This is a genomic window from Algoriphagus antarcticus, assembly GCF_002150685.1.
Classification (GTDB): Bacteria; Bacteroidota; Bacteroidia; order Cytophagales; family Cyclobacteriaceae; genus Algoriphagus; species Algoriphagus antarcticus.
The window spans coordinates 1-168653 of record NZ_MSSW01000010.1; the positions used below are offsets into that span (position 1 = coordinate 1).

A 168653-nucleotide genomic window follows, 5' to 3' on the forward strand; every position below is an offset into this window, starting at 1 on the left:
GCTTACTTGTTTTACCTGATAAGGTTTTGCCTTACCATTTTTTTCCTGAAGATTAAGGATTTCTTCCACACCGTCCTTGCTGAATATGTAATGACTTCCTTTTATTATCTCCAAAAAACCCAAAAATCAAAATCAACTTCCTCAATTCTGGAAAGGTAATGTTAGCGTCTGATCTTCCGGAGAGGATTTTTGCTATAAGTTTTTCACACTTACCCATAGCCTAATTTCATCTATTTTTTGAATTTGCTATTCAATTTTGATGTCGATTTCAGCGGTAAATAAAAGACCTTCGAACTCCGGAATACGCGGGACTCGAAGGTTTTAACTCTTGGTTCTAGACTCTTTATTCTAAAATCAATGCTTGAAGTGTCGCACTCCCGTCATCACCATAGCAATTCCATTTGCATCGCAATAGTCAATGCTATCTTGATCCTTGATCGAACCTCCTGGCTGAACCACTGCTGTGATTCCAGCTTCTTTTGCTATCTCCACACAATCCGGGAAAGGGAAGAAGGCGTCAGAAGCCATCACAGCGCCATTCAAGTCAAAGCCGAAAGCATTTGCTTTATCAATAGCTTGGCGCAAAGCATCAACTCGGGAGGTTTGACCAACTCCGCTGGAGAAAAGTTGCGTGTCGTTAGACAAGATGATCGTATTTGATTTAGTATGCTTACAGATTTTTGCAGCAAATACTAAAGCTTCTTGCTCAGCTTCAGTTGGCGCTTTTTTGGTAGCAACCTTGAAATCAGCTTTCGTTTCTGTAGCCAAATCCTTATCCTGCTCGATTACTCCATTGAGCAAGGTCTTCATCATCTTAGTTCCTGGAAGTTCCATTTTCTGAACCAAAAGGATTCTGTTTTTCTTGCCTTTCAATACTGTCAAAGCATCTTCCGTAAAAGCCGGAGCGATCAACACTTCGAAAAACAACGAATGCATCTCTTCAGCTGCTTCCTTGTCTACGGTTTGGTTGGTGATCAAAACACCACCGAAAGCTGAAGTAGTATCTGCTGCAAAGGCTTTCTGATATGCCTCCTTTACTGTAGGTGCCAAAGCAACACCACAAGCATTGGTATGCTTCAAGATCGCGAAGGCTGTTTCACCTTTAAATTCACCAATCAAATTCACGGCTGCATCCACATCGACCAAGTTGTTGTAGGAAAGTTCTTTGCCGTTCAACTGATCAAAAAGCTCGTCCATATTTCCGTAGAAATGGGCATTTTGATGTGGGTTCTCTCCATAGCGAAGTGCTTTGGATTTGGTTTCAGATACTTTCAGCGCAGGAATATTTTCCTCCCTATTGAAGTATTTGAAGATATGTGTATCGTAATTAGAAGAAACCTGGAATGCCTGAGCCGCAAAATAACGACGGTCAGGAAGACTAGTGGATCCTACTTGAGCAGTCAGTCTTTGCTCCAATTCTGCGTACTGATCTTTGGAAGCAATGATGGTCACGTCCTTGAAGTTTTTCGCAGCAGCACGAATCAAAGAGATTCCTCCGATGTCGATTTTCTCAATGATATCCGCTTCAGATGCTCCAGAAGCTACAGTTTCTTCGAAAGGATATAAATCCACAATTACCAAATCAATCGCCGGAATATCATATTCTCCGGCCTGCGCCACATCATCTTCATTGTCTCTTCTGTAAAGAATTCCACCAAAAATTTTAGGGTGAAGGGTTTTTACTCTTCCACCGAAAATGGAAGGATAGCTAGTCAATTCTTCCACAGGGATCACTTCTGCACCTTGCTCCTCGATAAATTTCTGAGTGCCACCGGTAGAATAGATCTTCACACCGTATTTTTTCAGAAGGGCGATAATAGGTTCGAGATTGTCCTTATAAAAGACAGAGATAAGGGCAGATTGAATTTTTTTTGTAGCCATCTGGGAAATGGGTTGGTTTTTGGTTTTGAGAAAGGTCAAAGGTAGGGAAAAAGGTCGAAATGGGATTGTGTCGCCAGCTTGAGAAATAGAAAGTGAATTTGGTAAATGAATTCTTTATACTCTCTAGAGTTTTGGGAATATGGGTTTTAAAGAAAAATCGTATTAAGAGATTTAACCGTTTTAATCGTTCGCTAGCGAACAAAATAACACCTCCTCGGACAGGCTGATTATGTGAAATACTGTTATTATCACTGTAGAGGTACTTTTTCCCCTTGGCACAATCTCTGAAAAGTAATAGGGAATTAGTACTTACACCAATTCACTATGACCTTTTCTAAAATAACTGCTTTTGTCCTTCTACTTTTTCTGATGGGGACTACTGCTCAAGCACAAACCGAAACTCGTAAACCAGGCCATTTCACTGGCGTGAATTCCTCTGGCTCCTGGGATGTCATAATAAGTATTGGAGATGTAAATCAAGTCAAGCTAGTGTCCAAAGGATTTGATTTGAGCGAGGTGACCACCGAGGTGGAAGACGGTAAACTGGAAATCGAACTTAGAGACGATGATGATGACAACAGGGATTTCACGGTTTATGTCACTATTAAAAAACTTGAAAGCTTAGGTTTGGCTGGATCAGGAAATATGATGGTACGCTCTGATGTGTACACTCATGAGCTCAGTATCGGTCAAGCTGGCTCTGGTAATGTGGAGTTAGAATTACTCAATACCAAAAACCTGAATATTGGAATGAGCGGTACTGGGAATGTGTCCATTACAGAAGGAAATGTAGGGGATGTCAATATTGGTCAGGTGGGATCGGGTAATTTCAAAGGAATTGACCTAGTGTGCGGAGACGTGAAAATCGGGAAAGCTGGCTCTGGGAACATTCATATTGGCGTAGAAGGAGAACTTACCGTCGGGTCAGTTGGCTCTGGGAATGTGTATTACAGTGGAAATCCCACGGATATAAGTAAGGGCAATTTGGGCTCAACCAAGGTGATAAAGAAGTAGCTGGAATAAAGTCGCAAGTATCAAGAGGGGAGATTCAAGAGATTGGATCCAAGAACCAAGATTTTAATATATAGACTTTCCTACTTTATCACCTAACGACAATACCTTGCTAAAATCTTTCGCTTTTGAGTCCACTCCTATAACTAGTTTTTAGTGAAAATATCCGCTCTAAATTCCTTTAAAGGGCCCTTATTTTAGGAAGAATGCCTTTTCGGAGTAGAGTCAATTTTAGAATTTTAAAATCTTTCAACCAGTCACATCATGCTAAAAAACTACTTATCAGAAATACACGTAAAAATCCACTCTACATGTTTATCAATGTGTTTGGATTGGCTGTGGGAATGGCGGTTAGCATTTTAATCTTCCTATTTGTACAGCATGAACTCAGCTACGATACCTTCCATGCAAATTCTGACCGGGTCGTTCGGGTTTCCAGAGCTTGGTTCAATCCAGACGGTGAGATTAGTCTTCACTTGGGACATACTGCGCCACCTTTTGGGCCATTGATCAAAGCCGAATATCCAGACGAGGTGGCTTTTGCTGCCAGAATGTTGGAATCTAATCCATTGGTGACCAGTGGAGATACTAAATTCATTGAAGATCATTTCACCTTTGCAGATCCTGAGGTTTTTGACATATTTTCTATTAAGATTTTGGAAGGGGATTCCAAAAAAGCATTGGAACAAAACGATGGTGTGATGATCTCTCAGTCATCGGCAATTAAGTATTTTGGGGATAGTTCGCCGATGGGGAAAGAGCTTCTGATAAATCTTAGTGGTCAAGAGTTTACATTTCAAGTACGGGGAGTTTTCGAGGATTTTCCAGACAATTCTCATTTTCATCCTACCTTTTTCGCTTCGATGTTGCCAGTAGTGATGTTTTATGGTGGACCTGATGCCTTTATGGGTAATTTCGGAAGCAATAGTTTTTCCACTTATTTGCGATTGAATGAAGGCGTAGATCGATTGGCTTTCGAAGGAAAACTCCCCAATCTGATCGATAAATATATGGGAGAAACTCAAGCTGGAACTCCCATGTCCACAGGGACGAAATTGTACCTATGGCCTTTGGAAGATATTCATCTTTATTCCAATCTGGATACCGAAATCGAGGCAAATGGAGACATCGCCTACGTGTATATTTACTTGGCTGTGGCTCTGTTCATCTTGCTGATTGCCTGTATCAATTTCATGAATCTCTCTACAGCAAGGTCATCTTTGAGGTCTCTGGAAGTAGGCTTGCGCAAGGTGATGGGGGCAGATAAAGGTAATTTGATTAGACAATTTATGGGAGAATCCTTTATGCTGACCACCATTTCGATGGTGATCGCGCTGGTTCTAGTCAATTTCTTTCTTCCAATGTTTTCTGATTTTACAGAAAAGCAGCTTAGTCTTAATTTCATTCAAAATCCAGAGTTTCTAATCGGAATCCTTGGCTTAATCTTAGTGGTAGGCTTGATTTCCGGAAGTTATCCAGCGCTTTTTCTTTCGGGTTTTCAGCCTGGAAAAGTTCTCAAAGGAGTATTTAAAGCAGGTAAAAGCCATGAGCAATTCCGTTCTGTTTTGGTGGTGGGGCAGTTTGCGATATCAGTCGTGCTGATAGTTGCAGTGCTGGTGGTGGTGAATCAGTTGGATTTCATGCAAAGCAAAGATCTTGGCTTTGAAAAAGAAGATATTGTGCTGTTGCCTACCAGTCCTGCCATACAGCATAATTATAACATCATCAAAGACCGGCTGGAAAGTCACACAGGAATACAGGCAGTCACCGTATCAAGTAGAGCTCCTTCAGGCAGATTGCTGGACAATCAGGGAAGTTCAGTGGAAATCGATGGGAAACTTACTCAACTCGAAATTCGGATTGCAGATATTGACGTAAGCCATAATTTCCTCAAAACTTATGGTATTCCTTTGGCAGCAGGCCGTGATTTCGATGTGCTTCGAGCGAGTGATTCCACAGAAGCTTTCATTCTCAACGAAACAGCCATTCGGGAGATTGGATGGGAAAGTCCTGAAGCTGCGATTGGGAAACAGTTTTTGTATGGAAGTAAAAGAGGATTTGTAACTGGAGTGATGAAGGATTTTCACTTTGAAAACCTGCACCAACCCATCGTTCCGCTTCTCTTTGAGATCGGTACCAATGGAAATAATGTGATGAGTATCAAAATTGACGCAGATCAGCGTGAGGAAACATTAGCCTACTTGAAAGAAGAATGGGCAGCTCTCAGACCGGGTTTTCCGTTTGAGCCAAGATTTGTAGATCAAGGATTCAATGAGCAATACGCCGCCGAGCAAAGAGTCAAAACCATTTTCACTTTCTTCTCAGGTTTGGCTGTGATCATCTCTATTCTAGGTTTATTTGGGCTGACTACTTTTGCGACCCAGCAGCGTACACGCGAAATAGGGATACGCAAAGTGATGGGAGCGGAGACAGCAAATATTCTGGTGCTGCTTGGAAAAGACTTTCTGAAGCTCGTGATGATCGGCTTTTTGATCGCTATTCCGATTTCCTGGTTTGGGATGTCCAGCTGGCTGGAAGACTTCGCATATAATGTTGGCATCAGTTGGACTGTGTTCTTATGGGCAGGGCTGATTGCCGGAGCAGTAGCAGCCATCACCGTGATGTCGCAGTCATTGAAAGCAGCTTGGGCAAATCCGGTGAAGAGTATTAAGAGCGAGTGATTTAAAGAGTAGCAGGTAATAAGTAAGAAGTATCAAGAGTCAAGAATTTAGAGACTATAGAAGAGAGAAAGATGCAAGAGAAAAGTGAAGAGAATGAAGATCTGCAAGTGCAACCTTTTTGTTAAATGCTGCATCTGATAAGTGAAGCCTTAATTCTTAACATTCTGCAGCTTCATAATCATTTAGGAACAATTCAGTTTTTATCACTTTAAAAATTTTCCAATATTTTAATAAAAGCATCATGAAAAGCTATTCAAGAATATTAGCATTTGCATTCACCGCAATGGTTATGGTATCATGCGTTCAAGCACAATCCTCGGAAACAAGAACTCCCGGACACTTTACCAAAGTACATTCTGGCGGAAGCTGGGAGGTAATCATGACTGAAGGAGATACTGAAGAAGTAAGAATCGAAGTTAGAGGAGTCGAACTGAATAAAGTCAAAACTGAGATTGACGGAGATGTATTGAGTGTAGGTTTGGTAAAAGGAAACTATAACAATGTCAGATTGAAATTCTACATCACTTACAAGGAACTTGAAGGAGTAAAATGCTCTGGTTCAGGTACGCTGGAAGTGACTTCACCCGTAAGATCTGAGGAGTTTTACGTTGGACTTTCTGGTTCAGGGGATGTTATTATGGATGAGCTTGAATCGGAAGAGTTATCTGTTTCTATTTCGGGTTCGGCCGATCTCAAAATCAAAGGCGGTTCCGTAAAAGACGCTGAAATCAAGCAATCAGGTTCAGGTGATTTCTATGGAGAAAACCTTGCAATTGGTAGGTTGGAAGTAAGCAAGTCAGGCTCGGGAGATACACATGTGGGTGACTTGGGAAAAGTATCCGTGAGTGCTTCAGGCTCTGGAGATGTAACTTATACTGGTTCTCCGCAATTGGGTGATATCAGGACTTCAGGCTCAAGCAGTATCAGAAAAAGATAAGTAGGAGTAAATCCACTCCATCCCTCAAGCAGAAGTTTGAGGGATTTTTTTGTTAGAATTTTTTACCGCAGGGGACTCGGAGGTTTTCGCAGAGGACGCAGTGATTATTATGACCTTTTAGGTTCCTAAAACCTCGAAAGTCTTCCTTTTAATTCAGTCTTTTCAGCGCTCGAAATTTCTCTACATCAAAAAGCCATTTTCAATAGCATATGGTTTAGGAATATTTTCCTCCTCCAGCATTTCCAGTAGGTCTATTTCTATCGCCCGTGCAATGGATGAAATAGGCACGTCATTGTACCCGCCTTCAAATGGGTTTTCCGAATAATCTCCAATCCTATCCACAAGAAAAAATATCCAAATAATGATAGCAGAAAAGGGGATTGTCAACCAGTAATGCAAAACTCTGGATTGCTCAAAAATATCCAAAAGTCCGAATGGAATCAACGCGCAGAATATATAAGTGATCCATAAACCGGTTGAAGCATACTGCCTTGGAAAAGGGAAGTTTTTAATCCGTTCGCTCATTCCTTGATGCGTAAAAAGATGACCAATCAACTCATGAAGCCAAACTTGTTTGTAGTCACTAATTAACCCTTGTTCATTGAGCTTGCCAATTTCATAACTTTGGATTTTAAGTAATTGAGAAGGGATATTAGAAGTATTTTTGATACTGGTCAGCTCTTCTTCTGAGACATATTTTTCAATTTCAACAAACATACCATCGTAGTATTCTTTGATGAACCCAGGGATGAAATTCAGCTTTTTTACCGGCAGATTATGCTCCCATGTCTTTTCCTTTCTCATCACATGTTTTAATGCCAATAGCCATGCGAGATGCCTGTAAATAATTCTCTTTTTTTCTTCTTTTGGCAAGTTTTGACTGGGTAGACTAAGAACAGCTGTTGCGAAAGTTCTGCTTTCATTGACAATGGATCCCCATATTTTCCGGGCTTCCCAGGTTCTGTCATAGGAACTGTTGTTTTTAAAACCAAGAAAGAATGCCACTGCTACACCAATTACAGATATTGGCTGCCAGGGTAAGGAAAATGGGATGGATGTAATCTCATATTATACGATGATAACAAAGGAATACAGAATACCAGAAATCAAAGAGTACCTGGACCAGCGAACGGTCATCCAAAAACTGTAATATCTTTTGACGTACATAAAAACATTATTTAGCATTAAAATATCAAAAAGATATCCTTCTTATCCAATTGGGGACAATAGATTTAATGAGTATTCGCTTTGTTGCATGTTCCGGAAAAAAGCTAAATCTTGATTTTAAATCGGATCAAATTCCCCCTTTCTCAAAGGGGGTAAGGGGGATTTTAGGAAGCATATCAGTAATTAATTTGGCAACATGCAGGATTGCGAACACTCATAATAGATTTTTTGTCAATCACTTAGAAATTAAAGTCTTTCGGTGATAGAAGTTCTGATAGGTAAATCCTATTGAAGCCTATCCGTCAACTGATTTTTAATTAAATTAGTGGTCAACCTGACGAACTAATCTGCTCTTAACTGCGTCAATGACTAAAGAAGTTTGATCGTTTTTCAAGGAGATTTTTTCCTCAAAAACTAACCCTTTGCTATTCAATGGATGATCTTTTTGCTGCCCGGTCTCAGATGGCACTCTCCCTGGGATTCCATATCATTTTCGCCTGTATTGGTATGGTAATGCCATTTTTCATGGCGACTTCCCATTATAAATATCTAAAAACGAATAATCCGCTGTACATGGATTTGACCAAAGCCTGGAGTAAGGGAGTGGCCATTTTCTTTGTCACAGGTGCGGTGTCCGGCACCATGCTTTCCTTCGAGCTAGGCTTGCTTTGGCCGGAATTTATGCTTCATGCAGGGCCTATTTTTGGAATGCCTTTTTCACTGGAGGGGACGGCTTTTTTCATTGAAGCGATTTTCTTAGGCTTCTTTCTTTACGGATGGGGAAAATTCAAACCTTGGTTCCATTGGTTCACCGGAGTAGTGGTGGGAATTAGCGGCTTGGCATCAGGAATATTAGTGGTCGCGGCAAATGGCTGGATGAATAGCCCTAGTGGATTTGATTTCGTGGATGGCAAGTTTCTTAATATTGATCCTGTTGCCGCGCTCTTCAATGATGCTTGGTTTACACAAGCCTTGCACATGAGCTTGGCAGCTTTTACGGCCACGGGTTTTGCAGTGGCGGGTATTCATGCGTATATGATATTGAAGGGAAAAAATAGAGAATTTCATCGAAAAGCTTTTACCATTGCCATTGTTTTTGGAGCGATTGCAGCGCTACTTCAACCTATTTCAGGAGATATTTCTGCCAAAGATATTGCCGTCCGACAGCCAGCGAAACTGGCAGCGATGGAAGCACATTTTGAAACTAGCAAGTCTGCACCTTTGATTATCGGAGGCATTCCCGATGTAGAGGCGAAGGAAGTAAACTATGCGATTAAAATCCCGGGTGCTCTGAGTTTCCTTGCTCATGGAGATTTTGAAGCAGAAGTAATTGGTCTGGATCAGTTTCCTGAAGAATATCATCCACCTGTCGCGGTGGTACATTATGCTTTTCAGATCATGGTAGGGTTGGGGATGGTTCTGGTCGGCTTGAGTTTGTTGTATTTTCTTTCTTTATGGAAAAAGAAAGACTGGCAACTCAAGCCTTGGTTTCTTTGGCTTTTTGCCTTGGCCACTCCCTTGGGATTTATTGCGCTGGAAGCTGGATGGACTGTCACAGAAGTAGGAAGACAGCCGTGGATTATCTATGAAATTATGCTGACCAAAGATGCCGTGACGCCAATTCCTGGGATTAAGTATTCATTTTTCATATTCACTGCGATTTATGTTTCGCTTGCTGGCATAGTTTCATTTTTGCTCTATAGACAGATCAAAGCTGTACCTGATTCATTGAAGAAAAATTCACAGGCATCGTCCAACACATAAGCTAAAAATTATGCTATACGTAGTTATCATTTTTCTTTGCCTGTCACTGTTGATGTATGTTCTCCTTGGTGGAGCTGATTTTGGTGCCGGTATTCTTGAGATCTTCACTCCGGCCTCTATGCGTGAACAGCTTCGTGATACTACCTATAAGACCATTGGGCCAATTTGGGAAGCAAATCACATGTGGCTGATTATTGCCATTGTGATTCTATTTGTGGGTTTTCCCCCGATTTATACCACGCTTTCTGTACATCTGCATATTCCTTTGGCTCTGATGCTTATAGGGATTATTGGAAGGGGAACGGCTTTCGTTTTCCGGCATTACGATGCGTATCAGGATGATATGCAGAAAGTCTATAATTTCATTTTTACTTATTCCAGCTTTATTACGCCATTTTTTCTAGGGCTGATCTTCGGAGCAGCTATTGGCGGTCAGATTGATCCTGAAGCCATGGGGTTTTACGAAGCATATATCCATCCTTGGTTTAATCTTTTTAGTATTTCCGTAGGTGTATTCACAGTAGCTATCTGTGGGTTTTTAGCTTCTGTTTTTTTGGTTGGCGAAGCCAAAAAGCCTAAGGTAAAATCGGTAATCATAGGTAAAGCAAAGCTGTTTATTGTTTTTACAGTGATAGCAGGCGGTTTGGTTTTCGCTGCTTCCATTATAGATGAAGTGCCTTTGGTAGGCTTGCTTTTGAAAGAGTGGATTACTATTGGGACGTTGGTGCTGGCTACTATCGCTGTGGTTGTTTTATGGATGAAATTAAAAGAAGGCAATAAAATGATGGTTCGTTTTCTAAGCGGTTTTGTGGTGACTGCGATTCTTTTGGCCTTCGGATATCATTATTTTCCAGACATCATCATCACCAAATCAGGTGAAAATCTTTCGGTTTTTAATTCCTCAGCAATTGGAAAACCCATAGATACCCTAGCTTGGGCACTGTTGGTGGGAAGCTTGTTTATTCTACCTTCTTTGGGGTATTTGATTTACAGTTTTCAGGGAAGTAAAGAGCCGAATCAAGCGAATGGTTGATGTAGTTTTTTTATTAACCACGAAGGTCGCAGAGATTTTGGCAGAGTACAGCTTGTGAATTAACCTCTTGAAATAGGGGGGAAAGCCCAAAATAATCTAGCCCGGCCTAAAGGGCTGGCATTTTTCGATAAACTAAGCTTCCGAAAATTTCCAAAAGAGCGAAATAGTTTTAATCCTTAGTCCTGATTCCGACATCGGGAGGTGGACAAGAGTAAAAGCAAACAAGAGACTTGGTGATTTAAGGCAGGCAGGAGACTGCATTGGATTAGGTCCAAATCTGGAAACCTGTTTACAGCAAGCAGGCCTGAACTATAGGTCTTATCGTCCAAGTGAGAACAGTTGTAATAATGAATGTACAATGATGAATTTCGAATGTCGAAGTGGCAAACTAGATGATAGAAAATAATAGATAAACATTGCCCGAGAGCGGACAAAACTGTCCGAGAAATATTGCTAATAAATCGCTAATGTCCCTTTCCAGCGAAATTATTGACTTTTTTTAGTGGCATACTAATGGGAATAAATTTGGTAATGACAACTGTCCAGCTTAGCCCAATATTTATGAAACTCTCGAAATTACTTTCAGCCTTCTTAGTTCTTGTCTTACTCTCCATGCAATTTCCTGCTGTTGCATCAGATTTTAAAGCGGATCCATACCTCAGCAAGCAGTTTACGCTCAAAGGTTCCGGCAATCTCAAAGTAGAAACTTCGGGTGCCTCAGTTGCTGTCACAGGTGCAAGTGGAAGACAAGTAATCGTCGATATGTATGTGAAGCTGAATGGACAGGAAATACAATTGGAAAATGCGGAGGTAGAGCGGGAATTGGACAATTACAACTTAGACATCAGTCAAAATGGAAACACCATTTCTGTGATAGCGAAAAAGAAAAACAACAGCGGTCGAAGTAAATTGAATCTTTCATTCAAGGTTCAAGTGCCGACCGAAATGTCTTCAAAATTTCAATCCAGTGGAGGATCGATTTCAGTTGATGGATTAATTGGAGAGCAAGAAATAGTTACAAGCGGAGGAAGTATCCAAGTTATAAACAGCAGTGGATATGTGAATACACACAGTTCTGGAGGGTCGCTACGAGTTGAGAATTTTGAAGGAAACCTCGATGTGCAGAGCAGTGGAGGATCAGTAAAAGTCTACCAACTCACCGGTGATTTGAATGTTAACACTTCTGGAGGCAGTGTGAATTTGGAAGATATCAATGGCAGCATTGCTGCCAGTACAAGCGGAGGATCTATTCGAGCTCAACTTTCCAATGTAGAGCGAGAACTAACCATGAAGAGTAGCGGAGGAAGTATTACAGCAGTAGTTCCGAAAGGTTTGGGTCTTGATCTTGACCTTAGCGGTGGAAGAGTAAATTCTAAACTTTCTAATTTCAGCGGAGAAGTAAAGAAGGATAGGATTCTAGGGAAAATAAATGGTGGTGGTGTTCCGGTCACTATGCAAAGCTCCGGTGGAAGTATCAATCTGGAGTTCAATTGAGTCATAGCAAAAAGTATCTAGTACTAAGTACCAAGATTCGATAAATTAGAATCAAGAGATATAGAGTTTAGATAACTGAGTTAAATCTTTCAATCCGCCACAGACAAGTAATTCCAAACTTCCAATTGCATTCGAAATGCTCAAAAACTACTTCAAAATCGCCTGGAGAAATCTACAGAAAAAGAAGGTTTATTCCGTCATCAACATTCTGGGATTGGGCGTAGGCATGGCTTGCTGCCTTCTCATTTTTATGTTTGTGCAGGATGATCTTTCTTATGACAATTACCATGAAAAAGGCGACAGAATTTACCGTGTCACGCATGGATCGAGTTCTCCGGAAGGAGTGACGGAAGGATCAGAAGCTGAGCCTTTCTGGGTTTGGGGAAATGCTCCGGTAGGTCCGGCTCTGAAGCATGAATTCCCGGAGATTGAGAAAATTGTGCAGTTCTCCGGACGTTCTGATTTATTGCTCAGCTATGGGGAGACGACACAGCAAGAAGATGGTGTGTTTTTTATGGATTCTACGGTGTTTGATGTGTTTTCTTGGGAGCTGATCGAAGGTAATCCCAAAACTGCGCTGGTTGCGCCTTTTAGCATTGTACTGACAGAAAGTACTGCGAAGAAATATTTTGGTGATGAAGATGCTTTAGGCAAAACACTGAAAGGAAGCGAATCTGCGGGTAGAGCAAATGCCGGAGACTATACCGTCACAGGTGTGATGAAAGATGTGCCTGGCAATTCGCATTTTAAGTTCAACGCGCTTTTATCTCTTAGTACTTTTAAGCAGTCTAGACCAGAAATTTTTGATGACTGGGGCTACGTAGATACTTATACCTATTTGTTGGTCAATGAGCAATTTGGACAAGCAGCCTTTCATGCAAAAATTCCAGATTTTATCCAGCGAGGAAATACTGATTCTGAGGAATTCGGATACACCATTAGACTGGAGCCACTCAAAGACGTCTATCTCCGTACTACTGCAGATCGTCAACCTGGAGAAACCGGCTCTCTGTCGAATATCTACGTGTTTTCCATGATCGGACTATTTATCCTGATCATCGCCATGATCAACTTTATGAATTTGTCCACAGCAAGATCTATGGAGCGAGCCAAGGAAGTAGGGATTCGCAAATCTATCGGTGCTGACCGCAAAAGTCTGATTTTTCAGTTTCTCGGAGAATCACTGATTATTGTATTCCTGGCAGCTTTGGTAGCTATACTATTTGTTTCCGTATCGCTTCCGATGATGAATGATCTCACAGGTAAAGTATTCGATTTGGCTCAGGTCGTCAATTGGCAAACGGTTCCGTTTTTCTTGGGAATAATGCTGCTCGTTGGATTGCTCGCAGGCTCTTATCCTGCGTTTGTGCTCTCCAGTTTCCAACCTGTTATGATCCTAAAAGGCATAAATAAGTCCAGTGCCAAAGGAGTTTTCTTGAGAAAAGGGCTGGTGATTTTTCAGTTTAGCCTTTCGATAGCACTGATCGCCGGGACGATGATCGTCTATTCTCAGATGGGCCATTTATTGGATAAGGAAATGGGCTTTGACAAAGAGCAGATGCTGGTGCTGGATTACAACTATGACGAGCAGGTTAACTTTATGTCCTCCGCACTGAAAACAGAAATGGAAAACCTCCCCTCAGTAACTTCTGCTGCTTTTTCACGCAGCGTACCTGGAAGCTATTTCCCAAATGCCTATACGACAATAGAAAGTGCCAATGGGGAATTGGTAGGCGAAGCACAACCAATTTTCCAAGTCGGGATTGATTTTGTCAATCATTACAATCTTGAATTGGTGGCAGGTAGATCTTATTCCAGAGATTATCCATCAGATTCCAGTTCAGCTTTAGTGCTGAATGAGGCAGCTGCCAGACAGTATGGCTATTCAAATCCTGCGGATATCATAGGCAAAAAGTTTGACCAGTGGGGAAGATCTGGAGAGGTAATCGGCGTAGTGAAAGATTTCAATTACATCTCATTGCACCGAACTATCGAGCCATTGACCTTGCCTTTTGAACCGTATGCAAGCCGCTATTTATCATTGAAAATTACCGGAGAGGACCTTCCTGCAACTCTTTCCCAAGTGGAAGAAATTTGGAAGAAACTCGCTCCACAGCGTCCATTCCTGTATAGCTTTCTAGATGAGGATTTTAATACGCAGTATCAGTCAGACTTCAGATTTAGAAAGATCTTTACGACATTTTCAGTGCTTGCTATTTTGATTGCCTGTCTGGGATTGCTGGGATTGGCGACTTACACCGCTGAGCAGCGAACCAAAGAAATCGGCATCCGAAAAGTGCTTGGAGCAGATATAGGAAGCATCGTAGGATTGCTATCCAAAGACTTTATTAAGCTGGTACTGGTAGCGATAGTCGTAGCTACTCCACTTTCCTGGTTTGCGATGAATAAATGGCTGGAAGGCTTTGCTTATCAAGTGCCGATTCACTGGTGGATATTTGGGATTGCAGGATTGCTTTCCATTGTAGTTGCGCTGTTCACGATCAGTTTTCAATCGATCAAAGCCGCATTGATGAATCCGGTGAATAGTTTGAAGAGCGAGTGAGAACCTTCGGTGTTTTGGGTCTCTCGCAACGGCGCGGCGGCGCGGCGAAGGATTTTGATTAACCTTTGAGGTGTCATTCCGACGAAGGAGGAATCTCCTCGAAGGTTTTGAGGAGAAAATTTATGAAATACCACTTAAGTCTGCCGCAATATCTTTTCCATTTTGCGGCCTTTGGCCAATTCATCTACCAGCTTATCCAAATATCTTACCTGCTGTGTGAGTGGATTTTCGATTTCTTCTACGCGATAGCCACAAATGCTACCGGTGATCAGGTGGGTATTGGGATTTAATTTTGCCTCCTGAAAGAATTGTGCAAAGCTCGACTTTTCAGTAATCTGCTCCTCTATCTCTTTTTCAGAGTAGCCAGTAAGCCACTCGATCACCTGATGCAATTCTGCCTTTGTTCTGCCTTTCTTCCCCACCTTTGTGACATAGTGTGGATAAACCGATGCGAAGGTCATTTTTGCTATTTTTTCATCATGATGACTTGTGCTGCTCATAATTTTTTGGTTAACCTATACATTCCAAGTTATTTCAAATGCTTCAATTTACCTTTACTTTTATTTGATTCCAGAGGGCTAGGTTTCAATGTTAGTGGTTTAGTCGAGGCTCGAATTCTTCTTTGAAACGAGGTCTCACAGAGAAATTATTGGAAAATAAAAAAGAGGTAGTTTCATCATCATTTCAAAATGGAGAAGTGGACGATTTGGCATCGTTTAATAATCCATCTTTTCTTACGCTTCCAAATTACCTTTTTGTTAAGATCCACTCAAAAGTTAAATTTTAACATACAAGCTCATTCAGGCACTTTAGATTTGTATCGAACAATCAAAAAACCATGAATCTGTCAAGAATTATTACCACAGTTTTTATATTATCCATCGCTTTCTCCTGCAAACAGCAGGCTGAGACAAGTGTAGAAATCGAGCAGAATGTAGTAGAACCTATAGACGTTATTGCCTTTGGATCGTGTAATCGACAGGATGAGCCACAGCCACTTTGGGAACCAATCATTTCCCATAATTCGGATCTTTTCATCTGGCTTGGGGATAACATCTATGGAGATACTGACTCTATGGCTGTCATGAAGGAAAAGTATGAGCTGCAAAACTCAATTCCTGCTTATCAAAAACTAAAAGCAAAAACACCTATCGTCGGGATTTGGGATGATCATGACTTTGGAAAGAACGACGCTGGAAATGAATATCCATACAAAGATGAAAGTAGAGACCTGATGTATGACTTCCTCGATGTGCCTGCGGAAAGCCCGCTTCGGGACAAAAAAGGAGGATACGGCGCCTATTCCTATGGCCCGGAAGGAAAACGAGTAAAAGTGATTTTACTTGATGCACGATATTTCAGAGATACCATTGGGATGGAAAACAGAACATACATCCCCAATGAAACAGGCACAATTCTAGGCGATACGCAATGGAAATGGCTTGAGGATGAACTGAAAAATAACGATGCTCAGGTTACAATAATCGGATCAGGTATCCAGGTTTTGCCAAAAGATCATCAGTTTGAGAAATGGGCCAATTTCCCTTATGAAAGAGAAAAACTGCTAAACCTGATCGGGACATACCAGACAAACGGTGTGGTCTTATTAAGTGGCGACCGTCATATCGCTGAGATCAGCAAAATGGAAGTGCCGGGAATCGATCACCCGGTTTATGAAGTGACTTCAAGTGGTCTGACTCACACGTGGAGAGAGTATAAAGACGAGCCTAATCAGTATAGGACTGGGGACTTGATCGCCAAGTTGAATTTTGGAATGCTGTATCTGGATTGGCAAGAAGATGGGGTAGAAGTGAAAATGGAAGTTCGTGGAGTTATGGATTCACTTTATCTGGAGGAAACTTTCAAAAGGATGTTTTAATTGATAAACGTAAGCCATCTAGCTTTAAAATTTTCTTGGAGTTAGTTGGCCAATCAGCCTTAACGAAGGGCTACATTCCTATCGAATTTGTTAGAAACATGTGCGATGAAGGAAGTGTAGCCCTTATATTTTTTACTAGAGATCAAAAAGAAAGGAAGTCCACATGGTGTAAGTCTTGAGGCGTGTGCCTTTACTAATGAATCGTGTAGTCAGAATTCAGGAATCTGAAGTAAGTGATATCGTCATTGCGAACGAGGTAGAAGTGCGGCAATCTCTTTCTAGAAACAAGAAAAAAAGATTTAAGAACTGAGACTCGACTGGCGCAGGTCCTCATTCTGCATGGCTCGATTTCAAGAGGATAGATTTGTCATTTGATGCAATTGAGAGAGGAGGATTACACCTAGACAATCTTTTTTTCTACACCCAGAGGAGGATTCCCCATTCAAAATACATAAAGTATTAGCTGGATTTCACTGCATATTGTTAAAGGATTTATTCCGATATATCACTAATGAGGAACTATCTGCTCTAACAGGATTTTTGATTTGGGAGCTATCAAGTCTCAACCAAACTTGCCCATTTACGAACAAAATTGTCCGATGAATTCGCTGAGCTAAGTTACTTTTACATCAAATCAGGCTGATTTGAAGGGTTTAGGATGGCATTGAAATGGTATCAAGAAAGTAGCTAGTATCAAGACAAATCTGATAACAAAGACAAACACACCTGTCTTAAGAAGGATAATACTTAAAATAACGAATGAATAATGATGAATTTTGAATAATGAAGTAACGAAACATTGAAAACCTAGATATCCAAATCCATGAGCCACATCGCTATTCCCATTCCGAATCTTCCTGGAAAACAAAACATAGATATCCAGGTGATCATCAACAATGAGGTGAAGTCTCTTCATTATAAAGTAGAGCTATTCTACTGGGATGATTGCCAAAATCCTTCTGGGCATCGGGCGGATTGTATCTCGGAAATGCTGACCAAGCATGATCCAGCGTGGACAGTTTATTATATCGGAGCACCTACAGATAAGTTTGTACCGATCACTTTCGTGGATAGAGAGAGTAAGAAGTGGATGCAGATACGATAAGGTTGGTGGTAAGAAGTGAATAATTAGTGGTAAGTAGTAAGTTATAAAAGTGGTTTTAGAATGAATGCCTTCGACTTCTTGCCCTCTTGAAGGCGGGCACTTAAGTTATCATATTATCACTATCCTTTCCAACTCGAAATATTTCAATTCACCAAAGCGGACAGGTAGTTAAAATTTTTCAATCCTAAAAATAATGTGGAGAAATAACGTCAAAATATCTCTTAGAAACCTACAAAAGCACAAGTCGCTCACAGTAATAAATGTGCTGGGAATGGCTGTTGGTTTGGCGGCATGTCTGCTGATTGGCTTATTTATTTTTGATGAATTTGCCTATGATCAAAATATCAAAGATGGAGATCGGATCTACCGTGTTGCTTTGGAAACTTCGGAATCTAAATGGGCTGGAAGTCCAGGGCCACTGGCCGAAGGATTGAAGAATGACTTGGCAGAAGTGGAGAGTTCTACCCGGATCATGAAGTTCCCGGAGCTCGATCAAATGCTTTTGAAGAGTGAACGCAATGGGGAGGTTACCCAATTTTATGAGCACAAAGGCTATTATGTAGATTCTACTTTTTTTGAAGTGATAGCCTACGAATTTGTAAGCGGTGTTCAGTCAACTGCTTTGCAAGCTCCAAATTCTGTGATTCTCTCTGCTTCACTGGCGGAAAAGTTTTTTGGCCAAAACGATCCACTAAATCAGCCAATTACGATTGGTTTGCCTTTCGGAGACTTCGATTACACCATTACCGGCGTATTTGAGGATAAGAATAGACAGTCTCATATTGATGCTAATTTTTTCCTGTCTATGGAAAATAACGACATAGGAAATGCCGTGAAGCGCATGACAAGTTGGGCTGCCAACAATATCTTTTACACCTACGTGAAGCTAAAGCCAAATACAGAAGCTAGTGCTTTTGAAGCCAAACTACCTTCGTTTTTTGACAAGCATGGAGGAGCTGATTTGAAGGCGATGGGAGTAGAGAAAAGTCTGTTTTTGCAGCCCATTCAAGACATTTACCTTCGTTCCAATGTAGAATACGAACTGGGCACTACAGGCAATATGACGACGCTTTATGTATTTGGCTCGGTGGCGGGATTTATACTGCTGATAGCATGCATCAATTTTATGAATTTGGCTACTGCACGATCCGAAAAGCGATCCAAGGAAGTGGGGATTCGTAAACTTCTTGGAGCTAACAAAGGCGGTTTGGTTCGTCAGTTTTTGGGAGAATCTATGCTTATTTCTTTACTCGGGCTGATCATGGCTTTTCTTCTCGCCTCGCTTTTGATGCCCTATTTCAATCAGTTGACAGGCAAAGAACTCGATATATATCAAAGAGCTTACCCATTGCTTGCGATCTTTTTGCTGGCAATTTTGGCGGGGTTACTTGCCGGAACTTACCCGGCTTTTTTCCTCTCGGCCTTTACACCAAGTTCTGTCTTGAAAGGAAAGTTCAGAGGAAGATTGTCTGGATTTTCTCTTCGTCAGGTGCTAGTGGTTTTCCAGTTCGCTATTTCAGCATGTTTGATCTTGATGGTCTTTGTGATCAAGAATCAATTGAGTTTTGTCCAAAATCAAGATTTGGGATTTAGTAAGGCTCAGCAATTGATTATTCCACTTCAGAGTGAAGAAGCCTCTGGGAAATATGAAGTTCTAAAGGCAGGGTTGCTTCAAAACACCCATGTGAAATCGGTTACCATCGCCACTACCTATCCAGGTATTGAAAGCATAGAAAGTATGATGTATTATGCCGATGGACAGCCCAAGGATAAGTTGGTGAATATCACCAATGCCTATGTGGGAGATGACTATTTGGAGACGCTAGGATTCACCTTGTTAAAGGGGAGAAGCTTCACAAAAGATTATACTTCTGACTATCCGATGATGATTTTGAATGAATCAGCTGTCAAAGCCTTGGGCTATCAGGTGGAAGATGCGGTTGGTAAGAAAGCTAATTTCGATTGGGGTGGGAAACTGAATAGTTTGGAGATTGTTGGCGTAGTGAAGGATTTCAATTTCCAAAGTCTCCACAAAGAAATCCTGCCTTATGCTTTCATCAAAGGAAATAATGGGGGTTATCTGATCGCTAATTTTTCGGGAAACAATACTAATGAGGTATTGGCCAGTGCGGAGTCGATTTGGCACCGATCAGATCTCTCAGAACCCTTTGTCTATTCGTTTTTGGATCAGGACTTTCAGCGAAATTATGAGAAGGAAGAACGAATTGCGAATATTATCATCGCCTTTGCTATGCTTGCTATTTTTATCGCTTGTCTTGGTTTGTATGGACTGACGGCTTTTATGACAGAGCAGCGAACCAAGGAAATTGGCATCCGCAAGACGATGGGAGCGACAGATTGGAGCATTGTTACGTTGCTTTCCAAGGATTTTGGCAAAACGGTTTTATTGGCAATTCTGCTTTCTGTTCCGGTTAGTTTATACCTCTCAAATGCCTGGCTAGAGAATTTCGCTTTCAAGATCGAGCTGCGATGGTGGTATTTTGCTGTGACTGGACTAGTAGCATTGATGATCGCAATGATCACAGTTAGTTTTCAATCGATCCGAACTGCACTGATGAATCCTGTGGAAAGCTTGAAGAGTGAGTAGGAAGTTTCATTGATCAGCTTTCAGCGGAATCGTCATTGCGAACGACAGGGAGTGTGGAAGTCTCTTTCTAGAAACAAGAACTTAGAGTCAAAAGGGATTTGAATAAAATAAGTAGAGTTATCCATACTCAATTCATAGCAAACTTTCAATCACATCAGGGAAATGCATATGCTCCAATGCATGCACTTTCTCGGCGATGGAATCGGGCGTATCTGATTCAGTAAGTGGGGCAGAAGCCTGGAAAACAATTCTTCCTTCATCATAATTCTCATTGACCAGGTGAATAGTGATACCTGTCTCAGTGTCCCCAGCAGCTTTTACAGCTTCATGCACGAAGCTCCCGTACATGCCTTTTCCTCCATATTTTGGCAAAAGAGCGGGATGGATATTTACCATTCTATCTGGAAAAGCTCTCGTCAACTCAACTGGGATTTTCAATAAAAAACCTGCTAGAATCACCCAATCAATGTTTTCAGATTGTAGTTTCTCAAGCAAAATACCTGCATCCATTTCCTTTCGGGTAAAAGTAAACGTAGGAACGTCGAATTTCTCTGCCCGCTCCAATACAAAAGCATTTGCCTTGTTTGATGCAACTAGCGCAATTTCTGCTTTTTCGGAGTTTTGGAAATGGGCCATTATTTTTTCGGCATTGCTACCACTTCCGGAAGCTAGGATTGCGAGACGTTTCAACGAGTTGATATAGTTTGGTGGATTGCGAAATTAATGGTTATCTCCCGCAATGGTAATTAACGGGTGAGGTTTTTTTGGTAAAGTCTCTTGCGGCGGCGCAACGGTGCGTGGATTGAATTGAGTTTTTTTGGTAAAGTTTCTCGCGGCGGCGCAACGGCGCGGCGAAGGCTTATTAACTGTTGAGGTTTTATTTAACCTCGGAGGTTTTTTTTTGGAAAAGTTTCTTGCGGCGGCGCGAGGAAGGGTTATTAACGGTTGAGGTTTTTTAAATAAGAAGACCTTCGAGGAGATGCTTCGACTTCGCTCAGGATGACGCTTCAAAGGTCTTAGAAAAAATCACCGATCATAGTGATATCTACAGGTGAAAATCACCAAAGTCCCATCCTCTATCTTATAAACAATGCGGTGCTCACGATTTATTCTTCTAGACCAATATCCTGCTAAATCGAATTTCAAAGGCTCGGGTTTGCCAATTCCAGAGAAAGGATCGCGCTTGATGGCTTTGATGAGTTCGTTTATTTTGCGTAGTATTTTCTTATCCTCTTGCTGCCAACTCGTGTAATCCATCCATCCGTTTTCAGTGAAGATCAGATTCATTCTTCAATCAGCGATTTCTCAGAAGATTTCCCTGATTTATGCTGATCAATGGAGTCAAATAGCCAAGTTGCATTGGTTTTTGAACTCAACAAATGCATCGTCTCCATGATGGAATTGTACTCCTCAAGTGAGATAATCACAGTCCCTTTTCCAGTGCCTCTCTTCAATATCAAAGTTTCCCCGTCTTCCTCTACCTTATCGAGGAAGTCTTTCATCTTGGATCTGAATTCAGAATAGTTAGCGGCTATCATAAGAACTTATTTAAGTACATATGAATGTACGTAAAAATCTTTTGATTTCAACTTTTGGAATGAGGTTTAGAGATGAATGTTTCTCACGGCGGCGCAACGAAGGATGGTTGCCTTCTATGAGTTTTTTCGAACCTCGGAGTTTTGATTGACGCTCAAATTATCTCCCGTATAAAGGCTAATAGGATAAGTCGTTAAAAAGCTTTCCTCCATTGCGAATAGATTTATTTCCTTATTTTTTTTGATTTTAGTCTAATGTGCTGTTTGCTTCGTTTCTTACAAAAACATTTTATAAAATGAGCAAAATATTTCTAGTTATCACCCTTTTATTTTTCGCAAGTAGTTGCGCATTTCGCTCGGTTCATCGAAGCAAAGAAATCACTTACACAGACTCGAACGCTGATATACCAACTAAGCAGCTGGATGTCTATGCTCCAAAAAAGGCCGAAAATCTTCCAGTGATGGTGTTTTTCTATGGCGGGAGTTGGGAAAGTGGGAAAAAGCAGATTTATAATTTTCTCGGAAATAGATTGGCTCGAAGGAAAGTTATAGTGGTGATCGCTGATTACCCTTTGGCATCTGAATACAAGCTACCTGCGATGCAAGAATCAGCGTTAGCGGCAGTTAATTGGAGCAAGGATCACATTGCAGAATTTGGTGGTGACCCAGATCGGATTTTTGTGTCTGGGCATTCAGCAGGTGGGCATTTGGCTGCTTTGATTGCAGTGAAGGAAGATGAGTTGGAATCTTCGGGAAATGATAAAAAGTTGGCAGGTTCGATTTTGATTGATGCTGCAGGATTGGATATGTACAGCTATTTGCAAAAAACCAGCGAAGGAGAAGGAAAGAAATATTTGAATGCATTTACTGATGATCCTGCGATTTGGAAGGAATATTCTCCGATGTATTTTTTGACAGATGATTTATCGCCTATGTTGATTTTGGAAGGAGAGCGAACTTACCCAAGTATTCGAGGTAGTCGTGAGCGATTTATGAAGCGAGTTCGAGAAAAAGGGATAGAAGATGTGACGGTAAAAATCTACCCTAAGAAAAGACACATTCCGATGATCACACAATTTTTCTGGACTGGCGGACGTATTTATAAAGACGTACTGGGGTTTATTAAAGAGAATTGATTTTGATGATCAACCACTTGAAATCAGATTTGTTGTAACTCAAAACGAGTATGATAAAATAGATGCAACTTCAATTTAAACACATTAAGACATGAATATCCAAACAACAAAAGTTGGTTTTTGCTAGATACTTCTGCGGATTATGAGCGTGCGGTGCAGCGGTATGAGGAACTCAAATATGCTTATAAAAGCACGAATGAGCATAAAGAAAAAATGCTGTTGGTTCATCTAATTGCTGATTATGAAAGTAAACTCTGGGATTTGCCTGATGTAGATCCTGTTGAAATGATAAAAATCAGAATGCAAGATTTTGGCTTTAATGCGACTACTTTGGCTAAAGAATATGGTGACAAAGGAACAGTCAGCAAAGTGCTAAACTATAAACAATCACTTTCTTTGACTATGATCAGGAAATTCAGCGAATGACTTCATGTATTCGACCAAACTCATTCCATTTTTTAACTTTGGCTTTGTCTGGACTAGCGTTTCAAAATGCTCCTCCACTAGACATGAAATACTAGTATCATGCTGATCTGCGTAGGTTTTGATTTTATCCAGCAGGTTTTCCTCGATGGTTATATTCAAACGCTTTTTCATGGCATACGCATGTTTAGTAATCTATGTGTATGAGTGATGAAATTGATTTTAAATAACCTCAGATTTTTCCATTTAAGTGTATCCGTATAATTCATCAGCGCTACGACTTTCATCTCTTTAAGAGGTAAGTGCATAAAGTGATTCCTTTTAATCCGCAGAGGTGGACAAAAACTTTCAAATATTTAAAAAAAACTATCCGGTTTTCTGCCAGTAAAGTGACAAAAGTATCATAGAATAAGCTCAACTCTAGGTTTAAGGCCGCTTTGGTCACCGGTCTTCGGTTTTCCGTCCTTTAAAAAAACAAAGTACGGCTACTGGCATCATTGCTAATAATCATATCCTCCGATTTTTAATCAACTCGGATCCACATCCACCACAAATCTCACTGATCGAAATTCTGGCCTTGATTTGAGTTCTTCGGTGATTTTCCAAAGATATTCCTTGAAGATGACAGGCGTATTTCCAGATCTGTCCAATTTAATTAAACTCTCAAATTGATACTGGTTCTTGATTCGAGCGATTATCCCTTTTTCTGGGCCGAGCACTATTTTTTTAACAGGAATCTCTGCCATCCCGTGATGGAGATTTAGCGCAGCTTTTTCCGCCACTTTATAATCGGCATGTCGGGTGGTGATCTTCACCAGTTTCACAAAAGGAGGGTAATAGAACTTCTTTCGATCGTGGATCTCTTGGTTGAAAAACTCAAAATAATCACCCTTAATAACCTGTGCATAAATCTGTGTTTCTGGATCTCTGGTTTGTACAATTACCTGGCCTTGGACTTCCCTTCGTCCTGCTCGCCCAGCCACTTGGGTGATTTGCTGATAGGCTCTTTCTCCTGCGCGGAAATCAGGAAAATTCAAAATCCTATCTCCATCCCAAATCCCAACTACGGTCACTCTACCGAAATCCAGCCCTTTGGTAATCATTTGCGTGCCGACAAGTATGTCAAGATTCCCAGAACCAAACTCATCCAACAAGCGCTGATAGCCATGCTTGTTTCTGGTCGTGTCCAGATCCATCCTTCCAATTCTGGCTTCTGGGAAAAGCAAGCTCAGCGATTCCTCTATGCGCTCAGTTCCCATGCCCATCGTGGTCAATTGAGTACTTCCGCAAGCAGGGCAGGAGCTAGGGATTTTTTCCTTGTACCCACAATAATGACAGCGAAGTTCTTCGGAGAATTGATGGTAGGTGAGGCTCACATCGCACTGCACACACTGACCTGTCCAGCCGCAATCTTCGCATTGGATGTAAGGCGAATACCCTCTTCGGTTTTGGAAAATCAAGACTTGCTCTTGCTTTGCCAGTGCATCTTGGATTTTCTCTCTTAGAATCCGGGTTGTGTCTAGTTTGAGTAAGTTCTTGCGCTTATCTGCTGCCAAATCTGCCAAGTAAAAATTGGGCATGGTGGCATCTCCGAAGCGGTGGGTTAATTCTACGTAACCGAATTTGCCTTGACTTGCATTGAAATAGGACTCAAAAGATGGAGTAGCTGAACCTAAAAGTGTTCTTGCCTGATGAAAATAAGCGAGCATAATCGCAGAATCCCTTGCCTGAAATCTCGGTGCAGGATCAAATTGCTTGTAGCTTGACTCATGCTCTTCATCTATGATAATTAATCCTAGACTATCGAAAGGCAAAAAGATGGAGGAGCGAACGCCTACGACAAAGGAAAATCTTCCGCTGAGCACGCCATTCCAAACTTCCACGCGTTCATTGTCGGAATACTTCGAATGGTACACGCCCATCTGGCTGCCGAAGACTTTTTTCAGACGGGTAACAATTTGAGTTGTGAGGGCGATTTCCGGTAGAAGAAGCAAAACCTGCGAACCACTATCGAGCACTTCGCGGATCATCTGAATGTAAATCTCCGTCTTCCCACTGCCAGTGACCCCATGCAGCAAAACAGATTGCTTGCTTTCAAATTGATGTTTTATTTCTTCGAAAGCTGCTTGCTGACTGGTCGAAAGAACGGCTGGTTCTGACTCCGGTTCCTCTTCGGCAAGTCTGTTGACTACGACTTTGAAAGATTCGAATATTCCGTTTTTGATCAGCGTTTTTAGTGAACTTTCAGAATCTCCCTCTTCAAGTAGAATTGCCTTATCTACACCTTTTTCGTTGGACTTTGGTAACTTCATTACGGGCACATCACGAAGGTACTTCAGCAGGATTGATTCCTGCTTGGCTTTTCCCGTCAAACTTTTAAAAACCTCCTGAAGAGCATTTTTACTTCCGGCTATTTCCAGGGTCAGGCGTATTCTGGTCTCTACCTTTGGAGCGTACTTCTCCTGAACTTTCTCAAAAATCAGGATTGCTTCTTTTTTTACCAGGCTTTTGAGAATTGGGTGTATGCTTTTGATGGACAGTACTTTTTCGCACTCATCATAGGATAGCTCGGCTTTATTTTCCAAAGCATCCAAAATCAGGATTTCACGGTTATCCAGCGGATATTTGCTCGTTTCTCTTTCAAAATTTGGATTGACCTGCACTTTGCTTTCGCTACTCAATCTCAGCCCAGAAGGCAAGGCCGCATGCATTACTTCCCCTATGTGGCAGAAGTAATATTCAGCCATCCAGACCCAAAATCGGATTTGGAGTGGATTGACACTGGGTTGATCATCCAGAACTTCCAGGATTGGCTTGGCTTGATAAGCTTGAGGAGGCTTATTGTGCACTTTTCCGATGATTCCTGTGAGGACTTTTTTCTTCCCAAACTGCACTATCACACGGGCGCCAAGATTAATCTCGGACTGCATGGAATGTGGGATGATGTAGGTAAACATCCTTGGTATCGGAACGGGCAGAATGATATCTGCGAAATTATTTCCGCTTTCGGCTGGGTATAAATCTTGATCTCCAAACAGGCTTTCCAAGGATCAGGCTAAATAAGGAAGTTGAGAAATTGCCTCTTCACGGGTACTTACCGGTTTGCGGCAAGTATGATTAAAGCATACATAAATTAATGCATTTCCATCTGGATCGGGCGTCTTGTCGGCAAGAATTGCGGCATTTTCTGTCAAACTTTCTGAGAATGCTATTATGGAATTGGGCGTGTATTTTTGCTGAAATTCAATCGATTTTAGAGATGCACCATTTCCAACTATAGCGATTTCCGCTGTGGGAACGAGTTTTTCCAGAAATAGGCTAGCCCAGTTACATAAGAAGCCTGGCTCTTTTAGGATCAGTTCTTTCATGCCTCCAAGCATTTTGGAAGCGATATCCGAGTACTTCTCCTCATAAGTAAAAAGCGAAAGTCGATGTAGATTTCTTGCCATCAAGGAATTGGAGGCAGGGATTACATTGTCAAAAAGCTCTTTTTTATTTGCTATTAATTTCTCTGCATTTGGATTGTTGAAAAAGAAAAAACCGTCGCTTTCATCATAAAACTGCGCAATGCAGAAATCAGTCATGGAGCGAGCAAAGTCAAGCCATCGTGCATCTCCAGTTGCTTCAAAAGCCATCATGGACGCTCGGATCACGGCAGCATAATCCTCTAAAAATCCGGGCGTATATGCCTTGCCGTTTTTGTAAGCTCGATGCAGCACACCATTTACCAATAATTTTTCCTGTAAAAATTCCAGGTTTTTGATTGCTAGATCCAGCATGCTTTTTTTGCCAGTAGCATAGAAGGACTGAATCAATCCAGCACTCATCAAGCCATTCCACCCACTGAGTACCTTATCGTCTTTACCTGGATAAATGCGTTGATTTCTTACTTCCAAAAGCTGTGCTTTCACATTCTTCAATTTGATCTGCATCTCATCCAAGCTCATCCCATATTCTTCAGCTATTTGGGCATTACTTTCAGTTTGAAAAAGGATATTTACTCCATCTTCCCAGTTTCCAGTTGGCTTTAGATTGTAGAGTTTGCTGAACCATGGCAATTCATCTGCAATCAATTCTTTCAATTCCTCATACTTCCACACGTAGAATTTGCCTTCCACACCTTCCGAATCAGCATCCTGGGCTGCATGAAAACCACCTTCACCATTTAGCATTTCTGCTTCTAGCCAAGCTACTGTTTCAGTTACTTTTTCTTTGAAAAAAGAGTCTCCACTCACTTGAAAAGCTTTTGCATAAAGCTCAAGTAATTGCCCGTTGTCATAAAGCATCTTTTCAAAGTGCGGAGCAAACCATTCTCCATCTACCGAATAGCGAGCAAATCCACCTCTCAACTGATCGTAAATCCCGCCCATTCCTATTTTGCGAAGAGTGAAAAGTACTTGATTGACTAACTTCTCATCTCGACGAAGCAAGGCAAAGTCTAGCAAGAAACTCCAAATCGTAGGCATGGGGAATTTTGGAACCCGGTTCATTCCACCCCATTCAGGATCAAGTTGAGTTGTTATTTTAGTGACTATTTCTGCGAGCTCATCTGGATCGAGTTCTTGGTCGCCTGCCGAAATTCCGTATTTCTCAGTTTCCTTTCTATTGAGACTAGTGCCAAATCCTTCTGCACTTTCAGCCAACTGATCTTCGTGTTTTTCAAAAGCATCAGCGATGTTTGATAAAAGCCCTTTCCATTGCTGATTTGGGAAATAAGTACCGCCGTAGAATGGCTTTTGATTGGGCATCAAGAATACATTCAATGGCCAGCCGCCTTGCAATCCCATCGCCTGTACTGCATCCATGTAGATATTGTCGATGTCTGGACGCTCTTCTCGGTCGATTTTGATGCAGATAAAATGTGCATTCATGAGTTCGGCTGTAGCTTCATCTTCGAAACTTTCCCGCTCCATCACATGACACCAGTGGCAGGCTGAATAGCCTATAGAAACCAGAATCGGCTTGTTTTCGATTTTCGATTTTTCCAATGCTTCAGGACTCCAAGGAAACCAATCCACGGGATTATGGGCGTGTTGAAGTAGGTAAGGGGATTGGGAGTGGACGAGGCGATTGGACATTGATAATTGGGAAATTTAAAATTTAAAATTTTTTGCCTGAACATCTACATAGTAAGAGATGGAATTCGAAGAGTTGGAAGGTGGTAAGGTTCTCAGACGGCATACAGAAAGATTTTTTATTCATGAAAATAGTGCGGGGCATAAGATGAGTTTAGCTCTAAGTTGCAGCTCGTAAATCGTATTTCGTAAATAAATCATATATCGAGTTGTTTTTGAATGGTTGTCATCTCATTTGAAAAATCAAATTCTCCATTCAATCGTTCCAGCTTTTGTGAGAGATTGTTGAGGAATCTGCGATGCGCCTCGCTTTTTGGATTAAGCGGGCGGTGGGCTAGCTCTTGATTGATTTTGTGAATCTGACTCGTTTTTTGCTGGGTTTCCTCTGAGAAATTGGAAGCTTGCCATTTTTCCCAGATGTAATTTTCCGCTTCAGCACTAGGATGAATGAGATCTGGCTTGTAAAAGCGATAGTCCCGCAATTCGTCTATAAGTATTTCGTAAGCGGGAAAGTAAGTAATTCTACTATTCCTTATTTCTAACTCATGACAGAGCACCCGGAGGAGACTTTTGCTAAGTTGGTTTTCTGGAATTCCATCCTTTGTATGCCGAACTGGACTGACCGTCAAGATGATTTTCAAATCAGAATAAACTCTTGAGAAATTGTCAAAAAGCGACCAGAGCTTGGTTTTCATTTCTTCCAAACTCAGTAGTCTCTTGGTGAATTTTGCAGCGGGCTGCTTGTGACAATTGGCTACGGTTTCTCCGCTTTCTACCAACTCATACACCCAAGCTGTGCCAAGTGTAAGGATCAAGTGGGTTCCTTTTTCCAAGTATTCTTTACAAAGATTTCTTTGCGCAAGCAGCTTTTGAATCAGCTTTTCTTTCGAGTCTGCCACCAAATCGGAGTGGCTGGTATAGTGAAAGTATAGGCCATCTCTCTCTAGGATTTCTGCTTCATCAAACTGATCTTGAAAGAGTGCCGCTTCTAATAATTTCACTAAAGACGAGGGATTAAATATTGTCCCAAAAGGATTAACCAAGCAATCGAATTTGTGATCTACCATTTTTTGACCTATCGTCTGCGCAAAACAGGAACCCATGCTTAGAACTTTACTTTGATGGGAAATAGGGTAGGGGGATTCCGAAATCGTAAAAGGAGTGAACCACTGCATAACACGAAAATAAGAAATTGCGATGGATTGTTTTTAACCGCGGAGGGCGCAGAGGTTACCGCAGAGATCGCATTGGTTCGATAAGCTTATCAACCGCTGAGAAGTTCGAGCCATTTCTCAGTTGTCCTGCTTCTCCAGCAGCCGTGCTTGTTAAATCGAAGTACTACTCTTTCTTCGCAGTTCAGTCAACACTCTATTCCAGTTCTAGTCTCAGAGAACAGTTCTTTTACATCACTCTTCGCCCCTATTCGTGTCATCGCGGACAGTTATTAAAGTAGGATTTGATTACTTGCTAAAAGTTTTTCAAAAAATCCTCGCTACTGTTCCTGTCGTCACGATCAGTTCTTAACCTGTGATTTTGTTATTTTCTGAAAGTTTTTCAAAAATTCTGTGATTTTTTCCAAAGAACAGAGACTAATAGAGTAAAAGAAACCAAATGAACAAGGAGGAAGAGTTTGTCAATCTTATCCAGAAGAATCAAGGACTGATCTATAAGATCACTACTATCTATGCAAAGGAGAAAGCTGAGCAAGAGGATTTGTATCAAGAGATCGTATTTCAGACTTGGAAGTCATTTGATCATTTCAAAAAAGCCTCCAAACCGAGCACCTGGCTCTATCGCGTGGGGATGAACACGGCAATCACACATATGAATCGCTCCAAGAAGCAACTGCATGTTGTGCCAATTCAGGATGTGAAGATTCAATTTTCTGAATCTGGAGATTCCGAAAAGGAAGAAAAAATTCAACAGCTCTATGCTCAAATCAGAAAGCTGAATCTGCTTGATCGGGGAATTATCTTTCTCTTTTTGGAAGGAAAAAGCTATGAGGAGATTGCAGAAATATCAGGGATCTCAGTTAGCAACGTGGGTACACGGATGTCTAGGATCAAAGCAAAATTAAAATCAGGAATCACTACTCAAACCAGCTAGAATATGGAACTCGATGAAATGAAATCACTTTGGGCAGACCTCAGTTTGCAAGTGGAAAAACAGGATAAAATTCATAAGGAACTTCTAATGGAGATCACAAAACAAAAATTCAGAAATAAACTAAACAGTATCAGAATCCCCGAAATCCTGGGCTCGATGGTTTGCGTAGGCTATGCAATGTATTTGCTCGCTCGGTTTGCAGATTTTGAACTTTGGTACAATCAGGTTTTTGCATTGGTCACTATTTTTATAATGATTGCATTACCTGTTGCTAGTTTAACAGCAATAAAGGGTATGCGGAACTTGCGGCTGGATAAAGAGTCCCCAGCAACGATTTTAAATAAATTCACTAAGAGCAAAATTCGCTTTTGGAATGTTCAACGTTACGGGATGATATTTGGAGCAATAGTGATGCTCACCCTAATACCACCTTTGGCTGAGTTGAATGGTTCCGGTGAAATGATCTCAAACCCTGTCTTCTGGCTGATTTACATCCCTGCGGGTCTTGTTTTTATGTACTTGTTTAGCAGATGGGCATTGAAAAAGTATAAAGGAGTCATAGATTCCTCCGAAAGAATGCTTCGAGATATCGAGTAGCAGAGTAGAAAAAGGAGCTGTTTTGTGCAGCTCCTTATCTCTTATTTTCTATTCTTCTTTTTTTAACTCCTCCCAAAGTCGCCTGACTTGAGAATCTCCATATCCATAAATGGCATACTTGAAATGAAATGCGCGATAGATTTTTCCGAAATCATCTGTTCCCAATTGTGCAGCGATTTCTTTTAATGCAGCTTTTGGCTTGCCTGGGTAATCCCCATGAGGAATGGACTCCTTCCATGCGAGTACTGCTGGGTATAGGAAAGGAAGCTCTGGATTGGTTTGATGCGAAAGGGTCAAAGCTTCAGAGATATCCGGTGCTTGATACAGCTTCCACATATCTGATAAAATATGTCTTTCGTTTGCAGTCAATAATTTTGCATCCCGATAGGCTTGTTCTATTTGTAACTCCTTCATTCCCCCAAAACCTTCAATCAAATCTGTGGTGGGTGTTACTAAGTAAACGTTGCCTCTGTGTTTTTTGAGCAAATGCATCACAAACCACATATTTACCTGACAAAACAAGTCATGCTCAAACCAGAGATAGACTTTCGTCTCTGAAGAAGCAGTCATTATTTTTTCAAAATCAGGAACCACTTTGGTGAAATAACTTTCTTCAGATGCTTCTGGATAACTATTTGAAAGATACTTATCTCGGATCACCCAGAGCTCCTCTATAGAATGAGCTTCTACTGGACCATCGACTAAGCATTCTCGGATAACTGCGATTTCGCCGGGTATGCTGGCTGGAAACGAAGATGCCAGCGAATCACCATTCAAAACATGTAGCATATTATTGGGTTTTAGTTTGGATTAAATTTATGGAAGTGCGGATCATTTCCCTGAAAATCTCTTCATTAACTTCAGACATTTTGCTGATATAAAGGCAACCTTTTGCTTTTTTATGTTTACCAAGTTTTGCTAGAAAAGGTTCTAATTCTGAGTTTTCAAGCATAATATAGATTGATAGCGCTTGTTTTCTGGGTGAGAAACCAACAGGAAACCATTCCATTTCTTTTCCTGAGGGGTATTTATACTTGTATTTCCCAAAACCCACAATATTGTCCCCCCACATAACTGGACTTTCACCGGTTTCTTCTTTGAATAATTGCAAAAGCTTCAATCCATCTGCTTTTCGTATGGGCTGGTCTATAGAATTAATAAAGTCTTCAACAGAAGTATCGTTTGCTTTGGTTTTGATTTCTGACATGGGTTAAGAGTTTGGAGGGTTTTGGTTTTGGGAGAAAAAATACTTGAATTCAAGATTTTTACGTTCACAGGGTTTTTTTCGGTAGAATTTGAAGTAAGAAATCCAAAATCTACGATTCAAACCGTCATTTTGCCATTTATCGCAATCTAAAGTTAATGGCGGAAGGAATTTGGTAAGTTAGACTAACCAAAATATATCATTATGAAAATAAGTGCTACTAAAATTTTTGCTTTAGTTATGTTCCTCGGGTTTTTCTGGACGGAAGTATCGGCTCAAAGCACTTATCAATCTCCTCCCAAATCAATTGCTGACTTGGTGAATGCTCCGAATACACCTTCAGTGAGATTTAGTAAAAATGGTGATTGGATGCTGATGATGGAGAGGGCAGACAATCCAAGTATTGAGATGCTCTCTCAGCCCGAATTGAAGATTGCAGGGATGAGAATAAATCCTGCCACATCTGGACCAAGCCGTGAGATAGGTATTGAAAATATCAAAATCAAGAAAACCCAATCAGGGGAGGAAATTCAGATTACAGGACTACCATCTCAGCCAAGCATGGGGGGAATGAGTCTTTCGCATGATGAGAAATATATGGCATTCACTCAGACAGAAGCTGATGGAATTAGCCTGTGGCTGGTTGATTTGAATACTTACTCAGCCAAAAAACTGACTGATAAAATTGTAAATGATGTCTATGGCAATTCGATTCTATGGACACCAGACAATAAGCTTCTGGTAAAAGCAGTTAATCCCAATCGTGGTGCTATTCCTATAAAACCTTCAGCTCCATCCGGTCCTATTATTCAAGAAACCACCGGAGACGCAGCGCCTAGCAGGACATATCAAGATTTGCTGGAGAATTCATATGATGAAACGCTTTTTGCCTATTTTATGGATTCTCAGTTGATGGAAATTGATTTGGATGGGAACAAAAAACCAATTGGCCCGACTGGAATGATTAAGTCAATGGATCTTTCTCCTGATGGAAGCTATTTGATTGTTGACTTGATCAAGAAGCCATTTTCTTATTTGGTGCCAGCCAGCAGATTTCCATATGATGTAGAAATCTGGTCAAAAGACGGAAAGAAAATAAAAGAGTTGGCACAAATTCCTTTGGATGAAAATAGACCTACAGGTTTTGATGCTACTGTTACCGGGCCACGATATATCAGCTGGAGAGCGGATAAGCCAGCTGTTCTTTATTGGGTAGAAGCGCAAGACGGGGGAGATGCCCGTGTGGAGATGGAAGAGCGCGAGATAGTGTACACCTTGGCAGCGCCTTTTGCAGGAACAAAGCAAAAATTGGCAACTTCCGCTTACAGATTTGCGGGTATAGATTGGTCAGATGATTCATTTGCTATCATGAGCGAGCGCTGGTCGAGTAGCAGAAAAGATATGAGATCTGTTATCAATCCATCCGATCCTTCACAAGCTAAGCAGGTAATCATAGATCGTTCATCTGACGACCTGTACAATGATCCAGGTGATCCAGTACTGGTGGAAAATGAATTTGGTGAAAATGAATTGCTAAGAAAAGGTGACTTAGTATATATGACAAGTCCGGGTGGTTCACCTGAGGGAAATATGCCTTATTTGTCCACTTTTAATATAAAGAATAAAGAAGAAAATATTCTGTGGAGATCACAGGCACCGTATTATGAGCGGGTAGCCAAAGTCTTAAATGATGATGCTTCAGAGTTTATTACAATCAAAGAAAGTACAGATATTCAGCCAAATTATTGGCTGGTAAACACTAAAAAGAGAATAGCTCCTCAACAAATTACCTATTTTGAAAATCCTTATGAGTCCATTAAAGGCATTCAAAAGCAATTGGTTACTTATGAAAGAAATGACGGATTGAATCTCTCGGCAGTGATTTATACTCCTGAGGGTTTTGAACCCGGAAAAGATGCTCCATTACCGGTATTAATGTGGGCGTACCCTAGAGAATACAAATCAAAAGAGGTGGCTTCTCAAGTTAGGGGTTCACAATATGCCTTTACCCGGGTGAGTTCAGGTTCTCCGCTTTTCTGGGTGACTCGAGGCTATGCCATCATGGATAGAACTGAAATGCCGATAGTAGGAGAAGGGGATAAAGAACCAAATGACTATTTCATCGATCAGCTAGTAGCCAATGCCGAGGCAGCAATTGATGAGATTGTAGAGTTGGGAATTGGAGATCGCAATAGAATCGCTGTGGGTGGCCACTCTTATGGAGCTTTCATGACGGCTAATCTACTTTCCCATACCAATCTATTTGCCGCGGGAATTGCAAGAAGTGGGGCGTACAACAGAACTTTGACTCCTTTCGGGTTTCAGTATGAGCAGAGAACCTATTGGGAAGCACCAGAAGTTTACTTCAATATGTCTCCATTCTCCTTTGCACATAAAGTGGAAACTCCAATCCTGTTACTTCACGGACAGGCAGACAATAACTCGGGCACTTTTCCTATTCAATCTGAGCGATACTATAATGCACTCAAAGGACATGGTGCAACTGCAAGATTAGTGTTTCTGCCAAATGAGAGTCATGGTTATGCAGCGAAAGAGTCTATTAACCATATGTTATGGGAAATGGATAACTGGCTGGAGAAATATGTTAAGAATAAAAATGAGCTAGAAAGGGCTAAATAGACTTATTAACAAATAGAAAATACCCTTCTTGATATATGATTCAGGAAGGGTGTTTTTATTCCACATGCTCAATCTTAAGCTTAGTTTTAGCACTTATTTTTTGAACATAATTCCCGATTTAGGGTTGTATTTTTATTTAAACGGCATATCATTTTTATGATTATTGGATTATTTTTAGGACCTATTTGAAAACAATTCATCAATTCATCTTATTACAGGGGTAAATAAACCTGTAAATTCTGAAAAAAAGTGTGAATTATTTAAAAGTATAAAAAAGTAGTTTTACTAAAAAAGTAAGGTAAAAACTTATATTAAGTGCTCACCGTAATTCATGGTATCCTAATAAAAACCTAGATTCGGTAGTAAATAATTTAAGATTAAGCAGCCTCACATGGGGGTTGTTATTTGTGAATAATCAATTAAAACTTATGAAGAAAACATTACTTAGTTTAATCTTTGGGTTACTGGTAAGTGTCTCAGCTTTTGCTCAAAGCAAAACAGTGACAGGGAAGCTAGTTTCAGCCCAAGATCCAGAAGGACTCATAGGAGTCAGCGTTTTGGTAAAGGGTACTACCATAGGAGTAGTATCTGATCTTGACGGTACCTATTCTGTAGAAGTACCAGAGGGTTCCACCACTTTAGTGTTTAGTTACATTGGCTTTCGTTCCCATGAAGAAGTAATCGGGAATAGGTCTGTAGTGGATGTGACTATGGAGGCAGATTTACAGAACCTAGATGAAGTAATCATTACTGCCTATGGTACAGCCGACAAAGGAAACTTTACCGGTGCAGCAGTGGCTATCAAAGCGGATCAAATCGCAAATCGTCCGATTAACAATGTGGCGAATGCACTAGAAGGTCAAGCTGCGGGTGTGATCACCACCTCAGCAAGTGGACAGCCTGGATCTACTCCAGCCGTCCGAATCCGAGGTATTGGTTCGGTGAACTCTTCCAGCTCGCCGCTTTACGTGGTGGATGGAGTTCCTTATGACGCGGCGATTGGAAACTTGAATCCAGATGATATCGAAGACATCACGATTTTGAAAGATGCCTCTTCTGCGGCACTTTACGGGTCTAGAGCTGCCAACGGTGTGATCATGATCACCACTAAAAAAGGAAGAAAAAGTAAGCCAACTTTCAATTTGAAAGTTCAGCAAGGTGTTGCGAGCAGAGCACTTCCTGAGTATGATCGGGTAAATGCAGAGCAATATTATCCATTGACTTGGGAGTCCCTACGAAATGGTAGATTAACACAAGGTGCTGAGCCAGGTGTTGCGAACCAATTCGCAAGTACAAACCTGATTCCTACGCTTGGATACAATGTCTATAATGTCCCAAATGATCAAATAGTAGGTACTGATGGTCTACTGAATCCAAATGCGGTAAACAATTTCGTAGGAACCGATTGGTTTGACGAATTGCAGCGAACAGGTAATAGATCAGAATACAATCTTAGTTATTCCGGTGCTGATGAGACTACTGATTATTATGCTTCATTTGGCTATTTAGACGAAAAGGGCTTTATCCTTAATTCAGATTTTGAAAGATTCTCCGGTCGATTAAATATGAATACCTCTCCAACTAAATGGTTGAAAACCGGAATCAATCTCTCTGCCACACTATCCGAGGGAAATAATGCTAGAGACGGTGGAAGTAACAGCTTTGTGAACCCATTCTTTACGGCAAGGTCGGTAGGACCGATTTATCCTGTATTTGCACAGAATATGCAGACTGGTGGATTTATTCTTGACGAATTTGGAAATCAAATCTATGATACTGGTGACTTGGTGAACTTAGGACTTCCGTTTAGAGGAGCAGGCTCCTTCCCGGGCCGTCACGTGGTTCAAGAAACGATCCTCAATGTTGATTCTTTTGACCGAGACGTAATCAGTGCTAGAGCTTATGCTGAAGTTTCATTCTTGAAGCATTTCACTGCAAGAACAAACATCGCTCAAGATATGACCTCGCTCTTAAACCTTGGCTATGATAATACTATCGTAGGTGATGGTGCACCAGCTGGCAGAACCAGACGAGAGAATATCCGAATCAACAGTTTGACTTTCAATCAGATCGTCTCTTACACCAACACGATAAGAGAGAAGCATTTTATCGACGCTTTGGTGGGACATGAGAATTATGACTTTACCAGAACCGTACAATTTATCTCCAAGCAAGATCAGATTCTAGCAGGAAATATTGAGCCGGACAACTTTGTGACGATCAACTCGGCATCAGGTAGAACTGACAAGGATAAAATTGAGTCGTATTTCTCGAGATTGAATTATGTATATGATGATAAGTATTCGTTTTCTGCTTCTATCCGAACTGACGGTTCTTCCCGATTCTTTGAAGATGTTCGTTGGGGAACATTCTGGTCAGTAGGTGCTGCATGGAATATTGACAAGGAGAATTTCTTTAACTTTGATTTCATCGATATGCTAAAGCTTAGAGCTTCTTATGGTGAGGTAGGTAACAATGCCATCCAAAATTCTGGTGGAGGACAAAGCTATTATCCGTATCAAGCGCTTTATGATTTAGGTTTCAACAATGCTTCCGAACCTGGAATTCTGCAGGCAAGTTTAGCTGCCAGAGATTTGCTTTGGGAGTCAAATAACACCTATGATTTTGGATTGGATTTTGCCTTTGGTAAGCGATTCTCCGGATCAGTAGAGTATTTCTACAGAGATTCTAAGAACTTACTATTTGATGTTCCGCTTTCGTTGACAACTGGTTTGGAAAGCAGATTTCAGAATATTGGTACCATGTCAAACCAAGGTATTGAATTTAGTATTCAAGGGGAGGTTATCCGTACCAACGATTTCACTTGGACTTCCAGCTTGAACATATCTACCTTCAGCAACGAGTTTAAGAAACTTCCATTTGAAGAGCAGATCAACGGAACCAAGAAATTTGTAGTAGGTAGGTCAATCTATGATTTCTGGTTGAGAGACTGGATAGGTGTAGACCCTGAGACTGGTGAAGGACTTTACAGAGCAGAGGAATATGATGCAGATGATGATGCTACCAAGATTGTAGGATCAGATACTTTGACAACCAACTTCCAAAATGCACGGTTCCACTTTGCAGGCCAGTCAATCCCGGATTTCTTTGGTGGTTGGAATAACAGCTTCAGCTACAAAGGTTTTACTTTAAGTGCGCTAGTTTCCTTCTCAGTAGGTGGTGATTTCTACGATGGCATTTATTCCGGCTTGATGTCTGCTGATCCTGATGGAGGGGCTTTGCATACAGATATCTTGAATAGATGGCAAAAGCCAGGTGATATAACGAGTGTACCTAAAATGGATAATATCGCGTCTAATAACACGAACGTAGGCTCAGATCGTTGGCTTACAGATGGTTCTTGGTTAAACTTTAGATCAATTAATTTGAGCTATAATTTTCCTAGAGAACTGCTTCAGAGAACGAAATTACGTGGAGCTTCTGTTTACTTGGCAGGTGAAAACCTTGGCTGGTTATCTTCCAGAAAGGGAATGTTTGTTTCTGAAAGTTTCCAGGGAACTTCCTCTAACACATTTACGCCGGCGCGTACTTTCACGTTAGGTCTAAATGTCAACTTCTAATCTGAACGACTTATGAAAAAGATATTAAATAAAATAGCAATACTAGCTCTGGTTATGAGCTTTGGTTGCGCAGATGATTACCTAGATACAGCACCAACAGATGCCGTATCAGAATTGGCGGTGTTCTCGACAACACAAAATGCATTTTCTGCATTGAATGGTATACATAGATCACTTTTCATCAGATACGATAGCCAGGGTCAGCCTGGAGAGGGTGGTGTAATGATCATGAGAGAAGTCCTAGCAGAAGATGTGGTTATGACTGGTATTGCCAATAGCTGGTTTGTAGGAACCACAAGATGGTTAACTCACCGAAATGAAAATGCGGGTGATGTTCGTTTTGTTTGGAGATTTTATTACAAGGTTATTGGAAACGCCAATTTGCTGATCGCAAATATTGATAATGCCGTAGGGCCTCAGACTCAAAAGGATGAGATCAAGGGTCAAGCTTTAGCTTATAGAGCTTGGGCTCATTTCAACTTGGTTCAGCTTTTTGGTGAGCGATACAAAATGGGTGGAGGTAACACTCAGTTAGGTGTGCCTATCGTATTGGAACCAATCACTGAAGGTGGAGCTAGAAATACAGTCGAAGAAGTCTACACTCAGGTCAATACAGATATCGATGAAGCTATTGCGCTTCTTGATGACGCCAGAAATGCAAAATCTCACATTAATATCAATGTAGCGAAGGGAATCAAAGCTAGAATTGCACTAACCCAAGGCAACTGGGCTACTGCGGCAACTCTTGCAAAAGAAGCTCGCGCTGGATTTGAATTGATGAGCGCTAGCCAGCTTTATGATGGATTTAATGATGTATCCAATCCAGAGTGGATCTGGGGAAGTCAGCAAATTGATGACCAGGGTACATTCTTCGCTTCCTACTTTGCTTACATGTCAGTGAATTTTAGCTCTACTAATATTCGTGGTAATCCTAAGGCGATCAACAGGCTGCTTTTCGATAAAATCACGGCTACAGATGCTCGAAAGGGACTTTGGGATCCTAATGCTGCGAATGCTACGTTGAGAGATCCTTTCATTGACCAGGTTACTTTGAGCAACTTTGCGAAAAGAAATTTCATGAATCGTAAATTCGTTGCACAAGCAAATGCTTCTTCTGTAGGTGACGTTCCTTACATGAGAACTTCGGAAATGTATGTATTGGAAGCGGAGGCATTGGCCCGTGGCGGAAATGCTTCAGGAGCAGCTGGAGTATTGTTTGAATTTGCTTCACAAAGAGATCCCGAATATGTTTTGTCTACCAATACAGGGGCTGCGTTGATCGAGGAGATCATGACGCAGAGAAGAATCGAGCTTTGGGGTGAAGGATTTAGATTCTATGACTTGAAAAGACTTGATCTTCCTTTGGATAGAACTGGCTCAAACCATGTTGAAGCTGTAATTTCCGGTAAACTCACGGAGCCTGCCGGTACAATCAACTGGCAGTGGCAAATTCCAATTGCTGAGCTAAATGCAAATGATCTAATGGTTCAAAACCCATCTTAATTCATAATCTAAATTTGGTTTGTAATAGAAAGCCCGGGGATATTTCCTCGGGCTTTTTTGTGAAATTCTATTCAACACAGAGTAGTGGTAATGAAAGATTTTTCGTCCTTAAATCCCAATTCTAATGGATTTGAAATAGCACCAGAGGTGCTTTTGGTATGTAGCCCGAATATTCAACACCTTTCTGGGTTTTGGCCGAAAAGACGCAAGTCGGAAAAATGAGAGTTCACTAGAACGTATGGGTAGTTATTTTTTCACTACATAGAAAACATAGTCACATAGGATCAAATAGAAATATCTATTTAAACTATTGATTTCAATTGACATGAAATAGCATCAGAGGTTTCTTTCATTCCATTTTTTATCCCATGATCTCATTCCTCATAAAACTCAATCGGCAAATCATCTGGATCAGCGATAAATGTGAATCGCTTTCCTGTGAATTCATCCACTCGAACTGGTTCAGCAGCTACCTCATGTTCGTTTAAATGATAGATACATTCCTCCAGATTTTTCACTGAAAATGCCAAGTGCCTCAATCCAACTGCTTCTGGCCTGGATACACGATCCGGCGGTGAAGGAAAAGAGAACAGCTCAATAATATAATTCCCATTCAGACTCAAGTCTAACTTGTAAGATTTCCTTTCCTTACGATAAACTTCTCTGATTATCTCAAGTCCCAGAACCTCAGTATAGAATTTTTTGGAACGCCCATAATCCTTGCAGATGATAGCAATATGATGGATGTATTGTAATTGAATCATGCAAATCCCTTTAATCCATCAAATATTTTTTGAGAAAATCAGCAGTAGCCTGATCCACTTTGATCATGTTTGACCACTTCATCCAATGATGTGTATCGCCAGGAATGAGAATGGATTGATAGGGTTTGCCCAATTCCTCAAATCTTCGGATCAAATCAGCAGTTTGACTTACGCTGACATTTCGATCATCGTCCGCATGAATAAAAAGTACTGGAGACGTCCAAGTTTCCAAATCTGCAATTGGCGAAGATTCCCACGCAATCTTTTTGGCTTTGTCTAAATCAGGAGCAACTTCATAAGTTTCTGGCAGATCATATCGACCATCCAGATCATGAACTCCATGTATATCGACGCCAACTTTAAATAAATCTGAATCTCTTGCCAAAGCCAATGCAGTTAAATATCCTCCATATGAGCCCCCGTAAATTCCGATTCGATCTGCATCGACTTGTGGAAGAGCTGCAAGGAATTCACCTCCTGATTTGATGTCTTGGTATTCTACTGCGCCTTGGTAATAGCCATTTGCAGGACGGTGGAATTCATAGCCATAACCAATGCCCAATCTGTAATTCACCGAAAGTACCACGAATCCAAGTTCGGCTAGATATTGATTCAGAGCATAAGTATTGGAGTAATAATCCATATAACTCCAACCCAAAAGCATCTGACGCTGAGGCCCACCATGGGCAAAGATGATTCCTGGCTTTTTATTCGGCCCACCTTCTTTTTCAAATAGCTGTCCATAGACCGTGGTGCCATCTGGAGCAGTGAACTTCACTTGCTTGGGGACTACAAGAGAAGCTTGAGGGAAATCAGCTGGGATAATGGATTCTTGTAAAAGTTTGGTATTTGCTCCGTCATTCACTGCAATCAGGTGTGAGCGCTGTGCCGTAGCACTGAAATAGGCGGTTGCGCCTTCTTTCCCTATCCATACCGGGTATGCTTCGATTCCTTCGCCGCTTGTTTCCCAGGTTAATTGTTTGCTGGAAATGTCTATTGTGCCTATATGCCTACGATCTAAATCCTGAGGTTGTGGGCCAGTATTTCCTGAGAAAATCAGCTTTGATTTATCTGAATTCATTTTAATTTGCTCCACCATATAATCACCAGGCGTGAGTAAAGTAGTTTTCCCTGAAGCTATGTCGAGAGAATACAAATGCTGCCAGCCATCTTCATAAGATTGGAAAACCAAATTACCATCTGCACTGAATGAGAAAAACGGATAAGCGTATGAACCTCTAAGCGTTTCGGGAGCTTTCCAGAGTTTTTTTGCAGTTCCGTCTGTAGCATCTGCAACCCAGATTTCCCACGGAGTATGTGTGGGTGCTAACACTGGGAAGGCTGCGCCTTTTCCACCTTGCAGTCTTATGAAAGCAATTTGATTTCCATCAGGCGACCATTGAGGTAGAGCATCTCTGTGAAAGGAAGGGGCGATCCATTGGATGGAAGTTGAATCATCCCGATAAATCCCTACCAAAGAATGCGATCCACGGTTAGATACAAAAGCCAGTTTAGAACCATCAGGTGAATACTGAGCATAATTTACATTTCCCTTTACTTCAAAAAGCTGAGATGGATTAGAGGAACTTTCCATATCCACTGTCCATACTTGTCCTCCTTTGAGGTAGCCTAATTGATGAGGAGAGCCGACGAAAGGGTCATCTGCTTTGGTGATAGCTTCGGTTTTACCTTCGGCAAGATTGATTTTCCAGATCTCGACTTTTGGGAGTTCAGGTAGGTTTTGCGCATTGACTGTGGAGGAAGAATTGCCGCCTCCATGATCTCCACCTCGCACGAATACCAACCATTTCCCGTCTGGAGTGAATTGCAAACTACTGATTTCCTGTCCGTCGTCTTCGTTGAATTCAGTAAGTTGTTTAGGTTCAAAAGTAGGGCCTTCTGCATAATAGATATTCCGCTTTCCCTGTTCGTTCATCGCCCAGGCTAGTTTCTCGCCAGAGGGAGAGGAGGTGAGCTCCGAAGGAAAGCTAAACTTTCCGACTTGCTCCATGGTGAAGGATTGGGAGTGGAGATTGAAGGGTTGGAAGTAAATGGTGAAAAGAAGGAGGTAAATCGGAAAATGGGAGATCGTGTTTTGTTTGGCTAAAAATCTCATGGTTTTATTATTCATAGTGGGAGGATTAAGTGTTTGATTGTTGGTGCAGAACTTTTTCTAGTTCATTGGCAAGAGATTCTTTATCAGGTAGGAACAGCTGGTATTTGCTGACAAATAATTGATTACTGATATTTTCGGTGGCATATTCTACTAAAATCTGATCCTTGTAAGCGCCAAGTACAATACCGATTGGAGCGTTGTCTCCTTCTGTGTTTTCCTCTTTTCGGAAGTAATTGAGATAGAGGTTCATTTGCCCAATATCTTGATGGTCAATTTCTCCCCGTTTCAAATCAATGAGTACAAAGCATTTTAGAATTCTGTGATAAAATACCAAGTCAACAAAAAAATGTCTGTTGCTAAGCGTGATCCTGTATTGTCGACCTATGAATGCAAAGCCTTTCCCCAGTTCGAGCAGGAAGTTTTGAAGATTGGCTACTAACCTATTTTCCAAATCGCTTTCTGAAAAGGTCATTGGGTCGGGTAGGCCGGGAAATTCAAAAACATATGGATCTCTGAGTAAATCTTTTGGATTCTGGATTTCGCTTCCTTTTTCAGCTAGTTTTAATACGGCATCTTTGTCTTTGGATAGTGCCAATCGGTGAAAAAGCATACTTTTCATTTGCCTTTTTAGTTCGCGGACACTCCATTTTTCCTTTTCACATTCCTTCGTGTAAAAGCTGATTTCAAGGGCATTATCTGCTTTAAGAATTTCACAAAAATGACTCCAACTCAATTGTCCAGACACTGTCTGGATTTTTTGAAATTTCAGGAAAAACTGCCTAATCAGAAATAGATTCGACCTACTAAAACCTTTTCCATACTCTAAAGTCAAATCCTTGGAAAGTCGATCTAAAACAGAACTTCCATATTCGGATTTCTCATTGCCACCTTGCTCAAACTCTACGATATGCTTGCCAATATGCCAGTAGGTTTGGACGAGAATAGTGTTGACAGCTCTGCCAGCATTTTCTCGTCCGAGAATCAATAACTCCCCAATCTGGCTTTTAAGCGTTTCGTAGTTGTTCACGTCTGGATTCCCGCTCATGTTTACGGCCTGTTTAATTTCATCAATGGAATTTAGTACTTATCGTGTATGTAATAAAGTACTTTGGTTAGCTCAGTTTTAAGTTCGGACCCTGAAATGGCATAGTTGTTCATCAAGCAGGAGAAATGCAGGATTTTGCCGCTTTTGGTAACTAAGTAGCCACTGAGTGCATTACTCATTGAGAGTGTCCCCGTTTTGGCGTAGATGTAAGGAGGCTGACCAGGGTCTGAAGGATACCAATTTCGTATCGTCCCTGATTCACCGCCTGCTGGGAAATAAGCTTTGATTTTCTCCAAAGGAACTTCCGCTCTGATCTTCCCAAGTAAAGCGATGATACTCCTAGGTGTGAACATATTCTTGGCAGAAAGGCCCGATCCATCTACCCAAATTGGTTCATCAGGTAAGTCTGCCAAAAGATTTTCCTTTGCATAAGCAATGGCATCAGCAGTGCTTAGTTTGTTTTCTAATTGGTCTGAAACCAGTAGCAAAAGCTGCTCCGCAAGGAAATTGTCAGAGATTTTCATCATCTGAGAATAGATGCTATCAGCTGAGGCAGTAAGTAACTTTTTAGGTTCTTCTGTGAAATACTCTGAGTTATTGATTACGGTTATTTCCCTTCCTATTTCCTCTGAAAGTAGTTGGGCTGCGAAATCTGCTGAGGTAATAAATGGAATATCCGTTTCAAATCTTTTGTCAGAGGCCTCAGTTGTCACAAAGTATTTAAACTTGTTTTCAAGATGATCTCTTCGAAAGCTTGAGCTTGAGTTGCCTCTTGGCTGAGTTTCTACTAAGGAAGAAGAGAATCGGGTAGGGTATATGCTGAAAGTGCTATCGCCTTCTTCTTTTGCGAAGCGCACAATATCGCCATAAAGTGGCAAAGCAGAGCGCTCTGCCGCATAGTAGGAGTTGTACCAATCCCATGACCAGCCTGAGCCGAATGCGTCCACCTGATCAAAATTATCCAGCAGATAGAGCTGCTTTGTTTGACTTTTCAAAAAATCCACGGCTACTTCATTCTTCAAATCTGGATGCAAGAGACTCGGATCACCGGTACCCCAGAAAATAAGTGAATCTCCTTTTTCAAGGTAGTTCAAGCCATTTACCAAACTATCACCTAAGACGGTATAGGATGTGTAAAATGTAAATAGTTTGGTATTGGAAGCTGGAATAAAATACTTGTCTGAATTGATATCCACGAGTACTTTGTCCTTATCTGGGTCAAGGAGCATAAAACCCAAATGACCCTTGTCGAAGACTTCAGAATTGGTGAGGGATTTGTTGATGCGCTGAACAGTGCAGGAACTGAGGACAATTAGACAGGCAAGTAAGAGTTTTTGCATCGTGATTTTTTTACAATTCAATTTAAATAAAAAAGTCTCCCGCTTAGATGCAGGAGACTTTAAAAGAGATTTAAAGGTTATTGATCCCACCAAACTCTGTCAAGCAAGGATACGCTCGGTACGTTTGCACCGTTTCTACTCACTTCGCTATCAGGATAAGCCAATCTTCTGATTAAACTTCCGCCAAGATTTGGATTGAGATTAGCCGGTGGGCTAAAGTCTTTGTAAGCGTAATCAAATCTTCGGGCATCGTTCCAAGTCTCAGGATGCAGGAACAAGGCAACCCACTTTTCTTTGAAAATCAAATCCATAGTCAAGGCTGAAGCTCCTACCGCCACACTTGGTGCTGTCAAGTAGGCTGTTTTAGCAACTGTGGTCACTCCCAACATATCCATGTGGGCTTCGATTCCATTCAAATAAGCCTGATAAGCTCTAGGCTTATCCGTGGCAAAAGCTGCTTCTGCTTCGATAAATTTCAACTCTGAGAAAGTCGATATCAAAAGCGGAGAAACAGTCCTAGTGTAGAATTGATCTTCGATCAGTGTGGATCTGGCTCCTTGCTCTGGTGCATTTCCTCTGCCTGCGCCGTTTTCTGTACCCACAAACTCGCCTGCATCTGTAGTGCCGATCATCAATGGGAGACGTGGGTCAACCACTGGATAAGAAGTGCCATCCAATGCCTCAATAAATTGCTCCGAAATCCATCCACCCAATAGTAAGGCCTCATTATTAATGGCGATCTGAGCCCAAGGATTGAATCGCTGCTCGAAAAAGATCACCTCTGCATTATCAGCATTCGAAGTAAAGCCTGCCGCAGCGGTAGCCAAAACTTCCGCAGCGCTGAAACCTGAGCCGCCATTGGAATGAATCAAATACCTTGCTTTCAATGTGTGTGCAAATTTGATCCAGGTAGGTATGTCGCCTCCGTAAATGAAATCATCAGCACCGATAGAAGTCTGCGAGGTTGCCCGAAGATTCGCTATTCCTTGATCCAGTAGACTGATCACATTGCCATAAAGTACTTGATCATCGTCATACTTTGGTGTAACGGTGGTGAAGTTGAAGCTTTCAGAGAATGGCACATCTCCGAATAAATCCACAGTCATGCCTAAGTTCAGAGCCAACAGTACTTGACCTGCTCCCAGGTAATGAAGCGAACCAGCTTCTTCTGCTTTAATGTTCATCTCATTCAAGTCAGTCATGACATTGTATAAGCTGAACCATGTTCCACTAAAATTTAAAGGTTCCATGGTATCCGAACCACTATCCGGGTTGGGTGACGCTAAGTATTGCACATAGTTGCTTACCGCACTTCCGCTCCTAAACACGTTGAGAGAAGTCTCATAGGTAATATTGGTCATCAATCCTGAGATCGGTGCATCCACTGGACTATTGGGGTTGGTATTTACATCAAGGAAACTCTCACAAGCCGAAGCCGAAAGGACTAAGGATGCGCCCAATATTGATCTTATTTTATTATGTAATTTCATATTTCTGATTTTTTAGAGGTTTATAGTCCCAGATTTAGGGTGACGAAATAACTCTGCACACCCGGAAATCCAAGTCCGGTAAATCCTACGGCATTGCCGCCTGCACCTGCTGAAAACGACTCCGGGTCAAATCCGTCCCAGGGAGTATAAAGCAGAATATTGTTAGCTGCAATTGACAATCGCGCGGTACGGAATGGCGTACGCTCTATAAGTTCCGGACTGAGATTGTAAGCCAGTGTGATGTTTCTCAACTTGATAAAAGTGGCATCATTTACGAAGTTTTCAGAAACACCTCTTACCGAATTTCTCCAATATCCCGCACCGTAGTTTACGCCATCAGGTCCCACGCCTTGGCCCAAAAACACAGGCTTCTCGTTTTGTTCTCCGTTTGCCAATACGCCAGGGAATACTATAGTCTGGTCTCTTCGTTCTGAATCTTCTTGCTTACCGAAAGCAGAAAGGAAGTTGCCAAACTGATTGTATTGCTCTAAACCAGATCTGAAATCGACTAGGAAGGAAAATTCAAAACTTTTATAAGAAAATTGATTGCGAATTCCTCCAAATAGCTTTGGTACTGCATTTCCCAAGATCAATTGATTTCCATTTCTTGCTGGAAAACCATTTGCCCCAATCAACTGTGGAAGATCACGATCTAGTGTTTCGGTGCCTTCCACTGCGCCAGGTCTTGTGTAGGAGCTTCCGTAGATATTTCCATAAGCTTGGCCTTCTTTTAGAATCATAGTCACGGTGGACCCTACATATCCAAACTGGCTACCGATCACTATTTGATCGATTCCCTCACGGATTGCTTTTACCTCATTTCTGTTCGTGGTGAGGTTGGCACTGACATCCCATCTGAAGTCGCCACGCTCAATAGGTGTACCGCCAACTACGATTTCCCAACCCTGATTTTCGATCTCACCTGCATTGGTAATGTACGAAGAGAAGCCAGTAGCATCTGATATCGGTACAGGGATGATTTGATCTCTTGAATTTGACTTGTAGTAGGTGACATCCAAGTTTGCTTTGTTATTGAAAAAAGCAAACTGAGTTCCGAACTCTATAGAAGTAGTCAATTCTGGTCTAAGGTTTGGATCGCCGAATACTGAGTTTTTGGAGAATCCGACTTGCCCATTTAAAGGAAACACAGACGGAGCTACGAAGAATGCGCCCAAGACGTGCGGATTGGTATCCTTACCTACCTGTGCCCAAGAGGCTCTTAACTTTCCAAAGGTAACCCAACTCGGAAGCTCGAAATTTTCACTGAATACATATCCTAAATTCACTGAAGGGTAGAAGAATGAATTATTATCCGTTGGCAGAGTAGAAGAGATGTCGTTTCTGCCGGTCACGTTTAAGAAAATGAAATTCTTATAATCGACCATCAAATCCCCATAGAATCCAACCAATCGTCGATTTGATTTTAATTGACCTGCAAAAATTTGAGTGGTATTGCTCAAGTTGTAAAAACCGGGAATAACGAAGTCCTCTCCGGTGGCAGTCACTCGGTCGAATCGTCGCTCGAAGACGTCATTTCCAACTCTCAGTTGGGTATTCCAGTTTTCATTCCACTGCTTTTTGAGTGTGATGTAGAAGTTTGAAGTCAGGTCACGGCTGTTGATTCGAGTTTCCTCTATTCGACCTAGTGGATCAAGTGCTAGCGAGCCATCTATGCCCATTGGACCTGGTGTGATTTCTTCTCTGCTGTCGCTAGAGAAGTCAGCACCTAATCTGTAAGAAAAAGTAAGCCAATCTGTTGGGCTATAATTGAAGTTGACATTTCCAATGACCCGATTCACATCATCCTCATACGTGGCGAATCTTGCATCATAGATTGGATTCGTATTCCCGTAGGTTTTCATGGTGCCGTCTTCGTTGATGTAGTCGCTTACATCTGTAGTCTCCGACCAGTACATCATTCGCTCCAAGAATCGATCGTGCGGTACCCGGTTACCCCCAGAGTTGGTGAAATTAATTGATCCTGAGAAGTTGAATTTCTCGCTGGCTGTTACCGTACCGGAAAGCTTGGCAGTAGTTCTACTCCAAGTCGAAAAAGGAATAATTCCTTCCTGATCCAATCGTCCAAATGAGCCGTAGAAGGTGGCTTTGTCGCTTCCCCCTGATACGCTAAGGCTATTGTCTATAAGTGTTCCTGTGTTGAACGCTTTATTCCAGTTGTCCTGATAGACGTAGTTTGGGTCATTTTCCTCGGCAATATTTGCTCCCCAAGAAGGCCAGAAACTATTTTCCTGTCTTGCACCACTGAATCCTTGACCATATTCATCTTGAAGTCGAGGTTTTTTGACCAAGTTGTCAAAACCGACGGAGCTATTAAAATTCACTCGTATTTCTCCGGCTTTTCCTTTTTTGGTGGTGATGATTACCGCTCCGTTTGCAGCTCTGACACCATAAAGCGCTGTGGCTGCCGCTCCCTTAAGAACAGACATCGTTTCGATATCGTTAGGATTTATATCTGCAATCCGGTTGGTCATGCCCCTAACAGCTCTATCATCTGCCGCCTCTGTGGTGGAGTTATCCACCGGCACACCATCCACTACGAAGAGTGGCTGATTATCAGCAGAAGGGTCCAGCGAGTTGATTCCTCGGATGATGATTCGGGCAGACTGGCCTGGAGCTCCTCCAGAGCTGGTCACTTGCACTCCTGCCACTTGCCCTTGTAGCGCATTGACCACATTTTGTTGCCGTGTGGAGGTGATTGCCTCAGAGTCTATACTCTGAGCAGCATATCCCAAGGATTTTTTCTCCTGAGATATACCAAATGCCGTTACGATAAATTCATCCAGATCAGATGCGGATGTAGCTAAAACTACATCAAGGGTAGTTGCAGAGCCTACTGGTAGACTTTTTGAATTAAAGCCTATAAAAGAGAAAACCAACACTGCATCTGCATTTGGGACATCGATGCTATAATACCCATCGATGTCAGTGACAGTGCCGGTACTGGTACCTTGGATCAAAATACTTGCCCCGGGAAGTGGTTCCCCATCCTCCTGGGCAATGACTTTTCCTTTTACAGTTTGCTGAGCGTAAAGCGGTACGCTTGCCAGAAACCCCAAAAGAAAAAGCAATGTCATTGCGTAGTTTTTCTTCATGTGTTTAGTTGTTTATAGTTTATCAATTGGTTTTTAAAGATGTGTTGCAATTCCTTGCATGATTTTTAGATAGGTAAACTGCAAGAAATTTGTAGGTCAAATGATTTAATCATTGGTGATTAGTTAAATACTGTGTTGATATGCGCCGTTACTTTTATCCATTTTCAGCCAAATGAATCAAAATCAATCACTTCTTACTGTTTGATAATGCCATCAATTCATAAATTAAGTATAAATGATCATTTATTTAAATTTTTTTAACTTGATTTTTGTCAGATTGATAATAATTTGCACCAACTCAAATAATATTTGTCCTTGCGTTTTTTTGCAGTATTTTATTTTGAATACAAGCAATAGTAAGCTAATCAGCTGTAGCTGAGTTCAAAAAAAAAGACTGCCTTGAGTTAGGCAGTCTTTCCATATGAGGAAAAAGTGTGTGTTGGTTAATTCACTTTTTTTATTTCTGTGATCGTTTCAGTCACTACTTTTTTTCCGTCTTCATACTTAATTTCTTTTTTGATCTCTACTTTCTCAGACATTCCTTCGGCCAGGGGTCTTTGACTGATATGTGGTGCAATAATCAACGCAACGATAGACATCAATTTGATCAGAATGTTCATAGATGGTCCGGAGGTATCTTTGAAAGGATCACCTACCGTGTCACCTGTTACTGAAGCTTTATGTGGTTCAGATTTTTTGTAATACATCTCACCATCAATTTCAACACCTTTTTCAAAAGATTTCTTCGCATTGTCCCATGCGCCACCGGCATTTGATTGGAACATTCCCATCAATACTCCGGAGACTGTCACGCCAGCGAGTAATCCACCAAGCATTTCTGCGGAGGAAACTTGCTCAAATACATCTTGGAAACCAAAACCTATTATTAGAGGAGTGATCAAAGCAATAGCTCCCGGAAGTAGCATTTCACGAAGAGAAGCCTTAGTGGAAATTTCTACGCATTTTTCATATTCAGGCTTGGCTTTGTATTCCATGATCCCTGGGATTTCACGGAATTGGCGTCTTACCTCATTTACCATGTCCATTGCTGCTCGACCTACAGCAGCAATAGCCAAGGAAGAGAAAATGTATGGAATCATACCGCCTACAAATAGAGCTGCCAATACTGGTGCTTTGAAAATATCAATCGCATCAATGCCGGCCACGCCAACGAATGCCGCGAATAATGCTAGGGAAGTCAATGCAGCTGAAGCAATGGCAAACCCTTTTCCTGAGGCCGCGGTAGTATTACCTACAGCATCCAAAATATCCGTACGATCTCTCACTTCCTTTGGAAGCTGGCTCATCTCTGCGATACCACCTGCATTATCCGCGATAGGTCCGAAAGCATCAATGGCAAGTTGCATAGCCGTAGTGGCCATCATACCTGCTGCCGCAATCGCTACTCCATAAAGACCTGCAAAAGCATAAGATCCCATGATACCACCTGCCAAAACTAGAATAGGTAGAACCGTAGATTCCATTCCTACAGCAAGACCTGCGATGATATTAGTCGCGTGACCTGTTGCTGACTGTTGAATAATAGATTTTACTGGACGTTTGCCCATTGCAGTATAATATTCGGTGATAATACTCATCAAAGTTCCCACAACCAAACCAAGGATAATTGCATAGAATACGTCCATCCTGGTGAAGTCATAGCCTCGAATCGACAAGGTCTCTGGAAGCATATATTTCACTACAAAAAATGAGGCAATGCCAGTGAATACAATTGATGACCAGTTACCCATGTTCAAGGCATGCTGAACATCCCCTTTATCATTTTTGATAGTCACAAAGAACATTCCCATGATAGAGAATACGATTCCCAAACCAGCCAACACCATTGGGAGTAGGATAGGGGCAATACCTCCAAAATTATCAATCGAAACAATCTCACGTCCCAACACCATAGTAGCAAGGATCGTAGCAACATAAGAACCAAACAAATCAGCTCCCATTCCAGCAACATCACCCACGTTATCACCCACGTTATCTGCAATTGTTGCAGGATTTCTCACGTCATCTTCAGGAATCCCAGCTTCTACCTTTCCTACCAGGTCAGCTCCCACATCAGCAGCTTTGGTATAAATACCTCCGCCCACACGTGCAAAAAGTGCAATTGACTCAGCACCTAATGAAAAACCTGCAAGTACTTCAAGTGCTTTTTCCATTTCTAAGCCATTCACTCCAGCACCTGGACTGCTGAGTACATACATGTTGTAAAACAGAATAAAAAGTGAGCCAAGACCCAATACTGCTAATCCAGCTACACCAAGTCCCATTACAGAACCTCCAGTGAACGATACTTTAAGGGCGTGTTTCAAGCTAGTTCTGGCTGCTTGAGTGGTTCGCACATTCGCTTTGGTGGCAATATTCATCCCTATATATCCTGCCAAAGCTGAAAGAACAGCTCCTATAAGAAAGGAAACAGCGATAACTGGACTGGATGTCTCCACAGACATTCCTGACCATACCAAAAGAATCACTGCAATGACCGCAAAATAGCTTAGGACTTTCCATTCTGCTTTTAAAAATGCCATGGCTCCGTCCGCTATATAGCCCGCAAGCTCCATCATGTTTTTGTCACCCGTTTCCTGCTTGGTTACCCAGGCGGATTTAATGGCCATCACGATGAGGCCCACCAGTCCCAACGCAGGGACCACATAAATTAAAGCTTGTTCCATAAAGAAAGTATGTCGTACTGTTAATTTTGAAAATGTTAATTGAGCAAATATATAACTTCTCATTTACCGACCTATTGAGCATTATTATTGTTTTAATCGCTGTAATTGCAGAATTTATTAATGATTGTGCAATAAATTCGTCGTTTACTTTCAGCTTCTCCCTACAATACCTTAGATTAATTAAAATTTGGCAATTTTAGAAAATGTGGTGATTGGCCAAATCTTTAAAGTTCTTGGTAATTTATAAGGGCGCTAAAAAGCTGCACTTTGGGATAGAAATGTAGATGGTGATACTCAAGTCTGAGTGATAAATATTTTAAATAACTAAAATTCAATTGTTTAAAGCTTTTGAAGTCAATATAAACAGTAAATTAGTTGCAATAAAATTTTTAAAAATCACCCTGAAGCCTGTGGATATACATCTAGATAATTTTGAAAGCTCTATTAGAAAAATGTTTGTTGAGCGAATAAATCCTGACGTTTGCTATCACAATATTGACCATACTTTATCCATAGTAGATAAGGTGAGGGAGATCGGAGAATACAATCAATTGGATCAGGATCAGCTGGAGAATTTATTTTTTGCTGGCTGGTTACATGACGTTGGCTATTGGGATGGGGTGGCGCTGGATCATGAGGAAAGAGGTGCTGATTTTGCACGAATCTTTTTAAAGAGTTTTGGCATAGCTCAAGAAAGAATAGAAGCTATTTGTGGTGCCATACTTGCTACCAAAGTCCCGCAGCAACCTATGAATCTTATTGAATCAATAATTTGCGATGCTGATCTTTATCATCTGAGTTCAGATCAATGTTATACTCAAACTTTGCTGTTGAAGAAGGAATATGAGCAGCTAAACAACCAGCCTGTGGATCTTTTGGATTGGTTGAGAAACTCTGAGAAATTCATGATAGGTCATCACTATCATACAGATTATGCACTCAGGTTTTGTAAGCCAGGAAAGGATGAGAATCTAAAATTTCTTCAGTCGAAAATAGAAGAGCTGGCTAAAGCTGAGATTTGATTCCCTCAATAGCTTAGCCCTTCCAGATATTTTTCGAATCCTTCAGGTTGCAAATAAGGCTGAGTTGGGTTGAAGTGGTTCCAGATCAGATTGGAGATTTTTCTAGTCAGAACCCATACTTCATTGTCATGATCCCATCTTTGATCCTTATTGTTTTTAGTGAAAATAGCACAGACATAATCTCCCTGTGGCGAATTAACCAAAAACACCTCTGATCGAGACGCATCAACCATTCCTTGTTTGCTTGCCACATTGATCCCTGCCGGAATTCCAGCTAAAGCATAATCGGTGTAAAAAGTGTTGGATAGCAATCGGTACATCTGCTCGGAGGCAGCAGGACTGATTAATTCTTTGTTGTTTAACCTTTCAAGGATATCCGCCATCTCCTTTGGTGTGGTTTGACCCCAGCCGTATTTTTCCCAGATACTTTCTCTCCCAGGAGTGCGACTGTTTACTCTCGTATTATTATAGCCTAATTGCTCCATTACCTCATTTATTTGGGCACCTCCACCAGCAAGTGCCTGGTTCCAAAGTGAAGTGGTATTATCAGAATAACTGAGCATAAGGGCAATTAAAGTACTTAGATCAGTTTGGGTAGAATCCTTAAAAAACTGCATGATGCCCGATCCGCCATATTTGATTGAATCCCGATAAATAAGTGGCTCTCGGTAATGCAGTTCTCCTTTTTCTATCTTGTCAAAGACAGCCAAGAGAATGGGAATCTTCACAATACTGGCAGTAGGAAATATGGAGTCTGAATTGATTTCCACCGAAGCACCAGTTTTCAGATTTTTAATGTATATCCCGATATCTCCTTGAAAAGACATCGCCAACTCCCTTATAGAGGACTCTAATTGCTTATCAGTTGTTGTCTGAGCAGGTAGTCTAATGGAACATGCTAGAATGAAAGTCAATAAAATCAGCGTTCTTTTTATTGTCATAGTTTTTTATAGTTGAAGCCTTAAATATGTGAAATTCTGACGGCAACCAGCAAGTAATAAGTGCGTTGAATTTGATTTCTTCTATTTTTTAGGCTAGAATAACTACTTGAAAGTCTACCGTGATAGTTTCGTGATGATTAGATTATAACTTGATATATCACTTTATTTTTCAGATGAAAAAAGTACTTATAGTAGAAGACGATCCCAACATTAGCCAGTTGATTCACATTCATCTGAAGGATTTGGACTATGAAATAAAAGTAAGGAATAATGGACTGAAAGGGTTTGAAGAAGCTAATTCCCATCCGTATGATCTGATTATTCTGGATATCATGCTTCCGGAAATGGATGGAATTGCTATTTGTCAGCGACTTCGGGCGTTGGATAATTTCACGCCCATTCTCATGATTACTGCCAAGTCAGAGGAAATAGACAAGGTTATTGGACTGGAGTCTGGGGCAGATGATTACATCACCAAGCCTTTTAAGATCCGGGAATTCATCGCTAGAGTCAAAGCAATTATTCGTCGCCAAGATCAATTTGTTATGCTTGCTGCCAAAGACGTCAAGTTGATCAAATTTAAGTTCCTGGAAATTGATGAGAAAAAACGAAAAGTTCTGCTGCTCAATAAAAGAGTTGATTTGACACCGAAGGAGTTTGATTTGCTGGTTTTATTGGCAAAGAATCCTGGGAGAAGTTATTCTCGATCTGAGCTTTTGGAGCTGATTTGGGGCTATGATTTCTCTGGATACGAGCATACGGTCAATGCACATATTAACCGCCTTCGTGCGAAAATAGAAGCGGATCCTAACAACCCGATTTATATCCTCACCACTTGGGGAGTTGGATATAGATTTAATGATGAATTTTAATCAGCAACTATGAAAAGCCTATTCCTGAGAATTTCCTCAATCTTTATCTTGGTCTTATTGATTGTTGGCTGTTCATACGTTTTTATCACGGCAATCACTGCACAGCGATATTTTCAAGAGACTACTCAGCGATTAAATGCCACAGTGGCTGAATACATGATCGAAGAGGTAAACCCATTTGTGAATGGGGAAGTGAATGAGGCCGCGCTCGGAACAATTATGCATTCAATGATGGCTGTGAATCCCGGAATAGAAGTGTATTTGCTGGATCCGGCAGGTGAGATTCTGTCCTACGTGGTCTTGGATCAGCTGGTCAAACTCAAACGAGTGGATCTCGCACCGGTAAAAGACTTTATTGCTTCCAAAGGCGATTATTTTGTGATGGGGGATGATCCTAGGAATCCAGGTGAAAAGTCAGTTTTCTCCGCCACTGCAGTTTATGAGGATGATCAACTACTCGGGTATGTCTATATTATTTTGGCTAGTGAAAAATATGAAACGATCGCTTCTGGGGTTCTGGGTAGCTATTGGATGCAGCTGACTTTCAACTCTATTTTGATCACATTGGTAGTGGCTTTATTGATTGGTTTAGTCTTGATCGCTTGGTTGACGAGGCATCTGCGTGCGATTGTCAAAACTGTGGAGCGATTCAAAGATGGAGATCTGAATGCACGCGTTCCTGATTACAAGACTGACTCTGAGTTTGCTGTATTAGGAGATACATTCAATCACATGGCGGATAGAATTCTTGACAATATCGAGGAGCTCAAAAAAGCAGATAATCTCAGAAGGGAATTGATCGCCAATGTGTCGCATGATCTTCGAAATCCTCTTGCGATTATCAATGGCTACATAGAAACATTGCAGATCAAAGGTGATAGACTGAGTAAACAAGATCAGGATAAATACCTTCGGATCATTTCTGATTCTACAGATAAGCTAACGAAACTGGTTGCAGATCTCTTTGACCTTTCCAAACTCGAATCAGGCCAAATGCATGTGAAGCTGGAGCACCTTAAAGTTCAAGAACTGCTCTTCGATTCCGCTTTGAAGTACGAATTGCTCGCGCAAACAAAAGGTATTCAGATCACATCTCAGATTTGCCAAAATTTGCCAATCGTCAAGGCAGACCTTTCTCTAATCGATCGGGTTATCCAAAATTTGCTGGATAATGCTGTAAAGTATACGCCTCATGAAGGACAAATTCTCATAGATGCCTGTGCAGCTGATCATGGAGGTGTAAATATTAAAATTCGTAATTCGGGTAGTGGAATTCCGCAAGCTGAGTTGAATTCACTTTTCGATCGGTACTATATGGTCGATAAGGACCAACAGGGCGTTCAGGGTTCAGGATTAGGGCTTGCCATTGTGAAGCATATACTTGAAATACATGGCAGCGAAATCAAGATCCATTCGGACTCCGAAAGCTATACCGAATTTGAGTTTGATTTGACGAATTGATTGGCTGTTAAATTTCTAGGTCACTTTTTCAAAAAGGTTTCTCTTTTTTTTCAGAAAGGTTATTAAGCTCAATGTTTGCAAAGGCTTCGTCAAGGAACTCAAAGTAAATGTTAAATAATGCTTATTTACAAGAAAAAAAATGACATTTACTTTCCAGTTAGCAGACAATTTTTAAAGGAATTGAATCTCCGCTTTCTTTAAGATCAGCGAAAATCTACGGGTGATAAAAAAAGAGTTTTAACAAACCTGAAGGCTGCCAAAGGCGGGCAAGACCCGCCACAACGTGGCAGGTCGATACGCCCAAATATTGACCGATGACTACGGGATGACCCCAACTATATTTTAATTTTTTTACGTACTGGCAATGAAGCGAATAATCTTATCTGCTTTTTATCTAAGCTATCAGGAGTATCAATTCAATGGTGCAAAACCAAAAGGAATTGCTGCTGCACCGCACCAGATAATGCCATGTGTGAACTTGGCATCAGGAGCTCCTGAAATCGGGAAAAAATGCTCTCCAGCTTTTCCAACGATAGACACCAATTGGAATGATCCCGAAGTAGCTAACTGAAGTTTATCCGAAGTGGATAAGTAAACGGTAACAGTACCTGTACTAAACTTGGTTGTAAACTCATCTGTCAGACGGACGAAGTATTTACCTTCTGCATTGGTGACCACTTGCACCATTCCTTTGGTATTGGTGCTGCTTTGTGCGGTGAGTGTTCCTGTTTTCAATACAGTAACAGGACCAGTTACCGGGACTTCACTTACTGGTTTCATTTTGTCAGCATCTGCCATCGATCCGCTGTCGCAGCTAGTAAGGATTACTGCTACAATAAGCGATAGGCCTAGGTTAAAGAGATTTTTCATGATTTTATGAATTAAAGTTTGCAAGATTTCTAAATAAGATTCGATTTCTAGAGTAAGTAATTACTCCATTTTTTTTCAACGATGAAAGTGTCTTAGTTACTGTTTGGCGACTGGAATCGGTTAGCATGGCTAGTTCTTCGTGTGTAAGGTTTAGTTTCAATAAGGTCTCATCTCCAAAGCGTTTACCTAATTTTTGCGCCAGCTCCTTCAAAGTGAATTTTATTCTTCCCTCGGCATCCATCCAATTTAATCGCTCTAGTCTTTTTGTGATTTCTAAATTATAATTTAAAAGCTTATGGTGTAATTCAAGACCAATGACTGATTCTTGAAAATTTTGATTTGATATTTTTTGAATCATTGTTTCGTCTTCTATAGCTGTCGCGAAGGAGTTATTTCTTTTGAATTCCGATAAATTCGATTCACCCTCTCCGAATATCTCTCCAGGACTGATTATTTTCAGGATGGATTGAGCACCATTTGGAAGTGTTTTTTGAAGTTTGACACTGCCATTTTTGACCAGATAAAAGCCTTCAGAAACCTCACCTTGGCGATAGATGTTTCCTCGCTTTGGATAGTTTTTGAAACGGGGGAAAGCGATCTGAGTTGCTTCCCAATTTGTAGTTAAAGTAAGCATCGTTTATTTTCTTTCGTAGTACACACCGACACTGACCACCCCTGCCGAATACAGGTTTTTCCGGTCAAAAATCAGGTCATTAAAATTCCGATAGTTTATGCTCAAGTTGATCTTCTTGTAAACCGGCACACTTGCTCCAAAACTGAAGCTGGTATATTCAGTACCATCCCCACGCACAAAGTCAGTAGCAATCAATAAATCTCCGCCTACTGTTGCTAGTGCATTCAGACGGGCATTTACCCATACCTTTTGTGCAATATGGTAGCCGATTTCAGCACCTAAGGCAAATTGATCGCTGAATTGGACACCATCGTACTGTGTTCGCATATTGTATGAGGCGAAGATTGTTCCGTAGAAAGGTGCATTTGGTAAGGCAAAAGAGGAGGCAAGTGTAGACCAAACATTAAACTCTCCGTCACCCGAGGGAAGATTGATCTGCTCAAAGTCATTGATTGTACTTTTCGCAAAGTTGTTAGCTTTCCCAATCGGTAATTCCGGTGCAATTGAAATGCTCAATGGCAAGTATTTTTTCAAAATCGAATGCTTGAATTCTAGTCTCAAATCTCCTAAACCACTCACTCTTTCAGTGGTTTCAAAACCATTCCAGGTTTGAAGCGGAAGATTTGCGATGATTGTAAATCGATCGGTCACGCCGTATTCACCATAAAACACCAAGGATTGCTGCGAAAATTGATTCGTTTCCAACAGCTCACCACCTAAGGTGTAATAATCATTGGAATTCATCGATTGAAAGCTTAGCTGGTAAAAGCCCTCTTTCTTTCCCTTGGTCCAGCCACTTTGCGCAGCCGCCTCTGAAGGAAGTAAAAAACTCAACCCAAGACAAAACGCCAAGGGAAGAGCGGTGAAAAAACAACCAGTTCCAAATTTGTTGAAATGAGGCATGTTATCGGAGTTGCGCATTTCCAAAAGGAATTCCTACAGCTCCACACCATAAAATCACGTGAGTGTATTTAGCGGTGCTTGTTCCTGCTGGAATGGCAAAGAAATTTTCGCCTGCTGCTCTAACTGGCCCAAGAGCAAATAAGTTTGGACTACCTGTAGATGGACTTGCTACAAAAGTGTCTGAGGTTGAGAGGAATACAGTGACAGTTCCGGTCCCCAATTTAGTATTAAATGCTTGATTGAACTGGAGAAATTCCTTCCCTTGAGAGTCTGTACCTATCCCGGCAGTCCCCGTAGATCCAGAATTATTTTGATCCATAAAACTACCCATTCGCAATACATTGAGCGCTCCTGTAGGTCTTGTGGGATCGATTGTCACTGGATCGGTATCATCGGTGCAACTTACTAAGCCTAAAAAGGCTACATAGAATAATAGAATAATTTTTTTCATGATTTTATTGGTTTTTGTTTTAGACAAATTTGGGCTTAGGATATCACGAAAAAGTCACGAAATGTTAAACCTTTATGAGAAGATGAGTTTATTTTAAAAATCTTAAAAGTGAAACCTATGGAAAGCAAAAAGGAACTTATAGAGCGATTTTTGGCAACCGATCCAAAAACTTTTCAAGGGCAAACAGAATTATTGGCACTTTGGTATGACGGGAATGGAGATTGGGAAAAGGCTCATGATCAGGTGGATGGTCTGGATGGTAAAGACGCTGCCAGGATACATGCTTACCTACACAGAAAGGAAGATGATCAGTGGAATGCAGATTATTGGTATAGAAGAGCAGGTGAAGGAAGACCTGATTTTACCCTAGAGGAGGAATGGGTCGATTTGCTTGGTCGGTATTTGAAATAATAGAAGAAAGTCATAACCAAATGGAATAGTGATAGTTATATTCATATGAAGTCATCCATCTTACTTGCATACCTCTTTTTTATGATACCTCAGACAAGTAAAACTCTTGAAGACTTTCGGTGGAAAAACCGTTTGGTAATCATGAATTTTGAAAATCTTACATTAGACTCCCTTTTGGCGGGTTCCGAAAAGAAAATTGCGGAAAGGAAGCTTTTATTCGTGGGGTTTAAGAATGATAAATTTATTAAAACCTCCGGGGAAGATCAGATTGATCCAGCTGGATTTTTGAAAGTCCTTTCTCAAACTCGCCCTAATGCTGAATGGGTGCTTATAGGTCTAGACGGTGGAGTGAAAGCTACCGGAAACTATCAGGATTTTTCATTGCAAAAAATATACACACTGATCGATCAAATGCCTATGCGGCAATCAGAAATTGATCAAGACAACAGAGACTGAAACACGGAATGTCTGCTTTTTGATATGATAAATACCCTGTATAGGGTATGTTTTTCTATAGTATTCGTTGGTATTTTTGAGGTGTTAAAAAAACACAACAATATTCATGAAATTCTTTTACCTCTCTTCCATTCCCAATGACAATGGGCAGCATGAAGTACACGACCGCGAATGTGAGTTTATTCCTGATCCCTATGATCGGGATTACATAGGCCCTTATAACACATGTATAGAAGCGCTCAGAAAAGCCACGACTATGAAAAAGGAAGTTGGCTTGTGTAAGAATTGCTGTAGTTCAACGGCGCATGCAATCATTTCTAATCTAAATGATAGAAAAGGGTGATTTTTCAGATAGTAAGTTTTCTAAAGTTTTTTACCTGATCTTTCAATCAAATCTGTTTGTTGAAGGACATGCACCCCAGAGAGTTTTAAATCGAATGGGGTTTTTGTTTTCATTCGGGAAATGCTGGAATCAATAAGCCTCTAATCCAGCCGCTGCCACCACACCGTCCTGCGCCGAACTTGCACCGGAAATACCAATTGCTCCGACGATTATTCCATCTTTGAAAATAGGAAGACCACCTTCTATTGCCACAGCGTTTGGTAAGGTGGCTATTCTCGCACCACCTTCGCCTTTCATCATATCCTCAAAGACTTTAGTCGGACGTTTGAAGTAAACAGAAGTTTTCGCTTTGCCAAGAGCGACATCAATGCTGCCTATCTGTACGCCGTCCATTTTGCGAAGCGAGATGATATGTCCACCGGCATCAAGCACCACGATTACCATATTCCAACCTTCAGCCTTGGACTTGACTTCTGCAGCATCCGAGATGCGAGTAGCATCCTCTAGACTAAGATAGGGCTGCATATTGTTTTGGGCTTGGATGCAGAATGGCGCAAAGAGAAGAATAAGGAATAGTAGCTTTTTCATTTGGAGGTAATTTTAGGATAGATTTAATACATGACTGAATTTAATAATTTTTTGGAGGTATAGATGAAAGCATTATCTTGATCAGTATATTAATTTCAAATCCTTAACCTACAACCTATGAATTTTATCTCACGAAGAACCACTTTGAAATCTCTTGCACTTGGAGCAGGCGTAGGAATAATCTCACCTTTTAGTGTGTTGTCATCAACTAACCTCCGTAAAGAAAAACTCGGAGTAGCCTTGGTCGGCCTAGGTTATTATAGTACAGACTTATTAGCTCCAGCTCTGGAAAAGACAGAAAATTGCTACCTCGCAGGAATCGTGACTGGGACTCCATCCAAAGCAGCTGTATGGAAGACCAAATATAAGATTCCTGAAAAGAATATTTACAATTACGATACGTTCGATTCCATAGCTGAGAATCCTGATATTGATGTGATTTATATTGTTTTGCCTCCTTCCATGCATAAGGAATATGTGATTAGAGCAGCTCAGGCTGGGAAACATGTCTTTTGCGAGAAACCGATGGCAATGACAGTGGAGGAGTGTCAAGCTATGATTGATGCCTGCAAGCAAGCTGGTGTTTCCCTGTCAATTGGCTATCGCTGCCAGCATGAACCTAATACAAAAGCCTTCCAGAAGATTGTACAAGAGAAGAGTTTAGGGAAAGTGCTGGGCCTGGATTGCGCAGCTGGATATAGAGAAAATCGTACGGATCATTGGAAGCAAAAGCGTGAAATGGGTGGAGGCGTGATCTACGATATGGGAGTTTATTCTATCCAAGGCGCTAGGCTTGGTTCGGGAATGGAGCCAATTGCTGTGAATTCTGCTAAAGTATGGACAGAGCGCCCTGATATATACAAAAATGGATTGGGAGAAATTGTAGAAGCTGAATTGGAATTCCCAAGAGGAGTGATAGGTACAATCAAAACTTCCTTTGGGGATAATATGAATTTCCTCAATATCAAATGCGAAAAGGGAATGATAGAGATGGCGCCATTTTCTGCTTATGCAGGAAACAAAGGGGAAAGCCCACTGGGTGAAATAAATTTCCCTTTTCAGCAACCAATGGAGCAGGTTTGGCAAATGGATAATGATGCACAAACCATAATGGACAAAAAACCACAAGCCGTTCCTGGTGAGGAAGGACTTCGAGACATTCGTATAGTTCAGGCAATCCTAGAATCCGCTGAGAAGGGAAGAAAAGTTATGATATAAGTGCGTAGAAATTCTTTTTGGGCAATCAATAAGCCAATATGGGTAGAGTAGAAGCGTTTTTGGATGAATATTAAACTCAATTTTTGGCATGAAATGTTGCTGATAATTGAATAAACTGATCGTTTTAATGAAAACACCATTTTTTTGCACTAAAAATTAAAAATAAACGCCAAAAGACTTCTAATGGCACTATAAATGATGTTTATTGTACTCAAGTATATTTTATAACCAACCAATAAAACGATTATGAGCAGACACCAAGAAGTAAAAGATCTGGTCGATTCTTTAGAAGCAGACTTTGCAAAGTTCTACGAAAACGGTAACAAAGCAGCTGGTACTAGAGTAAGAACAGGTATGCAAGCCATCAAAAATCTTGCACAAGAAATCAGAGCTGAAGTTACAGCAAAGAAAAACGAGACTAAATAATTCAATTTAGTCTATTACTATAAAAGCCCCAATAGAAGATTCTATCGGGGCTTTTTTCATAACTGTTTTTATAAAATTCGGTGGAGATAATTCCGTCTTTGATCAATCGGTATTCTACTGACTGAGCAAATGCTTTGGAGAAAGATAAGGGCTGTTAGTAAGTTCTTACTCAACTTTCTACTTCATTTTTCAACTTAAAAAGTCTCGTTTATATTTAGGTAAAAGCCTGAATTTCCTTTTTGGCCAAAGCCATAATCAGCAGAAATTGTTGTACGGTTTTCTTTGTTGATCATCACCCGAAACCCTAGACCGTAGCCAGGATTGATTTTTGTAAATAGGTTTTCCTGAGTCAGCTTACTACCAAAACTTGCTGCGTTCACGAATACTGTCCCACCAAAAGTCTCTTTGTTTTTTTGCAGAGGAAATCTATATTCAGCTTCTGAATACACCATGCTTTCCCCTCTGAATCGTCCCTGAGAATATCCTCTACCCGAACGGCCAAACATGTCATAGCCAATTGAAGGTAAAGCCATGTAGGGTAGATCACCTGATACGAGGAAATTAGCATAACTCCATAATGCCAATAAATGGCGTTTTCGTTTTTCACTTAGCGGGAAATAATGTCGGTAGTCGAGTAGGAGAGTGGAAGAAGATAGGTGAGAGCCCAAAAATTCTGGATTGATTTTATATGAGACTAATGCAAAGTTGGTCTCATATGGAGATACTGCCAAGTCACGATTTTCCATCACAGCATTCAGAGTAATCCCTGATAGTGTGTTTTTATCTAAATTAAATCCATTGGTCTGATTGTAGAAATCATTTGAGAAAGTGAGCTCTTGTGTGGCTTCACTATCCATAAAATTGTCAATTTTGGAATAGACATCAAGATGATAGCCTACGCCTAAGTAAAACTTGGAAGTAGAGATTCGCTTGAGCACGGTCTCATAAAATCTTACCCAATTGTAATTCATTTGCTGCTCACCCCACCAAACACCTGGTTGATTTGGATTTTCTTGCGGTAAGTTGGGAGTAGAGCTACCTAATCCGAATGTAGGTTGAGATGTAATGAAAAAACGCCAATCTCCTACCAAAATCCAGCTGTCATCTGCAAGGAAAATATTGCTTCTGGAGCTAATCAGCCACTGTTTTTTAGTTGTGTAAAGTAGGTTGCCTACCAAGTTAGATAGATGGGTGTTTTCTGGATCGCCCATCCTCCATGTTGCTGAGGGAGCAATACCAAATAGCCAGCCATTAGCAGGATTTGAGGCTATTGCCGGCAGGGGCACCAATTTAAAATCCCGAACCTGATTTGGTTTATAAACTACTGAGTCCTGTGCAAGGACAGGTAAATGGATCCAAAAGAGCAGAAGGAAAATCGTGATACGAGTCATTAAAAAGAGATGTCTAGTTGTAAACGTAAACGTAATTCATTGTCTTGGGGCAATTCTTTATCCTCAAATGTAAACCGTGTCAATTCTGTTGTAAGCTTATTTTTATGTTCTGCAAAAAACCAGTTGAAAGCTAATGCTATTTCTCTTTGTTTGTTGCTTTCTATATTCAAATCGGGACTGATGACTGCATATCTGGTGGCTATTTCTAAAGGCTTAGGCCAAAAGCTTATTACCTGTGAGGGGAAGTACCCCGCCATCATATAAAAACCTCCCAAGTCAGTACTGATTTCATCAAAGTTGTCAAAGACATTTTTGCGGTGAAATTCACTAGCCCAAGAAAAGCCTTTGTAGATGAATGCCGTTTCAATCTGATATTGCTTTACTGTATACTGGCCATCATTAGTGCCTTCGTAGCCCGACAGATTTCCTCCTCCTGAAGTTGAAAATCTTGTATAAGGACTCGTATTGGTGACAGCTGCTATCGCAATGATTCCAGCTGGTTTTGGGGACATTTTCAAATCTCCTCCTGAGAAAGGTACTTCTCTTCCTAGGAAATTCCATTGAAGCCTCCCAAAATACATCATCTTAGAGTCATCATTTTGCGTCGCCCCGCGTCCCATTCCTGTAAGGACCGCTGCCCAATAGTTGAAATTCGCAATCCCACCAGCAGCAAGATTACCGTAAACTTCCACACCCTGCTGTCTGTCCACAGTAAATTTTCTATTAAGTAGTGATCTGTCTACCATTTGCTGCTCACCGCTGCTGATGAGTCGCTCTCTTGTAAATTCCACTTTCCATTGACCTGCCTTAAAGTTAAGCCATGGCCATTTTTCTATCATTACCCTGTAGTCAAGTAATAAGCTTCTGGATAGTTCATATTCAAAATAGTATTTTATCCAAGGTTGGTAAGCATGTCCACCTACTTTTAATCTTGCTCTGTTGATCTTAAAAATACGTTGATCTTGATTTTGAAAATCAGCGAAAGTAATTGGGTCTTGATCATCTGGTAATGCAAATCTCAACTGTAATCTTGCGGCAATTTGCATTTCATATTTACCATCCTCAGTCTTTAGGATAAACCCTTTTGAGGTATGGTTGAGGAAGGATTCTTTTTTTTCAGGATCTGTTTGTATGCTTTCTAGTTCTTGAGCAAAAGATGATTTGACACCGATAATAAAGATTAAACACAGTAATATAATTTTTGAGGCAATTTTGTGGAACACCTGAAATAAAGTTTTTGAGCGAAGCATGAAATTTTGAAGCGCAAATAACGCAAAAAGCACCGAGAACCTTTGGAATTTCCCGATGCTTTTCCACTAATCGTACTTTCGCTTTTTATTTGGTATAATGTGAATGTCTTAATTTAAGCCCTTCGATAATTTGGGGTATTTGGTATCATGACTCAAAAAAGAAAGTTGAAATTTACTTTATCAATAGTTTTAGAGAGTAAATTCAGAGTTCTTGTTAATACCTATTTTGTATATATGCTTTTCTGCCAGTGAAGAGACACAGGCATCATAGAATTGGGTGAACTCAAGCAATTACGTTACTTATGTCACTCGTCCTTGACCTGCCTCGCCGTGGCGGGCCTTCCGTCTGCTATATCTATGAAAATAATGCTACTGGCATCACTACGGATAATTGTAATCTCTATTTTTTCAGTACCCGAATTTCTACTTTTCGATCTGTTTCTACAGAGCCTTTTGATCTTCCTCTTACAATTAGCCCACCATTACTTACAGAAATTCTGCCAGGCTCTATTTTATAAAAATCCGTTAGCGCTTTGGTGACGGCTTCCACCCGTTTTGCAGTAAGGGCAAGGTTGTAAGCTACCGAACCTGTATTGTCTGCAAAGCCTACCAGTTCGACAATAACCTCCGGATTGTTCTTCAAAAATTCAGAAACCGGATCTAATTTCTCACGCTCTTGATCAGATAAGGTGGATTCATTGATAGGGAAGTACACTTCCACTTTACTTTGATTGAGCAGTGTCTCAATATTCTTTTCAACTACTTCTGTCACGGTGACTGTATCCACCCTGCGAGGGATATTTGATAAGCTATCTATAATCAAAGAGTCCATTACTATTCTAGCCCTAAGGGTAGAATCTGTTGGCCCCACTACAGTTGTTTTTTTATTATCACCACTGTTTGTAATTGCAGCAGTGGTTGCTGCAGTAGCGCCTACAAGTAAAGCACCTTTCAAAAGCTCGTTGTTTTTCTCTTGTAGTTTTTCCTGCCTCCTACGGTTTCTCTCAAACCTTTTAGAAACTTTCCTGTCCTCTATATCAGAATATTCTATTATCTGTTGAGGATAACTGTACTGTTGCTCTGGATACTCATAGATTGAATTTTTCGTAGCTAATGCCCTCATTATTTCAGAATCTCTGGTTGCCTGAGCAGAAAGCAAATCCTTGCGGAATTTTGCCATTTCGTCATCAAATCTCTCTTTGGTCAAGGTCTCTGGGTTTGCTTCATCCACAGAAGGAGCTGCAGCTGTACGACTAGCTGCATAAGTCTGAATTGATGAATCCAAAGAAAGGATAGCTGGTCCAGTAGAATAGATTATTCTGCTTACCTGACCCGGATAGATGATCAATTCATTCATCATAGACACAGGCTCCACAGCAGATGGGATTGATGCAATGCTGTCAGATTTGACGTAGGTAAGCGAGTCTATCTTAAATTGATTTTCAAAAACCTTCCCGTTCAAGGTTGTAATTTTTCCCTGAGAAATGGACTTTTCCCCCTCCAGATTTTGAATTCGAACCTGCGTGCTATCTGCTGATACGGTAGAATCTTGAAGTGCAAGTGCCATTGTCTTATCAATATCAGCCACTAGCATTTCCGCATTATCAATCTCCTGATTTAGCAGAGATTGGCTAGTCTCAAGTGAGTCCAATTTATAATTTACCTGCCCCATCGCAGCAGAATCAAGGGCAGGATGCTTCTTGCTTTTGACAGAGGGTACCGCATTTGCTGGAAGCTGTATTACTGTGAAGTAATTATTCGTCACAGGTGAATTGCTGGCGGTGTTTTTTTCGAGTGAATCTTTCTTCACCATTTGAGCTTTGGAAAGCTCGGTAGGCACAAAAGTGTATCGCTGTGTAATCACCGGTGGATTAAAGGAAGTTTTATTCGCCCCCAAACTGAATTTTATCCCCATCCCATGATAGATATACCAATCAGGTCGACCATTTTCCATTCCACGATAAGGATTTTCTGCGGTTACTATATTAGTGCCTGGCTTTGCGGCATACCTTTGAAAGTCATTGTTATAAGAAGTTCTATACACTCCTGATACATCATCCAGATAGTCTGTATTTGTGAGTTTGAAATCAGATTGAGCAAATATTTCAATGCTTTTGGTGATTCTAAGGCGAACACCTAAACCCAAGTTTGCATAGAAAGCTGTGGTTTTGTAGTTATCAGATCTTTCAGTGCCTAACGTGGTCAAATTTGTCTCGAAATTCCCGTCGGGAATCAGGTTCATATTGGTGTAGTCATATCTATTTCCATTGGCATCCAAGAGATCTCCATGAACCTTATAGCTCAAAACTCCCGCACCTACCGTGAAGTAGGGCGCAAAAAATGATTTGCCAGATAACAGCCAGTTATTGTCAGGCTTGATCACGAAGGATAATCCAGCGTCATACACATCAGTTTGGAAATTCAACGCTCGATCAAATGTTGGACTGTCTGTAAGTAGCGTTCCATCATTTTTAATAAATCGATCACTGGAACCAAATTGGTAGCTACCGCCTGTCAGCATCAAGCCTACAGAATTTCCCAGCGCATATTCAATAGAAAGTTGATAAGACAACTGATCTGAATAGATTGTGTATCGCTTATAGTACTTGGTGAAATTCTGGAAATTGTTCAATTCCAATGGTCGTATATCGCCAAAATAATTAGTCGTACCTGTACTTGCGCCGAATCTCCATTTGTAGCCGTGAAGCTGAGCCTGAGCAGTAAAAGCAAAGGCAAAAGCGAGAATTAATAAACTTAGCTTTTTCATAACCTTATCTTTTTTTACTTCCAATACCCAACCAAATATTAAACTCTGCACTGACTCCCACAAAAGGTTGGAAGCTATTTACATTTCTTCCACCGAGTTGCTCAGTGGTGATAAATGTGCCACCCGCGTTGAGCCTGATAAATCTAAAGAAGTTGTACCCCAATCCTACATAAATAGGACGGTCTAAAACTGGGCCTGATATTTTCTCCTCCAACTGATTTTTGATGTCTCCAGAGAGGAAGAAACCCGCAGAAATTGACATGTTATTCATGAATCTGGCGAATGTTCTGTTGCCAAGCGGGAATGAAAAACCTGCATAAGGACTCATGACAAACTCTTGGTCTGTCAAGTCTTTGCTGAGAGAGATAGCGCCATATCCTATATTGAGAGGTAAAGAGTTGGCTGTTTTTTCGGTACTATATTTTTCAAAAATAGTTTCATCCATACGCACCAGCATATTTGGACTTAAGTATTGATCCACTTCTGAGAATAGAATGTTTTCCAATTCGGTAATGTAGTCGTTGGCAAATACTGCTCGGGCATTATCAGCCTTAGTAAGCCCGATCACGTTGAACTTGGCTTTACCCATTCTTAGCTTTCCTCTTTGCGCTAGCTTAGCTCGGGTAATGTCACTGAAGCCAGGAAATTTTTCCCCGTTTGGCAGTTCAAAATAGTAGGTTCCTTGATCGACAATCTTAGAAAGGTTGTTGATTAGCACTTCATCAGACTCGGAAAACTTAATACCGCCTCTTTTGATGGTAGTGATAGTACTCAGATAGGTTTTGATATTTTGATGAATGAGATCACTTACTTCATTTATCTGATCTGCGCCAGCTTTCTGATAGTAGCCGAATTCTAAATGGTAATCAGTATTAGAGCGTAACGGATCTCCCATTAATATTTGGTAGGAGAGATCCTTATATCCGAATGGGGATTTCCAGAAATATGTGTAGCCTGACTTTTCTGTTTTGTTTGATGGATAGATTAAGAGTTTCACCATCTCGATTTTTTCAGGAATCGCACCACGGATATAGAATTCTTCTTCAGCTGGAAGCGGCATTCCTCCATTGATTTTGCTGGTGATTAGGTCTAGGTTAACTGTAGTCACTTGAGCCTGTAGTCCAAGCGTCCCTACTGCCAAGACCAATACAAGGAGTATATTTTTTTTCATAGCCTATTAATTGAAGTTTTTAGAATTGAATGTGAAACCTACTAACAGACCAAAATTCGAGTATCCTGCGTTAGTTACGAAGCTTGAACCTTCTAGCATTTGACCTGCTTCCACATTATTAACATTTCCTTTTTGCACATATTTCCTTCCGTATCTAAAACTGTAAATCCAACCTAGTGTTAGACTACGACTTGTTTTCAATACCTGAGTTCCCATAGAGACGTGAAAATATCCCATTGTTTTACCTCTGTTTCAGTTGAATGCTTTCCAAAGATATCTTATTAAAATAAGAAAAATCTGTGCGAAAACTACCCAATAGTTTTAGGCTTTCCTTTAGATGATTTTCATATCCAATAGCTACACTGGCGACAGCCTTCATGGTTTTTCTACTTTCAAGAAGTCTTCATCGTCAGATGAAACGCTGATGCCATCTGGAAGCATAAGGGTAGAAAGCGGCTTTCTTTCCCGCCTATTTGCCCAAATGATATGTTTCTGGGTTTGAATTGATAGACCAATAGTAATGGATGTAAAAATAGGAAGTAAATCTTTGAAAGGCGTAAGTATCCTACTTTTGTTGATGAGTACAGAAAAGAACAGGGTTCTATTCGTTGAAATCCACAAAGGAAAATCTTTCAGTAATAAAATACCTAATCTTGAGTTCTGGATAAAAGAAGGTCAGATCTAAATAAGTCGCGGGACATTTCAGTGATTTAGTCTTTCAGGATTAGTTTTAGGATTTCCCGCTTTGCAAATACAATCAGAAACCAGCTGATTAATGCCGCTGCTGCTCCTACTAAAGCTCCAACCAAAATATCCATTGGATAATGTACACCAAGGTAAATTCTGGTGTAGGAAACCACAGCAGCCCATAGAAAGAGCCAAGGAAGAAAACGTAGTTTACCCTTCATTTTCAGATTTAGAAAAACAGCTAAGCCAAAGGTGTTGGCAGCATGAGAGGAAGCAAATCCATACAAACCACCACATCGACCATAGTTATGTATCACTAAATTCCAGCGTTCATCGTGGCAAGGTCGGAGTCTTTCAAAAAATGGTTTCATCAGGCCTGAAGTCACTTGGTCTGCAATAAGTATGGTCATAGCGACACCGCCTAGCACCCACCAAGTGCGTTTGGAGTCCACCTTATATATGAAATAGAATAATATCAAATAGAAGGGTATCCAGATGAAAGTCTGGGACAACTGAAACATCAAAGCATCCAGCCAATCTGTATGAAAGGAGTTGAGCCAGAGGAATATTTCCTCATCCCAAGTCTTAATTTGTTCTATCATTTGACAAAAGATAACCAGTCTATGCTTTTTTTAAGGTGGTTTTGAGTGAACTCTTCATTCGACCCTATTTCCGGCTCATGCATGTATTCCCACTCTGCCATAGGAGGCATACTCATCAGAATACTCTCCGTACGACCATTTGTATCCAGTCCGAATTTGGTGCCTGCATCCCAAACGAGGTTGAATTCGACATATCTGCCTCTTCGTAAGCTTTGCCAGGATTCTTCATTTTTTTCAAAAGGAATCTGTGAGTTTTTCTTCATGAAGTATCCGTAAACCTCTGGAAATAGACGGCCCAATGACAAGCTGAATTGAAGTATATCTTCAAATTCTTGATCATCTGTTGCTTGCAGTCTATCATAGAAAATTCCTCCAACACCACGGGTTTCATCTCTGTGCTTGAGGTAGAAATAATCATCAGCCCAATTCTTAAATTTTGGATAATAGCTGACATCATATTGATCACAGACATTTTTTACTTCCTGATGAAAGTGTTTTGCATCATTTCCGTCTATATAGTGTGGAGTCAAATCTATCCCTCCGCCAAACCAATGCACTCCATTATCCATCTCAAAGTACCGGATGTTCATGTGAATGATTGGCACCATTGGGCTTTTGGGATGCAAGACGATAGATACTCCCGTTGCAAAAAAATCAGCTTTGTCTAGTTTTAGCTTCTTGAGAATTTTGTCTGGAGTAGGCCCATGTACGGCCGAAAATGCGACTCCACCTTTTTCAATGATGCTACCATTTTTGAAAATTCTGGTTCTTCCACCACCTCCAGCAGCTCTGTCCCATCTGTCTTCTACAAATTGGCCCATGCCATCTGCCAATTCTAGCTCTTTGCAGATATAATCCTGCATCTGACTGTAGATTTCAGCTATTTCTTCTTTACTCTTTCGTGACATACTTAGTGTGGTTTTACTTTAGAATGGATAACCAATTCCAAAATTAAGTACAGTTTGGCCTTTTACACCGAAAAGGCGATTAAATGAGATATTATCGAGCACCCATCTTTCTCCTTCTGGCATGGATGGATCTACAGCTTTGGTGGCCAAATCAAGCCGGACTACCAAGAAGTTGAAATCCATCCGTAACCCTATTCCTGTTCCGATAGCAATTTCTTTATAAAACCGGTCAAATTTGAAATCAGCTCCTGGCCGGGAATTGTCTACTCCTATTACCCAAGCATTTCCAGCATCTACAAAAACAGCCATGTCGAAATAACCAACTAGGTTTCTTCGATATTCAAGCATGGTTTCTAAAATCATTTCTGAGGGTTGCTCAAAGGCATAATCATATCTCCCTCTTTCTCCAATAGGTGGAGTATAGCTACCTGGTCCCAATCGCCTGGCTTGCCAGGCTCTGATACTAGTACCCCCACCGGCGAAGAAATATTTTTCATAAGGAAGAATCCCATTACTTACCCCGTATGGATTGGCTATACCGATGTTAGCTCGATAAGCTACGGTTGATTTTTGGTTGAGAGGAAGATATCTTCTATAATCAGCTTGAAATTTGAGCCATTGAAATCTAGCAAAATCAGTGGCTTCACTGTTGCTTGTTGCATTGACAAAATTTAAAGTAGTGCCACCACTTTCTATAAATAGCTTAAGTAGAGAGGCTTTATTCGAAGAATTGTAGTTGCCATAATCGTTGAAGTTAATAATGGTCTGTCCGGAAATGCTACTAATAAATGACGGTAAAAAGGACCAAATTAAATTATTGCCCTGGTTTTGCAGATCCAATAAAACTTGGGTAAAATCCGGAGATATTTTTGGTGTTCGTATGTAATTAATATCCGCAGCATTTAGTGTGAATTGCTGTCTGTTTCCACGCGTAGCCCAGGTGTAGGAAAGAAGCCCATTTAATCCTGACCGCGTATATTCCGGGCGGTTTGTATAGTTGAAGCCAAGCTGAGTCCTTGTATTTGGATTGTATCGGCCAAATTTCTGTAAACCTTCCCCATAAAAAGGAATGAGGAATCTGGGGAATATTACTGATGCGGATGTGCCAAATTCTCTACTTTGATAGACACCCTGATCTGTGGCAGAGGCTACTCCTTCATATCCAATTCTTGTATTAAACTCCAATATTTCTCCAGCCCGGAAGAAATTCCTGTTTCTCAGCACAATACTAAAGAACGGTCCTGGTAATTGCTCGGTAATACTTAATCCGAGCTGATTAGTAAGTTGATATTTCTGATTGGGTTGAGTTAAGATCTTTGCGGTAAGACTAGTTCCTACTGTATCAAAGGAAATATTGATATACCTAAAAAGGTCAAGGTTGCTCAGTTGTTTTTGAGTCTCTACTATGTCTATTCTTTTGTATTCTTGACCTTCATCAAACAAAATCCTTGAGCTTAGTATTTTCGAGGAAAATCGATCTTTGTAAAATGTAAAATCAATGTTTCGGTAGTTGGTTAGCTGCTTTTCGTCTATAAACGCATCGCTCGGTGGACTGACTTTGAATGTGATAGAATCAATTCTATAGACCGCGTGATTTTCTGCGAAGGAAGGTTTGAGTATTCGTTGTTCTACATTGATTTTTTTAGAAGTGGTGTCGTAGTACAGATTGTAGTCGATAAAGCTCTTTGTAAACATGTAATATCCATTGTTTTTGAAAAGATCTTCCAGGCGTTCTCTTTCCTTGGTGAAATTGCTTTGGTCATAGCTTTCACCTTTAATTATTAAAGATTCATCCTGTGATTTTTTAATCAAATCCAGTATCCCTTCATTATCGGACCGGGTATAAATGGAATCAAGCAGATAGGGCTCTCGCTCTTGGATAGCGTAAATCACCTCGGCTTTTTTCTTCTTAGTTTCTACTTCATAGGTTACTTCTGAATCTAGAAAACCGTGATTGTATAGATAATTCCCTATTTCAGTGACCGTTTTTTGTGTTTGCGCACTGTCTAGGATTGTGACTGGATTTCCAGTTCGCATCAGGAAATTTCCGTATTCTTTCATTTTCTCCAGATCTTGAATTTTAGTCTGGAGTTTGTCCCGTCTTTTGAGAAGTTTGCGGTCATCCGGTGTTTCATTTAGACTTGTTTTGACATCTCCCAGCTCAGAATTCTTTGCTTTCAGTCTGTCGTTTACTTTTGCACTGTCATAAAAAATCTGACCTACCCTGTAAATAGTGACACCAAGAGAGGAGTTGGTGAGGGGAATCTTAGTGTTTGGCTCCTGAAAAAATAAACCTTCAATTTCTGATTTATCTGCCTTTTCCACGCCTTCAAGACTATTGTTCTCCAGGACATATTTGCCTTCTGGTAAGTTTTTGCTCAATGAGCACGCATACATGGCCCAGAGGACACAGATAAAAAGTATATATTTGGTGAATTTCAAAATGGCAGAGTCGATCCGAATGCTTAGCAAAAATACAGTTAAGTTTATTAAATCCTTACATCAAAAGAAATTCCGAAATCAGGAGCAAAAGTTCTTTGTGGAAGGTGAGAAGAGTGTTTTAGAAGTGCTTAACTCCGATTTTAGAGTAGAACTACTTGTAGCAACCGAGTCTTTCATTAGCAGGCATAACACCCAGATTAATAGCTCCGATGTACAAGTAATCCTAGCTACTCAAAACCAACTAGAGAGCCTCGGTCAATATCAAAGCAATGATAGTGCCTTAGCTGTGGTACACATGAAACCAAATCGTGCTTTTGCTTTTCCAGAAGACAATTTTGTGATAGGATTAGATGATGTGCGTGATCCAGGCAATCTTGGTACCATAATTAGAATTGCTGATTGGTACGGGATCAAAAACTTGGTGTTTTCAGCGCAAACGGCAGATTTCTATAATCCGAAAGTAATCCAGTCCAGCATGGGATCATTTATCAGAGTTAATTTTTTCTATGCGGATTTGAATGAAGTTTTTCACCAATGGAAGGTCCCAATATATGGGGCTTTTCTAGATGGTAAAAATGTCCATAAAATGAAGCAAATCAGACGAGGAGTAATCCTGATGGGAAATGAGTCAAATGGCATAGGAGAAGACCTTGAAAAAGTGGTGACTGATAAGGTGACTATACCAGGATTTGGTCAGGCAGAGTCATTGAACGTCGCCATTGCGACAGCTATTCTTTGTGATAATTTCAAACGACTTACTATCGAATGATTCGTAAATTAACCAACACCCTCAGCAAGGTTGGTATCAACGGCTTTTTATTGGGACTGTTTGCAGCGATTTTCCTGGCTTGGCTATTTCCCTATGCAGGATCAAGTCAATCGCCTGTGCCTTGGAAACCAATAATCAATGTTGGAATTGGATTGGTCTTTTTTTTCTATGGAGTCAAGCTCAATCCAGCGGAGCTGAAGTCTGGGTTGTCAAACTGGAGGTTGCATGTTTTAATCCAAGTCTCCACCTTCTTGCTTTTCCCACTCTTGGTGATGCTGTTATCATCCTCCATGACTTGGATTGATAAGGATTTCAAAATTGGTATTACCTATTTATCCGTATTGCCATCTACAGTAAGTGCTTCGGTGGTCATGGTTTCGATTGCCGGTGGCAATATCCCCGGGGCAATTTTCAACGCAAGTATTTCCAGTCTGCTTGGAGTGGTGATCACTCCAGCTTGGATGGGGATTTTGGCTAATTCTGCTGATATTCAAATGGATTACTTGCCTACTCTTGGTGAACTTTCAGTTAAAGTTTTACTTCCTGTAGTTCTTGGGATTCTGACTCATAATTGGTTGCTTCCCAAGATTTCCAAGCATATTTCACACTTGAAATATGTAGATCAGACAGTAATTATGATCATAGTGTTCACAACTTTTGCCCAGTCTTTTGCCCAAGAAGTTTTTTCTCCATACAGAGCTTCAGTTCTTCTAGAAGTAGGAGCAACGATGCTTGCCTTGTTCTTTTTGGTATGGTTGATTATTGAAATTGTATGTAGAGGGCTGGGTTTTAGGTGGGAAGATAGAGTCACAGCACTCTTTTGTGGATCGAAAAAATCCTTGGTGCAAGGGGTTGTAATAGGCAAAGTGATTTTTCCTGATCCGGCCTTGTTCGGGTTAGTTTTGCTGCCTGTGATGATGTACCATATTCAGCAGCTTATAGCAGGGAGTATCATCGCATCCCGCATGGCTAGAAAGAGGAAATAGGAAAATACAGTCTTATAAATAGTGGGGGTGGCTTCTAAAAAAAATGGCTCGGAAACCCAAGCCATTTTTGGTTAAATATATTTCCTTGATAATTCATCTGCCAATTCGCTGTATTGCCTTTCAGCATCATCTTTGGAAGTTCCCTTGAAGTTCAACCAGGCATTGTACTTCGCAGCAGCTTTGAAGTCGAATCCTCCGGGACGTTCTGTATCGATATCTCCTTCAGTCGCTTGCTTATAAAGACCATAAAGTTTGAGTAATTCTTCATTGCTGGGTTTTTCGGTAAATTTTTTGGTCAATGCAAAAGCATCTTCTAATGTTTGGGTAGGCATCATTGTCGGTTTAGTTAAAATATTGAAGTCAAAATTAATACCATTGCCAATTGGGGCCTATTAAGTAAAATAACCAGCCGAATTCAGCTGGTTATCTATTCAAAATGGGGAATTTGCTCTACAATTATCGTCTGTTCATAGATACATAGTCGCGTTCATTCGCGCCTGTATATATTTGTCTTGGGCGACCTATTGGCTCACCATTTTCACGCATTTCTTTCCACTGAGCTATCCAGCCCGGAAGTCTTCCTAGCGCAAACATTACTGTGAACATATCTGTAGGAATGCCAAGTGCTCGGTATATGATTCCAGAGTAGAAATCTACGTTTGGATACAATTGACGATCTATGAAGTACTGATCGCTGAGCGCTGCTTGTTCTAGTTCTTTGGCTATATCTAATATGGGATCGTTTACGCCTAATTTCTCTAGCACATCGTCAGCTGCCTTCTTGATTATTTTCGCTCTTGGATCGAAGTTTTTGTAAACTCTGTGTCCAAAACCCATCAATCTGAACGGGTCGTTTTTATCTTTTGCTTTGTCCAAATACTTTTTAGCATCTCCACCATCAGCTTTGATTGCTTCTAGCATTTCGATCACGGATTGATTTGCCCCACCGTGAAGTGGTCCCCAAAGTGCGTTGATGCCAGCAGAAATAGACGCGTAAATGCTGGCTTGAGAAGAACCTACTATTCTTACTGTAGAAGTAGAACAGTTCTGCTCGTGATCAGCATGAAGAATAAGAAGTTTGTCCAGGGCAGAAGCTACCACAGGATCTACATCAAACTTTTCCGCAGGAAGTGCAAACATCATTTTCAGGAAGTTTGAACAATAGTCCAGGGAGTTGTCTGGGTAGTTTACTGGATGTCCCATTTCGTTTTTGTAAGCCCAGGTAGCGAAAGTCGGCATCTTGGCTATCAAACGAATGATACTTAGGTTTACTTCTTCTTCGCTTCTATTTGGATTCAAAGATTCTGGATAGAAAGCCGTCAAAGCGCAGATCATAGAAGAAAGTACTCCCATCGGGTGTGCATTGGAAGGGAATCCTTCTAGAATTTTCTTGATGTCCTCATGAACCAACGTGTGATGAGTAATTTCTTTAGAGAAATTCTCATACTCAGCCTGAGAAGGAAGTTCACCGTAAATCAATAAATAAGAAACCTCAAGGAAGGTGGACTTTTCCGCAAGATCTTCGATTCTATATCCTCTATAGCGAAGAATTCCCTCTTCTCCATCTAAAAATGTAATTGCACTAGTCGTAGCTCCAGTGTTTTTGTATCCTGGGTCAAGGGTGATTAGTCCCGAGGATGCTCTAAGTTTTGCGATATCAATCGCAGATTCATTTTCGGTACCGGTGATTACCGGAAATTCATAGTCTTGTCCTTTGAAAGAAAGCTTAGCTGATTCAGACATATAATTATTGTTTGGATTGCGGATGTTAAAAAACCTACTAATTGGGCCTTAAGATAATAAAATCAGGTTGTTTATTGGCTTTAGAATGTGTCTAATGGAATAATAATCCTGCGAAAAGTGATTTTTCTCAGAATATATTATTCTCAACCCCGAGCTTATAACACTGTCACCAATGTACATCATGCTGTAAACACCTGATCGATTGTTTTTTCTAATAAAAAAAGCCCCGAAGGGCTAATTTTATGCACAGAAATGCTCGAATACTTCCACTAAGTGGTCGCCGATCATTTTTGCATTTCTGCCTTCAATATGATGGCGCTCGATGAAGTGAACCAACTCACCATCTTTGAATAAAGCCATAGCTGGAGAAGATGGAGGATAAGGAAGGCAGAGCTCTCTTATTTTCTCTACAGCATCTCTATCGTTGCCTGCAAAAACGGTGGCAAGAGTAGTGGGTTTTACTTTCGCATTTTCAACCGCGTAGGTAATTCCTGGTCTTGCAGCTCCTGCAGCACAGCCACACACTGAATTTACTACGACAAGGGTAGTACCTTTATGGTCTGAACCAAGATGCGTTGCAACTTGCTCAGCAGTTCTGAACTCTTCAAATCCTATACTGGAAAGTTCCGCTCTCATTGGAGCGATCAATTCTTCTGGATACATATTATTACTAGTTTTAAAGTTCTTAATTAGAGAAAGCCCAATTCAAGTTTTGCGGCTTCTGACATCATATCCTGAGAATAAGGTGGATCAAATGTCAATTCAATTTCCACATTATTAATTCCCTGAATCTGTTGGATTTTGTCTTTTACCTCTGTAGGAATATACTCTGCTGAAGGGCAGTTTGGAGACGTCAATGTCATCAGGACATAGACATTGTTTACAGGGTAAACAGTGATCTCATAGATCAAACCAAGATCATATACATCCACAGGAATCTCAGGATCATATACCAACTTAATCGCTTGTACTACCTTTTCCTTAAGGTTTTCTACTTGTCCTACTGTTGTTTCCGTTTTACTTTCTGTTGACATACTATCAGACATTTTGCCTGGCTTGAAAAGCCAAAGCGTACAACTTAATTTGCTTGATCATCGAAGCAAATCCATTCGATCGCTGGCTTCCGATGATTGAGCCCATTCCGATTCTCTCCACGAAATCAAGCTTCGCATTTATAATCTGTTCTGGACTTTGATAGTTCAATACTCTCAGCAAAAGTGAGATTAATCCTTTGGTTATATCTGTATTGGAATCAGCCTGGAAATGGACTTTCCCACCTTTTTCTTCAGCTATCAACCAAACTTTGGATTGGCAGCCTTTGATGGTATTCTCCTCAATTCTTTCATTATCAGGAAAATCTTCCAGGCCTGCGCCCAATTCCATGATGTAATAAATTGTGGATTCTTTGTCATCCCCAAGGATTTCAAATTCCGAAACTATCTCATCTTGAACTTCCTGAATGTTGCTCATTTATTTTTTATTCGGGCAATTCGGCTTACGCCTTCTGCCAGTTTATCTATTTCTGATTTGGAATTGTAAACAGCAAATGAAGCTCTTACAGTTCCTTCTAGTCCCAATCTTTTCATTAGTGGTTGCGTGCAATGATGGCCTGTTCTGACGGCGATACCATTCGCGTCCAGCATCATTCCCACATCATAAGGATGCATCGCATTGATGTTAAAAGAAAGTACACTTACTTTTTCTTTGGCTGTGCCGACAGGGATAAAACCCTTGATTTGCGTCAGTTGCTCATTGGCGTAGGCAAGCAATTCATCTTCATGAGTTCTGATCGCATCTTTGCCTAGTTCGCTGATAAAATCAATTGCAGATTTAAAAGCGATTACGTCAGCAATATTCGGTGTACCTGCTTCGAATTTGAATGGGATGTCATTGTAGGTAGTTTTCTCAAACGTTACCTCTTTGATCATTTCTCCACCACCTTGATAAGGAGGCATAGATTCAAACACTTCTCTCTTTCCGTATAAAATACCCAGACCCGTGGGCCCGTAAAGCTTGTGTGCAGAAAAAGCAAAGAAATCACAATCCAAATCCTGTACATCTATATGCAAATGACTGGAACTTTGGGCTCCATCCAGAAGTACTTTTGCACCAACTGCATGTGCAGCATCAATTATTTTTTTGACAGGATTTATTGTTCCCAGCGCATTTGAAGCGTGGACAATGCTGACTAATTTGGTTTTTGGAGAAAGCAATTTTTCGAAATCTTCAAAAATAATCTCTCCAGCCTCATTGATTGGTATTACCTTTAAAACAGCGCCTTTTTCTTCGCAGAGCATTTGCCAAGGCACAATATTGGAGTGATGCTCCAGTGTAGAAATGATGATTTCGTCACCTTTTTCTACGAACTTTCTCCCAAAAGTAGAAGCTACCAGATTGATGCTTTCTGTAGTTCCTTTGGTGAAAATCACTTCTGCAGCTTCGCGAGCATTCACAAAATGCTGGATGGCTTCACGGGTTTCTTCAAAATAACGAGTTGCTCGATCTGCTAATGCATGAGCTCCCCGGTGAATATTTGAATTATCTTTTTCGTAATAATTCGTCAAAGCATCAAGAACAGACTTCGGCTTTTGCGTCGTAGCGGCATTGTCAAAATATACCAAAGGCTTACCATGCACTTCTTGGTGAAGTACTGGAAACAAGCCTTTTATTTTTTCTATGTCTAGTCCCATTTTGTTAGAAGTTACTTCCTAAGCGTCTCTGAACCTGCGCGATGCAATACTCACGGAAACTCTCATCTGTAATATGATCCAATACTTCACCTGCGAATGCATAAAGCAATAAGCCTTTCGCTTGATCTTTTGCAATACCTCTTGCCTGAAGATAGAATAATGCTTCTTCGTCCAGCTGACCAGTAGTACAGCCGTGAGAACATTTCACATCGTCAGCCCAGATTTCAAGTTGTGGCTTGGTATTCACCACCGCATCTTCCGAAAGAAGAATATTGTTGTTTTGCTGGAAAGCATTCGTTTTCTGAGCGTCTTGTCTTACAAAGATTTTCCCATTGAAAACCCCTCTTGAACTGTCTGCCAGAATTCCTTTATAAAGTTCATTGGATTCACTATGAGCTACGGTATGATCCATGTTGGTATGATTATCCACGTGAGACTTACCATTCAGCAAATACAAACCGTACATGTTTCCTTCAGAATTACTTCCCAGAATATTTATGCTCAAGTTATTTCTCACCAACTCGCCTGAAAGAGAAATGTTCACAGAAGTGAATCTTCCGTCTTTCTGAATATCAGTTTCCGTAGTACTGACTTCGATGGCATTTTTGCCTTCATTCTGGAGATTGTAACAGCGAATCTGAGTATTCAATCCACCTTTCAATTCCATTACTTTATTGGCAAAATAAGGAGTGTCGCTTAGATTTACACTGTGATTGATAAATGTCACCTCTGCAAAGTCCCCAGCTTCAATCCAGACTCTTGGTTGGATCACCTGACCACCATTAGCTTTGAAGAAATTCAACAACAGAATCGGCATTTGAATTTGAGCCTTTTTCGGGACAGAAATAAAAATTCCACCTTCAAAAGAACTTTGATTCAATGCGCAAAATGGATCTTTCCCTGGCTTGGCAATACTTCCGATAGCTGTATCAGCTTTTTCTGAAAGAAGAGCAACTTCCACTCCTTCGATAGTAGATGAAAGTGAGGGCTGAAAATGTCCATTGGCAAATACCAAAACGTCGCCAGCGTAACCTTCAAATACATTTGCCTTCACCTGATCGGCGGTTACTTCAAAAGCTCCTGCTGGCGCAAAATTTTGAATGCTTTGCTCGAGCTTTTTCGTAATCGCGGTGAATTTGTATTCTTCTGATTTATTGGTAGGGAATCCTTGGTCTTGGAAAGCTTCCTTTCCTGCAGCGCGGACTTGTTCAAAGCCAGTGCCTACATTTGCCAACAATTCCACAAGTATATCTTGCTTTATTAGCGTACTCATGTGTGATGTTTTAGAATGAAAATCAAACGGTAGCTCTAGAATCGACTTCGTCTTTGATCCAGTCGTATCCTTTTTCTTCTAGCTCTAATGCAAGCTCTTTACTACCTGATTTTACAATTTGTCCATTGTACAATACGTGTACAAAATCAGGAATGATGTAATCCAGTAATCGCTGGTAGTGAGTTACAATGATGGTCGCATTATCTTTTGATTTCAACTGATTCACGCCATTTGATACTATGCGAAGTGCATCGATGTCCAAACCTGAATCTGTTTCATCCAAAATAGAAAGGGTAGGAGCGAGCATCGCCATTTGGAATATCTCGTTTCTTTTCTTTTCTCCGCCTGAGAAACCTTCGTTCAAAGCTCTGCTCAAAAGTTTCTGATCCATCTCAACCAGTTTCATCTTCTCTTTCATCAATGTCAAGAACTTTACCGCATCAAGAGCTTCTTCGCCACGGTATTCTCTTACTTGATTGACTGCAGTTCTCAGGAAGTTAGTCGAGCTGACTCCCGGGATCTCTACTGGATATTGGAATGCAAGAAAAACACCTTCTCTCGCTCTAACTTCCGGAGAAAGGTCGAGAAGATTTTTTCCTTTGAAAGAAACTTCACCTTCGGTTACTTCATATTCTTCTCTTCCTGCCAAAACTGAGGCAAGAGTAGATTTACCTGAGCCGTTAGGACCCATGATCGCATGAACTTCTCCTGCTTTCACTTCAAGATTGATACCTCTTAGGATTGGAGTCCCTTCGATAGAGGCGTGCAAATTTTTTATACTAAGCATAATTTTAAATTTGACATTTGATATTTGAAATTAGGGAAACTTAAATTTGAGCTTTTAAACTTATCCCCTCTAATCTCAGTGTCTTTTAAATACTTTATGAATCCAGAAATAGACTTGCTGATTTCTAAACTTTTCTCCCAGGTCACACAAAGTGTTTCTTCTGAAATATATTTTCGGTCAAAAGCTCTAAATAATTGAGATCTTGACTTTCCTGCTGAAGCTTCTGCGATACTTAAGAATTGTATGAATTCTCTATTTCCCTCACGTTAAAATCCTTCAGCGATATTGTCCATGGTAAAACCTGAGCATGAATTAATTTGATTTCTTAGACTGAAATCATTTTGGCAACCATTTTTTAGAGTTAGTGCAAAAATAATTTTGCAATATTTTCTCGCCTTTTGCCAGATGTCTAAATCTTAGAAGCAAGTGATGGTTGCCATAATCTCAAATCATAAATTTCAAATCACAAATTATCCTACAGATCCCTCAAGCGTAAGCGCTAGTAATTTCTGTGCTTCGACAGCAAATTCCATTGGCAGTTGATTCAATACCTCTTTGGCGTATCCATTTACTATCAGTGCAACTGCATCTTCTGTCGCAATACCTCGTTGGTTGCAATAGAAAAGCTGGTCTTCTCCGATCTTCGAAGTAGTAGCTTCATGCTCCACTTTGGCAGTAGAATTACTGATATCGATGTATGGGAACGTATGTGCTCCACAACGATCTCCCATTAGCAAGGAATCGCATTGGGAGAAGTTACGTGCGTTAGTTGCCCGCTTCATCACCTGTACTTGACCACGGTATGAGTTTTGGGATTTTCCTGCGGAAATACCTTTGGATACAATTCTCGATTTGGTGTTTTTACCAATGTGAATCATTTTCGTTCCTGTATCTGCTTGCTGGTAGTGATTGGTTACCGCGACAGAATAGAATTCTCCGATGGAATTGTCTCCCTTAAGAATACAAGACGGGTACTTCCAAGTTACAGCAGAACCTGTTTCTACTTGTGTCCAGGAAATCTTCGAGAAGTCACCAGCACAAATACCTCGCTTTGTTACAAAGTTATAAATACCACCTACTCCTTCTTTGCTTCCTGGGAACCAGTTCTGGACAGTAGAATATTTTACTTCTGCATGTGCTCCAGCGTAGATTTCTACTACTGCTGCGTGCAACTGATTCTCATCACGTTGTGGCGCAGTACATCCTTCTAGGTAAGAAACGTATGATTCATCTTCAGCTATGATCAGCGTTCTTTCAAACTGACCTGTATTTGCTGCATTGATTCGGAAGTAAGTGGAAAGCTCCATTGGGCAACGAACGCCTTTTGGAATATAGCAGAAAGATCCATCTGAGAACACCGCAGAGTTGAGCGCTGCATAGTAGTTGTCCGTCATCGGAACTACCGAACCCAAATATTTCTTCACCAATTCAGGATGTTCTTTTACGGCTTCGCTAAAAGAGCAGAACACGATTCCCAATTTGGAAAGTGTGCCTTTGAATGTAGTAGCTACAGAAACGGAATCAAGCACTGCGTCAACAGCTATGCCTTGAAGTCTCTTTTGCTCATTCAAATTGATTCCTAGTCTCTTATAGATATCAAGCAATTCAGGATCTACTTCATCCAGATTCTTGGGCTTGCTAGCTAGCTTGGGTGCAGAATAATACTTAAGTGACTGCAGATCGATTTTTGGATAATGGACATTGGCCCACTTCGGCTCCGACATGGCTTGCCATGACTTGAACGCTTTCAATCTCCAATCAAGAAGCCATTGCGGTTCTTCCTTCTTAGCTGATATCCATCGAATAGTTTCTTCAGTTAAGCCTACAGGAGCCTCATCGGCTTCGTAGTTTACTGACCATCCGTGTTCGTATTCTTTTGATGTTAGTTCTTCTAAAATTTGATTGTCTTTGCTCATTGTTGCTGAGTTATTTAGACTAATTACATTTTACCTGCAAAGGTATAAGATATAATGAAAATATTGCGTTTCACCCCATTGGATAATTCTATCAAGCATACAAAAGTTGGATAGAAAACCGCTTTTTCATCTATTCTATACCGTCTTTACAAAAAAAGAGTATTGAAAGTTCAATACTCTTGAATTTAGATTTGATGTGAAAATCTTTTATTTAGATTTAATCTTAATTGGATTATTTCTCTTTGTCGAAAAACTGAATCGGTCTGTTAATCGATTCCTCTAAAACTATCAATGTTTCCGTTCTGTCGATTCCTTCTACTTTCTGGATATTATCAAGGACAAATCTCAAGTGATTCGTGTCTCTGCAGATGATTTTGGCGAAAATCGAATAATTACCTGTCGTATAGTAAGCACTAACTACTTCGGAAATTGTCTTCAGTTTTTCTATAACTGTATCATAAAGTGAGCTCTTCTCCAGGTAAATTCCCAAAAATGCCGATATGTCATAGCCAAGTTTCGAAAAATCAATGTTCAGTGTGGCACTTTTAACGATACCCATATCCTCAAGTTTCTTCATTCGCACGTGTACAGTACCAGAAGAAACAAAGACTTTTTTGGCAATTTCAGTATAGGGAGTCTTAGCATCTTCATTTAGAAGCGAAATGATCTTCAAGTCTATGTTATCGATATCTAAAATTTTGTCCATTTTTATCGAGTGATTTTGGATGATTGTTAATGAATGTGCCTGTAAATTAGAGATTGTTCAAAATATAGCAAAATTTTTTTTTCAATTTGTAATTAAAAGTAAAATCCACTTACTTTGGACTCGATATGAATGTTCAATTGAATATTTTGTTCATAGAGTAAAAAGTCGAATTAAAATTTGAGATCATGTGCATTGCCAAATTTTAGTTTAATTTCAACTGAAACTTTTAATCTCTAAAGTTATATTTGGGTTTATATTCTGAAAAGGGTCTTGCTTTTGGCGAGACTTTTTTGTTTCCTAGCCAGAATTTTTTTCAAAATATTGTTTCTAAAAATTTTTGGACGGTTTGTTTTTATACATCGTCCCATTTGCTACAACCGAAAATAACTTGCTCAAAAATTTCAATTTTCATTGAATAGGGTCCCAAAACACGCCGCTGACCTAGTCGACAGCTACTCTTCTTTTTTTTCTCAGAAAAAAATGGCAAAAATTCAAGGAGTAAAAGTTTTACTTCGACTGAATTCTATGGGAAGATTGAGTGGTTTTTAAGTGCTGAGCGATGTGGATTAAGGTTTGAAGGGCGCGGATCGATTTTGTGTTTAGAAAATTGCTTGATTATAATCCAGTGACTGAAAATGAAACTGATGATATGGGAACCATCGAGTTAGTAGTCTAAAAGCAGTAAGCCGATTTTTTCGATTTTTTTTAAGCGGTTGGGTATTGGTGGAATGTGGTTTTTATTTTTGATGACTTTATAAACGCCAATTCCATGAAAAAAACACTTATAATGATTTCATTGTCGCTCATCTACGGAGTGGGAATGGCTCAAGTTAAGACTTTCGGAGATCAAAAGATTTTTACTGAAAGTGACTCTGCAGCCAAATTCCATACGGTTTCTGGAGAGCGACATGGTTCCTCCTTTTTTAAGAAACATGAATTTCCAGAGGTGGAATACATCCCAACTGATCAGTTAACTTTTGACAAATACCATACAGTAGATGTCATGTATCATTGGTATGAAGTCTGGGCTAAGCAATATCCTGACATTGTAGACCTCTATGAAATTGCCAGGTCCTTTGAAGGCAGGCCGATTTTACAGATGACCATTACCAATAAGAAAACAGGGAAGGATACTGATAAACCTGCCGCATACTTTGAAGGAGGAAGACATTCCGGAGAAATTACCGGAAGTGAATCTTTACTGTGGCTCACACAGCATTTGCTTGAGAATTATGGCAAGGATTCAGAGATCACGCACTTAATAGATAGTAAGGCAATTTATTTGAGACCTCAGAATAATCCAGATGGATCAAATTTATATCTATTTACTGCACAAGCTAATAGAAGCACAGTCAAACCTCATGATAACGACAGAGATGGATTATTTGATGAAGATTCAGGAGAAGATTTGGATGGTGATGGCATACTTTATCAGCTTAGAAAAAAAGCAACTACGCCTGAGGAACTTGAAAAAGCAGATTACATAATTGACCCTGAACATCCTTCAGGAAAGTTAATGAAAAGAGTATTTCCTGGAAAAGGTGAGTATTTGATGTATTCTGAGGGCATTGATAACGATGGTGATGGCGATTATAATGAAGATGGAATAGGTGGGCTGGATCTTCATAGAAATTATCCTGAAAACTGGCGGCCAGATACCGGTGGTGATTTGACTGGACGGGGATATACTCAAAACGGAGCAGGCGAATTCCCAATGAGTGAGATAGAATCAAAATCTACAGTCATGTGGATGCTGACTCATCCGAATATTTCTGTAGTAAACTCTATGGATACTCGCGTTCCAATGCACCTAAGAGCACCTTCCACTTCCAAATCAGAAGAACGAATGTATCCTTCTGACTTGGCTATTTATAAGGAAATGGATCAATTGGGGCTCTCTTTTACGGGGTATCCGTGGGCAGGTGATGTATATGAGACTTATGCCACTAGGTATAAGGTTGATAGAATGACTGGTGACCCTTTGAAGCCATCTCCACTATTCGGTCATGGGCCAGATTTCGGATACTTCTATTATGGATCTATTTGGTATGGAGATGAGCTATGGAATAATGGTGCAATGAAGGATTACAATGAGGACGGTATTTACGATGATTACGATGCCTTGATGTGGGATGAGGAAGCAAATGAGGGTAATGGTTTTAAATCATGGACTCCAATGACGCATCCTACGCTGGGTGAAGTGGAGATTGGAGGATTTCATCCTAAGTTTTTTGGACAAAATGGGCCAACATGGCAATTGGAGAATTGGGCTAAAAAGCAAGCTCAGTTTAACCTGGCAATGGCTAAAAAACTTCCTGAACTTAAAGTTGAAAATGTAACGGTCAAAAAAATCTCTGATGGTGAATTTGAAATAGCACTTTCATGGAAAAATATAGGTGGACTTCCAGTGGCTCTTGAGCAGGCCAAATTGGTTAAAATTGTTCAAGAGGATAGGGTTTCATTGATTTTTGATAAGGAACTGACCAAAGGGTACGAGGAAGCAAAAGTTAAAATTGTGAGCCCTGAGTTGTATGACAAGACGATTTATGCTGGCTACACAGGACTTGGAGAAACGAAGTCGGCCACTTTCAAAGTACAGGTAGAAGGAAATGAGGAGATAAAAGGAAAAATCAAGTTGTCATCGACTAGAGGAGGGCTTTTTGAGCAAGAATTCATTATTAATAAATAGCATATGAAGAATTTAAGATTTGGAGTTTTACTGGCTGTATTACTCTTAGGTTCACATACTCTTTTTGCGCAGCAAAAACGGGCTCTCACTCACTCAGATTACGATGGATGGGAAAGATTATCTTCCGAGAAAATCACCAAAAATGGCCAATGGGTTGGTTATCAAATATCCCCTCAAGACGGCGATGGGCGTATTGAAATCTTCTCCTTCAAAAATCCACGCAAGCGTCAAGTAATTTCCAGAGGAACGTCATTTGATTTTTCTGCCGATGATGCCTTTGCCGTAGGTAAAATTGTACCTGAAAAAGATTCGGTTTATGTGTTGAAATTAAAAAAGACTAAAAAGGATGACATGCCTGCGGATAGTCTTTTTATTTATACTATGGCAACTGGCAAAATGGAGAAACTTCCACGAGTGAAGTCATTTGCCACTCCTGAGAAAGAAGGGAGCTGGATAGCCATTAATTTTGAAAAGGAGAAGAAGGAGAAAGGAAAAGACGAGAAAGAAGTAGAAGCTGACTCAACGGCGAAAGAGGAAAAGCCTAAAAAAGCGGATGGCACTTTGCTTCAAGTCCGAAAATTGGATGGTTCGGTTAGCTATGAGTTTGAGCGAGTGAAATCATATGGGTTCTCCGCAACTGGCGATTTCTTACAGTATGTTTTGGCTGAAGAAGACACCTTGGATAACGCTGCTATTTATTTGCTGAACCTTGCAAGTGGCGAAAGTAAATTAATCTCTGAAGGAATGACTTCTTATTCGGATGTCACATTTTCTCCCGAGGCTAACTACCTCGCATATATTTCCACCGATGATTCTACCAAAGCAAAAAAGCCATATCATTCGCTTTTCCTTGTCAAAACTGAGAATGGAGATGTGAAGCAAATAGCTACCAAGGATTCTGAGGGGATTCTGGCAAATGGAAGAATCAGTGCCGATGGCAATCTTAAATTCTCTGAAAACGAAGAGCGTTTGTTTTTTGGCGTGGCTCCAGACTATGTGGATTATACTTATGCAAATGACACAACCATTTTAGATGAAGATAGAGTAAGCCTGGATATTTGGGGATGGCAGGATTCTGAGATTCAGCCTATGCAGTTGAAGAATAAGGACAGTGAAGAGAAATTCTCTTATTTGGCGACAATAAATCTGAATACCGACAAGATCACCCAACTGGGAGATCTGGATTTGAAAAATGTGAATTTAGAAGCAAAGGTAGAACGTGATTTTGGATTGGCTTGGACAGATGCACCTTATCGCATCAATTACAGCTGGGACATTCAGATAGGACGAGATTTGTATTTGGTAGATTTTAAGGACGGATCCAAAACGTTAGTAGAGACAGATGCTTCTGGGTTTCCTTCGATTTCTCCAGAAGGTAAATACGTGTATTGGTATGATGGACGTGATAGCAGCTGGGTAGCCTATGATATTGCTCAAAAGGCAAAAATCGATCTCACAAAACAGCTTCCCGAAGGGTTCCATGAAGAATTGCACGATTCTCCATCTCTTCCTGGAAGTTATGGGAATGCGGGTTGGTTAGAAGGGGACGAGGCTTTTTTGGTTTATGATCGATTTGATATTTGGAAAATTGATCCTAAAAAACCTACTGAAGCTGTAAATCTGACACAAGGAGCGGGCAGAAAGTCCAATACAGTCTTTAGAAGACAGGACTTGGATCGGGAGGAGCGAAGCATTGATCCAAAAGGTCAATTACTCCTTACTGCATTCAATGAAAAGACAAAAGATGCTGGTTATTTCACCGGATCATTTGACGGTAAGTCAGCTCCTAAGCAGTTGATCATGTCAGCTAATCGTTACTATGGCCTGACCAAAGCGAAGGAGAGCTCTGCCATTTTCCTGAACAAATCAACCTATAAGGAAAATCCTGATTTGTATTTGGGAGATTTGACGTTCAAAAGCCTTAAAAAGGTTTCAAATCTTAATCCACAGCAAGCTAATGTGAATTGGGGTTCTGTTGAATTGGTGGATTATATGACCAATAATGGAGAACCTTTGCAAGGCTTGTTATTCAAGCCAGAGAATTTCGATACTTCCAAGAAATATCCGTTGATGGTGTATTTCTATGAGCGAAATAGTGATGGATTGCATAATTATAGAGCTCCTGCACCAAGTGCCTCTACGATAAATATCCCTTATTTTGTAAGCAATGATTACTTGGTTTTTGTGCCAGATATCAAATATGAACTTGGACTTCCAGGTCCAAGTGCTTATAACTGCATCATTCCAGGCGTGCAGTCAATTGTAGCCAGAGGTTTTGTGGATGCTGATAATATGGCCATCCAAGGACAAAGTTGGGGAGGATATCAAGTAGCTTACCTGATTACGCAAACGGATATGTTCAAAGCTGCAGGAGCTGGTGCACCTGTGGTGAATATGACATCAGCCTATGGCGGTATTAGATGGGGAACAGGTATGAGCCGCATGTTCCAGTATGAGCAAACACAATCCAGAATAGGAGGTACCCTTTGGGAAAAGCCGGTTTATTATATCGAAAATTCTCCCTTATTCTTTATGGACCGCGTGAAAACGCCAGTTCTGATCATGCATAACGACGAAGATGGTTCTGTTCCATGGTATCAGGGAATCGAAATGTTCATGGCACTGAAGCGATTGAATCAGCCCGCTTGGCTACTTCAATACAATGGGGAAGATCATAATCTGGTGCAGCGCAAAAACAGAAAGGATCTTTCGGTGCGTTTGAGTCAGTTCTTTGACCACTATCTCAAAGGCGCGCCAGTTCCACTTTGGATGTCCGAAGGACTTCCAGCTGTGCAAAAAGGGAAAACACTCAAGTATGAGTTAGAAGATTAAATAAAAAGGCTCAGGGTATTTTCCTGAGCCTTTTTACTTACTTCTTCACTTAGATTCAATTCATCTTAAATTTTCAAATTTCTTACACAGCCACTATAGCCTTAATATGCGGATGCGGATCGTAGTTGAGTAATTCGAAATCCTCGTATTTAAACTCAAAAATATCCGTCACCTCAGGATTGATTTTCATTGTAGGCAACTCTTTAATCTCGCGGCTAAGCTGCAATTCGGCTTGCTCCAAATGATTGGAATACAAATGCGCATCTCCAAAGGTATGCACGAAGTCGCCAGCTTCTAATCCACAAACCTGAGCGACCATCATAGTAAACAATGCGTAGGAGGCGATATTAAAAGGAACGCCAAGAAAAACATCCGCACTTCGCTGGTAGAGTTGGCAACTCAATTTGCCATCGGCCACATAGAACTGAAAGATCGTATGGCAAGGAGGCAAGGCCATATTATCCACATCCGCCACATTCCAAGCGCTTACGATATGTCTGCGGCTGTCAGGTTTGGTTTTGATTTGGTGAATGAGGTTTTTGATTTGGTCGATTTCCCCGCCTTTGCCATCTGGCCAATGTCTCCACTGATAGCCATAGACCGGACCCAAATCGCCGTTCTCGTCAGCCCATTCGTTCCAAATCGACACGTTGTTATCGTTGAGGTATTTGATATTTGAGTCGCCTTTGAGAAACCAAAGAAGCTCAATGATGATAGAGCGAAGGTGAAGTTTTTTGGTAGTCACTACGGGAAAACCCTTTGATAAATCAAACCGCATCTGATGACCAAAAATACTACGGGTTCCTGTTCCTGTTCTATCTCCTTTTACTGCTCCTTCATTCAGGATTTTGCGCATCAAATCGTGGTATTGCTTCATCTTTTATGTTTGATTTTCTAGTTTTGGCAAGTTAATCAGTTCATAGAATAAATGGAATTGATTTCACACAAAGCACCTTCATTCTTGTTATACTTGAAAGAATGATAGCACATTAAATTCACCCGAACCTTTAAATGTTTCGAAAATCAACAGCTTACTTATTACTTGTCTTTGCGATACTACTGAGTGTTTTGCTGTCGATTTTTCGTCCAATTCCTCAGTTTAACTATGATTTTGAAACATTTTTTCCTCAGGAAGACCAGGATCTCTATTTCTACCAAAGTTTCAAAAATCAATTTGAAAATGATAATGATTACTTGCTAGTTGCTTTAGGCAGTCCAGATGGAGAGCTTTTAAGCGCTGATTTTTTAGCAGAAGCAAGTAGCGTACATACAGAAATCCAGAAGTTAGAAAAAGTCGATACGGTCATTTCGATATTAAATTTGGAGCAGCCGGTCATTGGGGTATTTGGATTGTCGACCAGAAAAGTGCTGGACTGGACAGATAAGAGTTCGTTGCAAAAAACATCGGAAAATCTGGATCAATATCGTTCTAGATTAATTTCAAAGGATGGAAAATCACTCTTACTGTGGATTAAAAATGAGCAGAATATATCCAAGTCTGATGGAGATATTTTGTATAATTCGATTAAGGATATTTTTTCTCAGCACAAAATTGTGCCAATGGCGATAGCAGGGAAAATCCAAACGCAGGGTGACTTTGTGAAGCTTATGCAGGATGAATTCGGGCTTTTTTTCGGCTGTTCTATTGTCCTGATGTTGTTTTTGCTCGTTTTGATCTTTCGATCTTGGTGGGCGGTAATTATCCCACTTTTTGTCTTAATCATCGGAGTAGCTTGGGCTTTTGGACTGCTGATTTATTTAGGCAAGCCACTAGACGTGATGTCAGTGATGCAGCCGACTATTTTTATGATAGTGGGCTTAAGTGCTCTGATTCATTTTTTCACACACTTGATCAAAAAACTTAAAGAAGGTGACGACAAACACAAGGCTATCCGAGCTGTTTTTAAAGGGTTAGTTGTGCCAGTTTGGTTAACTATTTTGACAACTTCCCTAGGTTTTGTTTCTCTCTATTTCACGACTATCCCAGCACTGCAGGATTTTGGGTGGAGCACTGGATTAGGAGTGTTGGTGATGTTTTTTGCTGTGATCTTGGTGGCACCGGGTTTATTATTCCTATTACCGATTACTATTTCTACCTCGCTTCAAAAGTCTGAAAAACCGAGTGTTTTACTTGCTGTTTTCTCCTGGCAATTAAAGCACAGGAAGTGGATAGGGTTTTCATTTCTGGGAATTACTCTTCTATGCTTAGCGCTGGGATCAACTCTGAAGATTAATGGATACCTCCTTGACAATCTGCCTACTGATCATCCTATCCAACAGGATTTTGAATATTTCAATGAGCAATATGGCGGTTCAAATCCTTTAGAGATTTATCTGTCAGTTGGTAGTGGCGCAAACTCTCTGCTAGACTATGAGGTGCTGGGAGAGATAGATAAAATAGAAGCAAAAATCCAGGAGTTGTTTGGCGAAGGACAGATCATTTCTCCATTGACGGTAGTAAAAACTATCAATCAAGCACAAAATCAAGGAGATCCACAAGCTTTCGAACTCCCTTCCAAGGGACAGCGTCAGCGCATGGACCGATGGCTGGGAAAAGCTTTAGAGTCCAAAGGACCAAAAGTATTGACTGACGATAAAAAATCCGGGCGCCTCAGTGCCAGAGCACCAGATCTTGGCTCTTTGAAAATGACAGCGCTTCGAGAGGAGCTCAATGAATTTGTAAAACAAGAAGTAAATCCAGATTTGCTGCAAGTACGCTGGACAGGCACAGCTTATTTGATTGATAAAGGGCATAAATCTGTGACGCTGCAGATGGCGAAAGGCCTCGGGGTTGCATTTCTTTTAGTAGGTATTATCGTGGGGTTTTTGTTCAGATCCTGGCGCATTTCATTTCTTCTTCTCATTCCTAATTTTATCCCGCTTATCTGGATGCTAGGGCTGATGTATGTTCTGGGAATTGAGTTCAAGTTGACGACGGCGATCTTATTTACAGTAGCATTTGGGATTGCCGTGGATGATAGCATACACTTTATGAGTAGGCTAAAGCAGGAGCTTAAGTTGGGTAAAAACCTGATTTATGGGTTGAAGCGAACGTATTTGGAAACTGGAAAGGCAATTGTACTTACCACCATAGTGCTGACGGCAGGGTTTGGTCTCCTGATTTTCAGTCAGTTTGGCGTTACTCATTTTACGGGTTTGTTGATCTCCGCCTCCTTGATATTTGCGCTGTTGGCGGATTTGATGTTGCTGCCACTTTTACTTTTGCCTTTGAAAAAAATATGGGAGAAAAAATTCAAGAATTAGCCATTCTCTTACTTTTTCCCAAATCCTTCCCATGTGAAGGTCGCTGACACAGGATAGTGGTCAGAGTAATCTACTTCGCGATGAGTTTTGAATTGAACTGCCTTGAGCTTTTCGCTAGAGAAAATATGATCTATTCTCAGGAAGAAAAGGATGCGGTTATAAGTGAAGCCGAAGCCTCTTCCAGCAGTTTCGAAGGCATTTTCATAATTTTCTCCCAATTTGAAATAGGTGTAGGAATAGGGAATTTCATTCAAGTCACCGAGAAGAATCAGGGGATGGGGACTATTATTCATGTGTTCCAAGAGCACTTTCAGCTGCTTACTCCGAGCCAAACTTCCTCGTTGCAATTTGCCTAACGTTTGTCTATAATTTTCCTTGACACCTTCTAGATTTTCAAGCCCTTCCGTTGCAATTCTCATTGATTCCAAGTGAGCATTGTAGATTCGGATCGTATCACTATTCACTAGAATGTCAGCGAAAATAGCTCCATTGGTACCTTGAGCATCAAACACCTTTCCATCATTGATGATTGGGTATTTGGAGAAGATAGCTAAGCCATTTGATCTTTTCTTTGGATTCCCATCGATTATATGATAGGACACCTTATAGTTGGAATTCTTTCCGAGAATTTTCACAGCATCCCGCGAAGGGGTAGTGTTGTCTTGATAGAACTCCTGAAACACCTTCACATCAGCGGGCTGATCCTGTAGCCAGGAGAGCACATTTGATTCAGGTGTAGTCTCACTTTTTGGTTTATAATAGAACATATGAGCATTGTAAGTGAGCACTTTCAGACCTACTACTTCATCATTTTTTGGATGAATCTGAAATGTGGCAAGAAAAAATTTATAGCCGATCAACAAGGCCAAAAGCGGAAGAAATGATAGTTTTCTCCATGATAAAATCAAGATCACTAGCAGAAAAAGATTCAGGATTAAAAATATAGGAATGAAAAATGGCAATAGTCCAACGTATTGAAAATACTCTGGTGAGATGTAAACGCTAGCAAACAAAAATAACGTAATGGCAAAAATGAGCCAGGTGATAATCTTCATGAATTAAAATTGGTCAGGCAAGATGTTTTGCAATAAATCCTATTGAAGAGTTTGAGCGTATGGCCCTCAGAGCAATCTTCGATCCAAGTGATAAGCTAGTTCTAAAATCCATTTAGCTAATTTGTAAAGGTAGAATTTTTGGCAATGAAGCAAATGATCGGGTTACAAATGATGAAAGAGAATCTTTAATTTTGCTCATTTACGAATTATTAGTTATTTCGATAGAAATTTACCCACTATGAAAACTTACCAAACGATCTTATCGACGGCAATGATTACGCTAGTTTTGGCTTCGTGCAGTGACCCAAGGACTTCTGAAACCAGAGAATCTGAAGTGGCTGCTGAGACTAAAGAGGCCGCCGAAACAGAAGAATCCAGACCAAGCCCATTAATGGTTAAGGAAGGACAAATTGCTGGTAAAGGATTTAAAGTGCAATACGGTTCTCCTTCCGTGAAAGGCCGAGAATTATGGGGTGATTTGGTGCCTTATAATGTAGTGTGGAGAACGGGTGCTAATGAAGCTTCCTATGTGGATTTGGCTGAGGATATGTCAGTGGAAGGCAAAAAACTGGCAGCCGGCAAATACTCGCTATTCACTATTCCAAAGGAAACTGGCCCTTGGACTGTGATATTCAATTCTGAATGGGATCTAGAACATGGACATTTTCAATACGATGAAAAAAATGATGTGCTGCGAGTTGATGTGACTCCAGTTTGGGAAGAAACCAGTCAAGAATCTTTGTCAATGGAAGTAGAAAACCCTGGCATAGTCATTCGTTGGGAAAAACTAAAGCTCCCTATTAGCATAAATTAAAAAAAACATTTTTCCTGTAAAGCCCTCAAAAATTAATTTTGAGGGCTTTTTTATGGATAGATGTCAAATAGGATGAATCGATTTGCTTAATAATTATCAGATTGGGCTAAATTCGTCACTTTACCTAAAATCTATCCAATGAAGTATGTAGGCTTTTTAGTTGTTTTAGCACTAACAATCGCTCTGGCAGTAGCTGTTTCAAGACCTTTTGGCGCGATCCCACCTTTGGCTCCTTTGCTTGATCCCAATCATGGGTTCTGGCAAAATGCTATCTCTGAAGATGAATTGGCTGAAGATGAACTTGAACTCAAAAATTTGAGTAGTGAGGTAAAAGTGGTTTATGATGAAAATCTGATTCCGCATGTTTTTGCAAGCAACGCGGCCGACTTATACAGAGCTCAAGGTTACATTACTGCAAAGCATAGACTTTGGCAAATGGAATTCCAAACCATGGCGGCAGGAGGGAGAATTTCAGAGATTGTAGGTCCTTTGGCTTTGGATCTCGATAGAATGACTAGGAGAAAAGGCTTAGCATATGGAGCGGAAAAGGGAATGAAATTTATCCAAGAAAATGATCCTGATTCTTACCTTTTATTAGAAGCTTATGCAGATGGAGTCAACCAATACATTGACCAAATGTCAGATGCTAGATTACCAGTAGAATACAAAATATTGAATTATCGACCAGAACATTGGTCAGCATACAAATCCATCTTGTTGCTTAAATACATGACAGATATGTTGGTAGGTGATCGGGATTTGGAGTATTCCAATTTGCGTAAAATTCTAGGTGATGTCATGCTGGATAAACTTTACCCTGAATACCCAAGTGGTGTAGAGCCTATCATCGAGCCCGGTCATAAGTGGAACTTCAATCCACTTAGTGTGACACAACCAGATAGTATTCCTTATCCGAATGATCAACTGGTAATTGATCCGTTGCCTCAGCCGGAAGAAGGAACTGGCTCAAATAACTGGGCTGTATCTGGCTCGAAGACTAAAAGTGGCAATCCGATTTTGGCCAATGATCCGCATTTGAGTTTAAATCTCCCTTCGCTTTGGTTTTCCATGCAATTGACCACACCTGAGCATTCTGTCAAAGGAGCAACACTTCCCGGAGCTCTCGGTGTGATTTCAGGATTTAATGAAAATATAGCTTGGGGTGTCACCAATGCGACGCGGGATACACGAGATTGGTACAAAATCACTTTTCAGGATAAAACTAGAAAAGCTTATCGCTTTGGTGAAAAGTGGGAACAGACCACATTCAGAGTAGAGGAAATAAAAGTAAAGGGAGAGGATGTGTTTCTCGACACCGTTGTATATACGCACTATGGGCCAGTGGTCTATGATAAGACCTTCAATTCGAAACGGCAGGATATAAATTTTGCCCTGAAATGGAATGTCCATGAAGGATCAAATGAACAGAAGACCTTCCTTTTGCTGAATTCTGCCAAAAACTATGAAGACTATAACATTGCCTTGGATAATTATACCGCTCCAGCTCAGAACTTTGTCTTTGCTTCCAACAGCGGTGATATCGCCATGCGAATTCAGGGGAAGTTCCCTCTGAAATGGAAAGGCCAGGGGAAGTTTTTCATGGATGGAGCTGATCCCCGCATGGAATGGCAAGGATATATCCCGAATGAGCAAAATGCCAGCACTTTAAATCCTTCTCGAGGGTTTGTCAGCTCTGCCAATCAGCATCCTACAGATTCTACCTATCCTTATTATGTCTTTGACAATAGCTTTGAGTTTTATAGAAATCGACGTCTGAATAGCCAACTTAGCGAAATGAGTGAGATTACAATAGAGGATATGCAAGGGCTACAGTTTGATGATTACTACTTACATGCTGCCGAAGCTCTTCCGATTATGTTGGAGCTGTTAAGTAGTGAAGCTGAAAGTGGTGCAGAAGCGAAAAAGTATCTCTCACTTTTGAAAGAATGGGATTTTTATGCTGATCCAAATCAAAAGGCGCCTACTTTATTTTATATCTGGTGGAGAAAAACCTACGGACAGATATGGAAAGAATTGTCTGAAAATGTTGCGCCAATCGTACTACCAAGCTATTATCAGACGGTACTTTTCATGAAGAATGAACCAAGTGACCCGGTGTTTGATTTGAAAAATACTTCAGAGATGGAAACTGCTGCAAGTCATGTGAAGCAAGGTTTTGAAGAAATGCTCGCAGACATGAAAAAGTGGGAAGCGGACGAGGGGGATTTTTCTTGGGCCAATTATAAAAAGACCACAATTCAGCACCTTGTCCCACAGTTTAAGTCATTTTCTGTGGAGAATGTGTACACTGGCGGTGGTTCGGGTATCCTCAATGCTACCAGTTCGAGACATGGTGCAAGTTGGAGAATGGTAGTGGAATTAGGTCCAGAAATAAAAGCTTTTGGTATTTATCCCGGTGGGCAATCTGGTAACCCAGGCAGTAAATACTATAGTAATTTCATCCAGAAGTGGGCTAACGGTGAATATCTTAATTTTGATCTCAGAACTTCCGATCAAGCAGAAGGTGTATTATTCCAAACTATTTTAAACTAAGGGCTATGAAGTTCATATTATTAACATTTCTCGTAGCATTGCTTGTCATCGTTATCAATCCATTTCTGCCTTATTGGGCGATAATGATCCTTATTGCAATCCTTGCAGCATTAGTTGGTATTAAGGGAGCAGGGGCTTTTTTTGCAGGAGGATTCGGCATGGGCTTAGCTTGGTTGGGTCAAAGTATCTATGTCAGCAGTATTTCGGGTAGTTCTTTACCAGAAAAAATGGGTGAATTGATGGGGTTAGGATCTGATATGGCTTTATTTGCCTTTACTGGCATATTGGGGTTTTTACTTGGGGCTTTCAGTGCACTAAGTGGGAGTTTATTTCGAAAACTTTTTAAAAGAAAGCCTGATAATATCTATGGTAGATCGTGATGTAAAAAGGAAGTAATTAAGAGTCATCATTCTACATCAAAAACGTAAATTTTATTTTTCCTGTTCACTGCAATGAGTACCTTTGTTACTCACTATTCAGGAGCATTTTCATGCTTGAATCCTTAATTACCTCTAAGACAAGGCTGAAGTTACTTGTTAAGTTTTTTGTTAATTCTAAAACGCAGAGCCATTTGAGAGGATTGGCAGATGAGTTTGGTGAATCTACAAACGCAATTCGTAAAGAGTTGAATAACTTAACTAAAGCTGGGATTCTGGTAAAAGAGACTGACAAAAATAAAATTGCCTACAAGGCAAATGTGCAGCACCCATTTTTCTCCAACATTCAAGAAATCATTCGTAAGTATTTGGGCTTGGATAAGTTACTAGAACAGATCCTTGAGCGAATGGGAGAGGTTAGTCAAGTTATTCTTGTTGGGGATCTTTCTAAGGGTATCGATTCGGGTAAAATCGACGTAGTGGTTACGGGCGACAACCTGAATGAGAACTACATATTGAATTTATCATCTAGGATAGAGGAGCTAATAAATAGAAAAGTGGTATTGACATTGCTAGCTGAAAGGACGGTTTCGACTGGTCTGGTATTGTTTGATAGGGACATAGGAGCTTAGGTAGCTCAGAATTTATTGGATTGAAATTGGCGATAGGCACTTTTGTGACTGAAAGGGCGAAGCTGAGCAAAATTGTTTGAGAATCGATTAATAATCAGAAATTAGCAATTGGTTTGCGAGTGAAAATCGAATTGAACACGAAAATTATTGAATTGAAAAAATATACTTGGTTGATAAATTCTAGAAATTGCCTTTTACTGGTGATTTTTTTAGTGCTAGCCTTTGCTGCACAAAGTCAGAGTCTTTCTGATATCCAAAATCTCAAAGTAGATGATTTGTCTGATGCTCAAATCGAACAATTGATTAAAAGAGCAGAAGCAAATGGAATTACTACGAATCAGTTGACAGCCTTGGCTCGTGAAAGAGGAATGCCTGCATCGGAGGCTGCCAAATTGAGCAAACGTATCAGTGAACTTCAGATGTCAGTAAAGTCTCAAAGTGAAGGCCAAGATGGTTCGGGAGGAAGAATTGTCAATGGATTCCAGGAAATTGATATGTTTGATTCTATTCGGAGATCAGATCCGTACTATGATTTGACCGAAAAGCAGAAGAAGATTTTCGGGTATAAGCTGTTTCAAAACCGTGACCTAAACTTTAATCCTAGTTTGAATATTCCTACGCCAATGTCTTATATAATAGGCTCAGGAGATCAATTATTACTTGATGTTTACGGTGCCTCCCAGCAATCTTATGATTTGGATGTCAATCCGGAGGGAAGAGTTTTTATCCCAAATATCGGACCTGTGCAGGTGGGGGGGTCGAGTATAGAAGCAGCTACTTCAAGAATTAAAACTGCACTTGGTAGAATATATTCAGGGATAAATGGAAGTAACCCAAATACTTTCATTCAATTAAGGTTAGGTAATATTCGTTCGATCAAAGTTTCTATGGTAGGCGAGTTGACCAAACCAGGTACTTATACCTTGCCTTCATTTGCTACCGTTTTTAACGGGCTTTACGCCGCCGGCGGGCCTAATGAAAATGGAGCTTTTAGAAATGTTCAAGTATATAGGGACAGTAGATTAGTAGCGACAGTTGATATATATGAATTTCTTTCAAAAGGAATTCAAAGTGCTAATGTCACACTTCAGGACAATGATGTAGTGATTGTTCCGCCTGTAGATACTCGGGTAGAAATTAATGGGCCAGTGCGCCGAGAAGGACTTTTTGAAGTGAAGTCCGGTGAGTCATTGGAAGATTTGTTTGTCTATACTGGCGGTTTCACCAGTATAGCTTATAGAGATAGGGTCACCGTGAGAAGAATTGAAAACAATCAGCGCAAAGTGGTAGATGTTCCATCTAGCGAGTTTGATTCTTTTTCTCTTAAGGATGGTGATGAAATATTGATCGGAGAAGCTTTAGATAGATTTTCCAATAGAGTTCAAGTAACTGGCTCAGTCACACGTCCGGGTGAATATTCCTTGGATGAAGGTACTCTGACAGTGAAAGGGTTAGTGGAAAAGGCTCAGGGATTGAAACCAGAAGCATTTTCCACTAGAGCTACTTTATACAGAACTAGCGCTGATTTAACTTTGGCAGCGGTGCCGCTTGACCTTCAAGGCATATTAAATGGAACTGCACAAGATGTAGCATTGAAAAATGAGGATCTTTTGTTTGTGCCGAGTAGATATGATATTCAGGAAGAATATTATGTGAAAATCTCCGGTGAGATCAATTATCCTGGAACTTATCCATTTGCAGCCGATATGACTGTTGGAGATCTTATTTTGAGATCAGGAGGCATGTTAGAATCAGCCACAAATTCTTCAATAGAGATATCACGAAGAGTGCGGGATGCGTCTTCAGGTAAATTAGCGGAGATAAATACACTAACCATTGATCCAAACTTGGAGTTGACAGACGAAGAAAGAAACCAACCTCTTCAGCCTTTTGATCATGTTTTTATCAGAAGAAGCCCAGGCTTTGAAAGAGAGCAATTGGTGAGTATTAAAGGGGAAGTAACTTATCCGGGTGATTTTGCGATAGCTGCAGCAAACGAGCGAATTTCGGATGTAATCAAACGAGCGGGAGGGATTACTCAATACGCCTACCCAAAAGGAGCAAGTTTGATTAGAAGAACTGTTTACTTTATAAGGCCCACGGAAGAGGAGTTGCGCAAACAAACACTTAAGGAAATCCGGTCAAATCTTGATCCTGACACAAATAGGAATACAAATGAAGCCGAAGAACTTTTATATGAAAGGATAGACAAAAAGCTCGCTCAAAATGAACTTGAGAAGTATGAGCGAGAGCAAGCAGAGCAAAAGCGTAAGTTGTTTGAAATTTCACCTGCCTTTGATACACTCAGACTAGACTCGACGATTACTTCTATGAGAATGAAGGAACAAGATTTTGTTGGGATTGATTTGGGTTATATTTTAGAACACCCAGGGTCGGAAGAGGATTTGTTCCTTTTAGAAGGAGATGTAATTCAGATTCCGAAACAGTTGCAGACTGTACGTATGGTGGGGGAAGTTTTATTGCCCACTACCACGAGGTTTAGTAAAAATAGTGGCCTCAAAAAGTACATATCAAAAGCAGGGGGTTTTACCGAAGAGGCTAGGCGTGGAAAAACCTATGTAGTCTATGCCAATGGAGATGCTAAGAGAACGCTTAATTTCTTGGGATTAAAAATATATCCTGAATTGCAGCCAGGTGCAGAAATAGTGGTGCCCAAGAAGCCAGAGAGAAACCGGATGGGTGCAGGTAGTTGGATAGGTATTGCCTCTAGTCTTGCCACCGTAGCTATCTTGGTGCAAACTATTGTAAACAATAACAAACCATAATTAGCTAATCCTAATTAGAATTATATGAAAATCGTTGTAGTAGGTACAGGTTATGTAGGCCTAGTTTCCGGAGCATGTTTTGCAGATGTAGGAATCGAAGTTACTTGTGTTGACATTAACCAAAATAAAATAGATAGCCTCAAAAATGGCAAAATGCCAATTTACGAGCCAGGACTTGAAGAGATTGTTGTCAGAAATTACAAAAGTGGAAGACTTAAGTTCAGTACAGATTTAGGAGAAGCCATTCAGGGTGCTTCTGTAGCTTTTATTGCAGTGGGTACACCTCCCGGTGAGGACGGTTCTGCAGATTTATCTTATGTTTTGAGCGTGGCCGATGAAATCGGAGCTAAAATGAGCGATTACATCGTAGTTGCTACCAAGAGTACAGTGCCTGTAACTACAGGTGAGAAAGTACGTGCAGCTATCAAAGGAGCTTTAGACCAAAGAGGTTCTGAGTTACCTTTTGCGGTAGCATCCAATCCTGAATTCCTAAAAGAAGGAGCAGCAGTAGAGGATTTTTTGAAACCTGACAGAATCGTGATCGGTATAGATGATGAGCGTGCAGAGGAGATTATGAAGCGTTTGTACAAGCCTTTTCAGCTGAGCGGAGAGCGCATTATCTACATGGATATTCCATCTGCTGAGATGACCAAATATGCAGCTAATGCTATGCTGGCTACTAAAATCTCATTCATGAACGACATAGCAAACCTATGTGAACTTGTAGGGGCAGATGCGAATATGGTGAGGAAAGGTATAGGCGCAGACCCCAGAATTGGAAATAAATTCATCTACCCGGGTGTTGGTTACGGAGGTTCTTGCTTTCCAAAGGATGTAAAAGCGATTATCAGAACAGCCAAACAGTATGGCTATGATCTGCGAGTTCTCCAATCTGTAGAGGATGTGAATAATGATCAGAAATATGTGCTTTCTCAAAAAGTAAAGTCACACTTCGGAGAAGATCTCACAGGGATGACCTTTGCGATGTGGGGCTTGAGCTTCAAACCAAAAACAGATGATATGCGTGAAGCTCCAGCTGGAGTGATTATCGATGAGTTGAGAGCGGCTGGCGCTACCGTGAAAGCATACGACCCTGTAGCAATGGATGAGGCTAGGGAACATTATCTCTTCGATAAAGTAACCTATTGCACAGATGCTTATGCAGCTTTGGTGGATGCTGATGCCTTGCTTTTAGTGACGGAATGGTCTGAATTTAGAATTCCAAGCTGGGATGTGGTAAGTAAGCTTTTGAAAAACAAAGTGATCTTTGACGGTAGAAATATATACGATAAAAAATATCTGAAGACCTTAGGCTTTGAAACCTACGGCATTGGGTCTAAGTGATTTTTATGGCCCTTGAGATATACTCAGGGGCATAATTATGTTTTGAGCAATAGATACTAATGATAATTGCAGGTGCTGGTGGACATGGATTAGAGGTGCATCTTGTTTTGATTCAACAAGGCGTTTCTTCTTCTGAAATTTGCTATTTTGATGAAGATTCAGCTAAGCTTCAGAGAAAAGAAATAGAAGCGGAATACGTTTTTGAGAATGCTGTAATAGAAAAGCATTTTAGAAAGGATTCCAGATTTGTTTTAGGAGTGGGTAATCCAATCTATAGAGAAAAGCTATTTCACCTATTAGTCTCTCTCGGTGGAAGCATGCATGCGATAAGCAATACTTCTAATTTTCAACAAGTAAAGACAGGAAATGTTTATGATGCAATGCCATTCAGTTTTATCGGCCCTGAGACTAAAATTGGATTAGGGGTTTTGGTAAATACAGGTGCTCATGTGCATCATGAATGTGTTGTAGGTGATTTTAGTGAAATCGGTCCGGGAGCAATGTTATTGGGTGGTTCAAAAATAGGCAGAGCTTGCAGAATAGGTGCAGGAGCGATTATTTTGCCAGGAGTTGAATTGGCAGATGATGTGATTGTAGGAGCTGGGGCAGTCGTGACCAAATCCGTAACTGAAAAATCGACCTTGATTGGCATTCCTGCAAAGCCTTTATTACTATGATTGTTTTTCAAAGCATTAAGAAAATAGTAAAAAAAAGCCAGTATTCTTTTAGTTCCAAGTAAACCTAACAAGCCTTTGATTTCAGTTTGTAACTTGTTTTTAGGGTTTTTGATAGAGGTATTATACGACAGGTATCGTGTAGTGCTTACACAAATTTCCAATTAATTTCCGTATGAGTTCTATACAAATGGTGGACTTGAAGTCCCAATATGATTTAATTAAAGCTGAGGTAGATCAGGCGATTCAAGGAGTAATCGATACTACTTCGTTTATCAATGGCCCTCAGGTAAAAGAATTTTCAAACGCTCTTGCAGATTATACTGGAGCGAGGTATGTGATTACCTGTGGCAATGGGACTGACGCGCTTCAGATTGCCATGATGGGATTGGATTTCCAGCCTGGACAAGAAGTCATTGTGCCTGCTTTCACCTATGTAGCAACAGCAGAAGTTATTGCCTTATTGGGATTGAAACCGGTATTTATCGATGTGATTGCCGATACTTATGAACTCGATATTGCCCAATTGGAATCTAAAGTCTCGTCTAATACTGTGGGTATAGTACCTGTTCACCTGTATGGGCAATGCTCTAACATGGAGGCAATTTTGGCTTTTGCCAAAAAACATAATCTTAAAGTCATTGAAGATACCGCTCAGGCGATCGGTGCTAAATATACTTTCTCAGATGGAAGAGTAATGCAGGCAGGTACCATGGGAGATGTAGGAACAACCTCGTTTTTTCCTTCCAAAAATCTGGGCTGCTATGGAGACGGAGGTGCTATGTTTACCAATAATGAAGCTTTGGCTGAAAAGCTCCGGATGATTGCCAATCATGGCCAAAAAAAGAAATATCATCACCATATAGTAGGAGTAAATTCCAGACTGGACACGCTACAAGCTGCAATTTTGAATGTGAAGCTAAAGCATCTAGATAGATACTCAGCTTCCAGGAATGAGGTGGCTGATAAATATGACGAAGCATTTGCAGGTCATAAAAACATTAAATCACCTGCTAGAGTACCAAATTCCACCCATGCCTTTCATCAATATACAGTACAGATCGAAGGAGTGAGCAGGGAAGAATTAAAGTCTTATTTAGCTGAAAAAGGGGTGCCATCTATGGTTTATTATCCTGTTCCGCTGCATCAGCAGGAGGCCTACATGGACTTGGGATTCAAGAAGGGAGATTTCCCTGTAGCTGAGTCACTTTGCCTCAAGGTGCTTTCACTTCCTATTCATACAGAGATGAAAGTTGAAGATCAAGAATATATTATTGAAACAATAAAAGGATTTTTTGCATGAAAGCGAGCACAACACAAACATCATTCACTGGGATGTATCAATCAAGCGAGATTCCATCTGACCTCCTAAAACAATTATAAACAGATGAAAGAATATTTCGCACATGAAAGTGCCTACATAGATGAAGGCTGCGAAATCGGAGCTGGAACAAAAATCTGGCATTTTTCCCATGTGATGTCTAATTGTAAAATTGGCAAAGGATGTAACTTGGGCCAAAATGTAGTGGTTTCTCCGGAAGTAGTAATGGGAAACAATGTAAAGGTTCAAAACAACGTTTCTATTTATACAGGAGTGACCTGCGAAGACGATGTGTTTTTAGGCCCATCAATGGTTTTTACCAATGTAATCAACCCGAGAAGTGCGGTCAACCGCAAATCTGAATATGCAAAAACGCACGTAGGAAAGGGAGCGAGCATCGGAGCAAATGCCACGATAGTATGCGGCCATGATATTGGAGCATATGCATTCGTAGGAGCCGGTGCAGTGATTACCAAGACAGTCCCAGCTTACGCATTGATGGTAGGCAATCCCGCTCGACAAATGGGATGGATGAGTGAATTTGGAGAGAAATTAAAGTTCGACACCGAAGGGAAAGCACTTTGCGAAGCAACTGGCGATCAATATGAACTGATTAATAATCAAGTTAGCAAACTGACTAAATGAAGAATTTTGCATTAATCGGCGCTGCGGGATATATCGCTCCAAGACATATGAAGGCAGTAAAAGATACAGGCAATATATTACTAGCCGCCTATGATAAATTTGACAGCGTAGGTGTGATGGACAGCTATTTTCCAGAAGCTGATTTTTTCACGGAATTTGAACGATTTGATCGGCATGTGGAGAAGTTAAAACGAACGGAGGAAAAAATTGATTACGTAAGTATTTGTTCGCCAAACTACCTGCATGATTCACACATCCGATTTGGTCTGAGGGTAGGAGCAAACGTAATCTGCGAAAAGCCCCTAGTACTCAATCCTTGGAATATTGAGGCTTTGAAAGAAGTCGAAAATGACCATGGAACAAAAGTGTTTAATATTCTTCAGCTTAGACTTCATCCATCCATAGTTGCTTTGAAGAAGCGGATAGAAGAAGGTCCCAAAGATAAAATTTACGATTTAGATCTAGCCTATATCACTTCCCGTGGACATTGGTATTACACGTCATGGAAAGGGGATGTAAGTAAGTCCGGTGGAATCGCCACAAATATTGGTGTTCATTTTTTCGATATGTTGACATGGGTATTTGGCGCGGTGAAAAAGAATGTGGTTCATATCCATACCCATGACCGAGCGGCAGGTTATTTCGAATTGGAAAAGGCCAGGGTTCGTTGGTTTTTGAGTATCAATTCAGACACCTTACCAGATCATGTGAAGACTAAAGGTGGAAAGACGTTCCGCTCCTTATCGATGGAAGGCGAGGAGATTGAATTCAGCGATGGATTTACAGAACTCCACACTCATAGTTATCAGCTTATACTCGATGGCCAAGGGTTTGGATTGGAGGAGGCAATGCCCAGTATTCAAATCGTTCATGATATTAGGCATATGAAATCAGTCGGCCTTAAAGGAGATTATCATCCGTTGGCTGCCGTGAGATTGGCAAAGCATCCATTTGAAAATTGACCGTGAATACTAATCTGATTTTCTACGATCTTTAGCTCCAAGAAAAATATACAAAAAGGTATAAGGGAAGTATTGGCAAATGAAGAAATAATCTTAAGGGAGCTATTTCACTTGCATAATAGGAGAAAGATTATATAAATCTTAATGCCGTCAGAGGTACTTTTAGGGATAGCCTATAACTGTGCATCTCGAAAAGAATATGAATCTTTTGCAATTAAACTTTATGAAGCAGAGGAGACTGAAAAGGGGCTAGGTGGTCTTTAGAATTTGGCGCTGATTGGTGGAATTAACCTTTCTGCAATGAAGGAAGAGAATATTGAGGCTATCTTTTGGCTAGAAATGTAGTCAAACTTCTATCAAGTAAGTTTTTTTTAGTCGATTTAATACGTCAGGAATTTTATTTTCTGAGTTGAAATTATTAAAAAGCAGCCTGGTCTTTGATGGCCAAAATATTTATAATAAGAGCTATTTTAAAAGCTTGGATTTTGAGCATTTTGCGATTAGGATGCTGCAGTATTAGAAAAAAAATGAAAATTTGATTTACATTTTTTTTATAAATAGTTGATGTTGCATTTCATTTGTCATCACTTAAAAGAAATTTACTGGATTATTTTGAATTATCTAGCTTTTGACATTGTCAATAAAATTTTTAAATGAAAATTAAAAATGGATAAAAATAATAATGGAATAAATTTAATTTATTTCTTTAAGGCAGTTCAGGATAAAAAACGTGTTGTTTTTTCCGTTTTGCTTGTTTTCTTTCTTTTAGGCCTTTTTATCGCTTTGACATCAAAGAAAATGTATACTGCGAAATCTTTATTCATTCCTCAAACTTCACAGCAAAATAATCAAGGTGGATCACTCGGAGGATTAGCATCTTTAGCAGGGATTAATATTGGAAGTATGAGTAATAGTAATGACATATCTCCGTCACTTTATCCTCAATTTATTTCATCTATAAAATTTAAGAAAAAGCTCGCTGAAACAAAAATCAACCTAGATGGTAAAGGTCAGACTGCCACTTATGCAGAATATTATGAAAAATTATATCAGCCAAATATTCTAGAACTTTTCTACAAATTTACCATCGGTATGCCAGGTGAAATTATCAAATTTATGAGAAGTGCTCCTCCGCCTATTAGAAATGAGACAAACTCAGCTGGTGAAAATACCTTCGAACAGATTTCATACGAGGAGTTTGAGCTTTTTGCAAGAATGGATGGTCAACTTTCAGTAGTTAGTATGGAAGAAGAAGGCGTGGTCCAACTGAGTTTTATAATGCCAGATCCTTTAATGGCTGCGCAAATGGCTCAGTCTGCTGAAAGTTTACTTCAAACTGAAATTATCGATTATAAAATTAAAAATGCGAGTGAGCAGCTCAAATTTACAGAAAATCAGTATCAGGAAAAAAAGGCGGAATTTAACGAAATACAATCTCGTTTAGCTGTATTTAAGGATAGAAACCAAAATATTGTTTCCGCTGCGTTGTTGAATCAACAAGATCGACTTGAAGCTGAATATAATTTTTCGTTTAGCATTTATACAGAATTAGCTAAGCAACTTGAGCAAGCTAAATTGCAAGTTTCAAAGGATACGCCGGTATTTTCAGTTATTCAGAAAGTGTCGATTCCAATTCAAAAATCGAGTCCAAATCGTCCAAAGATTTTGCTTATTTTTATTTTTGTCGGCGTTGTTTCGGCACTTGGATATGTGGCTTTAATGTGGATTATATTTAACTTAAAAAGAGACTGGAAAAACATTGACTAAAAGCGCATTAAATTTGAATCTAGTTTCTGTTATAGATTTTCCAAGGGTTCAAGATAGGAGGGGAAATCTGACTTTTATCCAAAATCAAGATCACCTTCCATTTGATATCCAACGGGTATTTTGGACTTATGATGTGCCAGGTGGTGAAAATAGAGGAGCCCATGCTTATAAGAACCAGCAGGAGATTATCATCGCCTTAAGTGGAAGTTTTGACGTGGTGATTTCAAAAGCAGACGGAACAATAGAAAAGTATTCTCTAAATCGCTCCTATTACGGTCTTTATTTGCCTCCAATGACATGGAGGCACATGGAGAACTTTTCAACCAATGCACTTGGCTTGCATCTATCTAGTTCTACATTCGATTCAGATGATTATATCAGAGACTTTCATGAATACCAATCATTTTTATAATGAAAAATACAACTGTTTTTGATTGCACCAGCTTGGTGCTCCCTAAAAATCATACTGAAAAAGGCAACATTACAGCGGTTAACAACCTCAAAGACATCCCTTTTGAGATCAAACGAGTCTACTACCTCTACGATGTGCCTGGTGGGGAGGCAAGAGGTGGGCACGGTCATCGTGAATTACAGCAATTAATCATTGCTGCAAGTGGGAGTTTTGACCTAGTGGTAGAGGATGGTAGAAATTCTCGAACTTTCAATTTGAATAGACCTTATCAAGGCATACTTATGCCATCAGGCATTTGGAGGGAGTTGAATAATTTCTCTTCTGGGTCTATCTGCCTAGTCTTGGCTTCCTCATTATACGATCAAGATGATTACATCCGTGATTATCAGGAGTTTTTGAAATATAAGTTATGAAATTTGAAGATTTATATATTGGTCTAAGTGCTTCTTTGAAAAAAGTATTTAGGCTTGAAGATGTAGAGAAATTTGCTCTTTTAAGTGAGGATATGAATCCTATTCATTTGAGTGAAGAATTTTCTGCAAAAACCCCATACAAAAGGCCGATTGTTCATGGGTTTTTATATGGATCTATGATAAGTTCTATTCTTGCTAACCAGGTTCCTGGTCCAGGTAGTATCTATTTGTACCAAGAATTGAATTTTAAGGCTCCTGTTTTTCATGGGGATGAAGTTATAGCGACTGTTAAGGTATTCGAATTAAAATTGGATAAGAGAATTATAAAATTGGATACTTTTTGTCATAATAGTCTAGGAATTGAAGTTTTGTCTGGAGTAGCTATAATTAAACTATTGGAAAATGAATAAGATACATCCAACAGCAATTATTGGGGAAAATGTAGTCCTTGGAGATAATAATGAAATTGGTCCATATACAATAATCTATGGCCCAACAAAAATAGGTGATAATAATTTGATTGGACCTAATGCTATAATTGGAACACCTGGTCAAGATACCCGAAACCCTAGACATGATTCAAGTGGTAGTGTTATTGAAATAGGGGACAATAACATAATCAGAGAATTCACGGCAATCCAAAAGCCCTGTTACAAAGAAATAACTAAAGTTGGGAATAACGTATACTTGATGCAAAGTGTTCATATTCCTCATGATGCAATTCTAGAAGATGATGTAGTTATTACTCCCATGTGCGTTTTAGCAGGAATCACTTATATCTTACAAGGAGCTAATATAGGAATGGGATCTTCGGTTCACCAGTTTTCGGTTGTCGGACAATACTCTTTGGTAGGAATGGGAAGTGCTGTGACAAAGAATATTCGGCCATTTTCAGTTTATGTGCCAGAAAAGCCATTGAGGGTTAACAACTATGCCATAGAAAAATTTGGTTTTGTTGAGTACCTAGATGAAATAATTCCTTACGTAAAAGAAGGAAGGCTTCCATCCTCAGATAAACTTCTCAGTTTGGTAGATAAGTTTGAACATCTTCACATGGATTCTAAGCGTGCTCTTTATAAATGAAAATCCCTTTTTTAAGTTTCGATTCAATGCATTCGGCTATCAGGGCTGAGATGGTGACTGCATTCGAAAATTTTTATGACAGCTATTGGTATGTCTTGGGGGATCGTCTGGTGCAATTTGAAAAAGCCTACTCCGGGTTTAACCAAATCAAACATACGGTTGGGATCAGCAATGGACTCGACGCAATCTACCTAGCTTTAAAATCACTTGAAATCCAAGCGGGAGATGAGGTCATCATGCCTTCCAATACGTTTATAGCCACTGTTTTGGCAGTCTCTTATACAGGAGCAACTCCTGTTTTTGTTGAGCCAGATTTGGAAACCTATCTTTTGGATCCCACCAAACTGGAAGCAGCCATTACATCCCAAACAAAGGCCATAATCCCTGTCCATCTTTATGGCCAAGCATGTCAAATGGTTGAAATTGGAGCTATCGCAAGCCGATTTGGACTTAAAGTTATCGAGGACAATGCTCAGGCTCATGGAGCGCTTTACCAAGGTCGGATGACTGGGACTTTTGGAGAGATTAATGCGACTAGTTTTTACCCGGGTAAAAATCTTGGCGCATTGGGTGATGCAGGAGCTATCACTACGCAAGATGATTCCCTAGCCGCAAAATCCAAAATGCTTAGAAACTATGGGAGCCAGCAAAAGTATACCCACGAAGTGATCGGACATAATATGCGTATGGATGAACTTCAGGCAGCCTTTCTTTCAGTTAAGCTCAACTATCTGGACGAATGGACAGCAAAACGTCAGGAGATAGCCACCCGCTATCGAGAGCAACTTGCTTCTTGTGACCTAATTGTATTACCAGCTGTTCATCCGGATGCGACACACGTTTACCATCTTTTTGTGATCCGGACTGAGCGGCGTGATGAGCTTCAGGTATTTCTTCAAGATAAAGGAATCGGAACTTTAATTCATTATCCAATTCCTCCCCATTTACAAAAGGCATATGAACACTTAGGGTATAAGAAAGGAGACTTTCCGATAGCTGAAGAGTTGGCTCAAACAAGCCTTAGTCTGCCTATTTGGCCTGGAATGGACTTCGATCAGATAGATTTTATTTCAAATCAGATTAAGTCCTTTTTTAGCTAAGATTTGGTGGAGGAAGACAAAAAGGGTTTTTCCCAAATATTAAAAGCTACCTCGCTCTTTGGAGGGGTTCAGTTAGTAACTATCCTGTTTAGTATCATCAGAACAAAATTTGCGGCAGTATTATTAGGGCCTTCGGGTATGGGAATTGTTGGACTAATTAGCTCCACAATTGATTTTTTTGGAGCAGCAACTAACTTTGGGATTTCTACGGCAGGAGTTCGAAGCCTTGCCGAAGTAAGTAGCAATGAAGATGAATTCAAAACAGGAAGGACGATCAGTATCGTCAAAAACCTAGTTTGGATTACAGGATTGCTAGGCTTGGCTGTCTTGATAATTTTTTCACCATTTTTAAGCGAATGGATCTTTGGCAATTCAGATTTTACCTGGGGATTTGTGGCTTTATCGATCACTTTGCTTTTGAATCAACTGCTCGCCGCAAGGATGGTCTTGATTCAGGGCATGCGGAGAATCTCTCTTTTGGCACTTATCTTCATCGTCAATGCCGTAGCATCGGTCGTGATTACAGTGCCTTTATATTACTTTTTGGGTGAAAAGGGAATTGTTCCTGCGCTGATCCTGATCTCACTCTCCAGCTTTTTGGTTTCACTTTACTTTTCCAAAAGAGTTCCTTATCTCCGAGTCAAAGTTGGATTACGTGAAAGTCTGTTAGAAGGAAAAGGAATGCTCAAATTGGGTTTTTTTATTGGCCTCTCTGGTTTACTAACTTTAGCTTCAGCGTATTCGCTAAGGATCTTTATCAATAACGTCGGCACTTTGGAAGATGTCGGCTTATACAATGCTGGTTTTGCGATTATCAATACCTATGTAGGATTGGTCTTTACGGCAATGGCGACCGATTACTTCCCTAGACTTTCCAGTGTAATTGCGGAGGTCAAGGGGTTTTCATTAGTGGCAAATCAGCAGTTGGAAATAGCGATTCTTCTACTGGGACCAATTCTGTGTTGGTTTATTATTTTCATCAACCCCATCATTGTTATCCTTTATTCAGAAGCCTTTCGGCCAATCAACGAAATGTTGCTTTGGTCAGGAACTGGGATGATATTTAAAGGAATAGGCTGGTGTTTAGGGTATATTATTCTTGCGAAAGGAAGCTCTAGATTTTTCTTTACCAACGAATTGATTGCTTTAATTTATCAGTTATTTTTCAATTTAATCGGATATTATTTATTTGGACTTAAGGGACTTGGGATCTCCTTTTTGATCGGATATGTAATCTATGCCATTCAAGTGATGGTGGTAAGTCGATGGAGGTATGGCTATGAATTTGAAATGAAAATTCTTAAGAAGTTTTTGATACTCTTTTTTCTGATAGCAGGCTGTATGGCATGTTTTTACTTTCTTGATGGACCGATTTATCAATTTGGCATCGGAACTTCCGTGTGTATCCTTGCTTCCATCTATACGTTTAGAGAATTGGATAAATCCACGGATTTGCTTCAAAAAGCAAAACAGAAAATCGCAGATCGGTTTTCCTAAATGGATTTTGGCAAATCGAAATCCAAAAACGATCAATTGAAATCAAATAATCTTGTAAGTATCATTGTTCCGGCCTTCAATCATGAAGATTATGTGGAAATCTGTTTAGAAAGTATTTTTAATCAGACGTATGCAGAAATAGAACTGCTTATTGTCAATGATGGATCCACTGATCAAACGCATCAAAAGATCCAAAATTGGTTGGAAAAATGTCCGGATCGGTTTTTAAGGGTTGAATATATTAACCGGGAAAATAGGGGCTTGACCAATACTCTCAATCAAGGACTTAAGTGGGCAAATGGGATCTATTTTTCGGCGATAGCATCTGATGATATCTTGGAAATTGATAAAATCAGCCTCTTAGTTTCGGAGCTCGAGAAAAAAGGAGAATCATATGGCGCAGCTTTTGGCAATGCAAAGTTCATTGATGGAAAAGGAGAAGCCATTTCACTTGAAATCAAAGACTCAACTGGAGCGGTTATCACCAAAACTGCACTTTTTCTGGAACATTATACCTATGGGAGGAAGTTTAACTTTAGAGATCCGGCTTATTTTGGAACCTACTCCTCCTTACTTGCAGGAAATTATCTCCCCGCAATGTCGACTTTGGTGCGTACAGAAAGTATTCGTGAGGAAGGAGGATGGACCGCTGGAAATACCGTCGAAGACTGGGAAATGTGGCTGAAGCTCTCTAAAAATTCTCGATTTGCTTACGTGGATCAGATAGTAGCATCTTATCGATGGCACGAAGGAAATACTTCAAAAATAAAGCGAGAACGAATTCTCAGGGATTCGATCAAGTTGCTTGAAAATGAAATGAGTTATGCTACTGTTAATTCCTATCACAATGGATTTTTCCCTGTATATCTCTTTAATGTAAGATTACTAAAGGAGTTTGATCGAAAGGAATATAAAAAGAAGATGATCAAGCTACTGCTCAACAAAAGTTTCTTGCGATTTGTTTCCATAAAAATCCGACAACGAAGAAATGCCTAATCCAATGGTGTCCATTGTGATGGCTACGTACAATGGGGAGAAATTTCTTCGGGAGCAAATCGAAAGCATTCTTTCTCAATCCTATTATCCTTTTGAATTTATTGTTTTTGATGATTGCTCTACGGATGGCACCCCCGGGATTTTAGAAGTATACCAAAATCAAGGAAAGTTGAGGTTCTTCCGTAACGAGTCTAACATAGGCTATGTTAGGAATTTTGAAAAGGCTATTTATGCAGCTCAAGGAGATCTGATCGCTTTAGCAGACCAAGATGATGTTTGGATTCCTTCTAAACTTGATCGGTTGACTCGGCAGATTGGACAACACCTTTTAATCCATTCGGATGCAAGGTTGATTGATGAAAATGGGGTGAAGCTTGATTGCTCATTGGAAGAGTCCGCTCGCAAGATGACTATTCCTCAAAATATGACTGAGGCGATTTTGAATGGTTTTGTGACAGGCTGTACGTGTCTGTTTAAAAGGCAATTACTTGATTTAGCCTTGCCTTTTCCAGATAAGCTGTATATCCACGACAAATGGCTCGGTGTACTAGCCTTTTCGAAGGGTGGCCTCACTTACTTAAAAGAACCATTAACTGATTACAGACAGCATGTCCAAAACAATATCGGAGCAGGAAAGCCTACAGTTTCTCTTTTTAAGAAAATAGGCAAACTCCTCCCTTGGAAGCAAGTAACTTATCAATTTGAAGCGTTCCGAGCTTTTTTGGAGAAAGAAAAGAAGTTTACTGAACTAGTTCAGGAAAGACTAAAAATAGAATCCAAAGAAGTCAGCAGGCTCATCGTTTTTTTTGATCAAGTGTTGTCAGGTAAAAGCTTATCCCGTGTGATTTTTTTCTATTTGAGGAATATTGGGGCATTTGAAAAAAGGAAATCGATATCCCAAAAGGTGTATTTTTTTTATCTAATCATACTTAGTTTCTTCTATTCAAGAAAATTATTGAAGCTAAAAACCACTATTGCCAGTCATCAATAAATGCGAGTCACAGCAGTCATCGTTACTTATGGAGATCGATTTAGATTGGTGAATCAGGTCGTGAATCGCATAATTGAAGAAGGTACTTCCGAAATCTGGATTGTCGATAACGACTCCCTTCCCAACAGTAGAGTACAGCTGAAAACTCTGGAAAAATCTGATCCAAAATTGAGAGTATTTTACAATTCGGAAAATTTAGGATCATCGGGTGCTTATCATCAGATATTGGAATTTGCCTATAAATTAGCTGAGGAACGAATTTTTTGGTTTCTTGACGATGATAATCTACCTCAAAAAGGTGCATTGAATGCATTGATTAATGCTGAAAAACAGTTAACAATAGGCGAAAAATCTCCTGTTTTATACAGCTACAGAGGAGATTCTTGGCCAGAAGACCGAAAGGCAGTAAGCGAAGGAATGATCAAAGGCCCGAAAATCAACAGCTTCTGTGGATTTCACTTAAGTGTATTTTTGAAGAGCAAATTTTCTAGGAAATTAGGATCGGATTCGGCTTCGATCAAGTATCCTGTGATCGAAGTAAAGTGGGGACCCTATGGCGGGCTTTTTACTAGAATGAAAAATCTAAAGCAAATTGGCCTGCCCGATAAAAACTTCTTTTTATATGCAGATGATCAAGAGTTTACCTTAAGGTTTGTATCTGAAGGCATTCCTCAATACCTAATCTACGAAAGTCAAATTCAAGATTTAGATCAGAGCATCGGATCAGATGGGGGGTATTTTAGTGCGTCAACTTCAGCAATCAAGCTCTTTTATGGTTTAAGGAATACCACTTACTTATCCAAAAAGATCTCAGATAATCCGGGAATATATAATTTGAATAAAATAGTTTTTAAACTTATGATGAGCTTAAATGCAGCAAAAAATTACTTCAGAAATCCAGAACTAGTGAAAGAAAGAATAAGACTTTTCAAACTGGCTTTTGAAGACGGAGAAAAAGGAATTCTTGGAAAAACCTATCCTAATTAAACCATGTGCGGAGTAGCTGGATTTGTTGATTTCAAGTGCGGGTCGGGTTCCAATATCCTATCTAATATGGTTAGTACTTTAAACCATCGTGGTCCTGATGATGAAGGAACTTATCTGGATGAGGTGGACCAATACCAACTTGGATTGGGTCATAAAAGACTTTCGATTTTGGACTTGTCGCCTCTGGGGCACCAGCCGATGAAGTACGAAAATTTGGTGATTGTATATAATGGGGAGGTATATAATTTTAAGGAAATACGACAAGAACTCGAATCGCTGGGTTATGATTTCCAATCCCAATCTGATACTGAAGTAATCCTTAAATCTTATCATTGCTGGGGTGATGAGATGGTATTAAAGCTCAATGGGATGTTTGCGATTATCATGTTTGATAAAGACAAACAAGAACTAACACTATTTAGGGATCGTGCTGGAGTAAAGCCGTTATATTGGTTTTTTAAGGATGGATTATTCCTTTTCGGAAGTGAGTTGAAAAGCCTATGTACACATCCACGCTTTGAAAGAAAACTCAATTTTAAAGCTTTAAGCTTATTCCTTCAATTTGGTTATGTCCCTCAGCCACTCAGTATTTATCAAAATACGCACAAGCTGTTCTCCGGTCACTTTTTGAAATTGGATCTAAGTACTGCTACTATTCGAGAGGAAAAGTATTGGGAGGTGTTTTCTGCCTATGTTTCGGAAAAAAGCACTAAGAAAGAGTCAGAAATTTTAGAGGATCTGGATACACTAATAAGTTCTGCATGTAATTACAGAATGGTCTCGGATGTGCCGGTAGGCGTTTTTCTAAGTGGAGGTTACGATTCTTCTTTAGTGACAGCCATGGTTCAGAAAGAGTCTTCACAGAAGATCAAGACCTTCACAATTGGATTTGAGGAAGAAAAGTTCAATGAGGCCATTTATGCCAAGCAAGTTGCAGATCACTTAGGTACCGATCACCACGAATACTTATGTTCGCAGCAAGAAGCACTTAATCTGATCCAAGAGCTTCCTGATATTTGGGATGAGCCCTTTGCAGATTCCTCTGGCATTCCGACGTATCTGGTAAGTAAACTGGCCAGAAATCAGGTCGTTGTCTCCTTAAGTGCGGATGGTGGAGACGAGCTTTTTGGAGGCTATGAAAAATATCAAAGCGCAGCCAAGTATCTAAATTGGTTTCAAAAATACCCGATCAGAAGTCTAGTTGATCAAGTCATGGAGCCTCTTCGAGATCAGGTAGCGGCAAGGGTTTTAAGTGAGAGTAAGCTCTATGTATATGATAATTTTCTTAAAACCAAAGACAGCAAAGATTCCATTTCTAACTTGGAGGCTTATCAAAAGTTCTTTTTTGATAATGAGATCAAGAAGCTTTCAAGCCATTTAGAGCCATCATCACTTTTTTCCGGAGATATTCAACAGCTCAATGCCATCGAAAACCCTCTCGATCAAATGATGGCTTATGACTATGCCACGTACCAAACTGATGATATTTTGACAAAAGTGGACCGAGCTACTATGGCTCACAGTCTCGAAGGAAGAGAACCACTTTTAGATTATCGACTGATTGATTATGTAGGGAAAATCCCCACTCAACTGAAGCTGAAAGGAGGAGTCAAAAAGTACCTTTTAAAAGAAATAGCCCATCGTTATTTGCCAAAATCAATCATGGAAAGGCCAAAAATGGGTTTTAGTGTTCCTTTGGTGACTTGGCTGAAAAATGATTTGAAGTACCTAATTGATGACTTCTTGAATGAAGCATACATCAAAGATCAAGGGGTTTTTCACTGGGAACAGATCAGTAAAATGGTAAAATTATTTGAAAAGCGAGGAGATATCAATTACGCAAATCGAATCTGGAATCTACTTGTATTCCAGATTTGGTACCAAAAGTGGATGAAATCCTAAATGAATCGCTGGGTAATCTATACCGCACTTTTCGGAGACTATGATGATCTGGTTCGGCCTGTCCAAAAGTTCGAAGGGTTCGACTTCGTTTGTTTTACTGATCAGCAGAATCTTCGTTCTGATCTATGGGAAATCAAAATCATTGAGTGTACTGAAAAGTCTCCGGTGCTGATGAATCGTCGCATCAAAATGATGCCTCATCAATATTTGCCTGATCATAAGGTAAGTGTATATATTGATTCAAATCTAAAATTACTGAAGGATTTGAGCGGACTTCTTGAAAATGAACTTTCTGAAAGAAATTTTTTAGTTCCAAAACATTCTATCAGAAACTGTCTTTACGAGGAAGCTAAAGAGTGCATAATTTTTCAGAAGTCCGATTATTCAGCTACGATCAAGCAATTAAATCACTATCGAAGTTCGGGTTTTCCAGCCCAGTTTGGATTATCAGAAAATGGCATTTTGATCCGAAAACATAACGATCCTGAAATTAAAAGTCTGATGGAGCAATGGTGGAAGGAATTTCAAACAGGCAGTGGAAGAGATCAATTGAGTCTTCCATTCGTATTTTGGAAGAACCATCTTAAACTCCCTTTGATTGGTATAAACTCTAGAGATCAAGTTTATTTTTCTAATCAACCTCATCGTAAAGAGGAACTTGGGACAATTGCAAAGCTAATGTTATCGATTAAAATTAGATTACGAAGACTCATCTATTCATTTTATTCCTTTCAATGAAAAGGATTTCACTGGATTACAATCTCCTGCTTCTTACCTTCGCTTTCCTAGTTTTGGTTCCTTTAGTGGGGTTTAGGATGTTTGGGTTAGATGCAGATTACTTCAACTATTATGATCTAATCATCCTCAAAAACAAACTTGATCTTATAACAAAAGAATTTGGATTCAGAGTATTGCTGAGTTTCAATAGTTTGGTTTTTAATGATAGTATAGCTGCTTTTTTCTTGACTTTTGCGGTATTGGGGATTTCAATTAAGTTTTATGCTTTTTCGAAATTCTCCCCTATGCCGTTGCTTAGCTTAGTGCTGTATCTTTTTTCCTATTTCCTTTTGCATGACTATACCCAGATTAGGGCGGGAGTTTCTGCTGGGATTTTTCTACTTGCCATAAATGATCTTTCCGAAGGAAACCGCTCCACCTATCTGAAAAAAATTGTAGTCGCCTGTCTGTTTCACTGGACGGCTTTGATTTTGATTCCTGTTTATTTCATTATAAGGAAGTTTTCAATTCAGTTTTTCTTGGTGCTTCCTTTTGTGGGAATTGCCGTTTATCTATCCAAAATAAATATTGAGAGTCTCATAGTCAAATCAATCCAGGACTATCCTGCTTTGGTATTCTACTACATGTCTCATTCAGGGCACAATTCAGCGATCAATATTTTCAACATGATAAATTTAGCTTTTTTAGGCCTTTTTGTGGGAATATATGTGATCATTTCTATGGAAAGGGAGGAATTCACAAAAGTTGAATTAGACTTATTTAAAATCTTTTCCCTTTCTCTATTTTCGTTCTATTTTTTTGCGATTCTCAATAAGCCAGTTATAGCCTTTCGATTATTTGAATACCTTAATATCGTACTGCTTTTATTAATTCCATCGATTGTATTGAAGTTCAAGCAGTGGTATTTGCCTTCGATTTTCTTCATTGCTTTTTTCATGGTTTATTTCTATCATTTGATAGTTAATGTTCGGGTAATTCCTTAATACATGGAATATAAAGTAGATTTAGTTGTTGTAACTTACTACCCTGATCGAGAGCTTTTGAAAAAATCCCTTCAAAGCTTAATAGGCCAAGTAAGAAAAGTCTTTTTGATCAGTAATAATGATGATGATTTTTCTGATTGGGGAATGGATTTGATCCACATCAATCTCAATGACAACATAGGAATTGCAGCCGCACAAAATCAAGGGATAGAAATAGCAATGGCTAATGGTGTTGACCTTGTTTTGACTTCAGATCAGGATACAATCTATCCGGAAAGCTATGTGACCGATATGCTTAATGCGTATCAAATTTTACTGAACAGAGGACTTAAAATTGGGGCCATTAGTCCTGTATTTCGAGATGCCAAACATGAAGAAAAGATTCATCCTATGGTGAAGTTTGGCAAATTTGGACTTAAAAAATTCTTTTCAGAAAGTGAGCCTCAAGCAGTTTCTCATGTGATTTCTTCAGGGATGTTGCTTAATAGTAAGGCTCTTCTAGAAATAGGTCTAATGAAAGAATCCTTTTTTATCGACTGGGTGGATACCGAATGGTGTTGGAGAGCAACTTCATTTGACTATTCGATTTATCAGATACCAGAAATTTGTATTTCGCATTCTCTGGGATTAAAGTCCAAGGATTTAGTATTCTTTTCTGTCACCTCACACAGCTATATTAGAGAATACTACAAATTACGAAACGCAATGTTATTGCTTAAAAATCGAAATTATCACCAGTTGGGGAAAATGAACTATTTGGCTATTTTTCTTCTTAAAAACACTTTGATTAATATGATGAAAAGCTTCAAAGACATCCGTTTTTTTCAAGCTATCAAATATTCTTTTTTACATGGAATTCAGAAAGAGGAAGGAGGTTTTGAGTTTTGAGCAAGATAGAAATTATTGAAATTTTGCTTCCGACTTTCAATGGAAGCAGCTATTTGGAAGTCCAGTTAGAGTCTATTTTTGAGCAAACTAATCAGGACTGGAAGCTTTTGATTAGAGATGATGGATCTACAGACGAGACCGTTTCTATAATTGAAAAGTGGCAATTTAACTATCCTGAAAAAATTAACATCATTTTGGATGGGCAGAATAGATTAGGAGCAAGTGGAAGTTTTTCCAAATTGATGGAATATTCAAGTGCTTCCTATGTTATGTTATGTGATCAAGATGATTTTTGGCTACCTCTAAAGGTAGAGAAAAGTTTAAATCGTCTTTTGAAAGCTGAAACAGAATTTGGAAAGCAAACTCCAATAATGATCTGTTCAGACTTGGAAGTGGTGGATGAACACTTGAATCCGATTAGTCGGTCATTCTGGAAAGATCGCAAAGATGACCCATCTATTTTGGACGACTTCGAAAAACTAATAGCACATAGTGTAGTGACTGGAAATACCATTATGCTAAATAGAGCAGGAATAAATGTTTCTGCACCGATTAAGACTAATTTTTTTCTGCATGATCAGTGGATATCGATAAATGTAGCTAGGTATGGTAAGGTGATTTTTATAAATGAACCTTTGCTTAAGTATAGACAACATACTTCGAACGTATTGGGTTCGTTTAAGCTTAATAAGAGGTATCTGATAAAAAAAGTGAAATCAATACCCTATTACATTAGGTCTTGGAACAAGCTAAAAAAGGAACTTGAGATGGACTTTTCACTTCGAAAAGTGGTCTTTTTCAAATTAAATTATAATTGGAATAAAATTTTTAATGATTAAGAAAAAGCTTGCCATAGTAGGCATAGTAGGGGTTCCGGCTAACTACGGAGGGTTTGAGACTTTAGTAGAATATCTACTAGAACTACTTCCTAAATTTTACGACATTACTATTTATTGCCAAAGTCAGAGTTATCCGAAAAAGATGGATACCTATAAAGGGGCAAAGCTTGAGTACTTGAATTTGAAAGCAAACGGAGTTCAAAGTGTAATCTATGATTCTGTTTCACTTTGGAAGTCCATTACAGGATTTGATTACATCCTGATCTTAGGCGTTTCTGGCGCTATTACTATCCCAATGATACGGCCTTTTACCAAAGCTAAAATAGTCACACATATAGATGGTCTAGAATGGAGGCGGGATAAATGGGGACCTTTTGCTAAGCGATTCTTGAAGTTTTCGGAGTCATTGGCGGTTAAGTATTCTGATGCTGTTATTTCAGATAATAAGCACATATATGATTACGTCAAGAAGGAATATGAAAAAAGCTCTCATTTGATAGCCTATGGTGCAAATCATGCGAACTATGTGAATCCAATTCCCTATAAGAAGAAATATGCATTTATCACTTCCCCATATATTTTCACAGTCTGCCGTATTGAGCCTGAAAATAATATAGAAACGCAGCTCAGGGTTTTCTCAGAGAATGAGCTTTCTATTCCATATGTAATCGTAGGAAACTGGAGCGCCAGTGAGTATGGGATGAAGTTGTATGAAAAGTACTCTACCAAGAAGAATGTGATCTTATACAATCCTATCTATGCCAGTGAAGAACTAAATGTATTAAGATCAAATTGTCATTACTATCTACATGGGCACAGTGCCGGGGGGACAAATCCATCTTTAGTAGAAGCCATGTACTTAGGTCTTCCTATTATTGCCTTTGGAGTGAATTACAACAGAGAGACAACTTTCAATCAGGCAATATATTTCAATGATTCAAATGAATTGCTTGAGCAAATAATAAGACTGGAAGAATTTGACAGAGAGTCAATGTCCAGAGATATGTACAAGCTTGCCCGTAAAAATTACTCTTGGAAAGCGATAAATAAGAAGTACGTCAAGATGCTGAAATCTCTTTGAAATTGACTGATTACTTCTTTGCAAGTAGTTGCGCTTTGGCATTGCTTTTATCTACTGCAGCTTTCTCTCAAACTGTTCCAGCGGGTTTTCCTGTATTGGAAGAAAGTCTAAGACGGCAGCAATTATTAGGAGTAGAGGAACTTAAGGATTTCTCCTTTGGATTAAGACCAATAGTGAAGTTGAAGCAGAATCGTTTTACCTCCTTAGACGATACTTTACCCATTAAAGAAAAGAAGGTTCATTTAGAGCTCCTACCAGTGTTGAGCACTACTGTTTATAACTCCAATAGACCTTATGGCTGGGGTAATTTTAGTATGATGAATAGCGTCGGAATACAATCACTTCTTTCTCCGGGTGTATATGGAAATTTACTTTTTTTAAAGTTTCAGTTTAGACCTGAATATATAGCCAGCCAAAATAAACGGTATCAGGGATTTAAAGATAGCTTTGACGATCAAATAATTAATAATCGATTTAGACTTTGGAATTTTGGAGATTCACCCGAAAGATTTTCAAAAGATTATAACTCTTTTGCATGGTGGGGACAATCGTACATAAGTTTAAATGCTGGACCGATTGAGCTAGGGGCAAGTACCCAGAATATATGGTGGGGGCCAGGACAATTCAATGCATTGATATTTAGCAATAATGCGAGAGGAATGAAGCATTTATATCTCAGAACCAGTCGTCCTGCAAATATTTTTATCGGAAAATTGGAATCTGAGATAATAGTAGGACGGGCGGAAGATTCTGGGATTTTACCCTCTCAGAATCAATTTCTTAATCAAGCTTATGCGCGTCCCTTTTCAGGTGACTGGCGGTATGTCAGTGGTATAAATATTTTATTCCAGCCTGTGTTTCTGCCAGGTTTTTTTCTTGGATTTAGTAGGACTTTCCAACAGTATAACGATATGGTTGAGAAATCTTTTAGAGGGAGATTTCCTATTTTTGAAAGTTTTCAAAAGAAAAAACTTTTCACGAATGAAAATTCAGTTGAATATGACGGTAACGAGCAGGATCAGCAGGCAGCCTTGTCAATTAGGTATTTTAATTCCAAAGCAAATGTTGAATTGTATGCGGAATATGGAAGGAGGGATCATAGTTATGATTGGAGAGAATTTATTTTAAATCCAGAGCATGCACGAGCCTATTTATTTGGTTTTTCCAAATTCATAAAGACCAGTAAAGAGAACGTTTTTTATCAAGTAAGAGGGGAGATAGTCCACCAGCAGGAATCCATTAACCGATACATCAGGTATGAATTTTTGAATTCTTTCAATGCAAGTTGGCATACTCACTACCAGGTGAGGGGATTTAGCAATGAGGGACAGTCAATGGGGGTAGGAATTGGAGTTGGAGGAAATGTCCAGATGTTGGAGTTTTCTAGAATTTATAAACTGAACAAAGTTGGACTTTTGATTCAGAGGCTAGAAAACCAACAAGATTTTTATTATGGATCGCTTGCAGGTAATGCGGATAAAAAACCTTGGGTTGACTTCAGTGCTGGCCTACTCTGGGATCACCAGTGGGATAGATTTATAGTGAGTAGTAAAGCTCAGGTAATCCAAGGTAATAATTACCAATGGGAGAATTCTTCTGGATCAACTGCTGATTTCCCCCAAGGAAAGAAACTTTGGACCTTCTCTTCCACATTGAGTCTAATCTACCAGCTTCACCCATAGAATATACAGGTAAAATTAAAAAACACTCAAATTCTGTTACTTTTGCGCTCTATTAAATGAGTAACTTTGGTACTCATTTCAAGGGAAAATTAAGCATAGTGAGTTTCGAGGGTGTTTTTCAAACTCAATTGCCTCACAAACAGAATTTTGAGGCTTTCCCTAGGAATAAAGCTAAGTTCTTGGGGCTGAATGAGCGAAGCTGCCAAATATTTGAATAAAGGAATTGGGAAAATCTGCTTTTTAAATGATTTCCATCGAAAGTAAATCAACTATGAACACACAGTTAAAAGACGCAAAAATTGCCATCGTAGGCTTAGGTTATGTAGGCCTTCCCCTGGCAGTAGAATTTGCTAAAAAGTACCCTACCGTAGGATTTGATATAAATACAAAGCGGGTAGGGGAGTTAATCGCAGGAAGAGACAACACGCTCGAAGTAGAAGATGATTTACTGCAGTCGGTATTGGTCCAAGATTTTTCTGAGGCCCGGGCAAATGGGTTACTTGCTACGACTCAATCCGCAGATCTTGCACATTGTACAGTCTACATAGTGACCGTCCCTACTCCTACAGACAAACATAACCGCCCAGTACTGACCCCCATGCTGAAGGCATCGGAGAATATTGGGAAATATCTCAAAAAAGGTGATGTGGTGATCTATGAATCCACAGTATATCCTGGTGTCACAGAAGACGAATGTGTTCCTATACTGGAAAAGGTGTCCGGATTAAAATACAATGTCGATTTCTTTGCCGGCTATTCTCCAGAGCGAATCAATCCGGGAGACAAGGAGCATACAGTTGCCAAGATTCTGAAAGTTACCTCAGGTTCTACTCCAGAGATAGCGGAGTTTGTCGATCAGCTATATCGCACTGTAATTACTGCTGGTACTCATAAAGCCTCTTCTATCAAAGTAGCTGAAGCTGCCAAAGTGATCGAAAACTCTCAGCGAGATATTAACATAGCATTTGTCAATGAGCTTTCTAAGATATTCAATCTGCTGGGAATAGACACAAATGAAGTTCTCGAAGCAGCTGGTACCAAATGGAATTTCCTGAAATTCAAGCCAGGACTAGTAGGAGGGCATTGTATAGGAGTGGATCCGTTCTATTTGGCACAAAAAGCTCAGGAGATGGGATATCATCCAGAGATCATCCTTGCTGGTCGTAGATTGAATGACAGTATGGGTAAGCATGTAGCCACAGAAGTGGTCAAATTGATGATGCGCAAGGATATCAAAGTGATCGATTCCAAGATTTTGATTCTTGGTTTTACGTTCAAAGAAGATTGTCCTGATGTGCGCAATACTCGTGTAATTGATGTTTATCATGAGCTGAGAACCTATGATATCAATGTGGATGTATATGATCCTTGGGCAAGTCCAGCAGAGGTGAGCCATGAATATGGCATTGAGATAAAGTCTGGCTCAGAAGCTCCGGAATTATCTGACTATTCTGCGATCATTCTTGCTGTGTCACACAAAGAATTTGCTGGCCTTGCCATAGAGAAATCAAAAAACAGAGTGGTTTATGATGTGAAAGGTTTTCTAGCCAAAGAGATGATAGATGCTCGTCTTTAAGAAATTAGCAAGTCCGGCTTCTGCCTATAAAAAATTGAATTGATCTGATCAAGTCTTAATTTTTATGGTAAATCATCAACTACAACTAATACCCCTCTTATGAGTATTGACCAAAAGAAAAAAGATTTTATCAGGATGATGCAAGTAGTTTTGATAGTAGAACCTTCGTCCAGAAAATAATCAGAATTTGGCCATGTATTCTTGCTGGTTTTCGCAGTATAAGCCTATTTTTAGATAGAGAAATCAATTCTTGACTTTAGAGCTTTGGGGACGTTTTTCATCAAGGAGAACAAAAATGCCGTGAGTTTTTTTGAGGTAATTGCAGAGTTACAGGATCAAGATTGCTGGCTTACTAATGAGAGTTTTATTTTCAAATCAAGACCGATTGCCGAAGATACCCCAAGTGAAGTTCGGATAGAGTTTTTAACGAGAGTACAACTTGCTCCAAGTCTCCAGACTTAGATCTGAATCCATGCAGTATTCAGAGTTCTGTTATCACTTTTCACAAAAAAATCGAATATCCAATAGTTAGATTACACAGTGTTTGAGTTTATGCTTTGATACCCGTTTGTAAAGACTAAGCTAGATCTGATTTCATAGATATTAAAAAGACCCAGAGAAGCTCTGGGTCTTTTTGTGTGGCTGCTGCCCTAATTAAAACTTAACATTAGGACAAAGTTGAGCCCTAAAACCCACAATAAAAATACCCTATACAGGGTATTTTTGCATGTTAAAGGTGCTTGACGGCTGATTTTTTTTACAATTTTTGAAACCTAACGAATCATTGGATCACTTATTGATAAGAAGCATTAGCACATATAGCGTTGTGAAAATCTAGTGTCAACCGCTCTCGTGGCTCACAAACCGCTCAGACGAAATATGAATTTATTAACAAAAAGCATTTTTGATTTGGAGTAGCATTTGCGAGTTAATCATATGATTTTATTTACTTTGTACCCAAATCAGAACTAGGGTAAGTCCCTGTTTTATAATTAAAAACCTTATCATCTTAATCAAATCCTCAACATGAAGCAAAAATTCTTCTCTATTTCGGTTAACCGCTCACTTATGATTGCCCTAGTTGCCATGCTGGCTATGGGTGCATGTAAGAGTAAAAAGAAAGCCGTACAACAACCCGCTCCCCCTGTGCCGGTAGAGCAAGTTCAAGAAGCAACTCCAACACCTGCGCCAGTGTCCTCAGGTGAAGAAGTTGCAGCAGAAAAACTTGAAAATTATTTCAATAGTGTAGCTGCAGCAGGTAATGTAACTATCGCAAATCAGACGATCCAAGAAGCACTTCGTATGTTTTCTAATCAGGAAACTCCAGTTTTGATCGTGATTCACGAAGAAAATGGTATCAAGGATTATGATGAGCCTACTACTATTGCGAAGTATTTGGAATACTTAAAAGACACCAAGAAGAACCTTAACTACATCAGCGATATCCGCATGGACGCTAATGGCAAAGTCTCTGAATTGGAGCTTAGAAGAAAATAATCGCCCATCTGAAAAAACAATCTACACATGAAAAATAAAATGATCCTTTTCCTGGGCTTATTCCTTGCGACATCAGTAAGCGTACTAGCTCAGTCAGAAACAATTAGCCCTGCTAGAAAGCAAGCAATTGACTCACTTGCACTGGAAAAAGTAAAAGATTTAAGTAAGTATGTAAGCATCATCGGAAGTAAAGAGACTCAATTCTCCGAGGCTAATCGAGTGATGGACCGTGCTGAAGAACTTTTCTCTCCAGGAGCTGAAATGGGTGTATCCAGCATCAATACGAACGAAATCGCATACTACAAAATAAGACGTTATTTTGAGCGTTTGATGGCTTTGAACTACGATAGAGTAAATATCACCTGGTACGATATCCAGTACATCTCTGACTTAGAGAGACAACCTGATGGAAGATACGTAGGAGTAGTTACGGTATACCAACGTTTTGAGGGAACTTCTATTGAAACAGGAATGACTTACAAAGATACTACTAAGAAAGACATCACTATTTACGTTGAGAAGAAGCAAACCCAGATTGCCGGTAGAACTATCGAGTTTTGGGACGTCATGTTAGGTGACGTGAGAGTGACAGAAACCTCCGCATGAGAATAGTTACCTTTATTTTTGCGATGTTCATCGCAAGCATCTCAATTGTCTCGGGGCAGGGCATAGGCAGCCCCGGGACAATTAAAGATGACGGCAGATTTGCTGCCTCTACCAAACAACTAAACCAATTCTTCAGAAGATTTAATGCCGAGGAATCTCCGACTGATGGCAATGTGCGCTATTATCCGGGTGATACTGCCTACCATAGTGTTTCACTGAGAAAGGGATTTCTGCAAATACTTTTTGACAATCAAACTTCCTCAATAAGCCCAGATTTGAAAACACAGTTTATAAATACTGTGCTATCTCCTAATTATCCTCATTACCTTAATTTCCATCGAGAAGGATGGTATGCTGAGGTGCAGGCAGATTTTATGTACAAAGGAAAAAAAGAATCTGCCACCATAATACTGAAAATTCAACCCGAAAGACTTGGGCATGAATGGGTCATAGATGAGGTTTCCTTTCCCCCATTCAAAAATTTATTTGATAAGCCGGTGGGAGATAGAAAGGATTTCCTGCACCCACTTAGTCATGAGTTGGGCTTTATGAATCTCAGAAGAGCATTTCAAGATTCAGATTCGCCAGAAGCTTATACAGAAACCAGTTTCAAACCAGATTACCTGACCCTGTTTTTGTACGAAATGAAACAAAATAATCTCCGTTACCAGACTGTAACTGATGTTAAATTTCACTTCTTCCAAATAGAAGGCTGGTACTTTGAAGTAAATCAATTTAATCGCCCTGGCTTTAATACAGGTTGGCTGATTTCAAACCTTGTCAAACTTAACCCTGGCGACAAGGAAACTATCCAGAAATACATTTATGATCAGAACTAAGACCATATATCTAAGTATGCTACTTTGCTGTTTGAGCCTCTCCGGAATAGCCCAGACTATAAAAGGCTATACCAAAGCTGAAATAGATGACTATACAGCTAAAGTAGAAGATCAGGTTCGTTTTTTGGAATACCTGCTCAATACCATTGGATCTTCGGAGACTCAACCAAGGGATAAAGACGTGGTGATCCGCGAAAGCTATTTGAAGATTTTCCGCGATGGAGAAGTACAAGTGGAAGACGATCTTTTACTGGACAGAAAAGTGGTTACCAACAAGAATGTAACGGCTTATTTGAAAGACATTGAGTTTTTCTACAAGGATGTCAACTTCAAATTCAAAATCAGAGAAATAAAGCCTCATCAAAAGGAGAACGGTGATGTGTACTTTACAGCCTCGCTCGACAGGACGATTACTGCCACTGGCATCAACAACGAAAAAGTCAACAATACCAAACCCCGTTTCGTCGAGGTTAATTTGGATAGTAAAACCCAAGAATTAAAAATAGCCAGCGTATATACTACCAAGGTAAGTCGTGATGAAGAATTGACAGAGTGGTGGGGAGTGCTCGATCCACACTGGCAAGATTACTTCAGAGATCGCTTTGCCGTGAGTGAGTTTGATTCGATCAATGTTGATTTATTATACAAGTTTGTCGAAGTGGATTCTCTGGATATTTCAGGAACAGATTCGCTGCTGAACCTAAGTCCCATGGAAGCCATGAGGAATCTGAAGTATGTAAATCTGAGTAATACCCAGATCACTGAGCTTGGACCTATTTCCAACGTCACCTTCTTAGAATACCTGGATGTTTCTAATACCCCCACTTCTGATATTCAGTTTATCAAATATTCTGACCGTCTAAAGCACCTTGATATCTCTAAAACTAATATCAGAGATATTAGTGAATTGGTTAATCTGAAATCAATAAGATCACTTCGAGTAGAGGAAACACCAATTATGAGCTTTGCAGTTCTTAATGAATTTGATAGTCTGCAGAGCCTTTATTTAGCTCAAAGTGGATTTAATAATACAGAGAATATAAAGGATCTTTCAAAATTGGAAAATCTTGATCTGAGCAAAAATTATCTAGTCAACTTCAGCCAATTGTCTGAATTGACTTCTCTGAAGAATCTGAATTTGTCAAAAACCAATATTCAGGATCTTAGCCCTCTAACCGGGCTTGACAACCTTGAGGTTTTGGACATAACAGGCACTGAAGTTTCCGATATCTCAGCACTCAATAGCAAAGCCCAATTGAGTAAGGTTTTGGCTGATGAGACCAAGCTTTCTGTGGTAGCTTCGGATAATTTTACCAGAAATAATGCGAAGGTTTTATTGATTCATCATGTGAAAGACCTAGAAAGCTGGTGGGCAGGATTGTCTGATGCATGGAAAGCAAGTTTGAAGAAAGCAAATCCAAGAATCACTTCTGATAGTCCGAGCGTCGAAACGCTCACAAGTACTATAGGATTGGAAGAACTGGATTTGAGTGGGGCTGGGATAGAAACGCTAAATCCAATCACCAGATTTGTAAAACTCACGAAAGTTGATTTTTCGGATAATCCCGTAACTGAGATAATTTCTCTGAGCGAGGTAAAAACTTTGACAGAAATCACAGGAAGAAATTCGCAGGTGAAAGATATCTCACCAATCAAATCAAATGAGGAATTAGTGAAAATCGATCTAGCCGGAAGTCCAGTTTCCAGTATTTTAGATGTGCTAAGTCTTCCAAACTTGACCTATTTGAATGTCAATGGCTCTGAAATTTTCACAGAAGAAGTCCCTGAGATAATAATTCAAAAGTCAAACTTGACGATTATTTATAGAATAGACGAATTGAATTCCTGGTGGGAATCTCTGGATGGAAACTGGAAGGAAATATTAAGAAAGCAATTTACACTACCTGAAGAACCTACTACCGAGCAACTTCATGCTATGACCGAAAAGTCTTCCCTGACATTTGAGCGTGTACCAATTGACGATATACATGCTCTTACTGCATTTGTAAATCTTCGTTCACTGGTGATTTATGATGCACCACTAGGATATATAGCCCCAATCGAAGAACTCAAGCTTTTGGAAAACTTGAAAATATCTCAAGTGCCAGTGGTTGATTTCTCTCCGCTGAGAAGTTTATCCAAATTAAAAGAACTCGATATCAGCAATTCCGGAATCGAAGATTTAGATCCTATTTCAGGTCTGTTGAATCTAAAAACCCTAAATATTTCCGGCACTAACTTGAAAACGTTGAAAGGATTAGAGGGCCTTATTAATCTTGTGGAACTTGATGTCGCAAGTACGAACCTTCGTTCGCTCAGACCTATTGAGGGATTGCCTAATCTGAAGAAACTTTCTTGCTTCAATACTCGACTGAACAGCAGGGCAATAGACAAGTTCAAAGAAGCGAATCCTGATTGTGAAGTAAGGTTTTATTGATTTGAAGTATTAAGTAGCAAGTAAAAAGTATTAAGTAAAAAGTTTCAAGTATTAAGAGTGGAGAGCAAAGACCCTGGAGGTAAGATTAAATCGTGCTTGAACGTAAAATTTATTAAAATTTCAAAGAGATTTTACTCCTCTATAACGAAGCACAGCTTGAGGAGTAGTGAATAATGCAACGATCTTAGTCAGCGTCACTTAAGCAACCGAGTAGGAAAGGATAGAAATAAATTGGCAGATTTTAGATCTTGATTCTAATATCTTGATTCTTGAGACTTTAGTCTAGCGTCTAGAAACTTAAATGAAAAAGGGATTAAAAAATTTGATAAAAAGTCCCTTTAATATTTTCTAAGAAAAAGTAGTGTTGGAAAAGTTGCTTAATCACCCTGACATAAAGGTATGTAGTGCATCTCGGAAAAAAATACCCTGTACAGGGTATTTTTTTGTTTATAGGGTAGAAAGTTTTCCACATTATAGCACTATTGTAAGCGGTGGTATACTTATTTTTATTTTGTTATTAAAATATTAGCTAATTGAAAATCAGTAATTTGCATTCATCGTGAATAAGATTTTAGCAGGATTCACAGCTTTTTCACTTTTGGTGATTCTCTTAGGGATAAATCGGGGATTTGATATTTCAGATGAAGGGCTCTATATGCTTCTCGCAGATCCTGCTCAAGAAAATGCTGCTGGAATTTTCAATTACGATTTGTTCTTTAAGCTTTTTTATAAGATCACCGGGATTGAATTTGGGATTGTGGGAATGCGTTTGCTGCGCTTGTTTGTCTATTTGCTGGCGGCTATTTCCCTGACATTCTTTTGGAAAAATTTGACAGCAGCAAATAAGTTATCCCTCAACCTTTTTTTCTTTTCTTTACTTGGGATTTTCGCGGGCTATGGATTTTTGCCGCAGAGTTTATCTTATAATTCTTTAAGTGTAGTACTGGCTTGTTTTTGGTTGACTTTGATTTCGATTAAGAATAAAACCACATTTCAATACTTCCTTATAGGCTTAGTGCTGGCGTGCATGGCTTATATCAAAATCACTTCCTGCTTAGGGCTAGGCTTACTTACTTTAGTATGGATGGTATATGGTAAAGAGATCATGTTGATACACATCCTAGGTTTAATTATTCCTATGGTAATAATTGAATTGATCTTGTATTTGATAGTGGGTGATTTTGCCCTTTCTCGATTGCTGGAAGCCCGCCGAATGATGGGATATCGCAGTGAATATTCGTATCTGTTATTGTTCAAATACTCGGCTGTGGGCTTTTTTTGGTTGGCTTATGTTTCAATCCCATTTTTGCTTGCCGGCAAATTTTATTCTTTCCAACCTAAACTAAAGTGTTATATTCTCTTAGTTGGCCTGCTAATGCTTGGCTGTGTAGCATATTACACAGCCATCACGCAGGAGTGGAACCATATCATTCTTCTACTTACGGTAGCAGTTCTTTCATATTTTGCCCCACGATTGCCATTCGCAGCTATCTCTCCAGGTCAACGATTTTTGTTGGCGATTCTTTTGGTTTTGCCATTTGTGCTGCATTTTGGAAGCAATGTGTATTGGCTTCGATTGGGAATCCATTATTGGGTATTTTGGCTACTTGCCACCTTGTATGTTCTTAGTTTGATTCAAGTAGAATTTAGAATGCTGACCAGCATAGCAGTTGGATTAGCGACTTTACTTCTGGTGGGAAATGGTATGTGGATTCATCCTTTTGAGCAAGAGCCGCTTTGGGAAGCTACACAGGAATGGGACTATGGAAATGGAAATCGTATTAAGCTCACTGAAAAGCAGATTGATCTATTAAGTGTTATTGAGCCAATCGTGCAGGATCAGGAGCAACTCTTGGCTTTTTATAGAATTCCCGGAATCCCTTATCTTTTGAATAAAACATCTCCGAAATCACCTGGCTTTTGGACAAAAAGTCAAGCTGAGTATTTTTTTACTTCTGAGTACCAAACAGACTTACTGCTTTTTTACCCACTGGATTCCTTACCTTCCTTTGTGAAAAACGATTTTTCTATGAAGTATATCCAGCTTCCCGATGGAAATTATTTGCAGATTTTATGGATAAAATAAAGACTAATTCTTTCCTGTTGTTTTGGTCATTTCTTGGGTTGGGAGCACTGATTACCATCTGGTTTCTTCCTTGGAGATTCCAAGTCAATGATGATGAAATCATGATGTGGCTGGTGTCTGGTGCATACACGGGGGAACCAGAATCATTTGCAGTCTTTATCCATCCGATTCTTTCTTGGGTTTTTTCTAGGTTATATACATTAGCGCCAGATATTAAATGGTACCCATTGACTTGGTTTTTGGTGATGTACCTAAGCTATTTGGGCTTAATTCTGTCTTTGGATAGAGCCAAAATTGGCTATTTCTGGATAAATACCCTGTCCCTATTCTGCCTTTGTCTCTTTCTTCACTTTGCACTATTTCTTCAGTTTACAATGGTGGCTGGGGTTGCTGGATTTTCGGGTTTACTTCTTTTAGATTTCTGGCACAGAAAGAAGTCAAAAGCAATTTTTATGATGTCTCTGGTCCTTATTACATTTTCCGTTTTGATCCGGTGGGAATCATACGCTTTAATGTTGATAGCTTTTGGCTTTTATTTTGGGAGCTTCAGATTAGCAAAATATTTTTTCAAAGATTCACGAATATTCCTTATTCCTTTCATTTTATTGTTGGTTCTAGTAGGAACAAAAATTGTATGGGAAAAACAATCTGAGTACTCGGTTTTTTTAGAATATAACAAAGCACGAGCATCAGTTTCAGATCATCCTGTTTTCTATAGACATATACTGGATGAAAAGCTTGATAGAGAATCAAATTGGTTCTTTTTTTCTCAATGGATGATGGAGGATGAAAATATTTCAATTAAGGATCTAGAAGGTTTGAAGTATAAATTAGATGCTGAATTCTTTTCTTTAGATCAGCTTTTCAGCTCATTTACAAGATTGATTTCTGTGATCCGGGCAGAGGCATTCAAGTCTGTTTTTTCCTTTATCCTGATTGTACTTTACTTTTATAAATTTAAAGTCTCCAAGCTATCGTTGATATTTTTCGGAACCTGGGTATTATTCTTTTTCATTTTCAATCATTTTTTTGTCCTCAATGGGAGAGTAGTCATCCTATTTTTTCTACCTCTATTATTTCCTTTGGTTTTAGAATCAACCTTGGAGTCATTTAGAAAAACCTTATTCCTGATTTTATCTACACTAGTAATTTTGCTTTTTGGATATCATCTAACAAATTTTTTTAAGGAAGCAAATGCAAGACAGGTTATGCAAGATGAATACTTATCACTGACGGGACAGATCCCGGATAATACTCTACTTGTTTTAGAAGGATACAAGGAAAATTACCTTGGTATTAATTATTCAATGGAAAATCCAGTGCCATTGCTTAGCCTAGGCTGGATATCAAAAAGTCCTTTTCAGAAAGAGAAACTTCACAAAATTGGACTGACCCAGCTTTCAGAGGCAAAAGAGTTCTACTTGCTGGGAGTAGATATTCATGAAGAATTCTATTTCCCTGAATACATGAATTTTCTAAGCGGCGATTTTCAGTTGGTAAATAAAACTGAGTTAGAAAACTTTATTCTTTTTCATTATTCAAAGTGGTATTAACCAATATGATCCAAAGAATTTTTTTAAGAAATAGTATCTAAGTTATTCCACATTAGCATTTGCAAAATCCATTTGCCCACTTAAATTTGTCTAACTGAGTAATAAAATTACTCGGTAAGCTAGTTTCTGCCATGGGAGTGAATGGGCGAAGCTTTGGGGGATTTAAAGTGGAAAATTTATTTAATTTAAAATTGCATCATACCTTCCTAGAGCTATACATTCTTAATTCTCCCATTTTAAATTCTCTTCCGATAGCTATTGAGATCCTTACATTTTAAATTATAAATTCCATTCATTTTAAATTTTTCATTCTTTAGTTATGGCAAATATCATTATAGACAAAACTTTCCGGTTCGCACAAGAGATAATAACTGTATAGCTAGATTTAAGAGAAAAGGGACATTTCAAATTGGCTGACCAGCTAGTGAAATGCGGAACGTCAATCGGAGCTAATGTAGAAGAATCGCAGGCAGCACATTCTAAGCTTGATTTTGTTGCAAAACTCACCATTTCAAATAAGGAGGCAAGAGAAACTAGATATTGGTTAACACTCCTCGATAGAAAGGAATTACTGGGAGAGCATCATTCCTTACCTTTTTTGAAATCAGAAATAGAGGAAATCATCTTGCTTCTGAATTCCATTATCAAGAAATCTCGAGAGAATTTAAAGTAGGATAGGTAGGAACTATGATTTTAAAAATGATTATCCGCAATTTTAACACTAGCTCAATTAAATACATTGCACCTCGGCATACTTCGACTAGCTCAGCAGAACTGCTCGGTGTCCAGCTATGCAACTCAAATCCTGTGGCCGAGCGTAGTCGAGGCCTTTGGAAAACAATGATTACTGGCAGAAAAGCGAATTCTCTTTGGTCAATGGGTTGGAAGACCGATGACCAAAGACCGGAGTAAACGGGAATTCAATGTGACTTTGTATTTTCTATCATATATTTTCTACTGGCAATAATGCGTATATCCAAATTTTAAATTTTCCATTTTAAATTTTAAATTTTCCATTTTCCATTTTAAATTCCTAACTCCCCCATTTTAAATTAACAAGTGCTCGACTCCCTAGTCACCTCCAAAACCCGGATCAAACTTCTTCTGAAGTTCTTTTCCCATGCCAATTCAAGCTATTTGCGCTCACTCGCAAAGGAGTTTGACGAGTCCACCAATTCTGTAAGAGTAGAGTTGAATCGCTTGGCAGAAGCTGGTTTGCTTGTCTCAAAAGAAGAAGGCAAAACCAAACTTTATAAGGCGAATGAGGAACATCCCTTTTTCAATGAAATCAAAAACATGGTGTCTAAATTCCTAGGCTTAGATGATTTGATGGAACGAATTGTCAGGAGGATGGGAGAGGTGGAAAAAGCCTACATCGTGGGAGACTATGCTAAAGGAATAGATTCTGGAACAGTACAAATGATACTCATCGGGAAAGACCTTGATCGAGATTACCTGGACTTTATAAGAGAAAAGACTTATGAAAAAGTCCAACGGAAAGTAGATGTAACCATCATGGATACCGACCCCGGCGATATTCAGGGAATTTTGGTATATGGCAAATAGGATTGCAGTTTCAACAGTGGTCAGTTTGCAGTGATCAGTTTTCAGTCTCAGTCATTCAGAGTGATAGCCAACCCTTCGACTTCCATCCCTACGGGAGGCAGGCACTCTGGTCATGCGTAATGGACTTTGATTTCCTCCAATTTTAAATTTTCCATTCCTTAATTTTAAATTTCTTCCATTCTAAATTTTAAATTCCTTCCATTTTAAATTCCCCATTCCCTTAATTCTAAATTTTAAATTCCCCATTCCCATCATTTTAAATTTTAAATTCCTTCCATTTTAAATTTCCCATTCCCATCATTCTAAATTTTAAATTCCCTTAATTCTAAATTCCCCATTCCCATCATTTTAAATTTTAAATTCCTTCCATTTTAAATTCCCCATTCCTTCCATTCTAAATTTTAAATTCCCTTAATTTTAAATTCCCCATTCCCTTAATTCTAAATTTTAAATTCCCTTAATTTTAAATTCCCCATTCCCATCATTCTAAATTTTAAATTCCCTTAATTTTAAATTCCCCATTTCCTTCATTCTAAATTTTAAATTCCCTTCATTTTAAATTCCTCCGATCAAAACTCCATTTATTTCCATCGTTTCCCCAGTCTATCGTACTGAAAATATCTTAGCCGAACTCATTGCTAGAATCAAGGCTGCTATGCCCGTTGAAGATTTTGAAATCATTCTGGTAGATGATTATAGCCCAGACACTTCCTGGCTGGAAATCGAAAGACTTTCCAGCGTTCACCCAGAAATCACAGGGATCAAACTCAGCCGTAATTTTGGTCAACACTATGCCATTACAGCCGGATTGGATGCTGCAAAAGGGGAGTGGGTTGTGGTGATGGACTGTGATTTACAGGATAGACCGGAAGAGATTCCAAACTTATTGGCTAAAGCTAAACAGGGGTTCGACGTGGTACTGGCCAGAAGGGCCAATCGACAGGATGGTCTTTTCAAAAGACTCTCTTCCAAACTTTTCTACAGAACCCTAGCCTGGCTTACCGGTTCCAAACAGGACGAGAGCATTGCCAACTTTGGGATATATCATCGCAAAGTCATACAGGAGATAGTAGGCATGCGCGAAAGCATACGCTATTTCCCCACCATGGTGAAATGGGTGGGATTCCGGCAGACTACCCTAGACGTAGTGCACGCTCAAAGGCAAGAGGGCAAAAGCAATTATAATTTCAAACGCCTCTTTAATCTTGCCCTGGATATCATGCTTGCCTATTCCGATAAACCCATTCGGCTTGTGGTTAAACTAGGTTTTTTAGTAGCACTTACTGGCTTTTTGTTTGCGCTTTACACCTTATACAAGTACCTGCATGGAGACATTATCGTGGCCGGTTATGCCAGTTTGATTATCTCTCTTTGGATGCTGACAGGTTTCCTGCTGGTAACTCTCGGAATGGTAGGCCTTTATGTCGGTAAAACCTTTGAAGGAGTGAAGCAGCGCCCGATTTATATTGTAGAGAAAAGGATAGGGAAGGAAAGTATTCAGTAAACAGTAACACAGTCTTCATTCTCCAGTATTCAGATTCAAGAACTAAAAACTGGCTTTTTATTATTTTAAATTCTACATTTTGAATTTTACATTTTAAATTCTTTTCATTTCAAATTCTTTTCATTTTAAATTTTAAATTCTAACCCATCTACTCTATCAAGTCATTAAACTTCGACTCCAACCTATTCGGATACCCCGTAGGGAAAACCCAAATAGTCGGAGATTGGGACGAAAGAGTCTTCTTAGCCCAGACAGATGATCACCAGTTGGTCTATATCTTCTCCGAGAGTCCTCTGGAAATTTCTGATTCCTCCATTCAGTTAGTAGATACTAAAGTCACTTATAGCAAAGCAATTTCAAATCCTATTGAGACATCTTCGGATATCAGGACATATACGGGAGAGATGAACGAGCAATTGCTTAAGCTGGCTTTTGAAAGTGGAGTCTATTCCAGATTCAAGTCAGACACCCGGTTGAGGCAAAATGAATTTCAGAAACTATATGAAATCTGGGTCAAAAAGGCTTGGGAATCAAACGCTATTCTAGAGGTGCCAGAGTTACGAGGGATGGTGTCCTTTAGCATGGAGGAAAAATCAGCCAGCATAGGATTGATCGCTGTGGACAAAGACAGTCAAGGGAAAGGTTGGGGTAAGAAGTTGATGAAAGCAGCCGAAGCTTACGCCGCTATTAGGGGAAGTGATCAAATTACTGTGGTGACACAAGAAGGCAATTTTCCCGCCTGCAGACTTTATGAGTCTTTGGGATACCAGCTAGTGGAAAAAGTATATGTGTATCATTATTGGGCTGGCAATCAAATAGATTAACCTCGAAGGTTTTGTTTGATAGATTGCTACAGGCTATGATAACAACCCATTTTAAATTTACTTCCAACTCACAATTGCGAAGTAGCTTGGCAGAAGAAGTCCTCCGCTCAACCCATGATCATTGACAATTCCTTCATTGAGTCCACTCCTATAACTAGTTTTTGGAGAAAATAACCTCTCCTAATTGCTTTTAAGGTCACTTATTTTAGTCAAATTCCCTTTTCGGAGTGGACTCTTCATTATAAATTCCTTCATTATAAATTTTCAATGTGATTATACGGAATCTTGCCAGTAGAAAATTTATAGGATCAAAAATCCAAAAACACCTTGAATTCTGGTTTACTCCGGTCTTCGGTCATCGGTCTTCCAACCCATTGACCAAAGAGAATTCGCTTCCTGGCAGAATAGCGTATATACAGATTATAAATTTTGAACTCTTTCATTTTCAATTTTCAATTTTAAACTCTTTCATTTTCAATTTTAAACTCTTTCATTTTAAATTTCAAACTCTTTCATTTTAAATTTTCTAGCACCAACATCTAAAAATTGAAAATCCCCTTCAACAAACCCTACCTCACAGGCAAGGAACTCCAATACATCGAGGAAGCAGTAAGCCTGGGTAAAATCTCTGGTAACGGAGAGTTTTCAAATCGGTGCCAACGATTCTTTGAGGTGCGCTATGGTTTTCAAAAATGCCTGCTCACCACGAGCTGCACCGATGCGCTGGAGATGGCAGCTTTGCTCTTTAACATCAAGTCAGGAGACGAGGTCATCATGCCTAGCTATACCTTCGTCTCTACCGCCAATGCCTTTGTATTGCGAGGCGCCAAGGTTGTTTTTGTGGATAGTAAGGCAGATCATCCCAACATGGACGAGCGTCTGATCGAAGAACTGATCACTCCCAAAACCAAAGCAATTGTGGTCGTTCACTACGCTGGACAGGCCTGTGAGATGGATGTGATAATGGATATTGCCAATCGACATGGACTTTTTGTGATAGAAGATGCTGCGCAGGCAATTGACAGCTATTACAAAGGAAAAGCTCTGGGAAGTATAGGGCATCTGGGAACTATGAGCTTCCACGAAACCAAAAACATCCAATGTGGAGAAGGAGGGATGCTCATGATCAATGATCCTGAGCTGATCAAAAGAGCAGAGATTATCTGGGAAAAAGGAACTGACAGAGCAGCATTCTTCCGTGGTGAAGTGGATAAGTATGGTTGGGTGGACTTAGGAAGCTCCTTTTTGCCTTCCGAAGTTACCGCTGCATTCCTTTGGGCGCAGTTGGAGAACCTTGATCAAATACAGACACGAAGAAAATCGATCTGGGAAGACTATTATGCACTTTTCAATGAAGACTCTGCCAAGATTAAATTGCTTAACGCATCTTATTGTAAGCAAATGAAAAATGAAGGCGAGGTTCCCATTTTTAATTTTAAATTTCAAAATTTTAAATTCATTGCAAATGCCCACCTCTTTTACCTTTTGTTCCCAGACTTGGACAGTCGCACGGAATATGCCAAAAACTTAAAAGAACATGGAATCCTGGCGGTATTTCACTACCAAAGTCTTCATCGTTCAGCATTTGCCCAAAAGCACTTTCCTGATCAATACCGGCGTGAATTACCCAATTCAGATCGCTATTCAGATTGCCTGCTGCGATTGCCTCTGTTTTATGAATTGCCCGAGCTCAGCACCCAATTATAGGCTTCGACATCGCCCAGCCAGACATCTATTCCCAATTTTAAATTCTTCATTTTAAATTTTAAATTCTTCATTCTAAATTCTAAATTCCTTTCATTTGCTTTTCAAAAACAACCGAGTAAATTTATTACTCAGTCAGATGTAGGTTCTAACTTCCAGTTGATTTTACCAATCCTTGCTTTTTAGGAGTATGGAATTAGTAAAAGCAATATTCTCCCCTCAGGGAGCCGGGGGTGGGACTGAAGGGGCGAAGCCGCATCTTTACGCTTCAGATCACCAACACGAAAATCCAGTGTATCACTGGATAGAAAGGGTTAAAACCAGCGATCAAAACCTGGGCTGAGCTACAAACAACCGCACAAAATTTATTTCCATTATCACCTACCGCACTTCTGGCAACGAGTAAACCTTCTTCTACCCATTACAAAGTAATCCAACCTACTTCGGGATGGCAGCTAATTGACTTCAGGGAGCTTTGGAGGTATAAGGATTTATTGTATTTCCTTACACTGCGTGGCATCAAAGCCAGATATGCACAGTCAGTATTAGGAGTTGCCTGGGCTATTATCCAACCCTTATTCACCACCTTGGTGTTTACCGTTGTCTTTGGGAATTTGGCAAAAATAGATTCTGATGGGATTCCGTATGTGTTGTTTTCCTACTTAGCGCTATGGCCGTGGAACTACTTCTCGGGTACACTGACTGAATCCGCCAACTCATTGATTCAGAATGCCAATATGATCACGAAGGTTTACTTTCCACGGATGGTACTTCCTCTTTCATCGATCTTATCCAAGCTGCTTGACTTTCTTATTGCATTTATAGTGGTGGTAGGAATGATGATCTACTATCAAATCATGCCTGGATGGGGCTTGCTTGTGTTGCCTTTGCTGATCATCCAATTGCTCATGTGCAGCCTGGGAATGGGAATGATACTATCCGCCATGGCAGTCAAATACCGGGATGTCAAACACGCGCTGACTTTCGTAGTTCAATTGTTGCTATACGCAGCCCCTGTGGTTTATAGCACTACAGCGGTGCCGGAGCAGTACCAAAAATTCTACGTGCTAAATCCAATGGTAGGCGTGATCGAAGGCTTCCGAGCTGCATTTCTCGACCGCCCAATTCCGTGGGAGTGGATCTGGCCAGGCACCATCGTAGCATTGATTCTCTTCGTCTTTGGCATGATGTACTTTCGTAGGATGGAAAGGATATTCGCGGATGTAGCGTAGAGCGCTTCGCTATTAATTTAAAATTAGTTAATTCATAATTTAAAATTGCTAACCACCACGCACTCCATTTTAAATTCCTAAGTGCTCTGCCCCGGATTGTGTCTTCACAAAACCGGTATCTATAGGGACTTCATTTTAAATTTTACATTTTAAATTCTCAATTACCCTTCATTTTAAATTCCCTTCATTTTAAATTTTAAATTCTCAATTACCCTTCCATTTTAAATTCTCAATTCCCTTCATTTTAAATTTTAAATTCTCAATTACCCTTCCATTTTAAATTCTCAATTACCCTTCATTTTAAATTCCTAAGTGCTTTTCAACTCCTTCACTTTCCTTCTCTTCCTACCCATAGTTTTCCTACTCTATTGGTTTGTATTTAAGGAAAGTCTAAAACTCCAGAATGCATTTCTTCTACTAGCCAGTTATGTATTCTATGGCTGGTGGGATTGGAGATTTCTCGGCTTGATCATCGCCAGCTCGACGGTGGATTATTGGTGTGGACTGAAAATGGGACACCTAGTTGTAGGTTCTAGTGGGAATGTCATTGCGAGGAGTAACGACGAAGCAATCTCATCACCAGACAGATTGCTTCAGGTTGATAATGATAGTAACAAATCAGCGTCCGAAGACAACCATCGCAATGACGCATCGGGCACCGGACATCCGTCACCTGACACTACTGACCACCGATCACTGACCACTGAAAACTGGTTCTCCGGTCGCAAACTCTACCTAACAATAAGCCTCGCCTTCAACCTCGGCCTACTCGGTTTCTTCAAGTACTTCAACTTCTTTATAGATTCAGCCGCTGACTTTATTTCTGTTCTAGGTTTTCAGCCTCATATCAGTACCCTAAATCTTATTCTTCCTGTAGGCATCAGCTTCTACACCTTTCAGACTTTGAGCTATTCCATCGATGTTTATCGGGGTAATCTCAAGCCTACCAAAGACCCAATTGCCTTCTTTACCTTCGTGGCTTTCTTTCCGCAATTGGTAGCCGGGCCTATCGAGCGAGCTTCGAATCTATTACCTCAGTTCTTCAAGAAGCGGGAATTCGAATACCAACAAGGTTCCGATGGGATGAAACTCATCCTCTGGGGACTATTCAAGAAGATGGTGATCGCAGATAACTGCGCTTTGGTAGTCAATCCGATTTTTGAAAATTACCAAACAGCTTCTGGTTTGGAACTGATTATGGGAGCAATTCTCTTCGGTTTTCAGATTTATGGGGATTTTTCAGGCTATTCCGATATCGCCATCGGGGTAGCCAAACTCTTTGGATTTGATCTGATGACAAACTTTCGAACTCCCTATTTCAGTCGGGATATCGCTGAGTTCTGGCGTAGATGGCATATTTCTCTATCCACTTGGTTTCGGGATTATGTCTATATCCCACTGGGAGGAAGCCGAGTAACTAAAGCAAAAGCCATCAGAAACATCTTTATCGTATTCCTAGTGTCAGGCTTCTGGCATGGAGCCAACTGGACTTTTATCGCCTGGGGTGGAATTCATGCAGCCTTATTTATCCCCATATTCTTGATAGGTAAGAATAGAGCTCATTTGCATGAAGGAGAGCATCTCATTCCTTCCATTAAAGAGGTCTTTCAAATGGTCTTAACATTTTCTCTAGTCTGCATAGCATGGGTGTTTTTCAGATCGGATACAGTAGGAGAGGCTTGGGGGTATTTGAGTGGGATGGCAACCAATTCATTTTTGCCATCGAATTTCGGTTGGCTCGGATATGATCTACGCTTAGCTTTGTTTTTATTCCTTGTATTAGAATGGGTAGGAAGATATCAATTCAATTGGCTAGAAAGACTTCAAGGAAAATGGTATAGATATCCTTCCTATATGATTATAACTGGCTTTATCATCTGGCTTGGTACAAATGAAAATCAATTTATATATTTTCAATTTTGAAAAGATTTTTTATTAAACTATTAGCATTAGCTATTCCATTTGGAATTCTCTTGATTATCACCTACCTCAACTATGAATCAGAAAAGGGAGATTTAATCAGAATAGGATATATACCAAATTCATTTCCTGATTACAGAAATAAGTTTGAAAGTGAGCTATCCAGAAAAATTAGCTTTGATAAGTTATCAAGTGATTCTATTAATAGGGAATATGATGTTCTAACAATTGGTGATTCATTTTCAGAACAGGGTGCTGCAGGGTATCAAAATTACTTAGCCTCTATTTATGGAAAATCAGTCCTGCATTTAGATAATTCTCTTCATAGCAACCCGTTTCAAGTATTAATTTCCTTAAAGAATGGAGGGTTTTTTGAAGAGTTCAAAATAAAGAATGTTATCCTAGAAGTGGTAGAGAGGCATTTTATTGAAAATTTTATGCAATTAAAAATTGATTCCTCGATAAATTATAAATCCTTCAACCCCGTTTTGAAAAATAATTTGGGTGGTGAGGAAATGAGTCAACTTTCAAATAGAATTCTAAAGTTTCCGTATTATGCTATTAATAGGAAATTATATCCTAAAGAATTGGTTTCGTTGGTCTATGCTAGAAAGTTAAAAAACAAACCCTTTTCAGTGGCTGAAAATACATTGTATTTTTATCACCTGGATGTAGCTAATATAGCACTCAATAATTCTATGGATAAACTACAGAATATTAATAACGTGCTGAATGATTTTAATAATAAATTGGAAAATAGTGGCGTGAATTTGATTGTTTTCCCTGTTCCTGATAAATATCATTTTTATAAAGATGATTTAGAAGATACAGACGGATTTGTTAAACCTTTATTATTCTCTAATTACGCTAAGCTAAATAAGGAATATGCGTTTTTGGATTTACTGGATGCTCAGGAAAACCAAGAATTTAATATACTTGATTTCTATTATTACGATGATTCCCATTGGTCTCCTGAGGGGAGTAAGGTGGTGGCAGAGCAATTAGTAGAATTAGTCGAAAATTAATCTATTTTCAAGAGGCAACATACAATGCTCTTCAACACCTTCACTTTCCAAACTTGATCCCTGTCACCAAACCATATCTTCCAAATCCAGATCTCTATAAAAAGTATATAGACGATATATGGGAGCGCAACTGGCTAACCAATAATGGTCCTTTAGTCAATGAGCTGGAACTTAAGCTAAAGGAATATCTTGATTTAGACCATTTGCTTTTTGTAAGCAATGGCACGATAGCGCTTCAGTTAGCTATCAAAGCTCTTGGTTTGACTGGCGAAATTATCACCACCCCATTTTCCTATGTGGCTACTACCAGTAGCATTGTATGGGAAGGATGTACACCAGTTTTTGTGGATATTTTATCAGAAAAACTAACCATTGATCCAAAAAAGATTGAGGCTGCAATAACCTCAGATACTACAGCCATTCTCGCAACACACGTTTATGGAATTCCATGTGAGGTTGAGGCAATCCAGAAAATAGCCAATAAACATGGCTTAAAAGTGATATATGACGGTGCTCACGCTTTTGGAATTAGAGTAAAAGGAAAATCGATTTTTGAGTACGGCGATATTTCTACTTGTAGTTTCCATGCTACAAAGATTTTCCATTCCATAGAGGGAGGTGCTGTAATCACCAAAAATCCAGAACTTTTGAGAAAAATGGCTCTTCTGAGAAACTTTGGACATGATGGCTTTGATAAGTATACCGGAGTGGGTATAAATGCGAAAAACTCTGAGTTCCATGCTGCCATGGGTTTATGTGTGCTTCCAGAGTTCAACATAATTCTTCAAAAAAGAAAGAGTCAATATGAACAATACAAAACCCTACTTATCCATCTAAAAGTAGACTATCCAAGTTTGGGTACTGTCGAGTCCTATAATTTTTCTTACTTCCCTATTATCTTCCAATCAAGTGAAGTACTGCTTAGCAGTATGAAAGCGTTAGAGGAAAATGGTATTGGCAGCAGAAGGTACTTCTATCCCGGGTTGAATCAGCTGGACTATACTTCGGGAGCTTGTCCTATTTCAGATGATATTTGCCTTAGAGTCCTATGCTTGCCTTTATACCATAAATTGGGAGAAGAAGAGCAAAGGATGATTGCAAGAATTTTGCTGAGAGTTCAGAATAATCCAAACACATGATCGTAGCCGGGGCTGGTGGACACGCGATTGAGATTTTAGACATCTTGACTGAAAATGGGGAAGCTGAGGATTTATACTTCTTTGATAATCAAAATGAAAATAAAATCTTTCTAAATAGCTTTCACATCTTGAATACATATAAAGAGGCAAAAGAACATTTTCAAAAAGACCCTCGGTTTGTCTTGGGAATCGGAAAACCTGAAGCCCGCCAAATTCTATATACCGAGTTTCAACAGGCAGGAGGAATTCTACAAGCTATTCGTGGATCAAATGCCAAAATCAGCCAAAGATCTCAGATTTCAACTGCTGATATCTTTAATTTCTGCTATATCGGTGGAGAAGTGCAGATAGGTACAGGGAGCCTGATTAATACCGGTGCACAGATCCACCATGAAGTACAAATCGGAGACTTTTCGGTGATTAATCCAGGTGCCATCCTTTTAGGAGCTTGCCAAATTGGCGATTTCTGCTCTATTGGTGCTCATGCAACCATACTTCCAAGAATCCGAATCGGTAATAGAGTCACCATCGGAGCCGGAGCGGTGATAATTCGTGATGTGGAAGATGGGCAAACGGTGATGGGAGTGCCGGGGAGGGTGATCAGTAGGCATTGGGCAGAACGCGGTAATTAGTGGGCAGTTGCAGTGGTCTTCACCTCGACGGTAGGCGAGGTCTCCTACCATCGAAATAAAGTTATTTCTTCCTTCCACCGACAACCGACAACAGATAACTTACAACAGAATAAATTGCTCTTCAACTCCTTCACTTTCCTTCTTTTCCAACCCATAGTTTTCCTAATCTATTGGTTTATATTTAAGAGAAGTTTAAAGCTTCAGAATGCATTTCTTCTACTAGCCAGTTATGTATTCTACGGCTGGTGGGATTGGAGATTCCTGGGCTTGATCATCGCCAGCTCCGCATTGGATTATTGGTGTGGACTGAAAATGGGAGAGAGCGTCATTACAAACGACCAAGGAGTAAAGCAATCTGATGGTGAATTGGTAGCTTCATCCGACACCCGACACCTGACATCCAGCAATCTTTCTGACAGCGGTCTCTCGTCTCCGGTCTTAAGAGCCATTTCTGGGCGAAATAAATACCTCACCATCTCCCTCATCTTCAACTTGGGAATGCTCGCCTTCTTCAAGTATTTCAACTTTTTTATAGAATCTGCAGCTGACTTGATATCGACTATTGGTTTCCAACCTCACCTCAGCACCCTAAACATTATCCTTCCGGTAGGTATCAGCTTCTACACCTTCCAGACCCTGAGTTACTCGATTGTTGTTTATCGGGGTAATCTCAAGCCTACCAAAGACCCAATTGCCTTCTTTACTTTTGTGGCTTTCTTTCCGCAACTGGTAGCCGGGCCGATCGAGCGAGCTTCGAATCTATTTCCTCAGTTCTTCAAGAAGCGGGAATTTGAATATCAGCAAGGTTCTGATGGAATGAAGCTGATTCTTTGGGGACTATTTAAGAAAATGGTGATCGCGGATAACTGCGCCTTGGTGGTCAATCCGATCTTTGATAATAAGCTATTGCATCGAAAATAATTTTTTTTGAAATTTCTGATTTATTCAAAGTATAATGAATTTAAAAAAATCAATTTTTAACCTTATAACTCTTCAAAAAAGAAATTTTTTTGGCAAATCGTTAGATTCTATTTCTACTTCAATTCGGAATGCTTTGGAAAATAAAATGAATGACAATGAGCTTAGTGGCGAATATCGGGTCGTCCGAAAACTTGCGGAGCTGAAGCCAAAGATTGTTTTTGATGTGGGAGCAAATATTGGAATCTGGACTCAAGAGTTAAAAAAGTATGCTCCTGATTCTATCGTTTATTTGTTTGAGCCGATCCCTGATACATTCGATAGATTAATTCAAAATCTATCTGTTTTAAATGAAGTTCATCCTTCTCAGATTGCTTTGTCAAATAAGCTAGGGGAATTTGAAATGAATTATTATCCAAACCAATCATACTTTTCTTCCATCTATCCAACTTCATTGGGTAAAGATGGCATTAAGGTAAAGGTTCAAACCATATCAGGGGATGAATTCTGCTTTCAAAATAGTATAGAACATATCAATATATTAAAGATTGATGTAGAAGGCGCAGAGGAGAAGGTATTGGAAGGCTTTCAAGGATTTTTAGAAAATCAGAAGATTAGTATGGTGCAATTTGAATATGGACAGCATAGTTTGGACTCTAAATTTCTCCTAAAGGATTTTTATACGTTATTCGAAAACTACGGCTATAAAGTAGGTAAAATTTATCCCAATTGGATAGATTGGTCAGCATATGATTTAAGTATGGAAAATTTTATTCTTTCTAATTTTATTGCTGTTTCTCCCAAAGCTGAAAACTATTCTGAAACGCTTAAATAATGGCTAAAACAGTAATCAATGTAGAAAACCTCTCAAAGCGCTATCGCTTAGGCTTAAAAGAAAAGAAGGCAGAAACACTAGCTGGCCAAGTGGCTAATCTAATCAAGTCTCCTTGGCAAAACTTAAAGCGACTTCGGGAGATGAGCCGTTTTGGAGTGGAAGATGAATCTGTATTTTGGGCGCTTAAGGATATTAATTTTGAAGTGAAGGAAGGAGAGGTATTAGGGATTATTGGAAAGAACGGAGCCGGTAAATCTACTTTACTCAAGATTCTTTCTCAGATCACAGATCCTACTTCTGGAAGAATAGAAATACAAGGACGCGTGGCTGCACTTTTGGAAGTTGGAACTGGATTCCACCCCGAGCTGTCTGGGCGAGAGAATATCTATATGAATGGGACGATCCTGGGAATGACTAGGCGTGAAATTGATTCTAAGCTTGATGAAATAATCGATTTTTCTGGTGTTGAGAAGTTTATCGACACTCCTGTCAAATTCTATTCTTCAGGAATGAAAGTTCGTTTGGGCTTTTCAGTAGCTGCTCATTTGGAACCTGAAATTTTGATTATTGATGAAGTTCTTTCTGTGGGGGATTATGAATTCCAAGCTAAATGTCTCGGAAAGATGGAGGATGTAAGTAAAAATCAAGGAAGAACCGTGTTGTTTGTTAGTCATAATTTGGAAGCGGTATCATCATTATGTACTAAAGCCATTCTTCTGGAAAAAGGTCAAAATACATTTGTGGGATCATCGAAAGAAGTAGTAAATCACTATATAAATAAATTTAAAGGAAAAGGTAGTTTTAAAAAAGTTTGGGATTTGCAAGAAGGTTCAGGGGAGTATCCTATTAAAATGAAATCAATACAGATTCTTAATTCTCCCGAAGAGGGTCAAGCTATCGGACGTGAGCAAGATCTGATGATTGAAACCATATTCTGGAGTTTAAAGGATGAATTGAAACTAAACCTAAGTCTTCACTTATATGCTATCACTGGGGAATGTATTTTTAATGTTTTTTCACAATTGCCTGCTCCAAACCTTAAAGATGGTATCCACACCTCACTATGCAGAATACCGGGAAACCTTCTTAATGAGGGCTCTTTTTCTATTTCCATGATGTTTGTTAAGGACTCTTCAACTATTATTTTCAACCTTGATCATGTATTGCAATTTGAACTAGTCGAGAAGAATAGAATTGAAAGTAATTGGTATGGTAAAATTCCCGGATTTGTTCACCCAGAAGTTGAATTCCGAATTTATGATTAAGCCTTTGGTTTCGGTTCTTATGATTACTTATAATCATGAAGCCTATCTCAAAGAAGCCATAAATGGTGTTTTAGAACAGGAGGGTGATTTTGATTTGGAGCTGATTATTGCTGAGGATACCTCAACCGATAATTCTAAAGTCATTATCAATGATTTTATAGCCAACCACCCAAAAGGAAACTTGATAAAATACACTCGTCATATTGAGAATATGGGGATGATGAAAAATCTGATTTGGGCGTATAACCAGTGCAACGGAGAATTCATCGCATTATGTGAGGGTGATGATTATTGGATCGATAAGTACAAAATAGAAAAACAAACAAGCTTCCTATCTGCAAATAAAGATTTCATGATATCATATCATCCTGCTATGGTTTTGCAGAAAAATGGAGAACTAGTGCCAGATTTTATAACTGAAAATTTTTTTAAATCTGAAAATTCGAATCAACTAGACTTAGCTATTTTTGGTAATTACATTCATACTCCTACGGTTGTATTTAGAAATACCCGAATGGAAATTCCTGCTTATTTCAAAGAATTATTAGTTGGAGATTTTTTTCTTTATTTGCTACTTTCAAAGAATGGAAAAATCAATCGAATGCCAGATTATTCTGCCGTATATAGGTTCCAAGTTGGATTTTTTTCTTCTCAGAATGCAGAAAAAATCCGCAATGATTTCAAGAAGTCATTGCGGATTTTTTATTTAAACTACAATCAATTTTCAATCAAATTAATTTTGTTTTTGAGGTTCCAAAATTCTAATCTCTTCCACAGAAACACCTTTATTGAAAAATCGAATTTGTCAAATAGCTTGGTTTTGAAATTCAGGTATATCTCTGTTATTGAGGTTCTTCGTTCATTTAAAAACTTTTTATTCCGACACGAATACAGTAGAGTCTATGGTAAAAGGTTTATATATAATATTTTGTTTTGAAGGGGCTCGTTTTCACTCTTTGTTCTAATAATTACTTAGCGCATGCCGCTACTCTTGGGGATTCTATCTTGAAATCAGATCCTGCTGTGAAGTTTATCATCGGGTTGGTCGACAAAAAGGATTCTACGATAGACTATGGACAGTTTTCGGATTTTGAGATTATTCCCTGTTTTGAGCTGGGGTATGGTGAGTTTGACGATATGCTGAATCGGTACAATATCATTGAGTTTAATACGGCGGTTAAGCCTTTTTACTTTGAATACCTTTTTAAGAAATATCCTGACATAGATCATATCTATTATATTGATCCTGATATCGTATTGTATCAACCCATAGAGATTCTGGATAGGGAGTGGGGGGATTCAGAGATCATGCTTACGCCGAATTTGATTTATCTGACGGAGAAGCCTTCTTCTGGTGAACTGGCCTCACTTCGCCATGGAATTAATAATTTGGGCTTTATTGGATTAAAGCGAGGAGAGGAGTCCATGAAATTGATTTCTTGGTGGAAGGAACGGCTTCGAGAGCACTGCCGCATTGATAAATGCTTTGGCATCTTCGTAGATCAGAAATGGATCGATTTGGCTCCATTATTTTTTTCCAAGATCCGAACTGTAAAGCACCCTGGATGGAATATGGCTTGGTGGAATTTCAGTGAACGTAAGCTTATAAAAACTCCCGAAGGATGGTCTGTAAATGATTCGGAAACCCCGCTCGTCTTTTTTCATTTTAGCGGCTATAAACCAGAGAAGGATTTGACGACAGAACGCTGGGTAAGCAAAGAGTTTGATGTGGAAGTGGGATCACCATTAGCTGAACTCTATCAAGATTATAAAACCCGACTGCTAAAATGGAATTATTCAGCCTTGTCAAAAATTAAGCCTTCGCTTGCTTTTTACCAAGCTCCGAACTCTATCAAACATCGAGTTGGGAAAAAGCTTAAATCAAAGATGAATAATCTAATCTATAGGCTGTTTCAGGTTTGATTTCGATTGTTATCTGTTCATTTAATGGAATCTCCAGAATTAAAGAATGCCTTCAGGCAATAATTGAACAGGAGAATGAATCTCCAATCGAGTTGATTGTTGTGGACAATGCATCTACAGATGGGACTTCCGATTTTTGCTCGGGAATTCTGGAAAGTCAGCATAGCATTGCTGATTGGAAAGTCATTCAAGAATCTGTTCCAGGCCTAGTAAATGCCCGTTTGGCAGGTTTAAGAGCTTCAAAGTATAGCTGGGTTCTTTTTTGTGATGACGATAATCTTTTAGAAAGTGATTTTTTAAAAGTAGCGAACGACTTCATTTTAGGTGTATCAGATCAAGTAGGAGTAATCGGGAGTAAAGGGCTCGCCCATTTTCATGGACCTGAACCTTCATGGTTTTCAAAATACAGTTCTTCCTATGCGGTTGGAGATCAATTGCCTGAGGGATTTGATAGCAAAAATTTAAATCATGTATACGGCGCTTGTTCTCTCTTTCGAAAAGACTGCCTATTGAATTTATTTGATCGGGGCTTTCAACCTATCATGAAGGGTAGAACAGGGGAAAAGTCTATTTCTGGGGATGATGTGGAATGGTGTTGGTTGATGCAATTGTCAGGTTTTGAAATAGCTTACAATTCAGAATTGAGATTTAAACATGTTTTGGAAAGTAGACGGCTGAATTGGAGCTATTACCTTGATTTGAAACGAGGAATAAGTTCTGGAGCAGGTTTATTATTTTCCTATACGTACTTCCATCAGAATCCATTGGCTGGCTTAACTCTTTTTAAACTGGCTTTTAAAAAGGAGTTGTTACGGTATTTTCTTTTAGAAAAAAAATATGGCTTAAAGTGGGGAGGTGAAATAACTGATCCCCAAAAGCAACTAGCCTTAAAAATCATTCAAGCAAATCGGGCTTCATTTTCAAAATTTGAATCTCCCTCAAGGGCTCATTTTATTCAATTGAAGCACTATTTTGGATCCTGAATTTTCCGTCATAATTCCAACCTTTAATCGGGTAAAAACTCTGGGAAGAGCAATTGATTCAGTCTTAAATCAGATCTATCATGGTTTCGAATTGATTGTAATAGATGATGGGTCTGAGGATGACACACCACAGTTTATTCAAGGGTTTTCCAAGGTGATTTATGATCGTCAGCAAAACCAGGGTGTTTGCGCCGCAAGAAATAGGGGTGCTGAAATAGCCACCAAAGAATGGTTGATTTTTCTGGATTCAGATGATGAGCTTTCTCTAACTGCTTTAGCGGATTTTGTAGCAGCAATTAAAATTGCTCCTAAAAAGAATGTTTTTCTAAGTGGTTTTAAGAAAGTCAATTCTCAGACAGGAGAAATTGAAATTTTTCCAGCTAGCCCTAAAGGTTATTCTCCGCCACTTTCTGGAACTTTCGCGATACAAAGAGATGCGTTTTTCTCTGTAGGTCTATATGATATTGAATTGTCATATGCTGAAAACACGGAATTGTTTATGCGGCTTTCTCAGAATGGAGAGGCCCCGATCGTTTTAGAAGCTATGAGTTTGGTTTATTATGAATCCTTTTCTGGAGGAAGTAAAAACCTGATAAACATGGAAAAAGGGTTATTTAGAATACTCGAAAAACATGCTGATCGGATGGATACAATTGACCGTTGGAATCTAAATCAGACCTTAGGGGTAATCCAGATGAGGATGGGGAAAAACGCAATGGCTAGAAAAAGTCTTTTTAAAGCTATCTGTTGTAGTCCTAAAAATTTTAAAACGTATGTGCGTTTTTTAGTCTCATGCCTCCCAATTATTTCGAGGAGAATTTATAAAACTAATCTTTCTCAAGTATGAGAATTGACGTCGTATATGGTACTCGTCCAGAATTAATCAAACTTGCTGTTTTGATCCTTCAATTGAAAGAAGTATTTGGAAACGAGTTGCGTGTAATATCTACAGGACAGCATAGAGAAATGCTTTTAGGATTGGAGGATTGGTTTGGCATTAAGCCAGATATTTCTCTGAATATTATGAAACCGGGACAATCTCTTGGTCACCTTTCTGGAGAGCTTCTAATTAAATTGACAGATGTCTATACTGATGAAAATCCTGATTTGGTAATTGTACAGGGTGATACTCAAACAGCCTTGGCAGGTGCTCAAGCAGCTTTTTTTAAAGGTATAAAAGTAGCGCATGTAGAAGCAGGACTTCGGACTTATAAAAAGCTTTCTCCATTTCCTGAAGAGCTGAACCGTCAGTTTATTAGTAAAATTGCTGATCTACATTTTTGCCCCTCTGAAACCTCTCGCAAGTATCTTTTGGAAGAAAAAGTTGATTCAGCTGATATTTCAGTGGTGGGAAATACGGTCTTGGACGCATTAGCTTTTTCAAGAGAAAAAATTGAAAAGGATAGAATCTTTCCTATTAAATTAAAACCGTTCTTTGAAGGTGAAAAAACTGGGACTAAATTAATTTTGGTCACTTCCCATAGAAGAGAAAATCTAGAAAGTGGTTTAAAACAAATTTGTAATTCCATTTTAAAACTCGCTCAGACTAATCCTGATGTTCAGTTTGTTTTTTTACTTCACCATAATCCTGATGTAAAAAAGACTATGATGGATCTTTTGGGAGAAGGAAGGGAAAATTTAATTCTTCTTCCACCGCTTTCGTATCCTGAATTTTTAGCAGTTATGAATCGATGTTATTTCATCCTAACTGATTCAGGAGGTTTGCAAGAAGAAGCTCCTAGTTTTGGTAAGCCGGTTTTGTTACTGCGCTCTGTGACAGAACGACCTGAAGGGGTAGCCGCGGGCTGTGTTAAATTGGTAGGTGCTGAGTACGATTCAATCATTACCGAAGCACAAGAACTGTTGGACTCATTTTCATCGTATCAAAAAATGCTTGTAAAAGAAAATCCATTTGGTTCTGGAATAGCTTCTAAATTGATTGTTGAAAGGTTGTTGAATTATAGCACTTTAAATGATTAATGTTTTTTATCGAGGGCCATTAGAACGGTCACGTTTAGGGTTTTTATTGGAACTATTTTCTAGTTTGAACAAGAAGGTTTCTTTTTTTTGGTTATTACCTCACCCAAAATTTTACAACAAAGATCATCAGGTGTTAGAACCTTTTATGGTTTCCTTCCCCGCTATTGCTTATGTGATTATCCCTGCTGGGGTAAATCAATTTTTCACAGCAAGAAAAAAAGTCAAATCAATAATTAGTGACCACGTAGACCCCATAGTAATTTCAATAGGGTTTACAGCAGCTTTTTTTATGCCTAGAAAACGGTCCAATAAGTACATCTGGTGTATAAATGGTATCCCTGAAGAATCCTTGCTGCACAAGAATACAGCTATGAAAAGAAGAGCCGTTTCTATCAAATGGGGTTTAGTAAGTAGATTTTATTCCCCTGATCTGGTAATTACGGTCTCCAAAAGAATGAGTGTTTATGTTTCCTCGAAAATTTCTCAAGTAAAAACTATTTCTATTCCATTGAATGTGGACTTGGATCGCTTTCAAATGAAGAGAAATGTGGAACGGATTTTTTATACCTACTCGGGTTCAGGGGCTCCATGGCAAAACTTAGAGCAATTGAGTGAAGTGTGGGGAAGCTTAAATCAACTCGATCCAAGTATTCGATTTCGAGTAATCAGTAGAGATTCAAGAGCAAGGGTTTTGGGTAGTAAAGTTCCAAAAGAAGCAATTGAGTTTGTAGGAACTTCGGATCTAGATGAACTAGCAGGATACTTAGAGCAGGCGGAGTTTGGATTTTTGATAAGACAGGACTCATTAGTCAATCGAGTTTCTTTTCCTACTAAACTATCTGAATACCTTGCTTCAGGCGCATGGGTGGTATCTTCGGATATTGATTGGGATGTTGCCGATTTAATAAAAAAACATTCGGTCGGTATTCTAGTACCGCCATCTTGGAGTTCCGATCAAATTGCAACTCGGATTTTGGAATCTAGAACTGATTTTATTGATAAAGAACGACTAGAAAAAAGGTTGACAAATGCCTTAAAAGAGTTGAGCAAAGTGTATTGGTTGGAAGAGGGGAGGAAACAACTTCTAGAATCCAACATTTTTTTAAAGTAAATGATAATGGCTTCGGATGTAAATTCTCAAATGCAATAAGAAATCCATGATTAAACTAGGAGGCTTTATTATTACTTTTCATCGTCCGGGGATCTTGATGGATACTTTGGATCAGGTTTTTAATCAAACTTTTCCGCCAGAATTTATTTGGGTGATCGATAATTCTAAAGATGATCAGACGCTTAGCGCACTGATCAAGCGGGACGACAACAGAATAAAATATCATTACATGGGCTACAATGCGGGTCCTGCAGGAGCGGCAAAGAAAGGGCTGGAACTCTGTAGTGCAGAAGATCTTGCTTGGATTTATTGGGGACATGACAACGATCCCCCAAAGCATTTGGATACCTTCGAGAAACTCCTTGCAATCAAAGACGACAATCCTTTTTGTGGAATCCTAGGAGCAGTAGGCCATTTCTTTGATTATGAAAGAGGGTCAATCAAAAGGATCCAAAGTCGGTTGTTAGAACGAAAGATAAGTTTGGAAGTGGAGTGCTTGTCCGTTGGAATGAGCATGTTGGTTCATAGGGATGTCATTAAGGTAGGAGTATTTCCTGACCCTGACCTCTTTTTGGGCTTTGAAGAACTTGATTTTTGTTTGAAAGCCAAACGCAGGGGATTTGATATTCTGGTCAACTGTGAGTTATTTTTAAGACTCCGAAAAATGCAAAATGAAGTGGCCATTGAACGGTCTGATTATAAGAAAAAAGACAAGCTTGTATTGGAATATTATTTCTTGAGAAACTTGCTCTATATCTCGGATTCACTGACACTCAATGCAATGAAAAAGCAGTTGATTTGGAAGTGGATCGGTAAATCAGTTTATGGATTTCGATATGGTCTTAAGTATGGTGTTGAAAACTTCCGCTATATATTTTTAGCTTTCCTACATTATCATAAAGGTATCAAAGGTAAGACCTTATCGCTTGTCTAATTATAGCTCACCTTCAGTCGCTTTGCTTCTGGTTACTTACAATCGGCCAGATTTATTGAAGCATTTACTCAATGCTGTACAGCACTTCAATTGGAATTACACTGACTTTGTGATTGTGGATAATGCTAGTGATCCTGCCACTCAGCTGATTTTGGAAGAGTGTAAGTCTATTCTAAACCTTACCATCGTTTCACTAGCTGAAAACATTGGTCATGGAGCGGGTTTGGCTTCTGGCTTGGATCAGTTGAAGGAATTAAATACCGAGTTGGACTATGTAGTTTTTTTAGAAGATGATAGTATTCCCAAAGCAAACTATTTGAGTTTTTTGTTGGCAAAAATTCAGGACACTCGATATTCAATGATTTCCTCTGCGGGTTCCTTAGTTAGCCTGGGAAAGCGTAGGGCGTTGAAACCGACTGATTCGGAGATTTTAACTGCTGACTTTGCTTTGTTTGATGGCGCAATTGCCCGGTTTCAAGATTTGCTAAAAGTTGGATTTCCAGTTCGGGATTGGTTTATGATGTTTGATGATTTTGAGTATTGCTATCGGATTCGAAAGGAAGGGTTTAACATTGGAGTAGTGGCAAATCCGCATTTGGAGATCTTACATGAAGGATGGGGTGGAGGAGTCTCACATTCTCACCTTTGGCGTTCCTACTATCAGTCACGAAACTATATCCTTTTTGTCCGTCTGCATTTCACGTGGTGGAATTTTTTTGATTGCCTGATACTTCAAAACAAAAGACTTATAGGAGGATTGATTTCAGGCGCAACTTGGAATCTAACCAGAATGAGAGTGTTAGGAATTGGCGATGGATTAAAGAATTTTAAAGGGAAAAGTCTTAATCCAAAGACTCTGAAAAGAAATTTATTAAAATAATATGGTATCTGTTATAATTCCAACATACAATTCTGCTGAGTTTATATCACGAGCTATAGATTCTGTTATAGACGATTCACTAGTTGGAGAAGTGTTTATTGTTGATGATGCCTCTACGGATAATACTGTAGAAGTTATAAATCAATATTTGCCTAGTAGTGAAAAATTGATATTACTTACTCAAAGTAAAAATCAAGGAGCTTGTGCTGCAAGAAATATTGGACTTAAACACGCTAAATATGATTGGATTCAATTTCTGGATTCCGATGATGTTATTTTGAAAGGCAAATTTCAAAGACAATTAAAACTAGCTTCCAATGGAAACGTAGATTTAATTGTTGGCTCCTATTACAGGATTGAAAACGGGTTAAAAACTCAAGTCAATCCATTACAAAAAGATATTTTTCAGGCGTTTACTAATTATGCAGTAGGAAACACAAATTCCAATTTGTGGAAAAAAGAATTTCTAATTAAAATAGGAGGATGGCGAGAGGATTGGCCTTCTGGACAGGATTATGAAATTGTGTTGAGGGCTCTGAAATCTAATTCCTCTATAAAATTTGATAATGAACCTTCCAGTGAATATATAAAACGTTCGGGTTCAATTTCTAATACAGGGTCTAACAGGGGATGGCAAACCCAAATAATGTTACGATTAGATTTAGCAGATTATTTATTTGAATCAAAATTAATGAATATAATTAGATCAGTAAATCTTCATCGAGTTATATACAATAAGTTAGTGCTTTTGAAAAGAGTTGAAGAATTAAAAGATGAATATGAAGCATTGAATAGTAGATTTTTGTCCAGCCAGTGGTACTCATTTACTCATGTTCTATTAGGATCTCCTAAAGCACTTCTATATTTTATTTTGGGGTTCAAAATAGCTGAGAAGGCAATAAGATTAATTAAAAAATGAAAAAATATATAGGTGATTATTTAAGGTTAAATCTTAAAAGTGATTTTGATTTTTTTGATTTTGTTCCAAACGAGGAGGATTTAAAAATAATAGATTCTGCCCCAGGTGTGTGGTCAATTGATCATCAATTGGTTCGAGGTTTCCTTTTCTTGATAGAAAAGTATAAGCCTAAGTCTATTCTTGAACTGGGAGCTGGTTATTCAACAATTGTATTTACTTATGCTAAAATATCTGGAAAAGGAATCGAAAAAGTAATTTCCTTTGAAGAGGATCCGAAGTGGTTCAAAATACCAGAAACTATCAAATCATTAATTGATTTGGAAGATATTAACATAGTTGATTCTAAAGTAAAGTTTAAATTTGGGTTATTCGGAGTCTACGCTTTTTATCAGGCTACAAAAAAATTTAAATTTAAAGATACTATTGATTTGGTGTTTATTGACGGACCTCAGTTTTTTTATGGTAGAGAGGGAGGACTAGATTATATCTTTAAATTTCTGAAGGAAGGGAGCTTAATTGTTATGGATGACGCAGGCCGTTATATAGACCAATGTGTAATATTTAAGTGGTTAAAAGTCTATAAAGGCTTAGAGTTGGTTTATTTTAATGAAAAGTACGGTGATAAGGGACTAGCAATTTTAAAGGTAAAATCTCCACTGAAACGGACTTTCTCAATTTCCGCTTTTTTGTTAGGAATGTATCAAGGAATGAAAAGGATTTGGAACATAAATTTTAGTCGAAAAAAGAAAGTTCTTTCAATTTGAAAACTGAAAAAACAAATTGAAACTCCTTTTCACCCAAGACGCCCTCGTTAATGCAGGAGCGGAGCGAAGTCACCTGGAGATTTTGTCTCGGTTTTCTGAGGAAATTGATGTGTCGCTGGTCTATTTCTATCCCAAGCATGACCTGAAAGCCGAATATGAAAAAGCCGGAATCCGGCTTATTTTTTTGGATATCCCAGAATCCTATCATTTTCCCTTGGCTGTTTCCCGCTTGGTAAAGCTGATCCGCAGCGAAAAACCAGATCTCTTAGTCTCCAGTCTCTGGCGTGCCGATCAGATTACAAGGATTGCTTCACTGATTACTAGAGTTCCTTTGATCGGCACCCTGGTGAATGATAGCTATTCACCCATTGCCTGGAAGGATAAAAAGGGATTGAAACACAAAGGAGTGTATTGGCTGGATCGTATCACGGCAGGAATTCCGGTTCATTGGATTGCAAATGCACAGGCTTTGGCGGATTCGCATGTGAAGACTTTGGGATTGGATGCTTCGAAGGTATCGGTGGTGTATCGGGGGAGAATTGTTCCGGAAGGGGCGTGGGAAAGTAAACCTTCGCCTCGGTCCGTTTTTCCACAGACCGAAATACCGGCACCTAAGACCTTGGACGATTTTCAATTTTTGTCTTACGGCCGACTTTTAGAAAGAAAGGGATTTCAGGATGCCATTTTGGCTTTTTCCCTAATCTTAGAAAAATATCCCAATTGCACCTTGACCATTTACGGAGAAGGACCATTTCGTTTCCAGCTTGAATCCTTGATCAAAGAGCTGAAACTTCAGGAGCAGGTAAAACTCCCTGGTAAGGTTTCGAATCCAGCTGCCTTACTGCTCACTGCCAACTGTTTCTTGTTTCCCTCTTGGTATGAAGGATTCTCTGGTGCTTTGGTTGAAGCCATGATGGCTGGAATTCCGATTATAGCTTCAGATATCCCGATGAATCTGGAGGCCGTGGAGGATTCGAAATCAGCCCTGACCTTTCCCGTTACGAAGGTTAATATCCTTGCAGATACAATGATTTACGCTATTCGAAATCCTGAAAAGATGAGCCAATTAGGTTTTGAGGCCAGAAAAAGAGCAATTGAGCTTTTTTCTATTGATCAGATTGCCCAAGATTATGAATGTACGATTAAAGAGATATACAAAAGCTTAGCTTGAAAATCATCCATCTTATTCAAAAACCAGCCAGTTCAACCGCGCAGCGGTGAAATGATTATAGAAAGATAAGATTATAGCAAAGGATCAATTTTCGCAATTTCAACCGCGACGCGGTGATGAGATTATATAAAATGGTAAGATTATAGATTCATCGATTAACACCAATCCCGAAACTGCGACTCGGTGATATGATTATGGTAATTTTTTAGGTTTTGTAAAAATCCCCTCTCCTCAAATAACCATGGTTTTAATTGGCTATTTTAATGGGAAAATTCGACACACCGAATCTATTGAACTCATGGCTGGTACTTTTTCACAAATCTACATTCAATATGTTTTTGCGGTTAAAGGCCGTGAAAACGTACTTCAAAAACCTTGGAGAGACGATGTTTTCAAATACATATCAGGGATCATCAAAGGCAAAAATCAAAAGCCAATTATCGTGAATGGGGCTTAGATCATGTCCATGTATTTGTTGGCATCAAACCGGCAATTTGTATTTCAGATTTGATCCGAGATATAAAAAACAACTCATCCGATTTCATCAATGAGCAAAAATTTATCCCAGGACATTTTAACTGGCAGGATGGATACGGGGCTTTTTCCTATGGACATTCCCAATTGGATCATGTCTATCAGTATATCTTCAACCAAGAACAACACCATCAGAAAACTTCCTTCAAAGTAGAATACTATGATTTTCTTGAGAAGTTTGATATCGAGCATGAAGACAAGTACTTGTTTGACAGGCTGGATTGAATAGGTACGGCCCGGCTCCTTTCCTCATGTCTATGTCTTTCCACAATGGTTCGTATCCACAGAATGAAAGTTGTACTAAGAAATATATCGTAAACCTGGCATCTTGAAAATCATCCAACTTATTCAAAAGCCCCAGCGCAGAGGAGCAGAGATCTTTGCTGCCCAGCTGAGCGAGCAACTGATGCTTTCCGGGCATGAGGTATTATTGGTCAGTATTTTTGAGGGTGATTCAGAATTGCCATTTAAGGGCGAATGGATAAAATTGAACAGACCGATTTCCAATCGGTTTTTTGATTTAAAAGCATGGAGGAGATTTGCGCAAATTGTAAAGCAATTTCAACCGGATATCATCCAGGCAAATGCTGCTGACACGCTAAAATTCTCAGTTTTATCCAAGAAACTTTTTGGCTGGAAAAACCCAATAGTCTATAGGAATGCTAATCAGATGGGTGATTTCATCAGAAGCGAATTTCATCGACAAGTTAATCAAAGGCTAATTGATCAGGTCACTGCCACAGTATCGGTCTCCAATGCTTCTGCAGTAGATTTTAAGAATACTTTTAAATTTCCTGAAAATAAATCTGTTGTCATTCCTATTGGGATAGACCCCAAAGCGGTTGATTTCGCTTTGTCAGAAAAACTAGAAGTGGATCTTCCTAAAAGCTTTCTGCTGCAGATTGGTGGCCTGGTTCCGGAAAAAGACCCATTGGGCATGTTAGCTATTTTCCGCGAAGTGGTAAAACACTATCCAGACTTGAGCTTGGTGTTCTTAGGCTCGGGTGTTCTAAAAGACAAATTGGGTGCTAGCATAGGGGAACTTAGTTTGGAATCCAAGGTTCTTATTTTTCCCAGCCAAACCAATATTTTCTCTATCCTTTCCAGAGCAAAAGCCTTGGTGATGCCCTCTAAAATTGAAGGATTACCGGGTGTGATTTTGGAAGCGATGTATTGTAAAGTGGCAGTGGTGGCTTATGATGTGGGAGGGATTTCTGAAGTTCTAAAAAGTAAAGAAACAGGTTGGTTGGTAGAAGCAGAAAATTTAAAACTTTTCAAAGAAAGCATAGTGGAAGTCTTGGATTCTCCCTCGTCTGAATTGGAAAGAATCATTTCTGCTGCTAAAGCCCTTGTTTTAAAAAACTATCAAATTGTCCTAATTGCAAAGGAATTTGAAAGGTTCTATTTCAGACTTCTTAAATCTAAAACCTAATTCACTAATCTCTAATCTTTAATCCCTTAATCTCCAATCTTTAATCTTTAATCTTTAATCTCTTAATCTTTAATCTCTTAATCTCCAATCTCCCAATCTCTAATCTCCCTTTGAACAAAAAAATAAAAATCCTCCACCTAATCAAATCTCTTGGACGAGGAGGAGCAGAAAAACTAATTCCAGAAACAGCCTTGATGCATGATCAAGAGCATTTTGAATTCCATTGCTTGTACTTCTATCAACAAAAAAACAACATTGTGGATGAATTGGAGGCTGCAGGGATTCAGGTTCATCTAATTCCTTCCAGTAATTTGGGTTTATTTTTTCAGGTGAGAAAGGTGAGAGCATTTGCCAAGGAACTGGGAATAGATATTATTCATGCCCATCTTCCTTGGGCAGGCATACTGTCCCGATTTGTAGGCAATAAATTGAATATCCCCATTGTATATACAGAGCATAATACATGGGACAGATATAATAAGGTCTCTTACTGGGGTAATAGAATGAGTTTCAAAAACCAGGACATTGCCATCGCTGTTTCCAATGAGGTCGCACTCTCCATGCAGCTCAATTCCATGATAGACCCCTACAAGCGTGGCGGAAGAATGAAGATCAAAGTCATCCAGAATGGAGTGAATACGGAGGTGTTTAGGAGGATGTCGGATGCCGGGTGTCGGATGTCCGATGCTGACACGTCATTGCGAGGCGGAAGTACGACACCGAAGCAATTTGATCTTAATATTACTCCGTCGAACTTGCGCCCAAAAGATAAACTAATAAGCTCTATTGGAATTCCCCCGGAAGCTAAGGTAATCGGCATCGTAGCCGTATTCCGTGATCAAAAGCGTCTTTGGGTTTGGATAGATTTAGCCTTGAAGATCCTTCAAAGATGTGAGAATACCCATTTTCTGCTTGTTGGAGATGGAGAATGGAGAAGTCGGCTGGAAAAGCAAATCGTGGAATCTGGTAAATCAGCCCATTTTCATTTGGTGGGAGTGCAGAAGCAGGTTATTCCTTACCTATCCCTCATGGATATTTACCTCAGTACTTCCGAGTTCGAGGGCTTACCCATCGCCATGCTGGAAGCCATGTCCTGCGAAGTCCCAGTGGTGTCAACCAGAGCTGGAGGTATAGGAGAAGTAGTCCAGCACGGAGTGCAGGGCTTTTTATCCGAAATAGAAGAGTATGATGAATTAGCAGATTACTGCATTGAATTAATAACCCATCCCACACTTCATCAAAGAATGGCTACAGCTGCCCGCAAGCGTGTGGTAGAACATTTCAGCATGAAGAGGATGGTAGAGGAGTTGGAAGGGGTGTATGATTCCGTCATTGGTAGGATTGAAACGACAAAAACTTTTACAAACTAATTGATCATTCCGCGGCAATCTGCTGGTGTAATAGCAGATTGCTTATTGATTGTGGAGAAAAATAAACAGATTGCTTCGCTTTGCTCGCATCCCATAGCAATCTGTAATTCAATTAGCAGATTGCTTCGTCAAAACACGCTCCTTTTGTCGAGTGGATTTCCTCGCACTGACGGCTGTCTCACCGCAATGAGGTAAAAACATTACCTGCATTTTAAATTCCTCATTAAAGAAATTTTAAATTAACGAAGTGATCGGCGCCGTAATCCTCATCCTCATCCTCTTCGGCATCAGCCAACCCATTCTCGGTAATCTACAGCGAGAGCATAAATGGGTAAAGGCTGGTATGCTTAACCAGATTTTCTGGTATCACATGTTCTTTGGATTGGTGTATTGGGCTTATGCACAGTTAAACCGATCTGATTCTGTAAACTATTTTCACCATACCAAAGATTGGAGAAACTGGTTTGATGCTTTTTCTGCGGGGACAGACTTTGTCGAATGGTTAGCTTTTCCGTGGATTAATTGGTTTGGTTTTAATTATGATATGATGATGTTCCTGACCACTTGGTTAGGTTTCTGGGGGTTTGTTTATTTCTATCTGTTTTTCAAAGAAAACTTACGATTCAATCCCAAATTTGAAGGCTGGGATGCCATTACAATTTTTATGTTTTTGCCAAATATGCACTTTTGGACTGCATCATTGGGAAAAGGGGCCATTATTTTTGCAGGTATAGGTTTTTTGGTTTATGGCCTTTCCTGGCCTGCAAAGCGAATTTTTCATATAGCATTTGGTAGCTTTCTATGCTACATGGTTCGCCCTCATATCCTATTTGCAATTTTGATAGGGATGGGGGTAGGATTTGTACTGGGTAGGGAAAAAGTGCCTTTCTATCAAAAGTATTTGGTAGTCTTCTTTGCTATAGGGATGAGCATATTTGTGTACGAAGATTTGGTTGTTTATCTGGGCTATGATCCGAATAATTTGGTGGATAGCTTTGAAGAGGAGTCTGCTTTAAATTCTGGCAGATTGCAATCAGCAGGATCGGGTGTTGATATGGGATCTTACAGTATGCCCATGAAGTTATTTACCTTTTGGTTTAGACCCTTATTTATTGACTCTCCTAATTTGCTTGGCATAGCCATTTCTTTTGAGAATGCGCTTTATATCTATATGTTTAGCAAGGTAATCCACAAGGACTTTCTGACCTACATCAAGATAGCTCCTGCTATGGTGAAGATGTCTGCGGTGGTATTTATTTCTATCTCCATCTCCATGACCTTTGTGATGTCTAATCTTGGCATTATCATCCGCCAAAAATCCCAGATCATGTACTTCATGCTCTTTGTGGTAGTCGCCTTTATGGACTGGCAAAAAACCACCCGCATCAAAAAGCGAGGCGAAATCTTTAATCGAATAGTGGAGGAGGAGAGGAAGAATAGAGAGGAGGCGGAGAGTATTTCCACATAACAATTCATTTGTCCATCTGGAGAGAAAAGATGAAAAGGAGAATAAGAGAGGAGAGAGTAGAGAATGGGAGAATAGAGAATAAGAGAGTAGAGAATGGGAGACTAATCTCAAATCTTCCAATCTCCCAATCTCTGATCCCCAATCTCCAAAACTCTGGTCTCCCAATCTTCGGCCTTCTGAAAGGTTTGAATTAAGATCTCAGATTCTTTGAGCTAGTCGCTCATCTACAGCAAATATTGCAGAGGGATGGGGCAGGTTCCATTATCTGGATTCTAATAAATTTTAATATAATTCGAGAGGGGCATTAGCCGAAATTCCGGATCATCTTATTGAAGCAAATGACGAAAACTATATTTCAGACGAAGTTTTACACTCTCTCAGAAATGATCTACTTGAGTCGATTAGAGTCCTTAATGATTTTAACTTCTATCTAAAAAGAGAGTATGTGAATTCTTCAAAGAAATAGTGTCCAAATAACATAATTTCCAATCTCCCCCCCCGAAAGCTATCGGGGCTCCAACCTCCCACCAAATGCCCGGCACCTTCACCATATCCCTCGACTTCGAACTCCTATGGGGAATCTTCGATAAGATAGGAACTGGCTACAAACCTACTTACTTCTATAATACCAGAAAGATCGTCCCTGTGATGCTGGAGAAGTTTGCGGAGGCCAATATCGAGGCTACCTGGGCAACTGTAGGAATGCTCTTTGCCGCTAACGAAGATGAGTGGCGACATTACTCACCAGAGTTTTTACCGTCCTATCGTGATAGAAAATTCTCTGCATACGAGTGGGTAAAAATGTATGGAATTAGACCAGAAGTTCATTTCGCTCCCGAACTAATACAGCAAATTCTTGATACTCCCGGACAGGAATTGGGTTCCCATACCTACGCGCACTATTACACCCTGATGCGTGGACAAAGTCCTGAGCAGTTCCGTGAGGATTTGCAGGCCACCCAAAGAATTTCACAGGATAAATTTGGGGTAACTCTTGAATCTCTTGTCTTTCCCCGCAATCATATCAATGAACTGTATTTGAATATTTGCCTTCAGGAAGGGTATAAGTATGTGCGTGGAAATCCTCGCAATTGGTACTGGCAAGAAACCCAGCATGAAAACTTAAGTAAGAAAATCTTCCGCTCCGCAGATTGCTTTTTTCAGGTAGGGGATAAGACTACTTACTCCTTGGAAGAGGTGAAGGTAATTGAAGAGGAACCGGTAATTGTGCCTGCTTCCAGAATTCTCCGCCCTCAGCAGCAGTATAATCTGATTATGAATAAAAGCCGCTTGGCAAGAATTAAATCGGAAATGGAATATGCCGCCAAGCAAAAGGAGGTCTATCATCTCTGGTGGCATCCACATAATTTCGGTGGCAATCCAGAAAGCTCCATGGCAGAGCTGGCTGAGGTATTAAGTCATTATACTATGCTGCATAATGAGTATGGAATGGAATCCATGAATATGCGAAGTGTAGGACAGCTAGTAAAACAGAGTACTTAGATAGTCTAGTTTCTTCACATCACCAAATGCCAAAAAGCCTCGATGCAAATCGGGGCTTTTTTGTTTACAACTTTTGATGTTTAGCAAACCTCGAGGGTTTATATTACCCAACTCTGGTTCAAGACTTCAGTCTTGGACCCATGATAATGCAGTCTCCTGACTGCTAGCATCTTCATTACCTGCCTACCGAAGGTAAGTTCATTAATGAAAATTCGCTACCCATTATTAAAAAGGTTGAGGATTATATGCTTGAAACATCTCCACTTTTCCATTCCTCGGACATAACTATCTTTTCCAAAACAACATCCGTGGCCGAGGGAAATGGCCTTTATCTCTATATTACCTAGGGTTGAAACCCTAGGCTACCCATAGTTCGTCCCGATGGGACTTTTAGCAATCAAACCAGCATTGTATTTTTTAGCAGATTAGCCAGTTTCAAGGGCGGAAAGGGGGTCGTGGCAGCGGGCCAGCGCTTGGCCATGCGGGCAGAAGCTTTGCCACGACTTGGCTTTTTGGTTCTTTTGGGCCAAGCCAAAAGAACGGGAACAGAGAAAAAATAATCTTTTATGGATCGGTAATCCATTTCCAATTCGCCAATAACAATACTGATGGTTATGTTTTTTCTGATCAATCCTTTTTTCATACTCCGGCATTACTATCAATTTTCACTGGATCTCTGCGCCGGAGGCTGATATTTACTTAATTCGTCTTTCCCAGGGTTAAAACCCTGGGTTACAAAAATGCCGTCCCGATGGGACTTTCTATTACTTCACCAAGTAATTTATTTAGCAGATTAGGCAGTTTTTAGGGCGGGGAGGGGGTCGTGGCAGCGGGCCAGCGCTTGGCCATGCGGGCAGAAGCTTTGCCACGACTTGGCTTTTTGGTTCTTTTGGGCCAAGCCAAAAGAACGGGAACAGAGAAAAAATAATCTTTTATTGATCGGTAATCCATTTTCAATTCGCCAATAACAATACTGATGGTTATGTTTTTTCTGATCAATCCTTTTTTCATCCTCCGGCATTACTATCAATTTTCACTGGATCTCTGCGCCGGAGGCTGATATTTACTTAATTCGTCTCCCCCAGGGTTGAAACCCAGGGTTACAAAAATGCCGTCCCGATGGGACTTTTTCCGTTTTTGAGAGCCACTTCATTATTCACAATTCATCATTCTTCATTGAAAATATAGAAGACGGTCTTGTTTTAAAATCAATTCTCTTTTCATCCTCCGGCATCACTTTCTATTTTCACAAACGTCTCTGCGCCGGAGGCTGATATTTACTTAATTCGTCTCACCCAGGGTTGAAACCCAGGGTTACAAAAATGCCATCCCGATGGGACTTTTAGCAATCAAATCAGCCTGGTATTTTTTAGCAGATTAGCCGGTTTTTAGGGCGGGGAGGGGGTCGTGGCAGCGGGCCAGCGCTTGGCCATGCGGGCAGAAGCTTTGCCACGACTTGGCTTTTTGGTTCTTTTGGGCCAAGCCAAAAGAACGGGAACAGAGAAAAAATAATCTTTTATGGATCGTAATCCATTTCCATTTCGCAAATAACAATACTGATGGTTATGTTTTTTCTGATCAATCCTCTTTTCATTCTCCGGCATTACTATCAATTTTCACAAACGTCTATGCGCCGGAGGCAAAAATCTTTGTTTTTTCTTTACCCAAGGTTAAAACCCTGGGTTACAAAAATGCCGTCCCGATGGGACTTTTTCCGTTTTTGAGAGCTTTATTATTCACCCTTCATCATTCGACATTCTTCATTAAAAATATAGAAGGCGGTCTTGTTTTAAAATCAATTCTTTTTTCATCATCCGGCATCACTTTCTATTTTCACAAACGTCTCTGCGCCGGAGGCAAAGATGGTTGTTCTTTCTTTACCCAGGGTTAAAACCCTGGGTTACAAAAATACCGTCCCGATGGGACTTTCTGTAAAGTGGCTATTTGCATCATCATAAATACTCATCACTGATTTTTTAAAAATTCATTTTATTACCCAACTCCTTCTACCCTTTAGGGGTCACTGGCCAACTTCAGGCAAGCACAAAAATTTT

At 39.7% G+C, this 168653-nt stretch carries 140 protein-coding genes and 3 pseudogenes; 95 read left to right on the top strand and 48 right to left on the bottom strand.

All coding sequences use genetic code 11. The annotated features are described in order from the left end of the window. Positions 1 to 354 precede the first annotated feature (354 nt). Entirely contained in the window at positions 355 to 1881 is a 1527-nt protein-coding gene (purH, locus tag BVH04_RS06020) for a bifunctional phosphoribosylaminoimidazolecarboxamide formyltransferase/IMP cyclohydrolase (protein WP_086540485.1), read from the bottom strand. Positions 1882 to 2205: 324 nt separating this feature from the next. Here purH and BVH04_RS06025 point away from each other — a divergent pair, with 324 nt between their 5' ends. The 3 genes from BVH04_RS06025 to BVH04_RS06035 all read left to right on the top strand — a co-directional run bounded on the left by BVH04_RS06025 (position 2206) and on the right by BVH04_RS06035 (position 6510). Further along, a complete protein-coding gene (locus tag BVH04_RS06025) occupies positions 2206 to 2895 on the top strand; it encodes a head GIN domain-containing protein (RefSeq protein WP_086540488.1) in 690 nt (229 codons plus the stop codon). Between the two features lie 308 nt (positions 2896 to 3203). Beyond that, the gene (locus BVH04_RS06030) at positions 3204 to 5573 is read left to right on the top strand and encodes an ABC transporter permease (RefSeq protein WP_240510843.1); all 2370 of its coding nucleotides are present in this window, start codon (positions 3204 to 3206) and stop codon (positions 5571 to 5573) included. Positions 5574 to 5814: 241 nt separating this feature from the next. Further along, the gene (locus BVH04_RS06035) at positions 5815 to 6510 is read left to right on the top strand and encodes a head GIN domain-containing protein (RefSeq protein ID WP_086540492.1); all 696 of its coding nucleotides are present in this window, start codon (positions 5815 to 5817) and stop codon (positions 6508 to 6510) included. 180 nt (positions 6511 to 6690) lie between these two features. On the opposite strand, the gene BVH04_RS06040 is transcribed toward BVH04_RS06035, so the two are convergent. Then, positions 6691 to 7572, bottom strand: coding sequence for a bestrophin family protein (locus BVH04_RS06040; RefSeq protein ID WP_317045485.1), 882 nt, complete (start codon positions 7570 to 7572; stop codon positions 6691 to 6693). A gap of 537 nt (positions 7573 to 8109) precedes the next feature. Between BVH04_RS06040 and BVH04_RS06045 the strand changes: the two genes are divergently transcribed. The 4 genes from BVH04_RS06045 to BVH04_RS06060 all read left to right on the top strand — a co-directional run bounded on the left by BVH04_RS06045 (position 8110) and on the right by BVH04_RS06060 (position 14531). Then, entirely contained in the window at positions 8110 to 9441 is a 1332-nt protein-coding gene (locus BVH04_RS06045; protein WP_086540494.1) for a cytochrome ubiquinol oxidase subunit I, read from the top strand. A gap of 10 nt (positions 9442 to 9451) precedes the next feature. Beyond that, positions 9452 to 10474 carry a cytochrome d ubiquinol oxidase subunit II gene (locus BVH04_RS06050; RefSeq protein WP_086540496.1) on the top strand — a complete coding sequence of 341 codons (1023 nt, stop codon included), beginning with the start codon at positions 9452 to 9454 and terminating at the stop codon, positions 10472 to 10474. Between the two features lie 561 nt (positions 10475 to 11035). Then, the gene (locus BVH04_RS06055) at positions 11036 to 11968 is read left to right on the top strand and encodes a DUF4097 family beta strand repeat-containing protein (protein WP_140160534.1); all 933 of its coding nucleotides are present in this window, start codon (positions 11036 to 11038) and stop codon (positions 11966 to 11968) included. 136 nt (positions 11969 to 12104) lie between these two features. Then, a complete protein-coding gene (locus BVH04_RS06060) occupies positions 12105 to 14531 on the top strand; it encodes an ABC transporter permease (protein WP_086540500.1) in 2427 nt (808 codons plus the stop codon). Positions 14532 to 14665: 134 nt separating this feature from the next. Here the strand turns inward: BVH04_RS06060 and BVH04_RS06065 are convergent, their stop codons facing one another. After that, positions 14666 to 15031, bottom strand: a complete 366-nt coding sequence (locus BVH04_RS06065) for a DUF2200 domain-containing protein (RefSeq protein ID WP_086540501.1) — start codon at positions 15029 to 15031, stop codon at positions 14666 to 14668. Between the two features lie 338 nt (positions 15032 to 15369). Here BVH04_RS06065 and BVH04_RS06070 point away from each other — a divergent pair, with 338 nt between their 5' ends. From BVH04_RS06070 to BVH04_RS06080, 3 genes are all read left to right on the top strand, one after another. After that, complete coding sequence (locus tag BVH04_RS06070; RefSeq protein WP_086540503.1) at positions 15370 to 16410, top strand: alkaline phosphatase D family protein; 1041 nt, start codon at positions 15370 to 15372, stop codon at positions 16408 to 16410. 823 nt (positions 16411 to 17233) lie between these two features. After that, positions 17234 to 17515: a hypothetical protein gene (locus BVH04_RS06075; RefSeq protein ID WP_086540504.1), complete on the top strand. Its 282-nt coding sequence runs from the start codon at positions 17234 to 17236 to the stop codon at positions 17513 to 17515. Positions 17516 to 17708: 193 nt separating this feature from the next. Then, positions 17709 to 20123, top strand: a complete 2415-nt coding sequence (locus tag BVH04_RS06080) for an ABC transporter permease (protein ID WP_086540506.1) — start codon at positions 17709 to 17711, stop codon at positions 20121 to 20123. 132 nt (positions 20124 to 20255) lie between these two features. On the opposite strand, the gene purN is transcribed toward BVH04_RS06080, so the two are convergent. The 3 genes from purN to BVH04_RS06095 form a co-directional block, all read right to left on the bottom strand. Continuing rightward, positions 20256 to 20813: a phosphoribosylglycinamide formyltransferase gene (gene purN, locus BVH04_RS06085; RefSeq protein ID WP_086540508.1), complete on the bottom strand. Its 558-nt coding sequence runs from the start codon at positions 20811 to 20813 to the stop codon at positions 20256 to 20258. 336 nt (positions 20814 to 21149) lie between these two features. Further along, a complete protein-coding gene (locus BVH04_RS06090; RefSeq protein ID WP_086540510.1) occupies positions 21150 to 21410 on the bottom strand; it encodes a Txe/YoeB family addiction module toxin in 261 nt (86 codons plus the stop codon). Continuing rightward, a complete protein-coding gene (locus BVH04_RS06095) occupies positions 21407 to 21661 on the bottom strand; it encodes a type II toxin-antitoxin system Phd/YefM family antitoxin (RefSeq protein WP_086540513.1) in 255 nt (84 codons plus the stop codon). The genes BVH04_RS06090 and BVH04_RS06095 overlap by 4 nt, the downstream gene beginning before the upstream one ends. 293 nt (positions 21662 to 21954) lie before the next feature. Between BVH04_RS06095 and BVH04_RS06100 the strand changes: the two genes are divergently transcribed. Together BVH04_RS06100 and BVH04_RS06105 are read left to right on the top strand one after the other, a co-directional pair. After that, positions 21955 to 22794 carry an alpha/beta hydrolase gene (locus BVH04_RS06100; protein ID WP_086540515.1) on the top strand — a complete coding sequence of 280 codons (840 nt, stop codon included), beginning with the start codon at positions 21955 to 21957 and terminating at the stop codon, positions 22792 to 22794. Positions 22795 to 22914: 120 nt separating this feature from the next. After that, entirely contained in the window at positions 22915 to 23220 is a 306-nt protein-coding gene (locus BVH04_RS06105) for a helix-turn-helix domain-containing protein (protein WP_086540517.1), read from the top strand. Here the strand turns inward: BVH04_RS06105 and BVH04_RS25065 are convergent. The 4 genes from BVH04_RS25065 to BVH04_RS06120 form a co-directional block, all read right to left on the bottom strand. Then, positions 23182 to 23391 carry a DUF6364 family protein gene (locus BVH04_RS25065; RefSeq protein WP_140160535.1) on the bottom strand — a complete coding sequence of 70 codons (210 nt, stop codon included), beginning with the start codon at positions 23389 to 23391 and terminating at the stop codon, positions 23182 to 23184. The two genes, BVH04_RS06105 and BVH04_RS25065, sit on opposite strands and share 39 nt — an antisense overlap. A 353-nt stretch (positions 23392 to 23744) precedes the next feature. Then, positions 23745 to 26264, bottom strand: a complete 2520-nt coding sequence (gene priA, locus BVH04_RS06110; protein WP_086540520.1) for a replication restart helicase PriA — start codon at positions 26262 to 26264, stop codon at positions 23745 to 23747. A gap of 3 nt (positions 26265 to 26267) precedes the next feature. Further along, entirely contained in the window at positions 26268 to 28295 is a 2028-nt protein-coding gene (locus BVH04_RS06115) for a thioredoxin domain-containing protein (RefSeq protein WP_086540522.1), read from the bottom strand. Between the two features lie 194 nt (positions 28296 to 28489). After that, positions 28490 to 29467 carry a GSCFA domain-containing protein gene (locus BVH04_RS06120; protein ID WP_086540523.1) on the bottom strand — a complete coding sequence of 326 codons (978 nt, stop codon included), beginning with the start codon at positions 29465 to 29467 and terminating at the stop codon, positions 28490 to 28492. A gap of 436 nt (positions 29468 to 29903) precedes the next feature. On the opposite strand from BVH04_RS06120, the gene BVH04_RS06125 reads away from it, so the two are divergent. Together BVH04_RS06125 and BVH04_RS06130 are read left to right on the top strand one after the other, a co-directional pair. After that, positions 29904 to 30398, top strand: coding sequence for an RNA polymerase sigma factor (locus BVH04_RS06125; protein ID WP_086540524.1), 495 nt, complete (start codon positions 29904 to 29906; stop codon positions 30396 to 30398). 3 nt (positions 30399 to 30401) lie between these two features. Then, on the top strand, positions 30402 to 30995 hold the full coding sequence (locus BVH04_RS06130; protein ID WP_086540527.1) for a hypothetical protein: 594 nt from the start codon (positions 30402 to 30404) through the stop codon (positions 30993 to 30995). A 48-nt stretch (positions 30996 to 31043) separates the two neighbouring features. Here BVH04_RS06130 and BVH04_RS06135 read toward each other — a convergent pair whose 3' ends face one another. Together BVH04_RS06135 and BVH04_RS06140 are read right to left on the bottom strand one after the other, a co-directional pair. Continuing rightward, positions 31044 to 31784, bottom strand: coding sequence for a DUF1835 domain-containing protein (locus BVH04_RS06135; protein ID WP_086540529.1), 741 nt, complete (start codon positions 31782 to 31784; stop codon positions 31044 to 31046). 1 nt (position 31785) lies between these two features. Further along, positions 31786 to 32202, bottom strand: a complete 417-nt coding sequence (locus BVH04_RS06140; protein WP_086540531.1) for a DUF1801 domain-containing protein — start codon at positions 32200 to 32202, stop codon at positions 31786 to 31788. A gap of 201 nt (positions 32203 to 32403) precedes the next feature. Here BVH04_RS06140 and BVH04_RS06145 point away from each other — a divergent pair, with 201 nt between their 5' ends. The 3 genes from BVH04_RS06145 (at position 32404) to BVH04_RS06155 (ending at position 39923) form a co-directional block, all read left to right on the top strand. Continuing rightward, entirely contained in the window at positions 32404 to 34839 is a 2436-nt protein-coding gene (locus tag BVH04_RS06145) for a S9 family peptidase (RefSeq protein ID WP_086540532.1), read from the top strand. A 428-nt stretch (positions 34840 to 35267) separates the two neighbouring features. Continuing rightward, on the top strand, positions 35268 to 38420 hold the full coding sequence (locus tag BVH04_RS06150) for a SusC/RagA family TonB-linked outer membrane protein (RefSeq protein WP_086540534.1): 3153 nt from the start codon (positions 35268 to 35270) through the stop codon (positions 38418 to 38420). Between the two features lie 12 nt (positions 38421 to 38432). After that, positions 38433 to 39923, top strand: coding sequence for a RagB/SusD family nutrient uptake outer membrane protein (locus tag BVH04_RS06155; protein WP_086540536.1), 1491 nt, complete (start codon positions 38433 to 38435; stop codon positions 39921 to 39923). Between the two features lie 374 nt (positions 39924 to 40297). Here the strand turns inward: BVH04_RS06155 and gloA2 are convergent, their stop codons facing one another. From gloA2 to BVH04_RS06190, 7 genes are all read right to left on the bottom strand, one after another. Next, positions 40298 to 40687, bottom strand: coding sequence for an SMU1112c/YaeR family gloxylase I-like metalloprotein (gene gloA2, locus BVH04_RS06160; protein ID WP_086540538.1), 390 nt, complete (start codon positions 40685 to 40687; stop codon positions 40298 to 40300). Positions 40688 to 40697: 10 nt separating this feature from the next. Further along, entirely contained in the window at positions 40698 to 42818 is a 2121-nt protein-coding gene (locus BVH04_RS06165) for a S9 family peptidase (protein WP_240510845.1), read from the bottom strand. A 10-nt stretch (positions 42819 to 42828) separates the two neighbouring features. Continuing rightward, complete coding sequence (locus BVH04_RS06170; RefSeq protein ID WP_086540540.1) at positions 42829 to 43848, bottom strand: PDDEXK nuclease domain-containing protein; 1020 nt, start codon at positions 43846 to 43848, stop codon at positions 42829 to 42831. A gap of 32 nt (positions 43849 to 43880) precedes the next feature. Further along, positions 43881 to 45188 (bottom strand): D-alanyl-D-alanine carboxypeptidase, encoded by a 1308-nt coding sequence (locus tag BVH04_RS06175; protein WP_086540542.1) that lies wholly within the window; start codon positions 45186 to 45188, stop codon positions 43881 to 43883. 77 nt (positions 45189 to 45265) lie between these two features. Further along, positions 45266 to 46678 (bottom strand): SusD/RagB family nutrient-binding outer membrane lipoprotein, encoded by a 1413-nt coding sequence (locus BVH04_RS06180; RefSeq protein WP_086540544.1) that lies wholly within the window; start codon positions 46676 to 46678, stop codon positions 45266 to 45268. Positions 46679 to 46698: 20 nt separating this feature from the next. Further along, on the bottom strand, positions 46699 to 49791 hold the full coding sequence (locus BVH04_RS06185; protein WP_086540546.1) for a SusC/RagA family TonB-linked outer membrane protein: 3093 nt from the start codon (positions 49789 to 49791) through the stop codon (positions 46699 to 46701). A 443-nt stretch (positions 49792 to 50234) separates the two neighbouring features. Next, a complete protein-coding gene (locus BVH04_RS06190; RefSeq protein WP_086540548.1) occupies positions 50235 to 52478 on the bottom strand; it encodes a sodium-translocating pyrophosphatase in 2244 nt (747 codons plus the stop codon). Between the two features lie 410 nt (positions 52479 to 52888). Between BVH04_RS06190 and BVH04_RS06195 the strand changes: the two genes are divergently transcribed. Beyond that, positions 52889 to 53500, top strand: coding sequence for an HD domain-containing protein (locus BVH04_RS06195; protein ID WP_140160536.1), 612 nt, complete (start codon positions 52889 to 52891; stop codon positions 53498 to 53500). Positions 53501 to 53505: 5 nt separating this feature from the next. On the opposite strand, the gene BVH04_RS06200 is transcribed toward BVH04_RS06195, so the two are convergent. Then, a complete protein-coding gene (locus tag BVH04_RS06200) occupies positions 53506 to 54441 on the bottom strand; it encodes a serine hydrolase (RefSeq protein ID WP_205635804.1) in 936 nt (311 codons plus the stop codon). A 173-nt stretch (positions 54442 to 54614) separates the two neighbouring features. Here BVH04_RS06200 and BVH04_RS06205 point away from each other — a divergent pair, with 173 nt between their 5' ends. Next, complete coding sequence (locus BVH04_RS06205; RefSeq protein WP_086540552.1) at positions 54615 to 55313, top strand: response regulator transcription factor; 699 nt, start codon at positions 54615 to 54617, stop codon at positions 55311 to 55313. Between the two features lie 9 nt (positions 55314 to 55322). Next, positions 55323 to 56774: a sensor histidine kinase gene (locus tag BVH04_RS06210; protein ID WP_086540554.1), complete on the top strand. Its 1452-nt coding sequence runs from the start codon at positions 55323 to 55325 to the stop codon at positions 56772 to 56774. A gap of 411 nt (positions 56775 to 57185) precedes the next feature. On the opposite strand, the gene BVH04_RS06215 is transcribed toward BVH04_RS06210, so the two are convergent. Genes BVH04_RS06215 through BVH04_RS06230 form a run of 4 tightly spaced genes read right to left on the bottom strand, consistent with a single transcriptional unit; the run spans position 57186 to position 59632 of the window. Beyond that, complete coding sequence (locus tag BVH04_RS06215) at positions 57186 to 57644, bottom strand: DM13 domain-containing protein (protein ID WP_086540555.1); 459 nt, start codon at positions 57642 to 57644, stop codon at positions 57186 to 57188. A gap of 4 nt (positions 57645 to 57648) precedes the next feature. Continuing rightward, the gene (locus tag BVH04_RS06220; RefSeq protein ID WP_086540557.1) at positions 57649 to 58278 is read right to left on the bottom strand and encodes a Crp/Fnr family transcriptional regulator; all 630 of its coding nucleotides are present in this window, start codon (positions 58276 to 58278) and stop codon (positions 57649 to 57651) included. 3 nt (positions 58279 to 58281) lie between these two features. Then, positions 58282 to 59199, bottom strand: a complete 918-nt coding sequence (locus BVH04_RS06225; protein WP_169714369.1) for a hypothetical protein — start codon at positions 59197 to 59199, stop codon at positions 58282 to 58284. Beyond that, positions 59183 to 59632: a DM13 domain-containing protein gene (locus BVH04_RS06230; RefSeq protein ID WP_086540561.1), complete on the bottom strand. Its 450-nt coding sequence runs from the start codon at positions 59630 to 59632 to the stop codon at positions 59183 to 59185. The genes BVH04_RS06225 and BVH04_RS06230 overlap by 17 nt, the downstream gene beginning before the upstream one ends. A gap of 117 nt (positions 59633 to 59749) precedes the next feature. Between BVH04_RS06230 and BVH04_RS06235 the strand changes: the two genes are divergently transcribed. The 3 genes from BVH04_RS06235 to BVH04_RS06245 all read left to right on the top strand — a co-directional run bounded on the left by BVH04_RS06235 (position 59750) and on the right by BVH04_RS06245 (position 60842). Continuing rightward, a complete protein-coding gene (locus BVH04_RS06235) occupies positions 59750 to 60043 on the top strand; it encodes a hypothetical protein (protein ID WP_116116434.1) in 294 nt (97 codons plus the stop codon). Between the two features lie 81 nt (positions 60044 to 60124). Then, positions 60125 to 60499: a DUF4174 domain-containing protein gene (locus BVH04_RS06240; protein ID WP_262481357.1), complete on the top strand. Its 375-nt coding sequence runs from the start codon at positions 60125 to 60127 to the stop codon at positions 60497 to 60499. A gap of 106 nt (positions 60500 to 60605) precedes the next feature. Continuing rightward, complete coding sequence (locus BVH04_RS06245) at positions 60606 to 60842, top strand: hypothetical protein (RefSeq protein ID WP_086540565.1); 237 nt, start codon at positions 60606 to 60608, stop codon at positions 60840 to 60842. 129 nt (positions 60843 to 60971) lie between these two features. On the opposite strand, the gene BVH04_RS06250 is transcribed toward BVH04_RS06245, so the two are convergent. Further along, on the bottom strand, positions 60972 to 61430 hold the full coding sequence (locus BVH04_RS06250; protein ID WP_086540619.1) for a GlcG/HbpS family heme-binding protein: 459 nt from the start codon (positions 61428 to 61430) through the stop codon (positions 60972 to 60974). Between the two features lie 117 nt (positions 61431 to 61547). Here BVH04_RS06250 and BVH04_RS06255 point away from each other — a divergent pair, with 117 nt between their 5' ends. Together BVH04_RS06255 and BVH04_RS06260 are read left to right on the top strand one after the other, a co-directional pair. Beyond that, positions 61548 to 62648 carry a Gfo/Idh/MocA family protein gene (locus tag BVH04_RS06255; protein ID WP_086540620.1) on the top strand — a complete coding sequence of 367 codons (1101 nt, stop codon included), beginning with the start codon at positions 61548 to 61550 and terminating at the stop codon, positions 62646 to 62648. A gap of 246 nt (positions 62649 to 62894) precedes the next feature. After that, positions 62895 to 63074 carry a histone H1 gene (locus tag BVH04_RS06260; RefSeq protein WP_086498438.1) on the top strand — a complete coding sequence of 60 codons (180 nt, stop codon included), beginning with the start codon at positions 62895 to 62897 and terminating at the stop codon, positions 63072 to 63074. A 194-nt stretch (positions 63075 to 63268) separates the two neighbouring features. On the opposite strand, the gene BVH04_RS06265 is transcribed toward BVH04_RS06260, so the two are convergent. The 5 genes from BVH04_RS06265 to BVH04_RS06285 all read right to left on the bottom strand — a co-directional run bounded on the left by BVH04_RS06265 (position 63269) and on the right by BVH04_RS06285 (position 69890). After that, a complete protein-coding gene (locus BVH04_RS06265; RefSeq protein WP_086540621.1) occupies positions 63269 to 64465 on the bottom strand; it encodes a BamA/TamA family outer membrane protein in 1197 nt (398 codons plus the stop codon). Then, positions 64465 to 65688, bottom strand: coding sequence for an OprO/OprP family phosphate-selective porin (locus BVH04_RS06270; protein WP_240510846.1), 1224 nt, complete (start codon positions 65686 to 65688; stop codon positions 64465 to 64467). The genes BVH04_RS06265 and BVH04_RS06270 overlap by 1 nt, the downstream gene beginning before the upstream one ends. Before the next feature lie 427 nt (positions 65689 to 66115). Then, positions 66116 to 68482 carry an OmpA family protein gene (locus BVH04_RS06275; RefSeq protein ID WP_140160537.1) on the bottom strand — a complete coding sequence of 789 codons (2367 nt, stop codon included), beginning with the start codon at positions 68480 to 68482 and terminating at the stop codon, positions 66116 to 66118. A gap of 4 nt (positions 68483 to 68486) precedes the next feature. Further along, a complete protein-coding gene (locus BVH04_RS06280; RefSeq protein ID WP_086540624.1) occupies positions 68487 to 69653 on the bottom strand; it encodes a hypothetical protein in 1167 nt (388 codons plus the stop codon). 6 nt (positions 69654 to 69659) lie between these two features. Continuing rightward, positions 69660 to 69890: a hypothetical protein gene (locus BVH04_RS06285; RefSeq protein WP_086540625.1), complete on the bottom strand. Its 231-nt coding sequence runs from the start codon at positions 69888 to 69890 to the stop codon at positions 69660 to 69662. A gap of 283 nt (positions 69891 to 70173) precedes the next feature. Here BVH04_RS06285 and BVH04_RS25385 point away from each other — a divergent pair, with 283 nt between their 5' ends. After that, the gene (locus BVH04_RS25385) at positions 70174 to 70338 is read left to right on the top strand and encodes a hypothetical protein (RefSeq protein ID WP_169714371.1); all 165 of its coding nucleotides are present in this window, start codon (positions 70174 to 70176) and stop codon (positions 70336 to 70338) included. A 25-nt stretch (positions 70339 to 70363) separates the two neighbouring features. Here BVH04_RS25385 and BVH04_RS06295 read toward each other — a convergent pair whose 3' ends face one another. Genes BVH04_RS06295 through tamL form a run of 3 tightly spaced genes read right to left on the bottom strand, consistent with a single transcriptional unit; the run spans position 70364 to position 74292 of the window. Then, the gene (locus tag BVH04_RS06295) at positions 70364 to 70942 is read right to left on the bottom strand and encodes a phosphatase PAP2 family protein (protein ID WP_086540627.1); all 579 of its coding nucleotides are present in this window, start codon (positions 70940 to 70942) and stop codon (positions 70364 to 70366) included. Continuing rightward, on the bottom strand, positions 70939 to 71850 hold the full coding sequence (hemF, locus tag BVH04_RS06300; RefSeq protein ID WP_086540628.1) for an oxygen-dependent coproporphyrinogen oxidase: 912 nt from the start codon (positions 71848 to 71850) through the stop codon (positions 70939 to 70941). The genes BVH04_RS06295 and hemF overlap by 4 nt, the downstream gene beginning before the upstream one ends. Before the next feature lie 18 nt (positions 71851 to 71868). Continuing rightward, positions 71869 to 74292 carry a translocation and assembly module lipoprotein TamL gene (gene tamL / locus BVH04_RS06305; RefSeq protein ID WP_086540707.1) on the bottom strand — a complete coding sequence of 808 codons (2424 nt, stop codon included), beginning with the start codon at positions 74290 to 74292 and terminating at the stop codon, positions 71869 to 71871. A gap of 19 nt (positions 74293 to 74311) precedes the next feature. Here tamL and BVH04_RS06310 point away from each other — a divergent pair, with 19 nt between their 5' ends. Further along, positions 74312 to 75061 carry a TrmH family RNA methyltransferase gene (locus BVH04_RS06310; protein ID WP_086540629.1) on the top strand — a complete coding sequence of 250 codons (750 nt, stop codon included), beginning with the start codon at positions 74312 to 74314 and terminating at the stop codon, positions 75059 to 75061. After that, entirely contained in the window at positions 75058 to 76047 is a 990-nt protein-coding gene (locus tag BVH04_RS06315; RefSeq protein ID WP_086540630.1) for a bile acid:sodium symporter family protein, read from the top strand. The genes BVH04_RS06310 and BVH04_RS06315 overlap by 4 nt, the downstream gene beginning before the upstream one ends. A 71-nt stretch (positions 76048 to 76118) precedes the next feature. On the opposite strand, the gene BVH04_RS06320 is transcribed toward BVH04_RS06315, so the two are convergent. The 11 genes and pseudogenes from BVH04_RS06320 to BVH04_RS06370 all read right to left on the bottom strand — a co-directional run bounded on the left by BVH04_RS06320 (position 76119) and on the right by BVH04_RS06370 (position 85162). Beyond that, the gene (locus BVH04_RS06320) at positions 76119 to 76379 is read right to left on the bottom strand and encodes an acyl-CoA-binding protein (protein WP_086540708.1); all 261 of its coding nucleotides are present in this window, start codon (positions 76377 to 76379) and stop codon (positions 76119 to 76121) included. 124 nt (positions 76380 to 76503) lie between these two features. Beyond that, positions 76504 to 77790 (bottom strand): citrate synthase, encoded by a 1287-nt coding sequence (locus tag BVH04_RS06325; protein WP_086540631.1) that lies wholly within the window; start codon positions 77788 to 77790, stop codon positions 76504 to 76506. Positions 77791 to 78030: 240 nt separating this feature from the next. Further along, positions 78031 to 78453: a BrxA/BrxB family bacilliredoxin gene (locus tag BVH04_RS06330; RefSeq protein ID WP_086540632.1), complete on the bottom strand. Its 423-nt coding sequence runs from the start codon at positions 78451 to 78453 to the stop codon at positions 78031 to 78033. 26 nt (positions 78454 to 78479) lie between these two features. Next, positions 78480 to 78824 (bottom strand): iron-sulfur cluster assembly protein, encoded by a 345-nt coding sequence (locus BVH04_RS06335; RefSeq protein ID WP_086540709.1) that lies wholly within the window; start codon positions 78822 to 78824, stop codon positions 78480 to 78482. A gap of 4 nt (positions 78825 to 78828) precedes the next feature. Continuing rightward, a complete protein-coding gene (locus BVH04_RS06340) occupies positions 78829 to 79260 on the bottom strand; it encodes a SufE family protein (RefSeq protein ID WP_086540633.1) in 432 nt (143 codons plus the stop codon). Continuing rightward, positions 79257 to 80480 (bottom strand): cysteine desulfurase, encoded by a 1224-nt coding sequence (locus BVH04_RS06345; protein WP_086540634.1) that lies wholly within the window; start codon positions 80478 to 80480, stop codon positions 79257 to 79259. The genes BVH04_RS06340 and BVH04_RS06345 overlap by 4 nt, the downstream gene beginning before the upstream one ends. Positions 80481 to 80484: 4 nt before the next feature. Continuing rightward, positions 80485 to 81753 (bottom strand): Fe-S cluster assembly protein SufD, encoded by a 1269-nt coding sequence (gene sufD, locus BVH04_RS06350; protein WP_086540635.1) that lies wholly within the window; start codon positions 81751 to 81753, stop codon positions 80485 to 80487. Positions 81754 to 81775: 22 nt separating this feature from the next. After that, positions 81776 to 82540: a Fe-S cluster assembly ATPase SufC gene (gene sufC / locus BVH04_RS06355; RefSeq protein WP_086540636.1), complete on the bottom strand. Its 765-nt coding sequence runs from the start codon at positions 82538 to 82540 to the stop codon at positions 81776 to 81778. After that, a pseudogene (locus BVH04_RS25735) lies at positions 82528 to 82947 on the bottom strand (four helix bundle protein). Before BVH04_RS25735 ends, sufC begins: the two are co-directional and overlap by 13 nt. 63 nt (positions 82948 to 83010) lie before the next feature. Then, complete coding sequence (sufB, locus tag BVH04_RS06365; RefSeq protein ID WP_086540637.1) at positions 83011 to 84456, bottom strand: Fe-S cluster assembly protein SufB; 1446 nt, start codon at positions 84454 to 84456, stop codon at positions 83011 to 83013. Positions 84457 to 84688: 232 nt separating this feature from the next. Next, entirely contained in the window at positions 84689 to 85162 is a 474-nt protein-coding gene (locus BVH04_RS06370; protein ID WP_057935770.1) for an Lrp/AsnC ligand binding domain-containing protein, read from the bottom strand. Between the two features lie 769 nt (positions 85163 to 85931). Between BVH04_RS06370 and BVH04_RS06375 the strand changes: the two genes are divergently transcribed. Together BVH04_RS06375 and BVH04_RS06380 are read left to right on the top strand one after the other, a co-directional pair. After that, positions 85932 to 87851 (top strand): M14 family metallopeptidase, encoded by a 1920-nt coding sequence (locus BVH04_RS06375; protein WP_086540638.1) that lies wholly within the window; start codon positions 85932 to 85934, stop codon positions 87849 to 87851. Positions 87852 to 87854: 3 nt separating this feature from the next. Beyond that, positions 87855 to 90683 (top strand): S9 family peptidase, encoded by a 2829-nt coding sequence (locus tag BVH04_RS06380; RefSeq protein WP_086540639.1) that lies wholly within the window; start codon positions 87855 to 87857, stop codon positions 90681 to 90683. Positions 90684 to 90765: 82 nt separating this feature from the next. Here the strand turns inward: BVH04_RS06380 and BVH04_RS06385 are convergent, their stop codons facing one another. Next, positions 90766 to 91560, bottom strand: a complete 795-nt coding sequence (locus tag BVH04_RS06385) for a thymidylate synthase (RefSeq protein ID WP_086540640.1) — start codon at positions 91558 to 91560, stop codon at positions 90766 to 90768. 134 nt (positions 91561 to 91694) lie between these two features. On the opposite strand from BVH04_RS06385, the gene BVH04_RS06390 reads away from it, so the two are divergent. Beyond that, on the top strand, positions 91695 to 93947 hold the full coding sequence (locus tag BVH04_RS06390; RefSeq protein WP_086540641.1) for an efflux RND transporter permease subunit: 2253 nt from the start codon (positions 91695 to 91697) through the stop codon (positions 93945 to 93947). A gap of 8 nt (positions 93948 to 93955) precedes the next feature. Here the strand turns inward: BVH04_RS06390 and BVH04_RS06395 are convergent, their stop codons facing one another. Next, positions 93956 to 95002 (bottom strand): endonuclease/exonuclease/phosphatase family protein, encoded by a 1047-nt coding sequence (locus BVH04_RS06395; protein WP_086540642.1) that lies wholly within the window; start codon positions 95000 to 95002, stop codon positions 93956 to 93958. A gap of 238 nt (positions 95003 to 95240) precedes the next feature. On the opposite strand from BVH04_RS06395, the gene BVH04_RS06400 reads away from it, so the two are divergent. From BVH04_RS06400 to BVH04_RS06720, 63 genes and pseudogenes are all read left to right on the top strand, one after another. Continuing rightward, positions 95241 to 95816, top strand: coding sequence for a DUF2911 domain-containing protein (locus BVH04_RS06400; protein WP_086540643.1), 576 nt, complete (start codon positions 95241 to 95243; stop codon positions 95814 to 95816). A gap of 138 nt (positions 95817 to 95954) precedes the next feature. Next, positions 95955 to 98369, top strand: a complete 2415-nt coding sequence (locus BVH04_RS06405; RefSeq protein ID WP_086540644.1) for a penicillin acylase family protein — start codon at positions 95955 to 95957, stop codon at positions 98367 to 98369. A gap of 5 nt (positions 98370 to 98374) precedes the next feature. Then, positions 98375 to 98749, top strand: a complete 375-nt coding sequence (locus BVH04_RS06410; protein ID WP_086540645.1) for a hypothetical protein — start codon at positions 98375 to 98377, stop codon at positions 98747 to 98749. Positions 98750 to 98859: 110 nt separating this feature from the next. After that, a complete protein-coding gene (locus BVH04_RS06415; protein WP_086540646.1) occupies positions 98860 to 99378 on the top strand; it encodes a helix-turn-helix domain-containing protein in 519 nt (172 codons plus the stop codon). A 152-nt stretch (positions 99379 to 99530) separates the two neighbouring features. Continuing rightward, positions 99531 to 102164, top strand: a complete 2634-nt coding sequence (locus tag BVH04_RS06420) for an SLBB domain-containing protein (protein ID WP_240510847.1) — start codon at positions 99531 to 99533, stop codon at positions 102162 to 102164. 24 nt (positions 102165 to 102188) lie between these two features. Beyond that, entirely contained in the window at positions 102189 to 103508 is a 1320-nt protein-coding gene (locus BVH04_RS06425) for a UDP-glucose dehydrogenase family protein (RefSeq protein WP_086540647.1), read from the top strand. 59 nt (positions 103509 to 103567) lie between these two features. Continuing rightward, positions 103568 to 104185 (top strand): acetyltransferase, encoded by a 618-nt coding sequence (locus tag BVH04_RS06430; protein ID WP_086540648.1) that lies wholly within the window; start codon positions 103568 to 103570, stop codon positions 104183 to 104185. Positions 104186 to 104357: 172 nt separating this feature from the next. Beyond that, positions 104358 to 105485 (top strand): DegT/DnrJ/EryC1/StrS family aminotransferase, encoded by a 1128-nt coding sequence (locus BVH04_RS06435; protein ID WP_086540649.1) that lies wholly within the window; start codon positions 104358 to 104360, stop codon positions 105483 to 105485. Positions 105486 to 105569: 84 nt separating this feature from the next. Next, complete coding sequence (locus BVH04_RS06440; protein WP_086540650.1) at positions 105570 to 106148, top strand: acyltransferase; 579 nt, start codon at positions 105570 to 105572, stop codon at positions 106146 to 106148. Then, on the top strand, positions 106145 to 107110 hold the full coding sequence (locus tag BVH04_RS06445) for a Gfo/Idh/MocA family protein (RefSeq protein ID WP_086540651.1): 966 nt from the start codon (positions 106145 to 106147) through the stop codon (positions 107108 to 107110). Before BVH04_RS06440 ends, BVH04_RS06445 begins: the two co-directional genes overlap by 4 nt. A gap of 666 nt (positions 107111 to 107776) precedes the next feature. Then, a complete protein-coding gene (locus tag BVH04_RS06450) occupies positions 107777 to 108877 on the top strand; it encodes a Wzz/FepE/Etk N-terminal domain-containing protein (RefSeq protein WP_086540652.1) in 1101 nt (366 codons plus the stop codon). Positions 108878 to 108890: 13 nt separating this feature from the next. Continuing rightward, entirely contained in the window at positions 108891 to 109289 is a 399-nt protein-coding gene (locus BVH04_RS06455) for a sugar 3,4-ketoisomerase (RefSeq protein WP_086540711.1), read from the top strand. Next, positions 109289 to 109702 (top strand): sugar 3,4-ketoisomerase, encoded by a 414-nt coding sequence (locus tag BVH04_RS06460; RefSeq protein WP_086540653.1) that lies wholly within the window; start codon positions 109289 to 109291, stop codon positions 109700 to 109702. Before BVH04_RS06455 ends, BVH04_RS06460 begins: the two co-directional genes overlap by 1 nt. Then, positions 109699 to 110112 (top strand): MaoC family dehydratase, encoded by a 414-nt coding sequence (locus tag BVH04_RS06465; protein ID WP_086540654.1) that lies wholly within the window; start codon positions 109699 to 109701, stop codon positions 110110 to 110112. The genes BVH04_RS06460 and BVH04_RS06465 overlap by 4 nt, the downstream gene beginning before the upstream one ends. Further along, a complete protein-coding gene (locus BVH04_RS06470) occupies positions 110105 to 110785 on the top strand; it encodes an acyl-ACP--UDP-N-acetylglucosamine O-acyltransferase family protein (RefSeq protein ID WP_086540655.1) in 681 nt (226 codons plus the stop codon). Before BVH04_RS06465 ends, BVH04_RS06470 begins: the two co-directional genes overlap by 8 nt. Further along, on the top strand, positions 110782 to 111885 hold the full coding sequence (locus BVH04_RS06475) for a DegT/DnrJ/EryC1/StrS family aminotransferase (RefSeq protein ID WP_086540656.1): 1104 nt from the start codon (positions 110782 to 110784) through the stop codon (positions 111883 to 111885). The genes BVH04_RS06470 and BVH04_RS06475 overlap by 4 nt, the downstream gene beginning before the upstream one ends. A 6-nt stretch (positions 111886 to 111891) precedes the next feature. Then, complete coding sequence (locus BVH04_RS06480) at positions 111892 to 113382, top strand: oligosaccharide flippase family protein (protein WP_169714372.1); 1491 nt, start codon at positions 111892 to 111894, stop codon at positions 113380 to 113382. Next, the gene (locus tag BVH04_RS06485) at positions 113383 to 114378 is read left to right on the top strand and encodes a glycosyltransferase family 2 protein (protein ID WP_086540658.1); all 996 of its coding nucleotides are present in this window, start codon (positions 113383 to 113385) and stop codon (positions 114376 to 114378) included. Next, positions 114371 to 115369 carry a glycosyltransferase family 2 protein gene (locus tag BVH04_RS06490; protein WP_086540659.1) on the top strand — a complete coding sequence of 333 codons (999 nt, stop codon included), beginning with the start codon at positions 114371 to 114373 and terminating at the stop codon, positions 115367 to 115369. Before BVH04_RS06485 ends, BVH04_RS06490 begins: the two co-directional genes overlap by 8 nt. After that, complete coding sequence (locus tag BVH04_RS06495) at positions 115370 to 116356, top strand: glycosyltransferase (RefSeq protein ID WP_086540660.1); 987 nt, start codon at positions 115370 to 115372, stop codon at positions 116354 to 116356. Between the two features lie 3 nt (positions 116357 to 116359). Further along, the gene (gene asnB, locus BVH04_RS06500) at positions 116360 to 118258 is read left to right on the top strand and encodes an asparagine synthase (glutamine-hydrolyzing) (RefSeq protein ID WP_086540661.1); all 1899 of its coding nucleotides are present in this window, start codon (positions 116360 to 116362) and stop codon (positions 118256 to 118258) included. Further along, complete coding sequence (locus BVH04_RS06505) at positions 118259 to 118996, top strand: glycosyltransferase domain-containing protein (RefSeq protein WP_086540662.1); 738 nt, start codon at positions 118259 to 118261, stop codon at positions 118994 to 118996. After that, positions 118993 to 119979: an EpsG family protein gene (locus BVH04_RS06510; protein WP_086540663.1), complete on the top strand. Its 987-nt coding sequence runs from the start codon at positions 118993 to 118995 to the stop codon at positions 119977 to 119979. Before BVH04_RS06505 ends, BVH04_RS06510 begins: the two co-directional genes overlap by 4 nt. Before the next feature lie 3 nt (positions 119980 to 119982). Next, on the top strand, positions 119983 to 120867 hold the full coding sequence (locus BVH04_RS06515; protein WP_086540664.1) for a glycosyltransferase family 2 protein: 885 nt from the start codon (positions 119983 to 119985) through the stop codon (positions 120865 to 120867). Next, the gene (locus BVH04_RS06520) at positions 120864 to 121706 is read left to right on the top strand and encodes a glycosyltransferase family 2 protein (RefSeq protein ID WP_086540665.1); all 843 of its coding nucleotides are present in this window, start codon (positions 120864 to 120866) and stop codon (positions 121704 to 121706) included. The genes BVH04_RS06515 and BVH04_RS06520 overlap by 4 nt, the downstream gene beginning before the upstream one ends. Further along, positions 121699 to 122787, top strand: a complete 1089-nt coding sequence (locus BVH04_RS06525; protein ID WP_086540666.1) for a DUF1972 domain-containing protein — start codon at positions 121699 to 121701, stop codon at positions 122785 to 122787. Before BVH04_RS06520 ends, BVH04_RS06525 begins: the two co-directional genes overlap by 8 nt. Positions 122788 to 122789: 2 nt before the next feature. Beyond that, positions 122790 to 124469, top strand: coding sequence for a capsule assembly Wzi family protein (locus tag BVH04_RS06530; protein ID WP_086540667.1), 1680 nt, complete (start codon positions 122790 to 122792; stop codon positions 124467 to 124469). Between the two features lie 271 nt (positions 124470 to 124740). Beyond that, positions 124741 to 126045 carry a nucleotide sugar dehydrogenase gene (locus BVH04_RS06535; protein WP_086540712.1) on the top strand — a complete coding sequence of 435 codons (1305 nt, stop codon included), beginning with the start codon at positions 124741 to 124743 and terminating at the stop codon, positions 126043 to 126045. A 1026-nt stretch (positions 126046 to 127071) separates the two neighbouring features. Next, the gene (locus BVH04_RS06545) at positions 127072 to 127542 is read left to right on the top strand and encodes a nucleoid-structuring protein H-NS (RefSeq protein WP_086540669.1); all 471 of its coding nucleotides are present in this window, start codon (positions 127072 to 127074) and stop codon (positions 127540 to 127542) included. Between the two features lie 27 nt (positions 127543 to 127569). Continuing rightward, complete coding sequence (locus BVH04_RS06550; protein ID WP_086540670.1) at positions 127570 to 128148, top strand: hypothetical protein; 579 nt, start codon at positions 127570 to 127572, stop codon at positions 128146 to 128148. Further along, positions 128145 to 128987, top strand: a complete 843-nt coding sequence (locus tag BVH04_RS06555) for a hypothetical protein (protein ID WP_086540671.1) — start codon at positions 128145 to 128147, stop codon at positions 128985 to 128987. Before BVH04_RS06550 ends, BVH04_RS06555 begins: the two co-directional genes overlap by 4 nt. Further along, positions 128974 to 131424, top strand: coding sequence for a leucine-rich repeat domain-containing protein (locus tag BVH04_RS06560; RefSeq protein WP_116116436.1), 2451 nt, complete (start codon positions 128974 to 128976; stop codon positions 131422 to 131424). The genes BVH04_RS06555 and BVH04_RS06560 overlap by 14 nt, the downstream gene beginning before the upstream one ends. 559 nt (positions 131425 to 131983) lie before the next feature. Continuing rightward, positions 131984 to 133510: a hypothetical protein gene (locus BVH04_RS06565; protein WP_086540673.1), complete on the top strand. Its 1527-nt coding sequence runs from the start codon at positions 131984 to 131986 to the stop codon at positions 133508 to 133510. Continuing rightward, positions 133498 to 135063 (top strand): hypothetical protein, encoded by a 1566-nt coding sequence (locus BVH04_RS06570; protein WP_086540674.1) that lies wholly within the window; start codon positions 133498 to 133500, stop codon positions 135061 to 135063. The genes BVH04_RS06565 and BVH04_RS06570 overlap by 13 nt, the downstream gene beginning before the upstream one ends. A 400-nt stretch (positions 135064 to 135463) precedes the next feature. Then, a pseudogene (locus BVH04_RS06575) lies at positions 135464 to 135736 on the top strand (four helix bundle protein); the annotation flags it as partial. 386 nt (positions 135737 to 136122) lie between these two features. Beyond that, the gene (locus BVH04_RS06585; RefSeq protein ID WP_086540677.1) at positions 136123 to 136629 is read left to right on the top strand and encodes a winged helix-turn-helix domain-containing protein; all 507 of its coding nucleotides are present in this window, start codon (positions 136123 to 136125) and stop codon (positions 136627 to 136629) included. A gap of 589 nt (positions 136630 to 137218) precedes the next feature. After that, the gene (locus BVH04_RS06590; RefSeq protein WP_317045486.1) at positions 137219 to 138133 is read left to right on the top strand and encodes a glycosyltransferase family 2 protein; all 915 of its coding nucleotides are present in this window, start codon (positions 137219 to 137221) and stop codon (positions 138131 to 138133) included. Between the two features lie 266 nt (positions 138134 to 138399). Then, entirely contained in the window at positions 138400 to 138957 is a 558-nt protein-coding gene (locus tag BVH04_RS06595) for a GNAT family N-acetyltransferase (protein ID WP_086540679.1), read from the top strand. Positions 138958 to 139503: 546 nt separating this feature from the next. Next, the gene (gene rffA, locus BVH04_RS06600; protein WP_086540680.1) at positions 139504 to 140664 is read left to right on the top strand and encodes a dTDP-4-amino-4,6-dideoxygalactose transaminase; all 1161 of its coding nucleotides are present in this window, start codon (positions 139504 to 139506) and stop codon (positions 140662 to 140664) included. Between the two features lie 491 nt (positions 140665 to 141155). Beyond that, the gene (locus BVH04_RS06605; protein WP_240510849.1) at positions 141156 to 141893 is read left to right on the top strand and encodes an ABC transporter permease; all 738 of its coding nucleotides are present in this window, start codon (positions 141156 to 141158) and stop codon (positions 141891 to 141893) included. Between the two features lie 312 nt (positions 141894 to 142205). After that, entirely contained in the window at positions 142206 to 143816 is a 1611-nt protein-coding gene (locus BVH04_RS06610; protein ID WP_240510850.1) for an MBOAT family O-acyltransferase, read from the top strand. Further along, positions 143813 to 144838 (top strand): alginate O-acetyltransferase AlgX-related protein, encoded by a 1026-nt coding sequence (locus BVH04_RS06615; RefSeq protein WP_086540682.1) that lies wholly within the window; start codon positions 143813 to 143815, stop codon positions 144836 to 144838. The genes BVH04_RS06610 and BVH04_RS06615 overlap by 4 nt, the downstream gene beginning before the upstream one ends. Positions 144839 to 144891: 53 nt before the next feature. Continuing rightward, complete coding sequence (locus tag BVH04_RS06620) at positions 144892 to 145977, top strand: DegT/DnrJ/EryC1/StrS family aminotransferase (RefSeq protein ID WP_086540683.1); 1086 nt, start codon at positions 144892 to 144894, stop codon at positions 145975 to 145977. Next, positions 145974 to 146609 (top strand): acetyltransferase, encoded by a 636-nt coding sequence (locus BVH04_RS06625; RefSeq protein ID WP_086540684.1) that lies wholly within the window; start codon positions 145974 to 145976, stop codon positions 146607 to 146609. Before BVH04_RS06620 ends, BVH04_RS06625 begins: the two co-directional genes overlap by 4 nt. A gap of 114 nt (positions 146610 to 146723) precedes the next feature. Continuing rightward, positions 146724 to 147530: an MBOAT family O-acyltransferase gene (locus tag BVH04_RS06630; RefSeq protein WP_205635805.1), complete on the top strand. Its 807-nt coding sequence runs from the start codon at positions 146724 to 146726 to the stop codon at positions 147528 to 147530. Between the two features lie 133 nt (positions 147531 to 147663). Continuing rightward, positions 147664 to 148362, top strand: coding sequence for an FkbM family methyltransferase (locus BVH04_RS06635; RefSeq protein WP_169714373.1), 699 nt, complete (start codon positions 147664 to 147666; stop codon positions 148360 to 148362). Further along, entirely contained in the window at positions 148362 to 149627 is a 1266-nt protein-coding gene (locus tag BVH04_RS06640; RefSeq protein WP_086540686.1) for an ABC transporter ATP-binding protein, read from the top strand. Before BVH04_RS06635 ends, BVH04_RS06640 begins: the two co-directional genes overlap by 1 nt. Then, a complete protein-coding gene (locus BVH04_RS06645) occupies positions 149620 to 150564 on the top strand; it encodes a glycosyltransferase (protein WP_169714374.1) in 945 nt (314 codons plus the stop codon). The genes BVH04_RS06640 and BVH04_RS06645 overlap by 8 nt, the downstream gene beginning before the upstream one ends. Then, positions 150561 to 151550 (top strand): hypothetical protein, encoded by a 990-nt coding sequence (locus tag BVH04_RS06650; protein WP_086540688.1) that lies wholly within the window; start codon positions 150561 to 150563, stop codon positions 151548 to 151550. Before BVH04_RS06645 ends, BVH04_RS06650 begins: the two co-directional genes overlap by 4 nt. Beyond that, entirely contained in the window at positions 151547 to 152533 is a 987-nt protein-coding gene (locus BVH04_RS06655; protein WP_086540689.1) for a glycosyltransferase, read from the top strand. The genes BVH04_RS06650 and BVH04_RS06655 overlap by 4 nt, the downstream gene beginning before the upstream one ends. Then, entirely contained in the window at positions 152523 to 153380 is an 858-nt protein-coding gene (locus tag BVH04_RS06660; RefSeq protein ID WP_169714375.1) for a glycosyltransferase family 2 protein, read from the top strand. Before BVH04_RS06655 ends, BVH04_RS06660 begins: the two co-directional genes overlap by 11 nt. A gap of 50 nt (positions 153381 to 153430) precedes the next feature. Then, positions 153431 to 154513: a non-hydrolyzing UDP-N-acetylglucosamine 2-epimerase gene (wecB, locus tag BVH04_RS06665; RefSeq protein ID WP_240510851.1), complete on the top strand. Its 1083-nt coding sequence runs from the start codon at positions 153431 to 153433 to the stop codon at positions 154511 to 154513. Positions 154514 to 154802: 289 nt separating this feature from the next. Then, a complete protein-coding gene (locus BVH04_RS06670; protein WP_169714376.1) occupies positions 154803 to 155624 on the top strand; it encodes a glycosyltransferase in 822 nt (273 codons plus the stop codon). A gap of 46 nt (positions 155625 to 155670) precedes the next feature. After that, complete coding sequence (locus tag BVH04_RS06675) at positions 155671 to 156558, top strand: glycosyltransferase (RefSeq protein ID WP_086540693.1); 888 nt, start codon at positions 155671 to 155673, stop codon at positions 156556 to 156558. Beyond that, positions 156551 to 157438 (top strand): glycosyltransferase, encoded by an 888-nt coding sequence (locus BVH04_RS06680; RefSeq protein ID WP_169714377.1) that lies wholly within the window; start codon positions 156551 to 156553, stop codon positions 157436 to 157438. The genes BVH04_RS06675 and BVH04_RS06680 overlap by 8 nt, the downstream gene beginning before the upstream one ends. Position 157439: 1 nt before the next feature. Further along, positions 157440 to 158357: a glycosyltransferase family 2 protein gene (locus BVH04_RS06685; RefSeq protein WP_086540695.1), complete on the top strand. Its 918-nt coding sequence runs from the start codon at positions 157440 to 157442 to the stop codon at positions 158355 to 158357. Then, positions 158354 to 159121 carry a class I SAM-dependent methyltransferase gene (locus BVH04_RS06690; protein WP_086540696.1) on the top strand — a complete coding sequence of 256 codons (768 nt, stop codon included), beginning with the start codon at positions 158354 to 158356 and terminating at the stop codon, positions 159119 to 159121. Before BVH04_RS06685 ends, BVH04_RS06690 begins: the two co-directional genes overlap by 4 nt. Before the next feature lie 16 nt (positions 159122 to 159137). Continuing rightward, positions 159138 to 160292 carry a glycosyltransferase gene (locus BVH04_RS06695; RefSeq protein ID WP_086540697.1) on the top strand — a complete coding sequence of 385 codons (1155 nt, stop codon included), beginning with the start codon at positions 159138 to 159140 and terminating at the stop codon, positions 160290 to 160292. A gap of 298 nt (positions 160293 to 160590) precedes the next feature. Continuing rightward, positions 160591 to 161051 (top strand): annotated as a pseudogene (gene tnpA / locus BVH04_RS06700) (IS200/IS605 family transposase). A gap of 103 nt (positions 161052 to 161154) precedes the next feature. Beyond that, on the top strand, positions 161155 to 162258 hold the full coding sequence (locus BVH04_RS06705) for a glycosyltransferase family 4 protein (protein ID WP_086540699.1): 1104 nt from the start codon (positions 161155 to 161157) through the stop codon (positions 162256 to 162258). A 110-nt stretch (positions 162259 to 162368) separates the two neighbouring features. Further along, on the top strand, positions 162369 to 163628 hold the full coding sequence (locus tag BVH04_RS06710; protein ID WP_240510852.1) for a glycosyltransferase: 1260 nt from the start codon (positions 162369 to 162371) through the stop codon (positions 163626 to 163628). Between the two features lie 247 nt (positions 163629 to 163875). Continuing rightward, positions 163876 to 165096, top strand: coding sequence for a hypothetical protein (locus tag BVH04_RS06715; protein WP_169714378.1), 1221 nt, complete (start codon positions 163876 to 163878; stop codon positions 165094 to 165096). A gap of 531 nt (positions 165097 to 165627) precedes the next feature. After that, positions 165628 to 166599 carry a polysaccharide deacetylase family protein gene (locus BVH04_RS06720; protein WP_086540700.1) on the top strand — a complete coding sequence of 324 codons (972 nt, stop codon included), beginning with the start codon at positions 165628 to 165630 and terminating at the stop codon, positions 166597 to 166599. 397 nt (positions 166600 to 166996) lie between these two features. Here BVH04_RS06720 and BVH04_RS06725 read toward each other — a convergent pair whose 3' ends face one another. Together BVH04_RS06725 and BVH04_RS06730 are read right to left on the bottom strand one after the other, a co-directional pair. Then, the gene (locus tag BVH04_RS06725; RefSeq protein ID WP_086540701.1) at positions 166997 to 167242 is read right to left on the bottom strand and encodes a hypothetical protein; all 246 of its coding nucleotides are present in this window, start codon (positions 167240 to 167242) and stop codon (positions 166997 to 166999) included. 150 nt (positions 167243 to 167392) lie between these two features. Further along, positions 167393 to 167620: a hypothetical protein gene (locus tag BVH04_RS06730; protein ID WP_140160538.1), complete on the bottom strand. Its 228-nt coding sequence runs from the start codon at positions 167618 to 167620 to the stop codon at positions 167393 to 167395. 435 nt (positions 167621 to 168055) lie between these two features. Between BVH04_RS06730 and BVH04_RS06735 the strand changes: the two genes are divergently transcribed. Then, on the top strand, positions 168056 to 168490 hold the full coding sequence (locus BVH04_RS06735; RefSeq protein WP_086540703.1) for a hypothetical protein: 435 nt from the start codon (positions 168056 to 168058) through the stop codon (positions 168488 to 168490). The last annotated feature ends 163 nt before the right edge of the window (positions 168491 to 168653 follow it).

Bases quoted from the DNA above. Each gene is read 5' to 3' on its own strand.
- purH (WP_086540485.1), bottom strand. From the start codon at position 1,881: ATGGCTACAAAAAAAATTCAATCTGCCCTTATCTCTGTCTTTTATAAG.
- BVH04_RS06025 (WP_086540488.1), top strand. From the start codon at position 2,206: ATGACCTTTTCTAAAATAACTGCTTTTGTCCTTCTACTTTTTCTGATG.
- BVH04_RS06030 (WP_240510843.1), top strand. From the start codon at position 3,204: ATGTTTATCAATGTGTTTGGATTGGCTGTGGGAATGGCGGTTAGCATT.
- BVH04_RS06035 (WP_086540492.1), top strand. From the start codon at position 5,815: ATGAAAAGCTATTCAAGAATATTAGCATTTGCATTCACCGCAATGGTT.
- BVH04_RS06045 (WP_086540494.1), top strand. From the start codon at position 8,110: ATGGATGATCTTTTTGCTGCCCGGTCTCAGATGGCACTCTCCCTGGGA.
- BVH04_RS06050 (WP_086540496.1), top strand. From the start codon at position 9,452: ATGCTATACGTAGTTATCATTTTTCTTTGCCTGTCACTGTTGATGTAT.
- BVH04_RS06055 (WP_140160534.1), top strand. From the start codon at position 11,036: ATGAAACTCTCGAAATTACTTTCAGCCTTCTTAGTTCTTGTCTTACTC.
- BVH04_RS06060 (WP_086540500.1), top strand. From the start codon at position 12,105: ATGCTCAAAAACTACTTCAAAATCGCCTGGAGAAATCTACAGAAAAAG.
- BVH04_RS06065 (WP_086540501.1), bottom strand. From the start codon at position 15,031: ATGAGCAGCACAAGTCATCATGATGAAAAAATAGCAAAAATGACCTTC.
- BVH04_RS06070 (WP_086540503.1), top strand. From the start codon at position 15,370: ATGAATCTGTCAAGAATTATTACCACAGTTTTTATATTATCCATCGCT.
- BVH04_RS06075 (WP_086540504.1), top strand. From the start codon at position 17,234: ATGAGCCACATCGCTATTCCCATTCCGAATCTTCCTGGAAAACAAAAC.
- BVH04_RS06080 (WP_086540506.1), top strand. From the start codon at position 17,709: ATGTGGAGAAATAACGTCAAAATATCTCTTAGAAACCTACAAAAGCAC.
- BVH04_RS06090 (WP_086540510.1), bottom strand. From the start codon at position 21,410: ATGAATCTGATCTTCACTGAAAACGGATGGATGGATTACACGAGTTGG.
- BVH04_RS06095 (WP_086540513.1), bottom strand. From the start codon at position 21,661: ATGATAGCCGCTAACTATTCTGAATTCAGATCCAAGATGAAAGACTTC.
- BVH04_RS06100 (WP_086540515.1), top strand. From the start codon at position 21,955: ATGAGCAAAATATTTCTAGTTATCACCCTTTTATTTTTCGCAAGTAGT.
- BVH04_RS25065 (WP_140160535.1), bottom strand. From the start codon at position 23,391: ATGAAAAAGCGTTTGAATATAACCATCGAGGAAAACCTGCTGGATAAA.
- BVH04_RS06115 (WP_086540522.1), bottom strand. From the start codon at position 28,295: ATGTCCAATCGCCTCGTCCACTCCCAATCCCCTTACCTACTTCAACAC.
- BVH04_RS06120 (WP_086540523.1), bottom strand. From the start codon at position 29,467: ATGCAGTGGTTCACTCCTTTTACGATTTCGGAATCCCCCTACCCTATT.
- BVH04_RS06125 (WP_086540524.1), top strand. From the start codon at position 29,904: ATGAACAAGGAGGAAGAGTTTGTCAATCTTATCCAGAAGAATCAAGGA.
- BVH04_RS06130 (WP_086540527.1), top strand. From the start codon at position 30,402: ATGGAACTCGATGAAATGAAATCACTTTGGGCAGACCTCAGTTTGCAA.
- BVH04_RS06135 (WP_086540529.1), bottom strand. From the start codon at position 31,784: ATGCTACATGTTTTGAATGGTGATTCGCTGGCATCTTCGTTTCCAGCC.
- BVH04_RS06140 (WP_086540531.1), bottom strand. From the start codon at position 32,202: ATGTCAGAAATCAAAACCAAAGCAAACGATACTTCTGTTGAAGACTTT.
- BVH04_RS06145 (WP_086540532.1), top strand. From the start codon at position 32,404: ATGAAAATAAGTGCTACTAAAATTTTTGCTTTAGTTATGTTCCTCGGG.
- BVH04_RS06150 (WP_086540534.1), top strand. From the start codon at position 35,268: ATGAAGAAAACATTACTTAGTTTAATCTTTGGGTTACTGGTAAGTGTC.
- BVH04_RS06155 (WP_086540536.1), top strand. From the start codon at position 38,433: ATGAAAAAGATATTAAATAAAATAGCAATACTAGCTCTGGTTATGAGC.
- gloA2 (WP_086540538.1), bottom strand. From the start codon at position 40,687: ATGATTCAATTACAATACATCCATCATATTGCTATCATCTGCAAGGAT.
- BVH04_RS06165 (WP_240510845.1), bottom strand. From the start codon at position 42,818: ATGAATAATAAAACCATGAGATTTTTAGCCAAACAAAACACGATCTCC.
- BVH04_RS06170 (WP_086540540.1), bottom strand. From the start codon at position 43,848: ATGAGCGGGAATCCAGACGTGAACAACTACGAAACGCTTAAAAGCCAG.
- BVH04_RS06175 (WP_086540542.1), bottom strand. From the start codon at position 45,188: ATGCAAAAACTCTTACTTGCCTGTCTAATTGTCCTCAGTTCCTGCACT.
- BVH04_RS06180 (WP_086540544.1), bottom strand. From the start codon at position 46,678: ATGAAATTACATAATAAAATAAGATCAATATTGGGCGCATCCTTAGTC.
- BVH04_RS06185 (WP_086540546.1), bottom strand. From the start codon at position 49,791: ATGAAGAAAAACTACGCAATGACATTGCTTTTTCTTTTGGGGTTTCTG.
- BVH04_RS06190 (WP_086540548.1), bottom strand. From the start codon at position 52,478: ATGGAACAAGCTTTAATTTATGTGGTCCCTGCGTTGGGACTGGTGGGC.
- BVH04_RS06200 (WP_205635804.1), bottom strand. From the start codon at position 54,441: ATGACAATAAAAAGAACGCTGATTTTATTGACTTTCATTCTAGCATGT.
- BVH04_RS06205 (WP_086540552.1), top strand. From the start codon at position 54,615: ATGAAAAAAGTACTTATAGTAGAAGACGATCCCAACATTAGCCAGTTG.
- BVH04_RS06210 (WP_086540554.1), top strand. From the start codon at position 55,323: ATGAAAAGCCTATTCCTGAGAATTTCCTCAATCTTTATCTTGGTCTTA.
- BVH04_RS06215 (WP_086540555.1), bottom strand. From the start codon at position 57,644: ATGAAAAATCTCTTTAACCTAGGCCTATCGCTTATTGTAGCAGTAATC.
- BVH04_RS06220 (WP_086540557.1), bottom strand. From the start codon at position 58,278: ATGCTTACTTTAACTACAAATTGGGAAGCAACTCAGATCGCTTTCCCC.
- BVH04_RS06225 (WP_169714369.1), bottom strand. From the start codon at position 59,199: ATGCGCAACTCCGATAACATGCCTCATTTCAACAAATTTGGAACTGGT.
- BVH04_RS06230 (WP_086540561.1), bottom strand. From the start codon at position 59,632: ATGAAAAAAATTATTCTATTATTCTATGTAGCCTTTTTAGGCTTAGTA.
- BVH04_RS06235 (WP_116116434.1), top strand. From the start codon at position 59,750: ATGGAAAGCAAAAAGGAACTTATAGAGCGATTTTTGGCAACCGATCCA.
- BVH04_RS06240 (WP_262481357.1), top strand. From the start codon at position 60,125: ATGATACCTCAGACAAGTAAAACTCTTGAAGACTTTCGGTGGAAAAAC.
- BVH04_RS06245 (WP_086540565.1), top strand. From the start codon at position 60,606: ATGAAATTCTTTTACCTCTCTTCCATTCCCAATGACAATGGGCAGCAT.
- BVH04_RS06250 (WP_086540619.1), bottom strand. From the start codon at position 61,430: ATGAAAAAGCTACTATTCCTTATTCTTCTCTTTGCGCCATTCTGCATC.
- BVH04_RS06255 (WP_086540620.1), top strand. From the start codon at position 61,548: ATGAATTTTATCTCACGAAGAACCACTTTGAAATCTCTTGCACTTGGA.
- BVH04_RS06260 (WP_086498438.1), top strand. From the start codon at position 62,895: ATGAGCAGACACCAAGAAGTAAAAGATCTGGTCGATTCTTTAGAAGCA.
- BVH04_RS06265 (WP_086540621.1), bottom strand. From the start codon at position 64,465: ATGACTCGTATCACGATTTTCCTTCTGCTCTTTTGGATCCATTTACCT.
- BVH04_RS06275 (WP_140160537.1), bottom strand. From the start codon at position 68,482: ATGAAAAAGCTAAGTTTATTAATTCTCGCTTTTGCCTTTGCTTTTACT.
- BVH04_RS06280 (WP_086540624.1), bottom strand. From the start codon at position 69,653: ATGAAAAAAAATATACTCCTTGTATTGGTCTTGGCAGTAGGGACGCTT.
- BVH04_RS06285 (WP_086540625.1), bottom strand. From the start codon at position 69,890: ATGGGATATTTTCACGTCTCTATGGGAACTCAGGTATTGAAAACAAGT.
- BVH04_RS25385 (WP_169714371.1), top strand. From the start codon at position 70,174: ATGGATGTAAAAATAGGAAGTAAATCTTTGAAAGGCGTAAGTATCCTA.
- BVH04_RS06295 (WP_086540627.1), bottom strand. From the start codon at position 70,942: ATGATAGAACAAATTAAGACTTGGGATGAGGAAATATTCCTCTGGCTC.
- hemF (WP_086540628.1), bottom strand. From the start codon at position 71,850: ATGTCACGAAAGAGTAAAGAAGAAATAGCTGAAATCTACAGTCAGATG.
- BVH04_RS06310 (WP_086540629.1), top strand. From the start codon at position 74,312: ATGCTTAGCAAAAATACAGTTAAGTTTATTAAATCCTTACATCAAAAG.
- BVH04_RS06315 (WP_086540630.1), top strand. From the start codon at position 75,058: ATGATTCGTAAATTAACCAACACCCTCAGCAAGGTTGGTATCAACGGC.
- BVH04_RS06320 (WP_086540708.1), bottom strand. From the start codon at position 76,379: ATGCCTACCCAAACATTAGAAGATGCTTTTGCATTGACCAAAAAATTT.
- BVH04_RS06325 (WP_086540631.1), bottom strand. From the start codon at position 77,790: ATGTCTGAATCAGCTAAGCTTTCTTTCAAAGGACAAGACTATGAATTT.
- BVH04_RS06330 (WP_086540632.1), bottom strand. From the start codon at position 78,453: ATGTATCCAGAAGAATTGATCGCTCCAATGAGAGCGGAACTTTCCAGT.
- BVH04_RS06335 (WP_086540709.1), bottom strand. From the start codon at position 78,824: ATGTCAACAGAAAGTAAAACGGAAACAACAGTAGGACAAGTAGAAAAC.
- BVH04_RS06340 (WP_086540633.1), bottom strand. From the start codon at position 79,260: ATGAGCAACATTCAGGAAGTTCAAGATGAGATAGTTTCGGAATTTGAA.
- BVH04_RS06345 (WP_086540634.1), bottom strand. From the start codon at position 80,480: ATGGGACTAGACATAGAAAAAATAAAAGGCTTGTTTCCAGTACTTCAC.
- sufD (WP_086540635.1), bottom strand. From the start codon at position 81,753: ATGAGTACGCTAATAAAGCAAGATATACTTGTGGAATTGTTGGCAAAT.
- sufC (WP_086540636.1), bottom strand. From the start codon at position 82,540: ATGCTTAGTATAAAAAATTTGCACGCCTCTATCGAAGGGACTCCAATC.
- sufB (WP_086540637.1), bottom strand. From the start codon at position 84,456: ATGAGCAAAGACAATCAAATTTTAGAAGAACTAACATCAAAAGAATAC.
- BVH04_RS06370 (WP_057935770.1), bottom strand. From the start codon at position 85,162: ATGGACAAAATTTTAGATATCGATAACATAGACTTGAAGATCATTTCG.
- BVH04_RS06375 (WP_086540638.1), top strand. From the start codon at position 85,932: ATGAAAAAAACACTTATAATGATTTCATTGTCGCTCATCTACGGAGTG.
- BVH04_RS06380 (WP_086540639.1), top strand. From the start codon at position 87,855: ATGAAGAATTTAAGATTTGGAGTTTTACTGGCTGTATTACTCTTAGGT.
- BVH04_RS06385 (WP_086540640.1), bottom strand. From the start codon at position 91,560: ATGAAGCAATACCACGATTTGATGCGCAAAATCCTGAATGAAGGAGCA.
- BVH04_RS06390 (WP_086540641.1), top strand. From the start codon at position 91,695: ATGTTTCGAAAATCAACAGCTTACTTATTACTTGTCTTTGCGATACTA.
- BVH04_RS06395 (WP_086540642.1), bottom strand. From the start codon at position 95,002: ATGAAGATTATCACCTGGCTCATTTTTGCCATTACGTTATTTTTGTTT.
- BVH04_RS06400 (WP_086540643.1), top strand. From the start codon at position 95,241: ATGAAAACTTACCAAACGATCTTATCGACGGCAATGATTACGCTAGTT.
- BVH04_RS06405 (WP_086540644.1), top strand. From the start codon at position 95,955: ATGAAGTATGTAGGCTTTTTAGTTGTTTTAGCACTAACAATCGCTCTG.
- BVH04_RS06410 (WP_086540645.1), top strand. From the start codon at position 98,375: ATGAAGTTCATATTATTAACATTTCTCGTAGCATTGCTTGTCATCGTT.
- BVH04_RS06415 (WP_086540646.1), top strand. From the start codon at position 98,860: ATGCTTGAATCCTTAATTACCTCTAAGACAAGGCTGAAGTTACTTGTT.
- BVH04_RS06425 (WP_086540647.1), top strand. From the start codon at position 102,189: ATGAAAATCGTTGTAGTAGGTACAGGTTATGTAGGCCTAGTTTCCGGA.
- BVH04_RS06430 (WP_086540648.1), top strand. From the start codon at position 103,568: ATGATAATTGCAGGTGCTGGTGGACATGGATTAGAGGTGCATCTTGTT.
- BVH04_RS06435 (WP_086540649.1), top strand. From the start codon at position 104,358: ATGAGTTCTATACAAATGGTGGACTTGAAGTCCCAATATGATTTAATT.
- BVH04_RS06440 (WP_086540650.1), top strand. From the start codon at position 105,570: ATGAAAGAATATTTCGCACATGAAAGTGCCTACATAGATGAAGGCTGC.
- BVH04_RS06445 (WP_086540651.1), top strand. From the start codon at position 106,145: ATGAAGAATTTTGCATTAATCGGCGCTGCGGGATATATCGCTCCAAGA.
- BVH04_RS06450 (WP_086540652.1), top strand. From the start codon at position 107,777: ATGGATAAAAATAATAATGGAATAAATTTAATTTATTTCTTTAAGGCA.
- BVH04_RS06460 (WP_086540653.1), top strand. From the start codon at position 109,289: ATGAAAAATACAACTGTTTTTGATTGCACCAGCTTGGTGCTCCCTAAA.
- BVH04_RS06465 (WP_086540654.1), top strand. From the start codon at position 109,699: ATGAAATTTGAAGATTTATATATTGGTCTAAGTGCTTCTTTGAAAAAA.
- BVH04_RS06470 (WP_086540655.1), top strand. From the start codon at position 110,105: ATGAATAAGATACATCCAACAGCAATTATTGGGGAAAATGTAGTCCTT.
- BVH04_RS06475 (WP_086540656.1), top strand. From the start codon at position 110,782: ATGAAAATCCCTTTTTTAAGTTTCGATTCAATGCATTCGGCTATCAGG.
- BVH04_RS06485 (WP_086540658.1), top strand. From the start codon at position 113,383: ATGGATTTTGGCAAATCGAAATCCAAAAACGATCAATTGAAATCAAAT.
- BVH04_RS06490 (WP_086540659.1), top strand. From the start codon at position 114,371: ATGCCTAATCCAATGGTGTCCATTGTGATGGCTACGTACAATGGGGAG.
- BVH04_RS06495 (WP_086540660.1), top strand. From the start codon at position 115,370: ATGCGAGTCACAGCAGTCATCGTTACTTATGGAGATCGATTTAGATTG.
- asnB (WP_086540661.1), top strand. From the start codon at position 116,360: ATGTGCGGAGTAGCTGGATTTGTTGATTTCAAGTGCGGGTCGGGTTCC.
- BVH04_RS06505 (WP_086540662.1), top strand. From the start codon at position 118,259: ATGAATCGCTGGGTAATCTATACCGCACTTTTCGGAGACTATGATGAT.
- BVH04_RS06510 (WP_086540663.1), top strand. From the start codon at position 118,993: ATGAAAAGGATTTCACTGGATTACAATCTCCTGCTTCTTACCTTCGCT.
- BVH04_RS06515 (WP_086540664.1), top strand. From the start codon at position 119,983: ATGGAATATAAAGTAGATTTAGTTGTTGTAACTTACTACCCTGATCGA.
- BVH04_RS06525 (WP_086540666.1), top strand. From the start codon at position 121,699: ATGATTAAGAAAAAGCTTGCCATAGTAGGCATAGTAGGGGTTCCGGCT.
- BVH04_RS06535 (WP_086540712.1), top strand. From the start codon at position 124,741: ATGAACACACAGTTAAAAGACGCAAAAATTGCCATCGTAGGCTTAGGT.
- BVH04_RS06545 (WP_086540669.1), top strand. From the start codon at position 127,072: ATGAAGCAAAAATTCTTCTCTATTTCGGTTAACCGCTCACTTATGATT.
- BVH04_RS06550 (WP_086540670.1), top strand. From the start codon at position 127,570: ATGAAAAATAAAATGATCCTTTTCCTGGGCTTATTCCTTGCGACATCA.
- BVH04_RS06555 (WP_086540671.1), top strand. From the start codon at position 128,145: ATGAGAATAGTTACCTTTATTTTTGCGATGTTCATCGCAAGCATCTCA.
- BVH04_RS06560 (WP_116116436.1), top strand. From the start codon at position 128,974: ATGATCAGAACTAAGACCATATATCTAAGTATGCTACTTTGCTGTTTG.
- BVH04_RS06570 (WP_086540674.1), top strand. From the start codon at position 133,498: ATGGATAAAATAAAGACTAATTCTTTCCTGTTGTTTTGGTCATTTCTT.
- BVH04_RS06625 (WP_086540684.1), top strand. From the start codon at position 145,974: ATGATCGTAGCCGGGGCTGGTGGACACGCGATTGAGATTTTAGACATC.
- BVH04_RS06640 (WP_086540686.1), top strand. From the start codon at position 148,362: ATGGCTAAAACAGTAATCAATGTAGAAAACCTCTCAAAGCGCTATCGC.
- BVH04_RS06645 (WP_169714374.1), top strand. From the start codon at position 149,620: ATGATTAAGCCTTTGGTTTCGGTTCTTATGATTACTTATAATCATGAA.
- BVH04_RS06670 (WP_169714376.1), top strand. From the start codon at position 154,803: ATGCCTAGAAAACGGTCCAATAAGTACATCTGGTGTATAAATGGTATC.
- BVH04_RS06675 (WP_086540693.1), top strand. From the start codon at position 155,671: ATGATTAAACTAGGAGGCTTTATTATTACTTTTCATCGTCCGGGGATC.
- BVH04_RS06685 (WP_086540695.1), top strand. From the start codon at position 157,440: ATGGTATCTGTTATAATTCCAACATACAATTCTGCTGAGTTTATATCA.
- BVH04_RS06690 (WP_086540696.1), top strand. From the start codon at position 158,354: ATGAAAAAATATATAGGTGATTATTTAAGGTTAAATCTTAAAAGTGAT.
- BVH04_RS06720 (WP_086540700.1), top strand. From the start codon at position 165,628: ATGCCCGGCACCTTCACCATATCCCTCGACTTCGAACTCCTATGGGGA.
- BVH04_RS06725 (WP_086540701.1), bottom strand. From the start codon at position 167,242: ATGAAAAAAGGATTGATCAGAAAAAACATAACCATCAGTATTGTTATT.
- BVH04_RS06730 (WP_140160538.1), bottom strand. From the start codon at position 167,620: ATGCCGGAGGATGAAAAAAGGATTGATCAGAAAAAACATAACCATCAG.